147 protein-coding genes and 1 pseudogene (1 of these 148 cut by a window edge) are annotated in these 168,763 nt (G+C 68.4%); 93 read left to right on the forward strand and 55 right to left on the reverse strand.

Annotation, left to right across the window (positions count from 1 at the left end):
- The 10 genes from ASE95_RS12325 to pal all read left to right on the forward strand — a co-directional run.
- Positions 1 to 404 carry the end of an MFS transporter gene (locus ASE95_RS12325; RefSeq protein ID WP_056636592.1) on the forward strand. The gene continues 883 nt to the left of window position 1, outside the view, so only the last 404 of its 1,287 coding nucleotides appear in the window; its start codon lies off the left edge, out of view; it ends in the stop codon at positions 402 to 404.
- Between the two features lie 77 nt (positions 405 to 481).
- Positions 482 to 2,518, forward strand: a complete 2,037-nt coding sequence (locus ASE95_RS12330) for a M3 family metallopeptidase (RefSeq protein WP_056636595.1) — start codon at positions 482 to 484, stop codon at positions 2,516 to 2,518.
- Positions 2,515 to 3,015, forward strand: a complete 501-nt coding sequence (locus ASE95_RS12335; protein ID WP_056636598.1) for an asparaginase domain-containing protein — start codon at positions 2,515 to 2,517, stop codon at positions 3,013 to 3,015. The genes ASE95_RS12330 and ASE95_RS12335 overlap by 4 nt, the downstream gene beginning before the upstream one ends.
- Entirely contained in the window at positions 3,012 to 4,070 is a 1,059-nt protein-coding gene (locus tag ASE95_RS12340) for a PLP-dependent cysteine synthase family protein (protein WP_056636600.1), read from the forward strand. Before ASE95_RS12335 ends, ASE95_RS12340 begins: the two co-directional genes overlap by 4 nt.
- Positions 4,071 to 4,149: 79 nt before the next feature.
- Positions 4,150 to 4,611 (forward strand): tol-pal system-associated acyl-CoA thioesterase, encoded by a 462-nt coding sequence (ybgC, locus tag ASE95_RS12345; RefSeq protein WP_056636602.1) that lies wholly within the window; start codon positions 4,150 to 4,152, stop codon positions 4,609 to 4,611.
- Entirely contained in the window at positions 4,608 to 5,300 is a 693-nt protein-coding gene (gene tolQ, locus ASE95_RS12350; RefSeq protein WP_056636603.1) for a protein TolQ, read from the forward strand. The genes ybgC and tolQ overlap by 4 nt, the downstream gene beginning before the upstream one ends.
- Entirely contained in the window at positions 5,300 to 5,731 is a 432-nt protein-coding gene (gene tolR / locus ASE95_RS12355) for a protein TolR (RefSeq protein WP_056636605.1), read from the forward strand. The genes tolQ and tolR overlap by 1 nt, the downstream gene beginning before the upstream one ends.
- Before the next feature lie 3 nt (positions 5,732 to 5,734).
- Positions 5,735 to 6,709 carry a hypothetical protein gene (locus ASE95_RS12360; RefSeq protein WP_056636607.1) on the forward strand — a complete coding sequence of 325 codons (975 nt, stop codon included), beginning with the start codon at positions 5,735 to 5,737 and terminating at the stop codon, positions 6,707 to 6,709.
- A complete protein-coding gene (gene tolB, locus ASE95_RS12365) occupies positions 6,709 to 8,079 on the forward strand; it encodes a Tol-Pal system beta propeller repeat protein TolB (RefSeq protein WP_056636609.1) in 1,371 nt (456 codons plus the stop codon). Before ASE95_RS12360 ends, tolB begins: the two co-directional genes overlap by 1 nt.
- Before the next feature lie 38 nt (positions 8,080 to 8,117).
- Complete coding sequence (pal, locus tag ASE95_RS12370; RefSeq protein WP_056636611.1) at positions 8,118 to 8,639, forward strand: peptidoglycan-associated lipoprotein Pal; 522 nt, start codon at positions 8,118 to 8,120, stop codon at positions 8,637 to 8,639.
- A 79-nt stretch (positions 8,640 to 8,718) separates the two neighbouring features.
- Here the strand turns inward: pal and ASE95_RS12375 are convergent, their stop codons facing one another.
- The 4 genes from ASE95_RS12375 to ASE95_RS12390 form a co-directional block, all read right to left on the reverse strand.
- The gene (locus ASE95_RS12375; RefSeq protein WP_056636892.1) at positions 8,719 to 10,428 is read right to left on the reverse strand and encodes a long-chain-fatty-acid--CoA ligase; all 1,710 of its coding nucleotides are present in this window, start codon (positions 10,426 to 10,428) and stop codon (positions 8,719 to 8,721) included.
- A 196-nt stretch (positions 10,429 to 10,624) separates the two neighbouring features.
- On the reverse strand, positions 10,625 to 12,298 hold the full coding sequence (locus tag ASE95_RS12380) for a GGDEF domain-containing protein (protein ID WP_056636613.1): 1,674 nt from the start codon (positions 12,296 to 12,298) through the stop codon (positions 10,625 to 10,627).
- Positions 12,299 to 12,530: 232 nt separating this feature from the next.
- Positions 12,531 to 14,852 (reverse strand): ATP-dependent Clp protease ATP-binding subunit ClpA, encoded by a 2,322-nt coding sequence (gene clpA / locus ASE95_RS12385; protein WP_056636615.1) that lies wholly within the window; start codon positions 14,850 to 14,852, stop codon positions 12,531 to 12,533.
- A 130-nt stretch (positions 14,853 to 14,982) separates the two neighbouring features.
- Positions 14,983 to 15,180, reverse strand: coding sequence for a DUF1192 domain-containing protein (locus ASE95_RS12390; protein ID WP_056636894.1), 198 nt, complete (start codon positions 15,178 to 15,180; stop codon positions 14,983 to 14,985).
- A 74-nt stretch (positions 15,181 to 15,254) separates the two neighbouring features.
- On the opposite strand from ASE95_RS12390, the gene ASE95_RS12395 reads away from it, so the two are divergent.
- Entirely contained in the window at positions 15,255 to 16,256 is a 1,002-nt protein-coding gene (locus ASE95_RS12395) for an NAD(P)H-quinone oxidoreductase (RefSeq protein WP_200918826.1), read from the forward strand.
- Between the two features lie 102 nt (positions 16,257 to 16,358).
- On the opposite strand, the gene ASE95_RS12400 is transcribed toward ASE95_RS12395, so the two are convergent.
- The gene (locus ASE95_RS12400; RefSeq protein ID WP_082450130.1) at positions 16,359 to 17,636 is read right to left on the reverse strand and encodes an amidohydrolase family protein; all 1,278 of its coding nucleotides are present in this window, start codon (positions 17,634 to 17,636) and stop codon (positions 16,359 to 16,361) included.
- Between the two features lie 14 nt (positions 17,637 to 17,650).
- Positions 17,651 to 19,069: an amidohydrolase gene (locus tag ASE95_RS12405; RefSeq protein ID WP_056636619.1), complete on the reverse strand. Its 1,419-nt coding sequence runs from the start codon at positions 19,067 to 19,069 to the stop codon at positions 17,651 to 17,653.
- A 227-nt stretch (positions 19,070 to 19,296) separates the two neighbouring features.
- Between ASE95_RS12405 and ASE95_RS12410 the strand changes: the two genes are divergently transcribed.
- The 4 genes from ASE95_RS12410 to ASE95_RS12425 all read left to right on the forward strand — a co-directional run bounded on the left by ASE95_RS12410 (position 19,297) and on the right by ASE95_RS12425 (position 22,672).
- Complete coding sequence (locus tag ASE95_RS12410; protein WP_056636622.1) at positions 19,297 to 19,806, forward strand: MucR family transcriptional regulator; 510 nt, start codon at positions 19,297 to 19,299, stop codon at positions 19,804 to 19,806.
- 28 nt (positions 19,807 to 19,834) lie between these two features.
- Complete coding sequence (locus ASE95_RS12415) at positions 19,835 to 20,692, forward strand: oxygenase MpaB family protein (RefSeq protein ID WP_235528304.1); 858 nt, start codon at positions 19,835 to 19,837, stop codon at positions 20,690 to 20,692.
- A 68-nt stretch (positions 20,693 to 20,760) separates the two neighbouring features.
- Entirely contained in the window at positions 20,761 to 21,192 is a 432-nt protein-coding gene (locus ASE95_RS12420; protein WP_056636624.1) for a CoA-binding protein, read from the forward strand.
- Positions 21,193 to 21,280: 88 nt separating this feature from the next.
- A complete protein-coding gene (locus tag ASE95_RS12425) occupies positions 21,281 to 22,672 on the forward strand; it encodes an amino acid permease (protein ID WP_056636625.1) in 1,392 nt (463 codons plus the stop codon).
- Between the two features lie 111 nt (positions 22,673 to 22,783).
- Here the strand turns inward: ASE95_RS12425 and ASE95_RS12430 are convergent, their stop codons facing one another.
- Positions 22,784 to 23,080, reverse strand: a complete 297-nt coding sequence (locus tag ASE95_RS12430; RefSeq protein ID WP_056636627.1) for an alkylphosphonate utilization protein — start codon at positions 23,078 to 23,080, stop codon at positions 22,784 to 22,786.
- Positions 23,081 to 23,149: 69 nt separating this feature from the next.
- The gene (gene acnA / locus ASE95_RS12435; protein WP_056636630.1) at positions 23,150 to 25,849 is read right to left on the reverse strand and encodes an aconitate hydratase AcnA; all 2,700 of its coding nucleotides are present in this window, start codon (positions 25,847 to 25,849) and stop codon (positions 23,150 to 23,152) included.
- Between the two features lie 191 nt (positions 25,850 to 26,040).
- Here acnA and ASE95_RS12440 point away from each other — a divergent pair, with 191 nt between their 5' ends.
- Together ASE95_RS12440 and ASE95_RS12445 are read left to right on the forward strand one after the other, a co-directional pair.
- Entirely contained in the window at positions 26,041 to 26,595 is a 555-nt protein-coding gene (locus ASE95_RS12440) for a hypothetical protein (protein ID WP_056636632.1), read from the forward strand.
- 206 nt (positions 26,596 to 26,801) lie between these two features.
- Positions 26,802 to 27,842 carry a sodium:calcium antiporter gene (locus ASE95_RS12445; RefSeq protein WP_056636634.1) on the forward strand — a complete coding sequence of 347 codons (1,041 nt, stop codon included), beginning with the start codon at positions 26,802 to 26,804 and terminating at the stop codon, positions 27,840 to 27,842.
- A gap of 228 nt (positions 27,843 to 28,070) precedes the next feature.
- Here the strand turns inward: ASE95_RS12445 and ASE95_RS12450 are convergent, their stop codons facing one another.
- Both ASE95_RS12450 and ASE95_RS12455 read right to left on the reverse strand, forming a co-directional pair.
- Complete coding sequence (locus ASE95_RS12450) at positions 28,071 to 29,192, reverse strand: M14 family metallopeptidase (RefSeq protein ID WP_056636636.1); 1,122 nt, start codon at positions 29,190 to 29,192, stop codon at positions 28,071 to 28,073.
- Complete coding sequence (locus tag ASE95_RS12455) at positions 29,189 to 29,791, reverse strand: hypothetical protein (RefSeq protein ID WP_056636638.1); 603 nt, start codon at positions 29,789 to 29,791, stop codon at positions 29,189 to 29,191. Before ASE95_RS12455 ends, ASE95_RS12450 begins: the two co-directional genes overlap by 4 nt.
- A 126-nt stretch (positions 29,792 to 29,917) precedes the next feature.
- Here ASE95_RS12455 and ykgO point away from each other — a divergent pair, with 126 nt between their 5' ends.
- The 3 genes from ykgO (at position 29,918) to ASE95_RS12470 (ending at position 31,093) form a co-directional block, all read left to right on the forward strand.
- Positions 29,918 to 30,043: a type B 50S ribosomal protein L36 gene (gene ykgO, locus ASE95_RS12460; protein ID WP_003046794.1), complete on the forward strand. Its 126-nt coding sequence runs from the start codon at positions 29,918 to 29,920 to the stop codon at positions 30,041 to 30,043.
- Positions 30,044 to 30,051: 8 nt separating this feature from the next.
- Positions 30,052 to 30,663, forward strand: a complete 612-nt coding sequence (locus tag ASE95_RS12465) for an HAD family hydrolase (protein WP_056636640.1) — start codon at positions 30,052 to 30,054, stop codon at positions 30,661 to 30,663.
- Positions 30,664 to 30,724: 61 nt separating this feature from the next.
- Positions 30,725 to 31,093, forward strand: a complete 369-nt coding sequence (locus tag ASE95_RS12470) for a DUF4440 domain-containing protein (protein ID WP_056636641.1) — start codon at positions 30,725 to 30,727, stop codon at positions 31,091 to 31,093.
- Between the two features lie 162 nt (positions 31,094 to 31,255).
- On the opposite strand, the gene ASE95_RS12475 is transcribed toward ASE95_RS12470, so the two are convergent.
- Together ASE95_RS12475 and pyk are read right to left on the reverse strand one after the other, a co-directional pair.
- Positions 31,256 to 31,447 (reverse strand): hypothetical protein, encoded by a 192-nt coding sequence (locus tag ASE95_RS12475; protein WP_056636643.1) that lies wholly within the window; start codon positions 31,445 to 31,447, stop codon positions 31,256 to 31,258.
- Positions 31,448 to 31,617: 170 nt separating this feature from the next.
- Positions 31,618 to 33,096, reverse strand: coding sequence for a pyruvate kinase (pyk, locus tag ASE95_RS12480; protein WP_056636646.1), 1,479 nt, complete (start codon positions 33,094 to 33,096; stop codon positions 31,618 to 31,620).
- 64 nt (positions 33,097 to 33,160) lie between these two features.
- On the opposite strand from pyk, the gene ASE95_RS12485 reads away from it, so the two are divergent.
- The 3 genes from ASE95_RS12485 (at position 33,161) to ASE95_RS12495 (ending at position 34,517) form a co-directional block, all read left to right on the forward strand.
- Complete coding sequence (locus tag ASE95_RS12485) at positions 33,161 to 33,451, forward strand: DUF1244 domain-containing protein (RefSeq protein WP_056636648.1); 291 nt, start codon at positions 33,161 to 33,163, stop codon at positions 33,449 to 33,451.
- Between the two features lie 160 nt (positions 33,452 to 33,611).
- Positions 33,612 to 33,878 (forward strand): DUF2312 domain-containing protein, encoded by a 267-nt coding sequence (locus ASE95_RS12490; protein ID WP_056636650.1) that lies wholly within the window; start codon positions 33,612 to 33,614, stop codon positions 33,876 to 33,878.
- Positions 33,879 to 33,959: 81 nt separating this feature from the next.
- A complete protein-coding gene (locus tag ASE95_RS12495; protein WP_235528305.1) occupies positions 33,960 to 34,517 on the forward strand; it encodes a PilZ domain-containing protein in 558 nt (185 codons plus the stop codon).
- Between the two features lie 40 nt (positions 34,518 to 34,557).
- Here ASE95_RS12495 and ASE95_RS12500 read toward each other — a convergent pair whose 3' ends face one another.
- Positions 34,558 to 36,018, reverse strand: coding sequence for an ATP-binding protein (locus ASE95_RS12500; protein ID WP_056636651.1), 1,461 nt, complete (start codon positions 36,016 to 36,018; stop codon positions 34,558 to 34,560).
- Positions 36,019 to 36,179: 161 nt separating this feature from the next.
- Here ASE95_RS12500 and ASE95_RS12505 point away from each other — a divergent pair, with 161 nt between their 5' ends.
- Both ASE95_RS12505 and ruvC read left to right on the forward strand, forming a co-directional pair.
- A complete protein-coding gene (locus ASE95_RS12505) occupies positions 36,180 to 36,923 on the forward strand; it encodes a YebC/PmpR family DNA-binding transcriptional regulator (protein WP_056636906.1) in 744 nt (247 codons plus the stop codon).
- 286 nt (positions 36,924 to 37,209) lie between these two features.
- Positions 37,210 to 37,716, forward strand: coding sequence for a crossover junction endodeoxyribonuclease RuvC (gene ruvC, locus ASE95_RS12510; protein ID WP_056636908.1), 507 nt, complete (start codon positions 37,210 to 37,212; stop codon positions 37,714 to 37,716).
- 168 nt (positions 37,717 to 37,884) lie between these two features.
- On the opposite strand, the gene ASE95_RS12515 is transcribed toward ruvC, so the two are convergent.
- The 4 genes from ASE95_RS12515 to ASE95_RS12530 form a co-directional block, all read right to left on the reverse strand.
- Positions 37,885 to 38,298, reverse strand: coding sequence for a putative quinol monooxygenase (locus tag ASE95_RS12515; protein WP_156348027.1), 414 nt, complete (start codon positions 38,296 to 38,298; stop codon positions 37,885 to 37,887).
- 153 nt (positions 38,299 to 38,451) lie between these two features.
- Positions 38,452 to 38,727, reverse strand: a complete 276-nt coding sequence (locus ASE95_RS12520) for a hypothetical protein (protein ID WP_235528306.1) — start codon at positions 38,725 to 38,727, stop codon at positions 38,452 to 38,454.
- On the reverse strand, positions 38,724 to 40,997 hold the full coding sequence (locus ASE95_RS12525) for an NADP-dependent malic enzyme (RefSeq protein WP_056636653.1): 2,274 nt from the start codon (positions 40,995 to 40,997) through the stop codon (positions 38,724 to 38,726). Before ASE95_RS12525 ends, ASE95_RS12520 begins: the two co-directional genes overlap by 4 nt.
- 207 nt (positions 40,998 to 41,204) lie before the next feature.
- A complete protein-coding gene (locus tag ASE95_RS12530) occupies positions 41,205 to 41,687 on the reverse strand; it encodes a methylated-DNA--[protein]-cysteine S-methyltransferase (RefSeq protein WP_056636655.1) in 483 nt (160 codons plus the stop codon).
- On the opposite strand from ASE95_RS12530, the gene ASE95_RS12535 reads away from it, so the two are divergent.
- Genes ASE95_RS12535 through ASE95_RS12555 form a run of 5 tightly spaced genes read left to right on the forward strand, consistent with a single transcriptional unit; the run spans position 41,686 to position 48,303 of the window.
- Positions 41,686 to 41,979 carry a hypothetical protein gene (locus ASE95_RS12535; protein WP_235528307.1) on the forward strand — a complete coding sequence of 98 codons (294 nt, stop codon included), beginning with the start codon at positions 41,686 to 41,688 and terminating at the stop codon, positions 41,977 to 41,979. The two genes, ASE95_RS12530 and ASE95_RS12535, sit on opposite strands and share 2 nt — an antisense overlap.
- Entirely contained in the window at positions 41,954 to 42,238 is a 285-nt protein-coding gene (locus ASE95_RS12540) for a type II toxin-antitoxin system RelE/ParE family toxin (protein WP_235528308.1), read from the forward strand. Before ASE95_RS12535 ends, ASE95_RS12540 begins: the two co-directional genes overlap by 26 nt.
- A 35-nt stretch (positions 42,239 to 42,273) precedes the next feature.
- Complete coding sequence (gene mutS, locus ASE95_RS12545; RefSeq protein WP_056636661.1) at positions 42,274 to 44,850, forward strand: DNA mismatch repair protein MutS; 2,577 nt, start codon at positions 42,274 to 42,276, stop codon at positions 44,848 to 44,850.
- Positions 44,851 to 44,855: 5 nt separating this feature from the next.
- Complete coding sequence (locus ASE95_RS12550) at positions 44,856 to 45,536, forward strand: hypothetical protein (RefSeq protein WP_056636663.1); 681 nt, start codon at positions 44,856 to 44,858, stop codon at positions 45,534 to 45,536.
- Positions 45,537 to 45,561: 25 nt separating this feature from the next.
- Complete coding sequence (locus ASE95_RS12555; RefSeq protein ID WP_056636666.1) at positions 45,562 to 48,303, forward strand: [protein-PII] uridylyltransferase; 2,742 nt, start codon at positions 45,562 to 45,564, stop codon at positions 48,301 to 48,303.
- Between the two features lie 59 nt (positions 48,304 to 48,362).
- Here the strand turns inward: ASE95_RS12555 and ASE95_RS12560 are convergent, their stop codons facing one another.
- From ASE95_RS12560 to ASE95_RS12575, 4 genes are read right to left on the reverse strand one after another with little or no spacing between them, the layout of a single operon-like run.
- Positions 48,363 to 49,304 carry a Gfo/Idh/MocA family protein gene (locus ASE95_RS12560; protein ID WP_082450118.1) on the reverse strand — a complete coding sequence of 314 codons (942 nt, stop codon included), beginning with the start codon at positions 49,302 to 49,304 and terminating at the stop codon, positions 48,363 to 48,365.
- Positions 49,301 to 50,296, reverse strand: coding sequence for an AraD1 family protein (gene araD1, locus ASE95_RS12565; RefSeq protein WP_056636669.1), 996 nt, complete (start codon positions 50,294 to 50,296; stop codon positions 49,301 to 49,303). Before araD1 ends, ASE95_RS12560 begins: the two co-directional genes overlap by 4 nt.
- Positions 50,293 to 50,934, reverse strand: coding sequence for a 2-dehydro-3-deoxy-6-phosphogalactonate aldolase (locus tag ASE95_RS12570; protein WP_056636671.1), 642 nt, complete (start codon positions 50,932 to 50,934; stop codon positions 50,293 to 50,295). Before ASE95_RS12570 ends, araD1 begins: the two co-directional genes overlap by 4 nt.
- The gene (locus ASE95_RS12575) at positions 50,931 to 51,806 is read right to left on the reverse strand and encodes a 2-dehydro-3-deoxygalactonokinase (protein ID WP_327196721.1); all 876 of its coding nucleotides are present in this window, start codon (positions 51,804 to 51,806) and stop codon (positions 50,931 to 50,933) included. Before ASE95_RS12575 ends, ASE95_RS12570 begins: the two co-directional genes overlap by 4 nt.
- A gap of 113 nt (positions 51,807 to 51,919) precedes the next feature.
- Between ASE95_RS12575 and ASE95_RS12580 the strand changes: the two genes are divergently transcribed.
- Positions 51,920 to 52,792 (forward strand): SMP-30/gluconolactonase/LRE family protein, encoded by an 873-nt coding sequence (locus ASE95_RS12580; RefSeq protein ID WP_056636917.1) that lies wholly within the window; start codon positions 51,920 to 51,922, stop codon positions 52,790 to 52,792.
- Between the two features lie 221 nt (positions 52,793 to 53,013).
- Here the strand turns inward: ASE95_RS12580 and ASE95_RS12585 are convergent, their stop codons facing one another.
- Positions 53,014 to 54,336, reverse strand: coding sequence for a sugar MFS transporter (locus ASE95_RS12585; protein ID WP_056636920.1), 1,323 nt, complete (start codon positions 54,334 to 54,336; stop codon positions 53,014 to 53,016).
- A gap of 144 nt (positions 54,337 to 54,480) precedes the next feature.
- On the opposite strand from ASE95_RS12585, the gene ASE95_RS12590 reads away from it, so the two are divergent.
- Positions 54,481 to 55,620, forward strand: a complete 1,140-nt coding sequence (locus ASE95_RS12590) for an aldose epimerase family protein (protein WP_443025458.1) — start codon at positions 54,481 to 54,483, stop codon at positions 55,618 to 55,620.
- A 90-nt stretch (positions 55,621 to 55,710) separates the two neighbouring features.
- Complete coding sequence (locus ASE95_RS12595; protein WP_156348035.1) at positions 55,711 to 57,540, forward strand: IlvD/Edd family dehydratase; 1,830 nt, start codon at positions 55,711 to 55,713, stop codon at positions 57,538 to 57,540.
- Positions 57,541 to 58,149: 609 nt separating this feature from the next.
- On the opposite strand, the gene ASE95_RS12600 is transcribed toward ASE95_RS12595, so the two are convergent.
- Entirely contained in the window at positions 58,150 to 58,962 is an 813-nt protein-coding gene (locus ASE95_RS12600; RefSeq protein WP_082450119.1) for a DUF4336 domain-containing protein, read from the reverse strand.
- A gap of 59 nt (positions 58,963 to 59,021) precedes the next feature.
- Here ASE95_RS12600 and ASE95_RS12605 point away from each other — a divergent pair, with 59 nt between their 5' ends.
- From ASE95_RS12605 to maiA, 4 genes are all read left to right on the forward strand, one after another.
- Positions 59,022 to 60,179, forward strand: coding sequence for an 8-amino-7-oxononanoate synthase (locus tag ASE95_RS12605; RefSeq protein WP_443025459.1), 1,158 nt, complete (start codon positions 59,022 to 59,024; stop codon positions 60,177 to 60,179).
- Positions 60,176 to 60,799: a dethiobiotin synthase gene (bioD, locus tag ASE95_RS12610; protein WP_056636674.1), complete on the forward strand. Its 624-nt coding sequence runs from the start codon at positions 60,176 to 60,178 to the stop codon at positions 60,797 to 60,799. The genes ASE95_RS12605 and bioD overlap by 4 nt, the downstream gene beginning before the upstream one ends.
- On the forward strand, positions 60,796 to 62,037 hold the full coding sequence (locus tag ASE95_RS12615; RefSeq protein WP_056636676.1) for an adenosylmethionine--8-amino-7-oxononanoate transaminase: 1,242 nt from the start codon (positions 60,796 to 60,798) through the stop codon (positions 62,035 to 62,037). Before bioD ends, ASE95_RS12615 begins: the two co-directional genes overlap by 4 nt.
- 84 nt (positions 62,038 to 62,121) lie before the next feature.
- Entirely contained in the window at positions 62,122 to 62,766 is a 645-nt protein-coding gene (gene maiA, locus ASE95_RS12620; RefSeq protein ID WP_056636678.1) for a maleylacetoacetate isomerase, read from the forward strand.
- Positions 62,767 to 63,028: 262 nt separating this feature from the next.
- On the opposite strand, the gene ASE95_RS12625 is transcribed toward maiA, so the two are convergent.
- The 5 genes from ASE95_RS12625 to ASE95_RS12645 all read right to left on the reverse strand — a co-directional run bounded on the left by ASE95_RS12625 (position 63,029) and on the right by ASE95_RS12645 (position 70,677).
- The gene (locus ASE95_RS12625) at positions 63,029 to 64,342 is read right to left on the reverse strand and encodes an MFS transporter (protein WP_056636680.1); all 1,314 of its coding nucleotides are present in this window, start codon (positions 64,340 to 64,342) and stop codon (positions 63,029 to 63,031) included.
- A 318-nt stretch (positions 64,343 to 64,660) separates the two neighbouring features.
- Positions 64,661 to 66,421: an alpha-amylase family glycosyl hydrolase gene (locus tag ASE95_RS12630; protein ID WP_056636682.1), complete on the reverse strand. Its 1,761-nt coding sequence runs from the start codon at positions 66,419 to 66,421 to the stop codon at positions 64,661 to 64,663.
- A 74-nt stretch (positions 66,422 to 66,495) separates the two neighbouring features.
- Entirely contained in the window at positions 66,496 to 68,970 is a 2,475-nt protein-coding gene (locus tag ASE95_RS12635) for a TonB-dependent receptor domain-containing protein (protein WP_056636684.1), read from the reverse strand.
- Between the two features lie 105 nt (positions 68,971 to 69,075).
- A complete protein-coding gene (locus ASE95_RS12640) occupies positions 69,076 to 70,059 on the reverse strand; it encodes a substrate-binding domain-containing protein (protein WP_056636686.1) in 984 nt (327 codons plus the stop codon).
- Between the two features lie 99 nt (positions 70,060 to 70,158).
- Positions 70,159 to 70,677: a TetR/AcrR family transcriptional regulator gene (locus tag ASE95_RS12645; protein ID WP_235528309.1), complete on the reverse strand. Its 519-nt coding sequence runs from the start codon at positions 70,675 to 70,677 to the stop codon at positions 70,159 to 70,161.
- Between the two features lie 9 nt (positions 70,678 to 70,686).
- On the opposite strand from ASE95_RS12645, the gene ASE95_RS18315 reads away from it, so the two are divergent.
- The 10 genes from ASE95_RS18315 to ASE95_RS12690 all read left to right on the forward strand — a co-directional run bounded on the left by ASE95_RS18315 (position 70,687) and on the right by ASE95_RS12690 (position 82,275).
- Positions 70,687 to 70,896: a hypothetical protein gene (locus ASE95_RS18315; protein ID WP_235528310.1), complete on the forward strand. Its 210-nt coding sequence runs from the start codon at positions 70,687 to 70,689 to the stop codon at positions 70,894 to 70,896.
- 41 nt (positions 70,897 to 70,937) lie between these two features.
- Positions 70,938 to 72,140, forward strand: coding sequence for an efflux RND transporter periplasmic adaptor subunit (locus tag ASE95_RS12650; RefSeq protein WP_056636690.1), 1,203 nt, complete (start codon positions 70,938 to 70,940; stop codon positions 72,138 to 72,140).
- 7 nt (positions 72,141 to 72,147) lie between these two features.
- Positions 72,148 to 75,369 (forward strand): efflux RND transporter permease subunit, encoded by a 3,222-nt coding sequence (locus tag ASE95_RS12655; RefSeq protein WP_056636693.1) that lies wholly within the window; start codon positions 72,148 to 72,150, stop codon positions 75,367 to 75,369.
- A 61-nt stretch (positions 75,370 to 75,430) separates the two neighbouring features.
- On the forward strand, positions 75,431 to 76,939 hold the full coding sequence (locus ASE95_RS12660) for an efflux transporter outer membrane subunit (RefSeq protein ID WP_082450134.1): 1,509 nt from the start codon (positions 75,431 to 75,433) through the stop codon (positions 76,937 to 76,939).
- A 64-nt stretch (positions 76,940 to 77,003) separates the two neighbouring features.
- Complete coding sequence (locus ASE95_RS12665; protein ID WP_056636697.1) at positions 77,004 to 77,261, forward strand: hypothetical protein; 258 nt, start codon at positions 77,004 to 77,006, stop codon at positions 77,259 to 77,261.
- A 943-nt stretch (positions 77,262 to 78,204) separates the two neighbouring features.
- The gene (locus ASE95_RS12670; protein WP_056636699.1) at positions 78,205 to 80,175 is read left to right on the forward strand and encodes a heme lyase CcmF/NrfE family subunit; all 1,971 of its coding nucleotides are present in this window, start codon (positions 78,205 to 78,207) and stop codon (positions 80,173 to 80,175) included.
- Positions 80,172 to 80,699, forward strand: coding sequence for a DsbE family thiol:disulfide interchange protein (locus ASE95_RS12675; protein ID WP_056636931.1), 528 nt, complete (start codon positions 80,172 to 80,174; stop codon positions 80,697 to 80,699). The genes ASE95_RS12670 and ASE95_RS12675 overlap by 4 nt, the downstream gene beginning before the upstream one ends.
- The gene (locus tag ASE95_RS12680) at positions 80,696 to 81,112 is read left to right on the forward strand and encodes a cytochrome c-type biogenesis protein (protein ID WP_056636701.1); all 417 of its coding nucleotides are present in this window, start codon (positions 80,696 to 80,698) and stop codon (positions 81,110 to 81,112) included. Before ASE95_RS12675 ends, ASE95_RS12680 begins: the two co-directional genes overlap by 4 nt.
- 60 nt (positions 81,113 to 81,172) lie before the next feature.
- Positions 81,173 to 81,646 (forward strand): hypothetical protein, encoded by a 474-nt coding sequence (locus ASE95_RS12685; protein ID WP_056636703.1) that lies wholly within the window; start codon positions 81,173 to 81,175, stop codon positions 81,644 to 81,646.
- 44 nt (positions 81,647 to 81,690) lie between these two features.
- A complete protein-coding gene (locus ASE95_RS12690) occupies positions 81,691 to 82,275 on the forward strand; it encodes an STN domain-containing protein (RefSeq protein ID WP_056636705.1) in 585 nt (194 codons plus the stop codon).
- Positions 82,276 to 82,470: 195 nt separating this feature from the next.
- Here the strand turns inward: ASE95_RS12690 and ASE95_RS18060 are convergent, their stop codons facing one another.
- On the reverse strand, positions 82,471 to 82,638 hold the full coding sequence (locus ASE95_RS18060; protein WP_200918818.1) for a hypothetical protein: 168 nt from the start codon (positions 82,636 to 82,638) through the stop codon (positions 82,471 to 82,473).
- A gap of 212 nt (positions 82,639 to 82,850) precedes the next feature.
- On the opposite strand from ASE95_RS18060, the gene ASE95_RS12700 reads away from it, so the two are divergent.
- From ASE95_RS12700 to ASE95_RS12715, 4 genes are all read left to right on the forward strand, one after another.
- Positions 82,851 to 84,785 (forward strand): autotransporter assembly complex protein TamA, encoded by a 1,935-nt coding sequence (locus ASE95_RS12700; RefSeq protein WP_056636934.1) that lies wholly within the window; start codon positions 82,851 to 82,853, stop codon positions 84,783 to 84,785.
- Positions 84,785 to 88,900 (forward strand): translocation/assembly module TamB domain-containing protein, encoded by a 4,116-nt coding sequence (locus ASE95_RS12705; RefSeq protein ID WP_200918819.1) that lies wholly within the window; start codon positions 84,785 to 84,787, stop codon positions 88,898 to 88,900. The genes ASE95_RS12700 and ASE95_RS12705 overlap by 1 nt, the downstream gene beginning before the upstream one ends.
- A gap of 99 nt (positions 88,901 to 88,999) precedes the next feature.
- Positions 89,000 to 90,775 (forward strand): SLC13 family permease, encoded by a 1,776-nt coding sequence (locus ASE95_RS12710; RefSeq protein ID WP_056636940.1) that lies wholly within the window; start codon positions 89,000 to 89,002, stop codon positions 90,773 to 90,775.
- Positions 90,776 to 90,871: 96 nt separating this feature from the next.
- Positions 90,872 to 91,354: a DUF4142 domain-containing protein gene (locus ASE95_RS12715; protein ID WP_056636709.1), complete on the forward strand. Its 483-nt coding sequence runs from the start codon at positions 90,872 to 90,874 to the stop codon at positions 91,352 to 91,354.
- A gap of 83 nt (positions 91,355 to 91,437) precedes the next feature.
- Here ASE95_RS12715 and ASE95_RS12720 read toward each other — a convergent pair whose 3' ends face one another.
- Complete coding sequence (locus ASE95_RS12720) at positions 91,438 to 93,108, reverse strand: alkaline phosphatase family protein (RefSeq protein WP_056636711.1); 1,671 nt, start codon at positions 93,106 to 93,108, stop codon at positions 91,438 to 91,440.
- 88 nt (positions 93,109 to 93,196) lie between these two features.
- Here ASE95_RS12720 and ASE95_RS12725 point away from each other — a divergent pair, with 88 nt between their 5' ends.
- The 4 genes from ASE95_RS12725 to ASE95_RS12740 all read left to right on the forward strand — a co-directional run bounded on the left by ASE95_RS12725 (position 93,197) and on the right by ASE95_RS12740 (position 98,614).
- Positions 93,197 to 95,185 carry a protein-disulfide reductase DsbD family protein gene (locus tag ASE95_RS12725; RefSeq protein WP_235528313.1) on the forward strand — a complete coding sequence of 663 codons (1,989 nt, stop codon included), beginning with the start codon at positions 93,197 to 93,199 and terminating at the stop codon, positions 95,183 to 95,185.
- A 74-nt stretch (positions 95,186 to 95,259) separates the two neighbouring features.
- The gene (locus tag ASE95_RS12730; RefSeq protein WP_056636946.1) at positions 95,260 to 96,771 is read left to right on the forward strand and encodes a circularly permuted type 2 ATP-grasp protein; all 1,512 of its coding nucleotides are present in this window, start codon (positions 95,260 to 95,262) and stop codon (positions 96,769 to 96,771) included.
- Positions 96,771 to 97,706, forward strand: a complete 936-nt coding sequence (locus tag ASE95_RS12735; protein ID WP_056636713.1) for an alpha-E domain-containing protein — start codon at positions 96,771 to 96,773, stop codon at positions 97,704 to 97,706. The genes ASE95_RS12730 and ASE95_RS12735 overlap by 1 nt, the downstream gene beginning before the upstream one ends.
- A gap of 104 nt (positions 97,707 to 97,810) precedes the next feature.
- Entirely contained in the window at positions 97,811 to 98,614 is an 804-nt protein-coding gene (locus tag ASE95_RS12740) for a transglutaminase N-terminal domain-containing protein (RefSeq protein WP_056636715.1), read from the forward strand.
- Positions 98,615 to 98,630: 16 nt separating this feature from the next.
- On the opposite strand, the gene ASE95_RS12745 is transcribed toward ASE95_RS12740, so the two are convergent.
- The 3 genes from ASE95_RS12745 to ASE95_RS12755 all read right to left on the reverse strand — a co-directional run bounded on the left by ASE95_RS12745 (position 98,631) and on the right by ASE95_RS12755 (position 101,852).
- The gene (locus ASE95_RS12745) at positions 98,631 to 99,398 is read right to left on the reverse strand and encodes a hypothetical protein (RefSeq protein ID WP_056636717.1); all 768 of its coding nucleotides are present in this window, start codon (positions 99,396 to 99,398) and stop codon (positions 98,631 to 98,633) included.
- Positions 99,399 to 99,713: 315 nt separating this feature from the next.
- Positions 99,714 to 100,478: an arginyltransferase gene (locus ASE95_RS12750; protein WP_056636720.1), complete on the reverse strand. Its 765-nt coding sequence runs from the start codon at positions 100,476 to 100,478 to the stop codon at positions 99,714 to 99,716.
- Positions 100,479 to 100,610: 132 nt separating this feature from the next.
- Positions 100,611 to 101,852 (reverse strand): threonine ammonia-lyase, encoded by a 1,242-nt coding sequence (locus ASE95_RS12755; RefSeq protein ID WP_056636950.1) that lies wholly within the window; start codon positions 101,850 to 101,852, stop codon positions 100,611 to 100,613.
- Between the two features lie 82 nt (positions 101,853 to 101,934).
- Here ASE95_RS12755 and ASE95_RS12760 point away from each other — a divergent pair, with 82 nt between their 5' ends.
- Complete coding sequence (locus ASE95_RS12760) at positions 101,935 to 102,777, forward strand: NAD(P)-dependent oxidoreductase (protein ID WP_156348037.1); 843 nt, start codon at positions 101,935 to 101,937, stop codon at positions 102,775 to 102,777.
- A gap of 8 nt (positions 102,778 to 102,785) precedes the next feature.
- On the opposite strand, the gene ASE95_RS12765 is transcribed toward ASE95_RS12760, so the two are convergent.
- Entirely contained in the window at positions 102,786 to 103,517 is a 732-nt protein-coding gene (locus tag ASE95_RS12765) for a PdaC/SigV domain-containing protein (RefSeq protein ID WP_056636724.1), read from the reverse strand.
- Positions 103,518 to 103,564: 47 nt separating this feature from the next.
- Between ASE95_RS12765 and ASE95_RS12770 the strand changes: the two genes are divergently transcribed.
- Positions 103,565 to 105,235, forward strand: a complete 1,671-nt coding sequence (locus ASE95_RS12770) for an amidohydrolase (RefSeq protein ID WP_056636953.1) — start codon at positions 103,565 to 103,567, stop codon at positions 105,233 to 105,235.
- An 86-nt stretch (positions 105,236 to 105,321) separates the two neighbouring features.
- Here the strand turns inward: ASE95_RS12770 and ASE95_RS12775 are convergent, their stop codons facing one another.
- Positions 105,322 to 106,716, reverse strand: coding sequence for a helix-turn-helix domain-containing protein (locus ASE95_RS12775; RefSeq protein ID WP_056636727.1), 1,395 nt, complete (start codon positions 106,714 to 106,716; stop codon positions 105,322 to 105,324).
- A gap of 107 nt (positions 106,717 to 106,823) precedes the next feature.
- Between ASE95_RS12775 and ASE95_RS12780 the strand changes: the two genes are divergently transcribed.
- The 11 genes from ASE95_RS12780 (at position 106,824) to ASE95_RS12830 (ending at position 120,215) form a co-directional block, all read left to right on the forward strand.
- Positions 106,824 to 108,350, forward strand: a complete 1,527-nt coding sequence (locus ASE95_RS12780) for an acyl-CoA carboxylase subunit beta (RefSeq protein ID WP_056636729.1) — start codon at positions 106,824 to 106,826, stop codon at positions 108,348 to 108,350.
- 93 nt (positions 108,351 to 108,443) lie between these two features.
- Positions 108,444 to 108,866 carry a methylmalonyl-CoA epimerase gene (gene mce / locus ASE95_RS12785; protein ID WP_056636731.1) on the forward strand — a complete coding sequence of 141 codons (423 nt, stop codon included), beginning with the start codon at positions 108,444 to 108,446 and terminating at the stop codon, positions 108,864 to 108,866.
- Positions 108,863 to 109,657: an enoyl-CoA hydratase-related protein gene (locus ASE95_RS12790; RefSeq protein WP_056636733.1), complete on the forward strand. Its 795-nt coding sequence runs from the start codon at positions 108,863 to 108,865 to the stop codon at positions 109,655 to 109,657. The genes mce and ASE95_RS12790 overlap by 4 nt, the downstream gene beginning before the upstream one ends.
- A gap of 2 nt (positions 109,658 to 109,659) precedes the next feature.
- Positions 109,660 to 111,852, forward strand: a complete 2,193-nt coding sequence (gene scpA / locus ASE95_RS12795) for a methylmalonyl-CoA mutase (RefSeq protein WP_082450121.1) — start codon at positions 109,660 to 109,662, stop codon at positions 111,850 to 111,852.
- Between the two features lie 2 nt (positions 111,853 to 111,854).
- Complete coding sequence (locus tag ASE95_RS12800; RefSeq protein ID WP_056636959.1) at positions 111,855 to 112,259, forward strand: lysozyme inhibitor LprI family protein; 405 nt, start codon at positions 111,855 to 111,857, stop codon at positions 112,257 to 112,259.
- On the forward strand, positions 112,259 to 113,263 hold the full coding sequence (gene bioB / locus ASE95_RS12805) for a biotin synthase BioB (RefSeq protein ID WP_056636735.1): 1,005 nt from the start codon (positions 112,259 to 112,261) through the stop codon (positions 113,261 to 113,263). Before ASE95_RS12800 ends, bioB begins: the two co-directional genes overlap by 1 nt.
- A 54-nt stretch (positions 113,264 to 113,317) precedes the next feature.
- Positions 113,318 to 115,309, forward strand: coding sequence for an acetyl-CoA carboxylase biotin carboxylase subunit (locus ASE95_RS12810; RefSeq protein ID WP_056636737.1), 1,992 nt, complete (start codon positions 113,318 to 113,320; stop codon positions 115,307 to 115,309).
- A gap of 70 nt (positions 115,310 to 115,379) precedes the next feature.
- Positions 115,380 to 116,879 carry an efflux transporter outer membrane subunit gene (locus tag ASE95_RS12815; protein WP_056636739.1) on the forward strand — a complete coding sequence of 500 codons (1,500 nt, stop codon included), beginning with the start codon at positions 115,380 to 115,382 and terminating at the stop codon, positions 116,877 to 116,879.
- Positions 116,879 to 118,237, forward strand: coding sequence for an efflux RND transporter periplasmic adaptor subunit (locus ASE95_RS12820; protein WP_056636741.1), 1,359 nt, complete (start codon positions 116,879 to 116,881; stop codon positions 118,235 to 118,237). The genes ASE95_RS12815 and ASE95_RS12820 overlap by 1 nt, the downstream gene beginning before the upstream one ends.
- Positions 118,238 to 118,256: 19 nt before the next feature.
- Positions 118,257 to 118,949, forward strand: a complete 693-nt coding sequence (locus ASE95_RS12825) for an ABC transporter ATP-binding protein (RefSeq protein WP_082450135.1) — start codon at positions 118,257 to 118,259, stop codon at positions 118,947 to 118,949.
- Between the two features lie 57 nt (positions 118,950 to 119,006).
- Positions 119,007 to 120,215 carry an ABC transporter permease gene (locus ASE95_RS12830; RefSeq protein ID WP_056636745.1) on the forward strand — a complete coding sequence of 403 codons (1,209 nt, stop codon included), beginning with the start codon at positions 119,007 to 119,009 and terminating at the stop codon, positions 120,213 to 120,215.
- A gap of 103 nt (positions 120,216 to 120,318) precedes the next feature.
- On the opposite strand, the gene ASE95_RS12835 is transcribed toward ASE95_RS12830, so the two are convergent.
- From ASE95_RS12835 to ASE95_RS12855, 5 genes are all read right to left on the reverse strand, one after another.
- Complete coding sequence (locus ASE95_RS12835; protein WP_056636747.1) at positions 120,319 to 120,993, reverse strand: nucleotidyltransferase family protein; 675 nt, start codon at positions 120,991 to 120,993, stop codon at positions 120,319 to 120,321.
- Positions 120,980 to 121,903, reverse strand: coding sequence for an XdhC family protein (locus tag ASE95_RS12840; protein ID WP_056636749.1), 924 nt, complete (start codon positions 121,901 to 121,903; stop codon positions 120,980 to 120,982). Before ASE95_RS12840 ends, ASE95_RS12835 begins: the two co-directional genes overlap by 14 nt.
- Positions 121,904 to 122,010: 107 nt before the next feature.
- On the reverse strand, positions 122,011 to 124,260 hold the full coding sequence (locus ASE95_RS12845; RefSeq protein ID WP_056636751.1) for a xanthine dehydrogenase family protein molybdopterin-binding subunit: 2,250 nt from the start codon (positions 124,258 to 124,260) through the stop codon (positions 122,011 to 122,013).
- Positions 124,257 to 125,222, reverse strand: a complete 966-nt coding sequence (locus ASE95_RS12850) for an FAD binding domain-containing protein (protein ID WP_056636752.1) — start codon at positions 125,220 to 125,222, stop codon at positions 124,257 to 124,259. Before ASE95_RS12850 ends, ASE95_RS12845 begins: the two co-directional genes overlap by 4 nt.
- The gene (locus tag ASE95_RS12855) at positions 125,219 to 125,740 is read right to left on the reverse strand and encodes a 2Fe-2S iron-sulfur cluster-binding protein (RefSeq protein WP_056636754.1); all 522 of its coding nucleotides are present in this window, start codon (positions 125,738 to 125,740) and stop codon (positions 125,219 to 125,221) included. Before ASE95_RS12855 ends, ASE95_RS12850 begins: the two co-directional genes overlap by 4 nt.
- A gap of 147 nt (positions 125,741 to 125,887) precedes the next feature.
- Here ASE95_RS12855 and ASE95_RS12860 point away from each other — a divergent pair, with 147 nt between their 5' ends.
- A complete protein-coding gene (locus ASE95_RS12860; protein WP_235528314.1) occupies positions 125,888 to 126,139 on the forward strand; it encodes a hypothetical protein in 252 nt (83 codons plus the stop codon).
- A gap of 190 nt (positions 126,140 to 126,329) precedes the next feature.
- Here the strand turns inward: ASE95_RS12860 and ASE95_RS12865 are convergent, their stop codons facing one another.
- Both ASE95_RS12865 and ASE95_RS12870 read right to left on the reverse strand, forming a co-directional pair.
- The gene (locus ASE95_RS12865) at positions 126,330 to 126,578 is read right to left on the reverse strand and encodes a hypothetical protein (protein ID WP_056636757.1); all 249 of its coding nucleotides are present in this window, start codon (positions 126,576 to 126,578) and stop codon (positions 126,330 to 126,332) included.
- A 153-nt stretch (positions 126,579 to 126,731) separates the two neighbouring features.
- Positions 126,732 to 127,856 carry an NADH:flavin oxidoreductase gene (locus ASE95_RS12870; RefSeq protein ID WP_056636759.1) on the reverse strand — a complete coding sequence of 375 codons (1,125 nt, stop codon included), beginning with the start codon at positions 127,854 to 127,856 and terminating at the stop codon, positions 126,732 to 126,734.
- An 88-nt stretch (positions 127,857 to 127,944) separates the two neighbouring features.
- On the opposite strand from ASE95_RS12870, the gene ASE95_RS12875 reads away from it, so the two are divergent.
- The 4 genes from ASE95_RS12875 to ASE95_RS12890 all read left to right on the forward strand — a co-directional run bounded on the left by ASE95_RS12875 (position 127,945) and on the right by ASE95_RS12890 (position 131,078).
- Positions 127,945 to 128,376 carry a winged helix-turn-helix transcriptional regulator gene (locus tag ASE95_RS12875; RefSeq protein WP_056636762.1) on the forward strand — a complete coding sequence of 144 codons (432 nt, stop codon included), beginning with the start codon at positions 127,945 to 127,947 and terminating at the stop codon, positions 128,374 to 128,376.
- 193 nt (positions 128,377 to 128,569) lie between these two features.
- Positions 128,570 to 130,186 (forward strand): NAD(P)/FAD-dependent oxidoreductase, encoded by a 1,617-nt coding sequence (locus tag ASE95_RS12880; RefSeq protein ID WP_056636763.1) that lies wholly within the window; start codon positions 128,570 to 128,572, stop codon positions 130,184 to 130,186.
- Positions 130,183 to 130,722 carry a pseudouridine synthase gene (locus ASE95_RS12885; RefSeq protein WP_056636765.1) on the forward strand — a complete coding sequence of 180 codons (540 nt, stop codon included), beginning with the start codon at positions 130,183 to 130,185 and terminating at the stop codon, positions 130,720 to 130,722. The genes ASE95_RS12880 and ASE95_RS12885 overlap by 4 nt, the downstream gene beginning before the upstream one ends.
- A complete protein-coding gene (locus ASE95_RS12890; RefSeq protein WP_235528315.1) occupies positions 130,719 to 131,078 on the forward strand; it encodes a reverse transcriptase-like protein in 360 nt (119 codons plus the stop codon). The genes ASE95_RS12885 and ASE95_RS12890 overlap by 4 nt, the downstream gene beginning before the upstream one ends.
- 90 nt (positions 131,079 to 131,168) lie before the next feature.
- Here the strand turns inward: ASE95_RS12890 and ASE95_RS12895 are convergent, their stop codons facing one another.
- The 4 genes from ASE95_RS12895 to ASE95_RS12910 are packed head-to-tail and all read right to left on the reverse strand — an operon-like array spanning position 131,169 to position 134,416.
- Positions 131,169 to 131,693 carry a GNAT family N-acetyltransferase gene (locus tag ASE95_RS12895; RefSeq protein WP_056636769.1) on the reverse strand — a complete coding sequence of 175 codons (525 nt, stop codon included), beginning with the start codon at positions 131,691 to 131,693 and terminating at the stop codon, positions 131,169 to 131,171.
- A 4-nt stretch (positions 131,694 to 131,697) separates the two neighbouring features.
- Positions 131,698 to 132,489, reverse strand: a complete 792-nt coding sequence (gene fabI, locus ASE95_RS12900; RefSeq protein ID WP_056636770.1) for an enoyl-ACP reductase FabI — start codon at positions 132,487 to 132,489, stop codon at positions 131,698 to 131,700.
- Between the two features lie 28 nt (positions 132,490 to 132,517).
- A complete protein-coding gene (locus ASE95_RS12905) occupies positions 132,518 to 133,468 on the reverse strand; it encodes a YihY/virulence factor BrkB family protein (RefSeq protein WP_056636771.1) in 951 nt (316 codons plus the stop codon).
- A gap of 6 nt (positions 133,469 to 133,474) precedes the next feature.
- Positions 133,475 to 134,416: a DnaJ C-terminal domain-containing protein gene (locus ASE95_RS12910; protein ID WP_056636774.1), complete on the reverse strand. Its 942-nt coding sequence runs from the start codon at positions 134,414 to 134,416 to the stop codon at positions 133,475 to 133,477.
- Between the two features lie 295 nt (positions 134,417 to 134,711).
- Here ASE95_RS12910 and ASE95_RS18320 point away from each other — a divergent pair.
- Positions 134,712 to 135,587: pseudogene (locus ASE95_RS18320) on the forward strand (acyltransferase family protein); the annotation flags it as partial.
- A gap of 84 nt (positions 135,588 to 135,671) precedes the next feature.
- Here the strand turns inward: ASE95_RS18320 and ASE95_RS17330 are convergent.
- From ASE95_RS17330 to ku, 4 genes are all read right to left on the reverse strand, one after another.
- A complete protein-coding gene (locus ASE95_RS17330; protein WP_082450122.1) occupies positions 135,672 to 136,553 on the reverse strand; it encodes a transglutaminase family protein in 882 nt (293 codons plus the stop codon).
- Between the two features lie 36 nt (positions 136,554 to 136,589).
- Positions 136,590 to 138,977 (reverse strand): circularly permuted type 2 ATP-grasp protein, encoded by a 2,388-nt coding sequence (locus tag ASE95_RS12920; RefSeq protein WP_200918820.1) that lies wholly within the window; start codon positions 138,975 to 138,977, stop codon positions 136,590 to 136,592.
- 265 nt (positions 138,978 to 139,242) lie between these two features.
- Positions 139,243 to 141,687: a DNA ligase D gene (gene ligD, locus ASE95_RS12925; protein ID WP_056636778.1), complete on the reverse strand. Its 2,445-nt coding sequence runs from the start codon at positions 141,685 to 141,687 to the stop codon at positions 139,243 to 139,245.
- Positions 141,680 to 142,585 (reverse strand): non-homologous end joining protein Ku, encoded by a 906-nt coding sequence (gene ku / locus ASE95_RS12930; RefSeq protein WP_056636780.1) that lies wholly within the window; start codon positions 142,583 to 142,585, stop codon positions 141,680 to 141,682. The genes ligD and ku overlap by 8 nt, the downstream gene beginning before the upstream one ends.
- 152 nt (positions 142,586 to 142,737) lie before the next feature.
- Between ku and pdxH the strand changes: the two genes are divergently transcribed.
- Genes pdxH through ASE95_RS12945 form a run of 3 tightly spaced genes read left to right on the forward strand, consistent with a single transcriptional unit; the run spans position 142,738 to position 145,068 of the window.
- Positions 142,738 to 143,316 carry a pyridoxamine 5'-phosphate oxidase gene (pdxH, locus tag ASE95_RS12935; protein ID WP_056636782.1) on the forward strand — a complete coding sequence of 193 codons (579 nt, stop codon included), beginning with the start codon at positions 142,738 to 142,740 and terminating at the stop codon, positions 143,314 to 143,316.
- Positions 143,313 to 144,260 (forward strand): cation diffusion facilitator family transporter, encoded by a 948-nt coding sequence (locus tag ASE95_RS12940; protein WP_056636784.1) that lies wholly within the window; start codon positions 143,313 to 143,315, stop codon positions 144,258 to 144,260. The genes pdxH and ASE95_RS12940 overlap by 4 nt, the downstream gene beginning before the upstream one ends.
- Before the next feature lie 13 nt (positions 144,261 to 144,273).
- A complete protein-coding gene (locus ASE95_RS12945; RefSeq protein WP_056636786.1) occupies positions 144,274 to 145,068 on the forward strand; it encodes a PhzF family phenazine biosynthesis protein in 795 nt (264 codons plus the stop codon).
- Positions 145,069 to 145,143: 75 nt separating this feature from the next.
- Here ASE95_RS12945 and radC read toward each other — a convergent pair whose 3' ends face one another.
- Entirely contained in the window at positions 145,144 to 145,836 is a 693-nt protein-coding gene (gene radC / locus ASE95_RS12950; RefSeq protein ID WP_056636788.1) for a RadC family protein, read from the reverse strand.
- A 110-nt stretch (positions 145,837 to 145,946) separates the two neighbouring features.
- Between radC and ASE95_RS12955 the strand changes: the two genes are divergently transcribed.
- The 13 genes from ASE95_RS12955 (at position 145,947) to ASE95_RS13015 (ending at position 159,830) form a co-directional block, all read left to right on the forward strand.
- Entirely contained in the window at positions 145,947 to 149,030 is a 3,084-nt protein-coding gene (locus tag ASE95_RS12955) for an intermembrane phospholipid transport protein YdbH family protein (RefSeq protein ID WP_056636789.1), read from the forward strand.
- Positions 149,031 to 149,053: 23 nt separating this feature from the next.
- Entirely contained in the window at positions 149,054 to 149,242 is a 189-nt protein-coding gene (locus tag ASE95_RS12960; protein ID WP_056636968.1) for a YnbE family lipoprotein, read from the forward strand.
- A 9-nt stretch (positions 149,243 to 149,251) separates the two neighbouring features.
- On the forward strand, positions 149,252 to 149,623 hold the full coding sequence (locus ASE95_RS12965) for a YdbL family protein (protein WP_056636972.1): 372 nt from the start codon (positions 149,252 to 149,254) through the stop codon (positions 149,621 to 149,623).
- Positions 149,624 to 149,824: 201 nt separating this feature from the next.
- Positions 149,825 to 150,157: an AtpZ/AtpI family protein gene (locus ASE95_RS12970; protein ID WP_056636792.1), complete on the forward strand. Its 333-nt coding sequence runs from the start codon at positions 149,825 to 149,827 to the stop codon at positions 150,155 to 150,157.
- Positions 150,158 to 150,182: 25 nt separating this feature from the next.
- Positions 150,183 to 150,971 (forward strand): F0F1 ATP synthase subunit A, encoded by a 789-nt coding sequence (locus ASE95_RS12975; RefSeq protein WP_056636794.1) that lies wholly within the window; start codon positions 150,183 to 150,185, stop codon positions 150,969 to 150,971.
- Positions 150,972 to 151,011: 40 nt separating this feature from the next.
- Positions 151,012 to 151,242: a F0F1 ATP synthase subunit C gene (locus ASE95_RS12980; RefSeq protein WP_022685247.1), complete on the forward strand. Its 231-nt coding sequence runs from the start codon at positions 151,012 to 151,014 to the stop codon at positions 151,240 to 151,242.
- A 68-nt stretch (positions 151,243 to 151,310) separates the two neighbouring features.
- Entirely contained in the window at positions 151,311 to 151,805 is a 495-nt protein-coding gene (locus ASE95_RS12985; protein ID WP_056636796.1) for a F0F1 ATP synthase subunit B family protein, read from the forward strand.
- Positions 151,798 to 152,415, forward strand: coding sequence for a F0F1 ATP synthase subunit B family protein (locus ASE95_RS12990; protein WP_056636798.1), 618 nt, complete (start codon positions 151,798 to 151,800; stop codon positions 152,413 to 152,415). Before ASE95_RS12985 ends, ASE95_RS12990 begins: the two co-directional genes overlap by 8 nt.
- A 117-nt stretch (positions 152,416 to 152,532) precedes the next feature.
- Positions 152,533 to 154,344 carry a DUF885 domain-containing protein gene (locus tag ASE95_RS12995; protein WP_056636800.1) on the forward strand — a complete coding sequence of 604 codons (1,812 nt, stop codon included), beginning with the start codon at positions 152,533 to 152,535 and terminating at the stop codon, positions 154,342 to 154,344.
- A 480-nt stretch (positions 154,345 to 154,824) separates the two neighbouring features.
- Positions 154,825 to 156,744 (forward strand): excinuclease ABC subunit UvrC, encoded by a 1,920-nt coding sequence (uvrC, locus tag ASE95_RS13000; protein WP_056636802.1) that lies wholly within the window; start codon positions 154,825 to 154,827, stop codon positions 156,742 to 156,744.
- Positions 156,745 to 156,780: 36 nt separating this feature from the next.
- A complete protein-coding gene (gene recO, locus ASE95_RS13005) occupies positions 156,781 to 157,512 on the forward strand; it encodes a DNA repair protein RecO (RefSeq protein ID WP_056636804.1) in 732 nt (243 codons plus the stop codon).
- Positions 157,513 to 157,540: 28 nt separating this feature from the next.
- Positions 157,541 to 158,593, forward strand: a complete 1,053-nt coding sequence (gene leuB / locus ASE95_RS13010) for a 3-isopropylmalate dehydrogenase (protein ID WP_056636806.1) — start codon at positions 157,541 to 157,543, stop codon at positions 158,591 to 158,593.
- A gap of 142 nt (positions 158,594 to 158,735) precedes the next feature.
- Positions 158,736 to 159,830 (forward strand): glycosyltransferase, encoded by a 1,095-nt coding sequence (locus ASE95_RS13015; protein ID WP_056636976.1) that lies wholly within the window; start codon positions 158,736 to 158,738, stop codon positions 159,828 to 159,830.
- Positions 159,831 to 159,833: 3 nt separating this feature from the next.
- Here the strand turns inward: ASE95_RS13015 and ASE95_RS13020 are convergent, their stop codons facing one another.
- The gene (locus tag ASE95_RS13020) at positions 159,834 to 161,153 is read right to left on the reverse strand and encodes a glycosyltransferase family 39 protein (protein WP_082450124.1); all 1,320 of its coding nucleotides are present in this window, start codon (positions 161,151 to 161,153) and stop codon (positions 159,834 to 159,836) included.
- A gap of 46 nt (positions 161,154 to 161,199) precedes the next feature.
- Here ASE95_RS13020 and ASE95_RS13025 point away from each other — a divergent pair, with 46 nt between their 5' ends.
- The 3 genes from ASE95_RS13025 to ASE95_RS13035 are packed head-to-tail and all read left to right on the forward strand — an operon-like array spanning position 161,200 to position 163,614.
- The gene (locus ASE95_RS13025) at positions 161,200 to 162,405 is read left to right on the forward strand and encodes a trans-sulfuration enzyme family protein (RefSeq protein WP_056636809.1); all 1,206 of its coding nucleotides are present in this window, start codon (positions 161,200 to 161,202) and stop codon (positions 162,403 to 162,405) included.
- Between the two features lie 14 nt (positions 162,406 to 162,419).
- Entirely contained in the window at positions 162,420 to 162,818 is a 399-nt protein-coding gene (gene apaG / locus ASE95_RS13030; protein ID WP_056636982.1) for a Co2+/Mg2+ efflux protein ApaG, read from the forward strand.
- A 4-nt stretch (positions 162,819 to 162,822) separates the two neighbouring features.
- Complete coding sequence (locus tag ASE95_RS13035; protein ID WP_056636811.1) at positions 162,823 to 163,614, forward strand: LysR family transcriptional regulator; 792 nt, start codon at positions 162,823 to 162,825, stop codon at positions 163,612 to 163,614.
- Between the two features lie 328 nt (positions 163,615 to 163,942).
- Here ASE95_RS13035 and ASE95_RS13040 read toward each other — a convergent pair whose 3' ends face one another.
- From ASE95_RS13040 to ASE95_RS13050, 3 genes are all read right to left on the reverse strand, one after another.
- Positions 163,943 to 165,226 carry an MFS transporter gene (locus ASE95_RS13040; protein WP_235528316.1) on the reverse strand — a complete coding sequence of 428 codons (1,284 nt, stop codon included), beginning with the start codon at positions 165,224 to 165,226 and terminating at the stop codon, positions 163,943 to 163,945.
- A 10-nt stretch (positions 165,227 to 165,236) separates the two neighbouring features.
- Positions 165,237 to 167,594 carry a DUF3772 domain-containing protein gene (locus ASE95_RS13045; RefSeq protein ID WP_056636813.1) on the reverse strand — a complete coding sequence of 786 codons (2,358 nt, stop codon included), beginning with the start codon at positions 167,592 to 167,594 and terminating at the stop codon, positions 165,237 to 165,239.
- A gap of 61 nt (positions 167,595 to 167,655) precedes the next feature.
- Positions 167,656 to 168,513 (reverse strand): SDR family oxidoreductase, encoded by an 858-nt coding sequence (locus ASE95_RS13050; RefSeq protein WP_056636815.1) that lies wholly within the window; start codon positions 168,511 to 168,513, stop codon positions 167,656 to 167,658.
- Between the last annotated feature and the right edge of the window lie 250 nt (positions 168,514 to 168,763).

The raw sequence follows: 168,763 nt of genomic DNA on the forward strand, positions 1-168,763 counted from the left end.
TGTCGGACCGGATCGGGCGCAAGCCGTTGATGGTGGCGTTCGGCGTGGCGGGTGTCTTGTTCACCTATCCGATCTTCTCCGCGCTGGAACAGACGCGCGATGCGACCACCGCCGGGCTGCTGGTGATGGCCGCGCTGGTCATCGTCACCGGCTACACCTCGATCAACGCGGTGGTGAAGGCGGAACTGTTCCCTGCGCATATCCGCGCGCTCGGCGTGGCGCTGCCCTATGCACTGGCCAACACCATCTTCGGCGGCACCGCCGAATATGTCGCGCTCAGCTTCAAGCAGCACGGATGGGAGCAGGGTTTCTACTGGTATGTCACGGTAATGATCGGCATTTCGTTGATCGTGTACCTGCGGATGCGCGACACGTCGCGCAACAGCCTGATCAGCGAGGATTGAGCCGCGCCCGTCGTCCCCGCGCAGGCGGGGCGACGGCAAGGTTTTCCTCGGGCCTCAGGGTCGCTACATCCACGCGTATGAACGACACGCTGCTCGACCCGCTCGTCCTCCCCGATTTCACCGCGCTCACTCCGGAGGCGATCGCTCCCGCGCTCGACGCCGCGATCGCGCGTCACGCCGATGTCGTGGCGAGCGTCACCCGCGACCGCCCGACCGCGTTCGAACAGGCGTGGCTGCCGCTGGAGCGTGCCGAGGCGGCCGTCGACGCGCTCTGGTCGGCGGTGTCGCATCTGCGCGGCGTCGCGGACACGCCCGAACTGCGCGCCGCTCACGCCGCCGGGCAGGAAAAGATCGTCGAGCATTTCATGGCCGTGGCGCAGAACCGCGACCTTTACGACGTACTGACCGCGCTGGAGGGCTCGCCCGCCTTCGCCGATCTGGCGCAGGCGGATCGCGTCGCGGTGGAACATGCGATCCGGGATTTCCGGTTGGCGGGCGTCGCGCTGGACGACGAACAGCGCGCGCGCTTCGCGGCGGTGTCGGTGGAGTTGTCGGCGCTGTCGACCGAGTTCGGCAGCGCGGTGCTCGACGCCACCGATGCATGGACGCTCCACATCACCGACGCGGCGCGGCTCGCCGGTATTTCCGCGCCCGACAAGGCGATGTTCGCCGCCGCCGCGCACGGCATGGGGCTGGACGGCTGGCTGGTCACGCTCCAGCAGCCGAGCGTCAATGCCGTGCTGACCTTCGCCGAGGATCGCGACCTGCGCGCCGACGTCTATCGCGCCTACGGAACGCGCGCGTCGGATCAGGGGCCGAATGCGGGCGAGTACGACAACGGTCCGCGCATCGCCCGCATCCTCGACCTCCGTCGGGAGGCGGCGCAACTGCTCGGCTTCACTGATCCGGTCGCGCTGTCACTGGAAACGAAGATGGCGCCGAACGCGGGCGAGGTGCTGGCGTTCCTGCGCGACCTCGGCCATCGTGCGCGTCCCGCCGCCGGGCGCGATCTCGACGGGTTGCGCGCCTTCGCCGCCGACGAACTGGCGATCCCCGACCTGCAACCCTGGGACGCCGGCTTCGCCGCGAACCGCCTGCGGCAGGCGCGCTACGCCGTCGACGAACAGGAAGTGCGCGGCTATTTCCCGGTGGAGCCCGTCACCGCCGGGTGGCAGGCTCTGCTCGGCCAGTTGTTCGGCCTGCGCCTGACTCCGCGCGACGACGTGCCGCTCTACCACGGCGATGCGCGTTATTACGACGTCGCCGACGACAGCGAAGAGGTGTTCGCCGGCCTGTACCTCGATCTGCACGCCCGCTCCGGCAAGCGCGGCGGCGCATGGATGGCACAGGCGCGTCCGCGCTTGCGCGACGGCAACAACGTCCGCGTGCCGGTCGCCTATCTGGTGTGCAACTTCGCGCCCCGGGGCGAGGGGCAGCCATCGTTGCTGAGCCACGGCGACGTGGTGACGTTGCTTCACGAAACCGGCCACTGCCTGCATCACCTGTTCACGCGGGTCGACCGTCCCTCGATCGCCGGCACCACCGGGTTCGAATGGGATGCGGTCGAACTGCCCAGCCAGTTGATGGAAGATTTCGCCTGGGATCGTGCCATCCTGACCGGCATGTCCGGACATCACGAAACCGGCGCGCCGCTGCCGCCCGAATTGTTCGACCGGATGGTCGCCGCACGGCGGTTCCAGTCCGGCATGTTCATCGTCCGCCAGCTCGAATTCGCACTGTTCGACCTGTTGCTCCACCTGGGCACGATGGGCAGCGATCCGATGGAGGTGATCGAGGCGGTGCGCGACGAGGTGGCCGTGCTGCGCCCACCCGCGTGGCATCGGTTCCCGCACGGGTTCAGCCACATCTTCGCGGGCGGCTATGCCGCTGGCTATTACAGCTACCTGTGGGCGGAGGTGCTGGCCGCCGACGGGTTCGGCCGGTTCGCGGAAAACGGCCTGGTCGATCGCGCGACGGGCAGCGCGTTGCGCGATGAGGTGCTGGCGCGGGGCGCGACGCGGCCCGCCGCCGACAGCTTCCGCGCGTTTCGCGGGCGCGATCCCGATCCGACCGCGATGCTGGTCCGCCACGGCCTGCTGGAAGATGCGCGATGAGCGTGCTGATCCTCACCACCGGCGGCACGATCGACAAGCTCTATTTCGACGCGCTCAGCGAATATCAGATCGGCGACAGCGTGGTCGATCGCCTGTTGAAGACCGCGCGCGTCGCGCTGCCGTTCCGCGTGCAGGAGGTGCTGCGCAAGGACAGTCTGGAACTGACCGACGACGATCGCCGCACGATCGCCGACACGGTCGCCGCCGCGCCCGAACGGCGCATCGTCATTACGCACGGCACCGACACGATGACCGACACCGCGCAGGCGCTGGCGGGGCGGATGCAGGACGACGCGGCGGGGAAGGCGATCGTGCTGGTCGGCGCGCTCGCCCCGGCGCGGTTCGCCGAAAGCGACGCGAGCTTCAATCTCGGCATGGCGTTCGCCACAGCGCAGGTGGCGGGTCCGGGCGTGTGGATCGCGATGAACGGCACGATCTTCGACGGGACGAAGGTGCGCAAGGATCGCACGGTCAACAGCTTCGTGGCGTCGGCGTGAGCGACGCGCGCCGGGCGTGGCTGGCGGAGGCGGTGCGGCGGATCGAGGCCGACTATAACCGCTCCGCCGACACGCACCTGATCCAGGTCGACCTGCCGCATCACGACGGCATCCAGCTATATCTGAAGGATGAGAGCAGCCACCCGACCGGCAGCCTGAAGCACCGGCTGGCGCGCTCGCTGTTCCTCTATGCATTGTGCAACGACTGGATCGGGCCGCAGACGTGCGTGATCGAGGCGTCGTCGGGATCGACCGCGGTCAGCGAGGCATATTTCGCCAGGATGCTCGGGCTGCGCTTCATCGCGGTCGTCCCGGCCGCCACCGCCGCGCCCAAGATCGACGCGATCCGCTTTCACGGCGGCGAGATCCACGCGGTGGACGACCCGCGCACCGTCTATGCGGTCGCGCACCGGCTGGCCGCGGAGACGGGCGGGCATTACCTCGACCAGTTCACCTACGCCGAGCGCGCGACCGACTGGCGCGGCAACAACAACATCGCCGAAAGCATTTTCGCGCAGTTGGCGGAGGAAGAGCATCCGATCCCGTCGTGGATCGTGTGCGGTGCCGGCACCGGCGGCACATCCGCGACGATCGGCCGCTTCCTGCGCTATCGCCGCCACGCCACCCGGCTGTGCGTCGCCGATCCAGTCCATTCGGTCTTCCACCGCCACTATGCCGATCGCGCCGCGGTCTCGTTGCCGGAAGGGTGCGCGTCACGGATCGAGGGGATCGGGCGTCCGCAGGTGGAGCCGAGCTTCGTGCCGGGCGTGATCGACCGGATGATCGCGGTAGACGACGGCGACAGCCTTGGCGCGATGCGCGCGCTGGGCAAGGTGCTGGGGCGGCGGGTCGGCGGGTCGACCGGCACCAACCTGTGGGCGTGCGCCCAGCTGATCCGCGAGATGGCGGCGGCGGGGCAGGGCGGCAGCATCGTGACGCTGCTGTGCGACAGCGGCGATCGCTACGGCTGCACCTATCATGACGATACGTGGCTGGCGGACACCGGGCTGGAATGGCGGGGCGCGGCGGCGCAGATCGCGGCGCTGCTGGCATGAGCCGATAAGGAATATCTCCAGATCAACGTCTTGCCTTTCCCGCTTCCCCGCACCCGCCCCATGGGTTAACAGCCGCGGCATGACGGCGGTGGATCAACCCGCGCAGGGACGTTTCGAGGGGAACACGCACCTCTTCGCGCTGCGCGTCTATTTCGAGGACACCGATCTGTCGGGCGTGGTCTATCACGCCAATTACCTGCGCTACATGGAACGTGCGCGCTCCGACATGCTGCGGCTTGCCGGCGTCGACCAGCGCGGACATTTCGAGAGTGGCGGCGGCGCTTATGCGATCGCCGATCTGGCGATCAAATATCGCGCGCCGGCGCGGCTCGACGATGCGCTGCTGATCGAAAGCCGCATGACGCAGATGCGGGCCGCCAGCGTCGTCATTCATCAGACAGTCAGGCGCGGGGCGGAATTGCTGGCGCACGCGACGGTCACCGCGGCACTGGTCGGTCCCGATGGCCGTCCCCGTCGCCAGCCCGCCGCCTGGGTCGACACGTTCCGCCGTCTCGCGTCATTGGGGGAAGATACGCCTTGAATCCGATATTGCAGACCGACGCGGCCACGCTGTCGCCGATCGCCCTGTTCCTCCAGGCGGACTGGGTGGTGAAGGCGGTGATGCTGGGGCTGCTGCTCGCCAGCGTGTGGACCTGGGCGATCATCATCGGCTTCTGGCTGAAGCTGGGCCGCACCCGTCAGCGCACCGAGGCGTTCGAACGCGATTTCTGGAAGGCGGAGGATATCGACGCTTTCTATAAATCGCAGACGCATACCGATCTGCCCTCTGCCCGCGTGCTGAACGCCGGCGTCACCGAATGGCGACGCTCGACGCAGGGGCAGAAGATCGACCGCGACGGCACGCGTGAGCGGCTGGCGACGGTGATGGGATCGGCGGTCGCGCGGGAGATCGATCAATTGTCCGATCGGCTGAATGTGCTGGCGACGGTCGGGTCGGTCGCCCCGTTCGTCGGGTTGTTCGGCACCGTCTGGGGAATCATGCGCAGCTTCACCGCGATCGCCAGCCAGCAGAACACCAGCCTGTCGGTCGTCGCGCCCGGCATCGCCGAGGCGCTGTTCGCCACCGCGATCGGCCTGTTCGCGGCGATCCCCGCGGTGATCGCCTACAATCGCTTCAGCCACGCCATCAACCGGATCGAGGCGCGGCTGAACCGCTTCGCCGACGGCTTCCACGCCACCTTGTCGCGACAGCTCGACGGCGAACGCTGATGGCGATGAACCTGCCTTCCGCGCGCGGCAAGGGCCGGCGCGCGCCGATGGCGGACATCAACGTCACGCCGCTGGTCGACGTGATGCTGGTGCTGCTCATCATCTTCATGGTCACCGCGCCGTTGATGACGCAGGGCGTGCCCGTGAATCTGCCCGACAGCCGCGCCAGGCCGCTGGATCAGGAACAGCAGCCGACCGAAATCGCGCTGGACGAACAGGGCCGCATCTTCATCGCCAAGGAAGAGGTGTCCGCCGACGCGCTTCCCGCGCGGCTGGTGGCGATTGCGGAGGGGGCGAAGGGCGACGAACCGCCGCAGGTGTTCCTGCGCGCCGACCGCGGGCTGGATTACGGCCGCGTGATGCGCGTGATGGGTGAGCTGAACCGCGCCGGGCTGAACCGGGTCGCGCTGGTGACGGTCGGCGAGGAATAGGCCGTGGAGCGCAGTGAGAAGATCGGCCTCGGCGTCGCCGTAGCAGGGCATGCCCTGCTGTTCGGCGTGCTGTCGGTCGGCTTTCTCGCCACGCCCAACCCGGTCAAGCTGAAGCAGAACCCGGTCGAGGTCAGCCTGGTCAAGGACGTCGCGCTGGAAGCCGCCGCGCCCGCGCAGACCGAGGCACCGTCGCAGGCGGTCGCCCCCGACGTCGGCGAGCCCGAGGAAGCGCCCCCCCCGGCGGAGGCGCCGCCGCAGCCCGCGCCCGCCCCGGTGCCGGAACCCGCGCCGCAGCCGGTCCCGAAACCAGCCGCGAAGCCCGCCCCGCCGAAGCCTGCTCCACCGAAGCCTGCGCCCAAGCCGGCTCCGGCACCAAAGCCGGTGCCCAAGCCCCAGCCGAAACCGAAACCCGCGCCCCCCGCCGCCGAGAAGGCACCGTCCAAACCCGCGCCGACCAAGCAGGACAGTGCTGCCGCGTCGTCGAGCAAGGCGAAGACGCCGCCGGCCGCATCGAAGGGCAAGGGCAAGACCGAGGCTGCGAAGGGTGAGCGTCCGCGTGGCAGCCGGTTGGGCAGCGACTTCCTGAAAGGGCTGACCGCCGAGAAAAGCAACGCCAAGCCCAACGATGCCCCGCCTGCGGCCGCGCGTGTCGACGGCAAGGCGCTTGCCGCGATCCAGCAGGCGATCGCGCGACAGATCCAGCCATGTGCCGATCGGCAGGTCGATCCCGGCCCCGGCGCGAACCAGATCGTCACCACGCTGAACCTGCGGCTCAACCGCGACGGTACGCTGTCCGCGACGCCGACGGTGGTGCGCCAGAACGGCGTGGACGACGACAACCGCCGTTATGCGCGGCGCGTCGTCGATCTGGGCGTTGCTGCGTTCAAGGGGTGCTCGCCGCTGCGCTTGCCCGCCGAATATTATTCCACCGCCAATGGGGGGTGGAGCAACATCAACTATAATTGGAAACTGCGGTGATGCGACTCCGGCTGCTCCTTCTCGCCACGCTCGTCTCCACTCCCGCGCTGGCGCAGCAACCGCCCGCGCCGGCGATCCCGGCCGCCGTCCCCGGCGGGCAGGATGCCCCGCCGCTGGAGGTCGACGTCACCGGCGGCATCTCCGCGCCGATGCCGATCGCGATCCCGCCGATGCCGACGCAGGCGGTGGTGCAGACCGCCGCGGGATCGACCGAGCAACTCGGCCGGCAACTGGCGGAGATCGTCAGCAACGACTTGCGCAATTCCGGGCTGTTCACCCCGCTCGCGCCCGGACGGATGCGCGCGATCGCCTTTCCCGAAGTGACCGCGCCGGCGTTCGATTACTGGGGCGGGTCGGGCGCGCAGGCGCTGGTGCAGGGCTATGTCCGCGCCAACGGCGACGGCACGCTGACCGTCGGTTGTTACCTTTACGACGTGTCGGCACAGACGCAGCTGACGCGGCAGGGCTTCGTCGTGCCGCCATCCGACTGGCGGCGTGCCGGCCATAAATGCGCCGACATGGTCTACACCCGCCTGACCGGCGAAGGTGCCTATTTCGACAGCCGGGTTGTCTATGTCAGCGAGACCGGGCCAAAGGCGAACCGTATCAAGCGGCTGGCGATCATGGATCAGGACGGCGCGAACAGCCGGTTCCTGACCACCGGTTCGTCGATCGTGCTGACGCCGCGTTTCGCGCCTAACCAGCAGTCGATCGTCTACATGAGCTATGTCGGCAAGACCCCGGCGATCTACGTCTACGATATCGGCTCGGGGCGGCAGCGGCTGGTGGTGCAGAACGTCGCCACCACCTTCGCGCCGCGCTTCTCCCCGGATGGCCGCTACATCCTGTTCTCGATGGCGCAGGCCGGCAACACCGATCTATACCGCGTCGCGACATCGGGCGGCGCTCCGCAACGGCTGACGACGTCGCCCGGCATCGACACCGGCGGCAGCTATTCGCCCGACGGGTCGCGGATCGTTTTCGAAAGCGATCGCTCCGGCGGGCAACAGGTCTATGTCATGAACGCCGACGGTTCGAACCAGCAACGGATCAGCTTCGGTGGCGGGCGCTACGCCACGCCAGTGTGGAGCCCGCGCGGCGACCTGATCGCCTTCACCAAGATCCAGGGCGCGTTCCGGATCGGGATCATGAGCCCGAGCGGGCAGGGCGAGAAACTGCTGACCAACAGCTGGCAGGACGAAGGTCCGTCGTGGAGCCCCAACGGCCGCGTGCTGATGTTCTTCAGGCAAGGCCGCGGCAATGCCGGCAAGGCCGATTTGTGGTCGGTCGACCTGACCGGCGTGAATGAGCGCCGCGTGCCGACCCCGCTTGACGGATCGGACCCCGCATGGGGGCCGTTGCGCCCGTAAGTTCGCGTATTCAAAACCGAAAAGATGGAGACAGGCCCATGGCACGACTAACGACCACCCTTTTGATGGCGACCGCGCTGGTCGCCACCGCCGCTTGTTCCAAGAAGCGTCCGGAGGTGCTGCCACCTGCGCCGGGTGCCGCGCCGGCCGCGCCGACGCCGACCGGTCCGGTCGATCCCAACGCCGGCATCGCGCCCGGTTCGGCCGCCGATTTCAAGCGTTCGACGCAGGGCGATACCGTGCTGTTCGGGCTCGACATGTACGACATCGACGCCACCGCGCGCGCGGTGCTCGATTCGCAGGCCGAGTGGTTGCAGCGCTACAACAACATCACGATCACCGTCGAAGGCCATGCCGATGAGCGTGGTACGCGTGAGTACAACCTCGCGCTGGGCGACCGCCGCGCGAATGCGGCGAAGAACTATCTCGCCGCACGCGGTATCGCGCCGTCGCGCATCACCACGATCAGTTATGGCAAGGAGCGCCCTGCCGCGCTCGGCTCCGACGAATCCAGCTGGGCGCAGAACCGTCGCGCGGTGACGGTGATCGTCAACGGCTGAGGTTGCGGGTGGGGGAGGGGGATCCGTCCCCCACCCTTCCCGTCATCGCTGCGCCCCGCGCGCGATGAATTGTCGTCTGCTACGCCGGCGTGATCGGCGGGCTGGCGATCTCGGCATTGATCTCCGCGATCAGGTCCTTGCGGCTCAGCTTTCCGATCATCGTCTTCGGCATCGCTTCGCGCACCATCACGCGGTCGACGCGCTCGTGCTTGCCCAATTGCGGGTTGAGCCACGCTGCCAACGCCGCTCCCTCGATGTCCGCTCCTTCGTTCAGCGTCACATAGGCGCGCGGCACTTCCCCGCGATAGGTGTCGGGCAAGCCGATCACCAGCGCCTCACGCACTGCGGGATGGTGGTACAGGACAGCCTCGATCTGGCTCGGGAACACCTTGAACCCGCCGACCGAGATCATGTCCTTCAACCGGTCGACGATCGCGATGAAGCCGTCTGCATCGATCGTGCCGACATCGCCGGTGCGCAGCCACCGCCGCCCCGCTGCATCCAGTGCGAAGGTGGTATCGTCCGCATCCGGACGGTTCCAGTATCCTGCCATCACCTGTGGCCCCAGCGCGACGATCTCGCCCGCCTCGCCGGCGGGGGCGGAGCGTGTCGGATCTTCCTTGTCGACCAGACGGATCCGAGTTGCGGGCAGCGGCTGCCCGATCGTTCCCGCTTTCTGCCCGCCCTCATACGGGTTCGTGGTCAGCACCCCGCTGCTTTCCGACAGGCCATAGCCCTCGATCAGCGTCGAATGGGTCGCCGCCTCCCACCGTGCCTTCAACTCGGCGTTCAGCGGCGCACCGCCCGAAATGCACAGCCGCAGGCTGGTGAAGTCGGTCTGCCCGACCATGGGATGGTCGAGCAGCGCCTGATACATCGTCGGGACGCCGGGCAGCGATGTGGGCTTGGTGCGCGTGATCGTCGCCAACGCCTGCGCGGCGTCGAAGCGCGGCAGCATCACGATCTCGCCGCCGGTGACGATCGTGCGGTTCATGACGCAGGTGTTGGCGAAGACATGGAACAGTGGCAGCACGCCCAGGATGCGATCGGTCTCTTCGGGATGTGGATCGAGCTGCGCCACCTGCCGCGCATTGGCGGCGACATTGGCATGGGTCAGCATCGCGCCCTTGGGCACCCCGGTCGTTCCGCCGGTGTATTGGATCAGTGCGACGTCGCGCTCCGCGTCGATCGACTCGGCCGGCAGCGCGCCGTCGTTCGCGATCAGGCGGGAGAAGGCGATGACGCGCGGGTCGGCGGGACGCCTGGCGGTCTCGGCGCGTTTGAACAGGCGATAGAGCAACGATTTGGCCGGCGGCAGCGCCCCCGCCACCGATCCGACGACCAGCCGCTCCAGCCCACTCTTTTCCAGAACCTTCAATGCATTCGGCAGCAGCGCCGCGGCCGAGATCGTGAACAGCACCCGCGTTCCCGAATCCTCGACCTGGTGACACAATTCATCGACCGAATAGAGCGGCGAGAAATTGACCACCGTCGCGCCCAGCCGCAGCGCCCCGTAATAAGCGGCGATGTAATGCGGCACGTTGGGCAGGAACAATCCCACCCGGTCGCCCTTGCCATATCCCAGGGCAGCCAGCCCCGTCGCCACGCGGCGGACCCCGTCGGCCAACTCGTCGTAACGATAGCGGCGTCCGAGAAAGTCGATCGCCGGCCGGTCCGCAAAGCGTGCTGCCGACGCGTCGAACAACGCGGGCAGCGCCAGCGGCGGGTAGGTGGAATCCCACGCAACGGGATGGCGATAGGCCTGGCGCCAGTCGTGCTCGTCGGTCATTGACATGGTTGTAAGCAACAAACCGGCGCGCGCAAGCGGCCAGCGCGGCGGCCGCACCGCAGCGGCCAGCCGCGCGAGGTGCCCTGCCACGACGATCCCCACCGCCACCGGCGCCGGGCGTGATCGGGCTCGCGATCACGTCGTTCCCGTGTCCCCTCGCGGGGCGCTATCATCGCGGCGGCGGGAGCAACAGCGCTCAGGCCGCCGCCGATGCCGCCCAGCGTTGCCGGTCGCGACCGGCGCGCTTGGCAGCGAACAGCGCGTCGTCGGCGCATCGATACAGCGCCTTCCAGTCCGGCTCGGTGGCGATCGTCCCGCGCCCGCTGCCCAACGAGGCGGTGACCGCCAGATCGAACGGCATCGGTGCCGCGCGAATGTGGGTCAGGATCGTTTCGGGGAGCGCGGCCGCCGGGTCCGGTGCCAGCACCGCGAATTCCTCGCCGCCGATCCTCGCCACCAATGCGTCGGCCGGCACCGCGCTGCGCAGTGCATCGGCAAAGACGCGCAGCACCTGATCCCCGCCGTCATGGCCCAAGGTTTCGTTAACCCGTTTGAAATGATCGATGTCGGCCAGCACCAGCACATGGGCGTCGCGCCGCCCGATCGCCTCCCGCAGGAAGCTGCGCCGGTTCATCAGCCCGGTCAGCGGATCGCTGTCGGCCAGCAGCCGCGCCAGCATCTCCTGCTCGCGTGCGGTATCGCGTTCCTCGCCCAGCAGCTTGATCCGCCATGCGATCGCCAGCGCGCTGCAACTCGCCTCCAGCGCCATGGCGATCAACGTCGAATTGTCGATCCAGAAATGCCATTCCAGCACCCCCAGCGCCTGCAGCAACCGCGCCGTCGTGGTCAGCAGCGGCAGCGCCCAGGCGATCGCGAACGCCCGCGCATAACGATCCTCGGCGTGCCAGCCGCGCCACAGCAGCGGCAGCGCCAGCATCAGCGTGGCCATGAACGTCAGTGACAGCAAGTGATCGAGGAGCGCCGCGTGCCATGGCATGAGAATGGCGTAGCACAGCGCCGAGGCCAGCATCGCCCCGCTGACCAGCGTAAGTGCGGGGCGCACCCAGCCGCGGGTTACACCGGGCGCGAAGAACCGGCGTGCGAAGATCATCGCGCTGCTCAGCGTACACGCCAGCAGCAGGACGTTGAGCCGCAGCCGCAGGTTGTTGTCCATGCCGGTGATCTGGCCGAGCAGGCCGGAGCTGCTGCCGGCATAGCCCAACAGAAACACGATCATCGCGCAATAAGGGGCATGGAACCGCTGGCGCAGCGCGGCGCCCAACGCGGCGTTGAAGATCAGCAGCGCGCCAGCCAAACCGGCAAAGCCGGCGTAAAAGGCGGCGAGCTGGAGGTCGTAGCGCTGCGACAGGTCGGGCGAGACGAGGTGCGGCTCCAGCAGGATGCCCCGCAGGTTCGCCGCGCCGCGAATGTGCCACAGCAACTGGACGGGCCGGCTATCGGCGCCGGGAATCACCAGTTCGAACGAGGCGCCCAGCTTCAGGTGCCGCCACGCATCGGCGCCGGTGAAGCCGAGGGTGCGGATGGTGCCGTCGGCATAGCGGATATGGAGGGTCATCGCCTGCTGCCACAGGCTCCCCGACCGTACCAGCATGCCCGCCCCCACGACGGGCAGGGGGGCGGAGCGCACCCAGTAATCGCCGGCCCCCGCGCCGCGTTGCGTGTGATCGCAGCGGAAACCATCGTCGGTACCGGTCCCGAACAATGTTGCGGCACGATCGCCTGCGGCGGCATGGCGGAAACAGGTGCGCAGCGGCACATCGGTGCTGGCTGCCGCTTCGGGGGCAATGGCCAGAAAAGACAGCATCATGGCCACGGTCGCCACGATATGATGGATGATCCCCCCGGACATGGGGAAACGCTATGCCGGAATGGCAAACAGAGTGTTAACGCAAAGTACTACCACGCGAATTCTCCGGCGGTGCCGGGCTGGTGGGGTCGGCGCGGCAAACACCCGGCTGTGGCTCGCGCGGCGCGACGGTCCGGCGCATCCGCGGCGGACGCGAAACGGGCGGCGCATCGGTCGACGCGCCGCCCGGAAGATCAGCAGGCCGGGCGGTTTCGCCCGACGCGTGGTCGGCAGGTCAGTCGGCCGCCGCCGGTGCCGCCTTGCCCTTCTTCTTGCCGGGCTTCGGCGCGGCGGGCTCGATCGCGAAGTTGAGCGCATTGTCCTTCAGATGCACCGTTACCTCGCCACCATGAACCAACTTGCCGAACAGCAACTCCTCGGCCAGCGGCTGCTTGATCTTCTCCTGGATCAGCCGCCCCATCGGCCGCGCGCCGTACAGCTTGTCATAGCCCTTTTCGGTCAGCCACTTCTTCGATTCGTCGTCCAGCTTGATATGCACGTCGCGATCGGCCAGCTGCAGTTCCAGCTGCAGGATGAACTTGTCGACCACCCGCGCCACCACTTCCGGCGGCAGGTAACCGAACGGGACGATTGCATCCAGCCGGTTGCGGAATTCCGGCGTGAACATCTTCTGCACCGCCTGTTCGTCCTCGCCCTCGCGGGTGAGCGTGCCGAAGCCCAGCGTCTCGCGCGCCATGTCGGATGCGCCCGCATTGGTGGTCATGATGAGGATGACGTTGCGGAAATCGACGGTCTTGCCGTGCTGGTCGGTCAGGCGGCCGTTGTCCATCACCTGCAACAGGATGTTGAACAGGTCGGGATGTGCCTTCTCGATCTCGTCCAGCAACAGCACGCAATGCGGGTTCTGGTCGACCGCATCGGTCAGCAATCCGCCCTGATCGAACCCGACATAACCCGGGGGTGCACCGATCAGCCGGCTGACCGAATGCCGCTCCATATATTCGGACATATCGAACCGCTGAAGCGGGATGCCGAGGATCGTCGACAATTGCTTGGCGACCTCGGTCTTGCCCACCCCTGTGGGGCCGGTGAACAGGTAATTGCCGATGGGCTTTTCCGGCTCCCGCAGGCCCGCGCGCGCCAGCTTGATCGCCGAGGCGAGCTTCTCGATCGCGGCATTCTGCCCGAACACGACGCGCTTCAGGTCGGTCTCCAGCGTCTCGAGCTGCTTCTTGTCGTCGGTCGACACGCTCTTCGGCGGGATGCGCGCCATCGTCGCGATCACCTGTTCGATCTCCTTGGCGGTGATCGTCTTCTTGCGCTTGTTGGCGGGCACCAGCATCTGCATCGCGCCGACCTCGTCGATCACGTCGATCGCCTTGTCGGGCAATTTGCGGTCGTTGATGTAGCGCGCCGACAATTCCACCGCCGACTTGATCGCCTCGGGCGTGTACTTGACCGAATGGTGTTGCTCAAACGCCGAGCGCAGCCCGGCGAGGATCTTGATCGTATCCTCGATCGTCGGTTCGTTGACGTCGATCTTCTGGAACCGGCGCAGTAGCGCACGATCCTTTTCGAAGTGGTTGCGGAACTCCTTGTAGGTGGTCGATCCGATGCAACGGATCGTGCCCCCCGACAGCGCCGGCTTGAGCAGGTTCGACGCATCCATCGCACCGCCGCTGGTCGCGCCGGCCCCGATGACGGTGTGGATCTCGTCGATGAACAGCACCGCGTCGGGCAGCTTTTCCAGCTCGTTGACGACGGCCTTCAGCCGCTCCTCGAAGTCGCCGCGATACCGCGTTCCGGCCAGCAGTGCGCCCATGTCGAGCGAGTAGATCACGGCCGGCTTCAGTACGTCGGGCACGTCGCCCTCGACGATCTTGCGCGCCAGACCCTCCGCGATCGCGGTCTTTCCGACGCCGGGGTCGCCGACGTACAGCGGATTGTTCTTCGACCGGCGGCACAGGATCTGGATCGTGCGATCCACCTCCGCCATCCGCCCGATCAGCGGATCGACCTTGCCGATCTTGGCCTTTTCGTTGAGGTCGACGGTGAATTGCTTCAGCGCGCTTTCGCCCTTCTTGGCGCCGGGCTCGGGCTTGTCCTTCTTCTCTTCGTCGGGCGTGCCCTTGGCGCTGGTCGTCTCCGGCGTGGCGGTGCCCTTGCCGACGCCGTGGCTGATGAAGCTCACCGCATCCAGTCGACTCATGTCCTGCTGTTGCAGGAAGTACACCGCGTAGCTTTCACGTTCGGAAAACAGCGCGACCAGCACGTTGGCGCCGGTCACCTCGTCGCGGCCCGAAGACTGGACGTGCAGGATGGCGCGCTGCACCACGCGCTGGAACCCGCTGGTCGGCGACGGATCGGTGGCGGCATCGACCTTCAACGCGCCCAGTTCGGTATCGAGATAATGCGCGACGGTGTTCTTCAATTCGCCCAGATCGACTCCGCACGCGGCCATGACCTGCGCGGCATGCTCGTCGCCGAGCAATGCGAGCAGAAGGTGTTCGAGCGTCGCATATTCGTGGCGGCGCGACGACGCGGCCTCGAGTGCCTTGTGCAGCGTGGTCTCGAGAGCGCTGGCAAATGACGGCATCAGGTTACTCCTTGCGGGCCGCGTGAAGCCACGCGTCCCCTTGCCACGGATGTCGTGATTGCACGGCGCTTCATCAAGCACCCCCCGGTCGCGGCGCGCACGTCATCCTGTCGGACGGGTGCGCCGGCCTTCACCGCCGGAACAGCGCGTCGGCGCTGGCCATGTGGTCGACCGCGCCGTCGATCTTGCGTCGCGTGCGGGCGATCTCGCCCTGCAAGGCGGTGATCCGCGCCTCAAGCTCCGCGACGGACAGGCGATCGAGGTCTTCGCGCAGCAGCGCGGGCAGGGGATCGTCGGGGCGTGCCCCAAGGATGTCGTCCAGGTCCACGACCGGCATCGTTGACGCTGCGGAAGGCGAAGTCAATAAGGTCGGGTATGGCGATCAAGGGGTTCCGCGACACGATGACCGATGTGCCCGATACGATGCTGGCGATCGATCCCGAGACGGCGGGTGGTCCGGAGGTGCTGGTGCCTGTCCGTCGCACCGTGCCGGTGCCGCGCGATGGCGAGTTGCTGGTGCGCGTCGCGGCGGCGGGGGTGAATCGGCCGGACGTGATGCAGCGACAGGGGCTGTACCCGCCGCCGCTCGGCGCGCCGACGCCGCCGGGGCTGGAGTTCGCGGGCGAGGTGGTGGCAGTGGGCGAGGGGGTCGATCCCGGCCGGCTCGGCACGCGCGTCTGCGCGCTGGTGGCGGGCGGCGGCTATGCCGAATATGCGGTTGCGCCCGCCGCGCAATGCCTGCCCGTGCCCGATGCGCTGTCGATGGCGGAGGCGGCGGCGCTGCCAGAAACGCTGTTCACCGTGTGGACGAACCTGTTCGAACGGGCCTTCGCGGTGGAGGGCGATACGGTGCTGGTCCACGGCGGCACCAGCGGGATCGGGACGATGGCGATCACGCTCGGCAATCTCTTCGGGCTGGAGGTGATCGTCACGGTCGGTTCGGAGGAGAAGCGTGCCGCCGCGCTGCGGCTCGGCGCGGATCATGCGATCAACTACAAGGCGGAGGATTTCGTCGTGCGCGTCAAGGAAATCACCGGCGGGCGCGGCTGCGCGGCGGTGCTCGACATGGTCGGCGGCGATTACGTCCCGCGCAACCTGCAATGCCTGGGCGAGGACGGCCGCCATGTCTCGATCGCGGTCCAGCGCGGCGCATCCGCGACGGTGCCGTTGTTCGAGATCATGAAGCGTCGTCTGACGCTGACCGGATCGACGCTTCGCGCGCGCGATGCCGGCTTCAAGGCGCTGGTGGCCGAGGAGATCGAGCGGACGGTGTGGCCGTTCGCCGCGGCGGGCAAGCTGAAGCCGGTCATGGACCGCGCCTTTCCGCTGGCGCAGGCCGCCGACGCGCATCGTCGCATGGAGGAAGGCGCGCATGTCGGGAAGATCGTGCTGACGATGGGCTAGGCCCTTCGTCGTTGCACGCGGGGGCGACATGCGGCGATGTCGCCTCCGCGCTTCCCGACCGCTGTTTACCGTATCACGCCGCAGCAACCGACGGCGGCGAGATCACCGCCGCTCATATGCCTTGGGCAACGCCCCCTCGACCGGCGTCAGATACCGGTCGCGCAGATCGGTCTGGCGTGAGTGCATCGGCTGCGGCTGGCCGTCGATCCACGTCGCGACCGGCACCGATGACAGCTCCAGCGGGTCACCGTCCCAGATCACCACGTCCGCACGGCGCCCGGCGCGCAGCGAGCCGATCTCGCCACCCATCCCGATCGCCTCGGCCGGCGCGCTGGTGATCGACGCGAAGGCCTGTCCCCAATCCAGCCCGGTCGCGCCCGGCACCCGCGCGATCGCGACCAGATTGCCCGCGAACTGGCGCAGCACATGGTCGCCGCCCGATGCGCCGGTGGAGGCGAGCGCCACCGATACCCCGGCGGCGCGCATCCGTCCGACGTTCGACTCGGTCGCGGCCAAATTCTCGAAATTGGCGGGCAGGTCGGCCAGCGCCGCCGCGATTACCGGCACCTTGGCCGCCGCGATCTCGCGCGCGACCAGCCAGCCCTCGGTCACGCCCGCCAGCACCAGTTTCAGCCTGGGATAGTCGCGGATCAGCGCCAGCACGTTGCGGATGTCCGCCGCGCGCTCGACATGCACCAGCATCGGCAGCTGGCCATCGACCACTCGCACCAGCGCCTCGGCATCGCTGCGCGTGACCAATGCGTCACGCGACCGGCCGTCGAACGCCGCCGGGTTGCGCCGGAAATCCTGCGCCTGCGCGAAGGCGTCCCGCAACAGCGCATAGGCGGCGGGGCGGCTGCCGCCCGCAAGTTTGCCGCCTTCCTCGCCCAGCTCGACATATTGGAACGCGCGTGGCCGCGTCACCGCATCGGCGTCCGCGCCAAGATCGACGACCGCGCCTTGCCCGGCGAAGATCGACCCCTCCGCCGAAGGGGTCACGATCGCGCGGGTTACGCCGCCCAGCCGTTCGTTGGCGACCTTCACCGCGGCGGGATTGACGCCGAGCGACACGTCGATCGCCGCCTTGAACGGGGAATTGCGTGCACCCGCGTCGTTGCTTTCCTGCACGCCATCGGCATCGACCAGCGAAATGTCGGTCAGCGCCGAGACGACACCCGCCGATACCCATTTGCCCGCCGCGTCGATCACCTGCGCGCCGGCCGGCACTGCCACGCCGCGCCCGGCGGCGACGATCCGGCCATTGGCGATCACCACCGTCCCGCCCTCGATCGGTGCGGAGCCGTCACCGATCGCGACCGTGCCGCCGGTGATCGCCACCGTCTGCGCCGCAGCCGGCGTGGCCAGCATCGTGGCGATCATAAAAAAGGCGCGCTTCACTTGACGTCTCCCGATCCGGGCTGGCCCAGTTCGAAGTCGCTCACCGGGCGGCGCTTCGGATCGTTGGCGTCATAGAGCAGCGCCCCGTCGACCCACACTTTTTCGGGGCGGGTGTAGACGCTGAACGGATTGCCGTTCCACAGCACCACATCGGCCATCTTGCCGGGTTTCAGGCTGCCGGTCAGCGCGTCGATCCCCAGCGCCTTGGCGGGGCCGAGCGCCAGCCACTTCCACGCCGCCGCATCGCTGATCCGGATGCCGGAATGCCGCGCGGACGACAGCACCTTGGCGACTTCCTGGTTCAGCCGCTGGATACCGTTCTCGTCGTCCGAATGGATCATCGCGCACGCGCCGGCATTTTCGAGGATGGCGAGGTTCTCGCCGATCCCGTCATAGCTTTCCATCTTGAAGCCGTACCAGTCGGCCCACACCGCGGCGCAGGTGCCGCTGCCCTTCAGCAGGTCGGCGATCTTGTACGCCTCCACCGCGTGGTGGAATGCGGTGACGCGGTATCCGAACTCCCTGGCCATATCGAGGACGATCGCCATCTCGTCCGCACGGTAGCAATGGTTCTGCACCAGTATCTCGCCCGACAGCACGCCGCGCAGCGTATCCATGCCGATGTCCCGATCGGGCGGATCGCCGCCCTCGGCCTCGTATTTGTCCCACTTGCGCTTGTACGTCGCCGCCTTCGCCCAGGTCTGGCGGTCGACCGCGACGTTGCCCATCCGCGTCGATGGTTCGCGGTTCTTGCTGCCGTAGACGCGCTTGGGGTTTTCCCCGCACGCCATCTTCAGCCCGTAGGGTGCGCCGGGAAACTTCATCGCCTGCATCGTGCGGGCATAGACGTTCTTCAGCACCACGCTGCGCCCGCCCATCAGGTTCGCGGAGCCGGGCAGCACCTGCAACGTCGTGACCCCGCCATTGGCCAGCGCGCGTCCGAAGCCGGGGTCCTGCGGCCACACGCTGTGTTCGGCCCACACGTCGGCGGTGATCGGCCCCGTCGCCTCGTTGCCGTCGGAATGAGCCTGCACGGACGGCGTGGGGTAATCGCCAAGATGGCTGTGGATGTCGACGATGCCCGGCGTGACGTACTTGCCCTGCCCGTCGATCACGGTCGCGCCCGCGGGGGCGTCGACCGTCTGGCCGACCGCCACTACCTTGCCGTCCGCGAACAATACTTCGCCGCCATCGATCCGCCCGCCTTCGCCGTCGAATATCGTGGCATTGCGCAACAACGTCGGCGCACCGGGATAGGCGTGGTAGGTAGAAGGATAAGGATCGCGCGCGTAGCGCACCGGCGGCGCCTTCTTGCTGGCGGTCGCGGGCTTGTCGGCGGTGCTGGCACATGCCGCGAGCGGCAGCGCCAGCACCACGGTGGACAGCAACGCGCGCCTGGCGCGATCCGAATTCATGGCGATGCCCCTTTTTTTAATCATCGTTTGTTGTCCCGATCATGGACGCCCTCTTGCTTGATGGTCAAGCGACAAGGGCCGTCAATTGGGTCGAAAGGCAAGCTTCGGAAAGGTTCCCGGCGGATATTTGGCGATGCAAATAGATTTACGTTATACGACTATGCGACTTGCGTTGACCTCCCCGAAAACGCTGTCTACGGCGATCGCGATAAGTAAGGGAGTTCCCGATGTCCGATGATACCATGACCGCCAATGCAGTTGAGCTTGCCACCGAGCTGACGATCGCATGGCTGGCAAATCCCAACACCCGTGCGTCCGGCGAGGATGTCCCGGCATTTCTGCGCACGATGCATGATGCGGTGACCAACCTGTCGACGTCGACTGCGCCGACCACGCCGGAAGAGCCCGCCGCCGAATATACGCCCGCCGTGTCGGTGCGGAAGTCGATGGCGTCCAGGGATCACCTGATCTCGCTGATCGACGGCAAGCCCTACAAGACGCTGCGTCGCCATCTCGCCGGTCATGGCCTGACTCCGGACGAGTATCGCCAGCGTTATGGACTGAAGCCGGACTATCCGATGGTCGCCGAAAGCTATTCGGAGGCGCGTCGCGACATGGCCAAGAAGATCGGTCTCGGCCGCAAGCCTGGCGAGCGCCGCACCGAGTCCGCTCCGGCCGCTGCCGAGCCGGCACAGGCGCCGCGCGGTCGTCGCAAGGCGGCGGCGAGCGAAGCCTGACGCACACCGGCACGGGCATGGTACGCCGATGTCGATCGTCGATCCGATGATCGCGCCGGCGGTGGACCGCGCCCGTGCCTCGCTCGCGCAGTCGCTGCGCGAGATGGTGGGCAGCGGCGAGATGGATCTCGCCCGCCCGCCTGGTGACGACGGGCTGATCGCCGCCAGCTCGCCCGCGTGGCGCGTGCACGGCGATTTCTCCGCGATGATGATCGGCGGCATTTCGGCGTTGCTCCTTCAGATGCTGCACCCCGGCGCGCTGGCCGGCGTCTGGGATCACAGTGATTTCCGTCGCGACCGGCTCGGTCGGCTGCGCCGCACCGCACAGTTCATCGCCGTCACCACCTATGGCGCGACCGCCACCGCGGAGCGCGCGATCGCCCATGTCCGCGCGATCCATGACCGTATCCACGGCACCTTGCCCGATGGCACTTGCTACGACGCCAACGATCCCGCCTTGCTCACCTGGGTGCATGTCGCCGAAACCGACAGCTTCCTGCGCGGATACCTGCGCTATGGCGATCCGGCGTTACCCGCGGCGGCGCAGGACCGATATGTCGCGGACGTTGCGATCGTCGCCGAGCGTCTGGGCGCGCGCGACATGCCGCGTTCGCGCGCCGACATCGCCGAATATTACCGCATCGTCCGTCCCGAACTGCGTGGCGACCACCGCGTGCACGAGGTTGCCGACGCGCTGCTCGCCCCCGGGCCGGACCGCGCGCAGGCCGCCGGGCTGGCGGTGGCCGCCGCCGCCGCGATCGATCTGTTGCCCGACTGGGCGGCCGCGCTCCACGATCGCCGGCCCGCCCCGCTTGCCCGTCCTGCGATCCGCGCCGGCGCGGATGGCATGAGCCGCGTGCTGCGATGGGCTTTGCGCGCGCGCTGATCGCGCCACTGCCCACGGCACCCTTCGCGCCGCCTGATCGTTGACGGCGGACGAGAGGAGCAGTCATCATGCCGCTGACGACCGATGCCGAGATCAAGGCACTGCTGGAAGACGTGCGCACCATTGCGCTGGTCGGTGCTTCCGACCGCCCGACGCGCCCGTCGAACGGCGTGATGGCGACCTTGCAGGCGCATGGGTACCGTGTGATCCCGGTCAATCCGCAGATCACCGGCGCACATATCCACGGAGAGTTCGTGTTCCGCGATCTCGAACAGCTTGGCGATCCGATCGACATGGTCGATATCTTCCGCCGCTCCTCCGAAGCAGGCGCGGTCGTCGATCAGGCGATTGCGATCGGCGCCAAGGCGGTGTGGCTGCAACTCGGCGTCATCGACGACGCGGCCGCCGCCCGTGCCGAGGCGGCGGGGCTGAAGGTGGTGATGGACCGCTGCCCCGCCATCGACATCCCCCGGCTCGGTGTCGCGCGGATCGAGCGGTAGGCAGCGCGCGCCGGGGGAGGGCGCACCCTCCCCAGGAGTGGTCGCAGCTGTTACAAGCCCCTTCGATATCGAGAAAGAAGGGGAGTGCATGTCCAGTCTGTTCCGGCGCAAGCCGATCGCGATCGACCATGGTAGCGGACCGGTGCTGGCGCGCACACTGTCGTGGCCGCATCTGGTCGCGCTGGGCGTGGGGGCGATCGTCGGCACCGGCATCCTGACGCTGATCGGGGTCGGTGCGGACCGCGCCGGGCCGGCGGTGATGCTCAGCTTCGCGATTGCCGGTGCGATCTGCGCGTGCGCCGCGTTGGCCTATGCCGAAATGGCGACGATGATCCCTGCCTCGGGCAGCGCCTACACGTACAGTTATGTCGTGCTGGGAGAGGTGATCGCCTGGGTGATCGGCTGGTCGCTGATCCTGGAATATTCGCTGGTCGTATCGACCGTCGCGGTCGGCTGGTCGGGCTATGCCTCGGCCCTGCTCACGCCGATGGGGTTTCCAGCCGCACTGACCAACGGTCCGGAGCTTGGCGGCGTGATTAACCTGCCTGCGGTGTTCATCATCGCGGTGGTCGCGGGATTGCTATGCTTCGGTACGAAGGAAAGCGCGACGCTGAACGCCGTGCTGGTTGCGGTGAAGCTGGTCGCGCTGGCCGTGTTCGTCGCGGTCGCGCTGCCGCATTTCGACGCCGCCAACCTCCACCCGTTCATGCCGCACGGCTTTACCGCATCCGTCGATCCCGACGGCAAGGAGCGCGGAGTGATGGCGGCGGCGGCGATCATCTTCTTCGCCTTTTACGGCTTCGATGCGATCTCCACCGCTGCGGAGGAGACCAAGGATCCCAAGCGCGACCTGTCGATCGGCATCATCGGTTCGATGTTCGGCTGTATCGTGATCTACGTCGGCGTCGCGGTCGCGGCGGTCGGCGCACTCAGCTACACGCATTTCGCGGGCTCGCCCGAGCCGCTGGCGCTGATCCTGCGCGATATCGGCCGCCCGGGCTTCGCCACCTTCCTTGCCGCCAGCGCGGTGATCGCCCTGCCGACGGTGCTGCTCGGTTTCCTCTTCGGCCAAAGCCGGATCTTCTTCGTCATGGCGCGCGATGGCCTGTTGCCGGCCGGGCTGGCCAGGGTCTCGCGGCGCGGCGCGCCGGTGCGGATCACGCTCATCACCGCGGCGTTGGTCGCGGTGATCGCGGGCGTGATGCCGATCGACGCCATCGCCGCGCTCGCCAATGCGGGCACGCTGGCGGCGTTCGTGGCGGTGTGCGTGTGCATGATGGTGATGCGTCGCCGCGCGCCCGATGCGGAGCGGACCTTCCGCGCGCCGCTGGCCCCGCTCGTCGGCACGCTCGGCGTGTTGGGCTGCGTGTATCTGTTCTTCAGCCTGCCGCAGAAGACGCAGGTCTATTTCCTGCTATGGAACATGGCGGGTCTGGTGCTGTACTTCGCCTGGGGGCGCAGGCGGGCGGTCGTGGCGTAATCCTCGGCCGCGTCCTCAAATCGTCATTGGCAGCGCGGCGAGGCAGCCCAGGACGCCCTGGTCCGGCGCCTGATGCTCTCGCTGCGCTCGCAACGACGAAAAGATCGCCACTCAACGCTTTCTCACGAACTCCGCGCGCAGCACCAATCCCTTGATCCCGTCGAACCGGCAATCGATCTCCTGCGGGTCACCGGTCAGCCGGATCGACTTGATCGCCGTCCCGCGCTTCAGCGTCTGGCTGGTGCCCTTCACCTTCAGATCCTTCACCAGCGTCACCGCGTCGCCGTCGACCAGCAGGTTGCCGACCGCATCGCGCACCTCGACGTCAGCCGCCGCAGGCGTCGGTGCCGCTGCGTCGCCCTGCACCCACTCGCCGGTCGCTTCGTCGTAGATATAGTCGTCGCTCATCCACCCACCCCATAAAGAAAGGGGAGGGCACCACGGCCCTCCCCCACATTCCCCGACGATGCCGGCCGTTTATGCGGCCAGGTTGCGCAGCACGTACTGGAGGATGCCGCCGTTCAGGAAATATTCCAGCTCGTTGACGGTATCGATCCGGCAGCGCGTCTGGAACTGCTCGGTCGACCCATCCTGGCGCTTCAGCGTCACGGTCACCTCCTGGCGCGGGCGCAGCGCGGCGACGTGCTGGATCGTGAAGGTCTCGTCGCCGGTCAGGCCCAGCGTCTCGCGCGTTACGCCATCGGCGAACTGCAACGGCAACACGCCCATCCCGACCAGGTTCGAACGATGGATCCGCTCGAAGCTTTCGGTGATGACCGCGCGCACGCCCAGCAGGTTGGTGCCCTTCGCCGCCCAGTCGCGCGATGAACCGGTGCCATATTCCTTGCCGGCGATGATGACGAGCGGGGTGCCGTCGGCCTTGTGGCGCATCGCTGCGTCATAGATCGGCATCACCTCGCCCTCGTAACGGCTCATGCCGCCCTCGACGCCGGGCACCATCTCGTTGCGGATGCGGATGTTGGCGAACGTGCCGCGCATCATCACGTCGTGGTGGCCGCGGCGCGCGCCATAGCTGTTGAAGTCGCCGCGGCTGACCTGGTGCTCCTGCAACCACTTGCCCGCCGGGCTGTCGGCCTTGATGCTGCCGGCCGGGGAGATGTGGTCGGTGGTGATCGAATCACCCAGGATCGCCAGCGGCTTGGCCTCGATGATGTCCGTCACCGGCGCGGGGGTCATCTCCAGCCCGTCGAAATACGGCGGGTTGGCGACATAGGTCGATCCGGCGCGCCACTGATAGGTGTCCGATCCGGTGACGTCGATCGCCTGCCACTTGTTGTCGCCGGCATAGACGTTGCCGTACCGCGCACGGAACATGCCGTCGTCGATGTTGGCGATCATCAGTTCCGAGATCTCGCGGTTGGTCGGCCAGATGTCGCGCAGATACACGTCGTTGCCGTCGGTGCCCTGCCCGATCGGCGTCTCGTTCATGTCGGTGGTGACGGTGCCCTTCAGCGCATAGGCGACGACCAGCGGCGGCGAGGCGAGGAAGTTGGCGCGCACGTCCGGCGACACGCGCCCCTCGAAGTTGCGGTTGCCCGACAGGACGGAGGCGGCGACCAGATCGTGGTCGTTGATCGCCTTGCTGATCGGCGCGGCCAGCGGGCCCGAATTGCCGATGCAGGTCGTGCATCCGTAACCGACCAGGTTGAAGCCGATCGCATCGAGGTCCGCCGACAGCCCGGCCTTGTCGAGGTAATCGGTCACGACCTGCGATCCCGGGGCCAGCGAGGTCTTCACCCATGGCTTGGGCTTCAGGCCCAGCGCATTGGCCTTGCGCGCGACCAGGCCGGCGGCGACCAGCACCGACGGGTTGGAGGTGTTGGTGCAGCTGGTGATCGCGGCGATCACGACGTCGCCGTCGCCGATGTCATGCCCGCGCTCCGCCACGTCGACGCGCTCGGGCTTCTCCTTGTGGTACAGCTTGAACAGGTCGCCGTTGAACACTTCGTCGACGGTGTCGAGGCTGACCTTGTCCTGCGGGCGCTTCGGCCCGGCCAGCGACGGCACGACCGTTCCCATGTCCAGTTCCAGCGTGTCGGTGAACACCGGGTCGACCGCATCGGCATAGCGCCACATGCCCTGCGCCTTGGCATAGGCCTCGGTCAGCGCGACCACCTCGTCCGGGCGACCGGTCAGGCGCATATAGTCCAGCGTCTTGTCGTCGACCGGGAAGAAGCCGCAGGTCGCGCCATATTCGGGCGCCATGTTGGCGATCGTCGCACGATCGGCCAGCGTCATTTGGTCGAGGCCGGGGCCGAAGAACTCCACGAAGCGTCCGACGACGCCCTTGGCGCGCAACATCTGCGTCACGGTCAACACCAGATCGGTCGCGGTAATGCCCTCACGCAGCGCGCCGGTCAGCTTGAAGCCGACGACCTCGGGGATCAGCATCGACACCGGCTGGCCGAGCATGGCGGCCTCTGCCTCGATCCCGCCGACGCCCCAGCCCAGCACGCCAAGGCCGTTGATCATCGTCGTGTGGCTGTCGGTGCCTACCAGCGTGTCCGGATACGCGATCGTCGCGCCGCGCCCGTTCTGGTTCTGGGCATGATCGCCGCTTTCCTCGGACGACCACACGGCATGGCCGATATATTCCAGGTTCACCTGGTGGCAGATGCCGGTGCCCGGCGGCACCACCTTGAAATTGTCGAGCGCCTTCGATCCCCACTTCAGGAACTCGTACCGCTCCGAATTGCGGGCATATTCCAGATCGACGTTCTCCTCGAACGCCTTGGGCGTGCCGAATTCGTCGACCATCACCGAGTGATCGATCACCAGATGGACGGGCACCTGCGGATTGATCTTCGCGGGGTCGCCGCCCAGCTTGGTGATCGCGTCGCGCATCGCGGCCAGATCGACCACGCACGGCACGCCAGTGAAATCCTGCATCAGCACGCGCGCCGGGCGGTACTGGATCTCGCGGTCCGAACGGCGCTCCTGCTGCCAGTCGATGATCGCCTTCACGTCGGCTTCGGTCACGGTCACGCCGTCCTCGAAGCGCAGCATGTTCTCCAGCAGCACCTTCATAGAGAAGGGCAGGCGGCTGATATCGCCGAACTTGGCCTCGGCGGTCTTCAACGAGAAATAGTCGTAGGACTTGCCGCCAGCCTCCAGCGTGGAGCGGGCGTTCAACGTGTCCTGGCCGATGGCCGTCATGGGCGTAGTCCTTTCTTCAAGGGCCGTCGTCGGCCGGGGCGCGCGCGAAGGGCACCAGTTGCGGCGACGGGAGCGAAACTCTCGGTCGCCGCGGGCGATAGCAGTCGTGCCGCACGTGCGAAAGGGGGTGGAACGGCCGGTAACGTAAGCGATTGTGACCGGATAGGGTCGCAGGACGAGGGGCAGGGGCGATGGCACGCAAGCTGAAGGTGTTTCGCACCCCCGCCGGGTTCCACGACGCCTATGTCGCCGCGCCGAGTCGCAAGGCGGCGCTGGCGGCATGGGGTGCCACCGCCGACCTGTTCGCGCGCGGCGCGGCGGAGGAGGTGACCGACCCCGCGCTGATGGAGGCGCCGCTCGCCACCCCGGGCGAGGTGGTGAAGCGATCGCGCGGCACCGCCGAGGAGCAACTGGCGGCCGCACCACCCGTCCGCGCAAAGTCCCCGAAGAGCAAGCCGGCGAGGGACAAGCCCGCCAGCCCCGCTCCGCGCTCCAGCCCCGCTCCGCGCTCCAGCCCCGCTCCCCGTCCCAGCCGCGCCGAACTGACCGCCACCGAGGCCGCGCTGGAGGACGCTACCAGTCGCCACGCCGCCGAGCGCAAGGATCTCGCGCAGCGCCTCGCAGCACTGCAGCGCGAACAACGCGCCGCCGAACAACGCTGGCGCAAGGAGGCGGCGAAATTGGAGGAGGGCCGCGACGCCGCCCGCCGACGCTATGATGCCGCGATCGCGGACTGGCGCGGTTGACGGAGATGCACGCGACCTCATCCCCGACGTGATCCGCACTTCCGCTTCCAAGATGCCCGGTATGTAGCGGGATCCGGTCGGGTTCCGCGCAGCGACCGGGCGCCTTGAACCACCACAGGCGGATGAAAATGGTGGCGGCAGATGCTCACATCTCTGTAAACTAACGATAACATGGAACTGCCCGCCGGTAAGGCGATTGCGTTCCCATGCCGCTGTCGAACGCCGTCGCCTATCCGGTATGGGCCAACGTCCTGATCTTCCTGGCGGCAGGCGGCGTGATCTGGTTCTCCGGGCTGCGGCTGACGCGCCATCTCGACTCGATCGCGACCCGCACCGGGCTGGAGCAGGCGTTCGTCGGTATGCTGCTGCTCGGCGGCATCACCTCGCTGCCCGAAGTCGCGAACACGATTACCGCCGCCCATCAGGGCGATCCGGCGCTGGCGGTCAACAACCTGCTCGGCTCCGCGGCGATCAACGTGCTGCTGCTCGCCGTCGTCGACGGCTTCGTCGGGCGTGCCGCAGTCACCTCGATCGTCGCCAAGCCTTCGACGATGATGATGGCGGCCCTGTGCATGATGGTCCTCATCCTGATCGCGGGCGTGGTGACGATCGGCGACGTCATGATCCCCGGCGTCGGCATGGGGGTCGGCAGCCTGCTGATCGGCTGCGCGGCGGTCTTCTCCTTCTGGCTGGCGACCGGGCACGATCGCCGCTCCGCCTGGTCGGTGGAGGACGACCACGCGGAGCAGGCGGAGCCCGACGACCCGGTGCCGCAGCGTTCGCTGACCCGGCTATGGTCCATCGTCGCGATCGACGCCCTGCTGATCTTCGCCGCGGGCTACGCACTGTCGCAGGTCGGCGACGCGCTGGCGCAGCAGCTTGGCCTGACCAGTGCGATCGTCGGCTTCGCGCTGATCGGCACCGCGACCTCGCTGCCCGAACTGGTGACGATCATCGCCGCGTTGAAGCTGGGACGACCCGAAATGGCGTTCGGGCAAGTGCTGGGCACCAATTTCGTCAATCTCGCGCTGATCCCGCTGGGGGATGCGGTCTATCGTGGCGGGCCGCTCGTCGACACCCTCGGCACGTTCGAGACGGTGTCGGCACTGCTCGGGGCCGGGCTGATCGGCGTGTTCATGGTCGGGCTGCTCGAACATCGCGATCGGACGATCTGGAAGATGGGCGTCGACTCGGCGGTGGTGATCGTGTTGTTCGCATTTGGCACCACCGCACTGGCGATGATCTAGCCGCGATCGACAGTCGGTCGTTCCCTGCAGGCGCTGCCCGTGCGAGCAACGCGAAACGCTCCATGCGTCGCGCGGAATACAGGAGCGCTTCGCTACGCCCACAATGGCCTGTGGCTTGAGCGGATCCGCCCGATCGTGCGTGAGCGGCCAACCCGAACAGATGAACGATCTGCGATGGCGAGCTATCCGGCACCCGTAAAATGCTGAACGTCGATCTGTCCAGGGGACTCACAGCGTCCCGATCATCTCCGACAACACCTCCAGGCACGATACGCCCAGCGCCTTCGACCGCTCGGCGCTCCAGCCGTATTCCGCATCGGCGTTGGCGTCGTGGTCCTTGAACGGCATCTCCAGCGTCACCGATACCGCGCCGAACCGCTCGGCGAGCTGGTTGGTCGACATCGACAGGTTGGCGGTGCCCGGCGCGGCCTTTGCATAGCCCAGCTCGGTCTGGAAATCGGACGTATGCGCCGCCAGCCGCCGGCCAAACTCGGTGAAGCTGGCGCCGCGCGCATCGCTCCACGACGGAACGCCCTCGAAGCCGGCGATGAAATTGGCGGCGATCGCCTCGTCGCCGTGCACGTCGATCGCGAAGTCCACGCCTGTCGCATCCATCTCGCGCAGCACGCACAATACTTCCGGGCTGCGCTCCGGCGTGGGGGCGTGCCATTCGCGGTTCAGGTTCACCCCTGCCGCATTGGTGCGAAGATGGCCGCGGCGCGTGCCGTCGGGGTTCATGTTGGGCACGACGTGCACCGTGGCGGCACGCAGCAACGGTGCGGCGGCGTCGCTGGTCAGCCAGTCGAGCGCACCTTCCATCCACCATTCGGCCATCGATTCGCCGGGATGCTGGCGCGCGTACAGCCACACCTGCTTCTCGCCCGTCCCGACGCGGAAGTAATCGATCGCCTGCCCGTCCAGCGTGATGCCCAGCTGGCGATGCGTCACGCCTGCGCGGTCCGCGATGCGCGCGACCAGCCGGGCGTGCATCTCCATCGTATAGGGCGCGAAATAGGCGAACCACGCCACATCGCCTTGCCCGGTCCAGTCGAACGACAGCACGCCGGCCGCATAATCGGTCGCGATCATCCGCCAGGCGTCCAGATCGGTCGATACACGGGTGCGATAGCCGGGCCAGCCGAACGGATAGGCGGATTCGCCTGCGTTCACGATGCGGAACGTCACCCGCTTGCCGCGCAGCCCCGCTGCGCGGAAGTAGAACCACTGGAAGAACTCGGACTGGTGATCGCGCACGATCTCCAGATCGCAGCGCCAGTCGTCGCCCGCGCCCTCGATCGCAACCACGCGGATATTGCCGCCATCGAAGGCGGCGTTCAGGTGCAGCGTCATTTTACCTCGACCGTCCGGCCCGAATCACCCGGGAAATCCTTGAACAACGCGCCGGCCAGCCGTGCGGCGACCGAATTGGCGTCGGCATCCGGGGCGCTGGTGTCGGTCAGCGATTGAGCCTGCCCTTCCCAGATCGCGTCCGCGCCGTGGCGGATGCGCACCGCCAGTTCGGTGACCAGTCCCAGGCGATCGCCGCCCCCGCCGCCCAGCGGGAAGCTGACGCCGCCGCCCAGCCCGGAGCCCCCGCGGAATCCGCCCGAATAGCCGCCGCCACCCAGCCCGATCTGCACCGGCGAACGCCGCGCCGGCAATCCCCGCTCCGCCCGCGTGAAGCCGACCGTGGCGATATATTCCGGCTTCGTCCCCGGTGCGGGGCTGGTGAAGCCGTTGCGGAGCAATTCGGCCTGCACCGCCGCGGCATAGGTCTTGTACTCGAGGCTGGCCGAGGAGGGGCCGGGCAACGGCTCGACCAGCACGGACCCACGTTGCGCCACCGCATCGTAGTGAAAGCGCGTGGCCTGAACCGGGAAGCGTTGCGGCCCGGTCGCGCAGGCCGATAACGGCACCAGCGACAGCAGCAAAAGAACGGCGCGACGCATGACAAACCCCCATGAAGATCGTTTCGCCATAGCAACGCACGTGCCCGCTGCAAGCTCCCGCTTGGTTGACTTTCCGCCCTGCGCTCTCTAGGCGGCGCGCTTTCCCGTTTTCGAAGAAGCGCAGCCATGAAGATCCGCAACAGCCTGAAGTCGCTCAAGGACCGTCATCGCGACAACCGCGTCATCCGTCGCCGCGGCCGCACCTACGTCATCAACAAGACGAATCGCCGGTTCAAGGCCCGCCAGGGCTGATTTCCGGCATGTTCCCGACGTCGGTCATCTTCGACGTCGGACACGTCCTGTACGACTGGAACCCACGGGTCCTGTACGAGCGCCTGTTCGAAGACGAACGGGCGCTTGACGTGTTCCTTGGCGAGGTCGCCACGCGTGAGTGGCATTTCCAGCACGACGCCGGTCGTCCGTTCGCGGACACCAGCGCCGAGCTTGTCGAGCGTTTCCCTGAACATGCCGCGATGATCGCGCTGTGGGGGCCGCGCTTTGGCGAGCAGATCCCGGGGCCGATTGCCGGTATGGTCGCGATCGTCGAGGAACTGGACGCGGCGGGCGTGCCGCTATTTGCGATCACCAACTTCTCCGGAGAATTCTTCCCGCCGTTCCGCGCGCGAGAGGCGGCGGTGTTCGACCGTTTCCGCGACATCGTCGTGTCGGGGGACGAGCGTCTGGTGAAGCCCGACGCCGCTATCTATCGACTCGCGCTCGATCGATTCGGGCTGGCGCCTGGTCAGGCGTTCTTCGTCGACGACAATGCCGACAATATCGCCGGTGCGCAGGCGCTGGGCATCCACGCGCACCACTTCCGCGACGCCGCGACGTTGCGCCCGGCGCTGGTCGAGGCCGGCCTGCTGCGCTGATCGCGCGGAACGTTCGGACGCACCGCGGCTTTTCGCTCCGTCACCATATCGGAGTGCAAGCATGGAAGACGATCGCGTCTGGGCGTTCGAAGAGAGCCTGTGGACCGGCGATGCCGAACATTACCGCGAATCGATCGACGAATCGGCGCTGATGGTCGTGCCGCAGCCGCCTTACGTGCTGGAGAGCGGCGCTGCCGTCGACGCCGTGTCGCAAACGCCGCGCTGGGAGTCGGTCACCTTCACCGAAAACCGCATCGTGCGGCCGCAGGAGGGGCTGATCGTCATCGCCTATCGTGTCGAGGCCGCGAAGGGCGACGAACATTATGTCGCGCACTGCACTTCCACATACCGCCGTCTGGAACACGAGGTGTGGCGCGTGGTCCAGCATCAGCAGACCCCCCCGCTCAGCGCGGATGCCCGCGCCGCCTGATCGAACGCGACGATGCGCCGTGGGCGACGCCGGTCTCCCGCGATCATCACGGCGCATTCGAGTGTTTGACGACATGCGGCATGACCCGCGCTGTCCGCATCCATGTACGATACGGATTGAAAAAAATCGCTGCGAACAGGATGGCGTCGTCGCGGCGGCCGGTTAACCGCCGACGTGGAACGCGTTCGGCACCGCGCCCGAAAACGCACTTTCACCGCCGCGATACAGTTCGTCTTCTAGTTCGGTGATATAAACATTCAGCATGTGCAGCGACAGCGGGTCGGTGATCATGCCCCGGGCGCGCCGCGCTGCGGCAAGGTCCGTGCGCAACCGATCGTCGCTCGCCAGCCTCATGATCGATCCCACCCTTCACATGCCCCCGCGGCGGGACAGCGAATGCAATGTGGATTGGAATCCGGATTGTATGAAAGTGTCGCTCCGACAGCGTTTTCTTGCAATCGGCGGATGTTCGCGACGAACGGTTCGCCGTGGGCGGCGCGTCGATCCGCGCCGCCCGAATCGGATCACTGCCTGTCGGGCGAGCGATAGTCTTTCAGCTCGTCGCCGACGATCTGCACGACGTGCAGGACGTTGGTCGACCCCGGCGTGCGGAACGGCACGCCCGCCATCACGATCACCCGGTCGCCGGCATGCGCGATGCCCTGGCGCAGCGCGATCCGCTTGGCTTTGGCGACCATCTCCTCGAACGATTCTACGTCACGGGTGATGACGTTGTGCGTGCCCCACAACAGCCCCAGCCGCCGCGCCGTCTCCGGGCTGGGCGTCAGCACCAGGATCGGCACCGACGGCCGTTCGCGCGCGATGCGCCGCGCGGTCGAACCGGACATCGTGAAGCAGATGATCGCCGCCGCCGATACGGTTTCGGCGATGTTCTTGGCCGCTTCCGCCAGTGCGTCCGCGGTGGTCGGGTCGGGGCGCATCACCGTGAAGTGGATGCGGTCGCCGTGCATCGGGTCGCGCTCCACCGCGTCGCCGATCGCGTTCATCATCGCCACCGACTCGACCGGCCATGCGCCCGCCGCGCTTTCCGCCGACAGCATGATCGCATCCGCGCCGTCGTAGATCGCGGTTGCGACGTCCGACACTTCGGCGCGGGTCGGCGATGGCGACTGGATCATCGATTCCAGCATCTGCGTCGCCACCACCACCGGGCGACCCAGCCGGCGCGACGTCTCGACGATGCGCTTCTGCAGCGGCGGTACCGACTGCGGCGGCAATTCTACGCCCAGATCGCCACGCGCCACCATCACGCCGTCGCACGCCTCGACGATCTCCTCCAGCCGTTCGATCGCGGCCGGCTTTTCGATCTTGGCGAGCAGCGCGGCCTTTCCGCCGATCAGCTTGCGCGCTTCCCACAGGTCTTCGGGCCGCTGCACGAACGACAGCGCGATCCAGTCGACGCCCTGATCGATCGCGAAGGCCAGGTCGGAACGATCCTTCTCGGTCAGCGCCGCCATCGGGATCACGACATCGGGAACGTTCAGCCCCTTGTTGTCGGACAGCGCGCCACCGACCTCGACGACGGTGACGATGCGGTCGGCGTCATGTTCGGTGACGCGCAGCACCAGCTTGCCGTCATCGAGCAACAGCCGCGCGCCCGGCTCGATCGCCGCGAATATCTCACGGTGCGGCAACCGCACGCGCGTCGCGTCGCCCGGTTCGGGGTCATGGTCGAGGACGAACGTGCTGCCGTTGGTCAGCATCACGCGTCCGCCGTCGAAGCGACCGACGCGCAGCTTCGGTCCCTGAAGGTCGGCGAGGATCGTGGTGGGACGCCGGAAACGCTCCTCCATCGACCGGATCGCCTGGATGACCGCGATCTTCGATTGCTGGTCGCCGTGGCTCATGTTGATGCGGAACGCGTCGGCGCCCGCCTGGAACAAGGTTGTGATCATTTCCAGCGTGTTGCTGGCCGGGCCGAGCGTCGCGAGGACGCGGACCTTGCGCGATCGCGGAGCGATGTGATTCGGGTTCAGGGTCATGCGCCTTCCTGCTTTGCCGACCCGGCCTTAACCGCTAACGCCCCAGGATCAAACGGGAGACGACATGGATCGGTTGGACAGCATCGACGATGCCGTGGCTGCGGCGGCATTTCGCCGGCTCGTCAGGCACTTGCGGCATCGCAGCGACGCGCAGAACGTCGATCTGATGGGGCTTGCGGGCTTTTGCCGCAATTGCCTGTCGGACTGGGTGGGCGAAGCGGGCGGCCTCGACCGCGAAGAGGCGCGGGAGGCCGTGTACGGCATGCCCTACGCGCAGTGGAAGGCGCAGCATCAGCGCGACGCCACCCCGGAGCAACTGGAGCGCATGGCCGACAGCGTGAAGAAGAACGGCTGAGCGCAATCGCGCCGCCCTTCGCGGCGAACCGCTTGAGCACGGAGGCGGGGCGGGATAGACGCGCCGCCGCACCCAACAGGGTATCCACACCACGCCGTCCCCGCCGCACGCGATTCGCGTCGGCGCAGCGGGCGGCGTCGAATCGTTTCGGGGAAAGACAATGGCGGAAGAGCGTGGCGAAGGCATGGGGGGCGGATCGGTCGCGGCGGACGAACTGCGGCTGCTGATCGAGCGCGCCGAGCGCCTCGAAGAAGAGAAGAAGGGCATCGCCGACGACATCAAGGACGTGATGGCAGAGGCCAAGAGCCGCGGCTACGATGCGAAGGCCATCCGCAAGATCTTGCAAATTCGTAAGAAAAAACGTGAGGAATATCAGGAAGAACAGTCGATCCTCGAAGTCTATATGCAGGCTCTCGGAATGCTGTGACGACATGGCGGACGCCTTTCGGGCGTTCGTTAACGGTATGTTCGCTCCGCACCCGCATACGTTTGCGTAACGCAGGCGGGTGTGGGGGCGACGAACAAGGTGCTGGCGGCTTTGCAGACCGGACTCCGGCCGCGGGAAGAGCGGATTACCGTGCTCATCCCGTCGCGGATGCGGCTGGAGTCGCAATGGCTGGACGTGGTGATCCACAACGTGTCGTCGCGCGGGCTGATGGCGGGGTGCGATGCGCCGCCCGCGATCGGCAGCTATGTCGAGATCCGGCGCGGCTCCATCGTCATCGTCGGGCGCGTGCAATGGAACAAGGCGCGCTTCTTCGGCATCCGCACGCAGGATCGGCTGTCGGTCAGGGCGCTGATCGACGAGCCGCGGCTCGCCGGGCGGCCACCGCGCAGCAACGACAATGACAGCAACCCCGCCGCAGAGCGCCGCGCCGACCGCCGGCTGGCGCACGAAGCCAGCATGGCGCGTCAGGTCGAACGCTCGCGCGGGTTCGCCTCGGCATTCCAGTTCGTGATCCTGGTGCTCGTCGGGCTGACACTGGCCGGGATCGCCGCGCACAGCGTCTACGGCATGCTGTCCGCGCCGACGCAACGGATCGAGGCGGCGCTGAAAACAGGGTGACCGCGTCCTCCCGAACCGCGAGCCGCTGCGGTACGCCGGGTTAAGCCGCCTCGGACGCGGCGGTCGTCCACCCGAGATGCGGAATCGTGATCGACCGCTTGCCCGCCATATCGGTGCGCGTGACGAACAGGTCACGCCCCTCGATATAGCCGATCAGCCGCTTGACCCGACCGATCGAGCTGGTCCCATAGGTTTCCGCGATCGCGCCGTCCGACGGGCACGGTGCGCCGTCGCGCGCCGCCTTGGCGACCAGCAGGAACGCGCCCAGCATGTCGTCGGGCAACCCGCCTGCCAGTGCCAGGACGCTCGCCCATTCCTCTGCATGCGGATCGAAGATGCCGGCCCGCGCGCACGACAGCCGGCGACTGAACGCGGGCAGGTCCAGCGCGGGCTTCGCGATTCCCGCCATCCGGCAGCGCACCTGGAAATCCTGATAGAGTACCGCCGCGGCGCGCCCGACGCTTTCGCCATCGGTGACGATCGCGCGCAGCACGTCGGCATAGACGGCCTCGACTTCCTCGTCGGATCGATCCGGCAACGACGGGGCGGAGATCGCCGACACCGGCGTCTCGATATCGGCCAGCAGTTCGTCGGCGGGCACGCGGCGCGGGCGCGGATCGAACGTCATCGGCAAGGTCGGTGCGGCGTCCGGCGTCACGTCCAGCAACGCGCGCAGATCGACCAAATCGGCCTGTGGTAGCGGCATCAGCTTGGGGCTGCCGCTGCGCGCCTGCGTTTCGACCGCGCCGATCCGCACCGTGATCGGACGTCGCGACACCGCCGGACCAAGCGCCATGAACGTGCCCCGGCCCAGATCGCGGATCGCCTCCGCCTGTCGCCGCTCCATGCCCAGCAGGTCGGCGGCGCGCGCCATGTCGATGTCGAGGAAGGTGCGTCCCATCAGGAAGTTCGACGCTTCCGCCGCGACGTTCTTGGCCAGCTTGGCCAGCCGCTGCGTCGCGATCACGCCGGCCAGCCCGCGCTTGCGCCCCCGGCACATCAAATTGGTCATCGCCGACAGCGACGCGCGCCGCACGTCCTCCGCCACGTCGCCGCCGGTGGTCGGCGCGAACAATTGCGCCTCGTCCACCACCACCAGCGCGGGATACCAATGTTCGCGCGGCGCATCGAACAATGCGTTCAGGAAACCGGCGGCGCAGCGCATCTGCCCCTCCGCCTCCAGCCCTTCGAGGCTCAGCACCACGCTGGCGCGATGCTCGCGAAGGCGCGACGCGATCCGCGCCACCTCGCGCTCGGCATAGTCGGCACCCTCGATCACGACATGGCCGTAGCGTTCGGACAGGGTGACGAAATCACCTTCGGGATCGATCACCACCTGCTGCACCTGACCCGCCGACCTTTCGAGCAGCCGGCGCAGCAGGTGCGACTTGCCCGACCCGGAATTGCCCTGCACGAGCAATCGGGTGGCCAGCAGTTCTTCGAGGTCCATGGTCACGGGCGCGCCGCGGTCGTCGCTGCCCATGTCTACGCTGACGGTCATGATCGGGCCCCGTTTGGCCGATCATGGGGCGGCTCGGCAAGCGCTTTGCGTCGGGCGACCGTGCGCCGTCGCGGCACCGCAAGGCCGATGCGGGCAATCGACGGCTTGGCGAACGCGGGTTTGCCGTCCTAAAGGCGGGGGATTATCCGTCAGGGGCGATCATGGCAGGCCATTCCAAGTTCAAGAACATCATGCACCGCAAGGGCGCGCAGGATAAGAAGCGCTCCGGCATGTTCTCCAAGCTCAGCCGCGAGATCACGGTCGCGGCGAAGATGGGCATGCCCGATCCGGACATGAACCCGCGCCTGCGCGCCGCGGTGAACGCCGCCAAGGCGCAGTCGATGCCCAAGGACAATATCCAGCGCGCGATCGACAAGGCGAGCAAGGGCGATACCGAAAATTACGAGGAAATCCGCTACGAAGGCTTCGGCCCCGCCGGCGTGTCGCTCATCATCGAGGCGCTGACCGACAATCGCAACCGTACCGCCACCAACGTGCGGACGGCCGTCAGCAAGAACGGCGGCAATCTGGGCGCGTCGGGATCGGTCAGCCACGGCTTTGACCGTATGGGCCTCATCAACTATCCCGCCACCGCCGGTGACGCCGAAAAGGTGTTCGAGGCCGCGCTGGAGGCGGGTGCCGAGGACGTGACCTCGGGCGAGGACGGCCATGAGATCTGGACCGCCGTCGCCGACCTCCACGAAGTCGCCAAGGCGCTGGAGCCGGTGCTGGGCGAGGCCGAGGGCGCGAAGCTGGCGTGGCGTCCGCAGACGATGGTCGAGGTGGGCGAGGACGATGCCGCGACGCTGTTCAAGCTGATCGACGCGCTCGACGACGACGACGACGTGCAGACGGTGTGGGGCAATTACGAAGTGTCCGACGAGGTAATGGCGAAGCTGGGGTGATCCTTGCCGATCGTGGCGGGCCGGAATGTGCCTGCGCGGCCGGGAACGGGTGGTTCTGTACGCGCCGGGGCGCAGAGAGGAATCCGATGCCGGGCAGCCGCCGTCACTGCGCGCATAACGAAGCGGCTCGGGATCGTGCGCGCCACGGCCCGAGTCGATTTGCCACTTGCGCCACGACGGCGGGGGGGCGCGTGGACGCGACCCCGCCAGCGCCCCTCCTCCGTGTCCCGATCGGCCCGTGTGCAACCCCCGTCATGACTTCCGCTTGCGCCTGCGTCCGGCCGTCATGCTGATCCTCGGCCTCGACCCCGGTCTCGGTACCACCGGCTGGGGTGTGATCCGCGCCGACGGTAACCGCCTGAGCCACATCGGCAATGGCCAGATCCGCACCGATCCGTCGATGCCGCTGCCGCGCAGGCTCGCCAACCTCTACGCCGCGTTGATCGACGTGATCCGCGCCGAACGCCCGGACGAGGCGGCGGTCGAGGAGGTCCTCGGCAATACCAACGCGCAGTCGACGCTGAAGCTGGGGCAGGCGCGCGGCGTCGTCCTGCTCGCGGCAAGCGGTGCGGGCCTGCCGATCGGCGAATACCATCCCTCCACCGTGAAGAAGGCCGTGGTCGGCACCGGCGGGGCGGAGAAGCGTCAGATCCAGGCAATGATGGCGGTGCTGCTGCCGGGTACCAAGCTGGCCGGCCCCGACGCCGCGGACGCACTCGCGGTCGCGATCTGCCACGCTCACCACGTCGCCAGTGCCCAGGGCATGATGCGGCGCGCGCGGGCGGGGGCGTAGGCCTCTGACCAGATTACTACCGTCCGTATGGAGCGGCTTGCGGGCGGTCGATCACGCAGCAGGCAAATGTCCACCGTGTGGCCGAGGCCGCTGTCATATGTGCGATGAGGCCGATCATCGCCAGATCGTGCCGAATCGCCTTGATGGCGCGGTCGCTGAACGGGACCGTCACTTCGTGGGGCAGAACGCCGCTGTCGGCCCCGCTGGCGCCTTCGCGCACAGCAGGATCGGTGTGGTCTCGACCAACTTCAGCGACGTGACCATTGTTGCGGTCGACGTCTTGTAGATCAGGAAATGCGGCGCCTTGATGTGCGCCTCGTAAGCCGCGCGACTGGCATATACCTCCAGCAGGCGGATTTGCGTCGGGTGCTCTGCGATCGCGACCGAATGCAGCATCAGCACGCCCGGCTCAAGGCGCACCGACGCTTCCTGCTCGCGCGCCAGGATCGCCTTGTAGGCGTCGAGTTGCGCGGCATCGACCTCGACTTCTGCGATCCGTACCATCAGCGGGCCGGGGTCCGTCGTCGGCGTCGCGGACAACAAGGCCGCCGCCAGCATCGGTATCGACATGATCGTCATCATCGCGCCGCCTTCCTTATGTCGCGCCAGTCATGCACCGCGCCGGATCGCCGTGAGCTGCTGCTCTTGCCGCAGCTTCGGGTGCCTTCGGCGTCAGTGCCGCACGACGTGGCTGGGTCCGTCGCTGCGAGCGACGCATCGATCAGCTCGAACGGATCAGATCGCCGCACCCCAGATCATCAGCACCGCCAGCAACGCCGCGACGATCACGGCAACGCGCCACCGTGGATCGCGCAGCCGCCGCATCGCCAGCTCGACCGTCAGCCCCAGCGTGCCGAGCAACAACGCCGCCGCGCCGAAGTCGCCCGGTCCCCAATCCACTTCGTGCGTGAACGGCATCGCGATCGCGGGCGCGATCAACGGCACGGCCAGCGCCGCCCACATCACCGGCCGCCACCGCGCGGCGTCCGACGCTGCCGGCGCTGCCGTCACCGCGCGATGCCGCCCGCCGCCAGCACCGCCAGCGTGACCAGATCGCCCGCCGTCGACGTCATCGGCGCGATCTGCACCGGCTTCTCCATGCCCACCAGCATCGGCCCGATCATGTCGTCGCCGCCCAGTTCGCGCAGCAGCTTGGCGGAGATGTTCGCCGACTGCAGCCCCGGCATCACCAGCACATTGGCCGGGCCTGACAGCCGCGCGAACGGGAAGTTGCGCAGCTGGCGCGGGTTCAGCGCGACGTCTGGCGCCATTTCGCCCTCATATTCGAAGCCTACCTGTCGTCCGTCGAGCACCTCCACCGCGCCGCGGATGTTGTCGAGCCACTGGCCCGCCGGGTTGCCGAACGTCGAATAGCTGAGGAACGCCACGCGTGGTTCCTGCCCCAGCCGCCGCGCGACCGCTGCGGTCTGTTCGGCGATGTCGGCCAGTTCCTCGGCATTGGGGCGTTCGTTGACGGTGGTGTCGGCGATGAAGACCGTGTGCGACTGGCCGACCAGCACGTGGATGCCGAACGCGGTGCGCCCGGGGGCCGGATCGATCACGCGCTTGATCTCGCGCATCGACTGCGCAAATGGCCGCGTCACCCCGGTGATCATCGCGTCCGCTTCGCCCAGTTGCAGCAGCACCGAGCCGAAGATGTTGCGATCCTGGTTGATCATCCGCTCGACCTCGCGGCGCAGGAAGCCGCGGCGTTGCAGGCGCGCGTAGAGGAAGTCGACCATCCGCGGCACCAGCGGCGAGACGCGGCTGTTGTGCAGCTCGTATTCCTCCGGATTGGCAATGCCCAGCGCGCGCAGCCGATCGTACACGTCCTCGCGCCCGACCAGCACCGGCGTGCCGTAGCCGCCTTCCTTGAACGCGATCGCGGCGCGCAGCACCACTTCCTCCTCGCCCTCCGCGAACAGCACGCGCTTCGGATTGGCCTTCGCACCCTCGTAGGCAAGGCTCAGCACCGAGGTGGTCGGGTTAAGGCGCGCGCGCAGCGCCGCGGCATAGGCGGCCATGTCGAGGATCGGCTTGGTCGCGACGCCCGAATCCATCGCCGCCTTCGCGACGGCGGCGGGGACGATCTCCATCAGGCGCGGGTCGAACGGCGACGGGATGATATATTCCGGGCCGAAGCTGTGCTGCACGCCATAGGCGATCGCCACTTCCTCGGGCACGCGCTGCCGCGCCAGTTCGGCGATCGCATTGGCGGCGGCGATCTTCATCTCGTCGTTGATACCGGTCGCGCGCACGTCCAGCGCACCACGGAAGATGAACGGGAAGCAGATCACGTTGTTGACCTGATTCGGGTAATCCGAACGCCCGGTCGCGACGATCGCGTCGGGCCGCGCCGCCTTGGCCAGTTCGGGGCGGATCTCCGGCTCCGGGTTGGCCATGGCGAAGATGATCGGGGCCGGGGCCATGTCGACCACCATTTCCGGCTTCAGCGCGCCTGCCGCCGACAGCCCCAGGAACACGTCCGCGCCGTGCAACGCCTCGGTCAGCGTGCGGCGGTCGGTCTGCGCCGCATGCGCCGACTGCCACTGGTTCACGTCGTCGCGCCCCTGATAGATCACGCCGGTGCGGTCGCAGATCAGCACGTTGTCGTGCCGCACGCCCATCGCCTTGATGAGTTCGGTGCACGCGATCGCCGCCGCCCCCGCACCGTTCACGACGACCTTGATTTCCGACAGCTTGCGCCCGGTCAGCAGGCAGGCGTTGATGACGCCCGCGGCGCAGATGATCGCGGTGCCGTGCTGGTCGTCGTGGAAGACCGGGATGTTCATCCGCTCGCGCAAGGTCTGCTCGATGATGAAGCATTCCGGTGCCTTGATGTCCTCCAGGTTGATGCCGCCGAACGTCGGCTCCATCAACTCGACTGCATCGATGATCCGGTCGACATCCTCGGTCTTCAGCTCGATATCGATCGAGTCGACATCGGCGAAGCGCTTGAACAGCACCGCCTTGCCTTCCATCACCGGCTTGGAGGCAAGTGCGCCGAGGTTGCCCATGCCGAGGATCGCGGTGCCGTTGGAGATCACCGCGACCAGATTGCCCTTGGCGGTGTAGTCGTAGGCGGTGGAGGGATCGTCGGCGATCGCCTGCACCGGGATCGCGACGCCCGGCGAATAGGCCAACGCCAGGTCGCGCTGCGACGCCATCGGCTTGGATGGCACGATCTCGATCTTGCCTGGTCGCCCCTCCGAGTGAAACAATAATGCTTCCCGCTCGAACTGTACGTTGCGTTCTTCGGCCTGGGTGCGATCGTCGGTCATACGACAGCCCTTACGGAATGCGCGCGCGGTTGGGAATATGGCTAGGGTTCAAACTTGATCAGGACGCGGCCGTGACGGAGCGGACCTGGGTGCCACGCCAGGAGCAAGGAGGGAGCGATGCTTTCGCATCGCGACCGACGCGCGACGCCGCATCGCACCCGGATCGCCCGCCGCGAAAGGCGATCACGTCCGCGTCCTGATCGAGTTTCAACCCTCGCGCTGCTCCAGTGCCAACAGATGTCGCTTCGCGGCCAGCCCGCCGGCGAACCCGGTCAGCGCCCCCGATCGCCCGATGACGCGGTGGCACGGCGTGACGATCGAGATCGGATTGCGCCCGTTCGCCGCACCTACCGCGCGCATCGCGGTGGGGCGGCCGATCGCCAGCGCGATATCGGCGTAGGAACGCGTCTCGCCGTAGGGGATCGCATTCAGCGCGCGCCATACCGCCTGCTGGAAATCGGTGCCACGCGGGGCCAGCGGCAGGTCGAACGCGATGCGCCTGCCCGCAAAGTAATCGCCGATCTGGGTCGTTGCGGCGGCCAGCACCGGATGATCGCCCCGCTCCTCCATCGTCGCCAGCCGCACCCTGGCGGGCGGATCGTCGGGCCAAAGCACCGCGACCAGCGCGGCGTCGTCGGCGACCAGCGTCAGCGCGCCGAGTGGGGAGGGGAGGGACGTGCGATACAGCATGGACGCGCTTTACCCCGCCGCGCCGCGCCGCGCATCCCGTGGCTTGCGCCCAAACTGCCCGGTGGCCTTCGCGCGTGCCCGTCGCTATGTTCGCGCCATGAAGCACGAGCCTGGCATTTTCGAGCGACGCGACCGGGAGGCAGAGGCCGCCGCCATTGCGCGTGCGCGTGCCGATGTAGCCGCCGGCCGCGTCCATTCGCACGAAGTTGTCAAAGAGTGGCTGCTGACGTGGGGCACGCCGGGTCGCTTGCCGTTCAAGGAATGGCTTGCGGCTCGCGATGGCGAGGGTTGACTGGACCGATCAGGCGCTTGAGGAAATCGACCTGATCGTTTTCTACATCGAATTGTTTGACCCTGCCGCCGCCGCACGTATTTCAGCGCGGCTGTTTGCCCTTGGTGACAGCCTGACCCACTTCCCCAATCGTGGCCGTCCGGTCGAAGACGGCCTGCGCGAGATGACGACCGTTCCGCCCTATATCCTGCGCTACGAAACCGATGGCGAGATCGTGTCGATCCTCTCGATACGCCATGCCGCCCGCAGCCCGGACTGAACCGTTCCATGACCCTTACGCCCGCCCCCACGCCGATGATGGCGCAATATCTCGCGTTGAAGGCGGAGGCGGAGGATTGCCTGCTGTTCTACCGCATGGGCGATTTCTTCGAGATGTTCTTCGACGACGCGCGGATCGCCGCGCAGGTGCTCGACATCGCGCTGACCGCGCGCGGTGAACATGCCGGCGAGAAGATCCCGATGTGCGGCGTGCCCGTCCACGCCGCCACCGCTTACCTGCAACGCCTTATCAAGGCCGGGCACCGCGTCGCCATCGCCGAACAGACCGAATCGCCCGAGGCGGCGCGCAAGGCGCGCGGGTCCAAGGCGCTCGTCAACCGCGCGATCGTCCGCGTCGTCACCGCCGGCACGCTGACCGAAGAGACGTTGCTGGACGCGCGGTCGGCGAACTGGTGCGTGGCGGTCGGCGAGACCGCCGGCGGCGAAGTCGCGGTCGCCGCCGCCGACGTGTCGACCGGCCGCTTCGAGGTGATCGCCTGCGATCGCGGCAACCTTGGCGCGGAACTCGCCCGGCTCGGCGCGGCGGAAGTCGTCGCGGCGGAGGGCAGCGAGGTCGCCGCCACCGTCTGGCGTCCGCGCGCCGAGTTCGACAGCGCGCGCGCCGAGGAGCGGCTGAAGCGGTTGTTCGCGGTCGCCACGCTCGACGGTTTCGGCGCCTTCGGGCGTGCCGGGCTGGCGGCGGCGGGTGGGCTGGTCGCCTATCTCGATCATACCGCCAAGGGGCAATTGCCGTTCCTGCGCCCGCCGGTGCTGGCGGCGGCGCGCGATGCGATGGCGATCGACGCCGCGACGCGCGAAAGCCTGGAGATCACCTGCACGGCGCAGGGGCAGCGCAAGGGCAGCCTGCTCGACTCGCTCGATCGCACCGTCACCGGCGCGGGCGCGCGGTTGCTCGCCGCCGATCTCGGCGCGCCGTTGATGGAGCGGCCCGCGATCGAGGCGCGGCTCGATCTGGTGCAACTGTTCCACGACGACGCTTCGTTGCGCGAGCGGATGCGCGCCGCGTTGCGCGCGCTGCCCGACATCGGGCGCGCGCTGGGGCGGCTGGCCGCGGGGCGCGGCGGCCCGCGCGATCTGGGCCAGCTACGCGACGGGCTGGACGGCGCATGGGCGATCGGCGACCGGCTGGGCAAGCTGGACGCCGCCCCCGCGCTGCTCGCCGATCTCGCCCCGCGGTTGCGCGGCCACGGCGCGCTGATCGACCTGCTCAAGCGCGCGCTGATCCCGTCGCCGCCGATCGAGGCGAGCGACGGCGGCTATATCGCCGCCGGCTACGATCCCGCGCTCGACGCGCTGCGCGATACCGGTAGCGGCGGTCGCCGCGCGATCGCCGCGCTGGAGGCGACGTTCCGCGCGAAGACCGGCATCGCCGCGCTCAAGATCCGCCACAACGGCGTGCTCGGTTACCATATCGAGGTGCCGGCCCGTGCCGCCGACCCGCTGATGGCGGCGGATTCGGGGTTCACGCACCGCCAGACGCTGGCCGGCGTCGTCCGCTTCAACGCCCCCGACTTGCACGAGGTCGCGGCCAGCGTGACGCAATCGGGCGCGCACGCGCTGGCCGCGGAGGCCGCGCATCTCGAAGACCTCACCGCGCGGGCGCTGGCGGGGCGCGAGCACATCGCGGCCACCGCCGATGCCATCGCCCGGCTCGACGTCGCCGCGGGCCTTGCCGAGCGCGCGGTCGAGGGCGGCTGGACGCGCCCGTCGTTCACCGATCATGCCGCGTTCGAGGTCGCCGGCGGCCGCCATCCCGTCGTCGAGGCGGCGCTGTCGAAAAGCGGCGACCGCTTCGTCGCCAACGACTGCGTGCTCGGCGACAGTTCGCGATTGTGGCTGGTCACCGGGCCGAACATGGGCGGCAAATCGACCTTCCTGCGCCAGAATGCGCTGATCGCCGTCCTGGCCCAGGCGGGCGCGTGGGTGCCCGCCGCCGCCGCCCGGCTCGGGCTGGTAGACCGGCTGTTCAGCCGTGTCGGCGCGTCGGACAATCTGGCGCGCGGCCGCTCCACCTTCATGGTGGAAATGGTCGAGACCGCCGCGATCCTTGCGCAGGCCACCCCGCGCAGCTTCGTGATCCTGGACGAGGTCGGGCGCGGCACGTCGACCTACGACGGGCTGGCGATCGCCTGGGCGGTGGTGGAGGCGATCCACGAGGACAATCGCTGCCGCTGCCTCTTCGCGACCCATTACCACGAACTGACCCGGCTGGCCGAACGCTGCGAGTCGCTATCGTTGCACCACGTGCGTGCGCGCGAGTGGAAGGGGGAGCTGGTCCTCCTCCACGAACTCGCCGATGGCCCTGCCGACCGCAGCTACGGCCTCGCCGTCGCGCGGCTTGCCGGCATGCCTCCCGCGACCGTTTCGCGCGCGAAGGCGGTGCTGGCGAAGCTGGAGGCGGGCCGCGCGAAGACCGGCGGGATCGCGGCGGGTCTCGACGATCTTCCCCTGTTCGCCGCCGCCGCCCAGGCCGAAGAGGCGCAATGCGACGCCATCCGCGCTGAAGTGGAGGCGCTCGACGTCGACGCCCTCACCCCGCGTGAGGCGCTCGACACGCTCTACCGGCTGAAGGCGCTCGCGCGGGAGGGGTGAGGGGAATGTCCCGCGACGGCGAAGCCGCGCCGCTGCTCCCTGACCACGATGGTGGGCGCCGCGGTCCGCCCGGCCGTGTCGCGACGGTGGCCGCATTTGCGGTCGCGTTGTCCACGCTCGGATTGTTGATCCTGCCGGGAATCGTCAGGGATGCGACGCCGCTGCTCGCCGATCCGGGGTTCGATCCCGCAGCCGGGATGGTGATCCTCGGTTTCGTGCTGGCGCTCTGGGCGGCTGTCCACATCAGTCGCTTGCCGGTCGAGGGTATTCGGGGATCGCGAGCCGCGCGCTGGTCGCTCCGTATCATGCTGCCGCTGTGGCTCGGCTTCGGTGCCGCCAACCTCGGTCACCGCGCTGCCGAGGCGTTCAGTTTCCGTCATGGCGGCGTCGTCGCGCCGGCGACGGCGCGCGTTTCGGGAAAGAGCATCACGGCGCTGCGCCGTCGCACCAGCTATGATGTCGCGATCGTCAGCCCTGTCGACGGGCGCAACGTGACGCTGGAGGTCGGGGCGACCTTGCACGACCGTCTGGAGCCCGGACGCGACTGCGTGAGCCTGCTGATCGAAACCGCTCCGGACGGTGCCGCGCGTCTCTTGCGGCCGTTACGGTGGAAGGTGCCTTGCAACCCTGGCGGCGCCCCGTCGCCCCGTGAGTCGCACGCCGTGCGCAGGGGGGCGACGCGTTAACCGCAATCGCCTATCCCTTCCCGCCATGAACGCCCGCTTCGATCATCTCCCCAACCGCCGCGCCATCGTCGACCGCCGGCTGCTCGCCGAACAGGTCGCGGCCGCCACCGGCAAGGACGCTTCGGCGCTCCGTCATCAGGTCAGCCTGCTGTTGAAGGCCGCGCTCGACGCCGGGCGTGCGGAGATCGCGCGGCGGATCACCGCCAGCCCGACCCGCGGGATCGAGGCGGCGAATGCGCAGGCCTATCTGATCGACCAGCTGCTGTGCGTGCTTGCCGATTTCACGCTCGACCGGCTGTACCCGCTCCCCAATCCCACCGCTGGCGAGCGGCTGTTGCTGATCGCGGTCGGCGGGTACGGGCGCGGCGAGATGGCGCCGTTCTCGGACGTCGACATCGGCTTCATCATGCCGGGCAAGCAGACGCCATGGGCCGAGCAGGTGATCGAGTCGATGCTCTACACCTTGTGGGATCTCGGGCTGAAGATCGGTCATTCCAGCCGTTCGGTGGACGAGATGGTGCGTCAGGCGAAGGGCGATGTGACGGTCCGCACCGCGTTGCTGGAGGCGCGCTTCGTCTGGGGGGATGAATCGCTTTACGAGGAAGCGTCGCGCCGCTTCCACGACGACGTGCGCCGCGGTACCGAACGGCAGTTCGCCGCCGACAAGCTGGCCGAACGCAACGCCCGCCACATCCGCATGGGCGACACGCGCTATGTGGTCGAACCCAACGTCAAGGAAGGCAAGGGTGGCCTGCGCGACCTGCACGCGCTGTTCTGGATCGGCAAATATACCTATCAGGTGCAGCGTGCGAACGAACTGGTCGCGGTGGGGCTGTTCACGCGGGAGGAATACCGGCTGTTCCACCGCGCCGACAATTTCCTGTGGGCGGTGCGCTGCCACCTCCACCTGATCGCCGGGCGCGGCGAGGACCGGCTGACCTTCGACTATCAGCGCGAGATCGCGCAGCGGATGAATTATGCCGACCGACCGGGCAAGTCGGCGGTCGAACGCTTCATGCAATTCTACTTCCTCCAGGCGCGCACCGTCGGTTCGCTGACCGGCCTGTTCCTGGCGCACATGGACGAGCGGTTCTCGCGTCGTCGCCGGCTGGGGCTGAAGATCGCGCGCACCCCGCGCAAGCTTGACGGGTTCGCCAACGATGGCGGCCGGATCGCGCTGCCCGCCGACGATTTCTTCCGGCAGGATCCGCGCCGGCTGGTGGAGATATTCGCGCTGGCCGCCGAACAGGGGATGGAGATCCACCCGCTCGCGCTGCGCTGCGCCACGCGTGATGCACGACTGGTCACCGCGGTGCGTCGCGACGCGGGCGCCAACGCGCGTTTCCTCGATCTGCTCGCCGGGCCGCACGATCCCGAATTGCCGCTGCGCTGGATGAACGAGACCGGGGTACTCGGCCGCTTCGTGCCGGATTGGGCGCGGATCGTCGCGCAGATGCAATTTGACATGTACCACCATTACACCGTCGACGAACACACGATCCGCGCGATCGGGCTGCTGGCGCGCATGGAGGCGGGGGCACTGGCCGCGGACCATCCTTTGCCCAGTGAGATCATGGGACAGATCGTGTCGCGGCGCGTCCTGTATGTCGCGGTGCTGCTCCACGATATCGCCAAGGGGCGCGGCGGCGATCATTCGATCCTCGGCGCCGAAGTGGCGGAGCGGATGTGCCCGCGCTTCGGGCTGACCCCGGCCGAAACCGAGACGGTGGCGTGGCTGGTCCGCCACCATCTGTTGATGAGCGCGACCGCGTTCCGCCGCGATCTCACCGATTTCAAGACGATCCTCGATTTCGCCGAGGTGGTGCAAAGCCCGGAGCGGCTACGCCTGTTGCTGGTGCTCACCGTCGTCGATATTCGCGCGGTCGGGCCGGGGACGTGGAACGGCTGGAAGGGGCAGCTGCTCGGCGACCTCTACGATCGGGCCGAGGAAGTGCTGCGGCTGGGCCACAAGCAAAAGGGGCGCGGCGAACGCGTGCTCGCCAAGCAGGAGGCGCTGCGCGTCGCGATGCGATGGGACGCCGCGACGCTGGCCGATTACGTCCACCGCCTGCCCGAACCCTATTGGATCGCCGAGCCCGACGACGTGCTGGCGCACAATGCGGCGTTCGTGACGCAGGCGGGCGACGTGCCGCTGGCGATCGATGCGCAGGTCTATCCCGAACGCGGCGCGACGCTGGTGACGGTCTATGCCGCCGACCACCCCGGCCTGTTCAGCCGCATCGCCGGCGCGATCCACGTCGCGGGCGGCAACATCATCGATGCGCGCATCCACACCACGCGCGACGGGATGGCGTTCGACAATTTCCTCGTTCAGGATCCGCTCGGGCGACCGTTCGCGGAGGCGGGGCAGCTGACCCGGCTGAAGACCGCGATCGAGGATGCGCTGGCCGGCCGCGGCAAGCTGACCGACCGGCTGAAGGCCAAGCCGCTGTCCCGCGCGCGCGCCGACGCGTTCCGCATCGAACCCAATGTACTGGTCGACAACAAGGCGTCGAACCGCTTCACCGTGGTGGAGGTGGCGGCGCGCGATCGTCCGGCGCTGCTCAACCAGCTGGCGTATGCGCTGTTCCTGTCGAAGGTGACGATCCATTCGGCGCATGTCGCCACCTATGGCGAGCGGGCCGTCGACGTCTTCTACCTGACCGATCTGACCGGGGACAAGATCACCGCCACCACCCGCGTCCGCACGCTGGAAAAGCGCCTGCTGGCCGCGGCGGCCGGAGCCCCGCACGAGGAGGCGGCGTAGCGGCGAACCCGCCACGCCACCGCCACGTTAGAGCAGGATGATCCGAAGCTGCTCCTGCGTCATTCGACGAACGGCTCGACCGCGATATGCCGTCCGCGCAGGAAGGCGTCGGCGACCAGCCGGAGCGGCGACACGTCGACGTCGGCCACGCCCGCGTGCACGATCGCGGCGAAACGGTGGTACAGTCCCGGATATTCGCCGTGCAGGTCGGCGTCGTGCGCCACCGCCTCCTTGCCGTCGATCGTCAGCACCGACCCGCCCTTGGCCAGCAGCAGCGTGCCGCCATCGGTGACGACCTCGATATCCCAATGCTGCGGGCCTTCCTGACGGAAGTCGAGATCCATCTCGATCGGCGCGCCGGCGGAATCGCGGAACGTGACGCGCGCCGCGATCGGGGAGGCGCGGTTCGACGGCACGTCCAGTTCGGCGGTCTCGACGAAAAACGGCCGCGGCAGGATGCGCGTCGCAATCGACAGCGCGTTGATGCCGGGATCGAACACCCCGAAGCCGCCCGGCTCCCAGATCCAGTTTTGCCCGGGGTGCCAGACGCGCACGTCCTCGCGCCAGGTGATCGTCGCCGACGTCACCTCGCGCTCGGCCAGCCACGCGCGTGCCGGCTCGACCCCGTCGGCATAGCGGGAGTGCCAGCTGGCGAACAGGCTGACGCCCTTGGCCGCCGCGGCATCGCGCAGCGCGGTGACCTCGGCCAGAGTCGCCCCCGGCGGCTTCTCCAGAAACACGTGCCAGCCCCGATCGATGCAGAATTGCGCGATCGACCGGCGCACCTGCGGCGGCGTGCACAACGCGACCGCATCGACCACGACGCCGCTGTCGGCCAGTTCCTGCACGTCGTGGAAGAACGGCAGGCCGTTCACGGCCTCGCCGCTGCGGCTGACCGTCGCGACCAGTTCGAAGTCGTCGTCGGCCTGGATCGCGGGCAGATGCTGGTCGTGCGCGATCTTGCCCATGCCGACCAGGGCGAGGCGGATCGGGGCGCTCACAGTGCGCGCACCGTGACAGGGGCCGCGGGGGCATCGGTCAGCGTATTGCGCAGCGGCAGCGCGAACGGGGCCGCGTCGATCTCGAACACGTCACCCGGCTGCGTCTTCACGCCGTCCGCCACCGACAGCGTCGCGGTGCCGAAGAAGTGCACGTGCACGTCGCCCGGCCGCCGGAATCCGGCATATTTGAAATGGTGGTGCTCCAGATTGGCGAGATGGTGCGACATATTGTCCTCGCCGGTCAGGAACGGCTTCTCCCACAGCGTCTTGCCGTCGCGGACGATCCGGCTGGTGCCGCGAATGTCCGATGGTGGCGTGCCAAGCAGCAATTCCGCGCCCAACGAGGCCTGCCGCAGCTTCGAATGCGCCAGCCACAGGTAATTGTGCTTTTCGGTCACATGGTCGCTGAACTCGTTGGCCAGCGCCACGCCCAGCCGGTACGGCGTGCCGTCCTCGCCGATCAGGTATATGCCCGCCAGCTCCGGTTCCTCGCCGCCGTCCTGCGCGAAGGCGGGCGACGCGAACGGCGCTTCCGGCGCGACCAGCGACTGGCCATCGCCCTTGTAGAACCACTCCGGCTGCTGTCCGACCGCGCCCGCTTCGGGCTTGCCGCCCTCTACGCCTTCAAGGAACATCCGCATCGAATCGGTCTGATGCTCCGACGACGAAGCCGCCTTGTGCATCGCGTCGCGGCCCGATGCCGAGCCGAGATGCGTCAGCCCGGTGCCCGCCAGCATCAGCCGCGCGCCGTCCTCGTGATCGATCGCGGGCAGCAGGTGCCCCGCCGCCAGTTCGGCAGCGATGTCGACCGCCTCGTCGCTGCGCCGCTGCGCCGCCGCCTCGGCCAGCGTCGTGCCGGCGGCGATCGCAGCCTGGGCCAGCGCGCGGGTGGTTTCCACCCCGGTCAGAAAGGCCGCACGGTCGCCCTCGGCCAGGATGACGCGGCGGCGTCCGTCGGGACCGCGATGTTGAAGCAGGCGAATATGGGTCATGCGATGTCCTTGAGCGCTGAGATATAGCGGCGCGCCTCCTGCCCGACCGCGTCGGCGGACTTGCCGGGGCGATACAGGTTGGAGCCGAGTCCGAATCCGTCCGAACCCGCGGCACGCCATGTGGCGAGGTTCTCGGGTACGATCCCGCCGACCGCCAGCATCCGCGTCGCCTTGGGCAGCACCGCGCGCTGCGCCTTCAGATAGGCGGGCGTGGTGCCGTCGGCGGGGAACAGTTTCAGTGCCGTGGCACCGGCGGCCAGCGCGGCAAAGCCTTCGCTGACGGTGAAATAGCCGGGCAGGGAGATCAGCCCGCGCGTCGCGGTGGCGCGGATCACGTCGGCATCCGTGTTGGGGGACACGATCAGCGTGCCGCCGACATCGGCGACCCGCCCGACGTCCTCCACGTTCAGCACCGTGCCCGCACCGATCATGGCGCGGTCGCCGACCCGCTCGATCAGCAGGCGGATGCTGTCGAACGGATCGGGCGAGTTCAGCGGCACCTCGATCAGCGTGAATCCCGCCTCGACCAGCGCCTCGCCGACTGCCGGCGCCTCGGCCGGGGTCAGCCCGCGCAGGATCGCGACCAGTGGCGCGGTCGCGAAGGCCGCGTCGAACCGTGCATGCGTGTCCGTCGTCATCGTGTCATTTCCCACAAACGGTGGATGCCCGCCGCGAACGCGCGTTCGCTGTCCAGCGTCGTCGCGCGGCCGCCGCAATGGTCGATCGCGGCCGCATAAAGATCGGCGAGCGCGCCACCGGCCAGCAACTGCACCTCGCGCCCGGCCAGGTCGTCGCGTGCCCCGACGTCGGCACCGATCAGCACTCCGCTGGCGAACGCCGCGGCATCATCGGGCGCCAGCCGGTCGAGCAGCACCCGCGCCCGCACCTCGAACAGCGCGACGGTCAGGTCGCGCGCGCCGGCCCCGCGCGACAAGCCTTCGCGGAACGCCGCGCCATCGGCCACCGCGCCATCGAGCATACCGGCCAGGATACCCGACCCGCGCAGCAACGCGAACAATTCGCCGGTCATCGCGGTCGCGATATCGCTCACCCGCCCGCCGGTCGTGGCGATCCATTTGTTGTGCGTGCCCGGTTGGCAGAACAGCGCATCGGCGGGGGCCAGCCCCGCGGCGATCGCGCCGAGCACCTGAACCTCCTCGCCCCGCATCACGTCGGCGCGTTCCGCACCGCGCAAAGCGACGCCCGGAATCATCACGACCCCCTGTTCCGGCAACTTCAACGCGGCATTCGCCAGATCGTCGAGGCCGGCCGGCGCGTCGACATAGGCGACTTCATGCCAGCCACGGTTCGACCCGACCATGCCGGCGGCGATCACCGGAAAATCGCCGAGGCGCTCGCGCAACGCGATGATTTCGCTTGGATATTCGTCGGCTTTGAGCGACAGGACGCCGCGACCGTCCTTTAGGACGTCGCCGGAAATGCCGTGTGCGGACATATGCCATGCCCGACGGTTCGTCGTTCCCCAGTCGATGGCGATATAGTCGCCCACCACGTCATCCTCCCGCTTTATTTGTAGGACATAAAGCCTTGCGCAGCGAGGTCAAGGCTGTGCGGTTCGCGCGCGATCCTGTACGTTTGCACCGCGACAGCAAGGAGAGAATGATGACCGAGGTGCGGACGTTATGGCGCGGTGCGGCGACGCTGGGCGAGGGGCCGGCATGGGACCCCGCGTTGGGCATCCTGTGGTTCGTCGACATCAAGCAGCAGCACGTCCACCGCTACGATCCCGCCTCGGCCGAGGTCGCGACATGGCCGGCACCCGCGCAGATCGGCTGGGTGCTGCCCTCGACCGGCGGCACGTTGCTGGCCGGGTTGCAAACCGGGCTGGCGCGCTTCGACCCGGAAACCGGCGAGTTCGCGCATCTTGCGGACGTCGAACCCGATCTGCCCGGTAACCGCCTCAACGATGCGACGGTCGCGATCGACGGAACGGTGTATTTCGGGTCGATGGACGACGGCGAAAACGCGATCACCGGGCGCGTCCATCGCTGGGACGGCCATGACGTGACCAGCACCGGGATCGCGCCGGTCGCCATCACCAACGGGCCGGGAATCTCTCCTGATGGTGCAACGCTTTACCACGTCGATACGCTTGGCGGAGTGATCCATGCCGTGGCGCTGGACGCGGACGGAACCGTCGGCGAGGCGCGCGTTTTCGTGACGATCGATCCCGCCGATGGCCACCCGGACGGGGTGACCGTCGACTCCGCCGGCAACGTCTGGCTCGGCCTGTGGGGCGGGTGGTGCGCGCGCTGCTACGCGCCGGACGGCAGCCTGCTCAGGCAGGTCAGGCTGCCCGCCGCCAACGTCACCAAAATCGCGCTGGGCGGACCCGATCTGAAGACCGCCTTCGCCACCACCGCGCGCAAGGGACTGGACGAGGCGGCGTTGGCCGAACAGCCCGATGCCGGTGGCCTGTTCTCCTTCGATGTCGAGATCGCCGGGCAGCCGCTCACCCCTGCGCGCATGGGCTGATACGACGACGGCCGGCGGCTCTGCGGAGCCACCGGCCGTGGTAATGGATCGCCATCGCTGGCCTCGGATCACCGTGCCCGGCGACATCCTGCCGTTATCCCGGATCTGGATCCGGAGCACACATATCCGCACCTCGCTGCGGCTGGCGGCGCTGATGCCAGCAACCTCGGCGTCGGCCGGGTGACGGACAGGCCCTTGCCTCGTCCGTCACCCTGCACACATCAGTGCGCGAGGCTGTCCACCGGCACGTCCGGCAACGCGTTCGTGGTCTTGGCACCCCACAAGGCGTAGAACAGGATGTACAATTCGCATGCTGCGGTCAGCAGGAACGACGGCTGCAACCCGTAGATGTCGGCCAGTTTGCCTTGCACCACGACCAGAGCACCACCGGCGATCGCCATGATGAGCAGCCCCGAACCTTCCTCGGTCAGCGGTCCCAGGCCCTTGATGCCGAGCGTGAAGATCGTCGGGAACATGATCGAGTGGAACAGCCCGACCGAAATCAGCGCCCACATCGCGACCGGACCGGTCGTGAAGACGGTGATGAGCATCACGATGAACGCACCGATCGAGAAGGCGGCCAGCACCGTCTCGGCCGGGATGCGCTGCATGATCGCGGAGCCGGCGAAGCGCCCGATCATCATGCCGCCCCACAGGAACGTCAGGTAACGTCCGGCCTGCTCGGCGGTAACGTTGGCGATCTCGGGCTGGCTGACGAAGTTCACGAACAGGTTCGCGACGCCGATCTCGGCGATCAGGTAGATGAAGATCGCCGGGATGCCGAACACGAGGTTGCGATGCTTCCACAGCGAATGGTTCTTGCGATCCGCCTTGGCGACGCGGCTGGTCGACGATCCCATCGCCGGCAAGGGGAAACGCGCGATGACGAAGGCGAGTACGACCAGCACGATGGCGACCAGCACATAGGGCAGGATCACCGATTGCGCGTCGGCCAGCCGCTCGGCCTCGGTCAGCACGGTGCCGCTCTGCGCGGTGCCGCCCTTGGACCGGCCGAGGATCAGATACGCACCGAACAGCGGTGCGAGCATCGTGCCGGCCGAATTGAGCGCCTGCACCAGGTTGAGCCGCGACGACGCGGTCTCCGGCGGGCCGATCACCGCGACATACGGGTTGGCAGCGACCTGCAGCAGCGTGATCCCGCTCGCGATCACGAACAGCATGACCAGCGTCACGCCATAGGAGGGCAGGCTCGCCGCCAGCACCATGCCCAACGCGCCCGCCGCCATGATCAGCAGGCCGATCACCAGCGATTTCTGATAGCCGATCCGCTCGATCAGCTTGGCCGACGGGATCGAGGCGAAGAAATAGGCGATGAACCACACGCTCTCGATAAGGGTGGTCTGGGTGTAGTTCAGGTCGAACACGCTGCGCAGATGCGGCAGCAGCGTGTTGTTGATGACGGTGATGAACCCCCACATGAAGAACAGGCTGGCGAGCAGCGTCAGCGCGCGTCCATAGGAGGGCATTCCCCTGCCCCCGGCATCCGCTCGCGTCGCGCCCGGTGAAATCGGGGGTCCGGCCATCATCCTCTCCTCGTTCTGAACATGTACGCCCGTGACGGGCTTGCGCGACGAATATATGTCTGACTATATTCGCCGCGAACACGTGGTCAATGCGGCAATCACCGCGGACTGGCAAGTGCGGGAGAGGTGTCAGTGAGCATTTCGATGATGCGGTGGGTAATGGGCGCGGGTTTCGCACTGACGACGGGGCTGACCTGCTCGGCCGCCCATGCGGCTACGGCGCAACGCGCAGCGTTTGGCACGCTGCCGGATGGCACCGCGGTAGAGGCCGTCACGCTGACCGGCAATAACGGTGTCAGTGCGCGGATCATGACGCTGGGCGCGACGCTGCAATCGTTCAACGCTCCCGACCGTGAGGGCAAGGTCGCGGACATCACGCTGGGGTATGACGACGCCGCAAGTTACGTGACGGCACCGAATTTCTGGGGGCAGACCGTCGGCCGCTACGCCAACCGCATCGCCGGGGGCAAGTTCGCGATCGACGGCAAGGCGTATCAGTTGCCGCTTAACGACAAGACGAACTCGCTGCACGGCGGGACGAAAGGCCTCGACAAGGCGGTGTGGCGGATCACTGCGGTGAAGTCCGGCCCGCAGGCGAGCGTGACGATGGTCACGACCAGCCCGTCGGGCGACCAGGGGTATCCCGGCAAGCTCGAGGTTTCCGCGACTTACAGCCTTGACGACAAGGGCGCGCTGACCATCGATATGGATGCCAAGACCGATGCGCCGACCGTCGTCAATCTGACCAACCACGCACTGTTCGATCTGGCCGGTGAAGGATCGTCGGGCGGCATCTATGCGCAACGGATGACGATCCCCGCCGCACGGTACACGCCGGTTAATGCCGCGCTGATCCCGACCGGCGAGCTGGCGCCTGTGGCGGGGACGGTGTTCGACTTCACGAAGCCGCGTGCGATCGGGCAGAGCGTGCGCGATGGCCGCGATCCGCAGATTGCGATCGGGCGTGGCTACGATCATAATTTCGTGCTCGACAAGGGCGCTACGAAGGACGCGCAACTGGCCGCGCGGGTAGAGGATCCAACTTCGGGCCGGGTGCTGGAGGTGTTGACCACCGAGCCGGGCGTCCAATTCTATTCGGGCAATTTCCTTGTCGGTGCGCTGGTCGGCAAGCAAGGCCACGTCTATCGCATGGGTGACGGCTTCGCGCTGGAACCGCAGAAATTCCCGAACACCCCCAACCAGCCGTCGTTCGGGTCGGCGCGGGTCGATCCCGGCAAGCCTTACCACCATCGTATGGTGTATCGCGTCTCGGTGGCGCGCTGATCCTCGGAGTTGAATGATATCATGACCGCCCCCACCGATCCGACCCGCCTGCGCAGCCGTGCATGGTTCGACAATCCTGCGAACATCGACATGACCGCGCTGTATCTGGAGCGGTATCTGAACTTCGGCCTGACCGATCCGACCCGCCTGCGCAGCCGTGCATGGTTCGACAATCCTGCGAACATCGACATGACCGCGCTGTATCTGGAGCGGTATCTGAACTTCGGCCTGTCGCTGGACGAGCTGCGTTCGGGCAAGCCGATCATCGGGATCGCGCAGACCGGATCGGATCTGAGCCCGTGTAACCGCCACCATCTGGTGCTGGCGGAGCGCGTGCGTGAGGGTGTGCGGGAGATGGGCGGGATCGTGCTGGAATTTCCGGTGCATCCGATCCAGGAGACCGGCAAGCGGCCGACCGCCGGGCTGGACCGCAACCTGGCGTATCTGGGGCTGGTCGAGGTGCTGTACGGTTATCCGCTGGACGGCGTGGTGCTGACGATCGGGTGCGACAAGACGACCCCGGCGGCGCTGATGGCGGCCGCGACGGTCAACATTCCGGCGATCGCGCTGTCGGTCGGCCCGATGCTGAACGGCTGGCACAAGGGCGAGCGCACCGGATCGGGGACGATCGTGTGGAAGGCGCGCCAGCTGCTGGCCGCCGGCGAGATCGACGATGCCGAGTTCATCCGGCTGGTGGCGTCCTCTGCGCCGTCGACCGGCTATTGCAACACGATGGGCACCGCCACGACGATGAACTCGCTGTGCGAGGCGCTGGGCATGTCGTTGCCGGGTTCGGCGGCGATTCCGGCACCTTACCGTGACCGTCAGGAGGTGTCGTACCTGACCGGCAAGCGCATCGTCGAGATGGTGGCGGAGGATCTCAAGCCCTCCGACATCCTGACCCGCGACGCGTTCCACAATGCGATCAAGGTCAATTCGGCGATCGGCGGGTCGACCAACGCGCCGATCCATCTGGCCGCGATCGCGCGCCACATCGGCGTCGACCTGCCGTTRAAGGATTGGGAGACCGAGGGGCACAAGGTGCCGCTGCTGGTGAACCTGCAACCCGCCGGGGAGTATCTGGGCGAGGATTATTACCGTGCCGGCGGCGTGCCGGCGGTGGTCAACCAGCTGATGGAGCAGGGATTGATCGCGGAGGATGCGCTGACCGTCAACGGGCGCAGCATGGGCGACAATTGCCGCGGCGTCGCGATCGAGGACGAGAAGGTGATCCGTCCGTTCGATCGCCCGCTGGTCGAGGAAGCCGGGTTCATCGTGCTGTCGGGCAATCTGTTCGATGCCGCGGTGATGAAGACCAGCGTGATCTCGCCCGAGTTCCGCGCGCGCTACCTCAGCGATCCGGCCAGCCCGAACGCGTTCGAGGGGCCGGCGGTGGTGTTCGACGGACCGGAGGATTATCACGCGCGGATCGACGATCCCGCGACCGGGATCACCCCGGCGACGTTGCTGTTCATGCGCGGTGCCGGGCCGGTCGGCTATCCCGGCGCGGCCGAGGTGGTGAACATGCGCCCGCCGGCATATCTGATCACCGAGGGCGTGAGCGCGTTGCCGTGCATCGGCGACGGGCGGCAATCGGGGACGAGCGGCAGCCCGTCGATCCTGAACGCCTCGCCGGAGGCCGCGGCGATGGGCGGGCTGGCGTTGCTGGAAACCGGCGACCGCGTGCGGGTGGACCTGAACACGGGTACGGTCAACGTACTGATCCCGGACGCGGAACTGGCGGCGCGGCGCGAGGCGCTGGTCGCGGCGGGCGGCTATGCCTATCCGGCCTCGCAGACGCCGTGGCAGGAGATCCAGCGCGCCACGGTCGGCCAGATGAACACCGGCGCGATCCTGGAGGGCGCCGAGAAGTACCAGCGCATCGCCCAGACCATGGGGCTGCCGCGCGACAACCACTGACGGGTCGCGGGGCCGGTCGCAGGCGTTCGCGACGACCGGCCTGTCGCGAACCGGTGATGGCGGTGGGCGTTGCGGGTGTGACGCGCCAACCACCTGATACGCCACGGTCATTGCGAGCATGGCGAAGCGATCCGGGGCGTCATGGTCCGGCACTGGATCGCCTCGCTACGCTCGCACCGACGAAGAGCCGCCCGAGCGCCAACGGCGTCGCACCCACGCTGACGCATCCAGCATCGTACTTCGATCGAAAGCGGTTGCTCGCGGCTAYCRCRAGGCCCGGCGACCGAATGACRGTATGAGAACGCCGCTCCTGGACGTCTGTCCTCACGTCTGTCGGTCGGGAACTGCCTCCCGAATGCGCAACCACCAACGAAAAGGGCGACCCCGCAGGGCCGCCCTTTCCATTTAGCATCAGCCGTTTCGCTTACCGCGGCGAACCTTCGCGCTTGCCGTCGATCCGGCGGCCTCCCGAATGCGCAACCACCAACGAAAAGGGCGACCCCGCAGGGCCGCCCTTTCCATTTAGCATCAGCCGTTTCGCTTACCGCGGCGAACCTTCGCGCTTGCCGTCGATCCGGCGGCCAGGCGACCGCCCACCCATGCAGTCGGTTACTTCGCCCAGGCCAGCGCCTGACGCAGACGCGTAGCCGCGTTTTCGGTAAAAGGCTGGCCGTGCGCGAACAGCACGCGTTCCGGGGCAAGCGCGATCAGCGCGGCAAGCGTTTCGCGTGTCGCCTGCCCACCGAAGCGCAGCACCGGGCGGAGATAGCGCGGGGTCGTTCCGGCCGCGCCGCCACTCAGCCGCGCGATGAAGGCGGTGACCGGCGGGAGGCGCTCCGGCTCCATACATTGCACGACATCGGTCAGCACCAGCGTGCGCGAGGGGCGGTGATGAAACCAGATCTCGTTGAAACTCGCGGCGCCGTGGATCAGCCCCTGTTCGACCGTCGCTCCCCACTCCTCCGGTGCTTCCGGGCCAAGGTCGTGATCGATCCGGAGGCCGCTACGCTGCACCTGCCCACGCTCGCGAAGGCCCGGTGCCGCCCATAGCGTCGCCGCCGGAAAAGCTTGCTGCCACGCCGACAGCCGCGTCCAGTGCGCGATGTTGGGCGCGATCAGGTGGCGGATCGTGCCGAGTTCGGCGAGCGTGGCGGCCAGCGCCGGGGTGTAACGCGTGGGTGAGTGGAGCATCAGACTGTCATCGGGTAGCCGGATCACCGTCATGCGGATCGGCAGCGACAGGCCGGAAGCGATCATCGGCCCGCTGTCGACAATCCAGATATCGTCGGCGAAGGGTTTGAGCACGTCGAGCGGCGGATAGGAGGCGGGCGCGTCGCTGTTGCGTTCGCGCGCCGCCAGCCAGGCGATCGTCCCGGCCGCGATCGCCGCACCGCCGAGTGCAACTTTCGTGTTTCGGTTCATAGCGTTCCTCCGTTTGCACGAGCGAAGCCAACGCGCCGGGCCGGTGATCGGGAGCAGCGATGCTGGTCAAGCGCGCGATGCCGCGGCATAGCCCGGCGATGCAGCTTGCCGCCCAACGCGCCCACCTGGCACAACTGGCGGAAGCCGGCCGACTGCGCGCCCTGATACCTCGCGCCGGTATCGACATGTCCTCGAACGACTATCTCGCGCTCGCCGGTTCGTCGCGACTGGCGGAGGCGGCGCGCACGGCGCTGGCCCGCGGCGTGGCGCTCGGGTCGGGCGGGTCGCGTCTGCTCCGTGGCAACGATGCCGAACACGTGGCGCTGGAAGAGGAGGCGGCGCGCTTCTTCGGGTGCGAGGCGGCATTGTTCTTCGGCAGCGGTTATGCCGCGAACACCGCGCTGCTCTCGGCGGTGCCGCAGGCCCACGACCTGGTCGTTCACGACGCGCTGGTCCATGCCAGCATGCACGACGGGATGCGGCTCGGGCGGGCGCGCTGCGTTGCGACGCCGCATGGCGATGTTTCGGCGATCGATGATGCGATCACGGCGTGGCGCACCGCCGGGGGCACCGGCACGCCGTGGATCGCGGTGGAAAGTCTCTACAGCATGGACGGCGACCGCGCAGACGTAACCGCGCTGATCGCGGTCGCGGATCGGCATGACGCGATGCTGATCATCGACGAGGCGCATGCGACCGGCGTGTGGGGCGAGGGCGCACGCGGGATCGCCGCCGCGCTGCACGGCCGCGTTAACGTCGTGACGCTCAACACGTTCGGCAAGGCACTGGGCGGCGAGGGTGCGTTGCTGTGCGGGCCGGCGATCGTGCGTGATTTCCTGGTCGCGCGCGCGCGGCCCTTCATCTTTTCGACCGCGCCCGCGCCGCTGGGCGCCGCGGTGGCCCGCGAAAGCCTGCGCATCGTCGCCGACGAGCCGGATCGCCGCGCGCGGCTTCAGGCGCTGATCGCGGCGGCGCGGCACCATCTCGAGCCGCTGGGCGCGCGCGTGGAGTCGCAGATCGTGCCGCTGGTGATCGGCGACGATCGCGCGGCGATGCACGTCGCTGCGGCGGTGCAGGCGGCGGGCTTCGACGTCCGCGGCATCCGCCCGCCCACTGTCCCGACGGGTACCGCGCGGCTGCGTATCACCCTGACGCTGCACGTCTCGGAGGCGGACATCGTCGCACTGGCGACGGTGTTGCGGGATGTTCTGCCATGACGCGGACGATCGTCGTCACCGGCACCGACACCGATGTGGGCAAGACGGTGTTCGCCGCCGCGCTGACCGTGGCGCTGGGTGCGCGCTATTGGAAGCCGGTGCAGGCCGGGTTGGCGGACGGAGGCGATTCACGCAGCGTGATGGGGCTCGGCGTCGATCCGGCGCGGGTCATGCCCGAGGCATACCGGCTGGCGACGCCGTGTTCGCCGCACCGGGCGGCGGAGATCGACGGGGTAACGATCGAGCCGCCGCGGCTGGTGCTTCCCACGGGACGCGGGCCGCTGGTGGTGGAGGGTGCCGGGGGCGTGCTGGTGCCGCTGACGCGGTCGTGGTTGTTCGCGGACCAGGCGGCGGCGTGGCGCGCGCCGGTGGTGGTGGTCGCGCGCACGGCGCTGGGCACGATCAACCACAGCCTGTCGTCGATCGAGGCGTTGCGCGCGCGCGGGGTCATAGTGCTGGGCATCGCGTTCGTCGGTGATCCGGCCGAGGACAGCGAAGCCACGATCGCGGCGATCGGCGGGGTCAAGCGGCTGGGCAGGTTGCCTTTTCTTGACCAGCTTTCAGCCGCCTCGCTTCACGCGGCCTTTGCGGAGGGCTTTGCGGTAGAGGATTTTCGATGAGTTCGATCTGGCATCCGTTTACCCAGCACGGACTGGGGGAGCCGATCCCGTGCGTGGTGCGGGGCGAGGGAGCGGTGCTGCACACCGCCGACGGGCGGCGGGTAATCGATGCGATTTCATCGTGGTGGGTGACGACGCACGGTCATGCCCAGCCACGGATCGCCGCCGCGATCCGTGCGCAGGCGGAGCGGCTCGACCAGATCATCTTCGCTGGATGGACGCACGAACCGGCCGAGGAGGTCGCGGCGGGGCTCCGCGGGATCATGCCCAAGTCATTGACCCGCGTGTTCTTTTCCGACTCCGGTTCGACCAGCGTCGAGGTCGCGCTGAAGATGGCGCTGGGATATTGGCTGGCGCGGGGCGAGGCGCGGCACCGCATTCTAGTGCTGGAACATGGCTATCACGGCGACACAATCGGGGCGATGTCGGTGGGGCAGCGGGGAGTGTTCAACCGCGCGTATGCGCCGTTGCTGTTCGACGTGGAAACCGTTCCTTTCCCGCAACTTGGCGCGGAGCAGGCGACGCTGGACGCGCTGGAGCGGGCGTGCGCGCGCGGCGACGCGGCGGCGTTCATCGTCGAGCCGCTGGTGCTGGGCGCAGGTGGCATGCTGTTCTATTCGCCGGACATTCTCGCGCAGATGCACGCGATATGTGCGCGACACGGCGTGCTGTTCATCGCCGATGAGGTGATGACGGCATGGGGAAGGACGGGCACGTTGCTGGCGTGCGAACAGGCCGGAGTAGTGCCCGATATTCTTTGTCTTTCCAAGGGATTGACGGGGGGTGCGGTGCCGCTGGCGGTGACGATGGCGAGCGAGGCGATCTTCGCTGCGCACTGGTCCGACGATCGCGCGCGGATGTTCTTCCATTCGTCGAGCTACACCGCCAATCCGCTTGCCTGCGCGGCCGCGGCGGCAAACCTGGCGATCTGGCGCGAGGAGCCGGTGGTCGAGCGTATCCAGCGGCTTGGCACGTGGCAGCAGCACCATGTCGCCGCATTGACGGGGGTGCGAAACCCACGTGTGCTGGGTACGATCGCCGCATTCGAGGTTGGGGCGGGTGAGAGCTATTTGTCGGACATGGCCCCGCGGATGATGGCGTTTTTTCGCGAAAACGACGTCCTTTTGCGTCCTTTGGGCGATACGATTTACGTGATGCCGCCCTATTGCATCGAAAAAACCGATCTGGAGCGCGTTTATCGTGCGATTGCGGGGGTTCTGGAACACGTCGTCGCGTAAGGTTGCGTGGCTCCGGTCCGCGAGGACGATGCGAAGGGGCAATCGATCGCCGGGCGGCGTGCGCAGCGATCAGGGAGAGGACGGATGATCGAGACACCGCCCGTCGTGCTGCACGGCTATTTTCGATCGACCGCGGCGTATCGCGTGCGAATCGCGCTGAACCTGAAGCAGGTGGCTTGGACCGACGTGTTCCACCATCTGCGGCACGGCGGGCAGCGGGAGGCGGCGTACCTGCGCATGAACCCGCAGGGGCTGGTGCCGACGTTGCAATGGGACGGCGCGGTGCTGACCCAAAGCCTCGCGATCTGCGAGTTCCTCGACGAAACGGTGGTCGATCCGCCGTTGCTGCCCGGGGGCGCGGCGGCGCGGGCGCGGGTGCGAGGTTTTGCGCAGGCGATCGCGTGCGACATCCACCCGGTGCAGAATCTGCGCGTACTGCAACGCTTGCGCGCGGCGGGGCTGGACGAAGCGGCGGTGAACGACTGGGCGCGCGAGACGATCGACGACGGTCTGGCGGCGTGTGCCGCGCTTATCGAAGGTGGCGAGGGGCCATATTGCTTCGGGGCGGACGTGACGCTGGCGGACCTGTGCCTTGTCCCGCAACTGGTGAATGCACGCCGGTTCGGCGTGGCGTTGCGGTGGCCGCGGCTGCTGGCGATCGAGGCGGCGTGCCTGGCGCTGCCGGCGTTCCGGGACGCCGCGCCCGACCGACAGCCCGACGCGGAATAGCGCGGTGACAGGGCGAGTGATCGCTGCGTGACGGCGATTGGCCGCTGCGCGGACCGGATCGTCGTTCCCGAACCTGATCCGCGACCGCGCGGTTCGCGGCGCAGGCGTGGAAAGCCGGATCAAAGCGGCGAGGCGGCGGGGGCAGGTGCCGGGTCCAGGCGCGGCGGCGATCGATCCGCCCGAACACGTTCCGCCGTTCGCCGGCAGCGCTGATGCGGTGCCGGTGCCCGGACGTCGGATAGCCGGCCCTCGTCCGACCGGATCAGGCGCGCGCGGCCTCGCCGGTTCCGCGGCCGACCATGACCGTGGCGACCGCGCCGAGCAGCATCAGCACGCCGCCGAGCAGGATCACCCCGCGCGCATCGCCGCCGAGCAGGCTGCGGTAGAACAACGGCACCGACAGGCTTTCGATCATCATCGGAATGACGATGAACATGTTGAAGATGCCCATATACACGCCGTTGCGCTCCGGCGGGATCATGCCGGTCAACATGATGTACGGATTGCCCATCATCCCGGCCCAGCCGATGCCGATGCCGATCATCGCGACGAACAGCCACCCTTCCGACGGCAGCGCCGGGATCGCCAGCATCGCCATCCCCGAGGCGGCGAGACAACAGGCGTGCACACGCTTCGCCCCGTGGCGGCGCGCCAGCGGCATCAGCGCGATCGCGGCGGCGAAGGCGACGGCGTTGTAGAAGGCGCCGAGCTGCCCGACGGTCAGCACGGTGTCGCGGAAGACGGTGGTGGCGGTGTCGACCGTGCCATGCAGCGAACGGGCGAGCGCGAAGGTGATGAACTGCCAGTAAGCGAACATCGCATACCATTGGCACAGCATCGCCAGCGCCAATTGCCGCATCGGCCGCGGCATCTCGACCAGCGCCACCTTCAGATCGGCGAGCGCGCCGCGCAGCGTGAGCGGGTCGGCATCGAGCCGCGCCTGTTCCTCGGGCGGGAGCGGCAGTTCGGGCACGCGCCACACCGACCACAGGATGGTCGACAGCGACAGCACCGCGCCGATCAGGAAGGCGATGCGCGTGATGTCGGGGATGCCGTTGGCGTCGACCGCATCCTTGTCGAAACCGATCCACACCAGCAGCGACGGCGCGAGATAGGAAAGCGTCTGCGCAAGCCCGGTGAACGCGGACTGGGTGAGGAAGCCGGTGGCGCGCTGATCCTGGCCCAGCCGGTCGCCGACATAGGCGCGATACGGCTCCATGGTGACGTTGTTGGCGGCGTCGAGAATCCACAACAGGCTGGCGGCGATCCACAGGGCGCGGCTGTACGGCATCGCGAGCAGGCACAGACTGCACAGCAACGCGCCGATCAGGAAATAGGGCGTGCGCCGACCGAGGCGGGTGTTGGTGCGGTCGCTCATCGCGCCGATCAACGGCTGCACCAGCAGCCCGGTGACCGGGCCGGCGAGCCACAGCAACGGCAAGGTCGCCTCGTCCGCACCGAGATAGCCGTAGATCGGGGCCATGTTGGCCTGTTGCAGGCCGAACGAGAATTGCAGGCCGAGGAAGCCGAGGTTCATCTCGACGATGCGGGCGAGCGACAGGCGGGGCTTGGTCATCTCACGCTTCCTCGAAAACGGGGTGAATGCGGCGCATCCTTCGCGGGGGCGTGGGCCGGGCCGGTGCGTCGCATGGCCCTGGATCGGCTCGCTTCACTCGCAATGTCGGTCCGGGAGGAGGTGCGTCGCGTGCGCGCGGCTGGCTGCGGGAGGCGGGTTCGTCGTGGCGGGTGTCGCGCAGCGATCCGGTGTGTGGCGCGGCCGCATCCGGAGGGTGGTGCTGCGCTCGCGAGGACGGCGCGGACGATGTCGCGTTACGAGGGCGCGTGGTGCCGTCGCGCAGGGCCGTCGCTTCGTGTGGGGCCGGCGATGACGCGCTTATCCCTCCAGCCACGTCACCCCCCATGCCGCGATGCGGTCGCATGGTGCGCCGGTCAGGCGGTCGCGTCCAGCGACGGGGAGCGGGAGATCGTGCGCGGCGAAGTTGAGGTAGACGCGGTCGGTGCCGCAGCGGATGCCGAGCAGGGCGGGCTGGTCGGTCGGAAGGGGCGCGGGTGCGCCCGCGCCGCCGCTGGCGATGCGCGCGTCGCGCAGCCGTGCAAGGTCGGCGGCGATGCGGCGCGCGGCGGGCGTGTCGAGCGCCGCCCAGTCCATGTCGGGGCGATGCAGCCAGCGACCCTCGTGCGCGCGCGCCGGGTCGTCGGCATAACCATAATCGTTGGTGAGGCCGGCTTCGTCGCCCATGTAGGTGGTGGCGAGGCCGCCGCTGGCGATCGTCAGCGCGTTGAGCAGCGCGATGCGCCGGAACGCCGCCTCACGCGCTGCGTCGGTGGTCGCGGCTTCGATGCCGGCCAGCGAGGCCATCGTGCCGTTGCTGCCATGCAGGACCGCGCCGTCGGACTGGAACGGCACCCCGCGCGCCCAGCTGTGGTCCGCGCCGTGAAGGAAGGCGGCGGCGGCGGCGAGGCGTTCGCCGGGTGCGGGATCGATCGCGCGCAAGTCGCCCAGTACCGCGGCCCAGCCGATGTCATCGTGGCAGCGCGCATAGCTGAGCCAGTTCGCGCCCGCCGGCAGTCCGCCACTGGCGGCGACGATCGTGGCGGGCAAAGCGGCGGACTGTTCGGCCAGGCCGACCCAGCCGGCGACCATCAGCGAATTGTTGTAGACGAGGTGGCATTCCGGCTCGAACCCCTCGCCCTCGTCGACGCCGAAATAGGGCGGCACGAATGCGGTCGGAACGATCGCCTCCGCCTTGAGCAGGGTGGCCGGGGCGGCGATGTCGAGCGCGGCGCGCAGCGCGCGGACGATGTAATGCGCCTCGGGCAGGTTGCGGCAGTCGGTGCCGGGCTGTTTCCAGAGGAAAGCGGTGCTGTCGAGCCGGAACGCCTCGAACCCGTGATTGGCGAGGCGCAGCGCGGTATCGAGCATCGCGACGAAGACGTTCGGATTGCGCCAGTTCAGATCCCATTGGAACGGGTAGAAGGTGGTCCACACATGGCCGCCCATATCGGGCACGTGCGTGAAATTGCCGGGCGCGGTGGTGGGGAAGACCTGCGGCAGTTCGGCGTCGCGCGTCGCGGCCTCCCCGGCATCGAGGACGATGTAGAAGTCGCGATAGAACGGGTCGCCCGCGCGCGCCGCTTTGGCCCAGCGATGATCGTCGGCGGTGTGGTTGAGCGCGAGATCGACGCACAGGCTGATCCGCGCGGCGCGCAGCCGTCCGGCCAGCCGCTCCACATCGGCCATCGTGCCGAGGCGCGGCTCCACCGCGAGGTAATCGGCGACCGCGAAGCCGCCGTCGCTGTCGCCGTCGCGCGCCTTCAGCAGCGCGAGCAGATGGAGGTAGCGGGTGCCGAGCGACTCGAAATGGTCGACGTGCGCGGCCACGCCGTCGACGGTGCCGCCGAACCGGTCGACATAGGTGGAATAGCCGAGCATGTCGGCGCGCACGAACCAGTCGGGATCGGCGACGCGGGCGATGTCGAGCGCCTGCATCGCCGCCGGGCGTTCGGCGGCGCGAGCGCGAAGCAATGCGGCGACCTGCGCCCACAACGCATCGCGGTCGTGCGCGGGATAGAGCCGGGCGAGCTGACGCCGGAGCCGCGGTGCGATCGCTTCCAGGCGTTGCTGCATCGTCATCGGGCCGGTTCCTGCTTCGTCATACGCGCCATCCGTTCGCCTTGTCGCCCCGGCCGTACCGGGGCGACGCGCGGTCAGAAGTCGAAGCGAACCGAGGCGGCAATGGTGCGGCCGTTGATCGCGCGGGCGCGGACCAGCTGGTTGGCCGGTATCGCGGCTTCCTCTACTTCGGTGATCCCCTTCACGTTGAAGATGTTGTTGGCGTTCAGGTTCACGCTGACGTTGTCCGCCGCGCGCACCAGCACGAAGCCGTTCACCTGCGTATAGGCGGGCATCTTCAGCTGGTTGGCCGGCTGCGCGTAGCTGGCGGTGGTGCCGATCACGTTCGCGCCGAAGCTGACGCGGCCGAAATCGAGCTGCGGGGTCGCCTGATAGACGAACGCGGCCTGACGCTGTGGCCGGTTACCGTTCAGCGTCGCATCGGTGGCGTCGCGGGTGATCGTCGCATCGGTGTAGGTGCCCGCGGCAGTCAGCGAGAACGGACCGCGGCGGAAGCGCCCCTCCAGCTCGACGCCGGTCGCCTCATATTCGCGGCTGGTGAATTGCTGCTGCGACAGGAGGTAGTTGGTTTCCTGCGTCCGGGCGTTGAACACGGTGGCGTAGAGCGCGACCGGGCCGGACGAGAACTTCACCCCGCCCTCGGCCTGCTTGACGAAATCATAGGGTTCGGCGCCCGGCACCAGCCCGCCGCCGGTGGTGTCGATCGTCGGGCCGAACAGCAGCCGGTCGGCGTTGACTCGCCCGCCGCGGCTGTAGCGCGCAAAGGCGGCCAGCGTGTCGCTGAGCCGGTAATTGAGGCCGGCGGAATAGGACAGGTAGCCGTAGTCGTAGTCGACGCCGGTGCGGTTGGCTGGGATGAACGCCACCGTCCGCTCCGCCGCGGAGATCGTGCCGTCGCCGTCCATGTCCTGCGCGCGGGTGGTCACCGCGCCGGGCAGGTCGCCGGCGATGCCGCCCTTGGCCGCGCCGAAATCGTAGCGCAGGCTGCCGTCGACGTTCAGGCGGCCGACCTCGAAGCCGAGCTGCGCGAACGGCGCGTTGGTGGTGTAGCGCATGTCGTAGCTGCGCCGGCAGCAATTGCCGAAGAACGATGCCGAATAGAGCGTGCCCCCCGCAGTCTGAGACACGCCCGCGGCGTTGCGGATGTCGACCAGCACCGAGCGGCCGTCGCGCTGCACGCTCTGGAAGAACGAGGTCCACAGCCAGTCGGTCTTCACGTCCTGCCGCGAATTGTAGATGCCGGCCGCGATCGTCAGCGCACCGCCGCCCAGGTCGACCTTGCCGTTCAGCCGCAGGTCGTTGGTGATGTTGTTCAGGCTGTTGATGTCGACGTCGAACAGCACGACGCTGGCGAGCAGGCCGTTGCCGCCGAGCGTGCCCGGATTGGCGATCCGCTGCCCCGCGAGCGGGCCGCTGGCGTGGAACAGCTGCGCACCCGCGCCGGCGAAGCCGTTCGCGGTCGCCTGCGCATCGCCGACCGCGGCGGGGAAGGGCGAGACGAAGTCGCCGGAGATGTCGGAATAGCGGAACCGCTCCGTCACGTTCCAGCCGTCGGCGATCTCATACTGCCCCTCGAACCCAAACGACTTGACGACCGGGTGCATCCCGTCGCCGATGTTGCGGCGCACCGGGTTGTTGTTGCCGTCGAGCGTCCGGACCGAGCCGATGTAGCGGCTGTGCAGCGTGTCCTCGTTGATCGAGAAGCCGGGCACGTTGGCATAGGTCGGGTCGCCGTCACGGCCGGTGACGCGGACCGGATTGGGGAGATAGGCGATGCTGCGGTCGTCGAGATACTTGCCATAGACGCGCACGTAGCCGCGATCGAACTCGCGGGTGATGTTGGCCTTGATCTGCCCGCCGCGCATCGCGTCGTAGCCGACGCCGCGCGGGCCGTCGCCCAGACGGTAGAAGCCGCTGAGTTCGTAGCGGGTGTTGGCGTCGATGTGGCCGCCATAGGCGAAGTCGGCGCGATATTCGCGATAGTCGATGCCGGAGGACAGCTGGAACGAGCCGCCGTCCTGCTCCCCGGTTTTCGAGATGAAGTTGATGATGCCGCCTGGCGAGTTGCTGGCGAAGGTCGACGCCGAACCGCCGCGCACCGATTCGATGCGCGCGAGCGACAGGTCGTTGCGGATGAAGATGTCGGCATTGCCGAAGATGATGTCGCCGAATTCGAGCACCGGCAGACCGTCTTCCTGCAGTTGCAGGAACTTCGACCCGCCCGAGGCGACCGGCAGGCCGCGCACGGAAATGTTGGCGTTGCCTTCGCCGCCCGATGCCTCGACCCGGACGCCAGGGAGGTTGCGCAGGATCTCGGCGGTGTTGCGCGGCGGCAGCTTGTTCGTCAGGTCGGCATCGAGCGAGCTGACCGAAACCGAAGTGTCGAGGCGGTTGCGGCCCTGCGCGACGCCGGTGACGACGATATCCTCGGGCGCGGCGGCTTCGGCGGGAGGCGCCTCCGCGGCCTGCGCGACGGGAGCCTGGGCGTGGGCGGCACCGGCGATCAGCAGCGCCGGGATCGAAGCGAGCAGACGGATACGCGACGTCATCACAAAACCTCTCCTGAGCGAACGCCTTCTGCACGGGCGGACGAACAGGACCTACCATCTTCGCAATCGATTGCAATCATAAACCTGCAATCGATTGCAGTTTCGTCACGCGGAGCTGCGGACGATCAGTTGCGGGGTGACGATCGCGCTTTCCGCCGGTTCGCCCGCAATACGGCGCAGCAGGGTTTCCACCATCAGCCGGGTACCCGTGACGAGATCCTGACGGATCGTGGTGAGCGGGGGCGCGGTGTGCGCCGCCAGCGTCACGTCGTCATAGCCCACGACCGCGACGTCGCCGGGTACGTCCAGCCCCGCCTCGGTCAGCGCACTGAGGGCGCTCATCGCCGCGACGTCGGATGCCGCGAAGATCGCGTCGGGGGCGCCGCCCGCCGCCAGTCGCGCGCGCATCGCCGCGTACACGCGGTCCGGCACCATCTCGCATGCCAGCACCTCCACCGCGCAGTCCGCCGCAGCGGCGGCGTCGCGCAGCCCGGCAAGGCGGTCGGCGAACTCGGGTGGCGCGGGATCGCCGAGGAACATCAAACGACGTCGACCCCGTGTCAGCAGATGCTCGCCCGCGATCCGCCCGCCCAGCCGATTGTCCGACCCGATCGTCAGGTGCCGCTGATCCGGGCGGTTGACGCCCCAGACGACCAGCGGCGCATAGCGCGCGGCAACGCGCTCGATCGTATCATATTGGTCGGACTGTCCGACCAGCAAAACGCCGTCGACGCGCCCGCTATCGACCAGCCGGTCAAGCCATTCGTCGCTTTCCGGCAATACGCGCGACAGCAGGATGTCGTAGCCGCGATCGACCAGCAGGTCGGCCAGGAAGCCGAGCAGGGTGAGGAAGAACGGATCGGTCAGGTGCTGGGTTCGCGCATGGCCGAGCGGCATCGCCAGCGCGATCGCCCCGGTGCTGCGCAGCCGCAGGTTGCGCGCCAGCTGATTGGGCCGGACGCCATGTTCGCGAGCCAGCGCGCGAATCCGTTCCTGGGTGAGTTTGTTGACCGAGGGATGCCCCGACAACGCACGCGACACCGTAGCGGTGGAAACGCCGGCCAGTGCCGCCAGATCGGCCAGCTTCATCGACCGGCCCCTATCGACGTCGACACCGTCCGCATCCCCTGTTCCTATGTCTGCGCGACGATGATGTGTATCGGCGCACTTCGCAATGCAACATAGACGTTAAGCGAGGGTTGACCCGGCGTCATGACCCATGGCGGCGATTTCGGTGTCGATGAAGGTCATCATCAGCGCCAGTACGTCCGGATCGGTGCAGCGCGCATTGGTCAGGCGGCGCTGGCACATCCCGCCCGCCATGATGAGGATCGTTTCGGCAAGTCGCGCCACACGCGCCGCGTCAGTGACGGGCGGCACGACGATGCGCAGCGCCCGCACCAATTGACCGCGCAACCGATCGTCCATGACGTCGAAGATCTCCGCGATCCGCTGATTGCGATTCGCCTCCGCCATGATCTCCGCGATCATCCGCGTGTCTTTCAGGTCGTTGCAGGCGATGAAGCGTGCGATCCATTCGCGCACCATGCCGCGGTCGGTGGTGCAACGCGCCGCGCAGAGTTCGTCGCCGGCCAGAAACTCGTCGAGATCGCGTTCGACCAGCCCGGCGACGATCGCTTCCTTGTTGGCGAAGTCGCGATAGATCTGTCCGACGAGCACGCCCGAGCGTTCGGACAGCCGCGCCATGCTGGTGGCGTGAAAACCGTGTTCGGCGAAAAGTTCACGGGCCGCCTGAACGATCCGGGCACGCCGGGCATTGGCTTTCGCGCTGCGATCGCGCGGACGATCCCCTGTCGTTTCCAGTGTTTCCGGGCGGTGTGCCCGATGTTGCTCGATCAATTCGCAGCCGGCCTTCTTATCGTATTGACGCTACCATCCGTTCGCAGTAGCAGCATTCGTGAGTGAGCGATCACTCACACACTTCATAAGAGATGTCCATGCCGAAAATGGGGCCGAAAACGGGGTTCGCGGTCGCCGCGATGGTGCTGGCGCCGCTCGCCGCATGTGGTGGCGGAAACGATGCCAAACAACAGCAGCAACAGCAGGCGCAGGCCGGGCCGCCGCAGGTGAGCGTATTGACGGTGCAGCCCGAGTCGGTGGTGCTGACCACGGTGTTGCCGGGGCGGACGACCGCCTTCGAGACGTCCGAGGTCCGCCCGCAGGTCAACGGGCTGGTCACCGCGCGACTGTTCACCGAGGGTGACACGGTGCGTGCCGGGCAGCCGTTGTATCGCATCGATTCGCAGCCTTATCAGGCGCAGGTCGCCAGTGCGCGCGCCGCCGTGGCGCGGGCGCGGGCCGCGATCGCCTCCAGCGCGGCGTTGCAGCGCCGTTATGGCGAGCTGGTGAAGATCAACGCCATCGCCCGGCAGGACTTCGAGAACGCGGTGACCACCGCCGAGCAGGCGCGCGCCGATGTCGCCGCGCAGCAGGCCGCATTGCGTTCGGCGCAGATCGATCTGGCGCGCACGACCATCCGCGCGCCGATCACGGGCCGGATCGGCCGGTCGGTGACGACCACCGGCGCGCTGGTGAGCGCGGCGCAGACGACGCCGCTGACGACGATCCAGCGGCTCGACCCGATCTACGTCGACGTCTCGCAATCGAGCGCCGACCTGCTTCGCCTGCGCCAGCAGATCGCGGCCGGCGACCTGTCGCGCGGCGGCAAGGCGGCGCGTGTGCAGCTGCGGCTGGAGGACGGCTCGGTCTATCCGATCGAGGGCAAGTTGCAGTTCGCCGACGTCAGCGTCGATCCGAACACCGGCACCCAGACGATCCGCGCACTGTTCCCGAACCCGCGCGGGCTGCTGTTGCCCGGCATGTATGTGCGCGCCGAGCTGGTGCAGGGCACGCAGGACAATGCGATCATGGTGCCGCAGCGTGCGGTGACGCGCGACGAGCGTGGCAACCCGACCGTCCTGGTGGTGGGCAGCGACGGTAAGCTTCAGCCGCGCAACCTGACCGCGCCGCGCACGATCGGCGACAACTGGCTGGTGACGGCCGGGCTGAAACCGGGCGACAAGGTGGTGATGGAAGGCGCGATGATGCTGCGTCCGGGCATGCCGGTGAAGGCCGTGCCCTATAACCCGAACGCCGCCCCGGCGCAGGGCGGGCAACAGCCGCAGGGCCAGCCGGCCGCAGGAAAGTAACCCCCCGATGTCGCGCTATTTCATCGACCGGCCCATCTTCGCATGGGTCATCGCCATGGTGCTGATGCTGGCCGGGATCATCGCGATCCGCAGCCTGCCGATCGCCCAGTTCCCCGAGATCGCGCCCCCCGCGGTCGCGATCACCGCCAATTATCCGGGCGCCGATGCGGAAACGCTGGAGCGCACCACCACGCAGATCATCGAGCAGCAGCTGCGCGGCATCGACAACCTGCGCTATTTCTCCGCATCCTCGTCCTCGTCGGGCGTCGTGACGATCACCCTGACCTTCGAACAGGGCACCGATCCCGATATCGCGCAGGTGCAGGTCCAGAACAAATTGCAGGCCGCGACCCCGTTGCTGCCGCAGGAAGTGCAGCGCCAGGGCATCCAGGTCACGAAGTCGGCGGCCAGCTTCCTGGTCGTGGTCGGGCTGGTGTCGACCGACGCATCGCACAGCAACAACGACCTGTCCGACATGGTCGTGTCGAAGTTCCAGGACCCGATCAGCCGCGTCAGCGGCGTCGGCGAGTTGCAGGTGTTCGGCTCGCAATATGCGATGCGCATCTGGCTCGACCCGCTGAAGCTGAACAATTACGCGCTGACCGTCGCCGACGTGACCGCCGCGGTGCAGGCGCAGAACGCGCAGGTATCCGCCGGCCAGATCGGCGCGCAGCCCGCGCCCAAGGAGCAGATGCTGAACGCGACCGTATCGGTCCAGTCGCGGCTCCAGACGCCCGAGCAGTTCGGCAACATCCGGATGAAGACCAGCGCCGATGGTGCGGTGGTGCGTCTGCGCGACGTCGCGCGGATCGAGATCGGCGCGGAGAATTACGGCTTCGACGTGCAGTATAACGGCAAGCCGGCGTCCGGGTTCGGCGTGCGTCTCGCCGCGGGGGCCAACGCGCTCGACACCGTCGAGATGGTGAAGGCGCGCGCCGCGGAGATCGGCAAGACGCTGCCTGCCGACGTGAAGGTCATCTATCCCTACGACACCACGCCGTTCGTGCGTCTGTCCGTGGAGCAGGTGATCCACACGCTGGTCGAGGCGGTGGTGCTGGTGTTCCTCGTGATGTTCCTGTTCCTCCAGAACTGGCGCGCGACGATCATCCCGACGATCGCGGTGCCGGTGGTGCTGCTGGGCACGTTCGGCGTCATGGCGCTGGCCGGTTTCACGATCAACACGCTGACATTGTTCGGCATGGTACTGGCGATCGGCTTGCTGGTCGACGACGCGATCGTGGTGGTCGAAAACGTGGAGCGGCTGATCGTCGACGAACACCTTTCCCCCAGGGAAGCGGCGCGCAAGTCGATGGACGAGATCAGCGGCGCGCTGGTCGGCATCGGCATGGTGCTGTCCGCGGTGTTCCTGCCGATGGCGTTCTTCGGCGGATCGACAGGCGTGATCTATCGCCAGTTCTCGATCACGATCGTGTCGGCGATGGTGCTGTCGGTGGGGGTCGCGTTGATCCTGACCCCGGCATTGTGCGCGACGATCCTGAAGCCGCACGACTCGAACAAGAACCAGGGCAACGGCCCGCTCGCGCGGTTCTTCCGCTGGTTCAACGACCGGTTCGAGCGCGGGCAGGACAAATATGCGCGCGGCGTGAAGAAGACGGCGCGCAGCTGGAAGCGGTCGATGCTGGTGTACCTGCTGATCGTCGCCGGCATGGTGCTGATCCTGGTGCGGTTGCCCTCGGGCTTCCTGCCGGACGAGGACCAGGGCACGGTGCTGGCGCTGGTGCAGGGTCCGGCGGGCGCGTCCAGCGCACGTACCGACAAGGGGTTGTCGCTGGTGCGCGACCACTTCCTGAAGGCCGAGGGCGCGAATGTCGCGGGCGTGTTCACCGTCAACGGCTTCTCCTTCGCCGGTCAGGGGCAGAACGCCGGCCTCGTCTTCGTCAATCTGAAGCCATGGGACGAGCGGTCGGGCGCCGACAACAAGGCCTCGGCGATCGTCGGGCGGGCAATGGGCGCGTTCTCGCAGTATAAGGACGGGCTGATCTTCGCGCTGGTGCCGCCCGCGGTCCAGGAGCTGGGAAATGCCACGGGCTTCGACGTGCAGCTGGTCGACAGCGGCGGGATCGGGCACGACAAGCTGGTCCAGGCGCGCAACATGATGCTGGGGATGGCGGCGCAGGATCCGCGGCTGGCGCAGGTTCGCCCGCTCAGCCTGGAGGACGCCCCGCAGCTGAAGGTGCGGATCGACGAGGACAAGGCGCGTGCGCTGGGCCTCGACCTGTCGGCGGTCAATTCGACGATCGCGACCGCATGGGGCGGCGGGTACATCAACGATTTCATCGACCGTGGCCGCGTGAAGCGCGTTTACGTCCAGAACGATGCCCCGTACCGGATGAGCCCGGAGGACATCGGCGACCTGTACGTGCGCAGCGACAACGGCCAGATGGCGCCGTTCACCGCGTTCTCGACGCAGGAATGGGCCAATGCGCCGGTATCGCTGACCCGCTACAACGGGCAGCCGGCGATGCAGCTGCAGGGCTCACCCGGGCCGGGGCAGAGCACCGGCGCCGCGATGGAGGCGTTGCAGGAGATCCATGCGAAACTGCCTCCGGGCACGACGCTGGAATGGACCGGATTGTCCTATGAGGAGCGGTTGTCGGGCGGTCAGGCACCGGCGCTGTACGGTTTGTCGCTGCTGATCGTGTTCCTGTGCCTTGCCGCGCTGTACGAAAGCTGGTCGGTGCCGATCTCGGTGCTGCTGGTCGTGCCGCTGGGCATCATCGGCGCGCTGCTGGCGGCGTGGCTGACGGGGCTGAACAAGGACATCTACCTGCAGGTCGGCCTGATCACCACGATCGGCGTGTCGGCCAAGAACGCGATCCTGATCGTCGAATTCGCCGAAGAGCGGATCGCCGAGGGAATGAACGCCTTCGACGCGGCGGTGGAAGCCGCCCGGCTGCGCCTGCGCCCGATCCTGATGACCAGCCTTGCGTTCATCTTCGGCGTGTTGCCGCTGGCCCTGTCGACCGGCGCGGGCGCCGGCGGGCAGAATGCGATCGGTCGCGCGGTGGTGGGCGGGATGCTCTCCGCGACGGTGCTGGCGATCTTCTTCGTGCCGATGTTCTTCGTCGTCGTGCTGCGCCTGTTCGGGCACGGCAAGGACGACAAGGGCCAACACGGCAAGGGCCATGACGGGCAGACCCGTGATGCCATCCACGACGACCGGCCGGCGGGCGACCCGGACGACCGGCACGCCCCTCAGGGAGCCTGATGTGACCCGTTCCTCGATCCTCGCCGCGCTGGCGCTGACCAGCGCGCTCGCCGGGTGCAACATGGCACCCAAGTACGAACGCCCGACCGGCGCGGTGCCGGTCGCCTTGCCGGAGGGGGGCGTGTACCCGCGCGCCGCCACCGACGCGCCCGACGTAACCCAGATCGGCTGGCGCGACTTCTTCCTCGACACGCGCCTGCGCCAGGTGATCGACACCGCGCTGACCAACAACCGCGACCTGCGGGTGGCGGCGGCCAATGTGTTGCAGGCGCGGGCGCAATACCGGGTGCAGCGTTCGGCGATCGTGCCCGCGACGTCGGTGAACGGATCGGCGACCTATACCAACAACCTGTTCGGTGCGATCGGCGCGGCGGGCGCGGGTGCCGGTGCCGGCGGCGCGACCGGGGGTGCGGGAACCGGCGGGACCAGCACGGGCGGCACCGGCGGCACCGGCACGGGTGGTGTCGGCGGCGGAACGGGCAGCGGCGGCGGGGCGGCCGGCGGCGCGGTGGGCGAAAGCTCGTCGAACATCCAGTTCTATTCCGCCAACGTCGGCTTCTCGGCGTTCGAACTCGACCTGTTCGGGCGCGTCCGCAATTTGAACCGCGCCGCGCTGGAGCAATATTTCGCCAGCGAAGAGGCGCAGCGCAGCGCGCGGATCAGCCTGATCGCCGAGGTGGCGAGCGCGTGGCTGACGCTGGCGGCCGATCAGGAGCAACTGCGCCTGAGCCGCGAGACGCTGAAGACCTTCGAGGAGACGGTGCGGCTGACGCAGGCGCAGTTCCGTATCGGCGTCGCCTCCGAGCTGGAAGCGCGGCAGGCCGAGACGAACTACCAGTCGGCGCGCAACGACATCGCGGCGCTGGGCACGCAGGTGACGCGCGACCAGAATGCGCTGAACCTGCTGGCCGGCACCACGGTGGCCGCGGACCAGCTGCCGACCGGGCTGGGCGACGCGGCGGTGACGCGCGACGCGCTGCCGGGCGACGTGTCGTCCGAGGTGCTGCTGCGTCGGCCCGACGTGTTGCAGGCCGAGCATCAGCTGATCGCGCAGAACGCCAATATCGGCGCGGCAAGGGCGGCGTTCTTCCCGCGGATATCGCTGACCGCGACGATCGGGACGATCTCCAGCGCGCTGTCCGGGCTCTTCGGGAGCGGCACGTTCAACTACAATGCCGCGCCGCAAGTGGCGTTGCCGCTGTTCGACGGCGGGCGCAACGCCGGCAACCTGGAATATGCCAAGGCATCGCGGCAGGCGGCGGTCGCCACGTACGAGCGGTCGATCCAGACCGCGTTCCGCGAGGTGGCCGACGCATTGGCGCAGCGCGGGACGATCGGCGAGCAGCTGTCGGCGCAGGGCGCGCGCGCCAATGCGGCGCAGATCGCGGCGCGCTTGTCCGAGGCGCGGTATCGTGCGGGCGTCGATTCGTTCCTGACCTCGCTCGACGCGCAGCGTACCGCATATTCGGTGCAGCAGCAGCTGGTGACGACGCGGCTGACGCAGGCGAACAATCTGGTCGAGCTGTACCGCGCGCTGGGCGGTGGGTTGGCGGGCGATCCGCCGCGGTAAGGAACTGCTTGCGTCCGGCGGCGATCGGCGTACCCTTCCTTGCAAAATACCAAGGAGAGAGGCGATGGTCACCCCGGACGCGCACGCAGGAGAGGAAAGTCTGGTCATCCTCCAGACCCTGTTGTGCATGATGCGCGAGAAGAACCTGCTGTCGCGCGCCGATATCGAGGATCTGTGCGAACGCGTGGCGATGCGCGCCGCCGCGTCTGAGCGCGATCCCTTGCCCTGCTGCGCCGAGGCGACCCGCGCCGCCGCGACCGAAATGACGCGGATCGGCACGTATATCGGGCAGCGTTACGGGGGCAAACACCGGCGGATCTGACCGTCTTCGCCCCATGATGGCGTGGCGCGTGCGAGTGTCCCGGTGATAGAGCGGCTCGCTGGCGCTGGTGACGCGCGGCGGGTCGGTGATCGATACGCTGGACCGGACCTGATCCGGGGTGCCACTATCCGTTGCGGCGTGCTGGATCGACATTCAGCGCTTCACGGGTCCGGACTGTCTGCCAGATCCATTCGAGCGAACCCCGCGTGCATGATCCGTCCAACCGTCATCGCGAGCGTCGCGAAGCGATTTCGCGTTCTGCGCGACGCCATGAAGCGCCTCGCTACGCTCGCAACGACGGCGCGTGCGGGGCGTCCGGCTGGACGTCGATCGCGGCTGGAGGTGGGACCCGAATAACGGCGGGATGACCGGTGAGGGGCGTGGTTCCGCGAGAGCGAGGTCGGTCTGGCTGCGGCGGACTTGCGTGGCGATTCGTCCGATCGGTTCTCGCGAACCGCATTGTGGTCGGAGGTTTTGCCACGGCGGTTGCCTCTCGTGGTTAAGCGCGGCGGGTCACCTGCGCTTTCGTGCGACGCTTCGGATTGCTTCGCGTCGCTCGCAATGACGGCGCGTGCCGGGGATTCGGCTGAACGTCGATCGGGCCGAGAGGGGGGACGCGGATAAGGGGGTGAGGGGCGTGAGCCGGTGAGGGTGAGGATGGTCTGGCCGGGTGCGGACTTGCGCGGCCATCCGCTCTGTCGGATCTCGCGAATCGCATCGTATCGGGAGTTTTGCCGCGGCGATGTCCTCTCGTGGTTGGGTGCGTCGAGTCACTCCCCGGTTTCGTGCGGCGCTGCGGATTGCTTCGCCGCGTTTGCAAGGACGCGGCGTGGGCTGGTCTTCGCGCTCCGTTTCAGGCCCGGTGCGTCGTCGTCACATGTTCTCGACGCGGACGGGCGATCCGGCGTAAGGCGATCGGCGTGAATCAAGGGCGTTTTTCCGCATGACCGCCGAAACCGGGCTGGCCGCCCTGTGGCTTGCCGCGGCGCTGGCCGCGTTGCAGGTCTTGCTGGGCGTGCTTGCGCTGCGGCGTGAACCTGCGGTCGGAGCGGTTGACGCGCCGTCGCGTGCTGCACCGGGGCAGCCTGGCGCGATGACGGCGATCCGGGCGGTCGCGATCGTGCAAGGCGCGTTGGTGGCGGTGGCGATGGCGGCGTTGATCGCGGCGTTCCTTGGCACCGACCTGTCCGTCGCGCTGGTCGCGGCGAACAGCCATTCGGCGAAGCCGTGGCTGTACAAGTTCGCGGGCGCGTGGGGGAACCACGAAGGCTCGATGCTGCTGTGGGTGACGATCCTGGGCGTGGCCGGCGCGGCGGTGGCGCGGTTCGAGCGGCGGCTGGACGCACGCACGCTGGTGGCGACGCTGGCGGCGCAGGCGGCGATCGCGCTGGGGTTCTACGCGTTCCTTCTGTTCGCCTCCAACCCGTTCGCGCGGTTGCAGCCATCGCCGTCGGACGGGGCGGGGCTGAACCCGTTGTTGCAGGACCCCGGCCTCGCCTTCCATCCGCCGACGCTCTACGCCGGCTATGTCGGGCTGTCGGTGGCATTCTCGTTCGCGGTCGGCGCGTTGGTGACACGCGATGTCGGGCCGGCATTCGCGCGCGCGATGCGGCCGTGGGTGCTGGGCGCGTGGGTGTTCCTGACGCTGGGCATCACCGCGGGCAGTTACTGGGCCTATTACGAACTGGGCTGGGGCGGCTGGTGGTTCTGGGACCCGGTGGAGAATGCCAGCCTGATGCCATGGCTGGCGGCGACCGCGCTGCTGCACTCGGTGACCGTGCTGGCGACGCGCGACGGGTTGCGGGCGTGGACCGTGATGCTGGCGGTGGTGGCGTTTTCGATGAGCATGATCGGCACGTTCCTGGTCCGGTCCGGCATCCTGACCAGCGTCCACGCCTTTGCGGTCGATCCGCGGCGCGGCAGCTTCATCCTCGTCCTGCTGCTGCTGTATATCGGCGGGGCATTGGTGCTGTTCGGCGCGCGGGTCGGCACGGTCAGGCAGGGCAAGTTGTTCGAGCCGTTCAGCCGCGAGGGGTCGCTGGTCGCCAACAACCTGTTGCTGACCGTGATCCTGGGCATCGTGTTGATCGGCACCTTCTATCCGATCGTGGCCGGCGCGTTCGACGTGCAATTGTCGGTCGGGCCGCCGTTCTTCGAATCGACGGCGGGGCCGATCGCGCTGCTGCTGGTCGCGGTGATGGCGGTCGGACCGCTGCTGCGCTGGCGGCGCGACGAGGCGGAGGCAGTGATCCAGCGGCTGTTCCCGGCAATCGCGGCGGCGCTGTTCGCCGGGGTGGGCGTGTTCCTGCTGGGCGGGCCGATCGGCGTGCTGCCGCTGGCGGGCGTCGCGCTGGCGGCGGGGCTGGCGGTGGCCAGCGTCGCACCGCTTGCCCGGCGCAACCTGCGCCGCGCGCCGCTGCAGCTGTGGGGCATGGTGATCGCGCACCTGGGCATCGCCGTGGCGCTGGCCGGCATGGCGATCAGCACCGCCTATACGCAGGAGACGTTGCTGGCGGTCGGCGTCGGCGATCCGGCGCGGATCGCGGGCTATACCGTGCGGCTGGAGGGGGTGCGCCCGCTGGTCAGCGACAATTGGACCGCGCTGGAGGGCCGGTTGCGCGTGACCGACGACGATGGCGCGCGCTTCGTGCTGCGCCCGCAGGTACGGTATTTCACGACGCCGGTGACCACCACCAACGAAAGCGCGATCGCGACGATGTGGAACGGGCAGCTGTATACCGTGCTCGGCGCGCTGGGCGACGACGGGCGCTGGCAGTTGCGGCTGTGGTGGAAGCCGTTCGTGACGCTGATCTGGTTCGGGGGCATGTTGATCGCGGTGGGCGGGGCGCTGTCGCTGGTCGGGCATCAATGGCGGCTGTGGCGAACGAAGCAGCGCGCGGAGCTGTACGCGTGAAGCGCTGGCTGGTGTGGCTGCCGCTGTGTGCGTTCGGCGTGGTGGTGGCGGTGATCGCCTGGGGGCTGTGGCAGCCCGCCGATCGCACGGTCCGCTCCGCGCTGGTCGGGCGCGCGTTGCCCGAGTTCACGCTGCCAGGGATCGCGCCGGGCAAGCCGGGGCTGGCGAGCGCCGATTTCCGGCAGGGCACGCCGCGCTTGCTGAACGTCTTCGCCAGCTGGTGCGTGCCGTGCATCGCGGAGGCGCCGCAGCTGATGACGCTGAAGGCGGCGGGGGTGCCGATCGACGCGATCGCGATCAAGGACACGCCGGGCGACATCGCCGGGTTCCTGGCGCGCAACGGCGATCCTTATGCGCGGATCGGATCGGATGCGCACAGCCGGGTGCAGCTGGCGCTGGGATCGTCGGGCGTGCCGGAGACGTTCGTGATCGACGGCAAGGGCGTGATCCGCGCGCAGCATGTCGGCGACATCCGGCCGGACGACGTGCCGCGATTGCTGCAGGCGCTGGCGGCGGCGAAATGACGGCGCGGGCGGCGGCGGTGCTGCTGGCAGTGGCCGCGGCGGGCGTGACGGGGGCGGCGCCGGGCGTGGCGCAAACCGCGCTGCCGCCGCTGGCCTATACGCAATTGCGCGATCCCGCGCAGGAGCGGCAGGCGCGTGCGTTGATGGAAACGCTGCGCTGCATCGTGTGCCAGGGACAGTCGATCGCCGATTCGGACGCCGACATGGCGGGCGAGATGCGCGCGCTGGTGCGGCAACGGATCGCCACGGGCGAGGCGCCCGAGACGGTGCGCGCGTGGTTGATCGCGCGCTATGGCGATTACGTCAGCTACGCTCCACCGTTGCGTGGGGCGACGTTGCCGCTGTGGCTGGCGCCGCTGGCGTTGCTGGGGCTGGGCGTGTGGCTGGCGCGCGGGTCGTTCCGGCGACGGTGAGGCGGAATGCGTCGTGTCGGCGCGCCGTGCGTTGACCGTGGCGACCTTCAGGAGATTGCCATGCGTTCGCTTCTCACCACCGCGCTGATCGGCGTCGGCGCGGGGCTTGCCGCCTCGTTCGTGATGGACCGCTTCCAGGACGTGGCCGCGCCTGCGTTCGGGATGGACGGCGGCGACGAAGACCCCGCCACCGTCAAGGCCGCCGACACGATCAGCGAAGCGGTGGAGGGGCGGCCGGTGACTCAGAAGCATCGCGCGCTGGCCGGATCGGTGGTGCATTACGGGGTGGGGGCGGCGATCGGCGGCGGCTATGCGCTGGCGGTGCGGCAGTGGCCCGAACTGGCGAAGGGCTGGGGCGTGCCCGCCGGGCTGACGACGATGCTGCTGCTCGACGACGTGGTGGTTCCCGCCGCGGGATGGGGGCCGTGGCCGGAGGCGGAAGTGCCCGGCAACGCCTATGGCCTCGCGTCGCACCTCGTCTTCGGGGTGGCGATGGAAGGCGTGCGGCGCGCGGGCGAGGCGTTGCCCGCGTGACGCGGCCGCGCTAACCCATGTTCCGTCGTTCCGGGGGAAGTGCCATGTTGTCGTCGATCGTTCGTCCGCTGGCGCTGCTTGGCAGCGGGGCGTTGCTGTTGTGCGCGGCCCCGGCGATGGCGGAATGCGCGCACGGCAAGGTGCGCGTCGACCTGCCGAAGCAGCGGCTGGACGAGCGGGTGCAGGCGCTGGCGCGCAGCACCGGCTGTTTCATGGAAGTCGACCCCGCGTTGCTGAGCGACGGGCAGGCGCGGCGCGTGCGCGGGCGGATGACCGCGGCGCGCGCGCTCTACCGTTCGCTGCGGGGCAGCGGGCTGGAGGCGGCACCGTACAAGGGCCATTGGCGGATCGATCGCCGGCAGCAGGAGCGGTTCGCGCGCCGCGTCGCGACGCTGCGCACGACCACCGACCAACAGCGCGAGCGCGAGGCGATCGGCCGGGTTCGCGCGAACGACATGCGGTTCGCGTTGCGCCAGGTGGAGCGGACGGTGCCGCGCAAGGTTAAGGAGCAGGCGCACCTGACGGTGATGCAGCGCGTGCGTTACGATGCGAAGCTGGACCGGGTGGCGCGCAAGATCGGCACGCCGCCTGCGCCGCTGCCGGTCGGCTGGGTCGCGCCGGTGCAGTGAAGCCGGGTCAGCCGATCGCCGTGCGGCGATCGGTGGCCGTGGTGACGCCCTGGACTGGATCGACATTCACCGGTTCAGGGGTGCCGGATCGCGCATCAACGACATTACCCATCCGTTCGGGCGATCCGCGCGCGCGATCGTGCAGGTACGCTTCATCCACGGCGCCTGCGGGCGACGGCTGAATGTCGACCGGCTCTAGCGATCGCGCCACCAGATCAGCAGCGCCAGCACGACCCCGGCGGCAAGGCCGGCAAGGAAGCCGATCGTCGGCTGGCCGGTGTACAGGCCGATCGCGGTGCCGCCCAATGCGCCGATCGCGATGGGGAAGCCGCCGGCGGACGGGTTGCGCGGAGAGGGTGCCATGCCGCGCGGCATGCCACGCCGCGCCGCGATATGCCAGCAAGGGTGTTCCCCGTCCGTGGTCGAGATGACCTGACCGCACGACCGGGCGGGCCGGACGTGCGACGAGGGGGTGGGGCAAGGCCGTGCTTTCGCACTTCTTCTTGGTCGACCAAGCCGCTAGACCCCCGCGCATGTGGCCGGACGTGGGGCGGCACGGCGCGCTCCTCCGCGTCATGTGCGGCGCGATCATCATCAAGGGGGTCGTGACGGTCCCGGCGTTCGCGCAGCAGGCGCCCACGCCGCCGGTCGTCGTGCCCCCCGCGCCGATGGCCGAGGTCGACCCCAACGACGTGCTGGCCCCGCTGCCCGATATCGGCGTGGACTGGCCCGACCTGTCCGTCGTACCGGCCAGTGGAACCCCTGCCGGTGCGGCGGTGGCGGCGAACTTCCGCTATGGCTGGCGGATCGACGGGGTCGAGGAAATCGGCGGTCCGTTGTTGCAGCAACGGTTCAGGGCCTTGTCGGTGCTGGCCGCCGCCGAGGGCAGGGAAGCCAATGCCGCGCAGCTGGACCAGCGCGCGCGGCAGGATTCCGAACTGCTCGTCACGTTGCTGAAAGGCGACGGTTATTACGATGCCGCGGTGATGACGCGGGTGGAGCGCGAGCGTGGCCGCCCGGTGGTGGTGCTCGCCGCGACGCCGGGGGCGCTATACCGTTTCGCCGGCGTGACGCTGGCCGGGGTCGAGGCGGCGGGGACCAAGGCACCGCTGTTGCGCGACGCATTCGGGGTGAAGGACGCCGACCCGGTCGACGCCGATGCGATCGCCGCGGCGGAGGCCAATTTGCGCACCCGCGTCGGCGAGGAAGGTTTTCCCTTCGCCAGGATCGGCGAGCCTGAGGTGGTGGTCGACCGCGCGACGCAGACCGCGACACTGGCGCTGGACGTGGCCCCCGGCAATGCGCGGCGGTTCGGGCGAATCACGGTCAACGCCGACAACCGGGTGTTCGACGCCGCCCATGTACAGGACATCGCGCGCTTCGCCCCGGGCGATCCGTATGAGACGTCGGAGGTCGACGATCTGCGCCGCGCGCTGGTGCAGACCGGGCTGGTCTCCACCGCCGAGGTGCGGGCAGTGCCCGCGGCCGACCCCGATGCGGTCGACATCGCGGTGCGACTGGAGCCGGCGCCACCGCGCACCGTCGCGGTCGAACTGGGTTACGGCACCGGCGAGGGCGCGCGGTCCGAGGTCAGCTGGACGCACCGCAACCTGTTGCCGCCGGAGGGAGCGGTGACGTTGCGCGGCGTGGTCGGCACGCGCGAGCAGCTGGGGCAGGTGACGTTCCGCCGCAACAATTTCCACGCGCGCGACCGCGTGCTGACCGCGCAGGTATCCGCCGCGAACCTGCGTCGCGACGCCTATCAGGCGCAGACGCTGTCGCTGTCGGCGGCGCTGGAGCGACAGACCAACATCTTCTTCCAGAAGACGTGGACATGGTCGCTGGGTGGCGAGCTGGTCGCGACCGACGAACGCGATGTGATCGCATCGACCGGCGAGGCGCGGCGGCGCACCTTCCTGATCGGTGCGCTGCCGACCAGCCTAGGTTACGACGGGTCCGACGACCTGCTGAACCCCACCCGCGGTTTTCGCCTGTCCGGCCGGGTCAGCCCCGAATTGTCATTGCAGGACCGCGTGTTCGGTTACACCCGCGTCCAGATCGACGCCAGCAAGTACCAGCCGGTCACCCCGTCGGTGGTGTTGGCCGGGCGGGTGCGGATGGGCACGATCCTGGGCGCGCCGCGCGACGAGATCGCGCCATCGCGCCGTTTCTACGCCGGCGGCGGCGCGTCGGTGCGCGGCTACAGCTTTCAGTCGATCGGGCCGCGCGACGTCAACAACGATCCGATCGGCGGGCGCAGCCTGGCCGAGTTCGCGATCGAGGCGCGGGTGAAGGCGTTCGGCAATTTCGGCGTGGTGCCGTTCCTGGACGGTGGCAACATTTCCACCGGTGAACTGCCGAGTTTCAGCCGCCTTCGCTACGGTGCCGGCATCGGCGTGCGATATTACAGCAACTTCGGCCCGATTCGCGTCGACCTGGGCACGCCGATCAACCCGCAGCCCGGCGACTCGCGGATCGCGGTCTACGTTTCGCTGGGGCAGGCGTTCTGATGCGGGCACTGCGCATCGTCGGCGGGTTGGTCGCGGCGCTGGTGGCGTTGCTGGCGCTGGTCGTCGTGGTGCTGGATACCGACATCGGGCACCGCATCGTCGCGGATCGCATCAACGCGATGAAGCCCGACAACGGCCTGCGCTTCCGGTTGGGGCGGATCGACGGATCGTTGTATGGCAAGGCCGAGCTGATCGACTTCCGCCTGCACGATCCCAATGGGCTGGTGCTGTCGGTGCCGCGCGCGCGGCTGGACTGGTCCCCGCTGGCGTGGGTGCACAACCGGCTGGACATAGCGGCGCTGGACATACCCGTCGCGACGCTGGCGAAGCTGCCCGAGCCGCGCGACACCGGGCGGTCGGGGCCGCTGCTGCCGCCGTTCGATATCGCGATCGGCCGGCTGGCGATCACGCGGCTGGTCGTCGCCCCGGCGGTGACCGGTCGGGTGCGCGAAGGTCGCGTGCTGGCACGCGCCGACATTCGCGACGGTCATGCGGCGGTCGCGCTGGATGCGGTGGTGGCGGGCAGCGATCGGGTGGCGCTGCGGCTCGATTCGCGCCCGGATGCGGGCAAGTTCGATATCGATGCGCGGGTTCGCGCCACCGCGGCGGGGGTGGTGGCTGGGCTGACCGGATTGCGCCGCGCGATCGCGGTGGACGTCGACGGCGCGGGTGACTGGCGGCGGTGGCGCGGGCGCGCAGTGGGACAGGCGGGGGGCGCCCGGATCGTGGACCTGACGCTGGGCAACGACGCGGGACGCTACACGCTGACCGGTGCGGTCGCGCCAGCCAGTATCACCAAGGGCAAGCTGCCGGCGCTGACCACGCCGCGCGTCGTCGTGAACGGCGCGGGGACGTTCGCGAACCGTCGGCTGGACGGCAACCTGACGCTGCGGTCGCGCGCCCTGGCGGTGCAGGCGGAGGGGATGGTCGATCTGGCCGAGAGCGCGCTGCGCAACGTGCGGGTGAGCGCGCGATTGCTGCGGCCCGAGGCGCTGTTCCGCAACATGACCGCGCGCGACCTGCGGCTGCGCGCGATCCTCGACGGCAATTTCCGGACCTTTGCGTTCGATTATCGCCTTACCGCCGATCGCTTCGCCTTCGACCAGACCGGGTTCGAGCAGGCGCGCGCCGCCGGGCGCGGGCGCTGGGGGCCGCGCCCGATCGCGTTGCCGGTGGCATTCACCGCCGCGCGCGTCACCGGGGTCGGCGACGTGGCCGGGGGCATCCTGCGCAACCTGTCGCTGAGCGGCGCGCTGCGCGTCACCGCCGATACGGTGACCGGCGACGGATTGCGGCTGAGCTCCGATAAATTGTCGGGCAACGTCGGGCTGACGCTCGACCTTCATACCGGGCGCTACGACGTCGCCTTGTCCGGGGCGTTGGGCCGTTACCTGATCCCCGGGCTGGGCGTGGTCGACGTGCAGTCGCAATTGCGGGTCGTGCCGGGTGCCAACGGCCGGGGCACACGCGTGATCGGACGCGGAACGGCGCGGATGCTGCGGCTGGACAACGGGTTCTTCCGCAGCCTGGCGGGCGGGTTGCCGCGGATCGAGACGCAGCTGGAGCGGACTCCGGACGGGGTGCTGCACTTCACGCAACTGGTGCTGACCGCGCCGTCGTTGCGGCTGACGGGCAGCGGCTATCGCCGTCGCGACGGAACCTTCGCGTTCGAGGGAACGGGTACGCAGGCGAGCTATGGCCCGGTGCGGTTGAAGCTGGACGGGCGGATCGAGAAGCCGACCATCGACCTGTTGTTCGCGCGGCCCAATGCGGCGATGGGGCTGACGAACGTGCGTGCGCATCTGGACCCCACGCCGCAGGGCTTCGCGTTCACCGCGGCCGGCGGATCGCGGCTGGGGCCGTTCCAGGGCGCGGGCGCGATCCTGCTGCCGCCGGGCGGGCAGGCGCAGATCGCCATCGCGCGGCTGGATGTCAGCGGGGCGCGCGCGACCGGGACGCTCGACATCGTCGATGGCGGGTTCAGCGGGCGGATGACGGTGGCGGGCGGCGGGCTGGGCGGTGCGCTGGACTTCGCACCGGTCGGGCAGGTGCAGCGGATCAGCGGGCGCATCGACGCGCGCAACGCCCGGATCGGCGGCGGCGCGACGGTGCGGCAGGGGCGCGTCGACTTCAACGTGCTGCTGGAGCCGGAGGGCGCGCGCGTGACCGCGACCACCAGCGGCGCGGGGCTGCGGCGCGGCGCGCTGTCGGTGTCGCGCTTTGCGGGGCAAGCGTCGCTGACGGGGGAGACGGGCGAGGTGCGCGCGTCGATCGCGGGATCGCGCGGGGTCGGCTTCCGTGTGGAGACGGTGACGCAGATCACCGCCGACGGCTATACGGTGCGGGCGAACGGCACGATCGGGCGGCAACCGGTGCGGCTGGAAACGCCCGCGGTGCTGCGGCGGGACGGAGATCGCTGGGTGCTGGCACCGACGCGGTTGACCTTTGCGGGCGGCAGCGCGGAACTGTCGGGTCGGGTCGGCGGCGGAGAGACGGCGGTGCGTGCGACGCTGGAGAAATTGCCGCTGGGGGTGCTCGACATCGGTTATGCCGGGCTGGGGCTGGGCGGCACGGCGACGGGCACGCTGGCGCTGGACGCGCGTGACGGCGCGGCACCGACCGGGCGCACCAACCTGACGATCCGCGGGCTGACGCGATCGGGGCTGCTGAGTTCGTCGGCACCGATCGACATCGGGGTGGCGGGGGTGCTGGGCAGCGACCGGCTGGGCGTGCGCGTGGTGATGGCGTCGGGCGGGCGCACGGTGGGGCGCGCGCAGGCATTGCTGAAGCCGCTGGGATCGGGCGATCTGGTCCAGCGACTGACCCGCGCGGGCGTGTTCGCGCAGCTGCGTTATTCGGGGCCGGCCGATACGCTGTGGCGGCTGACGCGGATCGAGCTGTTCGATTTGTCGGGGCCGGTCGCCATCTCCGCCGACGTGACCGGCACGGTCGCCAGCCCGCAGATCCGCGGGCTGGTGCGCGCCGCCAATGCACGCATCCAGAGCGCCACGACCGGCACCGTCGTCACCAACATCCAGACCGCGGGGCGGTTCGACGGATCGCGGCTGCGGGTCGAGCGCTTCACCGGCGACGCCGGGCGCGGCGGGCGCGTGAGCGGCACCGGCACGTTCGATTTCGGCGCGGCGAACGGCGTCGCGCTGGACCTGCGCATCGACGCCGATCATGCGGTGCTGATCGACCGCGCGGACATCGGCGCGACGGTGACCGGGCCGATCGCCTTCCGTTCCGACGGGGTCGGCGGGGTGATTTCGGGCGACGTGCGGCTGGACAGCAGCCGGTATCGGCTGGGGCAGGCGACGGTCGCCAGCGCACTGCCGCAGATCAACGTGCGCGAGATCAACGTGCCGGGCGGCGAGGTGGCGGACGACGATGCCGCCGCGCCGTGGCGGCTGGACGTGCATGCCCGCGCGCGCAACGGGTTGATGGTGTCGGGGCTGGGGCTGGCCAGCGAATGGACCACCGACGTGCAACTGGCGGGCACGCCGACCAATCCGGCGATCACCGGCCGCGCCGATCTGGTGCGCGGCGATTACGAATTCGCCGGGCGCGAGTTCGAGCTGTCGCGCGGGATCATCCGCTTCGCGGGCGAGGTGCCGGCCAACCCGGCGCTGGATATCGAGGCCGCTGCCAATACCACCGGGCTGAACGCCACCATCCGCGTGACCGGCGTGGCGCAGAAGCCGGAGATCAGCTTTTCCAGCACGCCCGCGTTGCCGCAGGACGAATTGCTGTCGCGATTGCTGTTCGGCACGTCGATCACCAACCTGTCCGCGCCGGAAGCATTGCAGCTGGCCGCCGCGGTGGCGGCATTGCAGGGCGGCAACGGCGGGCTGAACCCGATCAACGCGGTGCGCCGCGCGGCGGGGCTGGACCGGTTGCGCATCCTGCCCGCCGATCCGCAGACCGGGCAGGGCACGTCGATCGCGGCGGGCAAGTATGTGACGCGGCGGATCTATGCCGAGATCATCACCGATGGCGCGGGCTATTCCGCGACACGGGTGGAGTTCCAGGTGACGCGGTGGCTGTCGTTGCTATCGTCGATCTCCACATTGGGTCGGCAGAGCGGTAACGTACGGGTGTCGCGCGATTACTGAGGGTTGCGATACCCGTGCCTGCGCCGGGATCGCCGCCCGCCACCGCAATGATGCTTGCCGCCGGAACCGGGGCACCGCCGCACGGTTGAGCGCACGACGATGACCACACCGCAATTCCTCTCGATCGCGACCCTGATCGGGATGATGGCGCTCTTTATCTGGGGGCGCTTCCGCTACGACGTGGTGGCGATCATCGCGCTGCTCGCCAGCCTGGCGCTGGGCATCGTTCGCCCCGACGAGGCCTTTCGCGGCTTTTCCGACGATATCGTCATCATCGTCGGCTCGGCGTTGGTGCTGTCGGCGGCGGTGCAGCGATCGGGAGTGGTCGAGCGCGTGCTGCGGCGGGTGGCGCGGCGCGTGCGGCGGGTGCGCGGGCAGTTGCTGGTGCTGACCGGATCGGTCGGCGTGGCAAGCGCGCTGGTCAAGAACATCGGCGCGCTCGCGATGCTGATGCCCGCCGCGATCCAGATGGCCAAGAAGAACGACACCTCGCCGTCGGTCTATCTGATGCCGATGTCGTTCGCGTCGCTGCTGGGCGGGTTGATGACGCTGGTCGGCACCTCGCCCAACATCATCGTCAGCCGTTCGCGCGAGCAGATGATGGGCGAGCCGTTCGGCATGTTCGACTATACGCCGGTCGGGCTGGGCCTGTTGGTCATCGGGTTGCTGTATCTGAGCATCGCCTATCGCCTGATCCCGGCGGATCGCCGCGCCGCGCCGGGGATGGCCGAGGCGCTGGACATTACCGGATATGTCACCGAGGTGGTGATCCCCGAGGGGTCCCCGGCGGTGGACGAAACGGTGGCGGCGTTTCTGGACCGTCACGAACACGAGGTGACGATCGCGCGGATGGTGCGCGCCGGGATGCGCAGCCATCCGTCACCCGACACCGCGTTGCGGGCCGGCGACACGCTGATCCTTGGCGGTGCGCCGGACGCGCTGGAGCGCGCGATCGCGGGCGACCGGCTGACGCTGGAGAGCGAGGAGCGCGAGCGGCGTACCGATCGCGGCGAAAGCGAGATCGGCGTGATCGAGGCGGTGGTCAACGTCGGCTCGCCGCTGGAGGGGCAGACCGCCGGGCGGCTGGACCTGCAGGCGCGCCACGGCGTGAACCTGATCGCGATCTCGCGCCGCGACGTGCGCTTGTCGCGGCGGCTGGGCGCGATCGCGCTGCGCGTCGGCGACGTCGTGGTGTTGCAGGGCACGCTCGACGCACTGCCGGAGAAATTGCGTGCGCTGGGTTGCCTGCCGCTGGCCGAGCGCGAACTGCGGCTGGGGACGCGCGGGCGCGGGTGGTTGCCGGTCGCGGTGCTGGGCGCGGCGATGTTCGCCACCGCGATGGGCTGGGTGCCGGTGGGCGTCGCGTTCTTCGCAGCGGCGGGGATCGTCGTGGCGACCGGGCTGTTGCCGGTGCGCGAGGCGTACAACCATATCGAATGGCCGATCCTCGTCATGCTCGGCGCGCTGATCCCGGTCAGCGATTCCCTGCGCACGACGGGGGCGTCCGACGTGATCGCGACGTGGCTGGCGCAGACCGCGACGGTGTTGCCGGCCTGGGGCGCGGTGATGCTGATCCTAGCGGCGGCGATGGCGGTGACGCCGTTCCTGAACAATGCCGCCACGGTGCTGGTGATGGCGCCGATCGCCGCGCAGTTCGCGGGCGATCTGGGGTATCGGCCGGAGGCGTTCCTGATGGCGACCGCGGTGGGTGCGGGATGCGATTTCCTGACGCCGATCGGGCACCAGTGCAACACGCTGGTGCTGGGGCCGGGTGGCTATCGTTTCGGCGATTACGCGCGGCTGGGCGCGCCGCTGTCCGCGCTGGTGCTGTTGTTCGGGACGATGTTGATTCTGTTCTTCTGGCCGCTGACTTGATCGGGATCACACGGAAAAATCGCGACTTTCCCGCGCCATTCGGGGCCGGTTGCGCGTTGCAGCGCCGCTATTGAATGACGATGACGGAGAGAAGAGATGATGCGTTTCGTTCCGATCGCCGCACTAGCCGTGTCGATGGCCGCCCCGGCCGCCGCGCAGCAGATGGCCCCCGCGGATTACGTCGCGGCGGCGGGTGCCAGCGACCTTTATGAGAAGACGTCGAGCCAGCTGGTGCTCCAATCGACCAAGAACGCCAAGATCCGCTCGTTCGCGCAGATGATGGTCGGCGATCACAACAAGAGCACCGCGATGGTGAAGTCGGCCGCGACCAAATCCGGCGTGCGTCCGACCCCGCCGGTGCTGACCCCCGCGCAGAACGAGATGGTGGCGCAGTTGCGCAGCGCGACCGGCGAGGCCCGCGACCAGGCCTATGTCACGCAGCAGCGGACCGCGCACGAGCAGGCGCTGGCGCTGCATCAGGGCTATACGACGAATGGTAGCGCGGAACCGCTGAAGGCCGCGGCGGCCAAGATCGTGCCGGTCGTCCAGCATCATATCGAGATGCTGCAGAACATGTGACGAAGCGGCGGCAGGGCGGCGATCGATGTCGCCCTGCCGCCATGTTCGTCCCTGGCATCGTTGCCAGGCGACGATGGCGACGCCTATCGCGGGCAGGTGTCGCCCACGCCTGGGTCGAGATCGAGGCAGCGGCCGTCGAGGCCCTTGACCGGCAGCCCGATCGTCGCCGCCAGCGTCGGCGCGATATCGACGGTTTCGACCGACAATGGCTGTTCGAAGCCGACCATCCCCTTGCGCCAGAACAGGATCGGCACGCGACGGTCGTAATCCCACGGGCTGCCGTGCGTTTCGACGTAGAACGGTGCGGGGTTGACGATCGTGGTCACGCGCGGGCGGAGCAGCACCATCAAATCGCCCGATCGGTCCGCGTCATAGGAAGCGCGGGCGCGCTCCAGCAGCGTCCATGCCTCTGGCGGGGTGGTCGCGAACGGCGTGGCGGCGATTTCGTCGCGGGTATAGGCGGCGGCGACTTGCGGCATGGCGAGATAACGACGCCTGGCCTCCGCCAGCACCTGCGCACGCCGCGCCTTCGGGACCGAATCGGCGACATAGACGTCGCTTTCCGGCCCGATCAGCACCGGGCCGGCGATCCCCAGATCGCGGCCGATCGCCGCGCCGACCAGTTTGGCGGCGTTGCTGGCGGAGGCATGTTCCTCCATCGGCATCGCGCGCTGCTGCTGCCGCTCGGTCATGTCGTGCGCGCCGTGATCGGCGGTCAGCGCCACCTCGTAATCCAGTCCCCATTCGTCGAGCTGGTCGAGGAACGCGCCGATCGTCTGGTCGAGCTGCGCCATCTGGATGCACATCTCCGACCCTTGCGTGCCCAGCGCGTGGCCGACGTAATCGGTCGCCGACGCGCCGATCGCGATCAGATCGGTGGAGCCGCCCTGCCCGAGCTTCATGTCCTGGATCATCCCGGCGGCGAGCGCGAAGACCGCGCCGTCGAGCGCGGGGGAGGCGCGGAACGACTTCACGTCGCCCGCCGCCCGCTCGAACCGCCCGGTGCCGATCGTTTGCGTGCCGACCGTGATCGGGCGGGCAAGCCCCTTGCAATAGCCGGGCATCGGCAGCGCGGCCTGCGGTGCGGCGAGCAGCTTGCCAACGGCATCGTTCGCGCGCGCGACCACGGCGGGCACGGCGGCGGTGTTGCGCGAGGACAAGGTGATGAAACGGTTGGTCGCCCAGAACCACATCTGATCGGTGCGGTGCCCGCCCATCATGATCGCGGCGCGATCCTTGCCCGCGACCGCCACGACGCGCGTCGCCGGGTCCGCGCGCTTCATCATGTCGCCCAGCGTGTCCACGCGCAGGTGGAAGTCCGACGGCTGGTATTTGTCATGGTCGCTGCCCGGCGCGCGTTCGTCCTCCGCGCAATAGACCAGCTTGTCGGGGCGGCCGACGCGCTGGTCGATCCAGGTGTTGGCGATGATGCCGGTGCGCGCGGGGCGCATGCCGGTCAGGATGGTCGAGTGGCCCGGGCACGTCTCGGTCGCGGCATGGCTTTGATATCCCGAGGGGAACACCACGCCGTGCTGCAATCGTGCCAGCCCGTCGGTGAAGCGGTTGCGATATTGCGCGAACAGATCGGCCGAGAACTGGTCGACGGAGATCGCGACGATCAGCTTGGGCCGCGCGCGTGGACCGGCGGCGGGTGCCGCGGCTGAATCAGCGGAGCCAGGGGGGACGGGCGCCTGGGCGAACGCGGGGATCGCGGCGACGGTCGTCAGCAGGGCGGCGGCGAGCAGGGCTTTCATGGGCAACCTTGATGCAACGGGGAAGCGGAACGGCTATGCTACCGCCCAGATGGTCAGGCAAGCAGTGCGCGCGGCGCTTTTCACCCTTATGACATTCGTCGCCGTACTGGGTGCCAGCGCGGACGCGCAGGTGCGGCATGTCGCGATGACGCTGACCGCCGAAAGCGACCGGCCCGCGCCGGGCGACGCGGTGGCGGTGGCGATCCGCGCGGTGCCGCAGCCGGGCTGGCACGGTTACTGGCTGAACCCCGGCGATGCCGGCGTCGCGACGCGCGCGACCTGGACATTGCCGGACGGCGTGCAAGCCGCGCCGCTGGACTATCCCGCGCCCGGCCGGCTGGTGATCGCGGGGTTGATGAACCACGTGTACGAGCGGCCGTGGACGATGCTGACCACGCTGACCGTCCCGCGCGGGATCGCCGTGGGCAGCGCGCTGCCGGTGCGGGTCAAGCTCGATTATCTGGTGTGCACCGAGGCGATCTGCGTGCCGGAGACGCAGGAACTGGCGATGCGACTGACCGTGGGCGACGGTGCGATCGATGCGGGCCGGCGCGCGTCGTTCGATGCCGCACGACAGGCGCTGCCGCGTCCGTTGGGCAGTGCGGCGACGTGGCAGGTCGCGGACGGGCGTTTCCGCCTCTCGGTGCCCTATCCGCGCGACGCGCCGCTGGGGACCGCATGGTTCTACCCCGCCCGCGGCGGTGCGATCGATTACGCCGCCGCGCAGCAGGTAGCGCGCGACGGCGAGCGACTGGTGATCGAGACGAAAGCCGCGGCGACGCCGGAACACGGGGCGCTGACGGGCGTGCTGACGACGGGAAGCGGCCCCGGGCTGGCGCTGGTCGCGCAGGCCGGCGCGGTTCCGTCGGCGGCATCGGCGGCGGCGTTCGACTGGGGCACCGCGCTGGCGGCGTTCGGCGGTGCGCTGCTCGGCGGACTGTTGCTGAACGTCATGCCGTGCGTGTTTCCGATCCTGAGCCTGAAGGCGCTGGCACTGGCGCGTTCGGGCGGGAGCGAGCAACACGCGCGGATCGAGGCGCTGGCCTATACCGCCGGCGTGGTGCTGGTGTGTCTGGCGCTGGGCGGGACGTTGCTGGCGTTGCGCGCGGGCGGGGCGAGCGCGGGCTGGGCGTTCCAGTTGCAGGACCCGCGCGTCGTCGGCGTGCTGTTGCTGCTGGTGATGGCGATCGCGCTGAATCTCGCCGGGCTGTTCGAGTTGCCGACGCCGCGCTTCGCGGGACGCGGCGGCGCGGCGGGCGCGTTCATGACCGGTGCGCTGGCGGCGTTCGTCGCGACGCCGTGCACGGGGCCGTTCATGGGCGCGGCGCTGGGCGCTGCGCTGGTGCTGCCCGCTGCCGCCGCGCTGCTGGTGTTCGCGGGACTGGGGCTGGGCATCGCCTTGCCGTTCCTGGCGATCGGTTTCGTGCCCGCGCTGCGGCGGCGGATGCCCAGGCCGGGGGCGTGGATGGTGCGATTGCGCCACATCCTGTCGGTGCCGATGTTCGCGACCGCGCTGGCGCTGGCGTGGGTGCTGGGGCGGCAGGCGGGGGTGGACGGCATGACGCTGGGGCTGGCCGCCGTGCTGCTGGCCGCGCTGGGGCTGTGGTGGACCGGACGGCGGCAGGCGGGCGGTGCGATGCGCGCCTGGGTGCCGGCGGTCGTGGCGCTGGTGGCGGCGGGTGGTGCGGTGGCGACGGTCCGCCCGCAGGCCGCGCGACCGGCGGCGGCGGCGTTGCCGGGGGCCGAGCCGTTTTCCGAAGCAAGGCTGGCGGCGTTGCGGGCGGAGGGGCGGCCGGTGTTCGCCTATTTCACCGCCGACTGGTGCCTGACGTGCAAGGTCAACGAAAAGGCCGCGATCGAGACTGTGGCGGTGGCGAAGTCCTTTTCACGCGGCAAGGTGGCGGTGTTGATCGGCGACTGGACCGATGGCGATCCGGTGCTGGGCCGCTTCATCGCGCGGCACGATCGCGCGGGGGTGCCGCTGTACCTGTGGTATCCGCCCGCCGCCCGCGCGCCGCGCATCCTGCCCCAGGTATTGACGCCGGCGATGCTGACCGGGCTGACGAAAGGAAGCTGAGCCGACCCGCTTGTAAGTCGCTCTGATGTCGATCAGCATGGCTCCAAATCGCGATGGAGGCGTTCAGGGCATCGATGGGGAAAATCGCGTTCGACGAAATCATGGGGGCAAGCGACGCCGATGGCGCACGCCCCGAGTTGCGGGAATTGTGCCGGTGGCTGACCGACACGCCCGAGGAGGAGCTGCGCCGCCGCCAGCAATCCGCGGAAACGACGTTCCGCCAGCTCGGCATCACCTTCGCGGTATACGGCGAGAGCGAGGCGAGCGAGCGGATCATCCCGTTCGACATCGTGCCCCGCGTGTTCCTGGCGGACGAATGGGCGCGCCTGTCCGAAGGGCTGGTCCAGCGCGTCGACGCGATCAACGCATTCCTGGTCGATATCTACGGCGAACAGAAGATCCTGCGTGACGGCGTGCTTCCCGCCGACCTGGTGCTGGGCAATGCGCAATTCCGCCCCGAGATCGCCGGCATCCGCCCGCCGCATGACGTGTGGGCGCATATTTGCGGCATCGACCTCGTCCGCACCGGCCCCGACGATTTCTTCGTGCTGGAGGACAACGCACGCACGCCGTCCGGCGTCAGCTACATGCTGGAGAATCGCGAGGCGATGGTGCGGCTGTGTCCGGAGCTGTTCTCCAACTTCCGCGTCGCGGCGGTCGACAGCTATCCCGATCAATTGCTGGAAACGATGCGGTCGGTCGCGCCGCGCGGGTGCGGCGGACGGCCGACCTGCGTGGTGTTGACGCCCGGACATTATAATTCAGCCTATTACGAACACAGTTTCCTGGCCGATTCGATGGGTATCGAGCTGGTCGAGGCCGCTGACCTCGTCGTCGACGACGACGTCGTCTATATGCGCACGATCGAGGGGCGGGTGCGCGTCGACGTGATCTATCGCCGTGTCGATGACGACTACCTCGATCCGCTGGTGTTCCGCCCCGATTCGATGCTGGGCGTCCCGGGGCTGATCGCGGCTTACGCGGCGGGCAATGTCGCGATCATCAATGCGCCAGGCAACGGCATCGCCGACGACAAGGCGATCTATAGCTACATGCCCGAAATCGTCCGCTATTATTCGGGCGGTGCCGCGCGGCTGCCCAATGTCGAGACGTACCGGTGCCGCGAACCGCAGGCGCTGAAATACGTGCTGGAGCATCTCGGCGAACTGGTGGTGAAGCTGGTCGACGGGTCGGGCGGTTACGGGATGCTGGTCGGCCCGACCGCATCGTCGGCGGAGATCGAGCGGTTCCGCGAGGCGCTGATCGCCCACCCCGAACGCTATATCGCGCAACCGACGCTGGCGTTGTCGACGGTGCCGACGCTGGTGGAGCAGGGGGTGGCGCCACGCCACGTCGATTTCCGCCCGTTCGTGCTGAGCGGCGCGAAGGGCGTGCAGGTTGTGCCGGGCGGACTGACCCGCGTCGCGCTGCGCGAGGGGTCGCTGGTGGTCAATTCGTCGCAGGGCGGCGGGACGAAGGACAGCTTCGTGCTGATGGAGCAAAGCGGCGGGATGACCCGGACGACGGGCGCGATGACCCAGACGATGGGTGGCATGACGCAGACGCTGGGCGGGGGGGCATTCTGATGCTGAGCCGTACCGCCACCTCGCTCTACTGGCTGGGCCGCTATGTCGAGCGCGCCGATTTCCTCGCCCGGCTGGTCGAGGCGACGCTGCGCCTCGACGTGCTGTCCACCCGGTCGGCGGGCGAGGACGCGTGGCGCACCGCGCTGGCGGTCAGCGAGACGACCGAGGCATTCGCCGCCGGCGACGCCGAACTGACGCGCGAGGAGGTGGTGCACTTCCTGCTGGCGAGCAGCACCCACCCCGGCTCGATCCTGCGCTGTCTGGCGATGGCGCGCGACAATGCGCGGGCGGTGCGCACCGCGCTGAGCCGCGAGGCGTGGCAGGCGATCAATGGCGCGTGGTTGATCTTCGATCAGCGGATGGGGCGTTTGGACCCCACCGCGACGCTGGCGGTGGTCGACGCGGTCAAGGCCGAGACGCGCGGGTTCGAGGGCGCGGTGCACCGGATGCTGCGCAACAAGACCACGTCGTTCATCCGGCTGGGCCAGGCGGTGGAGCGCACCGACAACACCGCCCGGCTGCTCGACGTCAAATACCACATTCTGCTGCCCGAGGGCGAGCGGGTGGGCGGGACGGTCGATCGCGACCAGTGGACGACGATCCTGCAGACCGTCTCGGCGGTCACCGCGTTCCGCTGGCTCTACACCGATGGGCTGAACCCCACCAACGTCATCGACCTGTTGCTGAGCCGCGCCGAATTGCCGCGCAGCCTGGCTGCCTCCACCGAGGAGACGGTGGCGGCGCTGACCGCGTTGGCGCGTGCGAGCGGGACGCAAGGCGAGGCGGACCGGATGGCGCGCACGCGACAGGCGCGGGTGGCGCGAACCCGCACCGGCGACGTGATCGCCGCCGGGCTGCACCAGCACCTGCGCGCGTTGATCGTCGAGAATGCGCATTTGCACGATGCGATCGGGCGGCAGTTCAAGTTCCACTGAGCGATGCCGGGACAAGGCGCGCGATGGTCCGGATCGTCGCGCCGTCTTGCTGCCCGGCATGATGATGCATTCGTGCCGACCCCGCGAAACAGAGTACCATCCCCATGCGCCTGACCATCGACCATCGCACCACCTATCGCTTCACGGCGCCGCAGGGGCGGATCGTGCAGCTGTTGCGGATGACGCCGCGCAACACCCACGACCAGACGGTGGCGGAATGGAACATCGCGGTCGATTGCGACGCGCGGCTGCGCGAGCATCGCGACGGCTTCGGCAACCTGACCACCATGCTCTATGCCGAAGGGCCGCTGGACGACATCGAGATCACCGTATCGGGCGAGGTGGTGACCAGCGCATCGGGCGGGGTGTTGCACGGCACGTTCGAGCCGCTGGCCCCGGCACTCTATCTGCGCAGCACGCCCGCGACGCAGGCCGAGGCGGCGTTGGCGGCGTTCGCGCAGGAAGCGACCGGCGGGCAGAAATCGGCAGATGCGCTCCATGCACTTGGCAACGCGCTGCGCGATCGCTTCGCGATCGTCGGCGGGCGGCCCGAACCGGGGCTGACCGCCACCGCCGCGTTCGCGCGCGAGACCGCGACCGCGCGCGACATGGCGCAGCTGTTCGTCGCCGCCGCCCGGGCGGCCGGCGTCCCGGCGCGCTACGTCACCGGTTATTGCGACGTGCTGCAGGACGGCGGCCATCCGACCCCGCACGGCTGGGCCGACGGGTGGATCGACGGAACCGGCTGGGTGGCATTCGACCCGACGCTGGGCATCACGCCCGAGGAACATCACGTGCGCGTCGCGGTGGCGCTGGACGCGGCGGGTTGCTCCCCGGTGGCGGGATCGCGGCTGGGCGAGGGGCGCGAAAGCCTGGACGTAGAGGTGCAGGTCGTCGGCGAGGCGTGAGGGCCCCGCGCGGGCACTACAGCGGCGGGAACGGCGGATAGGCGAGGGGTGACACATCGGCCCCGGCACCACCGCCAACCACCAGCCGGTAAAGCGCCAGCCCCGGCGCGCTCTCGGCGACGACACCGATCGAAACGTGGATCGCGACGATCGTGCCTGCACCCCACCACCACGCGCGATGGACGCGCCGGTCGCGACGAAGATCGGCGATCATGCCAGCGAGCGGAAACAGCAGCACCGCGGCCGTCACGAACCACGCCGCCCACGGGATCAACAGCGGCATCGGCAGGATACGCCCGAATGCCGGCCCGGTCAGGATCGCCATCGCGCAGATCATCAGCCGCCGGTGCCATTCGGTCCGCCGTCGCAGGACGATCGCGGCGGCGACCAGCGCGCCGAACCCCGCCACGAACAGCGTGTTCATGCAGAGGAAATAGGCTGGCGTGAAGAAGAAGGGGGCCGCACCGCGCCGCACCATCATCGCCGTGGTATAGATGCCGACGATCACCATCACCGTGGCCCAGAGCGCGCCGACCCAGCCCAGTCTACGATGCAGCGTCCGGTCCCGGCGACCCGCAAAGGTGGTCTGCACGACGAACAGCACGGTCCAGCCGATGAACAGCAGCGCGTGGACATGCACGGCGGCCGGCATCGCGAAAGTGGATCGGCCCATCAGCCATTGCAGCGAGAAGCCGATGAAGATGACCAGCGCCATCGCCACCGCAAGCTTCAGGAAAAAGCGCTGGTTGGCCGCGCCGGACCGGTCGATGAATACGGATGCCATGATGTTTCCCCCCGGATAACGACGGGAGCATATCACGACGACACGCGGTCGATGCGACTTTTCGCGTACGGTGCTGTCGTCGCCGCGACGGCGGGGTCATTTGCGTCGTCGATCCGGCGATCATGCTTCCGTCATGGAGCATGATCCCTTGCTTGCCGTGCGATCTCAACTTCCGCCGCGCGCGGAAACTGGGGCGACGGCGGATCGCGACGTCGAAGGCCGTCTTCAAACAACCCGTTTCGCGTCGCGCGATTGTTGCTTTCCGAAGGAGCCGGCAAATACCGGCCACGGATCAGGGCCGGGATGACCATCCGGTCATGCGGGTGTCGGCACCGGCTCTGCCGTATCCTCCGGTATCAGCACCCAGCCGTTCGGGCCGAGCATCTCGATCGGACGATAGCGCGTCTTGTAGGCCATGCGCGCCGAACCCTGCACCCAATAGCCGAGATAGACGTAGGGCAGCGTCGCCGCGCGGGCGCGAGTGATATGATCGAGGATGATGTAATTGCCCAGCGCGGGGCGCGCGTCCTGATCGGTGTCGAAGAAGCTGTAGACCATCGACAGCCCGTCGGCCTGCCGATCGGTCAGGCAGCAGCCGACGAGCCGGCCCGGCCGGCCGCCGTTCGACGGCTCCCGGTATTCGACGATCACCGAATTGACCGGCGAATGTTCGACCATGTCGGCGAAGTCGCTTTCGTCCATCGCCGCCATGCCGCCGCCGGGATGGCGCGCCGAAAGGTAGCGGCGCATCAGCGTATATTGCTCGTCGGTCGCCCATGGCCGACATGCGGAGACATCGAGGTCCGCGTGGCGGCGCACCAGCTTGCGCTGCGTCGCGTTCGGCTGGAACGCGTGCGCGCAGACCCGTACCGACACGCAGGCGGTGCATCCCGCGCAACTGGGGCGATACGCGACCGACTGGCTGCGGCGAAACCCGATCCGGCCCAGCGCATCGTTCAGTTCGGTGGCGTTGGGGCCGGACAGCTCGGTGAACACCTTGCGTTCCTGCCGGCCGGGCAGATACGGGCACGGCTGCGGACTGGTTACGAAGAAGCGCGGGAAACGGAACGGCGCGGTCATGCCGCCCCACCCTTCCGATCATGCCATGTGCCGCGCCCGTCCATGTCCCGCCCCATGCCTGACCAAGGCTTCATATGAGATGAAGCGCGCGCGGTGAAAAGCCGCTTTACCATGAAAACGCCGATGCGACGATCATGCCAGTTCGACGGTGCTCACCTCGTACCCGGCCTCGCGCAGGCCGGTCATCAGTCGATCGAGGTGCGCGCGGTCGCGCGACTCGCACTCGATGTCGGTGATAAGGCCCTTGGCCGGCAGGGTGGTGAACACGCGCTGGTGGTAGATTTCGATGATGTTCACCCGTTCGCGGTCGAACACGCGCATCACGTTGTAGAGCGCGCCCGGCTGATCCTGCAGCCGCAGCCGCAGCCGCGCCAGCCGGCCCGACCGCGCGAGATCGCGCAGCAGCACGTTGGCGAGCAGCCGGGTGTCGATGTTGCCGCCGCACAGCACGATGCCCACCGTGCGACCACGGAAGCGTTCCGGATGCGCCAGCAGCGCGGCGAGACCGGCGGCGCCGGCCCCCTCGACCACGGTCTTTTCGATCTGGAGCAGCAGGCTGACCGCTTCCTCCAGCGACCGTTCGGATACGAGCACGATGTCGTCGACGATCCGCGCCACCATCTGCGACGTGATGCCGCCGGGTTCCTTGACCGCGATCCCCTCTGCCAGCGTGTCCCCCGCGCACGGCATGTCGGTGCCGTTGATGCGGTTGTACATCGACGGATAGAGTTCCGCCTCGACGCCGACGACCTCGATCGGGCGGCCGGCGGCGCGCGCGACCGTCGCCATGCCGGAGATCAGCCCGCCCCCGCCGATCGGCACGATCAGCGTGTCGATCTCCGGATGATCGGCGAGCATCTCCAGCGCGACCGTGCCCTGTCCGGCGATGATGCGCGGATCGTCGAAGGGGTGGACGAAGGTGAAGCCGCACTGCGCCTCCTGCACGCGGGCATGCGCGTAGGCGGCGTCGAACGTGTCGCCTTCGAGGATGACCGTCGCGCCGTGGCCCTGCGTCTGCACCACCTTCACGACCGGCGTGTTGCGCGGCATCACGATCGTCGCGGGCACGCCCAGTCGGTTGGCGTGATAGGCCAGCCCCTGCGCATGGTTGCCGGCCGACGCCGCGATCACGCCCTTGGCGCGCGCCTCGTCGGAGAGTTGCAGCAGCGTGTTGAGCGCGCCGCGTTCCTTGTAGGCGGCGGTGAATTGCAGATTCTCGAACTTCAGGAACACCTTCGCGCCGGTCATCGCCGACAGCGTCTGGCTGACCAGCGTCGGCGTGCGTACGATCTTGTCGCCGATCCGCATCTGCGCGGCGCGCACGTCCTCGATCGAGACGGGCAGGTCGGGGGCGGACGCGAGCTGTGTGGCCATGGCGGCGACGTAGCGGATCGTCGCCGTTAAAGGAACACCCGGCCATGGTTGCCGCTTGTACCGGGTCAGCATAGGTAACCACATCATGAAGATCGCATTCATCGGCACCGGCGTGATGGGCGCCCCCATGGCGAAGCACCTGGCCGCGGCCGGGCACGACGTCACCGTCTACAACCGCACCCGCGCCAAGGCGGAGGCGACCGGGCTGGCGGTGGCCGATACGCCGGCGGCGGCGGCGCGGGGCGCGGAGGCGGTGGTGACCTGCGTCGGCAACGACGCCGACCTGGAACAGGTGACGCTGGGCACCGACGGCGCGTTCGCGACGATGCGCGAGGATGCGGTGTTCGTCGATCATACCACCGTTTCCGCCGATATCGCGCGGCGGCTGGCGGCCGCGCGCGCGCTGGTGCTGGACGCGCCGGTATCGGGCGGGCAGGCGGGGGCCGAATCGGGCAAGCTGTCGATCATGTGCGGCGGTTCGGCCGCCGCGCTGGCGAAGGCGCATCCGGTGATGCAGGCCTATGCCGCCCGGATCGTCCATGTCGGCGAAGCGGGTGCGGGGCAGCAGACCAAGATGGTCAACCAGATCTGCATCGCCGGCGTGTTGCAAGGCGTGGCGGAGGGTTTGCGGTTCGCGCAGAAGAGCGGGCTGGACCTCGACAAGGTGCTGGAGGCGGTGTCGGGCGGCGCGGCGCAAAGCTGGCAGATGGTCAACCGCTGGCCGACGATGGCGGAGGACCGGTTCGATTTCGGCTTCGCGATCGACTGGATGCGAAAGGATCTCGGGCTGGCGCTGGCCGAGGCGCAGGTGAACGGCGCGGTGCTGCCGATGACCGCGCTGGTCGACCAGTTCTATGCCGAGGTGCAGGCGATGGGCGGCGCGCGGCAGGATACCAGCGCGCTGGTGCGGCGTCTGCCGGGATAAGGCCCGCGTCAGCGGCCCGGCGCGAATACGCCGCGCCATTGCGGCCTTACGATCGCCAGCAGTGCCGGGGTGACCGGCAGCGTGATCTCATACATCCCCTCTGCATAGGAACCGGCCACATATTGGCCGGCGACCAGTCCGATGCGGTCGATCGCGCGCCCGTCCGTCGAGCCGGGCAAGAGCGTCAGTGCCGCGACCGGCGGGCAGGGAAAGATGTCGTCGGCACCGGGCGCGCCTTGCAGCCGGCCCGTGCGTTCCGCCTTCAGCCGGGCGCACCATGTCGCGCCCCACACGCGCTGGAGCGCGGCGGGGGAGGCGAACATCGCGCGCGGATCGACACGGGTGGCGCGGGTCTTGTCCCACACCAGCGCCTCCAGCAGCGTGCCGCCATGCGCACCGCCGGTGAAGCGGTAGGTTTCGCCCGACATGCTGAGCAGCCGCGCGGTTTCGGTCACCACCTTCCACTCGCGCGTCGCGACATGTTGGTGGAAGGGGATGCCGCTACCGCGTTCGCGCTCGTCGGCGGTCGCGTCGCGCACGGCATCCGCGCGAAAACGGGCGCGATCGGCATCCAGCCATCGGCGCAGCGGCGCGAGCCGCGCGGCGGCCGGCGGGTAGCGATAGGAGAAATCCAGCGCCGGCGTCTTGCGCGCCATCGCCCCGCGCGCATCGTTCCGCGGGGTCGCGGCCGCCGGCACCGCCGCCATCAGCATCGCCACGCCCGCCAACAGGTTTCGCATCGTCCGCCCCCTCGCCAAAAGCCCGCCGCCGCCATATGGCAGCGGACATGAACCGACGCCATCTGACCGCCGCGCTGAGCGCGCTTGCCGGCCTCTCCGCTGCCGCGACGGCGGGAGCCGACGCGCTGATCGACAACGTCAAGGGCGTGACGCTGAACCGCGACCGGCAGGTGGTGCGCTTCAAGGCGATGGTGATCGACGCGCAGGGCAAGGTCGTCCGCCTGATCGCGCCCGACGAGGAACCGCCCAAACGCACCAAGAAGAACCCCGGTCCGCGGTACGACTGGCGTGCGGACATGAAGGGCCGCGTGCTGGTGCCGGGCATGATCGATGCGCACGGCCATGTCGTCGAACTGGGGCTGGCGGCATTGTCGCTGGACCTGTCCGACACCCGTTCGCTGGAGGAGGCGAAGGCGAAGATCGCCGCTTATGCCCGCGCCAATCCGGAACGGCAGTGGATCGTCGGGCGTGGCTGGAACCAGGAGGCGTGGAAACTGGGGCGTTTCCCCACCGCCGCCGATCTCGATGCGGTCGTCGGCGACCGCCCGGTGTGGCTGGCGCGCGCGGACGGGCACGCTGGCTGGGCCAATGGCGCGGCGTTGAAGCTGGCCGGCGTCACCGCCGCTACCGCCTCCCCGGCCGGCGGGCGGATCGAAAAGCCGCTGGGCGTGCTGGTGGATCGGGCGAAGGATCTGGTCGAGCGGGTCGTGCCGCGCGTCAGCCCCAAGGACCGTACCGCCGCCTTCCTGAAGGCGCAGTCGATCCTGCTGGGCAACGGCGTCACCGCGGTGGCCGACATGGGCACCAGCATCGATGACTGGATGACCTATCGCCGGATGGGCGACATCGGCGCGTTGCGCGTGCGGATCATGTCGTACGGCATGGGGATCGACACCGCCGTGGCGATCGGCGGGACCGGGCCGACGCCGTGGCTGTACGACGACCGGCTGCGGCTGGAAGGCGTGAAGCTGTATGCCGACGGCGCGCTGGGGTCGCGCGGCGCGTGGCTGAAGGCCGATTATGCCGATGCGCCGGGGCAGCGCGGGCTGGGGTTCCTGACGGACGACCAGTTGCAGAACATCATGAGCCGGGCGGCGATGGACGGGTACCAGATCGCGGTCCATGCGATCGGCGACCGCGCCGACAGCCAGGTGCTGGACGCGATCGCCGAACTGTCGCAGACCTACAAGGGCGATCGCCGCTGGCGGATCGAACATGCGCAGGTGGTCGACGCCGCCGACATGGGCGCGTTCGGCAAATACGGCATCATCGCCTCGATGCAGCCGACCCATCAGACCAGCGACCGGGTAATGGCCGAAGCGCGGCTGGGACCGGCGCGGCTGGCGGGCGCCTATGCGTGGAAGACGCTGCTGGACGACGGCGCGGCGCTGGCGTTCGGGTCCGACTTTCCGGTGGAGCGTCCCGATCCATGGGCGGGCTGGGCCGCCGCGTTCACGCGCATCGATGCGGACGGACAGCCGGCGGGTGGCTGGCATCCCGAACAGGCCGTGACACGCGAACAGGCGTGGTGGGCATTCACCGGCGGCGCGAGCTTCGCGGGGTTCGCCGAGCAGAAATTCGGCATTCTCGCTCCCGGCCAGCGCGCCGACTTCCTGCTGCTCGACCGCGACCCGACCACCGCCGCCGCCGTCGATCTGCGGCAGACGAAGGTGCTGGAAACGTGGATCGGTGGCGCGAAGGCGTGGGAGCGGAAGTAGGGGCGCGCCGGCTCGTCATCGCGAGCGCAGCGACGCGATCCAGCGCCGGATCGGGCCGCGCCGGGTCCGGCTTACGTCATGCCACGTCAGATCACCCGGTACGGCACCACCCCGCGCACATCGCCCTCCACCGCAATCGCGCGGTCGGTGGGCGGGAAGGCGCGCTGGTCGCAATCGGCGCGCGGGCATAGCCGGCAACTGATCCCGATCGGTGTCGGGCTGCGCGGATCGACCGCGTCGGCATAGACGAAGTCGGCGGCATGCGCGGCCTCGCACCCCAGCGCCACCGCATAGCGGCGCGGCATCCGCGCGAAGCGCCCCGACGGCTTCACCAGTCCTTTCGCCATCGAGACGTAGCGGACGCCATCGGGCGTCTCGGCATGCTGCACGAGGATGCGGTCGGGGATCGCGACCGCTTCGTGGACGTGCCACAATGGGCAGGCACCGCCAAACCGCGCGAATTGCAGCCGCGTGGCCGAGTGACGCTTGGTGATGTTGCCCGCCATATCGACCCGGCAGAAATAGAACGGAATACCCTCCGCGCCGGGGCGTTGCAGCGTCGACAGCCGGTGGCACGCCTGTTCGAAGCTGGTGCCGAAGCGGCGCGACAGCCGGTCGATGTCGTGGCGGACGCTGCGTGCGGCGGCGCGGAACGCGGCATAGGGCATCAACATCGCGCCCGCGGCGTAATTGGCCAGGCCGATCGCCAGCAGCCGCCGCGCCTCAGGCTGGGGTAGCGCCGAACCCGCCACGATCGCGGCGATCGGATCGGCGAAGGCCAGTGCTGCGACACGATTGGCGATCAGGAAGCGGCGACTTTCCGGCGGGAGCGCGGCATTGAGGTGGAGCGTCGCGCCGTCGAAGCGCGCCAGCGGCGCATCCTCGCGCGGGTCGGTGGCCAGCGCGATGCCATAAGCGGCGAGCATTGTTTCGGCGTCGTGCCGCTCCGCCCACTCCTCCGCGGCGCGATCGAGCGGGTCGATGTAATTGCCCGCTTCGTGAAACCAGTCACGCACCGCCTCCCACGGCAGCCGCGCGCCGACGCCGGCGGTCAGCGCCTCCTCGGCCAGCGCGACGCGTTCCTCGGCGGCGCGCTTGGCCATGTGCAGCGCGATCAGCCGGTCGGCGAGCGCCGGCCGTTCCTCCGCCAGCCGCGCGACGTCGCCGGGCGGCAGCGGCGCGACCGCCGGATCGGCCAGCGCATGGCCGAGCGCCACCAGCCGCCGCGCGGGTGCCTCACCCTCGATCCCGGCGAGCGCGGCGGGAAAATGCCGCGCCAGCGCCGCCGTCACTGCCGCGGTGAGCGGGCGTTCGTCGCCCTCCAGCTGCGACAGATAGCTGACCGACACCCCCAGCCGCGCCGCCATCGCGCGCTGGTTGAGGTGCGCGGCGGCACGCAGCGCGCGTAACTGCGCCCCGGCGTAGAGGCGCGCCTTGATACGCACGTCCGCCGGCGCGGGGGGAGCATATGGGTCGGTCATTCCTGCGGGGTATCGTTTGCAACGCCCACGTTCGCAAGTTCGCAACTTCACATTTGCCCCTGCGCGACGTGGCGGGCACAACGGCCGCCACGCGCCGGGAGAAACTTATGTCGTCGACGATCGCCGAACTGGACAGCAGGCGCGCCGCGGCGCGAGCCGGCGGCGGGCAGAAGCGCGTCGATGCGCAGCACGCCAAGGGCAAGCTGACCGCGCGCGAACGGCTGGACGTGCTGCTGGACGAGGGCAGTTTCGAGGAGCTCGACATGTTCGTCGAGCACAATTGCACCGACTTCGGAATGCAGGATCAGGTGGTGCCCGGCGATGGCGTGGTCACCGGATCGGGGACGATCAACGGCCGGCTGGTGTTCGTCTTCTCGCAGGATTTTACCGTCTTCGGCGGCTCGTTGTCCGAACGCCATGCGCAGAAGATCTGCAAGATCATGGATATGGCCATGAAGGTCGGCGCGCCGGTGATCGGCATCAACGATTCTGGCGGCGCACGCATCCAGGAAGGCGTGGCGTCGCTGGGTGGCTATGCCGAGGTGTTCCAGCGCAACGTGCTGGCATCGGGCGTGGTGCCGCAGCTGAGCCTCATCATGGGACCGTGCGCGGGCGGCGCGGTCTACTCCCCGGCAATGACCGACTTCATCTTTATGGTGAAGGATTCGAGCTACATGTTCGTCACCGGACCGGACGTGGTGAAGACCGTGACCAACGAGGTGGTGACACAGGAGGCGCTGGGCGGCGCGGTGACGCACACCACCAAGACCAGCGTTGCGGATGTCGCGTTCGAGAACGATGTGGAGGCGTTGCTGGCGGCGCGCGATTTCATCGACTTCCTGCCGTCCTCCAACCGCGAAGGGGTGCCGTCACGGCCGACCGGCGATGCATGGGACCGCGCCGAGCCGAGCCTCGACACGCTGATCCCCGCCAGCGCCAGTCAGCCGTACGATATGCACGAACTGATCGCCAAGGTTGTCGACGAAGGCGACTTCTTCGAGATCCAGCCGGCGCATGGGGCCAACATCATCTGCGGCTTCGGGCGGGTCGAGGGGCGGACGATCGGCGTCGTCGCGAACCAGCCGATGGTGCTGGCTGGTGTGCTGGACATCAATTCCAGTCGCAAGGCGGCGCGCTTCGTAAGGTTCTGCGACGCGTTCGAGATCCCGATCGTGACCTTCGTCGACGTGCCCGGCTTCCTGCCCGGCACCGCGCAGGAGCATAACGGCATCATCAAGCATGGCGCGAAACTGTTGTTCGCCTATGCCGAGGCGACGGTGCCGAAGATCACCGTCATCACGCGCAAGGCGTACGGCGGCGCGTATGACGTGATGGCGTCCAAGCACCTGCGCGGCGACCTGAACTATGCGTGGCCGACCGCGGAGATCGCGGTGATGGGCGCAAAGGGTGCAGTGGAGATCATCTTCCGCGGCAGGACGGCCGATGAGATCGCCGAGCGCACCGCGGAATATGAGGCGCGCTTCGCCAACCCGTTCGTCGCGGCGAGCAAGGGCTTCATCGACGAGGTGATCCAGCCGCACTCCACCCGCCGCCGGATCGCGCTGGGGCTGCGCAAGCTGCGCGGCAAGGCGCTGGAGAATCCGTGGAAGAAGCATGACAATATTCCGTTGTAGTCTCCGTCGTCGCGAGCGGAGCGAAGCGAGCCCCGGCGGCGTGCGGACACTGGATTGCTTCGCTATGCTCGCGATGACAGCGGGAGACGCCGCATGACCCTTGGCCGCCTCAACCATGTGGGCATCGCCACGCCGTCGATCGCGCGCGCGATCGAAACCTACCGCATTCTGCTCGGCGCAGAGGCGATCGGCGAGCCGTTCGACTTGCCGGCGCAGGGGGTGAAGGTGTGTTTCATCGACGCGCCGAACACGCAGATCGAATTGATCGAGCCGTATGACGACACATCGCCGATCGCCGGCTTCCTTCGGAAGAACCCGGCCGGCGGGCAGCATCACGTCTGTTTCGAGGTGCCGGACATCCACGCCGCGGTCGCCGGGATGCAGGCGGAGGGCGCGACGATCCTCGGCGAACCGCGCATCGGTGCGCATGGGACGCCGATCGTGTTCGTCCACCCGCGCGACATGGGCGGGGTGCTGGTCGAGCTGATGGAAACGCCACGGGAGGACGCGCATTGACCTACGAGACGATCACCTTCGATCTCGCTGATCGCGTCGCGACGCTGGCGATCAATCGGCCGACGCGGATGAACGCGCTGACGCCGCGCGTGTTCGCGGAGCTGACCGCCGGGATCGACGCCGCGCTTGAGCAAGGCGCGCGCGCGATCGTGCTGACCGGGACCGGCGGCGCCTTCTGCTCGGGCGCGGATCTGGTCGGAGATGCCCGGGACTCCGGAGCAGCGCCGATGCCGCGCGACCTCGGCGAGTCGCTGGATAGCAGCTACAATCCGTTCGTCCGCAAGGTCGCCGCGCTCGACGTGCCGTTCCTGACCGCGATCAACGGGCCGGCGGTCGGCGCCGGGCTGGGGCTGGCGTTGCTCGGCGATATCAGCGTGATGGCGCGGTCGGCCTATGTGTTGCTGGCGTTCGTCAACATCGGGTTGGTGCCCGATGCGGGGGCGACATGGCTGGTCGCCAAGGGCGCGGGGCGGACCAAGGCGCTCGAAATGGCGCTGCTCGGCGAGCGCGTGTCGGCCGAGGCGGCGCTGGCCGCCGGCCTGGTGACGCGCGTCGTCGACGATGCGCAGGTGCTGGCGGAGGCGCAGAAGCTGGCCGCGAAGCTGGCGGCGGGGCCGTCGGTGGCGATCGGGATGATCCGCAAGCAGGTCGCCGCCGCGCTGTCGATGGACCTCGAACAATCGCTGGCGGTGGAGCGCGCGAACCAGACCCGCGCCGGCCACACGCGCGACTTCGCCGAGGCGGTGCGCGCGTTCGGCGAGAAGCGCGCACCGGTGTTCGAGGGCCGCTGACCATGACGGAGGAACGCAACATCGGTGAGGACAGCGGCGCTGCGGCGGACGTCGGCACGCCCGCACCGACCGGCACCGAAAGCTGGACGGCGGCGGCGGCCAGGGAGGTGAAGGGTCGCGACCTGACGTGGCGCACGCCCGAGGGGATCGACGTCAAGCCGCTCTACACCGCGGCGGACGTGGAGGGCTGGGACCCCGGGATGCCCGGCTTCGCGCCGTTCGCGCGCGGGGTGCGCGCGACGATGTACGCCGGGCGACCGTGGACGATCCGGCAATATGCCGGCTTTTCGACCGCCGAGGCGTCGAACGCCTTCTACCACCGCAACCTGAAGGCGGGGCAGAAGGGGCTGTCGGTCGCGTTCGATCTGGCGACGCACCGCGGCTACGACAGCGATCATCCGCGCGTCACCGGCGACGTCGGCAAGGCCGGCGTGGCGATCGATACCGTCGAGGACATGAAGATCCTGTTCGACGGCATCCCGCTGGATCAGATGTCGGTCAGCATGACGATGAACGGCGCGGTGATCCCGATCCTCGCCTTCTTCATCGTCGCCGGCGAGGAACAGGGCGTCGACCGCAATTTGCTCGACGGGACCATCCAGAACGACATCCTCAAGGAGTTCATGGTCCGCAACACGTATATCTACCCGCCCGAACCCAGCATGCGGATCATCAGCGACATCTTCGGCTACACCAGCCGCGAGATGCCGAAGTTCAACAGCATCTCGATTTCCGGCTATCACATGCAGGAAGCCGGCGCGACGCAGGTGCAGGAACTCGCCTTCACCATCGCCGACGGCATGGAATATGTGAAATACGGTGTCGCCTCCGGATTGGACATCGACAGGTTCGCCGGGCGGCTCAGCTTCTTCTTCGCGATCGGCATGAACTTCTTCATGGAGATCGCCAAGCTGCGCGCCGCGCGCGTGTTGTGGCATCGCGTGATGACCAATCTCGGCGCGCGGGACGAGCGGTCGAAAATGCTGCGGACGCATTGCCAGACCAGCGGCGTCTCGCTGACCGAGCAGGACCCGTACAACAACGTGATGCGCACCACGATCGAGGCGATGGCGGCGATGCTGGGCGGCACGCAGAGCCTGCATACCAACGCGCTGGACGAGGCGATCGCGCTGCCGACCGATTTCTCCGCCCGGATCGCGCGCAACACGCAGCTGGTGATCCAGGAAGAAACGGGGATGACGAACGTCGTCGATCCGCTCGGTGGGAGTTACTATGTCGAGGCGCTGACGAAGCGGCTCGTCGACGATGCCTGGACGATCGTCGAGCGTGTCGAGCGCGAGGGCGGCATGGCGCAGGCGGTGGCGGCGGGCTGGCCCAAGGCGATGATCGAGGAAGCCAGCGCGGCGCGCGCCGCGCGGGTCGATCGTGGCGAGGACGTGATCGTCGGGGTGAACAAATACCGCAAGGATCATGAGGACCCGATCGAGATCCTCGACGTCGACAATCATGCCGTGCGCGAGACGCAGGTGCGCCGCATCGCACAGGTCAAGGCGACGCGCGACGACGCCGCGTGCCGGAGCGCGCTGGATGCGTTGCGTGAGGGCGCGCGTGGCGACGGCAACCTGCTGGCGCTCGCGGTCGATTGCGCGCGCGCCCGCGCCACGCTGGGCGAGATCAGCGGCGCGATGGAGGACGTCTTCGGGCGTTTCGGCACGCAGCCGACTCCGGTCAAGGGTATCTATGGCGGTGCCTATGCCGACGACGCGCGCTGGACCCGGCTGGAAGAGGGCGTGGCGGCGACCGGGCGGCGGTTGGGGCGCCGGCCGCGGATGCTGGTGGCGAAGATGGGGCAGGACGGCCACGATCGCGGCGCCAATCTGGTGAGCAGCATGTTCGGCGACCTGGGCTTCGAGATCGTGCCGGGGCCGCTGTTCCAGACGCCGGAGGAGGTCGCTGCACTGGCGCTGGCCAGCGACGTCGACGTGGTCGGCGCGTCGAGCCTGGCGGCGGGGCACAAGACGCTGATCCCCGAACTGATCGGCCACCTGCGCGCGGCCGGGCGCGCCGATATCAAGGTGATCGCGGGCGGGGTGATCCCGGCGCAGGATTATCAGGCGCTGTTCGACGCGGGCGTGCAGGCGATCTTCGGACCGGGCACGAACCTGATCGCGGCGGCGGAGGAGGTGTTGCGATTGCTGGGCCACAACATGCCGCCGCAGGGGGAGGGAGCGTGACGATGCGATCTTCATCGACCGTCGCCGGACGCGGCGCATCCGTCGTCGCGGGCGCGCTGCTGGCGCTTGCCGGTCCGGCGGTCGCGCAGTCGCAGGCGGCGATGAACGCGCAGGCGGGCACCGCGTACAAGGCCGCCGATGCGGCGATGACCGCGCAGTGGCAGCGCACCTATGCCGCGATGAAGCGCCGCGACGCCGCCGACACCTCGCGCGGCGGCGGGTTCGGCTATGCCGCCGCCACGCTCGCCAGCCAGCGTGCGTGGCTGGCGTTTCGCGACAGGCAGTGCGTGATCGAAGGCGGGGAGTTCGTCGGCGGCTCGATGCAACCGATGGCGCGCTTGCAGTGCGCGGCGCGGCTGACCAAGGAGCGGACCGCGCAATTGAAAGGCTTGATGTGGCAACGGTGATGAACGCGACGACCCGCAACGACTGGACCCGCGAGGAGATCGCGACGCTGTTCGACCTGCCGTTCGACGAATTGATGTTCCGTGCGCAGACCGTTCACCGCGCACATCACGCCCCGTCCGAGGTGCAGATGTGCACGCTGTTGTCGATCAAGACCGGCGGCTGCCCGGAAGATTGCGGCTATTGCTCACAATCGGTCAGCGCCGACAGCGGGGTGAAGGCGACGAAGCTGATGGATGTGCGCGCGGTGCTGCAACGCGCAGCGGAGGCCCGCGATGCCGGATCGCAGCGGTTCTGCATGGGTGCGGCGTGGCGCAACCCGAAGGACCGCGACATGCCCGCGATCATCGAGATGATCCGCGGCGTGCGCGGCATGGGCATGGAGACGTGCATGACGCTGGGGATGCTCACCCCGGCGCAGGCCGCGACGCTCGCCGACGCCGGGCTGGATTATTACAACCACAACATCGACACCTCGCCGGAACGGTACGGCGACGTCATCACCACGCGCACGTTCGGCGAGCGGCTCGACACGCTGGAGAACGTGCGGTCCGCGGGGATCAACGTGTGCTGCGGCGGGATCGTCGGGATGGGCGAGACGCGCGAGGATCGGGTCGGCTTCGTCCACGCGCTCGCCACCTTGCCGCGCCATCCCGAAAGCGTGCCGGTCAATGCGCTGGTGCCGGTGAAGGGCACGGTGCTGGGCGATATGCTCGCCGATACGCCGCTGGCCAAGATCGACGAGATCGAGTTCGTGCGCACGGTGGCGGTGGCGCGCATCACGATGCCGCTCAGCATGGTGCGCCTGTCCGCCGGGCGCGAGAGCATGTCGGAGCCGACGCAGGCGCTGTGTTTCATGGCCGGCGCGAACTCGATATTCACCGGCGACAAGTTGCTGACCGCCGGCAACCGCGGCGACAGTGCCGACGCGGCATTGTTCGCAAAGCTGGGCATGCGGCCGATGCAGGGCGCGGAGCCGATGCGGGTGTGCGAGGCGGCGGAGTGAGCCATCGGTGGCCCCGGCGCGCGGCCTGACCAAAAGAGAAAACAGGAGAGGCCGTTGTTCAAGAAGATCCTGGTCGCCAACCGCGGCGAGATCGCATGCCGGGTGTTTCGCACCGCCAAGCGGATGGGGATCGCCACCGTCGCGGTCTATTCGGATGCCGATGCGCGCAGCCCGCATGTGCTGATGGCGGACGAGGCGGTTCGGCTGGGGCCGGCACCGGCGGCGGAAAGCTACCTCAATGCCGAGCTGATCCTGCTGGCCGCGCGGGAGACAGGGGCGGATTGTATCCATCCCGGCTACGGCTTCCTGTCCGAGCGCGAGAGTTTCGCGCGGGCGTGCGCGGAGGAGGGGATCGCCTTCGTCGGCCCGCCACCGAACGCCATCGCCGCGATGGGCGACAAGATCGAATCGAAGAAGCTGGCGCGCGCCGCCGGGGTCAATGTCGTGCCCGGCTTCCTGGGTGAGATCGCCGACACCGATCATGCGGTGCGGATCGCGGGCGAGATCGGCTATCCCGTGATGATGAAGGCGTCGGCGGGCGGCGGCGGCAAGGGGATGCGGCTGGCGTGGTCCGAACAGGACGTGCGCGACGGCTTCGAGGCGACGAAGCGCGAGGGACTGGCGTCGTTCGGCGACGACCGCGTGTTCATCGAGAAGTTCATCGAGAGCCCGCGCCATATCGAGATCCAGCTGATCGGCGACCAGCACGGCAACATCGTCTACCTCAACGAGCGCGAATGTTCGATCCAGCGCCGCCACCAGAAGGTGGTCGAGGAAGCGCCGTCTCCGTTCGTGACCCCGCAGATGCGCCGCGCGATGGGCGAGCAGGCGGTCGCGCTGGCCCGTGCGGTCGGTTACTACAGCGCCGGCACGGTCGAATTGATCGTGTCGGGCGCGGATACCAGCGGCGAAAGCTTCTACTTCCTGGAAATGAACACCCGGCTTCAGGTCGAGCATCCCGTGACAGAGGAGATCACCGGGCTGGATCTGGTCGAACAGATGATCCGCGTCGCCGCCGGTGGGAAACTGGCGTTCGGGCAGGACGACGTGCGGCTGGACGGCTGGTCGATCGAAAACCGCGTCTATGCCGAGGATCCGTACCGCGGGTTCCTGCCCAGCATCGGGCGGCTGGTGCGCTATACGCCGCCGGCCGCCACCGCGCGGAACGACGTCCGCATCCGCGTCGACGACGGCGTGCGCGAGGGGGGCGAGGTCAGCATGTTCTACGACCCGATGATCGCCAAGCTGGTCACCTGGGCGCCGACCCGCGCGGCGGCGATCGATGCGCAGGTCGCCGCGCTGGACCGGTTCACGATCGAGGGGCCGGGGACGAACCTGCATTTCCTGTCCGCGCTGATGCAGCACCCGCGGTTTCGCGCCGGGACGATCACGACCGGGTTCATCGCCGAGGAATATCCCGACGGCTTCCACGGCGCGCCGGCCACGCCCGACGTGTTGCGCGCGCTGGCGGCGGTGGCGGGCGTCGCGGCACACGCGCAGGCGACGCGTGCGCTGGCGATCGACGGGCAGCTCGGCCATGCGTTGGCGGCGTCCGCCGACTGGGTGGTGCGGATCGACGGGCAGGACCATGCGGTCGCAGTGCATGGCGGATCGGTGAGCGTCGATGGCGCGCCGGTCGACGGCGCGGTGGAGTGGACGCCGGGTGCGCGGACGGCGACCGTGTCGACCCCCGACCCGCTGACGGTGGCGGTGACGCGCCGTCGCGACGGTTTCGTGCTGGCGACGCGCGGCAAGGCGCATGTCGCGCGCGTGCTGCCGGCGCACATCGCGCCCTATGCCGCGCATCTGATCGAGAAGGTGCCGCCTGACCTGTCGCGGTTCCTGATCGCGCCGATGCCGGGGCTGCTCGTCCGGCTGGACGTCGGCGTCGGCGACAGTGTGTCGGCCGGGCAGGCGCTGGCGGTGGTGGAGGCGATGAAGATGGAGAATATCCTGCGCGCCGAAAAGTCCGGTACGGTCGTCGCCGTGCAGGCGGCGGCCGGTGAAAGCCTGTCGGTGGATCAGGTGATCCTCGAACTGGAGTGACCCACCAGCGACAGGTCGCCACACTTTAGCGCTGGACGCGCGCGCCCCGGCTGCTTCATGCACGCAAGCCATGAGGCGCGTATTTCTCTGCCCGGCCGCGGCGCTGGTGGCCGCAGGCTGCTCGGTCGGTCCCGATTATCGCCCGCCCTCCCATGCGGCGCTGGCGGTACCGACGGGGTATTCGGTGCCCGCCGGCCCCCGGGCGGAGGACCTGACGCGCTGGTGGCAGCGCTTCGACGATCCGGTGCTGGGCGCACTGGTCGAGCAGGCGTCGGCGGCGAACACCGATGTCGCACAGGCGATCGCGCGGCTGCGCCAGTCGCGTGAGGCGCTGGTGCAGAGCCGGGCCGATCTGCTTCCCACGATCAGCGGCAACACCGGCTACAGCCGGTCGGAGACGCTGCGTGGTGGCGGGCAGACGATCACGCTGCCCGACGGCACCGTGCAGAACATTGGCGGAGGCGGGGGCGCGAACAACTTCTCGGTCGGCGGCAGCGCGTCCTATCAGCTCGGGTTGTTCGGCGAGGTGCGCCGCACGATCGAGGCGAGCCGCGCGCAATATGAAGGCGCCGGATTCGATTATGCCGCCACGCTGCTGACCGTGCAGCAGGAGGTGGCGCGCAATTACGTGCTGGCGCGGCTGTACCAGACGCAGCTGGCCAATGCGCGCGCCAGCCTGACGCTGCAGGAAGACAATCTCGAGATCGCCGGATTCCGGTTGCAGGCCGGGCTGGTCTCCTCGCTGGACCAGGAACAGGCGCGGCAGCAGCGCGCGCAGACCGCCGCGACGATCCCGACGCTGGAGCAGCAATATAACGCCGCGGTGTCGCGGCTGGGCGTGTTGACCGCGCAGGCGCCCGGCGCGCTGAAGCCGCAGTTGGCGGCGGTGCGCGCGATCCCAGTCGGCATGCCGCCGGGCGGGATCGGCATCCCCGCCGACGTGCTGCGCCAGCGCCCCGACGTCCGCGCCGCCGAACGCGCGCTGGCGGCGGCGACCGCGCAGATCGGCGTGGCGGAGGCGGCGCTCTATCCCAATTTCGCGTTCAGCGGGAACATCAACGCCCGCGCCAATACGGTCGGGACGCTGCTCGACACCGTGACCGGCGGCCTGTTCGCGGGACTGACGCAGGCGATCTTCAACGGCGGCCGGCTGCGCAGCCAGGTGCGCGGGCAGGAGGCGGCGGCGGATGCGGCGCTGGCGGCGTACAAGGGCGTCGTGCTGACCGCGCTGGAGGATGTCGAGAACGCCGTCGTCGCACTGGACACCGCGCAGCGCCGCGAACGCGAACTGACCATCGCCTATGACGCCGCCAGCACCGCCGCCCTGCTGGCACGCGAGCAATATCGCAGCGGATTGAGCGACTTCACGACGCTCAGCCAGCAGGAAGCGACGTTGCTGTCCACCCGCAACGGCGCGGCGCAGGCGCGCGCCGACGAGGCGACCGCGCTGGTTCAATTGTTCGCAGCGCTCGGCGGCGGCTGGGACGCGACGACCGTTCCGCAGGCGCCGCCGCGCGCCGCGCCCGCGCCGACATTGGCCCAACCCGCCCCCACCGACGGAAATCCCTGATGGCCGATACCAACCTCGACGATTTCCTGGGGCTGAAGCCGCAGCCGGCGTGGCGACGCTGGGGGAAATGGGTGCTGGTGCTCGCCGCGATCGTGCTGGTCGCGCTGTTATTGTCGCGGTGCGTGTTCGGCGATCCGGACAAGGTGACCTACGCCACCACGCCGGTCACGCGCGGGCGGTTGACGGTGTCGGTCTCCGCAACCGGCAAGCTGGCGCCGACCAATCAGGTGACGGTCGGCTCGCAGCTGTCGGGATTGGTGACCAGGGTGGTGGTCGACGTCAACGACCGTGTCATCGCCGGCCAGCCGCTGGCGCTGATCGACCCGGAGCAGATCGACGACCAGATCCGCGCGGGACAGGCGACATTGGCCGCCAACGAGGCGCAGGTGGCGCAGGCCCGCGCGACGCTGGCCGAATCGCGGGCGCAGCTGGCGCGGTTGAACGAGGTGTATCGCCTGTCGAAGGGGCGCGTGCCCTCGAAGACCGAATTGCAGGCCGGACAGGCCGATGCGCAACGCGCCGATGCTGCGCTGCGCGTGGCGGAGGCCAATGTGACGGCGGCGCGGGCGCAGCTCTCGCAATCGCAGACGCAGCGCGCACGGGCGATCATCCGCTCGCCCGTCAACGGCGTGGTGCTGGCGCGGCAGGTCGACCCCGGCCAGACCGTCGCGGCATCGTTCAACACCCCGACGCTGTTCGTGATCGCCGAAGACCTGACGCGCATGAAGCTGGAGGTGGCGATCGACGAGGCGGATGTCGGCGAGGTGCAGACCGGGCAGAAGGCGACGTTCACCGTCGATGCCTTCCCCGGCCGGACGTTCCCGGCGACGATCACGCGGGTCGACCTCGGCTCCAACCTGACGGTCAGCAATGCGACCGCGTCCTCCTCCGGCACGACGACGACCAGCGCGGCGGGGCAAGTGGTGTCCTATGCCGCCGACCTGACCGTGGGCAATCCGACCTTGCAGCTGCGCCCCGGGATGACCGCGACCGCCGATATCGTCACCGCCGACAAGCAGAACGCCCTGCTGGTCCCCAACGCCGCGTTCCGGTTCAAGCCCAGCGCGGCGGGCGGGAAGGGCGGCGGGATCACCGGCACGATCCTGGCCGGGCCGCCGCGCCGCAACCGGGCGGAGCGCAGCGCGACGATCGGGCGCGGCGCGACGCAGACCGTGTACGTGAAGGCGGCCGATGGCACGCCGCAGGCGGTGCAGGTCACCACCGGCGACAGCAACGGCACGCTGACCGAGGTGCTGTCCGGCCCGCTCCAGCCGGGGCAGCAGGTCATCACCGGTCAGCTGGCGGCGGGCGAGAGCGGCGCGGGCGCGGCGGCCAAGGGCGGATCGCGTGGGCAGTGACGATGCACCGCTGATCGCGATGCGCGGCGTGACCAAGGTCTATGGTCAGGGCGCGACGCAGTTTCAGGCGCTGAAGGGCGTCGACCTCGACATCGTGGCCGGCGATTTCGTCGCGGTGATGGGGCCGTCCGGGTCGGGCAAGTCGACGACGATGAACATCCTCGGCTGCCTCGACGTGCCCAGTGCGGGGACGTTCCTGTTCCGCGGCCACCATGTCGAACTGCTGGACCGCGATCAGCGCGCGCTGCTGCGTCGCCGCCATCTCGGCTTCGTGTTTCAGGGGTTCAACCTGCTCAGCCGCACGACCGCGCTGGAGAATGTCGAATTGCCGCTATTGTATCGCGGCGACGAGAAGCGGGCACGGCGCGCCACCGCCATGGCGGCGCTGGAAAAGGTCGGGCTGGATCGTTGGTGGGACCATACGCCCGCCGAATTGTCGGGTGGGCAGCAACAACGCGTGGCGATCGCCCGCGCGATCGTGACCCGGCCCGACGTGCTGCTTGCCGACGAACCGACCGGCAATCTCGATTCGGAACGGTCGGTGGAGATCATGGAATTGCTCACCGAACTCAATCGCGAACGCGGGATCACCGTGCTGATGGTGACGCACGAACCCGACATGGCGGCGTTCGCGCGCACCGTGGTGCATTTTCGCGACGGGCTGGTCGAACGGATCGAGACGCAGCACGCGCAAGGCGAGGCGGTGTCGTGATGCCGATTACCGTCCGCCATGGCGGAAAGCGGAGCTCGCGATGACGGGGGTCCACCGATGATCGGCACCACGCTCCTCCTCGCGCTGCGCTCGATCCGCCGCCACCTGTTGCGCTCGTTCCTCACCATCCTCGGCATCGTCATCGGCGTCGGCGCGGTGGTGACGATGGTGACGCTGGGCAAGGCGACCACCGCCGCCGTGCAGTCGCAGATCGCGGCGCTGGGCACCAATATCCTCCAGATCCGCCCAGGGCAGGGCTTCGGGCGTGGCGGCGGTGGCCCGCGCCCGCCCGACTTCACCCCGGAGGACGTCGCCGCGATCGGCACGCAGGTAGCGGGTGTCACCGCCGTCGCCCCGCAGGCGCAGGCGAGCGCCACGTCGATCTACGAGGGCGCGAACTGGTCGACGACGATCAACGGCACCACGGCGGCCTATTTCCAGGTTCAGCCATGGCCGCTCGTCAACGGACGGACGTGGACCACGGCGGAGGAACAGGCCGGCAAGGCGGTGTGCATCATCGGCAATACCGTGCGCCAGAACCTGTTCCGCGGCGGCGAGGCGGTGGGGCTGCGCTTCCGGCTGGGCGACGTCAGCTGCGATATCATCGGCGTGCTGTCGGCGCGCGGGCAGGCCGGGTTCGGCGGCGATCAGGACGACGTGGTCATCATGCCGATCAACGCGGTGCAGCGCCGCTTCACCGGCAGCCGCGACATCCGCCTGATGCTGGTCGGCATCGACCAGCGCTATTCCACCGCCGGGGTCCAGTCGGCGATCACCGACCTGCTGCGCGAACGCCGTACGATCGGCGACGGGCGCGAGGACAATTTCAACATCTTCGACACCAAACAGATCAGCGATACCCTGACCGGCACCACCACCGCGCTGACGCGGATCGTGGCTGCTGTGGCGGCGATCAGCCTCGTGGTCGGCGGGATCGGCATCATGAACATCATGCTGGTCAGCGTTACCGAACGCACGCGGGAGATCGGCATCCGGCTGGCGATCGGTGCAGTCGCCAACGAGGTGCTGCTGCAATTCCTGGTCGAGGCGGTGGTGCTATCGTGTCTGGGCGGGCTGATCGGGCTGGTGCTGGCGCAAGGGGTGATCGCCGGACTGACCCCGCTGTTGCAGGTGCCGTGGACGTTCGACCCGCAGATCAACATCGTCGCTTTCGCGATTTCGGCGGTGATCGGGGTGGTGTTCGGATATTTCCCGGCACGCCGCGCGGCGGCGCTGAACCCGATCGATGCGCTGCGCCACGAATAGGGAGGGCGGTCCACCGGATCGAAGCCGCGGTGACGATGCGATGCTAGCCACCGAAGGTTGACGGACTGCGCGGCACATGGCCGTGCCCGGCAGTTCCGCTATGTCAAAGCAGGTCCTGCACCGCGGCGCGTCGTTCCTCGGTCGAGCCGGCGCGCAGGACGTGCGAGTCGGGGCGGGTCAGCGCCTCGGGCGCATGAACGAGTTCACGCAGCCGTTCGAGATCGGCGGGCGTGTCGACGTCGATCAGCTCGGCGGCGTTGGCGACGACGTGGCGGCCCGCCTGAATCATGTCGCGTGCACCCTGATCGCCGGTGATCGCCAGAATCTCGTCGAAACGCCCGCGCCCGATCAGGACGGGTGGGCGCGGCGTGGTGCCGTCGCTCGATGCGACGACTGCCTGATCGTCCAGATCCTTTGCGGCGTCGAACAGGCGGTAGATGTGCGCGGCGGTGACGCGTGGCATGTCGCCAAGCGCAATCACCACCGCACGAGCGTCGTGCGCGCGCGCGCAATCCACTCCCATCCGCACCGACGACGCCATGTCGCGGTCCGGCGCGTCATTGTGGACGACGGTGAAATTGTGCGCGGCATAGTCGATCGTGCACCCGTCGACGACGACGATCCGCTCACGAAAAGGCATGTCCTCCAGCGCGACCGCGACGTGCAGGCCGAGCGGGCGCGACAGGAACGGCTGGTCCAGCTTGCTGGCCACATCGCCGAAGCGTTCCGACCGGCCTGCGGCGAGAAGGATCAGGACGGTGTCTTCAACGGCGATCATGAAACGCTCCCACCATTGCGGCGGCGATCGACAACGCGATCTCCGCCGGGCCGACCGCGCCGATGTCGATGCCCACCGGGCCATCGATGCGGTCGAGCTGATGCGGGTCAACGCCCGAAGCTGCCAGTCGCTCCCGCCGCGCGGCATGGCTGCGACGGCTGCCGAGTGCGCCGACATAGGCGGCCTCGCTGGACAGCGCGGCGATCAGCGCGGGATCATCGATCTTGGTGTCGTGGCTCAGCGTCACCACGGCGGTGGCGCGCCCCGGCTTCCATGCCGCCACCGCCTCGTCAGGCCAGCGATCGTCGAGCGTCACGCCGGGAAACCGCTCCTCGGTCAGAAAGCGCCCGCGCGGGTCGATCACCACGACCGCGATCCCCAACGTGGCGGCGAGCGCCGCGAGGCTCTGCGCGATCTGCACCGCACCCACGATCAGCAGCCGGCGCGGCGGATCGTAGCGGTTGACGAACACCTCCCCGGTTTCCAGCGGCCGCAGGTCGGCGTGGCCGGTGGCCAGGTCGGTGGTGACGGTCAGCGATTGCCCGGCGGCGCGCGCCTCCGCGATGCGATCGAACAATTCGGGGTCGAACCCTTCGGCGCCGACCGGTTGCACCATCACCGAAATCTCGCCGCCGCACGGCAGGCCGACCTGCCACGCGCTATCGTCGGCGACGCCGTACGTTTTCACCGCGAACGGCGCGCCGGCGATGACCTGCGCCGCGGTGTCCAGAATATCGCCCTCGACGCAGCCGCCCGAAACCGAACCCTCGAACCGGCCGTCGGCGTGGACGAGCATGTGGCTGCCGCGCGGACGGGGCGCGGACCCCCATGTCGAGACGACGGTGGCGAGCGCCAGCGGTTCACCCTTCCAGGCGGCGGCGGCGGCAAGGACGGAATCGTTGTCGGCCATGATCGTCTTTCAAGGAGGAGCGTCATTTCAGGCGGAGCGAAGCAACCCGGGGTCCCGCGCGCTGCCCCGGCTTGCTCCGCCCCGCTCCGCACAATGACGTAAGAGGCTTAGATCGCCGGCAGTTCCATCAGCAACTTGTCGCAGGTGATCGGATAGTCGCGCACCCGCACGCCGGTGGCATGATAGATTGCATTGGCAATCGCCGCACCCGCGCCGGAGATGCCCAGCTCACCGATCCCCTTGGCATGGATCGGATTGGCGTGGATGTCGCGTTCGTCGATGAACGCGACCTCGATCTGCGGAATGTCGGCGTTCACCGGCACGTGATATTCGGCGAGGTCGCGGTTCACGACCTTCCCGTTACGCGGATCGTGGACCAGTTCCTCCGTCAGCGCAGCCCCGATGCCGAATGTCATGCCGCCCAGACATTGCGAACGCGCGGTCTTGGCGTTCAGGATGCGACCCGCCGCGAATACGCCCAGCATCCGCTCGACCCGCACCTCCCCGGTGGTCGCATTCACCTTCACCTCGGCGAAATGCGCGCCATAGCTGGCCTGACGGTGCAGCTTCTCCTGCTTGCCGGGTGCGATGCTGCCGATCACGGTCATGCCGTCGCCGACCAGTTCGGTGATCTCCACCGCACGATTGTCGGCGATCGCGCGCCCGTCCTTCAGCGTCATCGACGCGGCATCGACGCCCATCGCGGTGGCCAGCTTCTCGCGCAGTCCCTCGCACGCGACATACACCGAGGATCCCGACGATCCCGCACCCCATGATCCGCCGGATCCGGCGGCGGGCGGGGCCGCACCGTCGCCCAGATGCACCGTGACGCGATCGATCGGCAGGCCCAGCGTCTCGGCCGCGATCTGCGCCAGGATCGTATAGGTGCCGGTGCCGATGTCGGTCATGTCGGTCGACACGATCGCCCGTCCGTCGGTGGTCAGCTCCACGCTGGCCGACGATTTCTGGAGCATGTTCGAGCGAACCGCCGCCGCCACGCCGACGCCGTGCCACCATTCGCCGCGGCGATCGGTGGCGGGCGCGGGACCGCGCTCGTCCCAGCCGAACATCTCCGCGCCCTTGTCCAGGCACGGGATCAGCTGTCGCGTGGAAAAGGGCAGGTCGTTTTGCGGGTCCATCGCGGGTTCGTTGCGGCGGCGCAGCTCGATCGGGTCGATACCGATGCGGTAGGACAATTCGTCCATCGCCGCTTCCAGCGCCAGCATTCCCACCGCCTCGCCGGGCGCGCGCATCGACCCGGCCAGGAGCCAGTTCATCCGCACCAGCTTGTGATCGATTAGCCGGTTGGGCGCGGCATAGGCGAATTGGGTACCGATGCCGGCCGGCTCGAAAAAATCCTCGCCCGGCAGGTTGCTGGCCAGCGTCTCGTGCGCCAGCCCGGTCAGCTTGCCCTGCGCATCGGCGGCCAGCCGGATCCGCTGTTCGGTGTTGGAGCGTCGCACGGTCGCGTCGAATACCTGCTGGCGCGACATCGCCACTTTCACCGGGCGGCCGAGCTGCCTGGCCGCGATCGCGGCGGCGACGCTTTCCGGCGCGATGCCCAGCTTCGACCCGAAGCCGCCGCCGACGTAGCGTGAGATGATCCGCACCTTGTCCTTGGCGACACCCAATGCGGCGGCCAGTTGCATCTGGTCGGACGCGACCATCTGATAGCTGCCGTGCAGGATCAGCGTGCCGTCGCGCCATTCGGCCGTCGATGCATGCGGCTCCATCGCGGCCGAATTCTGGCTGGGCGTGGTATAGGTCGCATCGATCGCGAACACCGCGTCGGCCATCGCCTGATCGACGTCGCCCTTCGCCATGTGCGGAGGGATCTGATCGGGCGGCGGGCGCGTCGCCTGATCGCGGTGGGCGGCGAAGACATACGCGCCCTTGGCCGGTTCATAGTCGACGCGGACGCGCGCGGCGGCGTCGCGCGCGGTCTCGAACGTCTCCGCGACGACGATCGCGACGATCTCGCCGTGGTAATCGACCTTCTCCACCCCTTGCGTCGGGGCCTTCTTCTCGCCGCCCTGCTGGGGGTTGCGGATGAAGCTGGGATAATCGGTGACGACGTCGATGACGCCGGGCAGCGCGCGCGCCTGGTCCGCGACGACCTCGCGGATCGTGCCCGATCCGAACGGTGCGCGCACCAGCACCCCGTAAGCCAGCCCATCGACGGGATATTCCGCGGCATAGGTTGCCAGACCCGAAACCTTCAGCGGCCCCTCGATCCGGTCGATCGGCTTGCCGATCACCCCCTGTGCGCCCGCGTCAAGCCAGCTGTGTGGATGGGCATCGTTCATCGTCAGGCTGCGCGTGTCCTCGCGGCCCAGCACCTTGTCGATCAGCGTCATTGAGTCACCTCGCGCAGCGTGGCGATCAATGTGCGACGCGCCAGCGGGATCTTGAAATCGTTCGAGCCGAAGCCCTTCGCGCCGTCCAGCAACGCATCGGCGGCGGCGGCGAACGCCTCGTCCGACGGCGTCTTGCCGACCAGTGCGGCCTCGACCTGCGGATTGCGCCACGGCATGTGCGCCACCCCACCGAACGCGAGCGCGGCGTAGGCGATCACGCCGTCCTCGACGTGCACCACCGCCGCGACCGAGAACAGCGCGAACGCATAGGAGGCGCGATCGCGCACCTTGCGGTACACCTGCCGTCCCGGCGGCGGGGCGGGGAGTTCGACATGGGTGATGAGTTCGCCCGCTTCCAGCACGTTCTCGATCTGCGGGGTGTCGCCGGGCAGGCGATAGAAATCGCCGATCGGCACGCGCCGCTTGTCGCCATCGGGCTTTTGCGTGACGATGACCGCGTCCAGCGCCCGCATCGCCACCGGCATATCGCCGGGATGGGTGGCGATGCACTTGTCGCTGGTGCCGAGGATCGCGTGGATGCGGTTGAATCCGCCGATCGCCTCGCAGCCGCTACCCGGTTCCCGCTTGTTGCAGCCCGCCGCGGTGTCGTAAAAGTAATAGCAGCGCGTCCGCTGGAGCAGGTTGCCGCCGGTCGTCGCCTTGTTGCGCAACTGCCCGGACGCCCCCGCCAGCAACGCGCGGCTCAGCACCTCGTACTTTGCGATGACGCGCGGGTCGGCGGCGAGATCGCTGTTGGGCACCAGCGCGCCGATCGTCAGCCCGCCATCCTCGCGCTCATCGATCGTATTGAGGTCGAGCCGGCTGATATCGACAAGCTTGCCCGGCGTCTCGACCTGCAACTTCATCAGGTCGAGCAGGTTCGTCCCCCCGGCGATGAAGCGCCCGCCGGCCTGCGTGGCCTCCGCGACCGATCCGGCCCGCGCATAATCGAAGCTCTTCATGCGTCCACCTTCGCATCGGCGTCGGCATCGGCACCGGCGACTTCGCGGATCGCGTCGACGATGTTGGGATAGGCGGCGCAACGGCAGATGTTGCCGCTCATCCGCTCGCTGATCTCGGCATCGTTGAAGTCGGCGTCGGTCAGGTCGGCGGACGCGTGGCTCGGCCAGCCCTTCTTCACCTCGTCCAGCATGCCGACCGCCGAACAGATCTGCCCCGGAGTGCAATAGCCGCACTGATAGCCGTCGTGCCGCACGAACGCGGATTGCAACGGGTGGAGGTTGTCGGGCGTGCCCAGCCCCTCGATCGTTACGATGTCGTCATCCTGATGCATCACCGCCAGCGTGAGGCAGGAATTGATGCGGCGGCCGTTCACCAGCATCGTGCAAGCACCGCACTGCCCATGGTCGCAGCCCTTCTTGCTGCCGGTCAGCCCGAGATGCTCGCGGCACAGGTCGAGCAGCGAGGTGCGGACGTCGACCTCCGCCTCGTGCGATATTCCGTTGATCGTGAAGTGCATCGGCTCGGCCTCTCCGCTGGTCCCGCATCAACGTCGGCGCACGGGGGCGGGTCCGTGAGAACGACTCTCACCGCGTGCGCCGGTCGCACGACGCTGCTAGGGCGTATCGGACGGGGCGGGAGGAAGATGATGCACAAGGCAAGGATGATGATCGCGGCGGTGGCGATGCTGGCGACGAGCGGCTGCGTGCGCACCGCGTGGAACGTCGCGACGCTGCCGGTGAAGGCGGTAGGCAAGGGTGCCGACCTGATGACCACCAGCGCCAAGGAGCGCGACGAAAAATACACGCGGCGGATGCGCAAGCAGGAGGAGCGCGAGCAGAAGGAGCAGCGCGAGCGCGAGAAGGAATGCCGCAAGCACCCGGACCGTTGCCAGCTGGACGCGTACCCGCGCCAGTAACGGCGCGCCTCGTCGCGTGACCGGCTCATCGGGAAACGATGCCGGGTTGCGGTGGCGATCCGATGGTTCCGGGCCGGGTTGCCGACACCTGCCGCATTGAACGCTGGGTTGTCCGTCAAAACTCCGCCCAAATCAGGGCCGGAGCGATGGGCCGCTCCATGGCGGCCTCATCGCTCCGTCATCGGCGGCATCACTCCGTCGACGGTGCGTTCGGTTGTTCGCCGCTCTTCTCGTCGCCAGCCTGATTGCCGCCGTGATAGGCGCGTTCGGTCTGGCCACCATGAAAGTGGCCGCCTTCCTTGCCGGTGTGCGGGTTTGGATAGGCGCCGCCCTGGCTCTCGCCCTTGCTGTCGCGACGGCTGGCAACTTCGCCGTTCGCGTCCGGAACATGCGGCTCGGTGCCTTCGCCATCGGCCTGCATCGGTTGCTTGTCGGTCATGTCGTCCTCCGAAATCGTCCGAGCCGTTCCTACGCGCGGATGCGGCAAAGGGATGCGCGGGGAAGGGGCTTGGGGCCGAATCCGGGTCGATGTGCGCGCGACGACCGGCGGATCACCGACCCGTCCTGCCGAACGGGTCAGGTCGGGTGGGGGTCAGACCAGTTCGCCCAGTGCGCTCGCCTCGAAGCCCTTCAGCCCGTCGGCATCGCCCGCGCGCACCTTGGCCACCCAGTCGGCGTCGCTGATCAACACGCGCCCGACCGCGATCAGGTCGAACTCGTCACGCTCCATCCGCGCCACCAGCCGGTCGAGATCGGTGCTGGTCGATCCCTCGCCGCCGAACGCTGCCATGAACTCGCCCGACAGCCCCACCGAGCCGACGCTGATCGTCGCCGCGCCAGTAAGCTTCTTGGCCCAGCCCGCGAAGTTCAGCCCGTCCGCGCCGTCGATCTCGGCGAACTCCGGCTCCCAGAACCGGCGCTGCGAACAATGCAGGACGTTCGCGCCCGCCTCCACCAGCGGCAGCAGCCAGTCGGTCATCGCCTGCGGCGTTTCGGCCAGCCGTGCACGGTAATCCTGTTGCTTCCATTGGCTGACGCGCAGGATGACCGGCATGTCGGGGCCGACCGCCGCGCGCACCGCCTTGACCACCTCGCCCGCGAAACGCGAGCGTTCGCGGATCGATGCGCCGCCGTAGCTGTCGCTGCGCTGGTTGGTGCCGTCCCAGAAGAACTGATCGATCAGGTAGCCGTGCGCGCCGTGGATCTCGACCGTGTCGAAACCGAGCGCCTTCGCCTCCGCCGCCGCACGCGCGAAGGCGGCGATCGTGTCGGTCACATCCTCGTCGCTCATCGCCTGCCCGCGCGCCTCGGCAGGGGCGTTGTAGCCGGACGGACTCTCGACGGGCGCGGGCGGTGCCCAGCCGTCGGCGGGCGGGCCGTTGGTCGCGCCGGTGTGCCAGATCTGCGGCCCCATCTTGCCGCCTGCATCATGGACCGCGTCGATCACGCCTTTCCAACCGGTCAGCGCCGCATCGCCGTGGAAGAACGGGATGCCGGGATGATTGCGCGACGACGGACGGTCGATGACCGTGCCTTCGGACAGGATCAGGCCGACGCCGCCCTCTGCCCGGCGGCGGTAATAGGCGGCATTCGCCTCGCCCGGCACGCCTTCCGGCGCCATCGTGCGCGTCATCGGGGCCATGACGATCCGGTTGGGCAGATCGAGCGAGCCGAGGCGGAAGGGGCGGAACAGGGTATCGACCGAGGCGGTGGACATGGATGGCCTTTTCTTGAGATTGCAGCCAGACAGGTATATATCGGAAACCTGACGTCAATAACGCACCACCGATCGACTAGGTATCTTCATGGAAACCGCCACCGCCACCGCCACCGCCACCGCCGCCTCCGTTTCGGCCGTCGCGCCGCCATCGGCGCGCTGCCAGCATTTCGCGGGGGATTGCCCCAGCCGCACGCTGCTGGATCAGATCGCCGACAAATGGTCGATGATGGTGCTGACCGTGCTGGATGCCGGCCCGATGCGCTTCAACGCGATCCGCCGTCATCTGGAGGGTGTGACGCAGAAGGCGCTGACGCAATGCCTGCGTCGGCTGGAGCGCAACGGCATGGTATCGCGCCGCGTCATCCCGGCCTCGCCGGTGGCGGTCGAATATGCGATCACCCCGCTCGGGCGGTCGCTGCACCAGCCGTTCAAGGCATTGTACCGCTGGACGATCGACAATATGGCGGATGTCGACGCGGCGCGTCGCCGCTTCGACGAGCAGCGGGCGGCAACGTAGGTTCGCCGCCTGATCGCCGGCAAGCTACGCGACGAGGGGACACTGTCCTACGAGGCGTTGGTTGGGTTACCTCCGTCGTCCGATGCCGCACGACGACGGCGGCTCCCGGTATCGGTCACGCTTCACAACCCGCCATGGTCTCAACATTCGCAACATTCGCCTGCGCCGCGAACCCGTATAAAGCCCGTCCGACATGATCCGCATCACCGACCTGAAACTGCCGCTCCACCATGCCGACGAGGCGTTGCCCGCCGCGATCGTCAAGCGGCTGCGCATCACCCCGCGCGATCTGATCCGTTTCGCGGTCGCGCGGCGCGGGGCGGACGCGCGCGAACACGGCAATATCGCGCTGGTCTATACGGTCGACGTCACGGTGAAGAACGAGGCGACCGTGCTGGCGCGGGCGCGCCGCGACCGCGACGTCGCGCTCACCCCCGACACCCGCTATCGCGCGCCGACCCCCGCCAACGATGGCGCGCCGCGCCCGGTGGTGATCGGCGCCGGCCCCTGCGGGCTGTTCGCGGCGCTGATCCTGGCGCAGGCCGGATACCGGCCGATCGTGCTGGAGCGCGGCAAGGTGGTGCGCGAACGTACCAAGGACACGTGGGGGCTGTGGCGGCGCAGCGTCCTGAACCCCGAATCGAACGTCCAATATGGTGAGGGCGGGGCGGGCACGTTTTCGGACGGCAAGCTCTACAGCCGGATCAAGGACCCGCGGCACTTGAACCGCAAGGTGCTGACCGAGTTCGTGAAGGCCGGCGCTCCCGAGGATATCCTGACCGAGGCGCATCCGCATATCGGCACGTTCCGGCTGGTGACGATGGTGGAGAGCATGCGCGCCACGATCGAGGAACTCGGCGGCGAATATCGCTTCTCGACCCGCGTCGACGGGCTGGACATCGCCACCGATGGCGGCGGGCAGCGGCGGGTGCGCGGGCTGCACCTTCACGATGGCGGCTATCTGGAGGCCGGGCATGTCGTGATGGCGATCGGCCACAGCGCGCGGGACACGTTCGGGATGTTGTTCGCGGCCGGCGTTCATGCGGAGGCCAAGCCGTTCTCGATCGGGGTCCGGATCGAACATCCGCAATCGTGGATCGACCGCGCGCGTTTCGGTCCCGACGCCGGGCACCCGGTGCTGGGTGCGGCGGAATACCACATCTCGCATCACTGTTCGAACGGACGCACCGTCTACAGCTTCTGCATGTGCCCCGGCGGCACCGTGGTCGCCGCGACATCCGAGGAAGGCGGCGTCGCGACCAACGGCATGAGCCAATATTCGCGCAACGAACGCAACGCCAATTCCGGGTTCGTCGTCGCGATCGACCCGGCGCGCGATTATCCCGGCGAACCGCTGGCCGGCATCGCGCTGCAACGCCATTGGGAACAGCGCGCGTTCGTCGCGGGCGGATCGAACTACATGGCCCCCGCGCAGCGGGTCGGCGATTTCCTCGCCGGCCGCCCCTCGACCACGCTGGGCAGCGTCGTGCCGTCCTACAAGCCGGGGGTGACGCCCACCGACCTGGCCGAATGCCTGCCCGATTTCGCGATCCAGGCGATGCGGGAGGCGATTCCGGTGTTCGGTCGCCAGATCAAGGGGTATGACCATCCCGACGTGGTGATGACCGGGGTGGAGACGCGGACGTCCTCGCCGGTGCGCTTCACCCGCGGCGAGGATATGCAGAGCCTCAACACCATCGGCCTATATCCGGCCGGCGAGGGGGCGGGTTACGCCGGCGGCATCCTGTCCGCGGCGGTCGACGGCATCCGCGTCGCGGAGGCGGTGGCGGGGCATATCGCCGCGGCATGACGCTGGTTCTGTTCAACAAGCCGTATGACGTGCTCAGCCAGTTCACCGATCGAGGCTCGCCGACGACGCGCGCGACACTGTCGGACTTCATCGACGCGCCGGGCGTCTATCCGGCGGGGCGGCTGGATCGCGACAGCGAGGGGTTGCTGTTGCTGACCGACGACGGCCGGTTGCAGGCGCGGATTGCCGATCCGAAGTTCAAGCTGCCCAAGACCTATTGGGTGCAGGTAGAGGGCGTGCCCGACGACGCGGCGCTGGCGGCGCTGCGGACGGGTGTGTCGCTGAACGACGGGCCGACGCGTCCTGCGGAGGCCGAGCGGATCGACGCGCCCGCATTGTGGCCGCGCGTGCCGCCGATCCGCCAGCGTGCCAGCATTCCGGACACGTGGATCGCGCTGACGATCCGTGAGGGCCGCAACCGGCAGGTACGCCGCATGACCGCCGCGGTCGGCCATCCCACGCTCCGGCTGGTGCGCTGGCGGGTGGGCGACTGGACGCTGGACGGGATCGCCAGCGGCACGTGGACGCGCGCGTGAAGATCTTCTTCGATGGCGGGTTGCGTCCGGCGGGGATGGAATATGCGCTGGTCGCGGGCGGGCGTACGTACATGCGTCGCGACCTTGGCCCCGGCACCAGCATGGAGGCGGAGTGGCTGGCGCTGACCGCCGCGCTGCGGCTGGCGCACGACCTGGGCCTGGAAGAGGCGTTGCTGCTCGGCGATGCCGCGGCGGTGATCGCACAGGCGCACGGTGCGATCCGCTGCCCACCGGTGCATCGCGGCCATCTGGAAGCGTTTCAGGCGCTTCCACGGCCCGACCGGCTGCGCATCCGCTATCTGCGTCGCACGCAGAATCTCGCGGGTATCGCACTGGAACGCTACGCTATGGCATAGGACGGGACGACGTTCGGGTTTACGGGTCGTAAGTCTGCGCAATGACCGGCGAGATGGTGGTGCCACCGCGTGGGCTGGATCCGCCGTGTCCTACTCGGCGGCCAACCTGGCGAAGGCGGCGGCGTGCCGCGCCTCCCCGCGCACACCGCACGGCATCAGCCCGCCCTGCACCGGCAGCGTCATGAAATGCTCGCCGGCATAGGGGGAAGCGAAGTTCCTTGCGTAATCGGCGTGGAAGCCGAACCGTTCGTAGAAACCGGGTTCGCCCACCACGAAGCACAGCACGACCCGCTCCGCCTCCAGCCGCTCGATCCCGGCGTGGATCAACGCCTCGGCCACGCCCTGTCGACGATAGGGCGCGGCGACCGCGACGGGCGCCAGCGCAACGGCTGCGATCTCCTTGCCGCCGACATCGACCTGCATGCGGCTGAACCCGATCATCCCGGCGAGCACGCCCGTTTCCTCGTCCGCGGCGACGAGCACCAGCACCATATCGCCGTCCACGCACAGTCGCCGCACCAGATCGGCTTCGTCGGCGCGCGGCAAGCCGGCCCGCAGCAGCGCATCGATCGCGGCGACGTCCTGCCCTTGCGCCGCGCGGATCGCGATCGTCACGCGATCATGCCAGCGCGATGTCCGGCGCGTCCTCGGCCTTCATCCCGATGACGTTGTAGCCGGCGTCGACATGGTGGATCTCGCCGGTCACGCCGCTCGCCAGATCGGAGAGCATGTACAGCCCGGCGCCGCCGACATCCTCGATCGTCACCGTGCGGCGCAGCGGCGAGTTCAGCTCGTTCCATTTAAGGATGTAGTTGAAGTCGCCGATGCCGCGCGCCGCCAGCGTCTGGATCGGGCCGGCCGAGATGGCGTTGATGCGGATGTTGTCGGGGCCGAGATCGACCGCCAGATACTTCACGCTCGTTTCCAGCGCCGCCTTCGCCACGCCCATCACGTTGTAATGGGGGATGACCTTTTCCGCGCCATAATAGGTCAGCGTCAGGATCGCGCCGCCTTCCGGCATCATCGCGCGCGCGCGCTGCGCCACCGCGACCAGCGAGTAGGCCGAGATGTTCATCGTCATCAGGAAATTGTCGAGCGTGGTGTCGTAATAGCGCCCGCGCAGCTGCGACTTGTCGGAAAAGCCGATCGCATGGACGACGAAATCGATCGTCGGCCATTCCTGCGCCAGCGCCGCAAAGGTCGCGTCGAGCGCATCCATGTCCGCCACGTCGCAATCGAACAGCCGCGCGACGCCCAGCTGTTCGGCAAGTGGGCGCACCCGCTTCTCCATCGCCGCGCCCTGATAGGAAAAGGCGAGCTCCGCCCCGGCCTCGCTCAGCTTCTTGGCGATTCCCCAGGCCAGTGACTTGTCATTGGCCAGCCCCATGATGAGCCCGCGCTTGCCCGCCATCAATCCATTCACGCGATGTCCTGCTCTCTTACTCTGTCTGTCCGGCCCCCTCTACAACCGCTTCGGGCGGCTCCGCCAGTGCTGCGTTGAGGTGGGCGCCGAAGACAAGGCCCAGCCCGATCAGATAGAAGAACAACAGCATCACCACCACACCCGCCAGGCTGCCATAGGTCAGGTCGTACCCGCCGAGCTGCGACAGCGCCCAGGGCAGGCCGGCGGTCATGCCGACCCACCACATGGTGGTGAACAGTGCGCCCGGCCATTTCAACACTTCCGTCCGACGGTATTTGCCTGGGGTGACCGAGTAGAACAGCATGTAAAGCGCGCCGAACATGATGACCGCGGGCACCAGTCGCGCGATGTTCAGCCATTCCGCGACATGCTGCGCCACGGGAAGCAGGCGATAGATGAACTGTTCCGCGGCGATCAGCATGCCCTGCACGAGAAACGCCAGCAGCGCGATCATCACCGAGGCGACGATCGCGAGGCTGAGCCCCAGTCGTGCCCGCCAGAGCGATTGCGACGACCGCGTGCCGTAAGCGCGGCGAAAGATGTCGCGGATCGTCTCCGCGAAGCTGCCGACCGTCCACAGGCCGACCAGTGCGCCGAACCACAGCAACGGTCCGGTGCGTGCCTGAAGGACATTGCCGATCGGCACGCGCAACACCTCCGCGACGTCGCGCGGCAGGACCGACAGGAACCCGGCCAGCCCATGCTGCACCTCGTCGCTCTGCCCGAACAGCGAGGCGACGGCCGCCGCGACGATGAAGAACGGGAACACTGTCATCAACGCCAGATAGGCAAGGTTGCCGGCGTGGATGAAGCCGTCGGTCCACACGCCCAGACCGGCCCGTTTCAGCACTTCGATCGAATAGGCACCCGGGCGGAGCCGCGCGAGCTGGCGATCGAACCGGCGGTGCGCGGCGCCGTGCTGGCGCGCGCGATCCTCCGGCGTCAGCGAAAGGGGGATGTCCGACACGGCATGTCAGACGCCCATCGCGGCGCGGGGGTTCCCCCCGCCATCCCAACCGGCGACGAACGCCTTGAGCGCGGCATCGTCGGCGGGCACGTCGACCGACAGCGTCACCAGCTGGTCGCCGCGCTCCCCACCTTTGCGATGGAAGCCCTTTCCCTTCAGACGCAACGTCTTGCCTGACGTCGCCCCCGCCGGCACCGCGATCATGACCGGGTTCTCGACGGTCGGGCATTTGACCTTGCCGCCTTCCACCGCTTCCTTGAGCGAGATTGGCAAATCGAGCCGGACGTCGTCGCCGTCGCGGGTGAAGAAACGATGCGGCTGCACCTCGATCGTGACGATCGCGTCACCGGGGCCACCCGGCCCCTCGTCGCCTTTCCCGGCCAGTCGCATCTGCGTGCCGGTATCGACCCCCGCGGGCAGCTTCAGGTCGATGGCGCTGCCACTGGCCAGCGTGACCCGTTGCGGTGCGAGCGTCGCGGCGTCGGTGAACGGCACGCGCAAGGTATAGGCCACGTTGCCGCCCTTTGCGGGCGGACCTCGCCGGCCGAAGCCGCTGGCGAAACCGCCAGCTCCGCCGCCACCGGCGCGGGTCCGGCCGCCGAACAGCCCTTCGAAGATGTCGCTCATATCGGGCGATTCGGCCCCGCCGGCATCGAAGCCCTGCGAGCGGAAACCGCCGGCGCCCGGATGCGCCCGTCCGGCGCCGAAGCCGAATGGTGCGGCGGGATTGCCGTCGCCGTCGATCTCGCCGCGATCGAAGCGCGCGCGCTTGTCCTTGTCGGTCAGCAGGTCGTAGGCGCCGGTCACTTGCCCGAACCGTTCGGCCGCCTTGGGATTGTCGCGGTTGCGGTCGGGATGCAGCTCCTTGGCGAGCTTGCGATACGCTTTCTTGATGTCCGCCTCGCTGGCGCCGCGCGCCACGCCCAGCGTCGCATATGGATCGGCCATGGTTTCCCCGATTGGTGTGTTACTCGTCTATGTGGGGCAGGGTGCGGCCAAGCGCAATCGGTTTGCCGCAGGCCGCGGCAACGGACTTATCGGCTCCGGGTTACCCAAATCGGGTAGTCACGACGCAGCATTTCGGCAAACAAATCCGTAATAAGGCACGGCGCTTTGTCACTTGTCATGGCGTGAAGAAGGCCATCAAATGACGTCGTTGGTATCGCCCCGCTATGACAGCCAGTCGCCAGGCAGCGCCGCGACGACGATACAGCCCGCCGTATCGGTATTTGATCGCAACCTTATGACCGTGCGCGGCATCGCGTGCTTCCTCGTCGTGGCTTATCATGTTGTCGGCATTGACGAAATGGCTGGCATGCACGTTTCCAACCAGTCCATCTGGCATTACGCGGTGGATAGCCTTGAGCTGATCAGAATGCCGGCGTTCACGGTGCTGTCAGGCTATCTATATGCGCGGCGTCGCGTGGATTCTGCTGGTTTTGCAGTGTTTTGGCAAAAGAAGGCACGCCATTTGCTGGTTCCGCTGGTCTTCGTCAGTGCGGTGACCTGGGCGCTTCGGGCGCACGTATATGGCGCCAGCGACCGGTTGGTGGATGCGTTGTTCTTCCATTACCAGCATTTCTGGTTCCTGCAGGCGATCCTGATCGTGTTCGCGGCCATCACGATCTGGGATTGCGCGGGCAGACCGGGTTGGGTGGGGCTGGTGCTGGCGATGTTCGGGCTGGTGGAGATCGGCCGTTCGATCGACCCGATCGATTTCCTGAGCATCAGCGGCGCGATGTACCTTGCGCCCTATTTCATCTTCGGCATCCTGCTGCGCGAGCATCGCAGCCTGTTCGTGCGCGACGACCTCATCCTCTTCGCGATCGGTGCGGTGGTGATCGTGACCCTGGTGCACCAGGGCGGATTGAATGCCGCGCTGCACCCGTTGTCGCGGATCGCGATGTCGGCGGCCATTTGCGGCATGGCCGGGACGCTTTTGATGCTGCGCTTCATGCCCGTCGTTCCCGTGTTCGAGAAGATCGGCGGCTACAGCTATTCTATATACCTGTGGCATTCGATCGCGGGGGCGCGCGCGCGTACGCTGGTGACGCCGTACCTCGGTTCGTGGATGCTGCCACTGTTCCTGGCGATGCTGGCCGCCGGCATCGGGTTGCCCATCCTGCTGCACCGGCTGGTGCGCGATATCCCGATGTTGCAGACCCTGATGATCGGGCAGGGCCGACGCAAGGCCGGCACCGCATCACTCCGCAATCGGCGCAACGTCGACGCTGACCTCCATCGCCTGCGCGCCCGAGCCGAGCACGACGCCATCAACCGGGGCAATCTCCGCATAGTCGCGACCGACCGCCACGACGATATGGTCGCCGGCCATCCAGATGCCATTGGTCGGATCGACGCCCACCCAGCCGCGTACCGGCCCGCACCAGATCAGCACCCAGGCATGGGTGGCGTCCGCGCCGACAAGTCGCTCCTGCCCCGGCGCGGGAATGGTGCGGATGTAGCCTGAGGCATAGGCGGCGGGCAGCCCGGCGGCGCGCAGGCCGGTCAGCATGATCTGCGCGAAATCCTGACACACGCCGCGCCGCTTGAGAAAAGCTTCATGCGGGGGAGTGTCGACCAGCGTCGCGGCGGGATCGAACGCGAAATCGTTCTGGATGCGCCGGGCCAGCGCGATCCCCGCCTCCAGCACATTGCGATCGGGCGCGAGATCGGGCGCGCAATAATCGGCGATCGCCCGGTCGAGCGGGATCAGCGGCGAGGGGTAGAGATATGCCGCCGGTCCCGCCGCCGACAGATCGTTGGAGGCGCGCGCCCAGCCCGCGACCTGTTCGATGGTGGGATCGTCCGCCTCGGGCACCGGCACCAGTCGGTCGACGGTGAGCCGCGCCACACTCTCGATCGTCAGTCGCCGCACCCGTTCGTCGACGACCAGCCGGGTGACGTGCGCCAGTCCCGCCTCGGCATGCGCGGGGGAGGTGCGACCGGAGGGCGCAACGTGCAGCGCATATTCCTCCAGCCGCTGTCCCGGCCAGTCGATCGGCTTCAGTCGCAGGTTGCACCGCGCGAACTTGACCGCGTTGCCATAATCGAAGCGGGTGGTGTGGTGGATGTCGTAGCGCATCGCTCTATCGGCCGATCCTGTAATACAAGGCCATCGTCACGCCAGTGTCAGCCCGCTGGCGCGCAGCGGTTCGGCACCTTGCAGGAAGTATCGCCGTGCGATCGCCTCCGACAGGCGGAACAGCCGCCGGTCGACCTCGATCAGCGTCTCCGGATCGAGCAAGGCGGCCTGCGCAGGCGCGACCAGCGCGTACAATTCGGTCGCCTCGATCTGCTGCTGTTCCGCCATGCCATCGTCGTCGAGCACCGGCAGCGCGGCGAGATGTTCGCGGATGCGTTCTACCTGAAAGGCCAGCGCGCGCGGGTTGCCGGGGTCGAGCACCGTGAGGTCGACCACCGGTACGCGCGCGATCCCGGTCAGGTAACGCTGGCGGTAGCTGATCTGGCTGTCGGCAAGGTCGAGCAGCGTCGACAGGTCGTCCGCCGATGCGCCGGCCATGCCGAACATCCGCGCCGCGCGTGAGATCGCGCGCGCGCGCTCGACCCGCCGGCCCAGATCGTGGAAGCGCCACGCCGCGGTGCGTCCCATATGCTCGGCGGACAATCCGGCGATCGCGGCGTAGCGGCGCTGGAGCGACCCGGCGCGATCGAGCATCCCGCGATGCGTGGGAAAGGGCGCGTCGAGCAGCCGCACCATGTCCAGCGACAGCCGGTCGCGTGACCCTCCGGCGATGCGCTGCGCATGGGTGTTGATCGCGGCGACCGACTGCCACTGCCCGCCCTGCGCCTCCATCGCGGTACGTGCGAAGGCGATCAGGTCGGCGCGACGCAGGCTGTCGGGCGCGGGAGCGGCACCGGTCTCGACGATCTCGGCGACCAGCCGCGCGATCGTCGCCTCGTCGGGCGCCGCACCGGGATCGGCATCGATCGAATGTCCCAGCATGACGCGGATCATCGCCAGCAACGCCTCGCCGCGTTCCAGATAACGTCCCAGCCAGAAGAAATTGTCGGCGACGCGGCTGGGCAGGGTGCCGGGGTTGCGGCGGATGTGGAGCGAATCGGCGGCGGGCAGCAGCGACACCGGCGCGACCGGATCGGCACCATGGACGCAGACGTCGGCGGACCAAATACCCTCGCCCATCACTGCGGCACGCGGGTCGGGATGCTCGCCGATCCGCGCGAACCCGCCCGGCAACACCTGCCACCGGCCGGTCGCGTCGCGGGCCGCGAAGACCCGCAAGGTGAATGGCCGCGGCTCCATGCGGTCGCCGATCACCACCGGCATCGTCGACAGGCGCACGACCTCCTGCCCGACATAATCCTGCGGGCGACGCGTGAGATCGCCGAGGAACACGGCACGCTGGTCGGGCGTCAGGTCGGCCCCGGCGACTGCGGCGTCGCCGGGCAGGCCCAGCGTGGCCGCCCCGAATGCCGATGACAGCAGCATCGACCCGAGTTCCGCACCGACGTGCGCGGCCTCACGCGGCTGCCCGCACCACCATGTCGCGATATTGGGCAGGATCAGATCCGCGCCGGTCAACCGCGTGGCGAGTTGCGGGAGGAAAGCGCCGAACGCGGCGCTTTCCAGCACGCCCGCGCCCGGCGCGTTGGCGAGCACGACATGCCCCTGCGCCCAGACGTCGATCAACCCCGGCACGCCGATCCGCGAGTTCGAATCGAACGCCAGCGGGTCCAGCAGGCGCGGATCGAGCCGACGCCACAATGCGTCGATGCGTTTCAGCCCGCCGATCGTTCGGACATACAATCGGTCCTCCAGCGCGGCGAGATCGTCGCCCTCGACCAGCAGCAGGCCGAGATAACGGGCGAGATGCGCCTGTTCGGGATAGCTGGGATTGTAGCGACCGGGCGTCAGCAACCCGATGCGCGGATCGCTGCGCTGGCAGGCTGCGGCCAGTCCTTCGCGGAACGCGGCGAAGAACGGCGCGTGCCGCCGCACGTTGAGCCGCGCCTGCAACCCGCCCAGCGTACGGCTGACCGCCAAGCGGTTTTCCAGCGCGTAGCCCGCGCCGGTGGGTGCGCGCAGGTGATCGGCCAGCACCCGCCATTCGCCGGCCGGGCTGCGACCCAGATCGACCGCGACGAAGTGCAGATGATGTCCGCCCGTGGGTGGCAGCCCGACCAGCGGCCGTAGAAAGAACGGACTGCCGGTAATCAGCGGCGCGGGAATATGGCCGCGTTCCACCAGTCGTGCGGGTCCGTACAAATCGCGCAGGATCGTCTCGAACAGATCGGCGCGCTGGATCACGCCGCGCTCGATCGTCGCCCATTCCGCGGCCTCGATCAGCAGCGGGATGGGACTGACCGGCCAGGGGCGCTCGCTCTCCTCGCCGATGACGCGGAAGCCGGTGCCGATGTCGGCGGCGTGCCGCTGCACACGCTCACGCGCGTGGCCAAGATCGTCGCCGGCAACCGCCGACAATTCCTCCAGCACCGCAATCCACGGCGCGGCGGCCGCGGCGCGCATCGTATCCGACGGCGCACCCGCGTAAGCGTCGTAGCGGCGTCGGGCGTGCGTCCGGCTGTCATGAGCGGGCTGCGTGGCCAGCGGTTCCTCCTTCAGCGGACTGGCGCGGACCCTAGGCGAGCGATCGGCCGAGTTAAATGGAATTGTGATCTGGATCGGCATTGTCGTGGCCGCCCCACGATCGAACGTGCCGCGTCCGTGGATGGGCGCACGCGCGGAAAGACTGCCCGGTGCAGCGTCCGGCTTTGCGTGGCCTGCGAACGGTTCAGAGATCCGGAAGGATCTGGTCCGCGACGCCCCATCCGTGCAGCGTTCGTCCGCTTGCCCGTGCGATCAGTTCCGTCGCGTCGCCGACATGCCAGTGCGCGGCGGTGTCGATGTCGCGCAGCTCGGTCCAGGACACCGGCGCTGCGACCGGCGCGCCGGCACGGGCCCGCGCGGCATAAGGCATGATCGCGGTCGCCCCGCGTTGATTGCGGAGATAGTCGATGAAGATCCGGCCCTTGCGCTTCGCCTTGCTCATCACTGCCACGAACCGTTCCGGTTCGGCCTGCGCCAGTGCGCGCGCGAACCGCTCGGCGAAACCGCGCACGGCCGGCCATTCGGCGTTCGGCGTCAGCGGCACGACGACATGCACGCCCTTGCCTCCGGACAGCAGCGGGAAGCTGACCAGGCCCAGTTCCGCCAATTGCTCCTTCAGGTGCGCGGCGGCGCGCTTCGTTTCCTCGAAACCCAGACCTTCGTCCGGGTCGAGATCGAACACCATCCGGTCGGGGCGTTCCAGCGCGTCGATGCGCGAACCCCAGCCGTGGAACTCGATCGTGCCCATCTGGACGCAGGCGACCAGTCCGTCGATGTCGTCGACCCAGAGATAGTTTTCGTCGTGGCCGTCCTTTTCGCGAATCGGCACCTGATGCACCGCGTCGCCGAACGAACCGGCATCGTGCTTCTGGAAGAAGCATTGCCGGGCGCGCCCCTGCGGGCAGCGCACCAGACTGACCGGGCGGTGGCCGGCCCATGGCAGCATCACCCCCGCCATCGCCGCATAATAATCGGCGAGGTCGCCCTTGGTGACCTTGCTTTCCGGGAAGATCAGTCGGTCGCGGCTCGACACCTTGATGCCGCTTCCCGCTTTCGGGATGGCGACCAGGGCGGGGCGTTCTGTGACCACCTCCGCCGCCGGCTTGTCGCCGCGCAGGCCGACGAAGCTGGAATGGCGCAGCACGCCATCGGGGGTCGTCTCGGCATAGGCGACCTCCGCCACCAGCACCGGCTTCACCCAGCGCGCATCCTTCACCGCGGCGCGCGGCGCGTCGACGGTCGGTGTCTTGCGCGCAAGCCGGTCGAGCCGGGTGCGCAGATCGTCCATGGTCGCAGCGTCGAAGCCGGTCCCGACCTTGCCCGCGTAGCGCAACGCGTCACCTTCGTGCACGCCGAGCAACAGCGAGCGGAAGCCGCGCGACTTGCTCGACGGGAGCCAGCCCACGATCACGAATTCCTGCCGCTGGATACACTTGGCCTTCAGCCATGCCGAGGTGCGTCGACCGCGATAGGGGGCGTCGGCGCGCTTGGAGACGACGCCTTCATATCCTTCCCGGCACATCGCGGCGAAAAGCTCCTCGCCCGCTCCCCCGACGTGCTCGGCGAAGCGCAGCCGTTCCTCGCCGTCGCCGACCACGGCGCGCAATCGTTCTTTCCGGGTGACATTGGGGAGGTTGCGCAAATCCTCGCCGTCGCGTTCCAGCAGATCGAAGGCGAAGAGCGTCATCGCGCCGCCGGCGCCGATCGCGTTCTTCAACGTCGAGAAATCCGGGCGTCCGTCCTTGAACGCCACGATCTCGCCGTCGATCAGCGCGCTTTCGACAGGGAGTGCGGCGGCCGCGGCGGCGATGCCGGGAAACTTCTCGGTCCAGTCGAGGCCGCTGCGCGTGAAGACCTTCGCCGTGCCGCCCCCGACCGCGATCAAGGCGCGGTAGCCGTCGTACTTCACCTCATGTATCCATTCCGCGCCCGTCGGGACGTGATCGACCAGGGTGCAAAGTTGCGGGGGTTCGAAGGACGGTATCGCCGCGGGTGGCGTTCCCTGCTTCTTGGCCGGCGGGCGTTTCTTCGGCGCGGGTCGCCGGGCAGGCTTCTTCCCCTCTGCAATCTCCTGCATCGTCCGGCCGGTCGCGATACTGGTCAGCGCGGTCTCGACCAGCGTATCGGTGCCGCCCGCCTCGGCATCGTTGATCTTGCGCAGCAGCCAGTTCTCCCGCTTTTCCTTGCCACGCGGGCGCAGGCGGATCAGCAGCCACTCACCCTTCATCCGTTCGCCATCCAGCACGAAATGCAGATGGCCCTTGTCGATGTCGGCAGCGCTCTTGCCCTTGATCGGCGACCAGGTGCCGCGGTCCCACAGCATCACCGTGCCGCCGCCATATTCTCCCGCCGGTATCGTGCCCTCGAACGTTGCGTAGGAAAGCGGATGATCCTCGGTCCGCACCGCCAGCCGCTTTTCATCGGGATCGAGGCTGGGGCCGCGCGTCACCGCCCAGCTTTTCAGGACGCCATCCACTTCGAGTCGAAAGTCCCAGTGCAGCCTCGTCGCGTCGTGCTTCTGCACCATGAAGCCGTTGCCCTTGCCGGGCGCCAGCGTACCCGCTGGCTCGGCCGTGCGCGAGAAATCGCGCTTGGCGTTGTAGCGTTCGAGCGGATCGCGTTCAGGCACGCTTCTTCGCCGCCGCGCGCTTGGCCGGGGTCTTTTCCGGCGTATCCTTTGCCGCGGCCTTCCCGGCGGCGGCTTTCTTCGCCGGAGCCTTGGCGGTAGCGGAGCCGCCGGATTTCTCCATCGACTTCTTCAGCGCCGCCATCAGATCGACGACGTTCGAGCCAGAACGCGCATCGTCGCCGTTTTTGTCCTCGATGATCTTGCGCCCCTTGGCCTTGCGCTTGCGCTCGATCAGCCCCTTCAGCGCATCGACGTAGCGATCGTGGAACTCGGCGGGGTCGAAGGACGCGGCCTTTTTCTCGATCAGCGCCTCCGCCAGATCGAGCAGGTCGGCGTCCGGCTTGTCGTCGGGAATATCGCGGAAATAGCCCTGGGCCTTGTGCACCTCGTCGGCATAGCGAAGCGTCTCCAGCACCATGCCGCGCCCGCACGGTTTCAGGCTGACGACATATTCGCGCCCACGCATCGCCAATTGCCCCAGCCCGACCTTCTTCGTCCGACGCAGCGCCTCGCGCAGCACGATGAACGCTTCCTCCGCCAGATCATCGGCGGGCACCACGAAATACGGCTTCTCGTAATACAGCACGTCGATTTCGTGCGCGTCGACGAACTGGGTGAGTTCCAAGGTCTTCTTCGACTCCAGCTTCACCGCGTCGATCTCGTCTTGTTCGAGCAGGACGTATTCGCCTTTCTCGATCTCGAAGCCCTTCATGATCTCGTCAACATCGACCGGGCCGACGCCGGGGGCTACCTTCTCATACTTGATGCGCTGACCGGTCGGTTCGTGGATCTGGTGGAAGGCGACCTGCGCGCCCGATTTCGTCGCGGAATAGATTTCCACCGGAATCGACACCAGCGCGAGCCGGATCTGTCCCTGCCAATATGCCCGCGCCGCCATCGCTGAAGCCTTTCATTGCGAAGGCGATTCAATCATCCGGCGCAGCGGGAGTTCCGCCGGCTTCGCACGCGATCGTCGAAGCGTGTGACGCCTGGACGATCGGGTGGACGACAACGGATGACGTGCGCGAAGGATCGCAGTAGGATGCGCGCATGGCCGACGATCCCTTCGCGCTGTTCGACAGCTGGTTTGCCGAGGCGCAGGCGAGCGAACCGAACGATCCCAACGCAATGGCGCTCTCCACCGCCGATGCGCGGGGCCGTCCTTCATCCCGCATGGTGTTGTTGAAGGGCCACGGTGCCGACGGCTTCGTGTTCTACACCAATCGCGACAGCCGTAAGGCCGATGACCTCACCGATAATGCACATGCGGCGTTGCTCTTCCACTGGAAGTCGTTGCGCCGCCAGATCCGGGTCGAGGGTGCGGTGGCGCTGGCCAGCGATGCGGAAAGCGACGCGTATTTCGCCAGCCGCGGCCGCGACTCGCGGCTGGGCGCCTGGGCGTCCGACCAGTCGCGCCCGCTTGACGATCGCGCCACGTTCGAGGCGCGGTTCGCGGCGATGCAGACCCGATTCGATGGGCAGGACGTGCCGCGCCCGCCGCATTGGGGCGGCTATCGCGTGGTACCCGACCGGATCGAGTTCTGGCAGGATCGTGCACACCGGCTTCACGAGCGTCGGCTGTTCACCCGCTCCGTGGAGGGGTGGGACGAAGGATTGCTGTTCCCGTGACCCGCGACGAACGCCGCCGCGTCATTCCGCTGGCGTTGCGCGCCGCGCTCGCCAGCGTGGCGATGGCGTGCGTGCTGTTGCTGGTGAAGGGCTATGCCGCATGGCACACCGGGTCGGTCGCAATGCTGGGCAGCGTCGCCGATACCGGGCTGGACCTGCTCGCCAGCCTGGTGACGCTGTACGGCGTAAAGCTGGCCGCCGAACCCGCGGACCACGATCATCGGTTCGGCCATGGCAAGGCGGAAGCGTTGGCGGCGCTGTTCCAGGTCGTGCTGATCACCGCGTCGGCGATCGGGATCGCGGTGCAGGCGATCCGCCGCTTTTCCGATCCCGTTCCCAACGAAGACGCCGGGCTGGGAATCGGCGTGTCGGTGGCGGCAATGGTCGCGACCTTCGCGCTGCTCGCCTATCAGCGCAGCATCATCCGGCAAACCGGTTCGGTCGCCATCATGGCGGACAACGTCCATTATCAGTCGGACATGCTGCTGAACGTCGCGGTGATCGCGGCGTTGGTGCTCGATCAATATGTCGGGCTGTCGGGTGCCGACCCGGTGTTCGGCATCGCCATCGCGCTGTGGCTGGCATGGGGCGCGTTCCAGGCGTCGAGCCAGGCGATCGACATGCTGATGGACAAGGAGTGGCCGGAACAGCAGCGAGCAGCCTTCATGGAGGTTGCCGCGCGCCAGCCGGGTATCCGTGGCATCCATGATTTCCGCACGCGCCGCGCCGGCAGCCACGATTTCGCGCAATTCCACATGGAGGTCGATCCCGACCTGACCATCCGCAACGCGCATGAGATCGTCGAGCGGGTCGAGATCGCGCTTCGCGAAACCTTTCCGCGGGTCGAGACGCTGATCCACCTCGACCCGGAGGGACATGTCGATACCGACAATCCGCTGGTCGAGGCCGATGCGCTGCCGCACTGGTTTTCCAAGCGCCTGTAAGGAGCCGGTGGCGATGCGCATCCCCTTCACCCAGGTCGACGCGTTCGCCGACCGCGCGTTCGCGGGCAATCCCGCCGCCGTGATGCCGCTGGCGACGTGGCCGGACGATACCGTGCTGCTGGCGATCGCGCAGGAGAACAACCTGTCGGAAACCGCCTTCCTGGTCCCCGATCCGAATGGGGAGGCCGATTACGAGTTGCGGTGGTTCACGCCGGCAGCGGAGATCGCGTTGTGCGGCCACGGTACACTTGCAAGCGGGCACGTCGTGCTGTCGTCCGATCCCGACCGCGCCGGAGTGCGATTCCGCACGCGCCGGTCGGGGGAGCTGGATGTGACGCGGGACGGCGCTGGTTATGCGTTGGCGCTCCCCGCGCTGCCGCCGTCGCCGCGTGCATTGCCCGGCGTGGTCGCGGCGCTGGGCGTCGATCCCGTCGCGACCTTGTGGCACGACGGCGGCTATGCGGTGGCGGTGCTGGCGGACGAGGCGGCGGTGCGCGCGTGCACGCCCGATCAGCATGCGCTGGCGCAGGAGGGGCCGTTGCTGGTGATCGTCACCGCGCCGGGAGATGCGACGGACATCGTCAGCCGCGCCTTCACCCCCGCCTATGGCATCGCCGAGGATCCGGTGACGGGTGCCGCGCATGCCGTCATCGCGCCCTATTGGGCGACGCGGCTGGGGCGCGACACTTTCACGGCGTTTCAGGCGAGCGCGCGCGGTGGGCGGATCGGCTGCCGCGTAGAGGGCGCGCGGGTGGTGTTGCGCGGCGATTGCGTCACCACGATCGAGGGTGTGTTCCTGCTGCCGTGAGCGGCCCGGGGGCGTGGCGGATCGGCATATGACCGTTCGTCCGCCACCTCCTGAAGGCCCGGACGCCGGACCCGTCTAGATCAACCCTTTCGCGCGCAGGCTGACCTGGCCGTTCAAACCGACGATCAGGTGATCGTGTACCGCGATATTCAGCGGCTTGCCCGCGGCGACGATCGTGCGGGTGATGTCGATGTCGGCACGGCTGGGCGACGGATCGCCCGACGGATGGTTATGGACCAGGATCAGCGCGGCGGAGCCGACCTCCAGCGCGCGCTTGATTACTTCGCGCACATGCACCGCCGCCTCGTCAATCGTCCCGCGGGCCATCACCTCGTCGCGAACCAGCATGTTGCGGGTGTTGAGGTGGAGCACGCGGAATCGTTCCACCATGTCGTGCGCCATGTCGGCATGGAGGTAATCGGCGAGCGCCTGCCAGTTCGACAGGATCGGCGCCTCGCGCGTGCGGGCCTGGACCAGCCGAATCGCGGTGGCGTGGGCGATGCGGATCGCCGCGGCACTTGTCTCGCCCATGCCGGCCACCCGCGCCAGCGCGTCCGGATCGGCGTTCAGCAACCCCGGCAGCCCGCCGAATTCACGCAGCAACGCCTTGGCGAGCGGCTTGGTATCCTGCCGCGGAATGGCAAGGGCCAGCAGGTACTCGACCAATTCGTGGTCGAGCAACCCGGCGGGATCGGCGAGCAGCCGCGCACGCAAACGGGCGCGGTGCCCTTTTGCGTCCTGCGCACGCATGTCCTTGTCGGCGGCCATCGCGCACGGGGTAGGTCGGTTCGGATCGAGGCGCAATTGCGCCCGCAGCGGGCTGTGCCCTATGACCCCGCCGACATGAACGACGCAGCACAGCAGCGGAAGAACCGGGCGTGAGCGGCGCGGGTCGGCGGATCGCGGTGGCGACGTCCGTCCTGGCGCTGGCCGCAGGCGGCGGGCTGTGGCTGTCGCGCGTGCCGATCGCAACGCGATTCATCGACCGCGAACTGGCGCGCAACGGCGTGGTCGCGCGCTATCATATCGAGGATCTCGGGCTGGGCCGGCAGCGGTTGACCGATGTCGTGATCGGCGACCCCGCCCATCCCGATCTGACCGCGGACTGGGTCGAGACGCACACCGATGTCGGCCTGTCCGGGGCCAGGCTGATCGCCTTGCGGGCCGGCCATGTCCGGATCGCAGCGCGGCTTCGTGATGGGCGCGTGTCGCTGGGAGCGATCGACCGGCTGTTGCCGGTGTCGACCGGTGGGCCGTTCGCGCTTCCTGCGATCGACGTGGACGTCGCCGATGCGCGCATATCGCTGGCCACGCCTTATGGCGCGACGATGTTGCGGGTGAGCGGGCGCGGGCCGCTGAACGACGGGTTCCGCGGCCGCGTGGCGGCGCAAGCGCCGTTGCTGGCGTGGCCGGGATGTCGGATCGAGCAGCTGTCGGCCGATGTGGCAGTCCGGATCACGGCCACGGCACCGCGGCTGGCCGGGCCGGTCAAGGGTGCGGCGATCGCATGCGGGCAGGTGCGGGGCAGCGTGCTGAGTGGCGATCTCGACGTGGGCCTTTCGCCGGCGCTGGATCGCTGGTTCGGACGCGCGCAGGTGGCCGCCGCGCGGGTGAAAGCGGGAGATGCCCGCTTCGATCGGCCGGACGGCTCGATCCGGTTCCGCGGAGATGCCGGGCGCACCACCGGAGTGGCGACGGTAAGGTTGGCGGGGGTGCAGGCGACTCCGGCGCGGGCGGGCGCGACGGTGCTGACGGGGCAGTGGCGGCTGGACGGCGGACGCGCGACGATGGCGGGGCGGCTGGTGGCGGATCACGTGGGGGTGGCCGCGCCGCTGCTGCGCCGGGTCGAGGCGCTGGGCGAGGCGGCGGCGGGCTCGCCGGCCGCGCCGCTGATCGCGGGTGCGACCCGCGACGCGGCCCGTGCGGCGCGCGACATGCGGGTGGTGGCGGAACTGGCGTTGGCGACCGGCGACCCGCCGCTGGTGACGATAGAGCGCGGGACGATCACGGCGGCCAGCGGAGCGCGCCTGACGCTGGACGATGGCGCGATCACGATCGGGCATCCGGCCGGCATGCAGGTCGCCGGTCGCCTGACGGTCAAGGGCGGCGGGCTGCCGGGTGCGGAGGTTCGGCTCGCGCAGGCGGCGCCGGCTGCGCCCATCAGCGGCGAGGCGATCGTGCGGCGTTATGCGCGGGGCGGCGCGGCGATCACGCTGACGCCGGTGCGGTTCACCACTGCGGGCGGCGGACCCACGCGGATCGCGACGACTGCGACGTTGAGCGGGCCGCTCGCCGACGGGCGGGTCGAGCAGCTGCGTGCGCCGATCGCGGCGTTGTGGGACAGGCGCGGGCAGTTGCGGGTCAACACCGGCTGCACGCCCGTAGCCTTCGCAAGGCTCGCGATCTCCAGCCTGTCGCTGGGGCGGAGCACGCTGCGCCTGTGTCCGACCGGCCGGGCGCTGGTGGAGGTGGCGGACGCCAGGGTGAAGGGCGCGGCGCGGCTGGACGCGACCCGGCTGACGGGCACGCTGGGCGGATCGTCGTTGAGCATTTCGAGCGGCGGCGGCACGCTGTCGCTCGATGCGGGCCGTTTCGCGCTGCACGACGTGGCGGCGCGGATCGGGGCGGCGGGGCGTGAGACGCGGATCGACGTGGCGCAGCTGGCAGGCCGGCTGAACGGCGGCGGCGTGGACGGAAGCTTCGCCGGCGCGGGCGGCCAGATCGGCAGCGTGCCGCTGGTGATGAGCGGCGGGGACGGGACGTGGCGGTTCGCGGACGGGCGGCTGACGCTCGGTGGAGCCTTGCGCGTTGCGGATACCGCCGCCTCGCCGCGATTCGAGCGGATGGCGGTGCGTGACGTGGTGTTCGCGCTGGCGGGGAGCGCGATCCGCGCCACCGGCGAACTGGTCGAGCCGACCACCGACACTGCGGTTGCCAGCGTGGCGATCGACCATCTGCTGTCCAGCGGCACTGGCCAAGCGCGGCTGGTGGTGCCGGGAATTGGCTTTACCGACAAGTTTCAGCCCAATCTGCTCACGGGGCTGACGTACGGCGTGATCGCGGAGGTCCGCGGGACGGTGCGCGGTACGGGCGAGATCGGCTGGAGTACGCAGCGCGTGTCTAGCAGCGGCACCTTTTCCACCGACGGGGTCGACCTGGCGGCGGCAGTCGGCCCGGTTCAGGGGCTGGCGGGGACGATCCGCTTCACCGACCTGCTCGGGCTGGTCAGCGCCCCTGCGCAGGTGGCGACGGTCGCCTCGATCAATCCGGGCATTCCGGTCACCGACGGACGGATCGTTTATCGCCTGCTGCCGGAATTGCGCGTTCAGGTGGATAGCGGACGCTGGCCGTTTGCAGGTGGCGCGCTGACGCTTGAGCCCACGGTGCTCGATTTCGACTCCGAAGCGGCACGGCGCATGACCTTCCGGGTCGAGGCGATGCAGGCAGGACAGTTCCTTCAGCAGTTCGACTTCAAGAACCTGAACGCCACCGGCACGTTCGATGGCGTGTTGCCGATGATCTTCGACAAGACCGGCGGGCGAATCGCGGGCGGGCGGCTGACCGCAAGGCCCGGTGGCGGGTCGATCGCGTATCTGGGTGAGTTGACCGAGCGCGACCTTGGCGTCTGGGGCAATCTCGCCTTCCAGTCGCTGCGCTCGCTTACGTACCGCAGCCTGGAGGTCCAGATGGACGGGCCGCTGGCGGGCGAGATGGTGACGGGGGTGCGCTTCACCGGCATCAGGCAAGGCGAGGGCGCGAAGAGCAACTTCCTGCTGCGCCGGCTGACCCGGCTGCCGATCCAGTTCAACATCACCATCCGCGCACCGTTCCGCGGGCTGATCGATTCGGCCGCCAGCTTCTATGACCCGCAGCGACTGGTGAAGCGCAATCTCCAGGCGCTGATCGACGAGCAGAACCGGAAATCGGGCGTTCAGCCGCCCGCAAGCGAGAAGGTGCCATGACCGCAACAGGATTGACGAACGCGATGCGCCTCACGACCTTGATACCGACGACGGTGTTGATGCTGGCCGGCAGCGTGGGAGGATGCGTGAACATCTCCGCCCCCGACAAGCCGATCCAGATCAACCTCAACATCAATGTGACGCAGGAGGTGGTCTACCGCCTCGACAACGAAGCCAAGTCGCTGATCCAGCAGAATCCGGGGATTTTCTAAGCCATGCGTATGAAGAGCCTTTCCCTGATCGCCGCGCTGGCCGCGGTTGCGACATCGACCGCCGCTGTGGCGCAGCGCGATCCCGCCTATGCCGCAGCGCGGGCAGCTGGCGAGGTGGGGGAGCAGCCCGATGGCTACCTGGGCGTCGTCGGCGGCGGCTCGGCGGCGCTGCGTGCGCTGGTCAGCAACATCAATATCCAGCGCAAGTCGGCCTATACGCAAAAGGCGCAAGCCTCCGGCGCGACGGTCGAGCAGCTGGCGTTCACCAGCGGGTGCAATCTGGTCGCGCAGACCCGGCCCGGCGAGAAGTATCGCACGCCGGACGGCAGTTGGGAAACACGCGGCGATGGCGCGCCGCGCCGCGATCCGCGGTGTGTGTAGGCGGCGTAGCCACCGCGCCGGTGGGCAGTCGAGTGCCGCCATGGGAACGCGGGCGTTTGCCGGTGTGATTCCGGGGCGATGTTCATGCGATGTTGACACCTCCGGACCCCCCGTCTAACCGGACCCTGCCTTGGCGGGGCTGCTCGCCGCTTGCGCGCATCCGTGTCCCCGGCGAGAAAAAACCAGGGTGAGGGTGGCTGCGTGGCGGAGAACGGTTCCGGACGGGATTTCCACGACGCGGACGACCCGCGCCTGACTCAGCTCGATCAACGACTGAAGCAGGCGCGCCGGGACGAAGCGGTTCGGCAGGGAACGGTGCACGACGATGCGGATGCGGGCTACTCGCTCGGCAATCGCGTACTGGCCGCCCTGATCGGAAGTCTTGTCGGATCGGCGCTGATCGGCTGGCTTTTCGACCGCTGGCTCGGCACCGCACCGTGGGGACTGATCGTCATGCTGTTCCTTGGAATCGGGGTGGCGTTCAGGCAAATCATTCGGTTGACGAGCAAGCGTCCGGGCGATCCGGGCGCTTGACGCATGTAAGAGCGGGAACCCGGCAGTGGCGGCAGAAGGCGGCAAGATCGATCCGATGCACCAGTTCCTGATCGAGCCCGTGCTCGGTCGGACCTGGATCGTGGGCGGCTACGATCTGTCGTTCACCAATTCGGCGCTGTGGATGGTCATCACGCTGGTGGCGCTGTGGCTGTTCATGCTGGGCGGGATGAAGCGCGAGCTGGTGCCCGGCCGCTGGCAGGCGGCGGTGGAGGGTTTCACCGGCTTCGTCCAGAACATGCTGATCTCGAACGTCGGGCCGGAGGGCAAGCGCTTCGTCCCCTACGTCTTCTCGCTGTTCATGTTCATCCTGTTCGCCAACATCCTGGGTCTGATGCCGGTCGGCATCGTGCCGGGTTGGCACCCGTTCACGATCACCAGCCACCTGACCGTCACCGGCGTGCTGGCGGTCATCAGCTTCGGCATCGTGCTGATCGTCGGCTTCGGCAAGCACGGCTTCCACTTCTTCAGCCTGTTCGTGCCGCATGGCACGCCGGTGGCGATGATCCCGCTGATCTTCGTCGTCGAGCTGCTGAGCTTCCTGGTTCGTCCGTTCTCGCTGGGTCTGCGACTGTTCGTCGCGATGACCGCGGGGCACATCCTGCTGAAAGTGCTGGCGGCGTTCGTCATCAACGGCATCAATCTCGGGCCGGGCTATATCGCAATCGTGTCGCTGCCCAGCTTCGTGCTGATGATCGGCATCACGCTGCTGGAGCTGCTGGTCGCGGCGATCCAGGCGTACGTTTTCGCATTGTTGACCAGCGTCTACCTGAACGACGCGGTCAATCTGCACTGAGTTTCGTTTCCACCACTGAATTACAACGGGAGTTATTACCATGGACGCAAACGCCGCCAAGCTGCTCGGCGCCGGTCTCGCTGCGATCGGCATGGGCATTGCCGCGCTGGGCGTGGGCAACGTGTTCGCCGCCTTCCTCGAAGGCGCGCTGCGTAACCCGGGTGCCGCCGACGGCCAGCAGGGCCGCCTGTTCATCGGCTTCGCCGGTGCGGAGCTTCTCGGTCTGCTCGCCTTCGTGACGATGATCATCCTGGTGTTCGTCGCACAGTAAGCCGCTTGCCCGGCCCGCCCCAGGGTGGGCCGGACCAGCAGTGACGACGACCAGTCATAGGGACCGGCATGCCGCAAATCAGTCAGATCGCCGCCACCTACGCCTCGCAGTTCTTCTGGCTGCTCATCACCTTCGGCATCCTGTATTTCGGGATCGGCAAGATGATGGTGCCCCGGGTGCAGGGCGTGATGGAGCTGCGCGAATCGCAGATCGCGCAGGATCTCGCCACCGCCGAAGCGGCGCGGGTCGAGGCCGACCGGACCGAAGCGGCATGGAACGCCGACATGGACCTGGCCCGCGCCGCGGCACAGGCCGAAGTCGCCGCCGCCAAGGCGCAGGCGACTGCGGCTGCCGAGACGCAGCTGCGTAGCGCGGATGCCGATCTGGCGGAGCGCATCGCACATCATGACATGGCCATCGGTAACGCCAAGGCGGCGGCGATGGTCAACGTACAGACGATCGCGGCGGAAGCGGCCCAGGAACTGGTGCAGCGGCTGTCCGGGGTGGTCATCCCTTCCGAGGTCGCCAACGAGGCGGTCCGCAGGCAACTCAACCATGGCTAATCCTACCTCCACCATCGCCAGGGATATCGAGGCGCAGCCGCTCGAGCATCAGGATATGGCGAACGGCAGCGGCATCCACGCCGGGACGAGCGCGGGCGACGGGGAGTCGCACGCCGCGCCGACCGCACTGGGCCTGAACGATACCGGCTGGGTCGGCGTCGCCGCCCTGGTCGTGTTGATCGGCATGGTCGTGTGGAAGGTCCCGGCGGCGATCGGCGCGATGCTGGACAAGCGTATCGCCGAGATCCGCCATCAGCTCGACGAGGCCGCCGCGCTCCGCAAGGAGGCGGAGGGGCTGCGCGACGAGTATGCCGCCCGCGCGCGTGGTGCCGAGGCGGATGCCGCGAAGATGCGCGAAAATGCGCGTCACGAGGCTGCCGAGATCGTCAACAAGGCCAAGCACGACACCGAGGTGCTGATGGAACGTCGCACGCGCATGGCCGAGGACAAGATCGCCGCAGCCGAGCGCAGCGCGATCGCCGAGGTCCGTGCGCGCACTGCCGAGGCTGCCGCCACCGCCGCGGCGGCGCTGATCGCGGAGCGCCACGGTGCCGACGCGGACCGTACGCTGGTGGATCGCGCGATCGTTGGCGTCGGTCGCCTGAACTAGGCTTCTTTCTTCGGGTCGGTCGCGGGCAGATTGCCTGTCGCCGGCCCTTTCTCCGACACCCGTTCCCGGCCGTCGGCGTTCCGCTTCCCCGCTGCCGGCCAGCAAGGAAGTCCGATCATGCGCCTGACGTTGCTCACCACGCTGTTGCTGGCCTCCGTCGCCGTCCCGGCGATCGCGCAGGCACCCGGCCAGCCTAACCCCGCTGCAACCCCCGACCGGGCCGACGCCCGGCTGCGCGCGCTGTTCCATGACAGCGACGAAGCGAGCTTGCGCCGGAACCCGGTGCAGGCATTGTTCCGCGGGGACATGCGCTATGCCGACCAGCTCGGCGATTTCTTCTCCGATCAGCATGTGGCCGACGAGTTGGCGGCTACGCGGCACGACCTGGCGGCGCTGGCGGCGATCGACCGAGCAACGCTGACGTCGGTGGACCGCATCGCCTATGACGTGTTCAGGCAGCAAGCGGAACTGAACGAGCGCGGCTTTGCTCCCGATCTGCTGGCCGTGACGCTCGTCCGGCCGCTCGACCACTTCTATGGGCTGCACACTTTCTATCCCGAACTGGCATCGGGGCAGGGCGCGGCACCGTTCAGGACCGTGGCCGATTACGACAACAACCTGAAGCGCAACGCGCAATATGCCGCGCAGGTCGAAGCGGCGATCGCGCGGTTCCGCGAGGGAATGAAGACCGGGGTGGTTCAGCCAAAGCTGGTCGTCCGCAACATGATCGCGCAACTGGACGGCCTGCTGGCGGGCGGGGCGGAGCAATCGCCCTTCTATGGCCCGGTCAAGACGTTCCCGGATGCGATCGGGGAGGCGGATCGCGTGCGGTTGCGCGTCGCCTATATGCGCCAGATCGGCGAGGTGCTGAACCCGGTGCAGAAACGGCTGCGCGATTTCCTGCAGAACGACTATCTGCCGGCGGCCCGCGACAGCGTCGGCCTGTCGGCGATGCCGGGCGGCGCGAAACTGTACGACTATCTGATCGAGTCGAACACGACGCTGCCGCTGAAGGCCGATGCGGTGCACAAGCTGGGCCTGGCCGAGGTTGCGCGAATCACGCGCGAGATGGAGGCGCAGAAAGCGAAGGTCGGGTTCAAGGGCACGCTGGGCGAGTTCTTCACCTTCCTTCGCACCGGCAAGCAGTTCCAGCCCGCGTCCGCGGCGCAGCTGCGCGAGGGGTATGAGGCGATCGGACGGCGGGTCGACCAGCGGGTGCGCGAACAATTCTCGCTGATCCCCAGGACCCGGCTGGAGATTCGCCCGGTGCCGGCCTTCAAGGAGAAGACCGACGCAGGCGGCTCCTATCAGGCGGGTACGCCGGACGGGACGCGGCCGGGCGTGTTCTACTACAACACCTACGACCTGCCGACCCGCTACATGTGGGAGATGGAGACGCTTTACCTGCACGAGGCGGTGCCGGGACATCATTTCCAGATCAGCCTGGCGCAGGAGGATGAGGCGCTGCCCGCGTTCATGCGGTTCGGCGGGAACACCGCCTATGTCGAGGGCTGGGCGCTGTATGCCGAAACCCTGTGGCCGCAGCTGGGAATGGAAACCGACCCCTATCAGCGGATGGGCGGGCTGAACGACGAGATGCTGCGCGCGATGCGGCTGGTGGTCGACACCGGCATCCATGCCAAGGGCTGGGGGCGCGACAAGGCGATCGATTACATGCTCGCCAATTCGCCGATGTCGCGCACCGATGCGACCGCCGAGGTGGAGCGGTATATCGCGATCCCCGGACAGGCGCTGGCGTACAAGATCGGGCAGCTGACGATCTCGCGGTTGAAAGCGGATGCGCAGGCGAAGCTGGGCGCGCGGTTCGATCCGCGGCGGTTCCATGCACAGGTGCTGGATACGGGCGCGCTGCCGATGCCGGTGCTGGAGCGGAAGATCGCCGACTGGGTAAAGGCGGGCGGCAAGTAAGCGGACACGGCGGTTCGGCCGCGTGCGGCGTGGAAGTTGACAAAGATCACACCACGTCGGCGTCGGACACAGGGGCGGCGACGTGGCGAGCGGCAGCGATGGGCGGAACGGGCGCGGGGGCGGCCATGTCGCCGATCGTACCATGCGTCGGCGTTTGTAGGACAGCGCGGCGAGGGTGGCGACTGGCGGGTCCGGTCGCCACGCGGGGCGTCATGAGCGTCCGAACGGTGTCAGCGCACGTCGCAGCTGACAGCTGCCCCGGACTCGATCCGGGGCCTGCCAATCCCCGACCGCAGTAGAAGTGGCGCGCGCGGTCAGATGCGGCGCGACGGGCGGGGGAGGCGCTCCGCCGGGCACGCAACCGACCCGGCCCGAGCGTCCTCCATCGGCGTTGCCGCCGGGCCGGGCACTTCGCGGTGACGACCACCAGCGTGTGCGACCCAGTTGCCCCTCACCCCCGCACTTCCTAGATCGCGGGGGATGACAGGCAGCTACGGCCCCCCCGACCGGTTCAACGAGGAAAAGGCGACCTACGCCATTCGCGGGGCGGAAGCGCCCGACCTGCAAGGCGGAGTCGCGGCGATCCGTAACGTTCTGAAAACGCTGCCATTGAAGCCGGGGGTCTACCGGATGCACGACGCCAAGGGCGATGTGCTGTACGTCGGCAAGGCACGCGCGCTGAAGAACCGCGTCGGCAATTACGTGCAGGTCGAGCGGCTGTCGAAGCGGTTGCAGCGGATGGTGGCGCAGACGCGGTCGATGACGATCGTGACGACCAACAACGAGGCCGAGGCGCTGCTGCTCGAAGCGCAGCTGATCAAGCGCTATCGTCCGGCGTACAACGTGCTGTTGCGCGACGATAAATCGTTCCCGTTCATCCTGTTGCGCGCCGATCACGAGTTCCCGCGCATCCAGAAGCATCGCGGCGCGCGGCGCGCCAAGGGCGATTATTACGGGCCGTTCGCCAGCGCCGGGAGCGTCAACAACACGCTGAACGCGTTGCAGAAGCTGTTCCTGCTGCGATCGTGCACCGACGGCTTCTTCAAGACGCGCGATCGCCCGTGCCTGCTGTACCAGATCAAGCGTTGCTCCGCGCCGTGCGTCGGTCGGATCGACGCCGCCGGCTATGCCGAGCTGGTGTCCGATTCCAAGAAGTTCCTCGCCGGCAAGGCGACCGACGTGCAGGCCAAGCTGGGTGCGCAGATGGAGGCGGCCGCCGCCAACATGGACTTCGAGCTGGCGGCGATCCTGCGCGACCGGTTGAAGGCGCTGACCTTCATCCAGGGGTCGCAGTTCATCAACGCCGAGGGGGTGGGCGACGCCGACATCTTCGCGCTGGCGTCGCACGAGGGACTGATCGGGATCGAGGCGTTCTTCATCCGCGGCGGGCAGAACTGGGGCCACCGCAGCTTCTTCCCCGCGCATACCGTCGATGTGCCGGAAGACGAGGTGCTGACCCAGTTCATGATGCAATTCTACGAGGAAGTGCCGCCGGCGCGGACGATCCTGATCGACCGGGTTTTGCCCGATGCCGAGGTGCTGATGCAGGCGCTTTCCGAGCAGGCCGGGCGGAAGGTGGAATTGACCGTGCCGCAACGCGGGGTGCGGCGCGGCCTGCTGGATCAGGCGACGCGCAATGCCAGGGAGGCGCTGGAGCGGCGGCTGGCGGAAAGCACCACGCAGGCGCGGTTGCACCGCGAATTGGCGGACCTGTTCGAACTGGGCGACTCGCCCGACCGGATCGAGGTGTACGACAACAGTCACATCCAGGGCACGCATGCGCTGGGCGCGATGGTGGTCGCGGGCCCCGAAGGCTTTCGCAAAGGGCAGTATCGCAAGTTCAACATCAAGCAGGCGGCGACCGACGACGATTATGCGATGATGCGCGAGGTGCTGACGCGGCGTTTCGCCCGCGCGCTGGAAGAGGACCCGGATCGCGACGGTGCGACGTGGCCCGATCTGGTGTTGCTGGACGGCGGGCGCGGGCAGCTGAACGCCGCGAAGGCGGTGCTGGAGGATCTGGGCATCGAGGACGTGTGCCTGGTCGGCGTCGCGAAGGGGCCGCACCACGGCCGCGAGGGCCGCGAGGTGTTCCACCTGATGGACGGGCGCGAACTGACGCTGCCGGTCAATTCGCCGCTGCTGTTCTACCTGCAAAGACTGCGCGACGAGGTGCACCGCTTCGCGATCGGCGCGCACCGCGCGAAGCGGGCGAAGGCGATCGGGGCCAGCCCGCTGGATGAGGTGCCGGGGATCGGCCCGGCGCGCAAGAAGGCGTTGTTGATGCAGTTCGGCACCGGGCGCGCGGTACGCAACGCTTCGCTTGAGGATCTGCGCAAGGCACCGGGGGTGAGCGCGGCGGTGGCGCAGCAGGTGTACGATTTCTACCATGCGAAATGAGATGACCGGCGCGCGTGCTGACGTCGGCGTCAACCGGTGCACCTGATCGCCGACGCCATCGTGCTGTCGGTGCGCGCGCATGGCGAACATGGCGCGGTTGCGCGGGCGTTGACGCGGGTGGACGGGGTGCAGCCGGGTTACGTGCGCGGCGGCCATGCACGGCGGCTGCGCCCCGTACTGCAACCCGGCAACATGATCCGCGGCGCATGGCGGGCGCGGACCGACGAACAACTGGCGGCGCTGACCCCCGAGTTGCTGCACAGCCGGGCGGCGCTCCACCATGCCGCGCTGCCCGCCGCGGCGCTGGCCTGGCTGGCGGCGCTGACCACCGCCGCCTTGCCGGAGGCGCAGCCGTTCCCGCGGTTGTTCGACGCCCTGTCGGGGGTGTTCGACGCGATCGAGGCAGCGCCGAGCGCGCGCGGCTGGGCGGGGAGCATGGCGCGGTACGAATTGCTGTTGCTCGCCGAACTGGGGTTCGGGCTGGACCTGTCGGCGTGTGTGTCGACCGGGGCGAGCGACGATCTGGCGTTCGTCAGCCCGAAAAGCGGCGCGGCGGTCAGCCGCGAGGCGGCGGCGGGATATGAGGCGCGGCTGTTCGCGTTGCCGGCGTTCCTGATCGATGGCGGACCGGCGGAATGGCCCGACGTGCTGTCCGCGCTGGCGCTGACCGGGCATTTCCTGACACGGGACGTGTTGATCGATCGCCGCCGCGACCCGCTGGCCGCGCGCGAGCGGTTGATGGCGCGGTTGCAGAGGGCGGTTGCGTGAGCGGCGTGCCCGCGCCATGCGGGCAGGCATGACCAGCACCAAGCTTATCGCGATTCTGCCCGGCGACGGGATCGGCCCCGAAGTGACCGCGGAGGCGCGCCGCGTGCTCGACGCACTCGATCTGGAGCTGGCGTTCGAGGAGGCACCCGTCGGCGGCGCGGGATACCGGGCCAGCGGCCATCCGCTGCCCGACGACACGCTGGCATTGGCCAAGCGCGCCGACGCGGTGCTGTTCGGTGCGGTCGGCGATCCCGAGTTCGACACGCTGGAGCGGACGTTGCGACCGGAGCAGGCGATCCTGGGTCTGCGCAAGCACTTGCAGACGTTCGCCAACCTGCGCCCGGCCAAAATGTTCGCGGGGCTGGAGGATGCCTCCACGCTGAAGCCCGAGGTAGCGCGGGCGATCGATCTGGTGATCGTGCGCGAGTTGAACGGCGACGTCTATTTCGGGGCGAAGGGCCGGCGGACGACCGAGGCGGGGCTGCGCGAGGGGCACGACCTGATGCGCTACGACGAGGACGAGGTGCGGCGCATCGCGCATGTCGGCTTCAGGACCGCGGCGAAACGGCGCGGCAGATTGTGTTCGGTCGACAAGGCCAATGTGCTGGAAACGTCGCAATTGTGGCGCGACGTGGTGATCGAGGTCGCGGCGGAATACCCGTCGGTCGAGCTGACGCATATGTACGTCGACAATGCCGCGATGCAGCTGGTGCGCAATCCCGGTGCGTTCGACACGATCGTGACCGGCAACCTGTTCGGCGACATCCTGTCGGATCAGGCGAGCATGTGCGTGGGGTCGATCGGGATGTTGCCGTCGGCGTCGCTGGATGCGGCGGGCAAGGGGCTGTACGAACCGATCCACGGCTCCGCGCCGGACATCGCCGGGCAGGGCAAGGCCAATCCCTGCGCGGCGATCCTGTCGGCGGCGATGATGTTGCGCCACTCGCTGGATCAGGGTGCGGCGGCAGACCGGATCGAGGTGGCGGTGGCCGCCGCGCTGGGCACCGGTGCACGGACGCCCGACATGGGCGGCGATGCGACGACGCGGGCGATGGGCGACGCGGTGCTGGCGGCGCTGTAGGTCGTGGCGGGCGCAGCCAGGCAGCGATCCGGGGCGCGGTGCGGCCGACCATGGCTGGGTTTGCTGCGCGCGCGATGACGGTCGGGTCGCTTGGGGTGGCGCGACCGCGCGGGTGCGCCGGCTGCGATGCGGTATCCGGCTGATGCTCGACCTTGCCGTCGTCGTTCCGACGTTCAACGAGCGGGGCAATGTCGCGACGGTGGTGGCGCGGCTGGATTCGGCGCTGACCGGGCTGAACTGGGAAGTGGTGTTCGTCGACGACGACAGCCCGGACGGCACCGCGCGGGTGGCGCGCGAACTGGCGCTGGTCGACCCGCGCGTGCGGGTGATCCAGCGGATCGGGCGACGCGGTTTGTCGACGGCGTGTATCGAGGGGATGTGCGCGACCGCCGCACCGATCGTCGCGGTGATGGACGGCGATCTTCAGCATGACGAGACGCTGCTGCCGCGCATGGCGGCGGCGTTGCGCGACGATCCGGCCCTGGACCTGGCGATCGGATCGCGGTTCGTGGCCGGGGGCGGAACCGGGGAGTGGGACCGCGACCGGGTGGCGAAATCGGCGCTGGCGACGCGGATCGCGGCACTGGTGCTGGGTACCCGGCTGAGCGACCCGATGAGCGGGTTCTTCGCGATCCGGGCCGACGTGCTGCGCGGGCTGGTGCCCAAGCTGGGCGGAATCGGGTTCAAGATCCTGCTCGACATCATGAGCGCCAGTACGCGACCATTGCGCTTCGTCGAACTTCCCTACGTGTTCCGCAGCCGTGCGGTCGGCGAGAGCAAGCTGGATCACGTCGTGGCGATGGAATATCTGATCGCGCTGTACGACCGGCGGCTGGGGCGCATCGTGCCGGTGCGGTTCGCAATGTTCTCCGCGATCGGCGCGCTGGGCGCAGGCATCCACATGAGCGTGCTGGCGTTGTTCTACGTCGCCGCCGGGCTGGCGTTCCTGACCGGGCAGATCGTCGCGACCTTTGCGGCGATGACGTTCAACTTCTTCCTGAACAATGCGCTGACGTATCGCGACCGGCGGTTGCGCGGCGCGCGTGCGCTGCTGGACGGGTGGGTGGCGTTCTGTCTGGTGTGTTCGGTGGGCGCGGTGGCGAACGTCGGCGTCGCGGCGTTCCTGCACGACGTGCGGCAGGGGGCGTGGGCGGCGTCGGCGTTGCTGGGCGTGCTGGTGGGCGCGGTGTGGAATTACGCGCTGTCGTCGCGGTTCACGTGGGGGCGGTATCGCTGAGGATCACACCCAGCCGGGAAACCACGTCCAGCGGTGGAAAGCGGCCGGGTTGGCGAGCGGCGCGGCGGTGAGCACCGGCAGGAAATAAAGCCACAGCGCGAACACCAGCAGCAGGTATAGTTCCGCCCAGCGCCCGATCGCGGTGCGCCAGTGGTCGAGCGCGACCGCGATGGCGATGCACAGCAGGACGCTGGCCGGATAATAATAATAATAGAAGCCGAGCGACTTGGGGATGATCGCGAAGATCGCCACCGAGAAGGTCCACAACGCCGCGGGGGCGAGTAGCCGGAGCGCACCGGTCTTCACCCAGCCCCGGTACAGCGCGAGGATCGCGACCAGCCCGCCCCACATCACCGCCGGATTGCCGAGCAGCAGGATGCCGCGCTGTGCCCCGTCGACGGGTTCGTAGAGGTACCAGATCGGGCGGAGCAGGAGCGGCCATGTCCACCATGTCGATTGGTAGGTGTGCGCGGGTAGCCGCTGAGTCTGGCGCTGGTACATATCCCATTGGAAATGCGGCAGGCCGGTCAGCGTCAGCGGATCGTTCGTATAGAAGAAGGCGGGGGCGAACGTCAGGAAATAGGCTGCGACCGACAGTCCGCCGAGCAGCGCGAGCGCGGGCACCGTGCGCAGCCCCGGCCACCGTCGTTGCCAACGACGGCGGCGCAGCAGCAGGAAGGTGACGCCCGCCGCGGCGACATAAGGGGCCGCGGCCCATTTGCAGGCGGTGGCGAGGCCGAGCAGCACGCTGCCCGCGCTCCACCGCGCCACGCTGCCGTCGCGGGCGCTGGCGGCGAGCAGGACGATGCCCCACAGGAGGAACGCGACCATGAAGGTGTCGAGCATCGCGATCCGCGCCTGGATGTAGACCGTGAAGCCGAGCAGGGCGAGCGCGGTGGCCAGCAGTGCCGGGCGCAGCCGTCCGGTCAGGAGATGGGTGAGCGCGAACACCGCCGCGACGGTGGCGCTGCCCGCCAGCGTCGCGGCGATGCGCCAGCCGAACGGCGTGTCGCCGAACAGGTGGATACCGAACGCGATCAGCTCCTTGGCGAGCAGCGGGTGTTCGATATTTGTCGGCCCGGTCAACGCGAGCAGCGTGCGCGCGGCGGGCAGATAATGGACTTCGTCGAACACCGGCTTGGCAGGGACGGACAGGCGGAAGAGGAAGATCAGTTCGGACAGGATCGCAACCAGCAGCGCCAGCGCGCGCGGGTACGGCAGCTTTCGTCCGACTTGCACTATCCCGTTCCCCCGCTGTCCGCCGCCCACGGCCGATGCGGCACCGTGCCGCCCCGCACCGGTGCCGACAAGGCGCTTTAACATTGCTGCCCCCTTGTTCTGCCCGTCCGCCGGGGGCAAAGCGTCCGGCATGAAGCGGCACAGCGGACAGGATCGATCGATCACGCAACACTGGCGGCCCGCCACGCTGGCGGTACGCGGGGGCACGGCGCGATCGGAATATGGCGAGACGTCGGAGGCGTTGTTCCTGACGTCCGGCTATTGCTACGACCGGGCGGAGGACGCCGCGGCGCGCTTTGCGGGCGAACAGACCGGCATGACCTATTCGCGGTTGCAGAACCCGACCGTCGAGATGCTGGAAGAGCGGATCGCCTTGCTGGAAGGTGCGGAAGCGTGCCGGACGATGGCGACCGGCATGGCGGCGATGACCGCGGTGCTGCTGTGCCAGTTGCAGCAGGGCGACCATGTCGTCGCCGGCCGGGCGGCGTTCGGTTCGTGCCGCTGGCTGGTCGATACCCTGCTGCCCAAATTCGGTATCCAGACGACCACCGTCGACGCGCGCGATCCGCAGGCGTTCGAGGATGCGGTGCGCGCCAATACGAAAGTCTTCTTCTTCGAGACGCCGGCCAATCCGACGATGGATGTCGTCGACCTGAAGGCGGTATGCGGGATCGCGCGCGAGCGCGGGATCACCAGCGTGGTCGACAATGCCTTCGCCACGCCCGCGTTGCAGCGGCCGATGGATTTCGGCGCGGACGTGACCGCCTATTCCGCCACCAAGATGATGGACGGACAGGGCCGGGTGCTGGCGGGCGCGGTGTGCGGCACGACCGACTTCATCAACAACACGCTGTTGCCCTTCACGCGCAACACCGGCCCGACGCTGAGCGCGTTCAACGCCTGGGTGGTGCTGAAGGGGCTGGAGACGCTGGACCTGCGCATCCGCCGTCAGTCCGACAACGCGCTGGCCGTCGGACGTTTTCTGGAGGCGCGGGTGCCGCGCATCCTGCATCCGGGATTGCCGAGCCATCCGCAGTACGAACTGGCGATGTCGCAGATGGTAGCGGCGGGCGGGATCTTCGCGTTCGAGGTCGCCGACCGGACGCAGGCGCATGCGTTGCTCAACGCGCTGGAATTGATCGACATATCGAACAACATCGGCGATTCGCGGTCTTTGATGACGCATCCGGCCTCCACCACGCATTACGGCGTGTCGGCGGAGGCGCGTGCGGAGATGGGCGTGACCGAGGGTCTGTTGCGGCTGAACGTCGGGCTTGAGGATCCACAGGACCTGATCGACGATCTGGACCGCGCATTGGGGCAGGTCGGGCTGTGACGCCGGGCGCGGGCATGGGGGCATTGTTCCCCGACGCCGCGACCACCGAAACGGTGACCGTGCGCGTCTCCGTCAGCTATCTGGCCGAACAGTCGGAGCCGGGGCGCGGGCGCTGGTTCTGGGCCTATCACATCCGCATCGAGAATGGCGGCGATACGCCGGTGCAGTTGCTGACCCGCCACTGGATCATCACCGACGGGCGCGGCGCACGCCACACCGTCGAAGGGGAGGGTGTGGTCGGCGAGCAGCCGGTGATCCAGCCGGGCGCGAGCTATGATTATGTCTCCGGCTGTCCGCTGGCGACACCGAACGGATCGATGCAAGGCAGTTACCGGATGGTGGCGGCGGACGGGCGGACGTTCGAGGTGGCGATTCCGCGCTTCACGCTGATGGCACCGGCCGAGGCGGAGTAGCACGGTGAAGCGTACCCACCTGCCGCTGAACGGGCTGCGCGTGCTGGACGCCGCCGCGCGCCACCTGTCGTTCACGCGCGCCGCGGACGAACTGGCGGTGACCCCGGCGGCGGTCGGGCAACAGATCCGCGCGCTGGAGGATACGTTGGGCGTCGTGTTGTTCCGGCGCACGACCAAGGGCTTGGAACTGACCCCGGAGGGCGAGGCGGGGCTGGCGCCGCTGCGGCAGGCGTTCCTGGAGTTCGAGGAAGCGGTGCGCGCGATGCAGGCGGGGCAATCGTCCAAGTCGCTGACGATCGCCGCCCCCCGCGACGTGACCGAAAAATGGCTGTTGCCACGGCTGGCACGGATCGCGGCCGCCGACCCGGACCTGCGCTTCGCACTGGTCGCGGCGGACGAGGGCATGGATTTCACCGAGGCGAACCTCGATCTGGCGATCCGCTGGGGCGAGGGACCCGGCGCGCACGAGGGCGAGGCGATCGAGAGCGAGGGATTGGTGACGGTCGCGCGGGCGCACGACGGGTCCGAGGCGGGGATCCTGTGGCCGGGTGCTCCGGAGGTCGATGGCGCGGCGCTGGTACGGGTCGGCGATGCCGGGCTGGCGATCGACGCGGCGGCGGCAGGGCTGGGGCGCGCGACAGTGCCCGAGATGTTGGCGGCGCGCGACATTGCCGCCGGACGGGTGGTGGTGGTCGGCGCTGCGCAACCGTCGCGCGGCGGATACTGGCTGGTCGCACCGACCCCGCAATGGCGGCAACGCAAGGTGCAGGCGCTGGTCGAGGCGCTGTCCGGCTAGGCGGGATCGACATTCCGCCGGCTTCCTGCCAGCGCCGCTATGCAAGCGCAGCGAGGCAATTCGGGCCGTCGCGCGGATTGCTGGATTGCTGCGCTACGCGCCATGCCGGGTGGATGGAGCAATCCGATCGATCGATCGCGCGGTTCGTGCGGACCGATGGATAATCTTCATTGGTCTGGCGAGCCGTCCGGCATCCGTGAAGCGCTGAACGCTGATCCAGTCCGGATCCGATCGGCCGTCCCCGGATCGCGGTGTTATCAGGTTACCCCGGTCGATTTCGCGGGATGCCCAGGCGCCGAAATGGACGCTCGTCCGGCGTTCCGGTGTATCATGCCCGCGATGATGCGAGTGGACGTCGGCGCAGCGGGACGATCGCCAGCCCGCCCAGCATCGTCAGCGCCGCCAGCACGAGCAGCAGGATCGTAAAATCCTGCGGGGTCGCCAGCGTCCAGGTGAGCAGCGGGCCGAGCAGGGCGGGAAGTGTGTTGGCGAGATTGATGAGCCCGAGGTCGCGTCCGCGATGGCGCGGATCGGGGAGCAATCTGATCGAGAGCGCCGAATGCAGCGTCAGGAACACCGCGGCGGCGACCGCATAGATCACGAAACCGATCGCCCCGACCGCAGGATGCGTATCCGTCGCCATCGCCAACAGTCCCGCCGCAGCGATCACCGCGGCGCCGATCAGGAACGGGGTGCGATGCGCGGCGCGATCGGACAGTCGGCCGGCCAGCACCGCGACGGGCAGCGGCAGGATGTAGCTGATCGTCAGCAAGGTGCCGACCCGGGTGGCCAGCGTGGCGGGAGCGGTAGCGGGCGCGACGCTCTGGAAATAATAGAGCAGGTAGAGCGACAAGGCACTGCCCGCGACCTGCACCAGCAGGCGTGCGATGCTGGCGACCAGCAGATCGTGCGGCGCGTCGACGGTCGGCGTCGCCCGTTCCGCCACCACCGCTGGGCCGCGTACCCGCAGCAGCGGCAGCAAGGTGATGATCGCCAGCCCGGCCACCAGCGCGAGCTGTGTGGATCGGCCCAGCGCCGGCGCGGCGACCAGCAGCGCCGACACCGCGCCCGCGGCGGGCGGGCCGATCGCGAACAGCCCGCTGGCCAGACCACGCTGCGCCTCGGGTATCTCGTCGGCCATGATCGCCATCATCGGCGCGAGGATGGCGTTGATCGCGATCTGGAACAGCAGCACCGCCGCCACCAGCGTCACGGGACGGTCGGCAACTGCGATGGCAACGTAGCTGAGCGCCAGTCCGATCGCGCCGCCGGCGATCCATCGCCGCCGCCCGCCACCGGCCGCGATCGAGCGGTCGCTGAGCCAGCCGAACAGCACGTTGGCCGAACTGGCGACCACCGCGCCGACAGTGACCGCGACGGTCAGCCAGCCGATCCGTGCCGCGCCCGCCAGCTGGTCGATACGGATCGGCAACAGCAGCGACAGCAGCGGCAGATAGCCGATCACCGCCCCGGCATGGGCGACCGAGAAGGCGGCGAGCAGCCGGTGCGAGGCGGGAAGACGAAAGCGGTTCATGAAGCGCGCGCACGATAGCGTCGCGCGCGCCGCGATCCAGTGCGGGGCGGCGATGCGATCGTGTGCGGGCGCGATCAAGGCACGATCGTCATCCCGGAATGGGATCGGGCGGCCGACCGACCAGCTCCATGCGCTGCGGCACGGTGCCGATATCGATGTCCTCGTCGCGGAAACGTCGCAGCAGGACGGTGAGGATCGCACTGCGCGCACCATAGGCGGCGCGGGGCGAGGCGACGTGCGCGAAACAATTGAAGAAGATGCGACCATCAGCGATCGAATCGATGAACACCGCGGACTTCGGATCGTCGAGTACCGCAGGTTCGGCGGCGAAGGCTTCGGCGACGATCGCGCTGACCCGGTCGGCGTCCACCTCCAGCGGGACCGCGAACTGGATCTGGATGCGCCCGAGCGGCCCGGCAAGCGTCTTGTTGAGCACCGACTTGGTGATGAGTTCCGAATTGGGGACGATCAGCGTCGAATGGTCGGCCAGCGCGATCTCGGTGGAGCGCACGCTGATCCGCTTCACGTCGCCCTCGTCGGTGCCGACGCGGATCCAGTCGCCGATCTTGATCGGACGTTCCGCCAGCAGGATCAGCCCGGAAACGAAGTTGGACGTGATCGCCTGCAGGCCGAAGCCGATGCCGACCGACAGCGCCGACAGCAGCAGCGCGATCCGTTCCACCCCGATCCCCAGCGACGCCAGCGACCAGATCACCGCCAGCGCGATGCCGACGTACCGCGCGACAAGCCCGACCGAATTGCGCGCCGAACCGTCGAGATCGGTGGCGGGCAGGTATTTCTCCTCCAGCCAGCGGCGGAATGCGCGCACCAGCGCCAGCCCGATGAACAGCACCGCGACGCCGCGCACGATCGCCCCGGGCGACACCGCAATGCCGCCGACCTGCACGCCCTGCGCCAGCAGGCCGAGCCGCGCGACCAGCGTCGCGATACCGCCCCCCGCGCCGAACGGCACGAAGAAAAGCCCGAGCGCGAACAGGCCCAGCGTCAGGCGCGAGACGCCCGACAGCAGCACCCCGAACTGGTCGATCACCGCGCCGCGCAACCCCAGCCCGCGCGAGATGGCGCGCCCCAACGTGCTGTCGCGGGTGAACAGCGTGACCGCCATGTCGTCGGCCGCGGCCATCAGCAGATAGGTCGCGGACGCCAGCACGACGCTCCACCCGATCAGTTGCATCACGAACAGCGCGAAGCCGAGGAAGCCGAGCAACAGCGCGAGCAGGGTGGCCAGCGCCAGCAGCCATGCGAGCAGCGCCACCGCACCCAATCCGGTACGCGCCGGTGCGGCCTCGTCCTCTTCGGCACGGTTCGCACGCAGCCGCCCCAGCGCCAGCAATGCGCCGGCGAGCAGGGCGAGGTGGAGGATGATCTCCGCGACATGCGTCGCACCCTGCGCCGCGGCACTGGTGCCGATGGCGGTATTGAGCGCCTCCAGCATGTAGCTGACGAAGGCGATCGCGGCGAGCAGCCAGCCATAGGGGCGCAGCTCGGCGGCGACATCGTCAGCGATCGGCGCCACCCGCCAGCTGGGCTGGCCACGCATCAGCAGCGCGGCGATCACCGCCGAGGCGAAACAGGCGTAGGTAGTTGCGACGGTCAGCGCGTCCGTGATCGCGTCCCATCCGGCGGGCAGCAGCCCCGCCCAGCGGAGCCCGGCGGTCAGCAACACCACCGCCAGGAATGGCGCCAGCGTGCCGACCAGCACCCGCCACAACGCCGCGGCGGAGCGGCGGACGCGGTGGCCGGGCGCATCCTCGATCAGAAAGCGCCGGCCGAATCGCAACGCCGCGCTGCGCCCCGGCCCGGCGATCGCCAGTGCGGCGAGCAGCCCGAGCAATGCCGGCCATGGCGTGGCGTTCGCACCCTCCCGCGCGATCGCGGTCAGGCCGCTCCCGACATAGCCCTCGGCGCGGCGAACGTCGCGGGGCAGCGACTGGACCACGGCGATCCAGAACCCCGGCGCGATCGGCGACGGGCTGCGCGCGGTGATCGTCTGATTGAAACGTTCGGCGACGCCCTGATCGAGTTCGTCGGCGAGCTGCTGCGCCTCTACCCCGAGCAATCTGCCGCGTTTCACGCCTGAATCCAAGGCGGTATGCTGTCGGGCAAGTCGCTGGCGCTGAAGACGCAGGTCGTCGGCCTCGGCGGCACCGGCCGGGCCGAGTCCGGCGAGACGCGCGTCGACCAGCGCAAGCTGTTCGGCAAGATCGGCGGTGGCGGCGGTGGCGGCCACGCGCGCGGCGATGATCCGCTCGCGCAAGGCATCCCGACGATCGTCGTCGAGACGCAGGTCCAGCGCACGATCCACTGCGCGGACATCGGCCTCTGCGCGGGCCAGCCGCGTGGCGGCGGTATCGGCGGGCGCTTGCGCGGCGAGTGGTAGCGGCGTCAGCAGGAGCAACGCCCAGATCAGGAAGCGGATCGACATGGCGGGCGTCGATAGCAGAAGCGTCCGGCGCGCGCGACGCGCCGGGACGCCTCCGGACGTGTCAGAGGAACGGACGCCCGCCGGTCACCGGGATCGTCGCGCCGGTGATGTAGCTCGCTTCGTCGCTGGCAAGCATGACATAGGGCGGCGCGAGTTCCGCCGGCTGCGCGGCGCGGCCCAGCGGCGTGTTTTCGCCGAAGCTCTTCACTTTTTCGGCCGGCATCGTCGACGGGATCAGCGGCGTCCACACCGGCCCCGGGGCGACCGCGTTCACGCGGATCTTCTGTTCCGCCAGCATCTGCGCCAGCCCGGCGGTGAAATTGTGGATCGCGCCCTTGGTCGTCGCATAGGCGAGCAGTTGCTGGTTCGGGTTCTCGGCGTTGATCGACGTGGTGTTGATGATCGACGCCCCCTCGCGCATGTGCGGCACGGCGGCCTTCGACAGGTAGAACATCGCGTGCATGTTCACCGCGAAGGTCAGCTGCCATTCCTCGTCCGAAATGTCGGTCAGCTTCTGGAAGGTCGCCTGATGCGCGGCATTGTTGACCAGTACGTCGATCCGCCCGAACGCATCCACCGTCTGCGCGACCACCGAGCGGGCATGGGCCGGATCGCTGATGTCGCCGGGGATGAGCAATGCCTGCCGCCCCGCCGCCTCGACCAGCCGCTTCGTCTCCTCCGCATCCTCATGTTCGCTCAGGTAGGCGATGGCGACGTCGGCGCCCTCCCGCGCGAAGGCGAGCGCCACGGCACGGCCGATGCCGCTATCCCCGCCGGTGACCAGCGTCTTGCGGTCGCTCAGACGACCATGCCCGACGTAGCTTTCCTCGCCATGGTCGGGTCGCGGGTTCATCGCCTCCGTCGATCCGGGCATCGATTGTTGCTGTTCGGGGTAGGGCGGGGTGGGGTGGTCGGTCATACGGCGGCTCCTGATTGGGGGAGCGTGACCAATGGCTTGCGGGCGGACGCCGTTCCCGCTTGTGACCTCGATCAACGCAATCGACGCATTCCCGCAAAAAAAGTGTCACCGAATCGCTTGACCGAATCCGGAGACCCGCTTAGAGGCCTGTTCACCGCAGCGGCGGGCTGGGAGATCCGGTGCCGCGGTGGTTGTAGCAGGGACAGGGTGCTGGCCACGACCTACCGGAAGGTAGGAAGGGGGAAGTGCC

Origin of the sequence: Sphingomonas sp. Leaf231, from assembly GCF_001421995.1 — a bacterium.
In the GTDB taxonomy this organism is placed as follows: Bacteria; Pseudomonadota; Alphaproteobacteria; order Sphingomonadales; family Sphingomonadaceae; genus Sphingomonas.

Coding starts and splice junctions, on each gene's coding strand:
- ASE95_RS12330 (WP_056636595.1), top strand. CDS start 482: ATGAACGACACGCTGCTCGACCCGCTCGTCCTCCCCGATTTCACCGCG.
- ASE95_RS12590 (WP_443025458.1), top strand. CDS start 54,481: ATGATGCGGTGGGTAATGGGCGCGGGTTTCGCACTGACGACGGGGCTG.
- ASE95_RS12470 (WP_056636641.1), top strand. CDS start 30,725: ATGGAAGACGATCGCGTCTGGGCGTTCGAAGAGAGCCTGTGGACCGGC.
- ASE95_RS12865 (WP_056636757.1), bottom strand. CDS start 126,578: ATGACCGACAAGCAACCGATGCAGGCCGATGGCGAAGGCACCGAGCCG.
- ASE95_RS12735 (WP_056636713.1), top strand. CDS start 96,771: ATGCTGAGCCGTACCGCCACCTCGCTCTACTGGCTGGGCCGCTATGTC.
- ASE95_RS12745 (WP_056636717.1), bottom strand. CDS start 99,398: ATGGCATCCGTATTCATCGACCGGTCCGGCGCGGCCAACCAGCGCTTT.
- ASE95_RS12640 (WP_056636686.1), bottom strand. CDS start 70,059: ATGAAGCTGGCCGATCTGGCGGCACTGGCCGGCGTTTCCACCGCTACG.
- ASE95_RS12870 (WP_056636759.1), bottom strand. CDS start 127,856: ATGTCCACCGCCTCGGTCGATACCCTGTTCCGCCCCTTCCGCCTCGGC.
- ASE95_RS12750 (WP_056636720.1), bottom strand. CDS start 100,478: ATGACCGCGCCGTTCCGTTTCCCGCGCTTCTTCGTAACCAGTCCGCAG.
- ASE95_RS12855 (WP_056636754.1), bottom strand. CDS start 125,740: ATGCACTTCACGATCAACGGAATATCGCACGAGGCGGAGGTCGACGTC.
- ASE95_RS12580 (WP_056636917.1), top strand. CDS start 51,920: ATGACCGAGGTGCGGACGTTATGGCGCGGTGCGGCGACGCTGGGCGAG.
- ASE95_RS12380 (WP_056636613.1), bottom strand. CDS start 12,298: ATGTCCGGGGGGATCATCCATCATATCGTGGCGACCGTGGCCATGATG.
- ASE95_RS12630 (WP_056636682.1), bottom strand. CDS start 66,421: ATGACGATGCAGCAACGCCTGGAAGCGATCGCACCGCGGCTCCGGCGT.
- ASE95_RS12500 (WP_056636651.1), bottom strand. CDS start 36,018: ATGACCGTCAGCGTAGACATGGGCAGCGACGACCGCGGCGCGCCCGTG.
- tolB (WP_056636609.1), top strand. CDS start 6,709: ATGCGACTCCGGCTGCTCCTTCTCGCCACGCTCGTCTCCACTCCCGCG.
- ASE95_RS12835 (WP_056636747.1), bottom strand. CDS start 120,993: ATGATCGCCGTTGAAGACACCGTCCTGATCCTTCTCGCCGCAGGCCGG.
- pal (WP_056636611.1), top strand. CDS start 8,118: ATGGCACGACTAACGACCACCCTTTTGATGGCGACCGCGCTGGTCGCC.
- ASE95_RS12880 (WP_056636763.1), top strand. CDS start 128,570: ATGATCCGCATCACCGACCTGAAACTGCCGCTCCACCATGCCGACGAG.
- ASE95_RS12550 (WP_056636663.1), top strand. CDS start 44,856: ATGTCCCGCGACGGCGAAGCCGCGCCGCTGCTCCCTGACCACGATGGT.
- pdxH (WP_056636782.1), top strand. CDS start 142,738: ATGGCCGACGATCCCTTCGCGCTGTTCGACAGCTGGTTTGCCGAGGCG.
- ASE95_RS12445 (WP_056636634.1), top strand. CDS start 26,802: ATGCCGCTGTCGAACGCCGTCGCCTATCCGGTATGGGCCAACGTCCTG.
- pyk (WP_056636646.1), bottom strand. CDS start 33,096: ATGACCCTGAACCCGAATCACATCGCTCCGCGATCGCGCAAGGTCCGC.
- ASE95_RS12885 (WP_056636765.1), top strand. CDS start 130,183: ATGACGCTGGTTCTGTTCAACAAGCCGTATGACGTGCTCAGCCAGTTC.
- ASE95_RS12815 (WP_056636739.1), top strand. CDS start 115,380: ATGAGGCGCGTATTTCTCTGCCCGGCCGCGGCGCTGGTGGCCGCAGGC.
- apaG (WP_056636982.1), top strand. CDS start 162,420: ATGGGGGCATTGTTCCCCGACGCCGCGACCACCGAAACGGTGACCGTG.
- ruvC (WP_056636908.1), top strand. CDS start 37,210: ATGCTGATCCTCGGCCTCGACCCCGGTCTCGGTACCACCGGCTGGGGT.
- ASE95_RS12490 (WP_056636650.1), top strand. CDS start 33,612: ATGGCGGAAGAGCGTGGCGAAGGCATGGGGGGCGGATCGGTCGCGGCG.
- ASE95_RS12765 (WP_056636724.1), bottom strand. CDS start 103,517: ATGCGAAACCTGTTGGCGGGCGTGGCGATGCTGATGGCGGCGGTGCCG.
- ASE95_RS12420 (WP_056636624.1), top strand. CDS start 20,761: ATGCCGCTGACGACCGATGCCGAGATCAAGGCACTGCTGGAAGACGTG.
- ASE95_RS12585 (WP_056636920.1), bottom strand. CDS start 54,336: ATGGCCGGACCCCCGATTTCACCGGGCGCGACGCGAGCGGATGCCGGG.
- scpA (WP_082450121.1), top strand. CDS start 109,660: ATGACGGAGGAACGCAACATCGGTGAGGACAGCGGCGCTGCGGCGGAC.
- ASE95_RS13045 (WP_056636813.1), bottom strand. CDS start 167,594: ATGTCGATCCGCTTCCTGATCTGGGCGTTGCTCCTGCTGACGCCGCTA.
- ASE95_RS12965 (WP_056636972.1), top strand. CDS start 149,252: ATGAAGAGCCTTTCCCTGATCGCCGCGCTGGCCGCGGTTGCGACATCG.
- ASE95_RS12680 (WP_056636701.1), top strand. CDS start 80,696: ATGACGGCGCGGGCGGCGGCGGTGCTGCTGGCAGTGGCCGCGGCGGGC.
- clpA (WP_056636615.1), bottom strand. CDS start 14,852: ATGCCGTCATTTGCCAGCGCTCTCGAGACCACGCTGCACAAGGCACTC.
- ASE95_RS12635 (WP_056636684.1), bottom strand. CDS start 68,970: ATGACGTCGCGTATCCGTCTGCTCGCTTCGATCCCGGCGCTGCTGATC.
- ASE95_RS12710 (WP_056636940.1), top strand. CDS start 89,000: ATGACCACACCGCAATTCCTCTCGATCGCGACCCTGATCGGGATGATG.
- araD1 (WP_056636669.1), bottom strand. CDS start 50,296: ATGACCCATATTCGCCTGCTTCAACATCGCGGTCCCGACGGACGCCGC.
- ASE95_RS12410 (WP_056636622.1), top strand. CDS start 19,297: ATGTCCGATGATACCATGACCGCCAATGCAGTTGAGCTTGCCACCGAG.
- ASE95_RS12700 (WP_056636934.1), top strand. CDS start 82,851: ATGTGCGGCGCGATCATCATCAAGGGGGTCGTGACGGTCCCGGCGTTC.
- ASE95_RS12650 (WP_056636690.1), top strand. CDS start 70,938: ATGGGGCCGAAAACGGGGTTCGCGGTCGCCGCGATGGTGCTGGCGCCG.
- ASE95_RS12820 (WP_056636741.1), top strand. CDS start 116,879: ATGGCCGATACCAACCTCGACGATTTCCTGGGGCTGAAGCCGCAGCCG.
- ASE95_RS12515 (WP_156348027.1), bottom strand. CDS start 38,298: ATGATGACGATCATGTCGATACCGATGCTGGCGGCGGCCTTGTTGTCC.
- ASE95_RS12425 (WP_056636625.1), top strand. CDS start 21,281: ATGTCCAGTCTGTTCCGGCGCAAGCCGATCGCGATCGACCATGGTAGC.
- ASE95_RS12910 (WP_056636774.1), bottom strand. CDS start 134,416: ATGGCCGATCCATATGCGACGCTGGGCGTGGCGCGCGGCGCCAGCGAG.
- tolR (WP_056636605.1), top strand. CDS start 5,300: ATGGCGATGAACCTGCCTTCCGCGCGCGGCAAGGGCCGGCGCGCGCCG.
- ASE95_RS12475 (WP_056636643.1), bottom strand. CDS start 31,447: ATGAGGCTGGCGAGCGACGATCGGTTGCGCACGGACCTTGCCGCAGCG.
- ASE95_RS13025 (WP_056636809.1), top strand. CDS start 161,200: ATGAAGCGGCACAGCGGACAGGATCGATCGATCACGCAACACTGGCGG.
- ASE95_RS13050 (WP_056636815.1), bottom strand. CDS start 168,513: ATGACCGACCACCCCACCCCGCCCTACCCCGAACAGCAACAATCGATG.
- ASE95_RS12415 (WP_235528304.1), top strand. CDS start 19,835: ATGTCGATCGTCGATCCGATGATCGCGCCGGCGGTGGACCGCGCCCGT.
- ASE95_RS12615 (WP_056636676.1), top strand. CDS start 60,796: ATGAGTTCGATCTGGCATCCGTTTACCCAGCACGGACTGGGGGAGCCG.
- ASE95_RS12845 (WP_056636751.1), bottom strand. CDS start 124,260: ATGACGCTGATCGACAAGGTGCTGGGCCGCGAGGACACGCGCAGCCTG.
- ASE95_RS17330 (WP_082450122.1), bottom strand. CDS start 136,553: ATGCGCTACGACATCCACCACACCACCCGCTTCGATTATGGCAACGCG.
- radC (WP_056636788.1), bottom strand. CDS start 145,836: ATGGCCGCCGACAAGGACATGCGTGCGCAGGACGCAAAAGGGCACCGC.
- ASE95_RS12530 (WP_056636655.1), bottom strand. CDS start 41,687: ATGCTGTATCGCACGTCCCTCCCCTCCCCACTCGGCGCGCTGACGCTG.
- ASE95_RS12335 (WP_056636598.1), top strand. CDS start 2,515: ATGAGCGTGCTGATCCTCACCACCGGCGGCACGATCGACAAGCTCTAT.
- ASE95_RS12375 (WP_056636892.1), bottom strand. CDS start 10,428: ATGACCGACGAGCACGACTGGCGCCAGGCCTATCGCCATCCCGTTGCG.
- leuB (WP_056636806.1), top strand. CDS start 157,541: ATGACCAGCACCAAGCTTATCGCGATTCTGCCCGGCGACGGGATCGGC.
- ASE95_RS12875 (WP_056636762.1), top strand. CDS start 127,945: ATGGAAACCGCCACCGCCACCGCCACCGCCACCGCCGCCTCCGTTTCG.
- mce (WP_056636731.1), top strand. CDS start 108,444: ATGACCCTTGGCCGCCTCAACCATGTGGGCATCGCCACGCCGTCGATC.
- ASE95_RS12670 (WP_056636699.1), top strand. CDS start 78,205: ATGACCGCCGAAACCGGGCTGGCCGCCCTGTGGCTTGCCGCGGCGCTG.
- ASE95_RS12665 (WP_056636697.1), top strand. CDS start 77,004: ATGGTCACCCCGGACGCGCACGCAGGAGAGGAAAGTCTGGTCATCCTC.
- ASE95_RS12505 (WP_056636906.1), top strand. CDS start 36,180: ATGGCAGGCCATTCCAAGTTCAAGAACATCATGCACCGCAAGGGCGCG.
- ASE95_RS12990 (WP_056636798.1), top strand. CDS start 151,798: ATGGCTAATCCTACCTCCACCATCGCCAGGGATATCGAGGCGCAGCCG.
- ASE95_RS12725 (WP_235528313.1), top strand. CDS start 93,197: ATGACATTCGTCGCCGTACTGGGTGCCAGCGCGGACGCGCAGGTGCGG.
- ASE95_RS12430 (WP_056636627.1), bottom strand. CDS start 23,080: ATGAGCGACGACTATATCTACGACGAAGCGACCGGCGAGTGGGTGCAG.
- ASE95_RS12525 (WP_056636653.1), bottom strand. CDS start 40,997: ATGACCGACGATCGCACCCAGGCCGAAGAACGCAACGTACAGTTCGAG.
- ASE95_RS12440 (WP_056636632.1), top strand. CDS start 26,041: ATGGCACGCAAGCTGAAGGTGTTTCGCACCCCCGCCGGGTTCCACGAC.
- acnA (WP_056636630.1), bottom strand. CDS start 25,849: ATGACGGCCATCGGCCAGGACACGTTGAACGCCCGCTCCACGCTGGAG.
- ASE95_RS12830 (WP_056636745.1), top strand. CDS start 119,007: ATGATCGGCACCACGCTCCTCCTCGCGCTGCGCTCGATCCGCCGCCAC.
- bioB (WP_056636735.1), top strand. CDS start 112,259: ATGAACGCGACGACCCGCAACGACTGGACCCGCGAGGAGATCGCGACG.
- ASE95_RS12600 (WP_082450119.1), bottom strand. CDS start 58,962: ATGAACCGAAACACGAAAGTTGCACTCGGCGGTGCGGCGATCGCGGCC.
- ASE95_RS12800 (WP_056636959.1), top strand. CDS start 111,855: ATGCGATCTTCATCGACCGTCGCCGGACGCGGCGCATCCGTCGTCGCG.
- ASE95_RS12960 (WP_056636968.1), top strand. CDS start 149,054: ATGCGCCTCACGACCTTGATACCGACGACGGTGTTGATGCTGGCCGGC.
- ASE95_RS12720 (WP_056636711.1), bottom strand. CDS start 93,108: ATGAAAGCCCTGCTCGCCGCCGCCCTGCTGACGACCGTCGCCGCGATC.
- ASE95_RS12400 (WP_082450130.1), bottom strand. CDS start 17,636: ATGATCGCCACGATGCTGGCCACGCCGGCTGCGGCGCAGACGGTGGCG.
- ASE95_RS12850 (WP_056636752.1), bottom strand. CDS start 125,222: ATGAAGAGCTTCGATTATGCGCGGGCCGGATCGGTCGCGGAGGCCACG.
- ASE95_RS12840 (WP_056636749.1), bottom strand. CDS start 121,903: ATGGCCGACAACGATTCCGTCCTTGCCGCCGCCGCCGCCTGGAAGGGT.
- ASE95_RS12535 (WP_235528307.1), top strand. CDS start 41,686: ATGGACGCGCTTTACCCCGCCGCGCCGCGCCGCGCATCCCGTGGCTTG.
- ASE95_RS12570 (WP_056636671.1), bottom strand. CDS start 50,934: ATGACGACGGACACGCATGCACGGTTCGACGCGGCCTTCGCGACCGCG.
- ASE95_RS12655 (WP_056636693.1), top strand. CDS start 72,148: ATGTCGCGCTATTTCATCGACCGGCCCATCTTCGCATGGGTCATCGCC.
- ASE95_RS12685 (WP_056636703.1), top strand. CDS start 81,173: ATGCGTTCGCTTCTCACCACCGCGCTGATCGGCGTCGGCGCGGGGCTT.
- ASE95_RS12555 (WP_056636666.1), top strand. CDS start 45,562: ATGAACGCCCGCTTCGATCATCTCCCCAACCGCCGCGCCATCGTCGAC.
- ku (WP_056636780.1), bottom strand. CDS start 142,585: ATGGCGGCGCGGGCATATTGGCAGGGACAGATCCGGCTCGCGCTGGTG.
- ykgO (WP_003046794.1), top strand. CDS start 29,918: ATGAAGATCCGCAACAGCCTGAAGTCGCTCAAGGACCGTCATCGCGAC.
- ASE95_RS13015 (WP_056636976.1), top strand. CDS start 158,736: ATGCTCGACCTTGCCGTCGTCGTTCCGACGTTCAACGAGCGGGGCAAT.
- ASE95_RS12770 (WP_056636953.1), top strand. CDS start 103,565: ATGAACCGACGCCATCTGACCGCCGCGCTGAGCGCGCTTGCCGGCCTC.
- ASE95_RS12625 (WP_056636680.1), bottom strand. CDS start 64,342: ATGACCAAGCCCCGCCTGTCGCTCGCCCGCATCGTCGAGATGAACCTC.
- ASE95_RS12775 (WP_056636727.1), bottom strand. CDS start 106,716: ATGACCGACCCATATGCTCCCCCCGCGCCGGCGGACGTGCGTATCAAG.
- bioD (WP_056636674.1), top strand. CDS start 60,176: ATGACGCGGACGATCGTCGTCACCGGCACCGACACCGATGTGGGCAAG.
- uvrC (WP_056636802.1), top strand. CDS start 154,825: ATGACAGGCAGCTACGGCCCCCCCGACCGGTTCAACGAGGAAAAGGCG.
- ASE95_RS12395 (WP_200918826.1), top strand. CDS start 15,255: ATGACCGATGTGCCCGATACGATGCTGGCGATCGATCCCGAGACGGCG.
- ASE95_RS12740 (WP_056636715.1), top strand. CDS start 97,811: ATGCGCCTGACCATCGACCATCGCACCACCTATCGCTTCACGGCGCCG.
- maiA (WP_056636678.1), top strand. CDS start 62,122: ATGATCGAGACACCGCCCGTCGTGCTGCACGGCTATTTTCGATCGACC.
- fabI (WP_056636770.1), bottom strand. CDS start 132,489: ATGGCGGGCAAGCGCGGGCTCATCATGGGGCTGGCCAATGACAAGTCA.
- ASE95_RS12780 (WP_056636729.1), top strand. CDS start 106,824: ATGTCGTCGACGATCGCCGAACTGGACAGCAGGCGCGCCGCGGCGCGA.
- ASE95_RS12455 (WP_056636638.1), bottom strand. CDS start 29,791: ATGCGTCGCGCCGTTCTTTTGCTGCTGTCGCTGGTGCCGTTATCGGCC.
- ASE95_RS12985 (WP_056636796.1), top strand. CDS start 151,311: ATGCCGCAAATCAGTCAGATCGCCGCCACCTACGCCTCGCAGTTCTTC.
- ASE95_RS12605 (WP_443025459.1), top strand. CDS start 59,022: ATGCTGGTCAAGCGCGCGATGCCGCGGCATAGCCCGGCGATGCAGCTT.
- ASE95_RS12755 (WP_056636950.1), bottom strand. CDS start 101,852: ATGGCCACACAGCTCGCGTCCGCCCCCGACCTGCCCGTCTCGATCGAG.
- ASE95_RS12405 (WP_056636619.1), bottom strand. CDS start 19,069: ATGAATTCGGATCGCGCCAGGCGCGCGTTGCTGTCCACCGTGGTGCTG.
- ASE95_RS12920 (WP_200918820.1), bottom strand. CDS start 138,977: ATGCGCGCCGCGGCCGCCGCGCCGTGGATTGCGGTGCTGGAGGAATTG.
- ASE95_RS12660 (WP_082450134.1), top strand. CDS start 75,431: ATGGCACCCAAGTACGAACGCCCGACCGGCGCGGTGCCGGTCGCCTTG.
- mutS (WP_056636661.1), top strand. CDS start 42,274: ATGATGGCGCAATATCTCGCGTTGAAGGCGGAGGCGGAGGATTGCCTG.
- ASE95_RS12485 (WP_056636648.1), top strand. CDS start 33,161: ATGGATCGGTTGGACAGCATCGACGATGCCGTGGCTGCGGCGGCATTT.
- ASE95_RS12980 (WP_022685247.1), top strand. CDS start 151,012: ATGGACGCAAACGCCGCCAAGCTGCTCGGCGCCGGTCTCGCTGCGATC.
- ASE95_RS12465 (WP_056636640.1), top strand. CDS start 30,052: ATGTTCCCGACGTCGGTCATCTTCGACGTCGGACACGTCCTGTACGAC.
- ASE95_RS12690 (WP_056636705.1), top strand. CDS start 81,691: ATGTTGTCGTCGATCGTTCGTCCGCTGGCGCTGCTTGGCAGCGGGGCG.
- ASE95_RS12730 (WP_056636946.1), top strand. CDS start 95,260: ATGGGGAAAATCGCGTTCGACGAAATCATGGGGGCAAGCGACGCCGAT.
- ybgC (WP_056636602.1), top strand. CDS start 4,150: ATGACGGCGGTGGATCAACCCGCGCAGGGACGTTTCGAGGGGAACACG.
- ASE95_RS12860 (WP_235528314.1), top strand. CDS start 125,888: ATGATCGCGGCGGTGGCGATGCTGGCGACGAGCGGCTGCGTGCGCACC.
- ASE95_RS12995 (WP_056636800.1), top strand. CDS start 152,533: ATGCGCCTGACGTTGCTCACCACGCTGTTGCTGGCCTCCGTCGCCGTC.
- ASE95_RS12705 (WP_200918819.1), top strand. CDS start 84,785: ATGCGGGCACTGCGCATCGTCGGCGGGTTGGTCGCGGCGCTGGTGGCG.
- ASE95_RS12645 (WP_235528309.1), bottom strand. CDS start 70,677: ATGGCGCGGCTGTCCGAACGCTCGGGCGTGCTCGTCGGACAGATCTAT.
- ASE95_RS12825 (WP_082450135.1), top strand. CDS start 118,257: ATGCGCGGCGTGACCAAGGTCTATGGTCAGGGCGCGACGCAGTTTCAG.
- ASE95_RS18060 (WP_200918818.1), bottom strand. CDS start 82,638: ATGGCACCCTCTCCGCGCAACCCGTCCGCCGGCGGCTTCCCCATCGCG.
- ASE95_RS13020 (WP_082450124.1), bottom strand. CDS start 161,153: ATGTTAAAGCGCCTTGTCGGCACCGGTGCGGGGCGGCACGGTGCCGCA.
- ASE95_RS12450 (WP_056636636.1), bottom strand. CDS start 29,192: ATGACGCTGCACCTGAACGCCGCCTTCGATGGCGGCAATATCCGCGTG.
- ASE95_RS12715 (WP_056636709.1), top strand. CDS start 90,872: ATGATGCGTTTCGTTCCGATCGCCGCACTAGCCGTGTCGATGGCCGCC.
- ASE95_RS12945 (WP_056636786.1), top strand. CDS start 144,274: ATGCGCATCCCCTTCACCCAGGTCGACGCGTTCGCCGACCGCGCGTTC.